Annotated in this window: 180 protein-coding genes, 2 tRNA genes and 2 pseudogenes; 78 read left to right on the plus strand and 106 right to left on the minus strand. The window is 66.7% G+C overall.

The genetic code is table 11. The features are described from left to right. Positions 1-26: 26 nt before the first annotated feature. The 6 genes from pstB to ACHQ4I_RS05185 all read right to left on the minus strand — a co-directional run bounded on the left by pstB (position 27) and on the right by ACHQ4I_RS05185 (position 5,983). Positions 27-803: a phosphate ABC transporter ATP-binding protein PstB gene (pstB, locus tag ACHQ4I_RS05160; protein ID WP_355181844.1), complete on the minus strand. Its 777-nt coding sequence runs from the start codon at positions 801-803 to the stop codon at positions 27-29. A gap of 18 nt (positions 804-821) precedes the next feature. Then, a complete protein-coding gene (gene pstA, locus ACHQ4I_RS05165) occupies positions 822-1,727 on the minus strand; it encodes a phosphate ABC transporter permease PstA (RefSeq protein WP_420770510.1) in 906 nt (301 codons plus the stop codon). Further along, positions 1,727-2,719 carry a phosphate ABC transporter permease subunit PstC gene (gene pstC / locus ACHQ4I_RS05170; RefSeq protein WP_420770511.1) on the minus strand — a complete coding sequence of 331 codons (993 nt, stop codon included), beginning with the start codon at positions 2,717-2,719 and terminating at the stop codon, positions 1,727-1,729. Before pstC ends, pstA begins: the two co-directional genes overlap by 1 nt. A 91-nt stretch (positions 2,720-2,810) precedes the next feature. After that, the gene (gene pstS / locus ACHQ4I_RS05175) at positions 2,811-3,926 is read right to left on the minus strand and encodes a phosphate ABC transporter substrate-binding protein PstS (protein WP_420770512.1); all 1,116 of its coding nucleotides are present in this window, start codon (positions 3,924-3,926) and stop codon (positions 2,811-2,813) included. A 247-nt stretch (positions 3,927-4,173) separates the two neighbouring features. After that, positions 4,174-5,076 (minus strand): mycothiol synthase, encoded by a 903-nt coding sequence (gene mshD, locus ACHQ4I_RS05180; RefSeq protein ID WP_420770513.1) that lies wholly within the window; start codon positions 5,074-5,076, stop codon positions 4,174-4,176. A gap of 148 nt (positions 5,077-5,224) precedes the next feature. After that, positions 5,225-5,983: a winged helix-turn-helix transcriptional regulator gene (locus ACHQ4I_RS05185; protein ID WP_420770514.1), complete on the minus strand. Its 759-nt coding sequence runs from the start codon at positions 5,981-5,983 to the stop codon at positions 5,225-5,227. A 182-nt stretch (positions 5,984-6,165) separates the two neighbouring features. Between ACHQ4I_RS05185 and ACHQ4I_RS05190 the strand changes: the two genes are divergently transcribed. The 6 genes from ACHQ4I_RS05190 to ACHQ4I_RS05215 all read left to right on the plus strand — a co-directional run bounded on the left by ACHQ4I_RS05190 (position 6,166) and on the right by ACHQ4I_RS05215 (position 10,289). Continuing rightward, positions 6,166-6,972, plus strand: a complete 807-nt coding sequence (locus tag ACHQ4I_RS05190; protein ID WP_420770515.1) for an LmeA family phospholipid-binding protein — start codon at positions 6,166-6,168, stop codon at positions 6,970-6,972. Next, positions 6,969-7,409 (plus strand): thioredoxin family protein, encoded by a 441-nt coding sequence (locus tag ACHQ4I_RS05195; RefSeq protein ID WP_420770516.1) that lies wholly within the window; start codon positions 6,969-6,971, stop codon positions 7,407-7,409. Before ACHQ4I_RS05190 ends, ACHQ4I_RS05195 begins: the two co-directional genes overlap by 4 nt. A 322-nt stretch (positions 7,410-7,731) precedes the next feature. After that, the gene (locus tag ACHQ4I_RS05200) at positions 7,732-8,223 is read left to right on the plus strand and encodes a DUF4395 domain-containing protein (RefSeq protein ID WP_420770517.1); all 492 of its coding nucleotides are present in this window, start codon (positions 7,732-7,734) and stop codon (positions 8,221-8,223) included. A 31-nt stretch (positions 8,224-8,254) separates the two neighbouring features. Next, a complete protein-coding gene (locus tag ACHQ4I_RS05205) occupies positions 8,255-9,088 on the plus strand; it encodes a sulfurtransferase (protein ID WP_420770518.1) in 834 nt (277 codons plus the stop codon). 4 nt (positions 9,089-9,092) lie between these two features. Beyond that, a complete protein-coding gene (locus tag ACHQ4I_RS05210) occupies positions 9,093-9,398 on the plus strand; it encodes a DUF1416 domain-containing protein (RefSeq protein ID WP_062988334.1) in 306 nt (101 codons plus the stop codon). Positions 9,399-9,581: 183 nt separating this feature from the next. Beyond that, positions 9,582-10,289: a heme-binding beta-barrel domain-containing protein gene (locus ACHQ4I_RS05215; protein WP_420770519.1), complete on the plus strand. Its 708-nt coding sequence runs from the start codon at positions 9,582-9,584 to the stop codon at positions 10,287-10,289. Here ACHQ4I_RS05215 and ACHQ4I_RS05220 read toward each other — a convergent pair. The 7 genes and pseudogenes from ACHQ4I_RS05220 to ACHQ4I_RS05250 form a co-directional block, all read right to left on the minus strand. After that, positions 10,286-10,516: pseudogene (locus tag ACHQ4I_RS05220) on the minus strand (Uma2 family endonuclease); the annotation flags it as partial. The gene ACHQ4I_RS05215 and the pseudogene ACHQ4I_RS05220 overlap by 4 nt on opposite strands. 43 nt (positions 10,517-10,559) lie before the next feature. Further along, complete coding sequence (locus ACHQ4I_RS05225) at positions 10,560-10,997, minus strand: hypothetical protein (protein ID WP_420770520.1); 438 nt, start codon at positions 10,995-10,997, stop codon at positions 10,560-10,562. 290 nt (positions 10,998-11,287) lie between these two features. After that, positions 11,288-13,327 (minus strand): ATP-binding cassette domain-containing protein, encoded by a 2,040-nt coding sequence (locus ACHQ4I_RS05230; RefSeq protein WP_420770816.1) that lies wholly within the window; start codon positions 13,325-13,327, stop codon positions 11,288-11,290. 95 nt (positions 13,328-13,422) lie between these two features. Then, positions 13,423-15,156, minus strand: coding sequence for a thiol reductant ABC exporter subunit CydD (gene cydD / locus ACHQ4I_RS05235; RefSeq protein ID WP_420770521.1), 1,734 nt, complete (start codon positions 15,154-15,156; stop codon positions 13,423-13,425). 2 nt (positions 15,157-15,158) lie between these two features. After that, on the minus strand, positions 15,159-16,190 hold the full coding sequence (gene cydB / locus ACHQ4I_RS05240; protein WP_420770522.1) for a cytochrome d ubiquinol oxidase subunit II: 1,032 nt from the start codon (positions 16,188-16,190) through the stop codon (positions 15,159-15,161). Between the two features lie 9 nt (positions 16,191-16,199). Next, on the minus strand, positions 16,200-17,687 hold the full coding sequence (locus ACHQ4I_RS05245; RefSeq protein WP_420770523.1) for a cytochrome ubiquinol oxidase subunit I: 1,488 nt from the start codon (positions 17,685-17,687) through the stop codon (positions 16,200-16,202). Positions 17,688-17,863: 176 nt separating this feature from the next. Then, positions 17,864-18,781: an aminodeoxychorismate lyase gene (locus ACHQ4I_RS05250; RefSeq protein ID WP_420770524.1), complete on the minus strand. Its 918-nt coding sequence runs from the start codon at positions 18,779-18,781 to the stop codon at positions 17,864-17,866. A 151-nt stretch (positions 18,782-18,932) separates the two neighbouring features. Here ACHQ4I_RS05250 and ygfZ point away from each other — a divergent pair, with 151 nt between their 5' ends. The 4 genes and pseudogenes from ygfZ to ACHQ4I_RS05270 all read left to right on the plus strand — a co-directional run bounded on the left by ygfZ (position 18,933) and on the right by ACHQ4I_RS05270 (position 22,315). Further along, positions 18,933-20,048, plus strand: a complete 1,116-nt coding sequence (ygfZ, locus tag ACHQ4I_RS05255) for a CAF17-like 4Fe-4S cluster assembly/insertion protein YgfZ (protein WP_420770525.1) — start codon at positions 18,933-18,935, stop codon at positions 20,046-20,048. Beyond that, positions 20,048-20,665, plus strand: a pseudogene (locus ACHQ4I_RS05260) (MOSC domain-containing protein); the annotation flags it as partial. The gene ygfZ and the pseudogene ACHQ4I_RS05260, both read left to right, overlap by 1 nt. A gap of 308 nt (positions 20,666-20,973) precedes the next feature. Continuing rightward, positions 20,974-21,927, plus strand: a complete 954-nt coding sequence (locus tag ACHQ4I_RS05265; RefSeq protein WP_420770526.1) for an asparaginase — start codon at positions 20,974-20,976, stop codon at positions 21,925-21,927. A gap of 175 nt (positions 21,928-22,102) precedes the next feature. Further along, positions 22,103-22,315: a DUF3073 domain-containing protein gene (locus ACHQ4I_RS05270; RefSeq protein ID WP_420770527.1), complete on the plus strand. Its 213-nt coding sequence runs from the start codon at positions 22,103-22,105 to the stop codon at positions 22,313-22,315. Between the two features lie 159 nt (positions 22,316-22,474). Here ACHQ4I_RS05270 and purM read toward each other — a convergent pair whose 3' ends face one another. The 6 genes from purM to purF form a co-directional block, all read right to left on the minus strand. Continuing rightward, positions 22,475-23,554, minus strand: coding sequence for a phosphoribosylformylglycinamidine cyclo-ligase (gene purM / locus ACHQ4I_RS05275; protein ID WP_420770528.1), 1,080 nt, complete (start codon positions 23,552-23,554; stop codon positions 22,475-22,477). 238 nt (positions 23,555-23,792) lie between these two features. After that, complete coding sequence (locus ACHQ4I_RS05280; RefSeq protein WP_420770529.1) at positions 23,793-25,475, minus strand: ABC transporter ATP-binding protein; 1,683 nt, start codon at positions 25,473-25,475, stop codon at positions 23,793-23,795. Beyond that, entirely contained in the window at positions 25,472-26,530 is a 1,059-nt protein-coding gene (locus ACHQ4I_RS05285; RefSeq protein WP_420770817.1) for an ABC transporter permease, read from the minus strand. Before ACHQ4I_RS05285 ends, ACHQ4I_RS05280 begins: the two co-directional genes overlap by 4 nt. 35 nt (positions 26,531-26,565) lie before the next feature. Then, positions 26,566-27,576 carry an ABC transporter permease gene (locus tag ACHQ4I_RS05290; RefSeq protein WP_420770818.1) on the minus strand — a complete coding sequence of 337 codons (1,011 nt, stop codon included), beginning with the start codon at positions 27,574-27,576 and terminating at the stop codon, positions 26,566-26,568. A gap of 116 nt (positions 27,577-27,692) precedes the next feature. Next, positions 27,693-29,249 carry an ABC transporter substrate-binding protein gene (locus tag ACHQ4I_RS05295; protein WP_420770819.1) on the minus strand — a complete coding sequence of 519 codons (1,557 nt, stop codon included), beginning with the start codon at positions 29,247-29,249 and terminating at the stop codon, positions 27,693-27,695. 392 nt (positions 29,250-29,641) lie between these two features. After that, a complete protein-coding gene (purF, locus tag ACHQ4I_RS05300; RefSeq protein WP_420770820.1) occupies positions 29,642-31,201 on the minus strand; it encodes an amidophosphoribosyltransferase in 1,560 nt (519 codons plus the stop codon). A gap of 217 nt (positions 31,202-31,418) precedes the next feature. Here purF and ACHQ4I_RS05305 point away from each other — a divergent pair, with 217 nt between their 5' ends. Together ACHQ4I_RS05305 and ACHQ4I_RS05310 are read left to right on the plus strand one after the other, a co-directional pair. Then, complete coding sequence (locus ACHQ4I_RS05305) at positions 31,419-32,684, plus strand: YhgE/Pip domain-containing protein (protein ID WP_420770821.1); 1,266 nt, start codon at positions 31,419-31,421, stop codon at positions 32,682-32,684. A gap of 54 nt (positions 32,685-32,738) precedes the next feature. After that, positions 32,739-33,755, plus strand: coding sequence for an acyl-CoA dehydrogenase family protein (locus ACHQ4I_RS05310; protein WP_420770530.1), 1,017 nt, complete (start codon positions 32,739-32,741; stop codon positions 33,753-33,755). 170 nt (positions 33,756-33,925) lie between these two features. On the opposite strand, the gene ACHQ4I_RS05315 is transcribed toward ACHQ4I_RS05310, so the two are convergent. The 5 genes from ACHQ4I_RS05315 to purL all read right to left on the minus strand — a co-directional run bounded on the left by ACHQ4I_RS05315 (position 33,926) and on the right by purL (position 40,985). Next, on the minus strand, positions 33,926-34,321 hold the full coding sequence (locus tag ACHQ4I_RS05315; protein WP_420770531.1) for a sterol carrier family protein: 396 nt from the start codon (positions 34,319-34,321) through the stop codon (positions 33,926-33,928). Positions 34,322-34,414: 93 nt separating this feature from the next. After that, positions 34,415-35,008, minus strand: a complete 594-nt coding sequence (locus ACHQ4I_RS05320; RefSeq protein ID WP_420770532.1) for a CPBP family intramembrane glutamic endopeptidase — start codon at positions 35,006-35,008, stop codon at positions 34,415-34,417. Positions 35,009-35,055: 47 nt separating this feature from the next. Continuing rightward, a complete protein-coding gene (locus ACHQ4I_RS05325; RefSeq protein ID WP_420770533.1) occupies positions 35,056-36,807 on the minus strand; it encodes an alpha/beta hydrolase in 1,752 nt (583 codons plus the stop codon). A 108-nt stretch (positions 36,808-36,915) separates the two neighbouring features. Further along, positions 36,916-38,694: an alpha/beta hydrolase gene (locus tag ACHQ4I_RS05330; RefSeq protein ID WP_420770534.1), complete on the minus strand. Its 1,779-nt coding sequence runs from the start codon at positions 38,692-38,694 to the stop codon at positions 36,916-36,918. Next, positions 38,691-40,985, minus strand: a complete 2,295-nt coding sequence (gene purL, locus ACHQ4I_RS05335; protein WP_420770535.1) for a phosphoribosylformylglycinamidine synthase subunit PurL — start codon at positions 40,983-40,985, stop codon at positions 38,691-38,693. The genes ACHQ4I_RS05330 and purL overlap by 4 nt, the downstream gene beginning before the upstream one ends. A gap of 236 nt (positions 40,986-41,221) precedes the next feature. Here purL and ACHQ4I_RS05340 point away from each other — a divergent pair, with 236 nt between their 5' ends. After that, the gene (locus tag ACHQ4I_RS05340) at positions 41,222-42,514 is read left to right on the plus strand and encodes a glycosyltransferase 87 family protein (RefSeq protein WP_420770536.1); all 1,293 of its coding nucleotides are present in this window, start codon (positions 41,222-41,224) and stop codon (positions 42,512-42,514) included. A 398-nt stretch (positions 42,515-42,912) separates the two neighbouring features. Here the strand turns inward: ACHQ4I_RS05340 and ACHQ4I_RS05345 are convergent, their stop codons facing one another. Continuing rightward, complete coding sequence (locus ACHQ4I_RS05345; protein ID WP_420770537.1) at positions 42,913-44,202, minus strand: M18 family aminopeptidase; 1,290 nt, start codon at positions 44,200-44,202, stop codon at positions 42,913-42,915. A 155-nt stretch (positions 44,203-44,357) separates the two neighbouring features. On the opposite strand from ACHQ4I_RS05345, the gene ACHQ4I_RS05350 reads away from it, so the two are divergent. Next, the gene (locus tag ACHQ4I_RS05350) at positions 44,358-44,696 is read left to right on the plus strand and encodes a hypothetical protein (RefSeq protein WP_420770538.1); all 339 of its coding nucleotides are present in this window, start codon (positions 44,358-44,360) and stop codon (positions 44,694-44,696) included. Between the two features lie 16 nt (positions 44,697-44,712). On the opposite strand, the gene ACHQ4I_RS05355 is transcribed toward ACHQ4I_RS05350, so the two are convergent. Next, positions 44,713-45,138, minus strand: coding sequence for a MarR family winged helix-turn-helix transcriptional regulator (locus ACHQ4I_RS05355; RefSeq protein WP_420770539.1), 426 nt, complete (start codon positions 45,136-45,138; stop codon positions 44,713-44,715). Between the two features lie 49 nt (positions 45,139-45,187). Between ACHQ4I_RS05355 and ACHQ4I_RS05360 the strand changes: the two genes are divergently transcribed. After that, positions 45,188-46,264, plus strand: coding sequence for a substrate-binding domain-containing protein (locus ACHQ4I_RS05360; RefSeq protein WP_420770540.1), 1,077 nt, complete (start codon positions 45,188-45,190; stop codon positions 46,262-46,264). Positions 46,265-46,416: 152 nt separating this feature from the next. Here the strand turns inward: ACHQ4I_RS05360 and purQ are convergent, their stop codons facing one another. Both purQ and purS read right to left on the minus strand, forming a co-directional pair. Beyond that, positions 46,417-47,094, minus strand: coding sequence for a phosphoribosylformylglycinamidine synthase subunit PurQ (gene purQ / locus ACHQ4I_RS05365; RefSeq protein ID WP_420770541.1), 678 nt, complete (start codon positions 47,092-47,094; stop codon positions 46,417-46,419). A 76-nt stretch (positions 47,095-47,170) separates the two neighbouring features. Further along, complete coding sequence (gene purS, locus ACHQ4I_RS05370) at positions 47,171-47,410, minus strand: phosphoribosylformylglycinamidine synthase subunit PurS (RefSeq protein WP_040686358.1); 240 nt, start codon at positions 47,408-47,410, stop codon at positions 47,171-47,173. 95 nt (positions 47,411-47,505) lie between these two features. Between purS and ACHQ4I_RS05375 the strand changes: the two genes are divergently transcribed. Beyond that, the gene (locus ACHQ4I_RS05375) at positions 47,506-48,150 is read left to right on the plus strand and encodes an MBL fold metallo-hydrolase (protein WP_420770542.1); all 645 of its coding nucleotides are present in this window, start codon (positions 47,506-47,508) and stop codon (positions 48,148-48,150) included. An 83-nt stretch (positions 48,151-48,233) separates the two neighbouring features. On the opposite strand, the gene ACHQ4I_RS05380 is transcribed toward ACHQ4I_RS05375, so the two are convergent. Beyond that, positions 48,234-49,601: a dipeptidase gene (locus ACHQ4I_RS05380; protein WP_420770543.1), complete on the minus strand. Its 1,368-nt coding sequence runs from the start codon at positions 49,599-49,601 to the stop codon at positions 48,234-48,236. Next, the gene (locus tag ACHQ4I_RS05385; protein ID WP_420770544.1) at positions 49,598-49,783 is read right to left on the minus strand and encodes a glutaminase; all 186 of its coding nucleotides are present in this window, start codon (positions 49,781-49,783) and stop codon (positions 49,598-49,600) included. Before ACHQ4I_RS05385 ends, ACHQ4I_RS05380 begins: the two co-directional genes overlap by 4 nt. 232 nt (positions 49,784-50,015) lie before the next feature. On the opposite strand from ACHQ4I_RS05385, the gene gad reads away from it, so the two are divergent. Continuing rightward, on the plus strand, positions 50,016-51,425 hold the full coding sequence (gad, locus tag ACHQ4I_RS05390; RefSeq protein ID WP_420770545.1) for a glutamate decarboxylase: 1,410 nt from the start codon (positions 50,016-50,018) through the stop codon (positions 51,423-51,425). Between the two features lie 165 nt (positions 51,426-51,590). Here gad and ACHQ4I_RS05395 read toward each other — a convergent pair whose 3' ends face one another. After that, a complete protein-coding gene (locus ACHQ4I_RS05395; RefSeq protein WP_420770546.1) occupies positions 51,591-52,292 on the minus strand; it encodes a DUF2334 domain-containing protein in 702 nt (233 codons plus the stop codon). A 199-nt stretch (positions 52,293-52,491) separates the two neighbouring features. After that, positions 52,492-54,675 carry a S9 family peptidase gene (locus tag ACHQ4I_RS05400; protein ID WP_420770547.1) on the minus strand — a complete coding sequence of 728 codons (2,184 nt, stop codon included), beginning with the start codon at positions 54,673-54,675 and terminating at the stop codon, positions 52,492-52,494. Here ACHQ4I_RS05400 and ACHQ4I_RS05405 point away from each other — a divergent pair. Together ACHQ4I_RS05405 and ACHQ4I_RS05410 are read left to right on the plus strand one after the other, a co-directional pair. Further along, positions 54,674-55,468, plus strand: a complete 795-nt coding sequence (locus tag ACHQ4I_RS05405; protein ID WP_420770548.1) for an oxidoreductase — start codon at positions 54,674-54,676, stop codon at positions 55,466-55,468. The two genes, ACHQ4I_RS05400 and ACHQ4I_RS05405, sit on opposite strands and share 2 nt — an antisense overlap. 42 nt (positions 55,469-55,510) lie before the next feature. Next, positions 55,511-56,554, plus strand: a complete 1,044-nt coding sequence (locus ACHQ4I_RS05410; protein WP_420770549.1) for a DUF2330 domain-containing protein — start codon at positions 55,511-55,513, stop codon at positions 56,552-56,554. Positions 56,555-56,871: 317 nt separating this feature from the next. Here ACHQ4I_RS05410 and ACHQ4I_RS05415 read toward each other — a convergent pair whose 3' ends face one another. The 4 genes from ACHQ4I_RS05415 to ACHQ4I_RS05430 all read right to left on the minus strand — a co-directional run bounded on the left by ACHQ4I_RS05415 (position 56,872) and on the right by ACHQ4I_RS05430 (position 60,708). Continuing rightward, the gene (locus tag ACHQ4I_RS05415; protein WP_420770550.1) at positions 56,872-57,294 is read right to left on the minus strand and encodes an HIT family protein; all 423 of its coding nucleotides are present in this window, start codon (positions 57,292-57,294) and stop codon (positions 56,872-56,874) included. Between the two features lie 51 nt (positions 57,295-57,345). Then, positions 57,346-58,767, minus strand: coding sequence for an adenylosuccinate lyase (purB, locus tag ACHQ4I_RS05420; protein WP_420770551.1), 1,422 nt, complete (start codon positions 58,765-58,767; stop codon positions 57,346-57,348). A gap of 6 nt (positions 58,768-58,773) precedes the next feature. Then, positions 58,774-59,412 (minus strand): TetR/AcrR family transcriptional regulator, encoded by a 639-nt coding sequence (locus ACHQ4I_RS05425; RefSeq protein ID WP_420770552.1) that lies wholly within the window; start codon positions 59,410-59,412, stop codon positions 58,774-58,776. A 129-nt stretch (positions 59,413-59,541) separates the two neighbouring features. Then, positions 59,542-60,708, minus strand: a complete 1,167-nt coding sequence (locus ACHQ4I_RS05430; RefSeq protein WP_420770553.1) for a pyridoxal phosphate-dependent aminotransferase — start codon at positions 60,706-60,708, stop codon at positions 59,542-59,544. Between the two features lie 137 nt (positions 60,709-60,845). Here ACHQ4I_RS05430 and ACHQ4I_RS05435 point away from each other — a divergent pair, with 137 nt between their 5' ends. Then, positions 60,846-61,832 carry a M23 family metallopeptidase gene (locus ACHQ4I_RS05435; RefSeq protein WP_420770554.1) on the plus strand — a complete coding sequence of 329 codons (987 nt, stop codon included), beginning with the start codon at positions 60,846-60,848 and terminating at the stop codon, positions 61,830-61,832. 60 nt (positions 61,833-61,892) lie between these two features. Here the strand turns inward: ACHQ4I_RS05435 and purD are convergent, their stop codons facing one another. Continuing rightward, entirely contained in the window at positions 61,893-63,164 is a 1,272-nt protein-coding gene (purD, locus tag ACHQ4I_RS05440) for a phosphoribosylamine--glycine ligase (RefSeq protein ID WP_420770555.1), read from the minus strand. Between the two features lie 202 nt (positions 63,165-63,366). On the opposite strand from purD, the gene ACHQ4I_RS05445 reads away from it, so the two are divergent. Both ACHQ4I_RS05445 and ACHQ4I_RS05450 read left to right on the plus strand, forming a co-directional pair. Beyond that, positions 63,367-63,741 carry a PH domain-containing protein gene (locus ACHQ4I_RS05445; RefSeq protein ID WP_420770556.1) on the plus strand — a complete coding sequence of 125 codons (375 nt, stop codon included), beginning with the start codon at positions 63,367-63,369 and terminating at the stop codon, positions 63,739-63,741. Between the two features lie 151 nt (positions 63,742-63,892). Further along, entirely contained in the window at positions 63,893-64,318 is a 426-nt protein-coding gene (locus ACHQ4I_RS05450) for an HIT family protein (RefSeq protein WP_420770557.1), read from the plus strand. Positions 64,319-64,436: 118 nt separating this feature from the next. Here the strand turns inward: ACHQ4I_RS05450 and ACHQ4I_RS05455 are convergent. From ACHQ4I_RS05455 to ACHQ4I_RS05465, 3 genes are all read right to left on the minus strand, one after another. After that, positions 64,437-64,508: transfer RNA gene (locus ACHQ4I_RS05455), tRNA-Thr, on the minus strand. A gap of 109 nt (positions 64,509-64,617) precedes the next feature. Next, positions 64,618-64,860, minus strand: a complete 243-nt coding sequence (locus ACHQ4I_RS05460) for an MbtH family protein (protein WP_011207082.1) — start codon at positions 64,858-64,860, stop codon at positions 64,618-64,620. 129 nt (positions 64,861-64,989) lie between these two features. Next, positions 64,990-65,823 carry an alpha/beta fold hydrolase gene (locus tag ACHQ4I_RS05465; RefSeq protein ID WP_420770822.1) on the minus strand — a complete coding sequence of 278 codons (834 nt, stop codon included), beginning with the start codon at positions 65,821-65,823 and terminating at the stop codon, positions 64,990-64,992. Between the two features lie 186 nt (positions 65,824-66,009). Here ACHQ4I_RS05465 and ACHQ4I_RS05470 point away from each other — a divergent pair, with 186 nt between their 5' ends. From ACHQ4I_RS05470 to ACHQ4I_RS05485, 4 genes are all read left to right on the plus strand, one after another. Continuing rightward, the gene (locus tag ACHQ4I_RS05470) at positions 66,010-66,180 is read left to right on the plus strand and encodes a hypothetical protein (protein ID WP_169338030.1); all 171 of its coding nucleotides are present in this window, start codon (positions 66,010-66,012) and stop codon (positions 66,178-66,180) included. Between the two features lie 87 nt (positions 66,181-66,267). Beyond that, positions 66,268-67,824 carry an alpha,alpha-trehalose-phosphate synthase (UDP-forming) gene (locus ACHQ4I_RS05475; protein WP_420770823.1) on the plus strand — a complete coding sequence of 519 codons (1,557 nt, stop codon included), beginning with the start codon at positions 66,268-66,270 and terminating at the stop codon, positions 67,822-67,824. Between the two features lie 72 nt (positions 67,825-67,896). Continuing rightward, positions 67,897-68,631, plus strand: a complete 735-nt coding sequence (locus tag ACHQ4I_RS05480; protein WP_420770558.1) for a response regulator transcription factor — start codon at positions 67,897-67,899, stop codon at positions 68,629-68,631. Beyond that, positions 68,628-70,139, plus strand: a complete 1,512-nt coding sequence (locus ACHQ4I_RS05485) for a sensor histidine kinase (protein ID WP_420770559.1) — start codon at positions 68,628-68,630, stop codon at positions 70,137-70,139. The genes ACHQ4I_RS05480 and ACHQ4I_RS05485 overlap by 4 nt, the downstream gene beginning before the upstream one ends. Before the next feature lie 7 nt (positions 70,140-70,146). On the opposite strand, the gene ACHQ4I_RS05490 is transcribed toward ACHQ4I_RS05485, so the two are convergent. The 12 genes from ACHQ4I_RS05490 to ACHQ4I_RS05545 all read right to left on the minus strand — a co-directional run bounded on the left by ACHQ4I_RS05490 (position 70,147) and on the right by ACHQ4I_RS05545 (position 81,867). After that, positions 70,147-70,683, minus strand: a complete 537-nt coding sequence (locus ACHQ4I_RS05490; protein ID WP_420770560.1) for a h domain protein — start codon at positions 70,681-70,683, stop codon at positions 70,147-70,149. After that, the gene (locus tag ACHQ4I_RS05495) at positions 70,680-71,435 is read right to left on the minus strand and encodes a hypothetical protein (RefSeq protein ID WP_420770561.1); all 756 of its coding nucleotides are present in this window, start codon (positions 71,433-71,435) and stop codon (positions 70,680-70,682) included. The genes ACHQ4I_RS05490 and ACHQ4I_RS05495 overlap by 4 nt, the downstream gene beginning before the upstream one ends. A 73-nt stretch (positions 71,436-71,508) precedes the next feature. Further along, positions 71,509-72,918: an MCE family protein gene (locus ACHQ4I_RS05500; RefSeq protein ID WP_420770562.1), complete on the minus strand. Its 1,410-nt coding sequence runs from the start codon at positions 72,916-72,918 to the stop codon at positions 71,509-71,511. Then, positions 72,915-74,144, minus strand: a complete 1,230-nt coding sequence (locus tag ACHQ4I_RS05505; protein WP_420770563.1) for an MCE family protein — start codon at positions 74,142-74,144, stop codon at positions 72,915-72,917. Before ACHQ4I_RS05505 ends, ACHQ4I_RS05500 begins: the two co-directional genes overlap by 4 nt. Continuing rightward, on the minus strand, positions 74,144-75,430 hold the full coding sequence (locus ACHQ4I_RS05510) for an MCE family protein (protein WP_420770564.1): 1,287 nt from the start codon (positions 75,428-75,430) through the stop codon (positions 74,144-74,146). Before ACHQ4I_RS05510 ends, ACHQ4I_RS05505 begins: the two co-directional genes overlap by 1 nt. Then, a complete protein-coding gene (locus ACHQ4I_RS05515; protein WP_420770565.1) occupies positions 75,427-76,494 on the minus strand; it encodes an MCE family protein in 1,068 nt (355 codons plus the stop codon). The genes ACHQ4I_RS05510 and ACHQ4I_RS05515 overlap by 4 nt, the downstream gene beginning before the upstream one ends. Continuing rightward, positions 76,491-77,525: an MCE family protein gene (locus ACHQ4I_RS05520; RefSeq protein ID WP_420770566.1), complete on the minus strand. Its 1,035-nt coding sequence runs from the start codon at positions 77,523-77,525 to the stop codon at positions 76,491-76,493. The genes ACHQ4I_RS05515 and ACHQ4I_RS05520 overlap by 4 nt, the downstream gene beginning before the upstream one ends. Further along, a complete protein-coding gene (locus ACHQ4I_RS05525) occupies positions 77,522-78,733 on the minus strand; it encodes an MCE family protein (protein WP_420770567.1) in 1,212 nt (403 codons plus the stop codon). Before ACHQ4I_RS05525 ends, ACHQ4I_RS05520 begins: the two co-directional genes overlap by 4 nt. 6 nt (positions 78,734-78,739) lie before the next feature. Further along, positions 78,740-79,591 carry an MlaE family ABC transporter permease gene (locus ACHQ4I_RS05530; protein WP_420770568.1) on the minus strand — a complete coding sequence of 284 codons (852 nt, stop codon included), beginning with the start codon at positions 79,589-79,591 and terminating at the stop codon, positions 78,740-78,742. A gap of 4 nt (positions 79,592-79,595) precedes the next feature. After that, complete coding sequence (locus tag ACHQ4I_RS05535; protein WP_062988486.1) at positions 79,596-80,360, minus strand: MlaE family ABC transporter permease; 765 nt, start codon at positions 80,358-80,360, stop codon at positions 79,596-79,598. 356 nt (positions 80,361-80,716) lie between these two features. Beyond that, positions 80,717-81,634, minus strand: coding sequence for a 3-oxoacyl-ACP reductase (locus ACHQ4I_RS05540; protein ID WP_420770569.1), 918 nt, complete (start codon positions 81,632-81,634; stop codon positions 80,717-80,719). A 44-nt stretch (positions 81,635-81,678) separates the two neighbouring features. Beyond that, on the minus strand, positions 81,679-81,867 hold the full coding sequence (locus ACHQ4I_RS05545; protein ID WP_420770570.1) for a ferredoxin: 189 nt from the start codon (positions 81,865-81,867) through the stop codon (positions 81,679-81,681). Positions 81,868-82,022: 155 nt separating this feature from the next. Here ACHQ4I_RS05545 and ACHQ4I_RS05550 point away from each other — a divergent pair, with 155 nt between their 5' ends. Then, on the plus strand, positions 82,023-83,216 hold the full coding sequence (locus ACHQ4I_RS05550) for an acyl-CoA dehydrogenase family protein (protein WP_420770571.1): 1,194 nt from the start codon (positions 82,023-82,025) through the stop codon (positions 83,214-83,216). Positions 83,217-83,235: 19 nt separating this feature from the next. Beyond that, the gene (locus ACHQ4I_RS05555; RefSeq protein ID WP_420770572.1) at positions 83,236-84,342 is read left to right on the plus strand and encodes an acyl-CoA dehydrogenase family protein; all 1,107 of its coding nucleotides are present in this window, start codon (positions 83,236-83,238) and stop codon (positions 84,340-84,342) included. Positions 84,343-84,587: 245 nt separating this feature from the next. Here ACHQ4I_RS05555 and ACHQ4I_RS05560 read toward each other — a convergent pair whose 3' ends face one another. Together ACHQ4I_RS05560 and ACHQ4I_RS05565 are read right to left on the minus strand one after the other, a co-directional pair. After that, positions 84,588-85,340: a helix-turn-helix transcriptional regulator gene (locus ACHQ4I_RS05560; RefSeq protein WP_420770573.1), complete on the minus strand. Its 753-nt coding sequence runs from the start codon at positions 85,338-85,340 to the stop codon at positions 84,588-84,590. Positions 85,341-85,387: 47 nt separating this feature from the next. Next, positions 85,388-85,999: a TetR/AcrR family transcriptional regulator gene (locus ACHQ4I_RS05565; protein ID WP_420770574.1), complete on the minus strand. Its 612-nt coding sequence runs from the start codon at positions 85,997-85,999 to the stop codon at positions 85,388-85,390. An 86-nt stretch (positions 86,000-86,085) separates the two neighbouring features. Between ACHQ4I_RS05565 and ACHQ4I_RS05570 the strand changes: the two genes are divergently transcribed. The 6 genes from ACHQ4I_RS05570 (at position 86,086) to ACHQ4I_RS05595 (ending at position 92,084) form a co-directional block, all read left to right on the plus strand. After that, the gene (locus ACHQ4I_RS05570) at positions 86,086-87,231 is read left to right on the plus strand and encodes a cytochrome P450 (RefSeq protein ID WP_420770575.1); all 1,146 of its coding nucleotides are present in this window, start codon (positions 86,086-86,088) and stop codon (positions 87,229-87,231) included. Continuing rightward, positions 87,228-88,127, plus strand: a complete 900-nt coding sequence (locus ACHQ4I_RS05575; protein WP_420770576.1) for an SMP-30/gluconolactonase/LRE family protein — start codon at positions 87,228-87,230, stop codon at positions 88,125-88,127. Before ACHQ4I_RS05570 ends, ACHQ4I_RS05575 begins: the two co-directional genes overlap by 4 nt. A gap of 34 nt (positions 88,128-88,161) precedes the next feature. Then, positions 88,162-89,286 (plus strand): cytochrome P450, encoded by a 1,125-nt coding sequence (locus tag ACHQ4I_RS05580; RefSeq protein ID WP_420770577.1) that lies wholly within the window; start codon positions 88,162-88,164, stop codon positions 89,284-89,286. Positions 89,287-89,356: 70 nt separating this feature from the next. After that, positions 89,357-90,148 (plus strand): alpha/beta fold hydrolase, encoded by a 792-nt coding sequence (locus tag ACHQ4I_RS05585; protein ID WP_420770578.1) that lies wholly within the window; start codon positions 89,357-89,359, stop codon positions 90,146-90,148. A 191-nt stretch (positions 90,149-90,339) separates the two neighbouring features. Beyond that, positions 90,340-91,320, plus strand: a complete 981-nt coding sequence (locus ACHQ4I_RS05590) for a hypothetical protein (protein WP_420770579.1) — start codon at positions 90,340-90,342, stop codon at positions 91,318-91,320. Then, entirely contained in the window at positions 91,317-92,084 is a 768-nt protein-coding gene (locus ACHQ4I_RS05595; RefSeq protein WP_420770580.1) for an SDR family NAD(P)-dependent oxidoreductase, read from the plus strand. The genes ACHQ4I_RS05590 and ACHQ4I_RS05595 overlap by 4 nt, the downstream gene beginning before the upstream one ends. A gap of 35 nt (positions 92,085-92,119) precedes the next feature. Here the strand turns inward: ACHQ4I_RS05595 and ACHQ4I_RS05600 are convergent, their stop codons facing one another. Beyond that, a complete protein-coding gene (locus ACHQ4I_RS05600; protein ID WP_420770581.1) occupies positions 92,120-92,719 on the minus strand; it encodes a TetR/AcrR family transcriptional regulator in 600 nt (199 codons plus the stop codon). Positions 92,720-92,819: 100 nt separating this feature from the next. On the opposite strand from ACHQ4I_RS05600, the gene ACHQ4I_RS05605 reads away from it, so the two are divergent. Beyond that, positions 92,820-94,001 carry an FAD-dependent monooxygenase gene (locus ACHQ4I_RS05605; RefSeq protein ID WP_420770582.1) on the plus strand — a complete coding sequence of 394 codons (1,182 nt, stop codon included), beginning with the start codon at positions 92,820-92,822 and terminating at the stop codon, positions 93,999-94,001. A gap of 64 nt (positions 94,002-94,065) precedes the next feature. Here the strand turns inward: ACHQ4I_RS05605 and ACHQ4I_RS05610 are convergent, their stop codons facing one another. Both ACHQ4I_RS05610 and ACHQ4I_RS05615 read right to left on the minus strand, forming a co-directional pair. Further along, complete coding sequence (locus ACHQ4I_RS05610) at positions 94,066-94,896, minus strand: thioesterase family protein (protein ID WP_420770583.1); 831 nt, start codon at positions 94,894-94,896, stop codon at positions 94,066-94,068. Positions 94,897-94,931: 35 nt separating this feature from the next. Further along, a complete protein-coding gene (locus ACHQ4I_RS05615) occupies positions 94,932-96,581 on the minus strand; it encodes an acyl-CoA synthetase (protein WP_420770824.1) in 1,650 nt (549 codons plus the stop codon). A gap of 105 nt (positions 96,582-96,686) precedes the next feature. Between ACHQ4I_RS05615 and ACHQ4I_RS05620 the strand changes: the two genes are divergently transcribed. Then, positions 96,687-97,463 (plus strand): crotonase/enoyl-CoA hydratase family protein, encoded by a 777-nt coding sequence (locus tag ACHQ4I_RS05620; RefSeq protein WP_420770584.1) that lies wholly within the window; start codon positions 96,687-96,689, stop codon positions 97,461-97,463. Positions 97,464-97,540: 77 nt separating this feature from the next. On the opposite strand, the gene ACHQ4I_RS05625 is transcribed toward ACHQ4I_RS05620, so the two are convergent. Continuing rightward, entirely contained in the window at positions 97,541-97,957 is a 417-nt protein-coding gene (locus tag ACHQ4I_RS05625; RefSeq protein WP_420770585.1) for a VOC family protein, read from the minus strand. 161 nt (positions 97,958-98,118) lie between these two features. Between ACHQ4I_RS05625 and ACHQ4I_RS05630 the strand changes: the two genes are divergently transcribed. Beyond that, positions 98,119-99,123 carry a sigma-70 family RNA polymerase sigma factor gene (locus ACHQ4I_RS05630; RefSeq protein ID WP_420770586.1) on the plus strand — a complete coding sequence of 335 codons (1,005 nt, stop codon included), beginning with the start codon at positions 98,119-98,121 and terminating at the stop codon, positions 99,121-99,123. A 267-nt stretch (positions 99,124-99,390) separates the two neighbouring features. Here the strand turns inward: ACHQ4I_RS05630 and ACHQ4I_RS05635 are convergent, their stop codons facing one another. Together ACHQ4I_RS05635 and ACHQ4I_RS05640 are read right to left on the minus strand one after the other, a co-directional pair. After that, positions 99,391-100,944 (minus strand): acyl-CoA synthetase, encoded by a 1,554-nt coding sequence (locus ACHQ4I_RS05635; protein ID WP_420770587.1) that lies wholly within the window; start codon positions 100,942-100,944, stop codon positions 99,391-99,393. A gap of 22 nt (positions 100,945-100,966) precedes the next feature. Next, on the minus strand, positions 100,967-102,004 hold the full coding sequence (locus ACHQ4I_RS05640) for an LLM class F420-dependent oxidoreductase (RefSeq protein WP_420770588.1): 1,038 nt from the start codon (positions 102,002-102,004) through the stop codon (positions 100,967-100,969). 142 nt (positions 102,005-102,146) lie between these two features. Between ACHQ4I_RS05640 and ACHQ4I_RS05645 the strand changes: the two genes are divergently transcribed. Genes ACHQ4I_RS05645 through ACHQ4I_RS05665 form a run of 5 tightly spaced genes read left to right on the plus strand, consistent with a single transcriptional unit; the run spans position 102,147 to position 106,730 of the window. Next, a complete protein-coding gene (locus ACHQ4I_RS05645; protein WP_420770825.1) occupies positions 102,147-103,139 on the plus strand; it encodes a Zn-ribbon domain-containing OB-fold protein in 993 nt (330 codons plus the stop codon). Between the two features lie 9 nt (positions 103,140-103,148). Further along, a complete protein-coding gene (locus ACHQ4I_RS05650) occupies positions 103,149-104,213 on the plus strand; it encodes a thiolase domain-containing protein (RefSeq protein ID WP_420770589.1) in 1,065 nt (354 codons plus the stop codon). Continuing rightward, positions 104,210-105,379, plus strand: a complete 1,170-nt coding sequence (locus ACHQ4I_RS05655) for a thiolase domain-containing protein (protein ID WP_420770590.1) — start codon at positions 104,210-104,212, stop codon at positions 105,377-105,379. The genes ACHQ4I_RS05650 and ACHQ4I_RS05655 overlap by 4 nt, the downstream gene beginning before the upstream one ends. A gap of 47 nt (positions 105,380-105,426) precedes the next feature. Then, a complete protein-coding gene (locus ACHQ4I_RS05660; protein WP_420770826.1) occupies positions 105,427-106,311 on the plus strand; it encodes a TIGR03619 family F420-dependent LLM class oxidoreductase in 885 nt (294 codons plus the stop codon). A 2-nt stretch (positions 106,312-106,313) separates the two neighbouring features. After that, positions 106,314-106,730 (plus strand): nuclear transport factor 2 family protein, encoded by a 417-nt coding sequence (locus ACHQ4I_RS05665; RefSeq protein ID WP_420770591.1) that lies wholly within the window; start codon positions 106,314-106,316, stop codon positions 106,728-106,730. A 123-nt stretch (positions 106,731-106,853) separates the two neighbouring features. On the opposite strand, the gene ACHQ4I_RS05670 is transcribed toward ACHQ4I_RS05665, so the two are convergent. Then, positions 106,854-108,161 carry a cytochrome P450 gene (locus tag ACHQ4I_RS05670; RefSeq protein WP_420770592.1) on the minus strand — a complete coding sequence of 436 codons (1,308 nt, stop codon included), beginning with the start codon at positions 108,159-108,161 and terminating at the stop codon, positions 106,854-106,856. Between the two features lie 99 nt (positions 108,162-108,260). Between ACHQ4I_RS05670 and ACHQ4I_RS05675 the strand changes: the two genes are divergently transcribed. Both ACHQ4I_RS05675 and ACHQ4I_RS05680 read left to right on the plus strand, forming a co-directional pair. Beyond that, entirely contained in the window at positions 108,261-109,424 is a 1,164-nt protein-coding gene (locus ACHQ4I_RS05675) for a steroid 3-ketoacyl-CoA thiolase (protein ID WP_420770593.1), read from the plus strand. 362 nt (positions 109,425-109,786) lie between these two features. Further along, positions 109,787-110,203 carry a helix-turn-helix domain-containing protein gene (locus tag ACHQ4I_RS05680; RefSeq protein ID WP_011207048.1) on the plus strand — a complete coding sequence of 139 codons (417 nt, stop codon included), beginning with the start codon at positions 109,787-109,789 and terminating at the stop codon, positions 110,201-110,203. Positions 110,204-110,516: 313 nt separating this feature from the next. Here the strand turns inward: ACHQ4I_RS05680 and ACHQ4I_RS05685 are convergent, their stop codons facing one another. The 5 genes from ACHQ4I_RS05685 to ACHQ4I_RS05705 form a co-directional block, all read right to left on the minus strand. Beyond that, complete coding sequence (locus ACHQ4I_RS05685; protein WP_420770594.1) at positions 110,517-111,527, minus strand: hypothetical protein; 1,011 nt, start codon at positions 111,525-111,527, stop codon at positions 110,517-110,519. Continuing rightward, positions 111,524-112,039, minus strand: coding sequence for an ImmA/IrrE family metallo-endopeptidase (locus ACHQ4I_RS05690; protein WP_387286469.1), 516 nt, complete (start codon positions 112,037-112,039; stop codon positions 111,524-111,526). Before ACHQ4I_RS05690 ends, ACHQ4I_RS05685 begins: the two co-directional genes overlap by 4 nt. Before the next feature lie 10 nt (positions 112,040-112,049). Beyond that, positions 112,050-113,123: a hypothetical protein gene (locus tag ACHQ4I_RS05695; RefSeq protein ID WP_420770595.1), complete on the minus strand. Its 1,074-nt coding sequence runs from the start codon at positions 113,121-113,123 to the stop codon at positions 112,050-112,052. A 403-nt stretch (positions 113,124-113,526) separates the two neighbouring features. After that, positions 113,527-114,438, minus strand: coding sequence for an SDR family oxidoreductase (locus ACHQ4I_RS05700; RefSeq protein WP_420770596.1), 912 nt, complete (start codon positions 114,436-114,438; stop codon positions 113,527-113,529). 37 nt (positions 114,439-114,475) lie between these two features. After that, a complete protein-coding gene (locus tag ACHQ4I_RS05705; protein ID WP_420770597.1) occupies positions 114,476-115,264 on the minus strand; it encodes an SDR family oxidoreductase in 789 nt (262 codons plus the stop codon). A 53-nt stretch (positions 115,265-115,317) separates the two neighbouring features. Here ACHQ4I_RS05705 and ACHQ4I_RS05710 point away from each other — a divergent pair, with 53 nt between their 5' ends. The 4 genes from ACHQ4I_RS05710 to ACHQ4I_RS05725 are packed head-to-tail and all read left to right on the plus strand — an operon-like array spanning position 115,318 to position 118,797. Further along, positions 115,318-116,091, plus strand: a complete 774-nt coding sequence (locus tag ACHQ4I_RS05710; RefSeq protein WP_420770598.1) for an enoyl-CoA hydratase family protein — start codon at positions 115,318-115,320, stop codon at positions 116,089-116,091. Then, complete coding sequence (ipdA, locus tag ACHQ4I_RS05715; RefSeq protein ID WP_420770599.1) at positions 116,091-116,975, plus strand: cholesterol ring-cleaving hydrolase subunit IpdA; 885 nt, start codon at positions 116,091-116,093, stop codon at positions 116,973-116,975. Before ACHQ4I_RS05710 ends, ipdA begins: the two co-directional genes overlap by 1 nt. Then, complete coding sequence (locus ACHQ4I_RS05720) at positions 116,966-117,727, plus strand: CoA-transferase subunit beta (RefSeq protein WP_420770827.1); 762 nt, start codon at positions 116,966-116,968, stop codon at positions 117,725-117,727. The genes ipdA and ACHQ4I_RS05720 overlap by 10 nt, the downstream gene beginning before the upstream one ends. Beyond that, entirely contained in the window at positions 117,724-118,797 is a 1,074-nt protein-coding gene (locus ACHQ4I_RS05725; protein ID WP_420770600.1) for an NAD(P)H-dependent flavin oxidoreductase, read from the plus strand. The genes ACHQ4I_RS05720 and ACHQ4I_RS05725 overlap by 4 nt, the downstream gene beginning before the upstream one ends. Before the next feature lie 386 nt (positions 118,798-119,183). Here the strand turns inward: ACHQ4I_RS05725 and ACHQ4I_RS05730 are convergent, their stop codons facing one another. From ACHQ4I_RS05730 to ACHQ4I_RS05750, 5 genes are all read right to left on the minus strand, one after another. After that, positions 119,184-120,371: an acetyl-CoA C-acetyltransferase gene (locus tag ACHQ4I_RS05730; protein WP_420770601.1), complete on the minus strand. Its 1,188-nt coding sequence runs from the start codon at positions 120,369-120,371 to the stop codon at positions 119,184-119,186. 9 nt (positions 120,372-120,380) lie between these two features. Then, positions 120,381-120,998 (minus strand): TetR/AcrR family transcriptional regulator, encoded by a 618-nt coding sequence (locus ACHQ4I_RS05735; protein ID WP_420770602.1) that lies wholly within the window; start codon positions 120,996-120,998, stop codon positions 120,381-120,383. 175 nt (positions 120,999-121,173) lie between these two features. Next, positions 121,174-121,905 (minus strand): hypothetical protein, encoded by a 732-nt coding sequence (locus ACHQ4I_RS05740; RefSeq protein ID WP_420770603.1) that lies wholly within the window; start codon positions 121,903-121,905, stop codon positions 121,174-121,176. Positions 121,906-122,177: 272 nt separating this feature from the next. After that, complete coding sequence (locus tag ACHQ4I_RS05745) at positions 122,178-122,975, minus strand: SDR family oxidoreductase (protein ID WP_420770604.1); 798 nt, start codon at positions 122,973-122,975, stop codon at positions 122,178-122,180. Next, on the minus strand, positions 122,972-124,180 hold the full coding sequence (locus ACHQ4I_RS05750; RefSeq protein ID WP_420770828.1) for an acyl-CoA dehydrogenase family protein: 1,209 nt from the start codon (positions 124,178-124,180) through the stop codon (positions 122,972-122,974). Before ACHQ4I_RS05750 ends, ACHQ4I_RS05745 begins: the two co-directional genes overlap by 4 nt. 106 nt (positions 124,181-124,286) lie before the next feature. Between ACHQ4I_RS05750 and ACHQ4I_RS05755 the strand changes: the two genes are divergently transcribed. From ACHQ4I_RS05755 to ACHQ4I_RS05785, 7 genes are all read left to right on the plus strand, one after another. After that, positions 124,287-125,840: a FadD3 family acyl-CoA ligase gene (locus ACHQ4I_RS05755; protein WP_420770605.1), complete on the plus strand. Its 1,554-nt coding sequence runs from the start codon at positions 124,287-124,289 to the stop codon at positions 125,838-125,840. Next, the gene (locus tag ACHQ4I_RS05760) at positions 125,840-126,754 is read left to right on the plus strand and encodes an enoyl-CoA hydratase (protein ID WP_420770606.1); all 915 of its coding nucleotides are present in this window, start codon (positions 125,840-125,842) and stop codon (positions 126,752-126,754) included. The genes ACHQ4I_RS05755 and ACHQ4I_RS05760 overlap by 1 nt, the downstream gene beginning before the upstream one ends. After that, positions 126,754-127,896, plus strand: coding sequence for an acyl-CoA dehydrogenase family protein (locus ACHQ4I_RS05765; RefSeq protein ID WP_420770607.1), 1,143 nt, complete (start codon positions 126,754-126,756; stop codon positions 127,894-127,896). Before ACHQ4I_RS05760 ends, ACHQ4I_RS05765 begins: the two co-directional genes overlap by 1 nt. Next, positions 127,893-128,903: an acyl-CoA dehydrogenase family protein gene (locus ACHQ4I_RS05770; RefSeq protein WP_420770608.1), complete on the plus strand. Its 1,011-nt coding sequence runs from the start codon at positions 127,893-127,895 to the stop codon at positions 128,901-128,903. Before ACHQ4I_RS05765 ends, ACHQ4I_RS05770 begins: the two co-directional genes overlap by 4 nt. Continuing rightward, positions 128,900-129,955, plus strand: a complete 1,056-nt coding sequence (locus ACHQ4I_RS05775; RefSeq protein ID WP_420770609.1) for an acyl-CoA dehydrogenase family protein — start codon at positions 128,900-128,902, stop codon at positions 129,953-129,955. Before ACHQ4I_RS05770 ends, ACHQ4I_RS05775 begins: the two co-directional genes overlap by 4 nt. Before the next feature lie 141 nt (positions 129,956-130,096). Next, the gene (locus ACHQ4I_RS05780; protein ID WP_420770610.1) at positions 130,097-130,546 is read left to right on the plus strand and encodes a MarR family winged helix-turn-helix transcriptional regulator; all 450 of its coding nucleotides are present in this window, start codon (positions 130,097-130,099) and stop codon (positions 130,544-130,546) included. Between the two features lie 52 nt (positions 130,547-130,598). Continuing rightward, positions 130,599-131,351, plus strand: a complete 753-nt coding sequence (locus tag ACHQ4I_RS05785; protein WP_420770611.1) for a DUF427 domain-containing protein — start codon at positions 130,599-130,601, stop codon at positions 131,349-131,351. Between the two features lie 10 nt (positions 131,352-131,361). Here ACHQ4I_RS05785 and ACHQ4I_RS05790 read toward each other — a convergent pair whose 3' ends face one another. The 3 genes from ACHQ4I_RS05790 to ACHQ4I_RS05800 form a co-directional block, all read right to left on the minus strand. Beyond that, positions 131,362-131,736, minus strand: coding sequence for a DUF5615 family PIN-like protein (locus ACHQ4I_RS05790; protein WP_420770612.1), 375 nt, complete (start codon positions 131,734-131,736; stop codon positions 131,362-131,364). Next, on the minus strand, positions 131,733-131,966 hold the full coding sequence (locus tag ACHQ4I_RS05795) for a DUF433 domain-containing protein (protein WP_420770613.1): 234 nt from the start codon (positions 131,964-131,966) through the stop codon (positions 131,733-131,735). The genes ACHQ4I_RS05790 and ACHQ4I_RS05795 overlap by 4 nt, the downstream gene beginning before the upstream one ends. A 193-nt stretch (positions 131,967-132,159) precedes the next feature. Then, complete coding sequence (locus ACHQ4I_RS05800; RefSeq protein WP_420770829.1) at positions 132,160-133,080, minus strand: AraC family transcriptional regulator; 921 nt, start codon at positions 133,078-133,080, stop codon at positions 132,160-132,162. A gap of 90 nt (positions 133,081-133,170) precedes the next feature. On the opposite strand from ACHQ4I_RS05800, the gene ACHQ4I_RS05805 reads away from it, so the two are divergent. Next, positions 133,171-133,428, plus strand: coding sequence for a hypothetical protein (locus ACHQ4I_RS05805; RefSeq protein ID WP_420770614.1), 258 nt, complete (start codon positions 133,171-133,173; stop codon positions 133,426-133,428). Here ACHQ4I_RS05805 and ACHQ4I_RS05810 read toward each other — a convergent pair. The 3 genes from ACHQ4I_RS05810 to ACHQ4I_RS05820 form a co-directional block, all read right to left on the minus strand. Next, positions 133,420-133,493, minus strand: a tRNA-His gene (locus tag ACHQ4I_RS05810). The two genes, ACHQ4I_RS05805 and ACHQ4I_RS05810, sit on opposite strands and share 9 nt — an antisense overlap. Positions 133,494-133,560: 67 nt before the next feature. Further along, complete coding sequence (locus ACHQ4I_RS05815) at positions 133,561-136,170, minus strand: LuxR C-terminal-related transcriptional regulator (RefSeq protein ID WP_420770615.1); 2,610 nt, start codon at positions 136,168-136,170, stop codon at positions 133,561-133,563. Positions 136,171-136,251: 81 nt separating this feature from the next. Continuing rightward, positions 136,252-137,541: an adenylosuccinate synthase gene (locus ACHQ4I_RS05820; protein WP_420770616.1), complete on the minus strand. Its 1,290-nt coding sequence runs from the start codon at positions 137,539-137,541 to the stop codon at positions 136,252-136,254. Between the two features lie 304 nt (positions 137,542-137,845). On the opposite strand from ACHQ4I_RS05820, the gene ACHQ4I_RS05825 reads away from it, so the two are divergent. From ACHQ4I_RS05825 to ACHQ4I_RS05835, 3 genes are all read left to right on the plus strand, one after another. Beyond that, a complete protein-coding gene (locus tag ACHQ4I_RS05825; protein WP_420770617.1) occupies positions 137,846-138,505 on the plus strand; it encodes a hypothetical protein in 660 nt (219 codons plus the stop codon). After that, entirely contained in the window at positions 138,502-139,281 is a 780-nt protein-coding gene (locus ACHQ4I_RS05830; protein WP_420770618.1) for a site-2 protease family protein, read from the plus strand. Before ACHQ4I_RS05825 ends, ACHQ4I_RS05830 begins: the two co-directional genes overlap by 4 nt. Positions 139,282-139,551: 270 nt before the next feature. Further along, a complete protein-coding gene (locus tag ACHQ4I_RS05835) occupies positions 139,552-140,400 on the plus strand; it encodes a glycosyltransferase family 2 protein (protein ID WP_420770619.1) in 849 nt (282 codons plus the stop codon). 296 nt (positions 140,401-140,696) lie between these two features. On the opposite strand, the gene ACHQ4I_RS05840 is transcribed toward ACHQ4I_RS05835, so the two are convergent. The 3 genes from ACHQ4I_RS05840 to ACHQ4I_RS05850 all read right to left on the minus strand — a co-directional run bounded on the left by ACHQ4I_RS05840 (position 140,697) and on the right by ACHQ4I_RS05850 (position 144,514). Then, positions 140,697-141,872, minus strand: a complete 1,176-nt coding sequence (locus ACHQ4I_RS05840) for an FUSC family protein (protein ID WP_420770620.1) — start codon at positions 141,870-141,872, stop codon at positions 140,697-140,699. 33 nt (positions 141,873-141,905) lie between these two features. Beyond that, on the minus strand, positions 141,906-142,355 hold the full coding sequence (locus ACHQ4I_RS05845; RefSeq protein ID WP_420770621.1) for a DUF3151 domain-containing protein: 450 nt from the start codon (positions 142,353-142,355) through the stop codon (positions 141,906-141,908). Positions 142,356-142,489: 134 nt separating this feature from the next. After that, complete coding sequence (locus ACHQ4I_RS05850; protein ID WP_420770622.1) at positions 142,490-144,514, minus strand: hypothetical protein; 2,025 nt, start codon at positions 144,512-144,514, stop codon at positions 142,490-142,492. A gap of 59 nt (positions 144,515-144,573) precedes the next feature. Between ACHQ4I_RS05850 and ACHQ4I_RS05855 the strand changes: the two genes are divergently transcribed. The 3 genes from ACHQ4I_RS05855 (at position 144,574) to ACHQ4I_RS05865 (ending at position 147,088) form a co-directional block, all read left to right on the plus strand. Next, entirely contained in the window at positions 144,574-144,825 is a 252-nt protein-coding gene (locus ACHQ4I_RS05855) for a hypothetical protein (RefSeq protein WP_420770623.1), read from the plus strand. Then, the gene (locus ACHQ4I_RS05860) at positions 144,822-145,919 is read left to right on the plus strand and encodes an Rv0361 family membrane protein (RefSeq protein WP_420770624.1); all 1,098 of its coding nucleotides are present in this window, start codon (positions 144,822-144,824) and stop codon (positions 145,917-145,919) included. Before ACHQ4I_RS05855 ends, ACHQ4I_RS05860 begins: the two co-directional genes overlap by 4 nt. Before the next feature lie 143 nt (positions 145,920-146,062). Then, positions 146,063-147,088: a fused (3R)-hydroxyacyl-ACP dehydratase subunits HadA/HadB gene (locus ACHQ4I_RS05865; RefSeq protein WP_420770625.1), complete on the plus strand. Its 1,026-nt coding sequence runs from the start codon at positions 146,063-146,065 to the stop codon at positions 147,086-147,088. Between the two features lie 10 nt (positions 147,089-147,098). Here the strand turns inward: ACHQ4I_RS05865 and ACHQ4I_RS05870 are convergent, their stop codons facing one another. After that, a complete protein-coding gene (locus ACHQ4I_RS05870) occupies positions 147,099-148,556 on the minus strand; it encodes a DUF4185 domain-containing protein (protein WP_420770626.1) in 1,458 nt (485 codons plus the stop codon). A gap of 147 nt (positions 148,557-148,703) precedes the next feature. Here ACHQ4I_RS05870 and ACHQ4I_RS05875 point away from each other — a divergent pair, with 147 nt between their 5' ends. Then, entirely contained in the window at positions 148,704-149,036 is a 333-nt protein-coding gene (locus tag ACHQ4I_RS05875) for an excalibur calcium-binding domain-containing protein (protein WP_420770627.1), read from the plus strand. 6 nt (positions 149,037-149,042) lie between these two features. Here ACHQ4I_RS05875 and ACHQ4I_RS05880 read toward each other — a convergent pair whose 3' ends face one another. Together ACHQ4I_RS05880 and fbaA are read right to left on the minus strand one after the other, a co-directional pair. Then, the gene (locus ACHQ4I_RS05880) at positions 149,043-150,161 is read right to left on the minus strand and encodes a BTAD domain-containing putative transcriptional regulator (RefSeq protein WP_420770628.1); all 1,119 of its coding nucleotides are present in this window, start codon (positions 150,159-150,161) and stop codon (positions 149,043-149,045) included. Between the two features lie 31 nt (positions 150,162-150,192). Beyond that, a complete protein-coding gene (gene fbaA, locus ACHQ4I_RS05885) occupies positions 150,193-151,227 on the minus strand; it encodes a class II fructose-bisphosphate aldolase (protein WP_420770830.1) in 1,035 nt (344 codons plus the stop codon). A gap of 324 nt (positions 151,228-151,551) precedes the next feature. Between fbaA and ACHQ4I_RS05890 the strand changes: the two genes are divergently transcribed. Beyond that, entirely contained in the window at positions 151,552-152,211 is a 660-nt protein-coding gene (locus ACHQ4I_RS05890) for a DedA family protein (protein ID WP_420770831.1), read from the plus strand. A gap of 19 nt (positions 152,212-152,230) precedes the next feature. Further along, positions 152,231-152,902, plus strand: coding sequence for a DedA family protein (locus tag ACHQ4I_RS05895; protein WP_420770832.1), 672 nt, complete (start codon positions 152,231-152,233; stop codon positions 152,900-152,902). Between the two features lie 9 nt (positions 152,903-152,911). Here ACHQ4I_RS05895 and ACHQ4I_RS05900 read toward each other — a convergent pair whose 3' ends face one another. From ACHQ4I_RS05900 to ACHQ4I_RS05910, 3 genes are all read right to left on the minus strand, one after another. Then, positions 152,912-154,000 carry a glycoside hydrolase family 76 protein gene (locus ACHQ4I_RS05900; RefSeq protein ID WP_420770833.1) on the minus strand — a complete coding sequence of 363 codons (1,089 nt, stop codon included), beginning with the start codon at positions 153,998-154,000 and terminating at the stop codon, positions 152,912-152,914. 117 nt (positions 154,001-154,117) lie between these two features. After that, positions 154,118-154,798, minus strand: coding sequence for a TrmH family RNA methyltransferase (locus tag ACHQ4I_RS05905; RefSeq protein WP_420770629.1), 681 nt, complete (start codon positions 154,796-154,798; stop codon positions 154,118-154,120). Between the two features lie 124 nt (positions 154,799-154,922). Then, positions 154,923-155,261, minus strand: coding sequence for a DUF4190 domain-containing protein (locus ACHQ4I_RS05910; RefSeq protein ID WP_420770630.1), 339 nt, complete (start codon positions 155,259-155,261; stop codon positions 154,923-154,925). A gap of 91 nt (positions 155,262-155,352) precedes the next feature. On the opposite strand from ACHQ4I_RS05910, the gene ACHQ4I_RS05915 reads away from it, so the two are divergent. The 3 genes from ACHQ4I_RS05915 (at position 155,353) to ACHQ4I_RS05925 (ending at position 157,925) form a co-directional block, all read left to right on the plus strand. Further along, on the plus strand, positions 155,353-156,717 hold the full coding sequence (locus tag ACHQ4I_RS05915) for a sensor histidine kinase (RefSeq protein WP_420770631.1): 1,365 nt from the start codon (positions 155,353-155,355) through the stop codon (positions 156,715-156,717). Then, complete coding sequence (locus ACHQ4I_RS05920) at positions 156,714-157,367, plus strand: LuxR C-terminal-related transcriptional regulator (RefSeq protein ID WP_420770632.1); 654 nt, start codon at positions 156,714-156,716, stop codon at positions 157,365-157,367. The genes ACHQ4I_RS05915 and ACHQ4I_RS05920 overlap by 4 nt, the downstream gene beginning before the upstream one ends. Positions 157,368-157,472: 105 nt before the next feature. Beyond that, the gene (locus ACHQ4I_RS05925; protein WP_420770633.1) at positions 157,473-157,925 is read left to right on the plus strand and encodes a hypothetical protein; all 453 of its coding nucleotides are present in this window, start codon (positions 157,473-157,475) and stop codon (positions 157,923-157,925) included. Here ACHQ4I_RS05925 and ACHQ4I_RS05930 read toward each other — a convergent pair. From ACHQ4I_RS05930 to clpB, 7 genes are all read right to left on the minus strand, one after another. Further along, positions 157,903-158,619: a lysoplasmalogenase gene (locus ACHQ4I_RS05930; protein ID WP_420770634.1), complete on the minus strand. Its 717-nt coding sequence runs from the start codon at positions 158,617-158,619 to the stop codon at positions 157,903-157,905. The two genes, ACHQ4I_RS05925 and ACHQ4I_RS05930, sit on opposite strands and share 23 nt — an antisense overlap. A gap of 2 nt (positions 158,620-158,621) precedes the next feature. Then, entirely contained in the window at positions 158,622-159,680 is a 1,059-nt protein-coding gene (locus ACHQ4I_RS05935; protein ID WP_420770635.1) for a beta-ketoacyl-ACP synthase 3, read from the minus strand. Between the two features lie 148 nt (positions 159,681-159,828). Next, complete coding sequence (gene pyrE / locus ACHQ4I_RS05940; RefSeq protein WP_420770636.1) at positions 159,829-160,395, minus strand: orotate phosphoribosyltransferase; 567 nt, start codon at positions 160,393-160,395, stop codon at positions 159,829-159,831. 5 nt (positions 160,396-160,400) lie between these two features. Then, positions 160,401-161,207: an SDR family NAD(P)-dependent oxidoreductase gene (locus ACHQ4I_RS05945; RefSeq protein ID WP_420770637.1), complete on the minus strand. Its 807-nt coding sequence runs from the start codon at positions 161,205-161,207 to the stop codon at positions 160,401-160,403. A 73-nt stretch (positions 161,208-161,280) separates the two neighbouring features. After that, the gene (locus ACHQ4I_RS05950; RefSeq protein ID WP_420770638.1) at positions 161,281-162,435 is read right to left on the minus strand and encodes a type III secretion system chaperone family protein; all 1,155 of its coding nucleotides are present in this window, start codon (positions 162,433-162,435) and stop codon (positions 161,281-161,283) included. A 161-nt stretch (positions 162,436-162,596) separates the two neighbouring features. Further along, positions 162,597-163,433 (minus strand): DUF5666 domain-containing protein, encoded by an 837-nt coding sequence (locus ACHQ4I_RS05955; RefSeq protein ID WP_420770639.1) that lies wholly within the window; start codon positions 163,431-163,433, stop codon positions 162,597-162,599. Positions 163,434-163,548: 115 nt separating this feature from the next. Next, positions 163,549-166,107 (minus strand): ATP-dependent chaperone ClpB, encoded by a 2,559-nt coding sequence (clpB, locus tag ACHQ4I_RS05960; RefSeq protein ID WP_420770640.1) that lies wholly within the window; start codon positions 166,105-166,107, stop codon positions 163,549-163,551. 244 nt (positions 166,108-166,351) lie between these two features. Between clpB and ACHQ4I_RS05965 the strand changes: the two genes are divergently transcribed. The 3 genes from ACHQ4I_RS05965 to ACHQ4I_RS05975 all read left to right on the plus strand — a co-directional run bounded on the left by ACHQ4I_RS05965 (position 166,352) and on the right by ACHQ4I_RS05975 (position 169,701). Then, a complete protein-coding gene (locus tag ACHQ4I_RS05965; RefSeq protein WP_420770641.1) occupies positions 166,352-167,287 on the plus strand; it encodes an NADP-dependent oxidoreductase in 936 nt (311 codons plus the stop codon). Between the two features lie 471 nt (positions 167,288-167,758). Next, positions 167,759-168,916, plus strand: coding sequence for an FAD-binding oxidoreductase (locus ACHQ4I_RS05970; RefSeq protein WP_420770642.1), 1,158 nt, complete (start codon positions 167,759-167,761; stop codon positions 168,914-168,916). An 8-nt stretch (positions 168,917-168,924) separates the two neighbouring features. Further along, a complete protein-coding gene (locus ACHQ4I_RS05975; RefSeq protein WP_420770643.1) occupies positions 168,925-169,701 on the plus strand; it encodes an FAD-binding oxidoreductase in 777 nt (258 codons plus the stop codon). A 92-nt stretch (positions 169,702-169,793) separates the two neighbouring features. On the opposite strand, the gene ACHQ4I_RS05980 is transcribed toward ACHQ4I_RS05975, so the two are convergent. The 5 genes from ACHQ4I_RS05980 to dnaK all read right to left on the minus strand — a co-directional run bounded on the left by ACHQ4I_RS05980 (position 169,794) and on the right by dnaK (position 175,710). Next, positions 169,794-170,963 (minus strand): globin domain-containing protein, encoded by a 1,170-nt coding sequence (locus ACHQ4I_RS05980; RefSeq protein ID WP_420770644.1) that lies wholly within the window; start codon positions 170,961-170,963, stop codon positions 169,794-169,796. Positions 170,964-171,626: 663 nt separating this feature from the next. Further along, positions 171,627-172,028 carry a heat shock protein transcriptional repressor HspR gene (locus ACHQ4I_RS05985; protein WP_420770645.1) on the minus strand — a complete coding sequence of 134 codons (402 nt, stop codon included), beginning with the start codon at positions 172,026-172,028 and terminating at the stop codon, positions 171,627-171,629. Further along, positions 172,028-173,191: a molecular chaperone DnaJ gene (gene dnaJ / locus ACHQ4I_RS05990; RefSeq protein ID WP_420770646.1), complete on the minus strand. Its 1,164-nt coding sequence runs from the start codon at positions 173,189-173,191 to the stop codon at positions 172,028-172,030. The genes ACHQ4I_RS05985 and dnaJ overlap by 1 nt, the downstream gene beginning before the upstream one ends. Positions 173,192-173,215: 24 nt before the next feature. Continuing rightward, complete coding sequence (gene grpE / locus ACHQ4I_RS05995) at positions 173,216-173,866, minus strand: nucleotide exchange factor GrpE (protein WP_420770647.1); 651 nt, start codon at positions 173,864-173,866, stop codon at positions 173,216-173,218. Then, positions 173,863-175,710 carry a molecular chaperone DnaK gene (dnaK, locus tag ACHQ4I_RS06000; RefSeq protein WP_420770648.1) on the minus strand — a complete coding sequence of 616 codons (1,848 nt, stop codon included), beginning with the start codon at positions 175,708-175,710 and terminating at the stop codon, positions 173,863-173,865. Before dnaK ends, grpE begins: the two co-directional genes overlap by 4 nt. Positions 175,711-176,078: 368 nt before the next feature. Here dnaK and ACHQ4I_RS06005 point away from each other — a divergent pair, with 368 nt between their 5' ends. Further along, entirely contained in the window at positions 176,079-177,767 is a 1,689-nt protein-coding gene (locus ACHQ4I_RS06005) for an FAD-binding oxidoreductase (RefSeq protein ID WP_420770649.1), read from the plus strand. 1 nt (position 177,768) lies between these two features. Here ACHQ4I_RS06005 and ACHQ4I_RS06010 read toward each other — a convergent pair whose 3' ends face one another. After that, a complete protein-coding gene (locus tag ACHQ4I_RS06010; RefSeq protein ID WP_420770650.1) occupies positions 177,769-178,254 on the minus strand; it encodes a MarR family winged helix-turn-helix transcriptional regulator in 486 nt (161 codons plus the stop codon). Positions 178,255-178,369: 115 nt separating this feature from the next. Here ACHQ4I_RS06010 and ACHQ4I_RS06015 point away from each other — a divergent pair, with 115 nt between their 5' ends. The 3 genes from ACHQ4I_RS06015 (at position 178,370) to ACHQ4I_RS06025 (ending at position 181,747) form a co-directional block, all read left to right on the plus strand. Further along, the gene (locus ACHQ4I_RS06015; protein WP_420770651.1) at positions 178,370-180,112 is read left to right on the plus strand and encodes an MFS transporter; all 1,743 of its coding nucleotides are present in this window, start codon (positions 178,370-178,372) and stop codon (positions 180,110-180,112) included. Between the two features lies 1 nt (position 180,113). Beyond that, a complete protein-coding gene (locus ACHQ4I_RS06020; RefSeq protein WP_420770652.1) occupies positions 180,114-180,410 on the plus strand; it encodes a hypothetical protein in 297 nt (98 codons plus the stop codon). A gap of 176 nt (positions 180,411-180,586) precedes the next feature. After that, positions 180,587-181,747, plus strand: a complete 1,161-nt coding sequence (locus ACHQ4I_RS06025; RefSeq protein ID WP_420770653.1) for a zinc-binding dehydrogenase — start codon at positions 180,587-180,589, stop codon at positions 181,745-181,747. 6 nt (positions 181,748-181,753) lie between these two features. Here ACHQ4I_RS06025 and ACHQ4I_RS06030 read toward each other — a convergent pair whose 3' ends face one another. After that, positions 181,754-182,284 carry an NUDIX domain-containing protein gene (locus tag ACHQ4I_RS06030; protein WP_420770654.1) on the minus strand — a complete coding sequence of 177 codons (531 nt, stop codon included), beginning with the start codon at positions 182,282-182,284 and terminating at the stop codon, positions 181,754-181,756. A gap of 146 nt (positions 182,285-182,430) precedes the next feature. Here ACHQ4I_RS06030 and ACHQ4I_RS06035 point away from each other — a divergent pair, with 146 nt between their 5' ends. Further along, a complete protein-coding gene (locus tag ACHQ4I_RS06035; RefSeq protein ID WP_476445383.1) occupies positions 182,431-182,703 on the plus strand; it encodes an XRE family transcriptional regulator in 273 nt (90 codons plus the stop codon). A gap of 3 nt (positions 182,704-182,706) precedes the next feature. Here the strand turns inward: ACHQ4I_RS06035 and ACHQ4I_RS06040 are convergent, their stop codons facing one another. The 3 genes from ACHQ4I_RS06040 to ACHQ4I_RS06050 form a co-directional block, all read right to left on the minus strand. After that, entirely contained in the window at positions 182,707-183,351 is a 645-nt protein-coding gene (locus tag ACHQ4I_RS06040) for an HhH-GDP family DNA glycosylase (RefSeq protein WP_420770656.1), read from the minus strand. A gap of 65 nt (positions 183,352-183,416) precedes the next feature. Further along, positions 183,417-183,848 carry a hypothetical protein gene (locus ACHQ4I_RS06045; protein WP_420770657.1) on the minus strand — a complete coding sequence of 144 codons (432 nt, stop codon included), beginning with the start codon at positions 183,846-183,848 and terminating at the stop codon, positions 183,417-183,419. A gap of 98 nt (positions 183,849-183,946) precedes the next feature. Continuing rightward, on the minus strand, positions 183,947-185,167 hold the full coding sequence (locus tag ACHQ4I_RS06050; RefSeq protein WP_420770658.1) for an FAD-dependent monooxygenase: 1,221 nt from the start codon (positions 185,165-185,167) through the stop codon (positions 183,947-183,949). Between the two features lie 74 nt (positions 185,168-185,241). Here ACHQ4I_RS06050 and ACHQ4I_RS06055 point away from each other — a divergent pair, with 74 nt between their 5' ends. Further along, positions 185,242-185,808, plus strand: coding sequence for a TetR/AcrR family transcriptional regulator (locus tag ACHQ4I_RS06055; RefSeq protein WP_420770659.1), 567 nt, complete (start codon positions 185,242-185,244; stop codon positions 185,806-185,808). 200 nt (positions 185,809-186,008) lie between these two features. On the opposite strand, the gene ACHQ4I_RS06060 is transcribed toward ACHQ4I_RS06055, so the two are convergent. The 3 genes from ACHQ4I_RS06060 to ACHQ4I_RS06070 are packed head-to-tail and all read right to left on the minus strand — an operon-like array spanning position 186,009 to position 191,356. Continuing rightward, the gene (locus ACHQ4I_RS06060) at positions 186,009-187,571 is read right to left on the minus strand and encodes a dynamin family protein (protein WP_420770660.1); all 1,563 of its coding nucleotides are present in this window, start codon (positions 187,569-187,571) and stop codon (positions 186,009-186,011) included. Positions 187,572-187,618: 47 nt separating this feature from the next. Continuing rightward, the gene (locus ACHQ4I_RS06065) at positions 187,619-189,433 is read right to left on the minus strand and encodes a dynamin family protein (protein ID WP_420770661.1); all 1,815 of its coding nucleotides are present in this window, start codon (positions 189,431-189,433) and stop codon (positions 187,619-187,621) included. Between the two features lie 42 nt (positions 189,434-189,475). Continuing rightward, positions 189,476-191,356 (minus strand): hypothetical protein, encoded by a 1,881-nt coding sequence (locus ACHQ4I_RS06070; RefSeq protein WP_420770662.1) that lies wholly within the window; start codon positions 191,354-191,356, stop codon positions 189,476-189,478. A gap of 90 nt (positions 191,357-191,446) precedes the next feature. Between ACHQ4I_RS06070 and ACHQ4I_RS06075 the strand changes: the two genes are divergently transcribed. Beyond that, positions 191,447-191,740 (plus strand): hypothetical protein (locus ACHQ4I_RS06075; RefSeq protein WP_420770663.1); only part of this gene is annotated, 294 nt, incomplete at its 3' end.

Raw genomic sequence — 191,740 nt, forward strand, 5'->3', positions numbered from 1 at the left:
CGGTGCGGGCCTTTGCTGTTGCGCTCTTATCCGAAGCGGCCGGAGATGTAATCCTCCGTCGCCTTCTGCCCCGGGTTGGAGAAGATCTTCTCGGTGTCATCGATCTCGATCAGCTTGCCCGGCTTGCCCTGCGCCTCCAGGTTGAAGAAGCCGGTCTGGTCACTCACGCGCGCGGCCTGCTGCATATTGTGCGTGACGATGACGATGGTGAATTCCTTCTTCAGCTCGGTGATCAGGTCCTCGATCGCCAGGGTGGAGATCGGGTCCAGCGCCGAACACGGCTCGTCCATCAGCAGCACATCGGGTGATACCGCGATGGCGCGCGCGATGCACAGACGCTGCTGCTGACCGCCGGAGAGGCCGCCGCCCGGCTTGTCGAGGCGGTCCTTGACCTCGTTCCAGAGGTTGGCGCCGCGCAACGAGCGCTCGGCGACCTCGTCGAGTTCCTTCTTGTTCCGTACGCCCTGCAGCTTCAGACCGGCCACCACATTGTCGCGAATCGACATGGTGGGGAACGGATTCGGGCGCTGGAACACCATACCGATGGTGCGGCGCACGCCGACCGGGTCGACCTGCGAGCCGTAGATGTCCTCGCCGTCGAGCAGCACCGCGCCCTCGACGCGGGCGTTCGGGGTCACCTCGTGCATCCGGTTGAGCGAACGAAGCACGGTGGACTTACCGCAACCGGACGGGCCGATGAAGGCGGTCACGCTGCGCGGCAATACCGATAGCTTGACATCGGCAACCGCGTGGAATTTGCCGTAGTAGATGTTCAGGTCTTTGACGTCGATCCGCTTGGCCATCTGAATATCCGTTCGCTTCTATCGTTTCCGCGTGAGCAGCTTGTTGACGACCGCGGCCGCCGCGTAGAGCAGGGCGATCAGCAGGATCAGCGTCAGCGCCGCACCCCACACTCGCGCCCGGCCCGCTGGCTCCGGATTCGCCAGCTCTTGGTAGATCAACAGCGGCAGCGAGGCCATATTGCCGTCGAAGAGATTGGTATTGATCGACTTGCTGTAGCCGACCAGCACCAGCACCGGAGCCGTCTCACCCATGACGCGGGCCAGCGAGAGCAGGATGCCGCTGATCATGCCGGGCGCCGCGGTCGGCACGACGATCCGAACAATGGTCTTCCACTTCGGAATACCCAGTGCGTAGGACGCCTCACGCAACTCGTCGGGCACCAGCTTCAGCATTTCCTCGGTGCTGCGGATCACCACCGGCAGCATCAGCAGCACCAGGGCCAGCGATACCGCGAAGGAGCTCTGCGGGAAGCCGAAGGTCGCGATCCAGAGCGCGAAGATGAACAGCGCCGCGACGATGGACGGCACACCCGCGAGGATGTCCACCATGAAGGTGGTCACCTTGGCCAGCAGGCCACGGCCGTATTCGACCAGGTACACGGCGGCCATGATGCCGAGCGGCACCGCGAGGACCGCGGCGACCAGGGTCTGCACGATGGTGCCGTAGATCGCGTGGTACACCCCGCCGCCGGACTGATCCGGGAGGATGCCCTTCTGCGACTTCTGCCACCAGTCCGGCGAGACGACGGACTCGAGTCCCTTCGACACCACCATGAACAGCACCCAGACCAGCGGCACGAGCGCGATGGCGAAGCAGACCCAGACCACCGCGGTCGCGATGTTGTTCTTGACCCGGCGGGCCGTGCTGACATGCCGGAAGGTGGGCGCCTTGACCGGCTTGTCGAGAGTCGTCGTTGTGGTCATCAGCCGTTCACCCTTCCACCGGATACGAGCCGCGCCAGCGCATTGACGATGAAGGTCAGCGCGAACAGCACGAAGCCAGCCGCGATATACGCGCCGGTCGGCAGTGGCTGACTGAATTCCGAAGCGGCGGCGGCGATTTTGGAGGCGAAGGTGTAGCCGCCGTCGAACAGCGACCAGTGTCCGGCCTGCGCCGAGGTGCGCAGGATGACCAGCACCGCGATCGTCTCACCGAGCGCACGGCCGAGGCCGAGCATGGATCCGGCGATCACACCGCTGCGGCCGTAGGGCAGCACCGTCATCCGCACCATCTCCCATTTGGTCGCGCCGAGCGCCTGCGCGGCCTCGATATGCGAGACGGGCGTCAGGTTGAAGACCTCGCGCGAGACCGAGGTGATGATCGGCAGGATCATCACCGCGAGCACCACGCCCGCGGTGAAGATGGTGCCGCCACCGGAGATCGACACATTGCCGTCGGAGAACAGGAAGAACCAGCCGAGCTTGTCGTTGAGGAATGTCTCGACGGGTTCGAGCCGCGGCGCGAGCACCAGGAAGCCCCACAGACCGAACACGATCGAGGGCACCGCCGCCAGCAGATCGACGAGCATCGCGAACGGACGCGCCATCGGCTTCGGCGAATAGTGGGTCAGGAACAGCGCGATGCCCACACCGATGGGCACCGCGATCACCAACGCCAGAATCGAGCTCAACACCGTGACCATGAGCAGGTCCCGAATGCCGAACCGCAGGTGGTCGGCATTGGTGGTGCTGAACTCGGTGCTGGTGAAGAAGTTCGCCTCGTTCGCCATGATCGAGGGCCAGGCGCGGATCAGCAGAAATAGCGCGATCAGCGCGATGGCCGCCACGACCGTCGCACCCGCCGCGGTCGCTAGCGACCGGAAGATGACCTCGGCCCCTTGGCGGTGGCCCTTCCGGGCCTGCGCGGCAGCCGGGTCCTTCGGTGCGGCCGGTTCGGTGCTCGGTTCACTCGACATAGGGGCAGTATCTCCAGCCGCCCGCGGGCCAGTCGAGTCCGACTGGCCCGCGGCGGTCACCTCAGGGTGCACGGTCATGGCGTGGCGGCTATCAGTTGATGGCGTTGATCGCGGTGGTCAGCTTGGTCTTGAACTTGTCCGGGATCGAGACGTAACCCGCCGTGTCCAGACCCTTCTGGCCGTTGTTCACGGCCGAGGTCAGGAATGCCTTGACCGCCTTGGCGGTATCGGCGTCGGCGTACTTCGAGCAGACGATCTCGTAGGTCGGCAGGATGATCGGGTAGGCGCCCGCCGCGGTCGGCTTGTAGAACGACGAGGTGTCGAGCACCAGGTCGTTGCCCTCACCCTTGATCTTCACGCTGTCGACGGCCTTGGCCGCGGACTCCGGGGTCAGCTTGACCGGATCCTTGGAGGCCGAGGTGATGATCTGCGCGATCGACAGGTTCTGTGCCTTGGCGAAGGACCACTCGTTGTAGGTGATCGAGTTCTTGGTGCTCTTGATGGCGGCCGAGGTGCCCTCGTTGCCCTTGGCACCCTCACCGACACCGCCGTTGAAGGTCTTGCCCGCACCCTTGCCCCACGCGCCGTCAGAAGCGGCGTCCAGGTAGAGCTGGAAGTTGTCGGTGGTGCCCGACTCGTCGGAGCGGAAGATCACCGCGATGGGGCCGGACGGCAGGGTGGCCTTCGGGTTCAGCGCCTTGACCTCGGGGGCATCCCATGAGGTGATGGCGCCGCTGAAGATCTTGGCCAGGGTCGGGCCGTCGAGCGCGAGGTCGGCGACGCCGTCGATGTTGTAGGTGACCGCGATGGGGCCGAAGACGGTCGGCAAGTTCCAGGCGGGGGCACCGCAGCGCTCCTGCGCCTTGGCGGGCTCACCCTTCTTCTCGCTCAGCGGCGAGTCGGAACCGGCGAAATCGGTCTGGCCGCCGAGGAATTCGTTGACACCGGCGCCCGAACCGCTCGAGGTGTAGTTCAGGGTCTGGCCGCTGCAGTTGCCCTCGTAGGCGGCGATGAAGCGCTCCATGGCGTTCTTCTGGGCCGAGGAGCCGCTGGCCTTGAGGGCCTTCTTGCCACCGCAGGCGACGTCGACCTTGGCGACGTTGCTGTTGTCGCCGCTGGTCGAGTTGTCATCACTGCCACAGGCGGCCAGGGGCATGGCGATTGCGGCCAGCACACCGATCATGGCGCTGCTGCGCTTGAAGTTCACTATTCCTCCGGGAATCGCGTTCGACACGCCCAGTCCCTCACCGGCCTGGGCGGGTTTCGTGGTGCCGTTCGCGGGGAACTTGCGCACCAGGCGGCAACGGCGCCGCCTGTATGTAACGTAAGGTCGTTCGGTTGACAGTTGGACCAGGCTGGGTGAACGGCGGGTGAACACCCCGGCGCGATTGGCTCCGTCAGGTGTGACATTTGCCCCAGTGTTACTCGAGTAACCCCGGTGAGCCGCTTGCTATTCAGGCACCGGCCGAATACGCGACGTCGATATGCGCTGGGGCGAAACCGAGTCGGGTGTAGGTGCGCACGGCCGCGGTGTTGTCCGCCTCGGTGTAGAGCAGCACCTCGGCCAGATCCTTTTCCCGCAGGTAGCGCAGGCCCGCGAGGGTGAGCAAGCGGCCGAGCCCCCTACCCTGTGCGGCCGGGTCGATGCCGACCACATAGACCTCGCCGAGGGGGTTCTCCCCGTAATGCACCTTGGTCCAATGGAATCCGAGAATCCGGTCCGGATCGGCGGGATCGGCCGCGATGAACAGACCTTTCGGGTCGAACCAGGACTCGTTGCGCCGCACCTCGATATCGCGTTCGGTCCAGCCGCTCTGTTCCGGATGCCAGGCGAAGGCCGCGTTGTTGACGCGCAATAGCTCGGCGTCATCAGCGGGGCCCGCGTAGGTCCGCAGCACGATATCTTCGGGCACGACCAACTCGGGTAGCTCCGGCGTTGCCAATGACCGCCGCATCTGCCACAACTCGCGTGCGGTGAGCAGTCCGAGCCGGGCCGCGAGCGCTTTTGCCGCGGGAAGATTGCCGTGCGCCCACACGCGAGCTCCGGGTCCGCCCTTTCCGAGTGCGGCGGAAACCATTTCCGTTCCGATGCCATTGCCGCGAACTACGGGATCGACCGCGACTTCGACCATTGCGGGATGTTCGCCATGCGCCGGAACAAGATTCGCGTAACCGACGATGACATCGTCACGCACCGCCACTAGATGCTCGGCACCGGCCGCACCCAACGAGAGCACAACTTGTTCGGAGACCGGAGCAACACCATCGGCCGCACCCACCCGCTCGACCAGTTCCCGCACCGCACGCGCAGCCTCGACATCGACCCGCTCACTCCACACCAGCGCCGTCTCACCCATCCGTCACATCTCCCTAGTCATCCCAACCCTCGTCACCGCTCCGAACGCGCGCGCCCACCTCCCCATTCCAGGTCATCAAGATCAGGTGGCACTGGTGGCGGGGGTTACTCGGCCGATGCCGCCATGAGTTCCACCTGATCTTGATGACCTATTGGAGGGAGCCGTTGTTGACGGAGAGGGGTGGGGAGTCGTCGGTGTCTTCGTCGGGGAAGGTGGGGGGTTCGCCCTTGGGGGTGGTGCGGGAGGGGCGGACGGCCTTGTAGCCGACGTTGCGGACGGTGCCGATCAAGGATTCGTATTCGCTGCCTAGTTTGGCGCGTAGGCGTCGGACGTGTACGTCGACTGTGCGGGTGCCACCGAAGAAGTCGTAGCCCCAGACCTCTTGTAGCAATTGTGCCCGGGTGAAGACTCGGCCTGCGTGCTGCGCGAGGTATTTGAGGAGTTCGAATTCCTTATAGGTGAGATCCAGGGGGCGACCGCGCAGCCTCGCGGTATACGTGCCCTCATCGATCACCAGCTCGCCGAGGGTGATCTTGCCGGTGTTCTCCGGACTCGCCACACCGCCATTTCGGCCGACGAGTAGCCGCAGCCGGGCGTCCAGCTCGGCCGGTCCGGTGCCGGGCAGCAGGATGTCGTCCAGACCCCAGTCGGCATTGACCGCGACCAGCCCACCCTCGGTGAGGACAGCGACAACAGGCACCGACGAGCCGGTGCTGCCGAGCAGTCGGCACAGACCGCGGGCCGCCGCCAGATCGGTGCGGGCGTCGACAAGTGCGACGTCCGCGGTCCCCGCCTCCAGCAGGGACGCCACCTCTGTCGGCGCCGGGCGCACGTGGTGCGCCAAGAGCGACAGTGCGGGCAGTACCGACTCTGGGTTGGGGTCGGAGGTCAGCAGGAGCAGCTCCACAAGCCCTCCTCCCATCTCGTTGCTCCGGACATCAGCCACACCGCCGGGGCCACGTCGTGATCACAGGTAATCGGATGCAAGATTAGCGCGTGAACACCGATGACCTCGCCATCCGGGCTTAGTGTGGCACCTCGACCGAGACATTTGATACCCGAAAAGCACCGCCAAGTACTGTTGCCTGCATGCGCAAGCTGATTATCGGGCTGCTGTGTCTCGCGGGACTGGCGGTGGTCATCGATTTCGGCGTGGCCGCCTACTCCGAGTACCGCGTGTCGCGCGCCCTGCGCGTCGGCGCCGATCTCAGTGCGGATCCCGACGTGATCATCTACGGGTTCCCATTTCTCACCCAGGCCGTGGACGGCCGATACCAGAATGTGGAAATCCGCGCGCACATCATGCGGCCCGATATCCCCGGTGAGATTTCGGTCGGCGCAATGCTGACCGGAGCGCACCTTTCGGTCGGCGATCTCACCGATGGGAACGTGCGCGCGGTGCCGGTGGATCGGGTCGAGGGGCAGATGCGGCTGGAGCCGACCGAACTCGGTCGCCTGTTCAAAATCCCCGACCTACAGGTGCATTCGGCACCGGGCGACAAATCCGACGGAACGGGCGGATCGGGCGGATCCGGAATGACCACCGGGGGTCAGCTCCTGCTCACCGGCACCATGCCGGGCAAGACACCGAACAAGCCCGGTGCACCGCTCAGCGGTGACAATGTGAGCGTGACGGCCGACCTTCGGGTCGACGGGGACCAGATCAAGATCATCGCGACGGGCATCTACCGTGGTACCGGTGATGCCACGACAACCGCGGTCATCACCGACAGCGAGCGCCCCAAGGTGCTCGAGCAGTTCACCCGGACCATCGATACCAATGAACTGCCGTTCGGCCTGCGGCCGACGAAGGTGTCCGCGCAGGGCGGGCAGATCGTCGTCGAGGCCAAGGCCGAGAACGTGACGATCGACCTGGACAGATTGCGGCGACCATGATTGAAATCACAATTCTGCTGGCGGTGGTGCTGGCCGCGGTGGCGGTCGGCGTGCTGTTGCAGCGACGCAATGGCAAGCTGCGCGCGAGCGACACCGCGGCGCCGGCCGAATCGGCGCGCACCGAACTGCTGGCCTCGGTCGGCGTCGACAGCTCCGGTCCCGCGGTGCTGCACTTCTCCGCCGACTGGTGCGGACCGTGCGTCGCGGTGCGACGGGTCGTCGCCGGGGTTACCGAGGAACTGGCCGGATCGCCGCGCCCGCCGCTGGACATCGAGATCGATATCGATGCCGAGCCCGCGCTGGCCAAGGAACTGAACGTGCTCTCGCTGCCGACCACCTTCGTCTTCGATATCGAAGGGCGGGAACGGTTCCGGATCTCCGGCGTTCCCAAGTCCACCGACCTGCGGACCGCGCTCGCGCCGCTCACCGTGGGATAACTCTTCCGGTGGAATGCGGCTGACGGCGAAAAAACGGGGCGTGACAAGGGTTTATAGCGAGTGTGACGAACCCCGGGCCCAATTCCCCGTCAGAACCAGGTAAACTGCTCTGCGTGCAATCCAACCACGAGCTGATGCTCACCCGACGCCGCACAGTTGATCTGTGTCGCCTCGGTGGTTGTTGCTGCCTGTGTGACTGAGCGGTCGGCTCCGTCAGAATTCCTGATGCCGACCTGCGTTCGTTGTGCGAGTGATCTTTCGATCCCCCGGCGAACTGGCAATTTTCCCGCCAACAGCACCTTTCAGCGCAGGAGTATGCACAATGTCCACCAATTCCCGGAACATAACCGCTGAGCCCGGAATTTCCGTCGTAGACGTCCGCGGACCGCGCTTCGCCGCGTGGGTCACCACCGGCGTGCTCGCTCTGGTCCTGCTCGCCGCCACCGTTTCGACGCCGCTCGCCGCGTTGCTCATCACCGCGCAGGCGGTGGTCTTCGCGATCGGCGCGGCCTACGGACCGCAGCGGCACCCCTACGGCCGGATCTTCGCGACGTTCGTCGCGCCGCGCATCGGTCGGACCGTCGAAACCGAACCCGTGGCCCCGCTGCGGTTCGCCCAATTACTCGGCCTGGTCTTCAGTGCCGTCAGCCTGCTGGGTTTCCTGGCCGGCTCCACCGTCGTCGGCGCGGTGTTCGCCGGCTTCGCCCTGTTCGCGGCGTTCTTGAATGCGGCGTTCGCGATCTGCCTGGGTTGCCAGATCTATCCGCTGGTAGCCCGGTTCCGCCGGACCTCCCCAGCCCCGGCTTCGAACTGACACTGCAAGTCACCACCCCGAAAGGAACAACATGGCTCGCTCCGATGTCCTGGTCTCCGTTGACTGGGCCGAAGAGAACCTCAACGCCCCCGGCGTCGTCTTCGTCGAGGTAGACGAGGACACCTCCGCCTACGACGGCGGCCACATCGAGGGTGCCGTTCGGCTCGACTGGAAGAAGGACCTGCAGGATCAGGTTCGTCGCGACTTCGTGAACCAGGAGCAGTTCTCCGATCTGCTCTCGGCGCGCGGTATCGCCAATGACGACGAGGTCGTGCTCTACGGCGGCAACAACAACTGGTTCGCCGCGTACGCCTACTGGTACTTCAAGCTGTACGGCCACAACAACGTCAAGCTGCTCGACGGTGGCCGCAAGAAGTGGGAGCTCGACGGTCGTCCGCTTTCCCGCGACGCGGTGAACCGCCCCGCCACCCAGTACAAGGCCGCCGCCCCCGACCTGTCCATCCGCGCCTTCCGCGACGAGGTCATCGCCTCCATCGGCGCCAAGAACCTGGTCGACGTGCGCTCCCCTGACGAGTTCTCCGGCAAGATCCTGGCTCCCGCGCACTTGCCGCAGGAGCAGAGCCAGCGTCCCGGCCACATCCCCGGCGCCATCAACGTGCCGTGGAGCAAGGCCGCGAACGAGGACGGCACCTTCAAGTCCGATGCCGAGCTGACCGAGATCTACGGCGAGGCCGGGCTGGACGGGTCCAAGGACACCATCGCCTACTGCCGCATCGGCGAGCGTTCCTCGCACACCTGGTTCGTGCTGCAGGAGCTGCTGGGCCACCAGAATGTCAAGAACTACGACGGCAGCTGGACCGAATACGGCTCGCTCGTCGGTGCACCTATCGAGTTGGGAGCTTAATCACATGTGCGCAGCACCTACCCAGGGACAGGCCATTCCGGCCGGAGTCGATGTCGAGAAGGAAACGGTCATCACCGGCCGCGTGTTGAGCACCGATGGCCAGCCCGTCGGCGGCGCGTTCGTGCGCCTGCTGGACGGCAACGGTGACTTCACCGCCGAGGTCGTCGCCTCGGGCACCGGCGATTTCCGCTTCTTCGCGGCACCGGGCGCGTGGACCGTGCGGGCGCTGTCCTCGTCGGGCAACGGCTCGGCCGAGGTCCGTCCGGAGGGCGCGGGCATCCACGCCGTCGACGTGGCCGTCGCCAAGTAACGAATACCCCCGACGGCCCCGTTGCTTCCCGGATACCGGGAAGCAACGGGGCCGTTGTGCTGGGCGCAGCGCAAGTCGTTAGACTCCAAATGTGGTCCTCTTATTCGAGATTCTGCTGGTGGCCGTGGCCGTTCTCATCGGCTGGTTCGGCCTGTACGTCTTCTATCGGTTGTTCACCGAATCATGAGTGAACTCGCGAGCGAAGGTTCCAACCCGGCCGAGCGAGCGAGTGAACAACTGAACGGCAACGGTCCTGCCGAGCCGTCGGCTCGCCGCAGCGGCGACGAGGCCGTGGCCGAGGCGGCCGAACGCGCGAAATGGACTGGCGCGCGCAATATTCCGGTGCTACCGGACCTGCCGCTGCCCGAGGACACCGCGAATCTGCGACTCGGCCCGGATCTGAGTTCGTCGATGCTCGCACTGCTGCCGATGGTCGGCGTGTGGCGCGGCGAGGGTGAGGGCAACGATCCGAGCCGCGGCGACTACCGCTTCGGCCAGCAGATCATCGTCTCCCACGACGGTGGCGACTACCTATCCTGGGACTCCCGATCCTGGGTCATCGAATCCGACGGCTCCTACGGCGGTCCGGATCTGCGCGAGAGCGGATTCTGGCGCGTCGGCATCGACGGCGATGACGAGGTCATCGAACTGCTGCTGACCCACAGCACCGGCATCGTCGAACTCTTCTACGGCACCGCGCTGACCCAGTCCTCCTGGGAGTTGGCCACCGATGTCGTCATCCGCAGCCAGTCCGGCATCGTCGTCGGCGGAGCCAAGCGCCTGTACGGCATTGTCGAGGGCGGCGACCTGGCCTATGTCGAGGAGCGCGTGGTCGCCGACGGCCCGTTGGAGCCCCGCCTGTCGGCCCGTTTGCAGCGCTACATCGGTTAGCGGCGCCACCCGATCGATGTCAGGTCGATGTCGATCGGGAACGGAACGCTGATCTTCAAGCGGTCGTGGAAGACGCCGACCAAGCCGTAAGAACTTGTGGCGGGGTCGAGTTCGTAGGCGTAGACGACAGCGTCATCATTACGACGCTCGATTCGCCAATAATGCGGAATCCCGGCCTTGGCGTATTTGATCGGCTTGGTCTCACGGTCACGCTCCTCGGAGTCCGGAGAGACGGCCTCCGCGTGTGGCTCGGACTTGGGTGCGGACGAATCAGGTTGGGTCCCAGGTGACCAGGAGTTCGTCGGCGAGGGTTTCGACGGCGAGTTTCGAGCCGTTCACCTCGAGGACGGCGGCGCGCAGGCGGTCGTCGTGCAGGCGGGATTCGGAGACGGCGGCGATGTGAGAGCCGATCAGCTGTGAGTACGGGGGTTCGGAGCCGACGTCGAAGGCGGTGTACTTCCCGGATTCGGCTACGTAGTCGATGTATTCGGGTTCGGTGAGGCCGGCGAAGGGGTCGCGCCACGGGGTCGATGCGACGAGGAGTTCCTCGCCATCGGTTCCGGCGTCCAGTAGCAGCACCGAACCGTCATCGAAGGTCAATTCGATGGGGCCTTCGGTGCGGTCGACATCACTGCCCTGTACGTAGAACATGCGGCGCACCGCCCTGATGCGGCGACCAACCACTGCCGCGAGACCCTCCGTTGGCATCGGCTCCCCTCGTGTCGAACCCGGTCGCCGGACTCTACCGCCCCGAGGAAAGGCGCCGAAAAAGGAACGGCCCCCGAGCCATACCCCGCAGGCGGCGAAGCCTGCATGGGTCCCGGTCGGACTAGACCGGTAGCTCGGGGGCCGGGTGGCTGCCTGGAATTCGCTCAGCACTCGCGCGAACGAAGATCCGTTGCAGCGGTGGCGCTAGCGGACAGCCACCTCACAAGTCCTTTGAACATACATTCTTCGAACCACCTCCTTCCTTGTGTACCAACGAATCTAGTCAGGAGTCAGTGGGTCGGCAACGGAATTTCCCTGGCAGCGGAATCGGGACGCTCCGCAGGCCGGACCCGAACCGGAAATTCGGTCGTGACCTGGCCTGATGCAGAGACGCGCAGCACCACGTCGGCGCGATGCTCCGGCGGCAGCTGATGGGTGACGACAACAACAATTCGATCGGGTTCGACCAGCCCGCTGTCGATATCGAGTAGCTCGCGCAACAGTAGGGCGCCCGCCTCGGCCTCGAGATGTTCGGTCGGCTCATCGAGCAGCAGCACTCGCGCGGGCGATATGAGTGCGCGAGCGAGCAGAATCCGCCGCCGCTGCCCACCCGAAACCGCCGCCGCACCGCCGACCAGATCCGTGTGCACACCTTCCGGCAGCGATTCCAGCCAGTCCCCGAGACCGACTGCACGCAAAGCCTTCTCGGCCTCTTCGACTGTGACATCCCCGCGCGCGACACGCAGGTTCTCGAGCACGGAGGTGCCGAAGGTATGCGCATCCTCGGCAAAGAATGTCACGCCGGGCTCAGGCGTACCGAACAGCCCCGCCCACGCCATGAGCAGCGTGGTCTTACCCGCACCGCTCGGTCCGACAATGGCAATCCGCATCCCATCGGGCCGCTCGGGCACGTTGTCCGGCGATAGATCTCGTGCGTCGCGGAAATCGGCATCGATACCCAGGCGATCGGATGCGCGCGGTACGCCGCCCGACGACCAGTCGGCGCGACCATATCCGCCAGCTCGGCCGGCCGCATTGCCCGGCGAATGATCGCGTAGCGAGCGGCTGCGGTGGTGCGTGGCGGAGTCGGCGAACGGCTGGTCGGACCGCTGCTGCGCCATCGGGTTTCGGGTGCTGGTTTCGAGCTGCAGCAGGCGGTGGAGGGCGGCGCGAGCGGTGGTCAGGGACCGGGCCGCGGCGGGGAGGGGGGCAACGGCCTCGAAGGCCGAAAGGGGGAGCAGGACAAGGACGGTGAGGGCCATCGGGGTCATCGCGCCCGGGTTGCCGCCGGCCGGGCCGTAGCTGGCGATGCCGACCAGGAGGGCACCTAGGACGCTCGCTCCGATCGAGAGCGGCGTCGCCGCGGCCGCCCAGGCGCCGTGTGCGGCCGCGGAATCCTCCGCGGCGACCGCACGTCGCCCCGCGCGGTCCGCTGCCGTCAGCGCGGCATCCAGCCTGCCCGCAACGCGCAGTTCGGCCGCGTGGTCGAGGACGGTGAGCGCCTGCGCGGTGAATTCGGCCCGGTCGACCCGCACCGCCCGCTCGGCCTCCCGCGCGGCCCACCCCGACAGCGACGGCGCGACGATCCCGGCAACAGCGAGCGATACGGCCAGAATCGCCGCCGCCCCAACCGAAATGGTGGCCAGTACCCCGATCGCCGCCACCGACAACACGATCGCGACCGCGACCGGCACGAAGACCCGCACCACCACCGCGCCGAGATCGTCGATATCACTGCCGATTCGAACCAGCAGATCCCCGCGCCGCAACGCCGCACCATCCGCTCGCGCCGAATCCGCCGCACCGACTTGCAGCCGCCCTCCCCCAGCACCGACCGCTGCACGCCGAACCGACCCACCGGCCACACGCGCCGAATCGGCGATCGAGACACCGGTGCCGGGTTCATGCACAGGGTTACCGGACTCTGCACGCCCTGCGCCGCCAGCGCGGACATAGCCGTCGGCGATTGCGGCCGAGACGCCGACCGTCTCGGCCGATTCGCGCGAGGGCCCGCCCCGCAATGCGCGACGCATCCAGACATCGGAGTGGGCGAGGGTTCGGTAGACGGTCGTGCGGGCCGTTGTCATCGCGCGCAGGGCGACGTCGTGGGTGGCCAGGCGTTCCAGGTATCGGGCCAGGCCGCGGGAGATGCCGAGGGCGCGCACGGTGACGACGGCGACGCTCAGGTCGAGGACAGGGGGCATTTCCCAGGCGCGGGCGATCAACCACGCCGCCAGTGCCGCCAGCCCCAGCCCGCTGCCCAGCGCGAGCACGCCCCAGCCGATCGCGACCGCGATCCGCCACGGCGACAGCTCTAGCAATGCCCACATGCGCCGCAGATCCGCTACCACCGGGCGGCCGCCGCGGCGCGGTGGTGTGCCGGGTGCCGAAGCGTCTCTCTTTCCGCTCGGCGGAAATCGACTGTTCATGATGGGACCGCCTGGGCCTCGGTGCATCGGACTCGGATTATGTGATCGGCGGCGGCGAGAAGGGTTTGGCGGTGGGCGATCACGATCACCGTCGCGCCCGCGCGGGCGCGCTGGTGCAGTGCCGTGAGGACCGTGGCCTCGCTGGCCGGGTCCAGGTGGGCGGTCGGTTCGTCCAGGAGGAGGACGGGGCGCTCGGCGGCGAGCACTCTGGTGAGGGCCAGGCGCTGGCGCTGGCCGAGGGACAGGCCGATGCCGCCCGGACCGACGACCGTGTCCCAGCCATCGGGAAGCTCACCCAGCACCGCGTCGAATCCGGTTGCGATGCAGGCGGCTTCGAGTTCGTCGATGACTCGTGACGCGCCCTTGGCCACGGTGTCGGGCGTGCGCGCGCCGAGCAATTCGAGGTTCTCGCGCAATGTTCCCGGCACCAGGACCGGGCGCTGGGGCAGCCAGGCCACCCGCGACCACCAGGCGTCCTGATCCAGCTCGCGCACATCGGTGCCGTCCACGGTCACCGAGCCGTGCTCGGGTGTGATCAGCCCCAGGATTGCTTGCAGCGCGGTGGATTTCCCGCTCCCATTGGGCCCGGTCAGCACGGTCACCGCGTTGGGCCGCATCACCGCAGTGAGCCCAGCAGGCGCGAACCCATCCCGAGCCCGCACATCGAGATCGCGTATCTCGATCACGGACGCAGCTTCCAGGGCATACGGGCGCTTGCTCGGCAAACTACGCTGGCCAGCTGCGGATTCCGGCTCCAGAATCGCGAAAGCCTTATCCGCGGCCGCCATTCCGTCCTGCGCCGCATGAAAGCGCTCACCGACCATGCGCAGTGGCAGGTAAACCTCCGGTGCCAGGATCAACGCCACCAGCCCGGCGTAGAGGCTCATCTCGCCGTATACGAGCCGCAGGCCGATAGAGACCGCGATCAGTGCGACGCTCAGCGTGGCGAGCAGCTCGAGCACCATCGATGACAGGAAGGCGATCCGCAGCGCGCGCATTGTGCGCTGCCGCAACGCATCCCCCAGCTCGCGCACGCGATGTTCCATCGAACTGGTCCGCGTCGCGGCGACCCCTTCCCGGCCGAGGGCACGCAACGTGGGCATACCGGCGAAGAGGTCGAGCAGTTGATCGGACAGCCGGGTGGTCGCGGCGAGGGTGGCTTCCGCGCGGCCCTGGGTGAGCAGACCGATGAGGATCATGAAGACCGGGATCAGCGGCAGGGTGACCACCGCGATTACACCGGAGATCGGATCGTGAAATGCGATGACCACCAGCACGATCGGCGGCACCAGGCAGGCGAGTAGCAGTGCGGGCAGATATCCGGTGAGATATGCCCGCAGCCCGGTCAGTCCGGTGCTCACGACAACGGCGAGTTCGGTTCGGCGAGTTTCGAGTTCGCGCGGTGGCAGCCGGGACCCGGCGGCCAGGACAGCGGTCTCCAGCTCCGCCACCACGGCGGCCCCGGCCCGATGCGCGAGCCGGGACTGCACCCAGGTGGCGAGCACCCGGCACCCGATCGCGACCGCGAGCACGATCAACTCGCATGTCCAGGTTCCGAAGGAGCGCCGACCCGGGTCGGTGACGACCCCCGCCAGCACCCTCGCCACCGCGACCGCGGTGACCACGATCGAGCCCGTGATCAGCACGGACAGCGCCACACTCAGCACCAGATAGCGACGGGCCGAGCGTGCGTACTTCCACAGTCGCGGATCGACGGGCGGACGAGCCATGGTCAGTCCTTGACGGATTCCAGCGGGAGGCCGATCGGGGCCGGAATCTGCTCGACGGTAATCCGTTTGCGGAACACCCAATACGTCCAACCCTGGTAGCCGAGCACCACCGGCGTGACGACCACGGCCGCCCAGCTCATCACCTTCAGCGTGTACGGCGTCGAGGAGGCGTTGTCGATGGTCAGGTTGAACAGGTCACTGATCGTGGAGGGCAGCACATTCGGGTACAGCGACCCGAACAGCAGCACGGTGGCCGCGGCGGTAGTGACCGCGGTGCCGACGAAGGCCCAGCCGTCACGCTCGGCGAAACTCGCCGCACCCGCGAGCACCAGCCCGATCACCGCCAGCGCCAGCGGAATCCAGGTCCATCCGGTGCCGTAGGCCAGCTGCGTCCACACACCGAACACACCGACCACAACGGCGGTCGGCGCCAGCAACAAACGCACCGTCTTCGCCGCATCGTCGCGCACCTCGCCGCCGGTCTTCAGCACCAGGAAGACCGCACCGTGCAGGCCGAACAGCAGCCCCGTCGCGAGCCCGCCGAGCAGCGCGTACGGCCCGAGCAGATCCCACACCGAACCGGCCATATGCTTCTTCTCGTTCAGCGGCACCCCGCGCACCACATTGGCGAATACCCAGCCCCAGGCCAGAGCCGGTATCCAGGAACCGATTCCGATCGCGGCATCACACCAGGCCCGCCACCGCGCATCGTCGATCTTGCTCCGATATTCGATGGCGCAGACCCGCACGATCAGCGCGACCAGCACCAGCAGCAGCGCGAGGTAGAAGCCGGAGAACAGGCTCGCGTACCACTCCGGGAAGGCCGCGAACATCGCACCGCCCGCGGTCAGCAACCAGACCTCGTTGCCATCCCACACCGGGCCGATCGTATTGAGCACCACTCGCCTTCGGGTATCGCTGCCCTTGCCGAGGATCGGCATCAGCATGCCGACCCCGAAGTCGAAGCCCTCCAGCACGAAATAGCCGGTGAACAAGACGCCGATCAGCAGAAACCAGAACTGTTGCAGATTCATCGTCGGCTCCTAGTAGGCGAACGAAAGCTGTTCGACGGCAGGTTCTTCGGCGCGATGCGGAGCGCCGGTATCGTCCGGCCCGCCGGGCGGAACCGTCTTCGGCGCTTCGGGTCCGGCGACCGTGTACCGCCGCATCAGGTAGAACCACACCACCGCGAGCGCGCCGTACAGCAGGGTGAACACCACCAGCGAGGTGATCACCGTGCCCGAGACATGGTCGGAGACGCCTTGCTGCACCATCAACCGCAGGCTCTGGTCACCGGTCGGATTCGGTGCGACAACCCAGGGCTGCCGACCCATTTCGGTGAAGACCCAGCCCGCGCTATTGGCCAGGAACGGCGTGGGGATGGCGATCAGGCACAGCCATGAGTACCAGCGCTTATCGGTGATCCGGCCGCCGCGGGTCAGCCACACGCCGACCAACCAGAGCAGGATGGCCCCGGCCGACAGGCCGATCATGGCGCGGAAGGACCAGTAGGTGACGAACAGGTTGGGCCGGTAGTCGCCGGGTCCGAATTTCGCGTTGTACGCGTGCTGCAGATCGGTGACGCCGTCCAGGGTGACATCGCTGAACTTGCCCTTGGCCAGGTACGGCAGCACATACGGCACCTCGAGCACGTGCGTCACGCTGTCGCAGTTGTTGTGGGTGCCGATGGTCAGCACCGAGAAGTCCGGATCGGTCGCGGTATTGCACAGCGATTCCGCCGAGGCCATCTTCATCGGCTGCTGTTCGAACATCAGCTTGCCCTGCACGTCGCCGGTGAAGAACAGCGCGACTCCGGCCACCACGATCACCCACATTCCCGCGCGGCCGCCGGAACGCCACATCGTGCGCGCCTCGGCGACTTTCGTCTCGTCACCGCTGCGCGCATTGCGCACCATCCACCAGCCGCAGATGCCGACCACGAAAGTCCCCGCGGTAAGGAATGCTCCGGCCACCACGTGCGGAAATGCCGCCAGCGACGTGTTATTGGTGAGCACCTTCCAGATGCTGGTGAGTTCGGCGCGCCCGCGCTCGGGGTTGTATTTGGCGCCGACCGGATGCTGCATGAACGAATTGGCCGCGACGATGAAGTAGGCGGAGGCGTTGACGCCGATCGCGACGAGCCAAATCGTCGCCAGATGCACCTTCTTGGGCAATCGAGTCCAGCCGAAGATCCACAGGCCGAGGAAGGTCGACTCCAGGAAGAACGCGACGAGTCCCTCGAGCGCGAGCGGTGCGCCGAAGACGTCACCGACGAAGCGGGAGTATTCGCTCCAGTTCATACCGAACTGGAATTCCTGCACGATGCCGGTCGCGACACCGAGTGCGAAGTTGATCAGGAACAGCTTCCCGAAGAATTTGGTCAGCCGGTACCAGTATTCCTTGCCGGTAATCACCCAAGCGGTCTGCATGCCCGCCACAAGGGGAGCCAAACCGATCGTCAATGGAACGAATATGAAGTGGTAGACGGTCGTGATGCCGAACTGCCAACGCGATAAGTCCAGGACGCTCAAAACCGACCTCCTGCCGAACTACGACATGACGTAGTAAAGAGTACGCTCGGTAAAGGGTCGGTCAAGGAGTCTTATGCCCCGACACACCGGGGCGAACGACCCTCAACGACCCGTTTTCCGAGCTCGCCGAGCACTCCTACACGCCGTCGTAGGACGAAGATCACGGCTCGGCGAACTCACCAATCGCCGATGGCTCCGGCCCGCTCCACTCCTCGCTCCACCAATTCGATGATCTCGGCCGCATTGTCCGGCGCCATCATGCGCAGTCCGTCCAGCGAATTCACCCGGGCCGCGAGCGTGATGCTCGACAGCAGCCAGATGCTGTCGCAGGTGAGCAGATCCGCGGTGAACAGCGAGTCGTAGCTGGTCTTCCACCCGGCCTTCGCGGCCTCGGCGAACAGCGCGCGCTGAGTGGTCCCGGGCAGAACGCCATTCTTCGCGGGCGGAGTGATCAGGTGGTTGTCCCTGACGATCACGACCGACGAGCGCGGTCCCTCCAGCACCCGGTTCTCCGTGCTGGTGAAGATCACGTCATCGGCGCCCATCCGCTGCGCGAACCGCAGCGCCGCCATATTGGTGGCATAGGAGAGCGTCTTCGCGCCGAGCAGCTGCCACGGCGCGGCCTGCGCCAGGTCGACCGAGATGCCGCGCGATAGCGACACCACGGCGACACCTTCGGTGCGCGCCTTCTGCACCCGCTCCGGTACCGGCAGCACCAGCACATAGGACGTCGGCACGGGCACCGCGGCCGCGAGATCACCCGAGGTGACGCTGGACGGGGCCGATAGCTCGGTTTCGCGGCCTCTGGTGAGCACCAACCGCAGCAGGCCCTCGCGCTCGGCCCCCCACTCCTTCGTCGCCGTCTCGACCGCGTCTCGCCATTTCCCCAGCTCGGGCTCGGGTAGATCGAGCGCCTGCGCCGAACGGCGCAGCCGGCCCAGATGAAATTCGATCGCACACGCGGTCCCGCCACGAACCAAAATCGTCTCGAAGACGCCGTCACCGCGCAGCACGCCGATGTCGTCGGCAAACAACAACGGCGCGTCCGGATCCTGGACGGCGCCGTCGAGTGTTACAAGAACTCGATCCACCATGGGTCGAGCGTAGGCGGTGTTCGATGACCGCGCCTAGGTCATGAACGAGTTCCGCAAGCCCCCCTGACACACTTCTGCCCCGATGTGGTTGCGACCCTCGCGCAACACCCGCCCAAGCCAACACTCCAGCTTCGCGCTTAGAGTGGTTAACGTGTCCGTGGTCGTCGCACCCAGTCCCATCCTCGCTGTCCCGGGCGCCGTCGCGGGAGCGGCCGGTTCGCCGGATGCCGCCGTCGCGTGGCATTACGGGGATCCCTTCACAGAACAGCGTGCCGCCGCACAACGAGTCGCGGTCGTCGACCGATCGCATCGTTTCGTCCTGAAGATCACCGGCGCCGAGCGGCTGACCTGGTTGCACACCATTACCAGCCAGCACATCGCGAACCTCGGCGACGGACAGTCGGCCGAAAGTCTCGACCTCGATCTCAATGGCCGGGTGCTGCACCACTTCGTGCTCACCGATCTGGACGGCACGGTGTGGATCGACACCGAGGCCGACCGCGGACCGGCGCTGCTGGAGTTCCTGGCGAAGATGGTCTTCTGGGCCGATGCCAAGCCGGTCGAGGCCGGCGACCACGCGGTGCTGAGCCTGCTCGGCCCGCGCGTCGGCGAGCTGACCGAGGCCCTCGGCATCGCCGCTCTCCCCGGCACCTACGAGGCCGTGCCGCTGCCGGACGGCGGTTTCCTGCGCCGAATGCCGTGGCCGACCGCGGATTCCTTCGATCTGGTGATCCCGCGCGACCAACTGGCCGACCGCTGGGCCCGGCTCACCGCCGCGGGCGCCGAACCCGCCGGCATGTGGGCCTTCGAGGCGCTGCGCGTCGCGGCGCTGCGGCCCCGGATCGGTCTGGACACCGACGAACGAACCATCCCGCATGAGGCCCGCTGGATCGGCGGCGTGGTCGAGCACGGCGCGGTGCATCTGGACAAGGGCTGCTATCGCGGACAGGAAACGGTGGCCCGGGTGCACAACCTCGGCAAGCCGCCGCGCCATCTGGTGCTGCTGCATCTGGACGGCTCCGCCGACGAACGCCCGAGCACCGGCGAAGACGTCACCGCGGGCGGCCGCGCCGTCGGCCGGCTGGGCACCGTCGTCGATCACTACGAGTTCGGGCCCATCGCACTGGCTTTGATCAAACGCACCATCCCTACGGATACCCCGCTGACCGCGGGGCCGACCGCCGCCGCCATCGATCCGGATTCGGTACCCGCCGAGGACGAGCCCCAGCCGGGCCGCCTCGCCGTCGACCGGCTGCGTGGTCGCTGATGCGGTCCGATGACGCCGCCCGGGTGCTGGCGGTCTGCGTCGTGCACGCGGAACTCGACGTGCCGACCAAGGTGGGTCGCACCGCGATCGACAAGCGGCCGACCGCGGACCGCGTCGCCGTGGGCGCGCTGGGCCTCGACGGTGATCACGTGTGCGACACCAAGAATCACGGCGGTGTGCACCAGGCCGTCTACGCCTATGCCGAGGAAGACGCCAGCCGCTGGGGCGAGGAGCTGGGTCGCGAACTGCCCGCGGGCTGGTTCGGCGAGAATCTGCGCATCCGTGGGCTCGCCGTCAGCGACGCGGTGATCGGCGCGCACTGGGCGATCGGGGACACGCTGCTCGAGGTGAGCGCGCCGCGCGTGCCCTGCGCCACCTTCCAGCACTGGTCGGGTGCGGCCCATTGGGTGAAGCGCTTCACACTGCGCAGCGATACCGGCGCATACCTGCGTGTGCTCACCGAGGGCACGATCGGCGCGGGTGACGAGGTGCGCATCGTGCACACGCCCGAACACGGCATCACCGTCCGCGACCTGTTCACCGGCGACGATCCCGATCTGCTCGCGATCCTGCTCGCGCACGAGCCGACCATCTCCGACGACGTGCGGATGCAGATCGAACGGCACGGCCGCCGCCACGCCAATGCCCGCCGAGCCCGCGAGCGGCGGGTCGATGATGCAAGCACGCGCGAGCCGCGAGTCGATGACGCCGCGCGCGAGTCGCGAGTCGATGACGCAAGCGCCCGCAAGCCACAGGTCGATCAGGCAAGCACACGCGAGCCGCGAGTCGATGACGCCGCGCGTGAGTCGCGGGTCGATGACGCAAGCGCACCCGACCCGCGAGTCCATGACGCAGCGCCTGAGTCGCGAGTCGATGACGCAAGTGCGCTGGAGCCGCGGACCGACGAACCGACAGGAGCGCGGCTATGACTGTCGAACTCGTCGAGGTCGTCCGCTCGGGCTTCCGCGAATGCGTGCACAGCGGTTCGGTGGTTATCCTCGGCGCCGACGGCGAACCGGCCCGCACACTCGGCGAGGTGCACGTACCCATCTTCCCGCGCTCGACCAATAAGCCCATGCAGGCGATCACCCTGCTGCGCAACGGTTTCGAGCCGCTCGACGATGCGGAACTGGCGATAGCGACCGCCTCGCACTACGGCGAGCCGGATCACCTCGCACTGGTGCAGCGCCTGCTCGACCGGTTCGGTTTCGACGAGAAGGCCCTCGAATGCCCGCCCGACCTGCCGCATGACGAACGGGCGCGGGCCGCGGCGCTGCACGAATCCGCCGAACCGCGCCGGATGTACATGAACTGCTCCGGTAAGCACGCGGCCATGCTCGCCACCTGCGCCATCAACGGCTGGCCCACCGAGGGTTATCTGGACGAGGCGCATCCGCTGCAGCAATCGGTGATCGCCACGATTACCGATCTCACCGGCGAACCCGAAACCGACCTCGGCATCGACGGCTGCGGACTGCCGATCATCCCGGTCTCACTGATGAATCTGGCCCGCGCCTACGCGAGCATGGCGACCGCCGACCCCGGCTCTCCGGAGCGCCGGGTCGCCGACGCGATCCGCACCCATCCGCGAGTGATTTCCGGCACGAACGCACCCGATTTGCTGACCATGCAGGCGACCCCCGGCCTGTTCTGCAAGATCGGCGCGGACGGTGTGCACGCGGGCGCGCTACCGGACGGAACGGCCTTCGCGTACAAGATCGCCGACGGTCACGACCGCGCGCGAATCCCCCTGACGCTGGCCATTTTGCATCGCATGGGAGTCGAGTGGTCCGATGCGCACGCCGAACTCGCGGCGCCGCCGGTGCTCGGCGGCGGTGCCAGAGTCGGGGTCATCCGGGCGATCCCCGGGGTGGTGTAAGGGGTCGGCCCGACGGCGACAACCGGGCAAACGACGCCACTTCGGGAGTTCTTCCCCCACTCCTGGAAGCGCGACCGCCGGACACACGCTAAAGTGTCTGTCAGGAAGAGTATTAATTCGAACGGGGCCGCCAACAAACCCCAGGCCGCCCCGCAGTGACGCGAGGGGGTCAGCCATGGGCCGTGGCCGGGCTAAGGCAAAGCAGACCAAAGTCGCACGCGAGCTGAAGTACAGCTCAGCGCCGACTGACTTCGCGAGCCTTCAGCGCGAGCTTTCGGGTAGCCCCACCTCCCAGCGGAGTGGTGGAGTCCTGTCCGATGAGCACGACGCGGACGAGTCCTCAACCCGTTGGGACGAGGACGACGACTACAACGACTGGCGCCGCTGACTCGAAATCAAACGTGTGAAGGGGGAGGCCGACGGGCCTCCCCCTTCAGGCTTTGACATCGCGTTACCGGACTAGCCACTCGGGGCTTGCAACACAGCAGCGTCCCGCATCGAACGATGCGGGACGCTGTTGTGTGTTCTGTTGTGGGACAAGAACTTCTCAGAAGCGCGGGTGCTCACCAACCAGCACGGCGCGCACCGCGTCGGCGTCCTTGGCCTTCTTGACGGTGCCGAGGGTCCAGCAGGCGATATGCCGCGCGGTCAGCACGGCCAGGGCCCGGTCGACATCCTCGGGCGCCACCACGGCGACCATGCCGACACCCATATTGAAGGTCTTCTCCATCTCGATCCGGTCGACCCGGCCGCGCTGGGCGATCATCTTGAACACCGGCGCCGGATTCCAGGTGCCGCGGTCCAGTTCGGCCACCATGCCAGCGGGCAGCACCCGGGCCAGGTTCGCGGCCAGCCCGCCACCGGTGACGTGGGCGAAGGTGCGCACATCGGTTTCGGCGATCAGCGCGAGGCAGTCCTTGGCGTAGATCTTGGTGGGCTCGAGCAGCTCCTCGCCGAGGGTCCGGCCGAATTCCTCGACGTGCCCGGTCAGCGACATCCGGTCGATATCGAGCAGCACCTTGCGGGCCAGGCTGTAGCCGTTGGAGTGCAGACCCGAGGAGCCCATGGCGATCACCACATCGCCCGGGCGCACCCGGTCCGGACCCAGCACCGAATCGGCCTCGACCACGCCGACACCGGTGGCCGAGAGATCGTAGTCGTCGGGATCCATCAAGCCGGGATGTTCGGCGGTCTCGCCGCCGAGCAGCGCGCAGCCCGCCCGCACACAGCCCTCCGCGATACCGGAGACCAGCTCGGCCACCTTCTCCGGCACGACCTTGCCGATCGCGATGTAGTCCTGCAGGAACAGCGGCTCGGCGCCGCAGACCACCAGATCGTCCACGACCATCGCGACCAGGTCGAGGCCGACCGTGTCGTGCTTATCCATCGCCTGCGCGACCGCGATCTTGGTGCCGACCCCGTCGGTGGAGGCCGCGAGCAGCGGCTCGCGGTAGCCGCCCTTCAGCGCGAACAGCCCGGCGAAGCCGCCGAGCCCACCCTGGACCTCGGGTCGGCTGGCCCGCTTCGCCAATGGTCCGAACAACTCGACTGCGCGGTCACCTGCCTCGATGTCCACGCCCGACGCGGCGTACGAGGCACCGGCACCACTGGGGGTCTGTTCAGTCATTTTCGGGGAAAGCTCCAAACCGAATCGGCGGATAGATGCCAGCTCACGCTACCGGAGTCAGATAACGGACTCGCCCGCCTCCCCGAGACTTCTGCCGGTCGCGAGTGCGCGGCGACGTGACCACCGGGCCGGAGGTTACGTATTCGGCCCAGTTCTGGACGCACCCGACGAGTTACCCATGTGCTTACGAAATCAGTCGGCACCTTCGTATTGTCCACCGCCGCCTGGTAGATGGCGATCATTCAGCCGGCTCGGTAGCGAACAGCGCCGCGCTCTGCGCGCGACGCCGCCGCTGCTGCACCGGATCGGGCACCGGGACCGCGGCAACCAGACGCCGGGTGTACTCCTGCTCCGGGTGGCGCAGAATGCGATCACGGTCACCCTGTTCGACCACCGCGCCATCGCGCAGCACCACGATCCGGTCGGCCAGCTGGTCGACGACGGCCAGATCGTGGCTGATGAACAGGCACGCCCAGCCGCACTCCTGCTGCAACTTGCCGAACAGCTCCAGCACCGCCGCCTGCACCGAGACGTCCAGCGCGCTGGTCGGTTCGTCGGCGACCAACAGATCCGGGTCGAGCACCAGTGCCCTGGCCAGGCTGGCGCGCTGGCGCTGGCCGCCGGAGAGTTCGTGCGGATAGCGGCGCTCGGTGCCCGCCGGCAGCTGCACGTCATCGAGCATGTGACGTACCCGGGCACGGATCGCCTCGGAACTGCCCGCCTTGTGCACGATGAGCGGTTCCGCGACGCACTCGCCGACGGTGAGCCGCGGATTCAGCGAACTGGCCGGGTCCTGGAAGACGAAGCCGAAGCGGCGGCGGATCGGCCGCAACTGCCGCTGCGACAGCTCCGCGATGTCTTGGCCGCGCACCTTGACGACCCCGGAGGTCGGGCGCTGCAATGCGGCGACACAGCGGCCGATGGTCGACTTGCCCGAGCCCGATTCGCCGACCAGGCCGAGGGTTTCACCGGGCCGGATGGTCAGGCTCACGTTGTCCACCGCGCGGAACGGCGGACGGCCGAACGGGCCGGGAAACTGCACCACCAGATCGGACACCTCGAGCACCGGCTCCGCGCTGGCGATCTCCTTGACGACGCCGTGCTCCAACTGCTCGGTGCCCAGATGCGGGACGGCCGCGAGGAGTTTGCGGGTGTACTCCTGCTTCGGCCGTGCGAACAGCTCGTCCACCGGCGCCTGCTCGACCACCTTGCCGTCGCGCATCACCACCACCCGATCGGCGATATCGGCGACCACACCCATGTTGTGCGTGATCAACACGATGGCGCTGCCGATGCGGTCGCGCAGATCGCGCAGCAGCTCCAGGATTTCGGCCTGCACGGTGACATCGAGTGCGGTTGTCGGTTCGTCGGCGATGATCACCTTCGGCTCGCAGGAGATGGCGATCGCGATCATCACGCGCTGTTTCTGGCCGCCGGAGAGCTGATGCGGGTAGTAGTCCACCCGATGCTCCGGATCGGGCAGTCCGACCATGCGCAGCAGTTCGATGGCGCGGGCCTTCGCGGCCTTGCGGCTCATATCACCATGGGCCCGCAGCGCCTCGGCGATCTGATACCCGACCGTGAACAGCGGGTCCAGCGCCCGGCCCGGCTCCTGGAAGATCATCGAGATGGCGCCGCCGCGCAGGGCGGTGAGCTGCCGCTCGCTCATCGAGGTGACCTTGTCCGCGCCGAGGGTGACCAGGCCCTCGACCCGCGCGGTATTGGGCAGCAGTCCGATCGCGGTGCGCGAGCTCACCGATTTGCCCGAGCCGGACTCCCCGACGATGGCCAGCACCTCGCCGGGGAACACCTCGTAGGAGACATCGCTGACCGCGTAGACGGGTCCGGCGTCGGTGGCGAAGGTGACCGACAGCGATTCGATGGACAGCGCCGGACGGTTCTCGGCTGCCACTTCCGTCATCGTGCTGCTCCTTCCGGGTCGTCACCGGTCTCGTTCACGAGATCGAGTTCGGCGGCGGTGAGTTCCGCTGCGGGAACGTCTTTTTCGAGGACGGGAACGCTCAGGCTGTCGCTGGCGACGGTGGCCGGACTCAGCGCCCGACGGGTACGCAGCAACGGATTCAGCACCTCGTTGAGACTCTCGCCGACCAGCGTCAGCCCGAGCACCACCAGCACGATGGCGGTACCGGGGAAGATGCCCGTCCACCAGATGCCATTGGAGACATCGGAAAGCGCCTTATTGAGGTCGTAGCCCCATTCGGCGGCCTGGGTCGGCTCGATGCCGAAACCGAGGAAGCCGAGCGCGGCCAGCGTCAGGATGGCATCGCCCGCGTTGAGGGTGACGATCACCGGCAGCGACTGGGTGACGTTGGCGAGGATGTGCCGGAACATGATTCGAGTGGTGGACGCACCGGTCACCCTGGCCGCGTCCACATACGGCTCGGTCTTCACCGCGACGGTCGCATTGCGAACCACCCGAAAGTATTGCGGCACATAGATCGCCGTGATCGCAACGGCGGCCGAGAGCATGCCGCCGAAGCTGCTCGACTGCCCGCCCGCGACCACAATGGAGACGACGATCGCGAGCAGCAGGGTCGGGAACGCGTAGATGGCGTCCATGAACAGTACGAGCACCCGGTCGAGGGCACGTCCGATGTACCCGGACACCAATCCCAGCGGCACCCCGACGACCAGTGACATCAGCAGCGAGATCGCGATCACGATCAGCGCGGTACGGGCACCGAAGATCACCCGGGACAGCACATCCTCGCTGCGCACCGATGTGCCGAACCAATGCTGACCCGACGGCGGTTGCTGTGCGACGAAACCGACACCGTCCGAAGAGTTCTGGGCGAGCCCGTACGGTGCGATCAGCGGAGCGAAGATCGCCACGAATACGAACACCGCGACGAGGCCGAGTCCGACGATGAGCGTCACCCGCTGCAGTCCGGCGGTCATGGTGAACAGCCGCAATCCGGGAATCCGCCTGCGCTTCGTCGGCGGCACCGGCGGCATCACCAGTGGCTCGTTCGCCAATTCCGGAGCGGTCATCAGAACCTCACTCTCGGGTCGATCAGCGCGACAATGACATCCACCAGGAAGCTGATGACCGCGACGACCAGCGCCAGGAACGCGACAATCCCCTGCACCGCGATGAAATCGCGCTGATGCAGGTATTCCGCGAGCTGATAACCCAGCCCCTTCCATTCGAAAGTGGTCTCGGTGAGCACCGCGCCGCCGAGCAGCATCGCGATATACATGCCCATCACCGTGATGATCGGAATCATCGCGTTGCGCACGGCATGTCGCCCCGTCACCACCCGCGCCGAAAGTCCGCGTGCCCGTGCGGCGTCCACGAATTCGCTGCGCAGCGTCTGGATCAGATTTACCCGCACCAGGCGCAGGAAGATGCCCGCCGTCAACAGACCGAGTGCGACCGCGGGCAATATCGCGTGCTTCAGCACATCGATCAGATAACTGCTGTCCCCGTACAGGATCGCGTCGACCACCATGATGTTGGTCTTCGGCGAAACATGCTGCAGTTGCAGCTCGACGGGAGTACTCGCCCGGCCGGCGACCGGTAGCCACTCCAGCTTCACCGCGAAGATCAGCTTCAGCAGCAGACCGACGAAGAAGACCGGCGCCGCGTAGGCCAGGATGGCGAATAACCGCAGCCCGGCGTCGGCCGTCGAATCACGGTGTGTCGCAGCGTATCTGCCGAGCGGCACACCGACCGCGAAGGCGACCAGCAGCGCCCAGAACACCAGTTCCAGGGTGGCCGCACCGTAGGTCGTCACCACCTCGCTGATCTGCCGATTGTCCTGGGAGTGACCGAAATCCCCGTGCATCAGCCCGGAGATGTACTCCCAATACTGGGTCAGGATCGGCCGGTTCAAGCCGGCCGCCTCCTTGCGCACTTCGATCTGTTCCTGGGTCATCCGTCCGCCCATCGCGGCGCTGATCGGATCGCCGATCACCCGCATCAGGAAGAACACGACGGTGACCAGGATCCACGCCGTCGGCAGGATCAACAACAGTCGAATCACCAAGTACCGCAACAACGCCAGCTGTCGGGAATCCCCACTCGACTTCCCGACTCCCGGCAGCCCGAAGCGCCGGGCCCGAACCGGTGCCGGCTTTTCAGCGACAGCAGTTTCGGACCCGGCTTCACCGGATGTCACTTGCTCAGCACCGTGTATCGGAACTTGAACGACGCGTCGAGTGTGTCCGACACACCCTGGACGCTCGGATTCGATACCGCGATCTGCTTACCGGACAGCAGCGGCAGGGTCGGCAGGTAGTTCTGCGCGAGATCCTTCTGCACGTCCTCGATCAGCTTGATGCGCTTGGTCTTGTCCTGCTCGGTTGTTTCCGCGGTGAGCTGCGAGTTGATCTTCGGCTCCTCGAAGTGCGACTGCAGGAAGTTGTTGGGGCCGAAGAACGGGGTCAGGTAGTCATCGGCATCCGGGTAGTCCGGGAACCAGCCGAAGTGATAGAGCGGGTAACCGTCGCGGGCCCGTTCCTTCTGGTAGGTAACCCATTCAGTGGATTGCAGATTCACCTTGAACAGTCCGGTCGACTCCAGTTGCGATTTGATCGCCGCATACTCCTCGGAGCTGCTCGAACCGTAGTGATCGGGGTTGTACTGCAGGTTCAGCTCGACGGGTGCCGCGACGCCCGCACCGGAGAGGAACTTCGCCGCCGCATCCTTATTGGGCTTGGCCCCGTAGAGCTCCTTCAGCGGCTCGGCCGCACCCGGCATACCTTGCGGCACAAAGCCATACGCGGGCTGATAGGTGTTCTTGTAGACGCCCTCGGCCAGCGCGGGTCGGTCGATCGATGAGGCGATGGCCTTGCGCACCGCCAACTTCTGCTCCGGGGTACCGCCCGGCATGGTGTTCAAATTGAAGACGATGTAGCGCAGCTCGCCGCCGGGCCCGTCGGCCACCTTGACCTTGCTGTCCTTGCGCAGCGATTCGATATCGGTCGGCGTGAAGGATCGGTACGCGACATCGAGCGCACCGCTCTGCAGGTCGAGCTTCATATTGTCGGAGGTCGCGTAGTACTTGGTGGAGACCTGCGATGTCTTCGGTGTGCCGAGGATGCCCTTGTAGTCCGGGAACGCCTTGTACTCGACCAGCTTGTTCTTGTCGTAGCTGGCGATCGTGTACGGGCCCGAGTAGCCCTTGGTCTTCACCACGTCCTCATCCGGCAGCACCTTGTTGGCCGGGAAGACCTTCTCGTCGACGATCGGACCGGCCTGGGTCGGCAGGATCGCGGGGAAGGTCTGATCGTTGGCGACCTTCAACGTGAAGTTCACCGTCAGGTCGTCGACGACCTCGGTCTTCTCGAGATTGCCCAGCAGCGAGGCGGGACCGTTCGGGTCGTTGATGCCCAGCATGCGGTCGAAGGAGAACTTGACGCTCTTGGCGGTCAGCGGATTCCCGTTGGCGAACTTCAGCCCCGACTTGAGCTTGCAGGTGTACACAGTCGGTGAGCTGAAGTCACACTTCTCCGCGGCGTCCGGCTTCGGTGTGGCATCGCCGGGCGCGAAATTCAGCAGATACGAATAGATCTGGGTTTCGACCAGCAGCGAACCGTTGTCGTACGCGGCCGCTGGATCGAGCGAGAAGATCTTGTCCGTGGTGCCCGCCACCAAACCAGCCCCGTCACCACCCCCGCCGGTGCGCCCCGAACCGCATCCCGCGATCGCGGACACGGCCAGCGCCGCCATCGCGACGGCCGCGATTCGTCGCATCCGAACCCTGCGCCCAGGCTTCCTTGAAACCAACATCAGGCCCCACTTCTCGAGCGCGCCACGCCGCGTGTCTGGATCACAGGACCGCGGCCGGCACGGTGAACTTCCGATATGTCGGGCACCGTACCCACGATCCATTTCTGGGATGTTGCGTTTTCAAAGAAAAAATCACCGGGGGTCAGCGGGTGTTGCGCACGATGCGCGGGCAAGGCCGGATCACCGGACGAATGACCAGGTTCACCGCGAAATCGGTGCTCAGGCGTCTCGAGGAGGCCATGGCACGCGGGCGGACAGATATGACCGAGACTCGGCCCGAACAAGATCGAACCCCCCGGCTGGTGCCGAGGGGTTCGTGATCTTCGAACTTCTCAGGGACGGCTCAGCGCGCTCGCATTCGCGTTCTCGCTCAACAGCATTGCCTCGGACTGCCCGGTGAGCATGCCCTCGAGCACGTTCTTGCCGATGGCCGCCTCGGTGGGCAGCGGGATCGGGTAGTCACCGTCGAAACAGGCGCAGCACAGCCGCGAGCGCGGCTGCTCGGTGGCGGCGATCATGCCCTCGGTGGAGATGTAGCCGAGGGTGTCCGCGCCGATGGAACGGCGCACGGCATCCACCATGTCCTCGTAGCTGTCATCCGCACCGGCGCCATTGGCGATCAGCTCCGCGCGCGAGGCGAAGTCGATGCCGTAGAAGCACGGCCACTTCACCGGCGGCGAGGCGATCCGCACGTGGATCTCCAGTGCGCCCGCCTCCCGCAGCATCCGGATCAACGCGCGCTGGGTATTGCCGCGCACGATCGAGTCGTCGACCACGATGAGCCGCTTACCGCGGATGACCTCGCGCAGCGGATTCAGCTTGAGCCGGATGCCGAGCTGACGGATGGTCTGACTCGGCTGGATGAAGGTGCGCCCGACGTAGGCGTTCTTCATCAGGCCCTGCCCGTAGGGCACACCCGAGCCCTGGGCGTAACCGACCGCGGCGGGCGTGCCGGATTCCGGCACCGGAATCACCAGATCGGCCTCGACCGGATGCTCCTTGGCCAGGCGACGACCGATCTCCACGCGGGTGGCGTGCACCGAGCGACCGGAGATGGTGCTGTCGGGACGGGCCAGGTAGACGAATTCGAAGACGCAGCCCTTGGGTTCGGGATTGGCGAAGCGCATGGACCGCACGCCGTCGGCATCGATCGCCAGCAGTTCGCCCGGCTCGATCTCCCGGACGAAGGCCGCGCCGACGATGTCCAGCGCGGCGGTCTCACTGGCAACGACCCAGCCACGCTCGAGCCGACCGAGGCACAGCGGGCGAACACCGTGCGGATCCCGCGCGGCGTAGAGGGTGTGCTCGTCCATGAAGGTCAGACAGAATGCGCCCTTCAGCGTCGGCAGCAGCTTCATCGCCGCCTGCTCGATGCTCGAATCCGCGGCGGCGTGTGCCAACAGCGCGGTCATCACATCGGAGTCCGAGGTGGCGGTGATCGGCGCGGGACGGCCGCCGGAGATCGGCGGCATGCCGATCAGCCCGAGTTCCCGTGCGCGGGCGCTCAATTCGGCGGTATTCACCAGATTTCCGTTGTGGCCCAACGCAAGTCCGGAACCGACCGAGGTGGTGCGGAAGATCGGCTGCGCGTTCTCCCACGTGGTCGAGCCGGTGGTGGAGTAGCGGCAGTGACCGATGGCGATATGACCCGGCATCGCGGCCAGGGTCTGCTCATCGAAGACCTGACTGACCAGACCTAGATCCTTGAAGACCAGAATTTGCGAGCCGTCGGAGACGGCGATGCCCGCGGCTTCCTGGCCACGGTGTTGCAGCGCATACAAGCCGTAGTACGTGAGCTTGGCCACGTCCTCGCTCGGCGCCCAGACTCCGAACACACCACACTCTTCGCGTGGTTCGTTCTCGACCTCATCGGGGGTAGTTTCGACCGGCATTTCGGCGTTGGTCACCGTTTGCTCCCTGTTCGGGCGGGCTGGGGGCACTGCTCATTCTACGGGTGAACGATGCGCGGCGATCACCGCCACCACGTCCGCGTAGCAATCGCCGAGCGACGCTGCCGTTTTTCGGTGCGACCCGGTGTTACCGTGGCCAGCCGTGACGACTTCGGACAGTGCGCGCACCGGCGGGTCGGATACGCGGTTGACCGTGCGCATGTGGTTGGCCCCGATCGCGGTACTGACCCTGTTCATGGCACTGCTCGGCACGATGTATCTGGATTATGTCGTCGATCCGGAGAAGAACCTGCACGACTTTCCGATCGCACTGGTGAACCAGGACGTCGGTGACACCATCGGCGCGCCGGGACAACAGCAGCGGGTGAACTTCGGCAACCAGATCACCGACGCGCTGCGGCAGGGCATCCCGGCGGACAAGGTCGATCTGCAAGTGCTCGGCATCAACGAGGCCGAACTGAGAATGCAGTCCGGTGCGGTCTACGGAACGATCCTGATCCCCAGCGATTTCAGCAAACGCCTCGGCATTCTCGGCGTCGGCAGCGTGGTGCCCGGTGATATCCAGCGCCCGACGCTGACGCTGCAGACCAATCCGCGCAGTGGCGCATTCGTCACCTCGATCGTCACGACCATCGGCACCAAGGCGCTGGACCAGGTGAACGAGCAGGTCGGTAAGCAGCTGACCGAACAGGTGAAGGCGCAGTTGACCCCGCCCGGCGGCGGGGCCGCGCCCGAGCTGACGGGTGCGACCAGGGTGGCGCTCGCGGATCCGGTGCGGATCGTGACAGCACCGTTCCGTCCGCTGCCCTCGGGCACCGGGCAGGGGCTGACCGCGTTCTTCTACGCGCTATTGCTCCTACTCGCCGGCCTCGTCGGTTCGATGACGATCCACACCATGATCGATGCCGCGCTCGGTTTCGTACCCACCGAATACGGGCCGTGGTACGTGCATTTTCCGGCCACCCCGATCTCCCGGTTCAATACGCTGCTGATCAAGTGGGGTGTGATGGTGATCACCGCGAATATCGTCGCGGGCGTATTCCTCGGTGTGGCGAAGCTGCTCGATATGCCGATCGACCATCCGCTCACGCTGTTCCTATACAGCGCGCTCGCAATCATCGCGGTCGGGATCACCGGACTGTCGGTGCTGGCGGCGGTCGGCTCGGCGGGTCTGCTGATCAACCTGATCCTGTTCATCATCCTCGGCCTGCCCTCCTCGGGCGGCACCGTGCCGATCGAGGCGACGCCCAGATACCTGGGCTGGCTGGCGAAATTCGAGCCGATGCACCAGGTTTTCGTCGGTGTGCGCGCCATTCTCTATTTCGACGCGAACTTCGCGGCGGGCCTGGCGCGCGGTGTGTGGATGGCGGTGCTCGGGCTCGCGATCGGGCTGGTGCTCGGCTTCTTCATCACGCGCTACTACGACTACCGGGGGCTGCATCGGCGCGACCGGGCGCGCGGCTGAGGAAGGCCTCGTGGTGGATGCGACGGCGTTCGCGGCATGCACCAAGATGGTGATGTGAATTCGTGGATCGAACGCGCGCAGTATCTGGCCGATGAGGTATTCGCACCACAGGCCGACGCCATCGACCGCAGCGGCGAGATTCCGCGCACGCATTTCGACCGGCTAGCCGAGTACGGGTTCTACGGCGCGACCATGGCCGACGATATGGACATCGCCACCTTCACCCAGGCCGGAGAGATCCTGGTGGCGGGCTGCCTGGCCACCACCTTCGTCTGGGCGCAGCACCTCGGGGTCGCGCGGCGGATCGCCACCTCACCGAATCTCGAACTGCGGGAACGACTTACCGAGGAGCTGCGGCACGGGCGGGTGCGCTCCGGCGTGAGCTACGCGGGCGCGAACGACAAGCCGGGATTGATAGCACGTCGCGTCGACGGTGGCTATCTGCTCGACGGCACCGCGCCATTCGTCACCGGGTGGGGCCTGGTGGACGTCCTCGGCGTGATGGCGCGGGATGCGGACGATGAGGGCTCGTTGATCAGTGTGCTGGTGCCCGCCGAGCCGGGCCCCGCGCTGCACGCCACCCCGCTCCCGCTCATCGCCGCCGATGCGAGCAATACCGTCACACTCGCCTTCGAGGGCGTGCGTGTGCCCGATTCCGCTGTGGACAACCGGATTTCGCTGCGCAGCTTCCACGCCTCGTTCATTCTGGCCGCTTGGCGCAACGGTGCGCTGGCCCTCGGGGTCGTGCGGCGCTGTCTGGGCGAACTCGCCGGCCTCGGCGTCGATACGACCGCACTGGCCGCCGAATCCGCTCGCATTCGACGCGAGCTCGACGATGCGCTCACCGGACAGTCGGATGTCTACCTGGCCCGCGCCCGCGCCTCCGAACTCGCGGTGCGCGCGGCCTCCGCGCTGGTCACGGCCACCGGGAGCGCGGCCGTCACGCGCGGCAACCTCGCCGAACGGTCACTGCGCGAGGCGACGTTCACGCTCGTCTTCGGTTCCCGCCCGGGCATCAAAACCGCGCTGCTGGACCGGCTCACTCAGACCGCCGACGCCGTCCACCCCTAGCTCGCGTATCCGCGCACCCCTTCTCGGGGATCTTTCAGGGGCACCCACCGTGGTGGGGGATTCTGAGAGGCTCACCCACCCGCCCGCTGCCGAGGGCTGTTCGTCGTACTCGACGGACCCCGCTACGCAGTACTCGACACGCGCCGACCCGCTACCTGCGCGTCGGACGGTCAGTCCGCACTGGCCAGGGTGATGGGGAGCCAGTGGGCCACCTCACCGGCTCGGTTGCCGGAGGCGGTCACCGTGCCGTCCGCGACTGCTGTTGCGAAGTCGAGCAGGCCGGTGGCCAGCAGGAGCCAGGTGCGCGGGTCGGTCTCGACGACATTCGGCGGTGTGCCCCTGGTGTGCCGCGGGCCCTCGATGCACTGGACGGCCACGAAGGGTGGCACCCGCACCTCGACGGAATGGCCGGGGGCGCAGGCCGCGAGGGTGCGTGCGGTGGTGCGGACCGCGGCGGCGAGTTCGGGTCTGGCGGGGGCGGGTGCCGAATCGTCGCGCAGCCAGGTGCCGACCGCCGCGACCGCCGCTCGTAGTTCCGCTGGATCCACCGTTCCTCGTCCCGCCACGGTGCCGAGATTACTGCCGGGCTCCGACAGCGCCATCGCCAGCGGGCCTGCGCGACGGTGTCGACGCCTGCGCCCGGAACCGGGCGAGCCGCTTCAGCTCCGAACCGAGGCGAGTCGGGCGGCGATGCGCGGTGCGAGCGCACCGCCCGCATTGATGGCGAAATGCAGCAGGGCGGCAGCGGTGGCGCTGTCGGTGCGGCGGCGCAGCAGGTCGAACACCAGGCCGCCGACGGCCGTTGCGGCGACCGACGCCGGGACGCTGTCGCCTGCGGCGCGCGCCGGTTGAATGTGCCACAGGCCGAAGGTCGCGGCTGCGAGCAACGCACCACGGCTCGATCCGAAGGTGTTGTCCAGCAGGGGGTCCAGGGTTGTGCGGAAGATCAGCTCCTCGCTGTAGGCGGTGCCGATCGGAATATGCACGGCGACCCACTCGCCGAGCCGAATGTCCGGGCTGCGGTCGGCGTATGGGGTCAGCCGGCTGCGTATCGCCGGAATCGCGACGGCCGCACCGTAACCGGCGGTGGCCACGCCCGCCGAGGCGAGTCCGTAGCCGAGGCCACGCGCGGACAACCAGTGCGGTCGGCCGCCGAAGGTCAGGGCATAGGCGGTCGCGAATCCGGCGTTCACGGCGGTGCGGCCGCGCATGTCCAGGCTCGAGCGTGGTAGCACCCAATTGCGCCATGCCAACGGAATACCTACGGCAGCAGCGGTTTTCGCGATCCGACCGACGCGCGTCATTTGGTGTCGCGCTCGTAGTCTTCGGCGGCCTCGATCTGGGCGCGGATCTTGTCGGACTGCTCCACGGTCCAATCCGGCGGCGCCGCGACAGCGATCCAGCCGTCGAGCACCAGACTGCCGTACCGATGTCCGTGCCCGTCGGTGACGCCCTGCGCATTGGACAGATCGCAGGTCACCTGCCAGAAGGTGACGAACGGCCACCAGCGCATCTGGGAGGAGACGTCGGAGCCGCGCGGCTCGGACAGCCAATCAGGTTGGGAGAAGATCAGATCCGGGGACCACCAGACGATCGGGTCGGATGCGTGCTGCAAGTAGGCGATGCGCGGGGCGCGCCATTCGGTCGAGGGCCGCGCGAGATCGGCGCTGTCGGAGGCGAATCGGACCACCAAGCCGTCGGCGTAGACCGGTTCGACCTCCGGCGAGCCGGGATCGCGGCGCGAAACGAACTGCTCCCACAGTCGATTCGAATTCGGCGGGCCGACCCACATCGCACCGTCGACCTTCGAGCGCAGATCGGCGAGTCCGTTGAAGGCCGCCTCCGAGCCCTGCGAACCGAGACTCTCGCCGTAGACGAACAGCTTCGGCCGCGCACCCTCCGGCCGCGCCGACCAATGCTCGTACACCGCGTCGAACAGCTGCCTACCCGCATCCGAGGCCTTGCCGCGGTCCGCGAGAAACGACAGCACGCTGGGCAGATACGAATACTGCGAGGCCACGATCGCGGTATCGCCGCCGTACATGTACTCGAGGGCGCCGGCCGCCATGGCATTCACCCAGCCGGTACCGGTAGTGGTGACCACCACCAGCACCTTCCGGTTGAACGCGCCGGTGCGCTCCAATTCGGAAACGGCCAGCTCGGCCCGCGCCTCGCCACTCTGCGCCGACTCCAGCCCCACATAGGCCCGGATCGGCTCGCGCGCGGGCTTACCGGTAATCGAGGTGATCCGGGCGGCGGAGGGACCGTGCGAGACGAACCAGCGGCCCTCGAAGCCGAGCGAATCCCATCTCGCCAGCGACGCCGGACTGCCCGACCGCTCGGGCCGCACCGGCTGGACCGCATCCGGCGAGGTGTGATCGTTCTGCACGCTGAACGCGGAGTTCGCCACCGCGAAGAAGGCGTGCGAGGCGACACCGTTGAACAGGGTGACGGTCAGGACGACGAGGACCAGGAATCCGGCCGACGGCGCGAGCTCGCGCGGCACCCGCACCCAGCGATTGAGCTGGCGGGCCAGGAACCGGATGATCTCGCGCAGCGTCCGATAGGCCGCGACCAGCCCGGCACACACCGCGATGCTGAGCAATCCGGTGCGCAGGTAGGCCGGGGTGGTGGTGCCCTCCATGCCCATCAGGGTGGTGATCTCGCGCTGCCAGCGGGCCGACTGCACCAACATGAAGGCCGCGGTGAGGGCGGCGGTGAACAGGATCGCGGATTTCACCGCATAACGCACCCAGGTCGGCGGCGGCGAAATCCGATCGCGCAGCAGCTTGGCCAGCCGCGGCCGGCCCCACAGGCGGAACAGCCACTCCAGCACGCAGCCGAGGCCGTAACCGAGCGCGGCATTGATGCCACTGATCAGGCCCTGGAACAGCCAGTCGCGCGGCACCAGCGACGGTGTCACCGAGAGCGCGAAGAAGATCGTCGCGAAGACCAGCCCGACATAGTTCAGATCGATGATGTCCTCGGCACGCCGCACCACCACGACGCCGCGCGCACGCAGCTTCGCCAGGGTGGTTGCGGATTCGAGCATCGGTCAGCGTGTCGGCGCGATGCCCGGATCTCGGCGGTCGGGATCGGGCACGGGCGTCGACTGGTCCGTAGCGATCATCACCCGAACAGTATGCGGGTGCACCCCTGCTTATTTCAGTTGATGTTCGCGGGCCGAGGAGATCGCCAGGTAATCCCGGATCCGGTCCGCCGAATCGGCCGACCAATCCGGCGGCTGCGCGATCGCGGCCCACCCGTCGAGCACCAGATCACCGTAGTTGTGCCCGTGTCCGTCGTTGACGCTCTGAGCATGCGGCAGATCTGCGGCGACCTGCCAGAACGTGACGATCGGATACCACGTCATCCGCGGGGACACATCGGGACCGCGCGGCTCGCGCAGCCAATCCGGTTGGGCGAAGAGCAGATCCGCCGACCACCAGACCACCGGATCGGACGCGTGCTGCAGATAGGCGATGCGCGGCGGCAGCCAGGTATCCCCAGGCTTCCACAGGTCGCCGCGACTGTCGGCGAAGCGCACCACCAGTCCGTCGGCGTAAGTCGGCAGTATTTCCGGTGCGCCGGGATCGCGGCGGTCGGTGAATTCGCTCCACAGCCGGTTGGAGTTCGGCGGTCCGACCCACAGCACGCCATCGGTGCGCGACCGAATATCGGCCAGGCCGGTGAAAGCGCCTTCGGAGCCCTGTGAACCCAGGCTCTCGCCGTAGACGAGCAACTTCGGCCGCGCCCCTTCCGGCCGCGCCGACCAGTGCTCATAAACCTTGTCGAAGACCAGCTTTCCCATCTGGGTGGCCTTGTCCTTATCCGACAGGAATGACAGCACACTCGGCAGATATGAATACTGGGTCGCGGCGATCGCGGTATCGCCGTTGTACATCAGCTCGATGGATTCGGCGCTGCTCGAATCGACCCAACCGGTGCCCGTCGTCGTCACGACCACCAGCACCTTGCGCTCGAATGCGCCGGTGCGCTCCAACTCCGCCGCAACCAGTTCCGCCTGCGCCTGCGGGCCGTCGGCCGACTCCAATCCCGCGTAGACCCGAATCGGTTCGAGCGCTGGCTTTCCGGTGACCCGGGCGATATCGGCGGCGCTCGGCACGAAGGAGACGAACCAGCGGCCCTCGGCGCCGAGCGTGTCCCATGCGGCCAACGAGTTCGGACTGCCGGAACGCTGCGGCAGTTGCGGCTGTACTGCATTCGACGAGGTCTCGCCGTTGCGCACACTGAAGGCCGAATTCGCGACGTAGAAAAAGACTTTGGTGAGCACACCGTTGAACAGCAGCACCGCCGCGACGACCACGACGAGGACGCCGGTCGGGACGGCCAGCTGGCGCGGATAGTGGGCCCGCCTGATCAGCTCGAACGCGATCGAACGGACGAGCCACCGCAGCGCACGGAATACCGCGATGCCGGTCGCGCCGACCAGCGTGCTCAGCGCGCCGGTGCGCAGGAAACTGGTGGTCGTCGTCGGTTCCATGCCCATGAGGGTGGTGATTTCGCGCTGCCAGTGCGCCGACGCGACCAGCAGGTGGATACCGAAGCCGAGGCAGGCCAACGCGATAGCGGTCTTGACCGCGCCGGGCAGCCACTTCGGCCGTCTCGCCCACCTCCGGGTGACCGCGGGCGGCAGCTGAGCGGCCTTGCGGCGCAGTGGTTTCCGAACCCATTTGCGGTACGCCCACTCGAACAGACAGCCGACGCCGTAGCCGATGACCGCGTTGATACCGCTGACCAACCCCTCGAACAGCCAATCCCGTGGCAACAGCGACGGTGTCAGCGACCAGCCGAAGAACACCGTGGCCACGATGAGGCCGACGTAGTTGGGATGGAAGAAGCGTTCGACGGCGCCGACAATCCTGCCGACGCCCCCGCGTATGGCTACCGAGACCTCATCAGCCCCCGGCGCGCTCAAATGGCACTGGCCCCGAACAGCTTCGGCAGCGTGCCCTCGTGCGCCGCGCGCAATTCGTCCAGGGTGATCGAGAACTGACCCTGCACCTCAACGGAATCCGAACCCTGATCGACCACACCGATGCGCACCCACGGCAATTCGCGCGCGGTGCACATCTTGGTGAAGCGGGTCTCCTCCGAACGCGGCACCGCGACGAGCACCCGGCCCGCCGATTCGGAGAATAGCTGCACGAACGGATCCGACCCCTCGGGAAGCAGGATGCGGCAACCGGTTTCACCCGCCAGCGCGGCCTCGACCACGGTCTGGATCAGGCCGCCCTCGGAAAGGTCGTGCGCCGCGCTGATCATGCCGTCGCGCGAACCCGAGGTCAGCACCTCGGCGAGCAGTTGCTCGCGGGCGAAGTCGACCTTGGGCGGCACGCCGCCGAGATGGTCGTGGGCGACCTGCGACCAGATCGAGCCGCCGAATTCGTCGGCGGTCTCGCCGAGCAGGATCAGCGTCTCGCCCGGCTCCAGGCCGAGGCCGGTCGGAATGCGCCGGTGCACATCGTCGATGACGCCGAGCACGCCGACCACCGGGGTCGGCAGGATGGCGTCCTGACCGGTCTGGTTGTAGAAGCTGACATTGCCGCCGGTGACCGGAATGCCCAGGGCCACACAGCCGTCCGCGAGACCGCGCACCGCCTGCTGGAACTGCCACATCACGCCCGGATCCTCGGGCGAACCGAAGTTGAGGCAGTTGGTGACGGCCTTCGGCGTCGCGCCGGTGGTGGCCACATTGCGGTAGGCCTCGGCCAGCGCGAGCTGCGCACCGGTGTACGGGTCGAGCTTGGTGTAGCGGCCCGACGCGTCGGTGGCCAGCGCGATGCCGCGGCCGGTCTCCTCGTCGATCCGGATGACACCCGCGTCGGCATGTTCGGCGAGCACGGTATTGCCGCGGACGTAGCGGTCGTACTGCTCGGTGATCCACCTGCGGCTGCACAGCTGCGGGCTGGCGACCATCTGCAGCAGGGTGGCGCGCAGTTCCTCGGGCGTCTTCGGCCGGGGCAGGGTGTCCGGGGTGTCGGCGATCAGCGCATCCTGGAAATCCGGTCGCTGCACCGGGCGCTCGTACACCGGGCCCTGATGTGCGACGGTGCGCGGCGGCACGTCGACGACGGTCTCGCCGTGCCAGCTGATGACCAGCCGGTCGCCCTCGGTGACCTCACCGATGACCGTGGCCAGCACATCCCACTTGTGGCAGACGGCCATGAACGCGTCCACGTTCTCCGGCGTGACCACCGCGCACATGCGCTCCTGCGATTCGCTGGAGAGCACCTCGGCCGGGGTCATGCCCTTGGCGCGCAGCGGCACCTTGGTCAGGTCGATATGCATGCCGCCGTCGCCAGCGGCCGCGAGTTCGGAAGTGGCGCAGGACAATCCGGCACCGCCGAGGTCCTGGATGCCGACCACCAGTTTGGCCGCGTACAGCTCGAGACAGCACTCGATGAGCACCTTCTCGGCGAACGGGTCGCCGACCTGGACGCTGGGCAGCTTCTTGCGGCCGGTACCGGATTCGTCACCCGAGAAGGTGTCCGAGGCCAGCACCGAAACACCGCCGATGCCGTCCAGACCCGTGCGCGCGCCGAACAGAATGATCTTGTTGCCCGCGCCGGAGGCGAAGGCCAGATGCAGATCCTCGACCCGCATCACGCCCGCGCACAGCGCGTTAACCAATGGGTTGCCCTGATACGAGGCGTCGAAGACGGTCTCGCCGCCCACATTCGGCAGCCCGAGCGAGTTCCCGTAGCCGCCGACACCGCGCACCACGCCGTCGACAACACGCCGGGTATCGGCCGCATCCGCCGCACCGAAGCGCAGCTGATCCATCACCGCGATGGGCCGCGCGCCCATGGCCATGATGTCGCGCACGATGCCGCCGACGCCGGTGGCCGCGCCCTGATACGGCTCCACATAGGAGGGGTGGTTGTGGCTCTCCACCTTGAAGGTGACCGCCCAGCCGTCACCGACATCGACGACGCCCGCGTTCTCACCGATGCCCGCGAGCATCGATGACTTCATCTCCTCGGTGGTGGTCTCGCCGAAGTAGCGCAGGTGCACCTTCGAGGACTTGTAGGAGCAGTGCTCGCTCCACATCACCGAGTACATGGCCAATTCGGCGTCGGTCGGCCGACGGCCGAGGATTTCCTTGATCCGCGCGTACTCGTCGTCCTTGAGACCGAGCTCCTTGTACGGCTGCGGGGCATCGGGAGTCGCTGCGGCTGCGCTTACGGTGTCGACCTGCGGAGTCACGGAGTACCAGGGTCCTTTCGGGCCGGAGCGCGAAGCTGGGGATTCGCCCTGAAGTTTAGCTGTGGCCCTCGATGGGCAGCCGGTCGCATCGGCCAGGCGTCCGGATCGCCGGTTTTCAGCCGCGCGCCCCGGCCGAATCGCCGGGCGCGGAATGTGACGCAGAACATTGTGTGGATCGGCGTGAATGCCTCGGGTCGGCACGCATTGCGCCACTTCGCAACCGCTACGCTTTGGCGGTGAACGATCGATCGGGGGTTGCGGATCAGGCTGAGCAGCCCGTCACCACGCAGGACACCCGGCTCGAATCCGGCTCGCCGCGATTGTCGATGTCGAACCCACAGGTGCGCTGGCTGCTGATCGCTATCGCCCTGTTCGCCGTGTCGGCGATCGTCTCACTGGTGGTGCACTGGTGGAACGGCTACATCGATCTCCAGGTCTATCGCAACGGCGCTCGCGTCTGGCTCGACGACGGCGAGTTGTACGGACCGATGCCCCCGGTCGAGGGGATCGGACTGCCGTTCACCTATCCCCCGCTGGCCGCCCTGTTCTTCGCACCGCTCGCGCTGATGCCGCTGCAGCTGGCCGAGGTGCTGGTGACCGCGACCTCGGTGCTCAGCCTCGGCATCACGCTGTGGCTGGTGCTCGCGCGGCTGCGCCCGACCCTGGAGCGGCGGACCACACTCGCGCTGGTCATCGGCGCGGTCGCGGTGGCGCAGATGTTCGAACCGATCCGGCAGACCTTCGGCTTCGGTCAGATCAATCTGGTGCTGATGGCCGCGATCACCATGGATTGTCTTGTCCGCAAACCGTTCTGGCCGCGCGGCATGCTGATCGGCATCGCGGTGTCGGTGAAGCTGATCCCCGCCGGATACCTGCTCTACTTCCTACTGCGCCGGGATTGGAAGGCGGCGGGCACGCTGATCGTCTCCGCGATCGTCGCGGTCGGACTCGGATTCCTGCTGTTCCCCAGCGATTCCGCCGAATACTGGTTCCACACCCTGGCCGATACCGGCCGCATCGGCCCGCCCTACTTCGCGGGCAATCAGTCGATCAAGGGCATGGCCTTCCGCCTCGGCGTCGCCGATTCGCTGGCGACGCTGATCTGGATCACGTTGTCGCTGATCGCGATTGCCCTCGCGGCCGTGTGGATGCACCGACTGATCGAATCCGGCCAGCAGGTGTCCGCGCTGCTGGTGAACGCGGCCGCGGTACTGCTGGTCTCCCCGGTCTCCTGGTCGCATCACTGGGTATGGATCGCCCCCGCCATACTCGTCGCCGCCGACGCCATCGCCCGCGGCACCCGCAATCGCTGGTTCATCGGTTCCGTCGCCGCCTTCACCGTCCTGTTCCTGATCGGCCCACAATGGCTCCTACCCCACTCCAAGGATCTAGAACTCGGCTGGGCCTGGTGGCAACAAATCATCGGCAGCAGCTACATACTCGCCACCCTGGCGGTCTTCGTCGTAGCCGTCATCACCTACCACCCGACCACCACAGCAACGCGAGAGAAATCCGCCACACCAACCTAGGTGCACCCCCTCATCGACGGTAGTCAAACGGTGCCTCGCAACCCCGACACCAACAACCATTCGACTCCCCTCGAAACGCTCGAGAACGCAACCACAGCCAGTCGACCGAGCTGGAAGCCGTCCGCCTGCCCACCCGACTGCGGGAGGTAAGCCGGGTACGGCACACGACGCGCCCAGCACTGCACCGGCAAAACCACGGAACACCAAACCAACCGGGGTCCAGCACCCCCTAGAAGTCGGTCCAGAACAACAGGACCCACCGCAGCCCACCCAACCCGAACGCCACCACCCACCCCCCTCAGTTGGACGCGTGATCACGTGGAATCTGTGGCGGCATCGCCCGAGAACCCCCCGCCACCAGTGCCACCTGATCTTGATCGCACCTGACGGTAAGCGGCCTAGGGGGCGGGGGTGAGGAAGGCGGCGAGTGCGGCGGCGTAGGCCGGGACGTCTTCGGCGCCCATTAGTTCGCGCGCTGAGTGCATTGCGAGTTGCGGGGCGCCGACGTCAACCGTCGGCATGCCGGTGCGGGCGGCGGTCATCGGGCCGATGGTGGAGCCACAGGGCAGATCGGCGCGATGTACGTAGCGCTGCAGCGGGACCTCGGCCTGGGCACAGGCCAGGGCGAATGCGCCGGCGCCCACTGCGTCGGTGGCGTAGCGCAGGTTCTGGTTGACCTTGAGCACCGGACCGCCATTGACCTCGATGCGGTGCGCGGGTTCGTGCCGGTCCGGGTAATTGGGGTGCGTCGCATGCGCCATATCGCCGGAGGCACAAACGGATCCGGCCAGCGCGGCCAGATATTCGGAACGGCCGCCGCCGCGCGAGAGCACGATGCGCTCCAGCACTGTCGGCAGCAGATCGGATTGCGCGCCCCGATCGGACTGACTGCCGACCTCCTCGTGGTCGAACATCGCCAGCACCGGAATGGCCGCGCCGGGTTCCTCGATCGCCGCAAGGAAGGCGCGCAGTCCCGCGTAGCAGGTGCCCTGATTGTCCAGGCGCGGCGCGCTCACCAGATCACGGTCACGACCGACCAATCGACTCGGCGCCAGGTCATGGGTCATCAGCTCCCAGCCGAGCACGTGATCGGAATCGACCCCCGCGTTTTCGGCGACGAAATCGAGGAAGGAGCGCGGCTGCGCGCCGACACCCCAGATCGCGTTGACGTGACGCTGCGGGTCCAGGGTGACGCCGCGGCGGTCCTCGGACAGGTGAATCGCCAACTGCGGCACCCGCAGAATCGGTTCATCGATGCGAACCAGCCGGTCGCGCACCACATTTCCGTCCCGCACGCTGAGCCGCCCCGAGATGCCGAGTTCGCGATCCAGCCAAGAGTTCAGCCACGCGCCGCCGTAGGGCTCGAGCCCGACCAACTGCCAACCGGCCGATGCCAGATCCGGCTGCTGCTTCACCCGCAGGTTGGGGCTGTCGGTATGCGCACCGACCACGCGGAACGGCGTGTCGCCCGACGCATCGGCCGTCGCCCAAGCGACCAGCGAGCCCCCACGCACGACGTAGTGTCGGCTCGGCCCGTCCGATGGCCACGGCGTCGACTCCGCGAGCCGGGTGAAGCCTTGGGCGTCCAACTCCTGCGCGACCGTCCGGCAGACATGGAAGGGCGAGGGTGAGTCATCGATGAAGGCGCACAACCCGGCGGCCGTGGCAGCGGTAGTGGAAACGGGCATGCCTGCGATCCTAAGCAGGCGTCCAGCAGAACCCCGGAACCGATCGACTCGATTCCCGGATCCGCATCCGCCACCGCGAGACAGTTGGGCGTCGAGGGCGCGGCCGTCGTCGTCAACTACCGCTCGGAGCGAGCCGCGCAGCGGACTGTTCGCGGATGCTCCATGCACGCCAGTCACCAACCGCGTCTGGCCGCTATCGGGTTGCCCGGCCGCTGACCGGTGTTGTCACCCAGGTCATCTCCGTCGCCATGGTGAGCCGCCGCTCGGCCGCGCAGACTCCGCAGCCGCACAATGAGTTCCGCGCCCTGCATCACACAACCGCGCCAAACCTCGGGATAGTCGCCGTCCTCACCGATGATCAGTACGAGCTGAATTTCGAGGCAATTGCAGACATTCCATTTCGAACTCAACTGAAGGAACGGCATTCCCCTCGGCAGCACATACGGAACCGTCCGTTCGGAACGTTTCGCCGGATTAATTCATCCGACGATTAGGGCCTTACCGCGAGAACTACTCGGAAGAAACGAGTTCCAGTAAACGCATCAGCTCGGCATAACGGCGCGCCCCGATGCGCGCACGCAACTGCTGCTCCGCGCGCACCTCCTCGGCGCGCACCGAATCGACCAGATCAGAACCGAGCCGACTCAGACCGATCAGAATGCGGCGGCGGTCGTCCTCGGCGGCCACCCGGAAGATCAGGCCGCGTTCGGCGAGGGCGTCGGCATGTCTGGTCGCCGACGACGGCGGTAGCTGTGACCTGGCCGCGAGCTCACTCATGGTGACCCCGAACTCGGTGGACAGATTCGAAAGCATCGACCACTGATCGGCGGTGAGCTGCCTGGCACCCAGGGCGGCGTCGAGGTGATCCAGCCAACGCCGTTCCGCGGCACGCAGCGCACCATGCAGCGTGGAATATCCGCTTACAATGGTCGTCATTGTTTCCTGCCTGCCATGAATTTCGCTCGAACGAGAAGAAGAGTACCGAATGTCAGCGTTCGGCGAGAGCCCAGACGGCACGGTCGAGATCCTGAACATTGTGCCGATGCAGGGTCCCGGCGGTATCGTGGCCGCATCGTGCGATGCCGCGATTTCTCTGGCCGTCGACGAAATCAATGCTGGCGCAGGATTTCTCGGGCGCGAAATTCGTACCACGAATATCGATGGCGGCCGGGATCCGCGTGCGGTCGCCGAGGAGGTCTCGGCGCTGCTGGCCACCGGAATGGTGCATGCGATCACCGGCTGGCACACCTCCGCGGTGCGGCTGGCGGTGGCACGCGCCAATGCCGGGCGGGTGCCGTATGTCTTCGCGACCGGCCATGAAGGCCTGACCAATGAGCGCCCCGGCGTGCTGATGCTCGGGGAGCATCCGGCGGGCCAGACCCTACCCGCGGTGCACTGGCTGGAGCGCGAACACGGCGTGCGCCGCTGGGCGATCATCGGCAACGACTACATCTGGCCGCGCGAATCCGCGAAGGCGGTGCGCCGCAGCCTGGCCGATCCGAGCGCGATCGTGCTGGAGCGGTTCGTACCGCTCGGCGCACCGGACTTCGGCGAATTCCTGCGCCATCCCGCGCTGGACCAGGCCGACGCCGTCATCATCCTGATGGTCGGCGCGGACGTCTCCCGCTTCAACAAGCAGTTCGCCGCGACCGGACGCGCCGACACCCTGCTGCGGATCAGCCCAGCCGCCGACGAGAACGTGCTGCTGGCGGGCGGTCCCGAAGCAAATCACAACTTCTATGTGGCATCGAGCTTCTTCGTCGACCCGCGCACCGCCGACGGACGCGACCGGCTGGCCCGCTACCGCCGACTACACGGCGACTTCGCGCCCGCGCTGACCAGTTTCAGCAATATGAGCTACGAGGCGATCCACACGCTGCGCGCGATCAGCGAGACGGTCGGATCACTACATGTCCCCGAAGTGCACGCGGCGCTCGATCAGGGCGTGCTGCTCGAAACCCCCGGCGGCACACGGGTATTCCTCGGAAACCAGGCCCAGCAGCACGGCTACATCGCGCTGGCCGACGGCGTCGATTTCGACATCATCGCCCAGATCACCTAGCCGACCGCCCGCCGACGGCAGTCGAATGGCGGCTTGCGCCGCTGGCCACAGCGACCTTTCGACCACCGTCGATCACTGTCGTCCGAGCGAGCGCCGGGATCCAGGACACGCCTGCGCTTTTGGGTGCCGGCGTCGGCGGGACGGCGTGGTGGCTAGGACGAAACCAGGGTGTCGAGAACCGATAGGAACAGTCCGAGGCCGTCGTCGCTCGGACCGGTCAACGGCTCGGTCGCGTGCTCCGGATGCGGCATCAGGCCGACGATCCGGCCATCGGCCGAGGCGATGCCCGCGATATCGCGCTGCGAGCCGTTCGGATTGTCACCGGCGTAGCGGAAGACCACCCGGCCCTCACCCTCGAGTTCGTCGAGCACCCGCTCGGAGGCCTGGTAGCGGCCCTCGGCGTTCTTGACCGGGATGAGGATCTGGGCGCCGGGCTCGAAGCGCGAGGTCCACGCGGTATTCGCGGATTCGACGCGCAGCCACTCGTCGCGGCAGACGAAGTGCAGGCCCTCGTTGCGGGTCAGCGCGCCGGGCAGCAGACCGGCCTCGCACAGCACCTGGAAACCGTTGCAGATGCCGAGCACCGGCAGGCCCTTGCCCGCGGCCTTGACGACCTCACCCATCACCGGCGCGAACCGGGCGATGGCACCGGCGCGCAGGTAGTCGCCGTAGGAGAAGCCGCCGGGCACGACCACCGCGTCGACCTGCTTCAGATCGGCATCGGCATGCCACAGACTGACCGCCTCGGCACCCGCCAGCTTGACCGCCCGAGCGGCGTCGACATCATCGAGCGTGCCGGGAAAAGTAATGACCCCGATCCGTGCGGTCATGACTGCGCCTCGCTGACGCTCGGCTCCGTCATGCCCGCAAGGGCGGCTGTGTTTTCGATTCGCTCGCTGCGCTCGCTCATGCCGAGACCCGCACGACCTTCCAGTCCTCGATCACGGTGTTGGCGAGCAGCGCCTCGGCGATCTGTTCGAGCTCAGCGTCGCTGACACTGTCGTCGACATCGAGTTCGAATCGCTTGCCCTGCCGCACATCCGACACTCCGGCGAATCCCAGGCGCGGGAGCGCGCCGGCGATGGCCTGACCCTGCGGATCCAGGATCTCGGCCTTCGGCATCACCTCGACCACGACTCGTGCCACGCGTTGCTCCTCAGGTGGTGTTGGGGTTACCTGAGCAGCGTAGTTGTCCAGCTTGTCCGAGCTACGGCCGGGGTCGCGTCAAATAGCATGGCCCCATGCGCATAGCCCACTTCGGCCACTCCTGCATCCTCGTCGAGTTGCACGGTAAGAAGGTGCTGTTCGATCCGGGCACCTTCTCGCACGGCTTCGAGGGCATTACCGGCCTGGACGCCATCGCGGTCACCCACCAGCATCCCGACCATATCGATCCGAACCGGATCCAGGCATTGCTCGACAACAATCCGGACGCACGCCTGTTCAGCGATCCACAGACCGCGCAACTGCGCGTCGAACCGTGGGAGCCGGTGCACGCGGGCAATGTGATCACCCTCGGTGACCTCCAGATCACCGGAGGCGGCGGCCGGCATGCGGTGATCCATCCGGAAATCCCGGTGATCGACAACACCGTCTTCCAGCTCGGCACCCCGGACGATCCAGCCCAACTCGTCCACCCCGGCGACTCCCTGTGGGTGCCGCCCGTCCCGGTCGGCGTACTCGCCATCCCCGCCTCCGCCCCATGGATGCGCATCAGCGAAGCCGTCGACTACCTACGCGCCGTCAGCCCCCGCACCGCCTTCCCCATCCACTTCGGCATCATCCACCCGGACGCCCAGGGCATCTACTTCACCCGCCTATCCGAAATGCGCCCCACCGGAACAGACTTCACCGTCATCACCCCCGAAACCCACCAATACTTCTAGCCTCGGGATTCGGACAGCCGATCGCCATGCGCTCATGCAGGAGAGCGGTCCTGCGCGAGCGCATGGCGATCGAGTGACCAGCTCTAGCGGCCCTGTTCGGCGTACGTGGTGAGGAAGAGGGCTTCCGCGAGGGCTATGTGCTCGATTTCGGTGGGGTCCACGCTCTCGTTGGGGGCGTGGATCAGGCATTTCGGTTCCTCGACCCCGAGCAGCATGATCTCCGCGCGCGGGTAGGTGTCGGCGAAGACATTGCACAGCGGGATCGATCCGCCCTGCCCCTGTGTGGTCGTCGCCCGGCCGTACGACGCGGTGAGCGCGGCATCCATCGCGGTGCGTGCCGGACCGCCGCTGGCCGACCGGAACGGCGCGCCGGTCGACTCGGTCTCCACCGTGAGTTTGGCCCGCCACGGTGTATTCGCCCGCAGGTGCGCGGTCAGCAGTTCCAGCGCGCCGTCCGGATCGGTGCCGGGCGGAATGCGCAGGTTGAGCCGGGCCCGTGCCGCGGGCTGAATGGCCGCCGATGAACCGACCACCTTCGGCGCATCGATGCCGACCACCGTCAAAGCCGGTCGCGCCCAGAGCATATCGGCGACAGTGCCGTCACCGGTGAGTTCGACGCCGCCGAGCACGCCTGCGTCGGCACGGAATTGGTCCTCCGAGTACTGCACACCAGGCCAGCGTTGGTCATTGGGCAGACCGGCCACCGTGGTGTTGCCGTGTTCGTCGCGCAGCGATGCGAGCAGGTGGATGAGCGCGGCGAGCGCATCGGGGGCCGGACCGCCGAACATGCCGGAATGCATGGGCCCGGCGAGGGTTTCGACGGTGACGATGACATTCACACTGCCGCGCAAAGTCTCGGTGAAGGTCGGCACCCCGGCGGCGAAATTGCCGCTGTCACAGACCAGAATCGCGTCGGCGCGCAACAGATCCGGGTTGGCCTCGACGAATCGTTCGAGTCCGCCGGTGCCCTGCTCCTCGGAGCCCTCGGCGACCAGCGTTACCCCCAGCGGCAGGTCCGCGCCCAGCGCCCGCAGCGCGGTCAGGTGCATCACGATATTGCCCTTGCAGTCCGCGCTGCCGCGCCCGTACCACCGGCCGTCCTTCTCCGTCAGCTCCCAGGCCGGGGTGCGCCAGGCCCCGTCGTCCAGCGGCGGCTGCACGTCGTAGTGGCAGTAGAGCAGTACGGTCGGCGCGCCTTCGGGCGCGGAACGGGAGGCGATGACCGCCTTACTGCCGTCAGGTGTTTCGTGCAGGCCCACCTTTGTCAGACCCGCCGCGGCGAACGCATCGGCCACCCATTGCGCGGTCCGCTCGCATTCCTCGGCCGGGAACTGTCGCGGATCGGCCACCGACTTGAACGAAACCAGTTGGGCGAGATCGGTTTTCGCCTGCGGCATCAGGGCGGCCACCCGTGCGCGCAGGGCGGCGGTACGAGGATCCTCGGAAGTCATGCCAGCGCCTCACTTGGTCGTATTGCAAACGGCAACGGCACACTAATCCGGGACAGCCGCAATGCCGCGCCGACACCACTCTTACGCGGCAAACCTGTCCGATATGCGAATTCGCCCTCGTCGTAGATGCCGCGGGCGGTCATCGACTCGCTGATGCGCGTGGCATCGCCGCGCTCCAGCAATCGGGAGCGCAGACCGCTCCACCCGAGCGGGATCGACGACCTTGCCGTCGGTGCGGGATTTCGTAGCGGACATCACTTGCTCTGTGACATGCTGATAGTCCATATATTGAAGCGTAATCAGCTAGCACCCATAGGGTCTCGCTGAATGTCTAAGCGACACAGCTAGTTTCGAGTTCCAGGTAACTGGTATCAGCTGTTGCCAAACAATTGCTGCGAGTGCGCTGGAGGCGAGATGGCTTTCAACCCGGAATCCGACGATATATTCGCGATGCCAGCATTGGACCGGACCGCGCCCAAGGGCGGGTTCCCGGCTCCCGAGATACTTCCCGACATCGCCTACGAGATCGTGCACGACGAACTCATGCTCGACGGCGTATCCCGGATGAACCTGGCCACCTTCTGTACCACCTGGGTCGATGACAAGGCGCGCCGATTGATGGCCGAATCCCTCGATAAGAACATCGTCGACAAGGACGAGTATCCGCAGACGGCGGAGCTGGAGCGACGCTGCGTGCGGATGGTGGCCGATCTGTGGCACGCCCCCGATCCGGCGCGCACGCACGGCACCTCGACCACCGGATCCAGTGAGGCCGCGATGCTCGGCGGGCTGGCCGCGAAGTTCCGCTGGCGCAAGCGCGGCGGCACCGGCACACCCAATTTCGTCTGCGGTCCGGTCCAGGTGTGCTGGGAGAAATTCGCCCGCTACTTCGATGTGGAGATCCGGCAGATCCCGCTGCGCGGCGATCGGCTCACCATGCGTCCGGACGATGTGGTCGCGCACTGCGACGAGCACACGATCATGGTGGTGCCCACCTTCGGCCAGACCTTCACCGGACTGTTCGAGGATGTCGCGGGCATGAGCAAGGCCCTGGACCAACTGCAGTCGGTCAGTGGTCTGGATATCCCGATCCACGTCGACGCCGCCAGCGGCGGCTTCCTCGCACCATTCACGGCACCGGATCTGATCTGGGATTTCCGGCTGCCGCGGGTCAAGTCGATCAATGCCTCGGGCCACAAGACCGGCCTCGCCCCGCTCGGCTCCGGCTGGGCGATCTGGCGCGAAGCCGCCGACCTGCCCGGCGAGCTGATCTTCAATGTGGACTACCTCGGCGGCAGCCGGCCCACCTTCAACCTCAACTTCTCCCGACCCGGCGGCCAGGTGATCACGCAGTATTACGACTTCATCCGCCTCGGCCGCACCGGCTATACCCGGCTGCAGTCGGCGATCTACCACGTCGCCCAGTATCTGGCCGAGGGCCTGACCAGGCTCGGGCCCTTCGAGATGATCCACGGCGGCAATCCGCATCATGGCATTACCGCGGTGTCCTGGCGGCTGCGCGGCGACCAGGATTTCAACCTCTACGACCTGTCCGATCGACTCCGCACCCGCGGCTGGCTGATCGCGGCGTATCCGCTGCCCGCCGACCGCCAGAACGAGACCATCATGCGCGCGGTGATCCGACACGGATTCACCCACGACATGGCGGATCTGCTGCTCGCCGATATCGTGCGCGGCCTCGAACAACTGGCGAAGCATCCGGTGTCGACCTCGCTCACCCGCGCGGAGGCGGGCGGGTTCACGCACAACGCGACCGCGGCCGTGCCGACCGAGAAGGCAACAGCGGTCGGGGCGAAGTCGTGACCACCCGATAGACAGGGAAAGTCCCGCACGCCGAATAGCTCTGGCGGAGCATCGATTCCGCCGCCGCCCCATTCCGCCGTGCGCCGCCGCCCGGTTACGCCAATGCGGGCGGCGGCGCCGCTCGTGCGGCGGTGCCGACCACACCCCCTACACGGCTCGTGCCGATCAGGCCGCCCTGGCGGCGGTGAACGGCTCCCAGCGGTACACCTCGCTGGCCGCGCCGTGGAACAGCGCGAGATCGACCGCGTCGAGCATGGCCTGACGCGGACCGGAGCGGCCGAGCTGCGCGGCGGAAACGGCCAGGCGCAGCACGCCGCCGCGGCGCGCGGTCCGCGCCGCGCCGAGCACCAGCGCTCGACACCACCACGGCTCGGCGCGGAAACCCTCCCCGATGCCGTAGACGCGCGCCTTCTGCGCGATATTGCGTTCGAGATCGAGGATCGAGGTCAGGCCGAGCGCGAGCCGGAAGCCGACCTCGGGCAGCGCCTCGATGGCGCCCCCGGAGGCATCCCAGCGCGGGGCCGCGAAGAGCCGGGTGCGCAGTTCGACCTGTTCCAGCACCCGGTCCGCGGCGGTGAGCCGCAGGCGTGCCTCATGCCTGGGCAGCGTGGCGAATTCGGCCCTGCGCCGCTTGGTCGCCGCCTGGTCGTAGCCGTGCAGCACGATCGCATCGCCGCGGGCCCGGCGCCCGCGCAGCCAGGACTGCGTCGCCGCATCCTCGACCAGCCGGTATCCGCCCTTCAGCCGCGGCGCGACCAGCAGCGAAAGCCGCACATCGCGGCGATCCATCTCGGCCGCGAACTCGATGGCCGCATCCCGCGTGGTGTCCCGGATCCCGGAAATCGACACGATCAGCTCAGCGTTCATGACCTCACGGTGCCAGCCGCAGATGTACTCGGCGTGCAGGGCGGATGACCCGCCGACGAACACTCCGTCACACCGGCATCGCGCTCACATCAGGGATCAGCTATCTCGATCAGATCTTCGCGGCGCTGACCGCCGCCAGCTGTCGGCGAACTTGGTACCCGCATCGTGAGCGGCCGGGCGAACCGGCCGCTCACCGAACCTATGCGTCGGCGAGGCCGAGGGTGTCGAGGACCCAGGCGTATTCGAAGCCGACTTCCTTCCACTTCTCGTAGCGGCCGCTGACGCCGCCGTGACCCGCGCTCATTTCGGTCTTGAGCAGCAGTGGTGCGTCACCGGTCTTGGTGGCGCGCAGTTTGGCGACCCACTTGGCGGGTTCGACGTAGAGGACGCGGGTGTCGTTGAGGCTGGTGATGGCCAGGATCGCCGGATAGTCCTTGGCCTCGATGTTCTCGTAGGGGGCGTAGGACTTCATGTAGTCGTAGACATCCTTGTCCGCCAATGGATTACCCCATTCGTCCCATTCGATGACGGTGAGCGGCAGCGATGGGTCCAGGATCGAGGTCAGCGGGTCGACGAAGGGCACGTTGGCCAGCATGCCCTTGAACAGTTCGGGCGCGAGGTTCGCCACCGCGCCCACCAGCAGACCGCCCGCACTGCCGCCGTCGGCGACCAGCCGGTCCGCCGAGGTGACGCCGGTATCGATGAGATGTCTTGCGCAGGAGACGAAATCGGTGAAGGTGTTCTTCTTGGTGAGCGTCTTGCCGTGCTCGTACCAGAGCCGTCCCATTTCCCCGCCACCGCGCACATGCGCGACCGCGAAGACCATGCCGCGATCGAGCAGCGAGAGCCGCGACACCGAGAACGACGGATCCATGCTGGCTTCGTAGGAGCCGTATCCGTATAGCAGCAGCGGTTTCGGGCCCTCGGGGAGGTCCTTCTTGCGCACCAGCGAAATCGGGATCCGGGTGCCGTCCGCCGCGACCGCCCAATCCCGGTGCTGCTCATAGTCGTTCGCGTCGTACCCGCCGAGCACCGGCTGCTCCTTGCGCAGCAGCAACTCACCGGTCGCGGGCACATAGTCGAAGACCTGCATCGGCGTGATGAACGAGGTCAGTCCGATCCGCAGCGTCGGCTGCTCCCATTCCGGGTTGGCGCCGGAACCGACCGCGAAAAGCTCCAGTTCGATTTCGAGTTCGCGCAGCTCGCCGTAGCCGGACTCGGTCAGCGGCCAAATGGCGACCCGGGTCAGGGCTTCGCGGCGGTAGCTCAGCACCAGATGGCTGGCGAACGGGTCGATATCCTCGAGCCGCACATCATCGCGGTGGCCGATCAGCAGCGTCATATTCGACGGATCCGATACCGGGGCCTCGGCGAGCACGAAGTTCTCCGCCTTCACCCCGTCCACGACATCGTTGTGCAGGATCAGGAACCGGTCCTCGCCACCGACAACGGCGTGTTCGGCGGAGTATTCGACGCCCTCGCGCCGGGGCAGGATGACCCGGAATTCCCCTTCCGGATTATCGGATTCGAGCACCCAGCCCTCGGTGGTGATCTTGGAGCCGACCCAGATCATCAGGTACTTCTCCGAGCGGGTCGCGCCGATGCTCACCCAGTAGCGCTCGTCGGGCTCGTGGAACACCTTGACGTCATCGGCCTTCGGCGTGCCGAGCCGGTGCCGCCACACGGTGTCGGGCCGCCAGGATTCGTCGACGGTCTGGTAGAAGACGTGCGTACCGTCCAGCGACCAGGTCGCGCCGGGCGCGGTGCCCGCGATCTGGTCGGCCAGCACCTCGCCGGTGCGCAGATCCTTGAACCGCAGCAGGTAGCGCTCGTCACCGCTGGTGTCCACCGAGTACGCGAGCAGAGTGCCGTCGTGGCTGATGGAGAAGGCGCCGAGCGCGAAGAAGTCGTGGCCCTCGGCGAGCTGGTTGCTGTCGAGCAGCACCTGTTCCCCCGGGATCTCGGTGTCGACCTCGAGTTGCGGCGGGGTCCAGGCGTCGATCCCCTCGGCCGCGGCATCGATCGGACAGCGGCAGTGCACGCCGTACTGCTTGCCCTCGAAGCTGCGCGAGTAGTACCAGTACTCGCCCATCCGGGTCGGCACCGACAGGTCGGTCTCCTGGGTGCGCGCCTTGATCTCGTCGAAGATCTTGTCCCGCAGCCCGCCGAGGTGCCGGGTCTGCGCGTCGGTGTAGGCGTTCTCGGCCTCCAGGTAGGCGATGACCTCCGGGCTGTCCTTATCGCGGAGCCACTCGTACTCGTCGATGAAGACATCGCCGTGATGCACCCGCTCGGTGCGCACCGTCTTGGCGATCGGGGCCGTCACCACCGCCGATTCATCGTCGGGGCTGGTGATCGTTCCGGTTCCACTGTCGAGAGCCATGGGCTCCACCCTACTGTTCCGGTACTTCTCCGCCCGCCGACCGGATGATCTCGTCGAGTACTTCACAGGCCCGGTGCATATCCTCGAGCGCCCGGCCGATGCGCCCGCGCTCCCGCATGAGTTGGTCGACGAGGAACGGGTTGGCGGTGGCGTTCGGTGTGCCGTCGGCGTCATGGGTGCACGGCAGCAACTGCGCGATGGTGTCGCTGCCCAGGCCGGCGGCGAACATCTGCTGGATCCGGATGACGCGGTCGACCGCCGATTCCGAGTATTCGCGCTGGCCACCGGGGGTGCGCTCGGATCCGAGAATCGCATGCGGGTGCCGCTGGCGATCGTCGACGCGGTCGCCGGGGCCGTCGGCTCGCGGCGCACCGCGATTCGCCTGTCACCGGGCAACCTCCAGTTCAATATGCGCGAGGACGATCCCGCACCGCTGTATCGAGCGCTGGTGGCCGAGTTGGACCGCCGTGACCTGGCCTATCTGCATCTGACCGATAACGACGACTATCCGGCCCTCGCCGATCTGCGGCCCCGCTGGCACGGCACGCTCATCGCGAATATCGGCGAGAACCGCAAGCCGACCACCGCGGTCGAGGCCGAAGCCGTGCTGCGCGACGGCCGCGCCGATCTGGTGTCGTTCGGACGCGCGTTCATCGCCAATCCCGATCTGGTGGAACGGATTACGCACGATCTGCCGTTGGCGTCGATCCGCGAGGAGCTGCTGTACGGGCGCGACGCGGCGGGATACAGCGACTATCCGCGCTGGGAGCCGAGCGCGGCGCGGTGCGCATGACAATGCGGCTGCACGGCCGCGAACCCCAGTAGGCTCGCGGCCATGCGTGCCACAATCGCGGTTCGTCTGTTGGCCGGTGCGGGGATGCTATTCGCCACGGCCGGAATCGGTGCGTTCGCACCGGCTTCCGCGTGCGCCTGCGGCGGGGTGGCCAATCCACCCGGCCACCCGGCCTCGGTGCGCGAGGAGACGGCGCTGGTCGGCTGGGATGGGCGGCGGGAGACGGTGCTGATGCGGCTTTCCCTGCAATCCGGCACCGACCGGGCGGCGCTGATCGTGCCGACGCCGAAACCGGCCACCGTCGCGGGCGGCGACGTGGCGACCTTCACCGAGTTGCGGAATCTGACCGCGCCCCGGATCGTCACCCAGCGCCGATGGTTCCCCCCGATGTCCGGGAACAGCGCCAGCGAGGGCGCGACGAGCGCTCCCGGCGCCGGCCCCACCGTTCTCGACCGTGTCCAGCTCGGTCCGCTGGAGGCGACCACCCTGTCCGGCGGTGACTTGGTTGGTATTCGAAAGTGGCTGAGCGACAACGGCTATGAGATGCGTCCCGAGGCGACCGACACCCTCGAGCCGTATCTACGCGAGGGTTGGTCGTTCGTCGCGATGCGCCTCACCAGTGCCCGACCGCTCGACGGTGCAATAGATCCGGTGCGCCTGAGCTTCGATTCGGATCGATTTGTCTATCCGATGCGCATGTCGAGCGCCGCGAAACAGGCACAGTACGTGCATCTTTACGCGCTCGCGGAGCACCGCCTGCGGCGCACCGACCCCGATGCCGACACCCAGACCATGAACGTCGACTTCGCGGGACGGGTGACGACGGCGGATCGCGAGCTGGCACCGCTGATGACGAATGGCCGCAACTACCTGACCGAACTGCGGGTTTCGATCGATCGCCCCGCGGATATCCGCTCCGACTTCACCTTGGCGGCCGACGCCACCGACGCGGAGGTCTACCAGACCGTCTACCGAACCGAGGACGTCAAACTGTTCGGCCTGCCCGCCGGCATTGTCATTCTCGGCGCGGCCTTCGTGGCCGCGATCGCCGTGGTAGTCGCCATCGTCCGCGTGCTGCGGGCCTGAACGAGCCGAGACCTCATCCGGCCGAGCCTCGTCACCGGGTGCGCCCGTGAGAACGGCATCGAGCGGTCCCGGATAGCGAGCGTCCAGATCGCCGCGGCGCAGGGAGACCATTCGTCCTCGCATTGACCGTCTACGCGGTCTCATCGCTGGCCGGTGGGCTGGCCGACGGTCCGGCGATGATCATCGTCGCCAGGGCGGTCCAGGGCATCAGGGGCGCGCTGCTGCCCTCGACTCTGGCGCTGCTCGATACCAGGAGTGGGTTCCGGTGGGGCTGTAGTCGATTCGGACTCGTATGTTCAGGGCGCGCAGGCGAGGGCTCAGCGATCGAGCGCGCCACGGATCGAACTCGCCAGATAGTCCAGGTCGGCGCGGCGCGGACTGGTCGGCCGCCCACGCAGCCCGAACCCGTCACCCGGCGTCCGCGGAATGACGTGCAGGTGCACATGGAATACCTCTTGACCGGCGGTCACCCCATCGGCCAAGAAGAAGTTGACTCCATCGCACCCCACCTCGCTGGCCCGCAGCGCACCCGCCAATTTCTGTCCCACCTGGAACAACTTCCCCCCGACCGCCGGATCCAACTCCGCGAGACTGCGCGCCGCCACCTTCGGCACCACCAGCAAATGCCCCGGCGTCATCGGCCGAATATCCATAAACGCCACCACATCATCGTCCTCGAACACCCTGCTGGCCTCCGCCCGCCCAGCAACAATGTCGGCAAAGATCGTGTACGGATTCACGGCAACCACTATCGCGGGTCCCCGATCTGCGACCAACTCCGGTGCCGGGCGCTACAGGATCGGGGATGGGGTGTAGCGGGCGGCATCGGGGTACTGGGCGACGAGCTTCTGGACGGCGGCGACGACATCCGAGACTTGGGCCTCGGCGGCGCCGATGAAGGCCGACTTGTCGACCAGGGCCGCGTCCAATTCGGCGCGGTCCAGGGGGAAACGCGAGTCGGCGGCCAAGCGGTCCAAAAGGTCGGGTTCGCGGCCCTGTTCGCGCATGGCGAGGGCGACGGCGACCGCGTGTTCCTTGATGACCTCATGGGCGGTTTCGCGGCCGACGCCCGCGCGCACTGCGGCGATCAGCATGCGGGTGGTGGCGAGGAAGGGGAGGTAGCGATCGAGTTCGCGGGTGACGACGGCGGGGTAGGCGCCGAATTCGGCGAGGACGGTGAGGAAGGTTTCCATCATGCCGTCGATGGCGAAGAAGGCGTCCGGGAGTGCGACGCGGCGCACCACCGAGCAGAAGACGTCGCCCTCATTCCATTGCGCGCCAGCGAGTTCGGCGGCCATCGATGCGTAACCGCGCAGCACCACCTGCAGGCCGTTGACGCGCTCGCAGGAGCGGGTGTTCATCTTGTGCGGCATGGCCGAGCTGCCGACCTGGCCGGGCTGGAAGCCCTCGGTGACCAGCTCGTGGCCCGCCATCAGCCGGATGGTGTGCGCGAACGACGACGGGCCCGCGCCGACCTGCACCAGCGCCGACAGCACGTCGTGGTCCAGCGAGCGCGGATACACCTGGCCGACACTGGTCAGCACATTCGCGAAACCGAGATGCCGCGCGACCTGCTGCTCCAGCGTCGCCAGCTTGGCCGGATCACCGCCGAGCAGATCGAGCATGTCCTGCGCGGTACCCATCGGGCCCTTGATGCCGCGCAGCGGATAGCGGTCGATGAGCTCGCGCAACCGGGTCAGCGCGATCAGCAGTTCGTCGGCCGCGGAGGCGAACCGCTTGCCGAGCGTGGTGGCCTGGGCGGCGACATTGTGCGAACGGCCCGCCATCACCAGCGTCTGATATTCGGCGGCCCGCTCCGCCAACCGCGCCGCGACCGCGACACCGTGCGCGTGCACATGCTCGAGCGAGAGCCGGATCTGCAGTTGCTCCACGTTCTCGGTGAGGTCGCGGCTGGTCATGCCCTTGTGCACATGTTCGTGCCCGGCGAGCGCGTTGAATTCCTCGATGCGCGCCTTCACGTCGTGGCGGGTGACCCGCTCACGCTCGGCGATCGAGGCGAGGTCCACCTGGTCGATGACCCGCTCGTAATCGTCGATGACGCCCGCGGGCAGGTCGATGCCGAGTTCGGACTGCGCCCGCAACACCTCCAGCCACAGCCGTCGCTCGAGCACGATCTTGTTCTCGGGCGACCAGAGATGCACCAACTCGGGGCTGGCGTATCGGGTGGCAAGGACGTTCGGAACGAGGGTCACGTCCAGTCAGTCTAGTGTCCGGAACCTATCGACTTGCTGCGGCGTCGCGGGCGCGACGATATCGATGACCTCGAGCAACGCACCGCGCGCCATTCGCCTTGGCTCCGGGTCCATTTCGCTCAGCGCCGCCACCACGGCCCCGTCGACCACCGCGACCATCCGGCGCAACTGCTCCGGCCGGACCGCCCGATCGGAGCGGCGCAGCACGTCGGCGAGCAATTCGTCGAGCTGCGCCCTCAGTCGTAGCTGCACTTCCCGCAGTTCCGGATGCCGCGCCGAGGCCACCGAGCGCTCGTAGCGGGCGATCAGCTGCCCGCGCGCGCCCTCGTCGTGCCCGTCCGCACCCACCAGCAGGTCCAGCACCAGATCGACGGTCGCCTCGGCGCCGCGTCGACGGTGACTCACCTCGCCGACCCGGCGGCGCATCGCGTCCAATTCCGCATTGCCGCTGAACTCGACCGCCCGCGCTATCAGATCATCGAGCGATTCGAAGTAGTACGTGGTCGACGCCAGCGGAAGGTCAGCGCGCGTCGCGACCGAGCGATGCCGGACCGCATCGAATCCGCCTTCGAGTAGCAACTCTGCGGCGGCCGCTACCAGAGCCTGGCGACGCCGTTCGCCTTTCGGGGTCGTCGCGGTTATCACCGTGCCATCGTGCCAGTCATCATCAGTTCATCCGTGCGAAATCAGAGAGGAAAAGCAGAGAGTGAATGTTTTACCGTATCCGCACCCGCTGGGTGACGAACTGTGCAAACTCGTTGGCGGACAGCGTGATCAACCACGCAGATAGTGACCGAGCCGAACGAGTGCCGCCTCGATGTCCGCGGTGGCCCCGGCGAAGGAGAAGCGCACGGTGCGGTGTCCGGCCGCGGTGTCGAAGTCGACGCCGGGCGCCAATGCGACTCCGGTGTGGTCCAGTACGTCGGCGCACCACTTCCTGGAGTCGTCGGTGAGATGGCCGATATCGGCGTAGGCGTAGAAGGCGCCGTCGGCCGGGGCCAGGTCGGTGATGCCGAGTCTCGGCAGGCCATCGAGCAGCAGTTGCCGATTCACCGCATAGCGCCGCACGTGACCGTCGAGTTCTTCCTTGGCCTCGGCGCCGAACGCATGCAGCGCCGCGTATTGCGAGACCGCGGGCGGACATACGGTCATATTGGACGCGAGCCGTTGCAGCGCGGGCCGCAATCCGCTCGGCGCCAGCATCCAGCCGAGCCGCCAGCCGGTCATCGAAAAGTATTTGGAGACCGAACCGATAACCACCGATTCGCGCGAGGTCTCCCAGGCCGATGACGTCCGACCGACACTGACGCCCTGGTAGGTGATGCCGTGATAGATCTCGTCGGAGATCAGCAGGGTGTCGTGCGCATCGCACCAGCGGGCCAGCGCGGCGAGCTCATCCGGGTCGATCATGGTGCCGGTCGGGTTGGCCGGGCTGGCCACGATCAGGCCCGCGGGCGGTTCCGGCAGCGCCTCCAGCATTGCCACGGTCGGCTGGAATCGGGTTTCGGCGCCGCAATCGAGTTCGATGACGCGGCAGCCGAGTGCGGCCAAGGTGTTCCGGTAGGCCGGATATCCGGGCCGGGCCACGACAACGGTATCCCCGGCGTCGAACGCGGCCAGGAAGATGAGGGTGAACGCACCGGAGGATCCGGTCGTCACCACCACGTCGTCGGGGTCGACCGCATATCCGTAGGTATCGCGATGGTGTTCGGCGATCGCCTCGCGCAGCGGCAGAATGCCGAAAGTCTCTGTGTAACCGAGCAATTCGGATTCGATCGCCGCCTTCGTCGCGCGTAGCACCGGGGCGGGCGCCGGTGTGGACGGCTGCCCGGCCGCCAGCACCAGCACGTCACCGTGCGTCCTGGCCCGTTCCGCGGCAGCTTTCCAGACATCCATCACGTAAAAAGGTGGAATGGTCGACCGGCGAGATTCTCTGGACACCCGACGTACGGTAGACCGTCCCGTACCTCGCCATCTCGCCGATACTCGGCTTTGTCGTACTCGACAAGCACCGAAATGCGACAGGCCGCGTGGTTCGGCATGTGCCCAGCACGTGGCGCGGGTTATGGTCGGCGTTAATGCTTGACAAGGCTCGCCGCGCGCGGCTGGACCGAGTAGCTGGGGTGGGTGGCATCGGTGTCATTCCGCCCGATTGGCGTGCCGAGCTGCGGAAACGACGTGATGCCGAGCTGCGCGCGCTGCCGGGGCGGGCGCGGTCGGTGCTCGGTGAATGCAAGGACGGACTTTTCTGGCTGCGCCGGCAACCGCCGCCCGATCTGCGCGCACTGTGGGAGGGACGACCTCAGCCCGATTATCGCGCGCTACTGCGTAAGCATCGGATCCTGATCGCCGGGGTCACCGCCACCGCCATCCTCGCCGCGGCCGACTCATCGTTCACCTGGGGCAGCACCGATCGCACACCCGGCCCGGACGAGGCACAACGCGTCGTTTTCGCCTATCCGCAGCAGGTGCAGTCCACGCCACCGTCGGTGAAGCGCTACCTGAACGCCATCGCCAATGGCGAGCGCATTCGCGAGCAGGAGGTGGTCGCGGCGGCCGCCCGCGCGACCTTGGAACGCGCAAAGGCCGAGGCCGCCGCGGCGGTCTCCGGGGAGTATCAGCCGTGGATGGCGGGCAGCGCGCCGGTCGTCACCGCTGGTTCGGTACTTCCCGGTCTCACCGGCATGGTGCTGCCGACGCGCGGCACCTTCACCTCCGGCTTCGGCTCGCGCTGGGGCACCTTCCACAACGGCATCGATATCGCGGGCCCGATCGGCACCCCGATCTACGCCGTCGCCAGTGGCACCGTCATCGACGCGGGCCCCGCGCAGGGCTTCGGACTCTGGGTGCGCATCCGGCACGACGACGGCAGCATCACCGTCTACGGCCATATGTACGATTTCTTCGTATCCGTCGGCGAGCGCGTGCCCGCGGGTATGCAGATCGCCCGCATGGGCAACCGCGGCGATTCCACGGGTCCGCACCTGCATTTCGAGGTGATCATCAACGGCCAGCACGTCGACCCGCAGCAATGGTTGGCGGCGCACGGGCTCACCTTCGGCTGAAATATTGGCAGCGCCCACGGCGCTGCGTGTTCGCGGCCGCGATCGCTCTGTGGGGGATCGCTAAACAGAAATACGATCCTCGACCGCCGCGAGGCCGATGTCGGTGCGGAAGTGGCTGCCGGGCAACTTGATCGAGGCAATCCGGTCGTAGGCGTGCGCGCGGGCCTCGGCCAGATCCGCGCCGACGCCGACGATGCTCAGCACGCGCCCGCCCGCCGAAACCAGGGCACCGTCCTCGCGCAGTGCCGTACCAGCGTGCAGCACCGCGGACGAGTCCTCGGCAGTGCCCTCGCCGGCTCCGGTGATCACATCGCCGACGCGGGGACGACCCGGATAGTTCTCGGCGGCGATCACGACGGTGACGGCCGCGCCGTCTCGCCAGCGCGGCGGTGCGACCTCGGCCAGAGTGCCGGTGGCGGTGGCGTTCAGCAATTCGCCGAGCGGGCTGTCCAGCAGCGCGAGCACGGCCTGGGTCTCCGGATCACCGAAGCGGCAATTGAATTCGACGACGGCGGGACCGGCCGCGCCGATCGCCAGACCCGCGTAGAGCAGTCCGGAAAAGCCGCTGCCGCGCCGCACCAGCTCGGCGGCGACGGGCTTGACGACATCCTCGACGATCGCGGTAACCGTCTGCTCCGGCAACCACGGCAGCGGCGTGTACGCGCCCATCCCGCCGGTATTCGGCCCGGTGTCGCCGTCGCCGACGCGCTTGTGATCCTGCGCGGGCAGCAGCGGCACCACAGTTTCACCGTCGACCAGGCAGAACAGCGAAACCTCCGGGCCGTCCAGGAAGGATTCCAACAGCACCGGATGGCCCTGTTCGAGCAGTTCGGCACCGTGATCGCGGGCCGCAAGGCGGTCGGCCGTGACCACCACACCCTTGCCCGCGGCGAGTCCGTCGTCCTTGACCACCCAGGTGGGGCCGAATCGATCGAGTGCGGCGTCGAGTTCGGCCGGGTTGTCCACGATCTCGCTGTGCGCGGTGCGGACCCCCGCGGCCGTCATGACGTCCTTGGCGAAGGCCTTGGAACCCTCGATGCGCGCGGCCGCGGCCGACGGACCGAAACAGGCGATGCCCGCGGCGCGGACCGCATCGGCGACGCCGAGCACCAGCGGCACCTCGGGCCCGATCACCACCAGATCCGCGTCCAGTTCGGTGGCCAGGGCGACAACCGCCTCGGCGGAGCACGGATCGACCGCCTTGACCTGCGCGTGCTGCGCGATCCCGGCATTGCCCGGCGCCGCGAATAGCGCGGTCACCGCGGGGTCCCGGCGCAGGGCCAGGACGAGGGCATGTTCACGGGCTCCGGAACCGATAACGAGTACGCGCACGGGCAACAGCTTAGGTTGTCGCCAATAGTGGCTGACCAGGAGTCCGACGACCCGCTACTCGCGGTTCATCACCTGTACATCGACTCGCGCCGACTCGCCGTCGAATTTCCTTACAGCTCACCCCGATGCGGCGAGCGGCGTGGATGATTGTTGGGAGGGGGATGCAACAGCCGACCTAAACCGCGCAAAGGACGTGCTGACTATGGGTCTGATCGACGGACTGATGGGAAATGCCGGGCGGATCGATCCCGGCAGGGCGCAAGGGGAATACGCGAAACTGATGGGCAACGGTGAACAGGTCTACGCCGCGTATCTGCTTGTCCGCGATGCGATTCTGTTCACCAACCGCCGTCTCATCCTGGTCGACAAGCAGGGTGTAACCGGCAAGAAGGTGAGCTACCACAGCATCCCCTACCGAGCGATCACCCACTTCTCGGTGGAAACCGCTGGCACCTTCGACCTCGACGCCGAACTCTGCATCTGGATCTCCGGTTCCCATGAGCCGGTCCAGAAGCGGTTCAACCGCCAGGTCGACATCTACGAGGTGCAGAGCATCCTGTCCCACTACGTCGCCTGACCGCAGGCCTGCGCTGCCGGACCCACGTCACCAGCAGCTCGAGGAACTTCTCGGCGGTCCACCGCGCGGCATCCGGTCCCATCTGCTCCGGTTTCGCCGCGGCGGCACGCCCGAACCACCGATCGGGAACCCTCGGCGTAGCCTGCGGTGCATGGCTTCTGTTTTCAGCGCGATCATCGAGGGCCAGCTGCCGGGCCGATTCGTCTGGGAGGACGACGAATTCGTCGCCTTCCTCACCATCGCCCCCGTGACGCAAGGGCACACGCTGGTGGTCCCCCGCAAGGAGATCGACCAGTGGCAGGACGTCGACGCGGACACCTTCGCGCGGCTCAACGCAGTAGCCCAGAAGATCGGCCGAGCGGTCCGCCACGCCTGGGACGCCCCTCGCGCCGGCCTCCTCATCGCCGGACTGGAAGTCCCCCACCTCCACGTCCACGTCTTCCCGGCCTTCACCATGGGCAACTTCGATATCTCGGGCGCCAACCACCACCCCACCCCCGAATCCCTGGACGAAGCCCAAACCAAGATCAAGGCCGCCCTGCGCGACCTGGGCTACGGCGCGAACGTCCCGGACTGAACGCCAACGCCCCGGACTGAAACAGATAAAGGGTGGTCGGTGCGCAATCATGCGCGCTGACCACCCTTTTCAGTGCTTAGCCGTGAACGAGCGCGCCGTAACCGACGCGCTCGACTCGAGCCCCCTGTCAGGATTGAACTGACGACCTTCGCTTTACAAGAGCGGTGCTCTACCACTGAGCTAAGGAGGCGGAAGCGGTGCCAATCATAACCGGACACGCCAGCTGCGTGACACCGGCTTACGGTGCCACGCAGTGACGGTTCAGCAGTGAGCCCCGGCGCAGTATCGAAAACCGGGGGTCAGGACTGGGCGCCCTGACGGGCCGCGTCATCGGCGGCCATCGCGTCACGCAGGCTCTTCGGACGCATATCGGTCCAGTTCTTCTCGACGTACTCGACGCACGCGGCGCGGCTGTCCTCACCGAAAACGACTCGCCATCCGGCCGGAACCTCCGCAAAGGCGGGCCACAGCGAATGCTGTTCCTCATCGTTGACCAGAACGAAGAAGCGGCCGTCTTCGTCATCGAAGGGATTGGTGCTCAATTTCACCTCACTGGATACTGGCGCGTGTACGGGATTGCCCTTGGCTCATCCAGCGCTGTTCGAGCGCCGGAAGCTCCCCGAGCGTTGTGTCGACCCTAGCAAGGCAGACGTTACGCGTAGGCGGTTACCTCAGGCCGCGAAAAAATCGAGCAGGATCTTGTTCACCGCTTCCGGACGCTCGAGATAGCCATAGTGCCCCGCATCAGGAACTTCCAGGTAGCGCGCACCGGGAATGGCCTCGGCAACCTCCCTGGACAAATAGGGCGGAATCATTCGGTCATCGGCGAATCCGATGGCCAGGCACGGCACTCGGATGCCACGATAGGCGTGCACCCGGTCGAAATCGTGGTCCATCCGGCGCTGGGCGCGGATGCCCGGCGTCACCGGACCGCCGGTGAATTCGAACAGGTCCAGCCAGTCGCGGGCGGCATTCGGGTCGGCCATGGTCGCGGGCGACATATTCATCACCGCGGTCACCGCGGCCTCGTACTTCGCGGGCAACTGGACCCCGCTGGCGTCGAGTTCGTGCTCGCCGAGCGAGAGCGTCTTCTGGAACTGGTCGAGGCGGCCGTGCGCGGCCATGAATACCGCCTTGCGCACCAGCTCCGGACGCGCCAGCGCGAGTTCCTGGGCCACCCGTGCGCCCATCGAGGTGCCGACCACCAGCGCGGGGCCCTCGTCGAGCAGTTCGATGAGTCCGGCGGTATCGGCGACCAACTGATCGAGGGTCATGCCACCGGCCGCCTCGAACGAGGGCTTGATGCCGCGGTTGTCGAAGGTGCAGACCCGAAACCCGGCCTTGACCAGCGCCGGGACCTGATGCAACTCCCACACGCGCCCCGGGCTGCCCGTGCCCATGATCATGACGACGAGCGGCCCCGCACCTTTCACGTCCGTGCCTCTGGCCCGGTCGCCCTTGACTTGGTAGTTGAGCGAAATTCCGTTCACCGTGGCCAGCGGCATATCGACCCTTTCGTGGAGTAGGTGCTGAGTTTCCACGGTATAGGGCCGGGTCTCCAACGCACATACGGCGCCTAGGACGGAGAACGTGTCGGAGGTCACCGGTATCCGGGTGCGGCGCACTCCCACCGGCTCCAGATACCATTGACTATTCGCACGTACGAGCGTACTGAGCCGGGAGGACAAGAGATGGCCGCGAAGAGCAGCGCGAACGACATCGCGGACGACGATCTGGAACCACTCGCCGACGAGACCGCCCGTCAGGCGCAGCGAGTTGTCGCGGCCTACGCGGAGGATGCCGACGAATGCCGGATGCTGCTGTCGATGCTCGGCATCGGGCCCAATTCACGGGGCGAGTAGCCACCGACACGACGTCAACGAAGCCGTCGAGTATCCGATAACTTCAAGCGGGAACAGCGACGCGCAAAGGATGCGTGAGTGGACCAGATGACCGACCAGCCGTCCGACGACTCCGAACACGCCATTCCACAGCCACCATCCGAACCCGCCACGGCCGAAGAGAACGGGGCGGGCTCCGGCTTCGTCGTCGTCGCCAACCGGCTCCCGGTCGATCTCGAGAAACTGCCCGACGGCTCCACCCGGTGGAAGCGCAGTCCGGGCGGTCTGGTCACCGCGCTGGAGCCGGTGCTCCGCAATAACAAGGGGTCCTGGGTCGGCTGGGCCGGCGTTCCGGATGTCGATATCGACCCGATCATCGAGGACGGCCTGGAGCTGCATCCGGTGCCGCTGTCCGCGGCGGAGGTCGCCGACTACTACGAGGGCTTCTCCAACGGCACGCTCTGGCCGCTCTACCACGATGTGATCGTGCGCCCGGTCTACGACCGCGCCTGGTGGGCCGCCTACGTCACGGTGAACCGGCGCTTCGCCGAGGCCACCGCGAAGGTCGCCGCCGAGGGCGCCACCGTCTGGGTGCAGGACTATCAGCTGCAGCTGGTGCCGAAGATGCTGCGGATGCTGCGGCCCGATCTCACCATCGGGTTCTTCCTGCACATTCCGTTCCCGCCGGTCGAGCTGTTCATGCAGATGCCATGGCGGACCGAGATCATCGAGGGCCTGCTCGGCGCCGATCTGATCGGCTTCCACCTGCCCGGCGGTGCGCAGAACTTCCTCTTCTTGGCCCGCAGACTGGCCGGACAGCCCACCTCGCGCGGCACCGTGGGTGTGCGCTCCAAACTCGGCGTAGTGCAGGTCGGCTTCCGCACGGTCCGGGTCGGCGCATTCCCGATTTCCATCGCCTCGGCCGAACTCGACGAGCATTCGCGCCGCCGCTCGGTGCGCGAGCGGGCCGCGAAAATCCGTGCGGAACTGGGCAATCCGAAGAATATCCTGCTCGGCGTCGACCGCCTGGACTACACCAAGGGCATCGATATCCGCCTCGCCGCGCTGGAGGAACTGCTGCTGGAGGGCAGGCTGGACCCGGCCGAGACCGTCATGGTGCAGCTGGCCACCCCGAGCCGTGAACGGGTGGAGAGCTATATCCAGATGCGCGGCGATATCGAGCGTCAGGTCGGGCGCATCAACGGTGAATTCGCCAGGGTTGGCTATCCGGTCGTGCACTATCTGCACCGCCCGATCCCCCGTGACGAGCTCATCGCCTTCTTCGTGGCCGCCGACGTCATGCTGGTCACCCCGCTGCGCGACGGCATGAATCTGGTCGCCAAGGAGTACGTGGCCTGCCACAGCGGCCTCAACGGCGCCCTGGTGCTGAGCGAATTCACCGGCGCCGCAGCGGAATTGCGCCAGGCCTACCTGTGCAACCCGCACGACCTCAATAGCGTCGAGGACGCCGTGGTCTCCGCGCTGGAGGACGACCGCGACACCCGCCGCCGCCGGATGCGCTCGCTGCGCCGCCAGGTGCTCGCCCACGATGTGGACCGCTGGGCGCGGGCGTTCCTGGAGGCGTTGGCCCAGGGCCAGGTCGCCGGCAGCGCCCTGCTCACCGATGACGATGTGTACCCGGAGTCCCGGTCGCCGCGGCGGTGACCGGGACCCATTCACAGGAATCACCCAGCTGAGGTCCAGACAGTTCCCAGTCGATTGCCGGACTATGAAGCAATGAGTGGTGTGCCCGCGGAGACCACGCCCGAGGCCCGGGTGCTGGTGGTCGACGACGAACCGATGATCGTGGAACTGCTGTCGGTGAGTCTGCGCTATCAGGGATTCGCGGTCGATACCGCCGTCGACGGGGCGCAGGCGTTGGACAAGGCGCGCAGTTTCCGGCCGCAGGCGCTGATCGTCGATGTGATGATGCCCGGGATGGACGGCTTCGGGCTGCTGCGCCGGCTGCGCGCCGACGGCATCGACGCACCGGTGCTGTTCCTCACCGCACGCGACGACGTGCAGGACAAGGTGGCCGGTCTCACCCTCGGCGCCGACGACTACATCACCAAACCGTTCAGCCTCGAGGAAGTGGTGGCCCGGCTGCGCGTCGTACTGCGCCGCTTCGGCCACACCGCCCCGCAGCGCGAGAGTTCGCGAATTCGGTTCGAGGACATCGAACTCGACGACGACACCCACGAGGTGTGGAAGGCGGGCGAGCCGGTCGCGTTGTCTCCCACCGAATTCACCCTGCTGCGGTATTTCATGGTCAACGCCGGCACGGTGTTGAGCAAGCCGCGCATCCTGGATCATGTGTGGCGCTACGACTTCGGGGGTGAGGTGGGGGTGGTCGAGACGTATGTGTCCTATCTGCGCAAGAAGGTCGACACCGGCGATCAGCGATTGATCCACACCTTGCGGGGCGTCGGCTACGTGATGCGTGCGCCCAATCGCCGCCAGTCCGAGAAATGATCACGTCCCGGATCCAACAGACCCGTCGCAAGCTGGCACGCGCTTCTTCGGCGATTCCGCTGCGGGTGACCCTGGTGCTCGCGCTCGTGCTGCTGTCCGCGCTCGGCCTGTCGGCATCCGGCATGGTCGTCACCTCGGCGCTGGAGAATTCGCTGCTGCACCGCACCGATCAACAACTTCGCGAGGCGGTGATGGCGTGGTCCCGGCCGCGACCGCCGACCCCGGCGAATCCGCCGCATCCGTCCAGCACCTTCTACGTCCACATCGAACCGACCCCGGGCGGCAATGGCAGCGTCTACCTCGAGACCAGACCGTTCAATGTGGAGGCCGAGCCGGACCTGCCGCGACCGCCCGATGCGCGGCCGACCACGGACCCGCCGGGCAGCAAGTTCCTCACCAGACCGATAACCGTCGGCTCCAAGAACGGCGAGGCGGTCCAATGGCGGACCATGACGGCGGTGTCATCCGATACGACGACAACGGTCGCGATACCGCTCACCGAGAACACCGACACCGCCAACCGACTGATCATGTTGCAGCTCATGGTCGGCGCCGCGGTACTCGCCGCGCTGGCGGTGCTCGCCTACTTCGTGATCAGACGCAGTCTGCGCCCGTTGCGCGCGGTCGAGAAGACCGCCGCCGCCATTGCCGCCGGTGATCTGCATCGCCGAGTTCCGGTGCGCGGCACCAACACCGAGGTCGACCGGTTGTCCCAATCGCTCAACGGCATGCTCGCCCAGATCCAACGGGCCTTCGCCGCTACCGAAGCCTCCGAGGCGGCGGCCCGGCGCTCCGAGGCGAAGATGCGCCAATTCGTCGCCGACGCCAGCCATGAACTGCGCACTCCGCTCACCACCATCAGCGGTTTCGCCGAACTGTATCGCCAGGGCGCGACCGAGGATCCGGCCATGTTCATGGACCGCATCGAACGCGAGGCCCAGCGCATGGGGCTATTGGTCGAGGATCTGCTGATGCTGGCCCGATTGGATGCTCAGCGTCCGCTGGAACTGGGCCCGGTGGACCTGCTCGCGATCGCCAGCGACGCCGTGCACAATGCCCGAGCGGTCGCCGCGACCAATGGCGGCGACGGCCCGCACCGCTCGGTGGAACTGGAGATCCGGTCGGGCACAGGAACGTTGGAAGTGGTCGGCGATGAGGCGCGGCTGCGCCAGGTACTGGCCAACCTGCTGAACAACGCCCTCACGCACACGCCCCCGGACGCCGACATCACGGTCCGGCTGACGCCCGCCGACGACGAGGTGCTGCTGGAGGTCGCCGATACCGGTCCGGGTTTACCGCCCGAGGAGGCCGAGCGGGTGTTCGAACGCTTCTACCGCACCGACACCTCCCGCGCCCGCACCAGCGGCGGCACCGGCCTCGGCCTGTCCATCGTGCAGGCACTCGTCGCGGCGCACAACGGCACGGTGAGCGTCGAAAGCGCCGAGGGCGAAGGCACCACCTTCACCGTGCGCCTGCCCCGCGAAAGCCGCCCTCGCGAAAACGGCTGAGCGCCGATCAGATCGGCGTGACCGCCGAGACCAGCCAGTGCCCGCCGTCCTTGTCCAGGCTCACCTTCACCCGGCTGGTGCTGATATTGGCCTGCGGCGAATCCTTGCCCGTACTCACCTGATTCAGGTACAGCAGCACCACCGCGTGCGCGGATTCGGCGGAGACGACGCCGCTGGCCTGGGTGGTGGCCTGGACGTTGAGCTCCTTCTCCTTGGCGCCCGGCGCGATGGCCTCCCTGATCAGCTTCAGGTAGTCGTCGCGGAAGCTGGCGCTGAGATTGTCGGCCGCCTTGGGCAATTCGGCGTCCACCGTCTTGAAGTTGTAGGTGAACATCGCCTCGACGGTGCGCTGGGCGACGGGCACGACCTGGGTGCGCGCCTGTTCGCTCTTGCGGTCGCTCCAGTACTGGTATCCGGTGACCCCGCAGATCGCCGCCAACGCCACGATGACGAGAGCGACGGCCGAGGCGACGATAATCATCCGTCGGTGCCCACCCGTCACCCGACCGCCACCCCTCATCGAATCGCTGCGCGATGCTGTCATGCTACGAACTCCACCTGTGATGCGGTGATCCCGTTATCGCCGCGGGTGACGGTGACCCGGAATCGGTAGTACCGCGTCTGCGGATCCGCCATGCCCGCATTGGTCAGGGTCTGCTTGGCGGCGACCAGCACGCGCGCCGAATCCCCGTCCTCGCTCTCGATGGCGGATTCGATGATTTCGCCGGTGGCCTTCACCTTGGCTTGCTCGACCACACTCGCGTAGGCATCCTTGCGCTGGGCGTATTCGGCCTTGAGTTCGCCGGAGGCCACCGAGAGGACGCGGTCGATATCGGCCTTGGCGGTGTCGTCCTTGATGGTGGTGAGGTTGAGGATCGCCTGCTTGGCGGTTTGCACATAGTCCGCGCGCCGCGCATCGCGGTCGGCGGCGCTGTGCATCTCATAGGTGAAGAAGCCGGAGCCGACGACCAGTGCGATCGCCACGAGCGCGGCCGCCGCTACCCCGGCGATCAGGAGCCACCGCGGCGGGCCGGACGGCGGGTCGGCATCGACGGCATCGGCCACACTGGGTATCTCCAGTGTGGTCACGGGTTCGGAATCCGCGGCTTCGCTCGCGCTCTCGGCCACCGGCTCGGCCTTCGCCGCCTTGACCGTGACATCGACCGCGACCGCCTTGGACGCCTCGCCACCCGCGGCCTCTTCGGCCTCGAGCTCGAGGGTGTCCTCCGGCGGCGGACCCGCCGAACGCACCGCACGTCGCCGGTTCCGGCCCTTGACCACACTGGTTTCACTCATGCCCGCACCTCGCTGACGCTCGGTTGCGGCATGCGCGAAGCACCCTGTGACATTGTTCGTTCGCTGCGCTCAATCATTGCTGCTGCTCCTGAAGCATCGCCTGCCAACTCGACGGTATCGTGCCGGATCCGTCCTTTCCGATATCCCCCTGACGGTACGTGCGTCCGTCCGGTCCCATGAACGTCCCACTGCCGGGATCCAATGTCGTACTGTGCGCCGCCGGGTGCGTCGAGCCCTGATCACCGATGGGATCGCCGGACGGCGTCACCGGCTGCGGCGCGCCGAACGGCGGGTTATTGCCTTCGGGCACATAGCCGTTCGGGTCGCGGCAGAGCTCCGGAGTGGGCGCCCGCTTGCCCGGCACCTCCATGCACGGCGTGTTGCGGATGCCGCGCACCGCTTCCCTGGCATTCTGCGCCACCTTGCAGTACAGACCGGGCGGCGTATCCGGGGTGTCGAGCCGGGCCGGTGACCGGCGCTGCTCCGGTGTCAGGAAGCCGGTGGTGCAGCCGGGCGGATCGTTGAGTTCCAGGTGGAAGTCGACGACGGCACCGTATTCGACCGGTCCGCGGATGACGGTCAGAAAGGCGGCGGCCAGCGGCGGATACACCACCAGAACCTGTTCCAGACCGGCGTGGTAGGTCACCGCGACCTGACCGACGCTGACCAGGTTCGACAGCAGGATCGGCAGCGTCGGGCGCAGATCCTGGAACAGCGAACTCACCTGCTGCGCCGCGCCGGGGGTCTTTTCGATCAGATTCCGCAGCGAGGGATCATGGGCGCGCAGTTGGTCGGTGACCGTTGCCAGGTCGCGCGTCCAGGACCGGATGGCGGCATCGGACCGGTTCTGGGTATCGAGCAGCGGGCCGATCTTCTCCAGCAGATCCTTGGTCGGCTCCGCGCTGGCCTGCGCCTCCTGCACCAGCAGCGATGCGGAGTCGATGAACTTCTGCAGATCCGGCCCGGCGCCGTTGAACGCCTTGAACGCATCGTCGATGACCTGGCGCAGCTTGGTATCGGCGATGCTGGCCAGCAGGCGGTCGGAGCGATCCAGCACCGAACCGATGTCCTCCGGCAGCTTGGTGCGATCCATCGGGACCACCGAACCGTCGGAAAGGTTGCCGCCCGTGGGATTCGAGACCGGAACCAGATCGACGTACTGTTCGCCGATGGCCGAGACGCTGCGCACCCACGCGTCGACGTCGGAGGGGATCTTGTAGTCGCTATCGATGGACAGCTTCGCGTCCACGCCTTGCGGGGTGAGCCGAACCTCCTCCACCTTGCCGACATTCGTGCCGCGGTAGGCGACATTGGCCGTCGGATACAGCCCGCCGGTGGCGGCCAGCTTGACCGTCACCTCGTAGCGGCCGATGCCGAACATGGCGGGCAGACCCACATAGGTGCTGGCCATCACGACCAGTCCGATCACCGTCAGCACCGAGAAGATGCTCAACTGGATCCGGACGAAGCGCGTCAGTTTCATCGGCCCGCACCGCCCTGTCCGGCGGGCGGAACCGTGAGGCCCGGAATCGCGGGCAGACCCGGAATCGGCGGCAGCCCAGGGATACTCGGCGTCGGAGCGGGGGTCGCGGCGGGCGGCTGCAGTGGCGCGGTCGCCGGATTGCTATTGCCCTCCGCGGTACCGGCCAGCCCGCCGAGTGCGCCCTCGACGCCGCCGAACCGACCGCCGAGCGGGGTGCCGGTCAGGAAGTTCGAATCCAGCCGCTTGCCAGTGATATCGACGGTCATGATCAGGTTCATGTAATCGCCCTTGACCGCGTTATCGAGATTCTTCATCGGGAACGGGAAGGTGAACAGCAGCTTCGTGACTTCCACCAGGCTGTTGCCGGTCTTGGCCAGCGTCTCCAACACCGGTGCCAGATTCGCCAGATTCGCCTTCAGGTCGTCGCCGCCCTGCGCGATGATCCGCTGCACGACCTCGCCCAGATCACCAATGGCGGTAATGGTTTTCGTGATGTTCTCGCGGCGATCGGCGAGCACGGTCAATGCCGGATGGATCTGCTCGATGGCCGCGGCCAGCCGATCCTTCTGCTGGGCCAGCGTGCCGGCGAAGCGGTCCAGTCCGCCCATCGCGTCGATGATGTCCTTGGTCTGGCTGTCCAGCGTGGTGGTCAGCTGGTTCAGCTGCGGAAGCAGGTCGCGGATCGCGTCCTGACGGCCGGTGAACGCGGCATTGAGTTCGTGGGTGATGGTTTCGAGCTGGCTGATGCCGCCGCCGTTGAGCACCACCGACAGCGACGACAGCGTCTGCTCGGTGGTCGGATAGACACTGGCCCGATCCAGCGGGATCACCCCGGCGTCCTTCAGATCACCCTGCGCCGCGACATCTTTCGGCGGGGCGAGTTCCAGATGATTGCTGCCGAGCAGACTGGTCTGACCGATCCGGGCGACCGCGTTGGCGGGCAGCTTCACATCGTGGTTCAGGCTGACGGTGACCAGCGCGTGCCAGCCCTCCACCTCGATCTTCGATACCGTGCCGACCGTCACGTCATTGACGCGGACCGGCGAATTACGGGTCAGCGTGGTGACATTGGGCATCTGGATCTGGACCTCATAGGCATTGGGATCCTTGCCCGCCGCACCCGGCATGGGCAGCGAGTTGAGCCCGTCCCACTGACAGCCACTGACTCCCAGCACGACGGCCACACCGATCGCCGCACCGGCCAGCCGCATCCCTCGGCGTCGCATCATCGCCCTCCTCCCGGAATGGCCAGTCCGGCAATGCCGTTGGGCACGGTGACCGGATTCGATTCCGCCACCGTGGCACCGGGCCCGCTGGAGGCGCTGGGCCCGCTCGCGGCCAGACTCGGCGGACTGTAGACGAGCTGGTGCGGGAACGCGGTCTGGTTGGAGACCGGATTGGCCAGCAGCGGTGGGTAATTCATCATGAGCTGCTGGATCATCGGCGCCAGGTACTGCCTGCACAGGGCGGCGCTCTGGTCGGATCCGTTGGCCTCGTTCGCCTCGACGGCACCGCAGAGGAAGGCGAACGGATTGGCGAAGTTCGGCGCGACGACGGCACCGGTGAGACTGCCCTGGGCCGGGTCGTAGATCTGATAGAAGTTCACCAGTGCCGTTGGCCCGGCATGCAATACCTGCTCGAGCTGGGGCCGCTTATCCACCAGGTTCTGGGTGACCTCGGACAGTCGCTGCACACCCTCGGTCAGCGCACCGCCGCGTTCTTCGATGAACCGCTTGACATCGCCGACGGCGATATCCAGATTGTCCAGCCCGGCGCCGAGATCGTCGGAGACATTGGCCAGCACCGACGATACCGAGGCCAGCCGCCCGCCGAATTGCACGATCTGATCGTTGCTCTTGGACAGCACGTCCACGAACTGCTGCAGATTGCGGATGGTGCCGAACAGATCGGTGCGCCCGTCCGACAACACACTCAAGGTGTGCGACAGCTCGCGCAGCGTATCGCGCAGCGCCTGCGCATTGCCATTGGCGAGATTGTCGGCGGCGGTGTTCACGAATCGCCCGAACGAGCCCTGCTTGTCATCGCCGACCGGTCCGAGAGTCGTTGCCAGCTTGGACAATTCGGTCTTGATGTCATCCCATTCGACCGGGACCGCGGTGTGCTCGATCGGAATCACGCTGCCGTCATGCAATTTCGGCCCACCGGTGTATGCCGGCGCCAACTGGATGAACCGCGCCGACACCAGCGACGGCGAGATAATGACCGCCCTGGCGCCGTCGGGAATATCGATGCCGCGGTCCAGTGTCATCTCGACCCGGACCTTGTCCTTGCCAGGATCGATCGAGTCGATCCGGCCGACCTTGACGCCGAGCACGCGCACCTCGTCACCGGCGTACAAACCGTTCGTGGACGGGAAATACGCGGTGACCGAGGTCTTTCCGATTCGCGACACCAGCGACCAGCCCCCGGCGATCACCAGTGCGGCGATGACGACGACGGCGAGCACCCGCGCCCACTGCGGCGCGGTACGGATTTTGCGCAGTGCGTTCATCGCGGCGGCTCCTGAATCCCGGGCTCGATCGACGGCAACGTGGGATCGGTGAGGTAGGCGCGGAAGGAATCCGGCAGATGCTCCGGCCAGACCAGCGCGTCGACCAGCATTTGCAGACTCCGCGTGCTCGCGTTCGAGACATACGCCTGGAAGTACGGTCCGCTGCCGACCTGTTCGCCGAGCGCGGCCGCGAACGGACCGAGCCCGTCGAGCGCCTTGGAGAGGTTTTCCTTATTCGACTGCAGCAGTGCCAGCACCGAATTCAGCCGGTCCAGTGTGGGTTTCAGCTGCGCCTCGTTGTCGTTGACCAATCCGGTCAGCTGCTGGGCCAGCCCGTTCACGTACACGATCAGCTGGCTGAGCGCGCTGCGCCGCCGATCCAATTCGCCGAGCAGCTCATTGCCGTCGACCAGTAGCGCGTTGACCTGATTGCTGCGATCGGCGAGCACCTTGGTGACATTCTGGGCCCGGCCGAGCAGATCGGTGAGCGCCTTGTCACGGGCGTTCAGGCTGCGCGAGAGCTGGGTGACGCCGTCGAGTGCCGACCGCAGCGGGGCCGGGGTATCGGCGAAGGTCGTCGACAATGCGTCCAGGGTCTTGTTGACCTGATCCATATCCAGGCCCTTGACGGTATTCGACAGATCGCCGAGCGCGTCGGTGAGCGAATAGGGCGAGGTGGTGCGGTCCAACGGGATCGTGTCGTCGGTCCGGGTCGAACCGCTGCCCGACGGTGTCACCTCGAGCGACTTGCGGCCGAGCACCGTATTCGTCTTGATGGCGGCACTCGTCTTATTTCCCAGCACGATTGTTTCGTTCAGGGTGAACCGCACGTAGACCTTCGCACCGTCCAACCGCACCTGCTCGACCCGTCCGGAGCGCACCCCGGCGACCTGTACCTGGTCACCGGGCACCAGTCCGCCCGCATCCGCGAAATACGCGGTGTAGGTCGCGCCGGAGCGGATGAACGGCAACCGGTCGACCTGCAGGGCCGACAGCGAGATCGCGGTCGCTACGACAATGCCGATGATGCCGAGGGAGACGGTGCGTGAGCGGGTTTTGTTCATCGGTTCTTCGCACACCTTCCCGTTGTCTGCATACCGGGCAAGGTGATGTGCATCGGCTTGCCGTCGGGACCGTCGACCAGGAAGTTCGTGCCGCACACGTACATGTTCAGGAACGATCCGTACGCACCGATCCGGACCAGCTTCTTATAGGTCTCGGGCAGCCGATCCAGCACCCACTGGATGGTGTCGGAACCGTCGTCGAGGGTGGCCGCGAGGGTGCCGGTCTGCTCGATGGTGGTCTTCAGGTCCGGTCGTGCCTGCTTCAGCAGATCGGTCAGATCTCCGGTCGCGCCCGCGATCCGGGGCAGCGCGGCGCCGATCGGATCCTTATCCGCGGCCAAACCGCTGACCAGACGCTGCAATTCGTCGAGCGTGGTGCCGAACTGCTTATCGCGCTCATCGATGGTGGTGAGCACGGTCTTCAGATTCTCGATCACGCTGCCGATCAGCGCATCCCGGTCGGCCAGGGTTTTGGCGAATGAGCCGGAACTGTTCAACAGCGCGACCAGCGTGCCGCCCTGTCCCTGGAAGACCTGCAGCAATGCCTCGGTCAGATCGTTCACCTGGGCCGGATCCAGACCGCGCAGCAGCGGTCGGAAGCCGCCGAGCAACATATCGAGATCGAGCGCGGGCGAGGTGCGATCGAGTCCGATGGTGCCGCCCTTCGACATCACCTTCGCGGTGCCGGGACCCTCCATCAGTTCGAGATACCGGTCACCGACCAGGTTTTCGTAGCGGATGGTCGCCTTCGTGCTGGTGTAGAGCCGGTACTTGCTGTCCACGTCGAAATCGACGTGCGCGAGATTGTCCTTGCCGACGTGCACCCCGGTCACGGATCCGACCGGCACACCGGCGATGCGCACCTTGGCGCCGTCCAGCATGCCGGACGAACTGGTGAACACCGCGTGGTAGCCGCTCTCCCTGGCGAAGCGCATCTGGCTGAACACCACCACCAGCCCGGCCAGGACCAGCGCCATTACCAGTGTGAAGATCGTCAGCTTGATGGTTGTCGCGCGCGATTTGCCGTTCACAGCTGCCCCACCCCCGGCAATCCGGCGAACAGTATCTGGAACACCTTGGGCCCGTTCAGGTGCGTCGTCGTCGACGGCGTCCACACATGGCCCTCGGAGGTGTCGGTGACCACGAAGTTCGCGTGGCTGTCGGGCACCCGGTCCAGAACGCCCTCGCAGTGCGGCCCGCCGGTGGCATTGACCTTCGGCAGATCCTGTGGGTACTCGTAGGCATCGGCGCCGGGCATGAAACTCGCATTCAGCGGCACCGCGTCGAATCGCCCGCCGAAGATGTCCTCACCGATCGGGAGCACATTGGCCAGGCCGACGACGAGGCAGTACAGCGCGGGCTTGTAGTCGTTGAGCAACTGGGTGGTCGGGCGCAGCAGATCCAGCGCCGTCACCAGCGGGTGTTCGTTCTCGCGCAGGACCGAGCCGGTGGTATCGGCCAGTCCGATGAGATTGGCCAGCATCGCGTCGACGTTCTCCTGCTCCTCGACGATCGTCCTGGCCGTCACGGTCACGTTATCCGTGGTGCGCAGCAGATCCGGCACGGTGTCGGCGTACAGGTTGGTGACGCCGGTCGAGGCGACCAGATCCCGTTGCAGCGCGGGCAGACTCGGATTGATATCGCGCAGGTAGGCATCGCTGCGGGCGAGCAGATCACCGAGCTTCTCGCCGCGCCCCTGCAGCGCGGTACCCAGCGCCGACAGTGTGGCATTGAGCTTTTCGGGCTCGATCTTCTGCAGCACATCGGTCAGATGCTGGAACAGCGTATTGAATTCGACGGTCACCTCCGGGGCCGTCACGGTCGCGCCCGGTTTCAGCGGAGTCGACGAAGCCTGGTCCGGCACCATGAAATTGATGTATTTGGCGCCGAATACGGTGGTGGACTTGATATCCACGGTCGCATTGGACGGAACCATCTTCAGCAGTTCGGGATCCATCGCCAGCGTGATCTCGGCACCGTTGCCGGTCTGCTTTATGTCGGAGACGCGGCCGATCTCCACGCCGCGGACCTTCACCTTGGCGTCGGGGTCCAGCACCAAACCGCTGCGCGGTGCGTCGACCGTGACGGTCACCGTCTTGGTGAATCCGCCGACGAACATGACCATCGCGACGGACACCAGCGCGACCAGCGCGAGCACCATACCGAGCCCGGCCAGCTTCAGCCCGAGTCCGCCGCGCAGTGCCGCGCCGAGGCGGCTTCCCGATTGCATCGTTGCCATACCGCTCTACCCGGAGAGATGGAAGTTGCCGGAGGTGCCGTAGATGGCCAGCGAGATCAACAGGGTCACCATGACCACCGCGACCAACGAGGCCCGCACCGCATTGCCGACCGCGATCCCCACGCCGACCGGTCCGCCCGCGGCGTTGTAGCCGTAGTAGGTGTGAATCATCATGACCGCCAAGGCCATGAAGATCGCCTGCGCGAAGGACCAGAGAATGTCGCTGGGGATCAGGAATGTGGAGAAGTAGTGGTCGTAGACGCCCGCGGACTGCCCGTAGATCACCACCGTGGCAAAGCGACTCGCGATGAACGAGCAGATGACCGCCAGCGCGTAGAGCGGCACGATCGCGATCATGCCCGCCAGCACCCTGGTGCCGACCAGATATGGCACCGGCCGGATCGCCATGGACTCCAGCGCGTCGATCTCCTCGGCCACCCGCATGGCGCCCAGCTGCGCGGTCGAACCCGCACCGATCGTTGCCGCCAAACCGATTCCGGAGATCACCGGCGCCGCGATGCGCACATTGATGAATGCCGCGAAGAAGCCTGTCAGCGCCTCGACGCCGATATTGCCGAGCGAACTGTAACCCTGCACCGCAATGGTGCCGCCGGTGAACAGGGTGAGAAATCCGACGATGACGACCGTGCCGCCGATTACGGCCAAAGCGCCTGTGCCCATGCTGATCTCGGCGATCAATCGAATCGTCTCGGTCCGATAGCTCAACAGTGCGCGCGGGATGGACCAGATCGTCTGCGCATAGAAGACCGCATGTTTACCCACCGAATCGAGTGAGTCCGAAAAACGACGCACTCGCCGCACGGTACGCGGGAAGCGGGACTGGATTACGAATGCCATCGGGTCACCGCGCCGCGAACTTGATGCCGACGGCGGTGACCACGACGTTTACCACGAACAGGGCCATAAAGGCGAAGACGACGGTCTGATTCACCGCATCACCGACACTCTTGGGACCACCTTTGACATTCAGGCCGAGATAACAGGCCACCAGTCCGGCGATCAGCCCGAACAATCCGGCCTTCACTTCGGAGATGACCAGCTCGGGCAGATGGGTGAGCAGGGTGATGCCGTTGACGAACGCACCCGGATTCACATCCTGCAGCAGCACCGAGAACAGGAAGCCGCCGACGATGCCGATGGTGCACACCAGGCCGTTCAGCATCAATGCCACGAACATCGAGGCCAACACCCGCGGCACCACCAGTCGGTGCACCGGATCGATGCCGAGCACGCGCATCGCATCGATCTCCTCGCGGATGGTTCTCGCACCGAGATCCGCGCAGATCGCGGTGGCGCCAGCGCCAGCGACGATCAATACCGTGACAATCGGCCCGACCTGGGTGACCGCGCCGAATGCCGCACCCGCACCGCTGAGATCGGCGGCGCCGATTTCGCGCAGCAGAATGTTGAGCGTGAAGCTCACCAGCACGGTGAACGGAATCGCCACCAGCAGTGTCGGAATGATCGAAACGCGTGCGATGAACCAGGCTTGATCAATGAACTCGCGCCCTTGGAACGGTCGTCTAATGCTGGCCCGCGCGACGTCGGCGACGAGTTCGAAAAACCCGCCGACGGCACGCAATGGCACGGCAAGGACCTCGTTCATGCGCGATCCTCCTTGCTCATCCTGCTAATACAGCACATCGCACGATGCCCCTGCTCGGCCGCATCGCCGGAAACGATTAGAACATGTTCACATGACCGTTGGAAGCCTTTTGCTACTTTTGAGCAGCTCTTTTTGCTTGATTCGGCCTATGAATTTGCAACGCGTGTCAATTCAGGATGACCTAACCTTTTTGAGGCGGCACACACCTTGACTTCCATGTCTACCAACTGCCGAACGGGTGATCAACAGCTGGTCAGCCACCCGAAGGCAGCTGCCATCACTCAGCGACCCGACCATTTCGGGCCGACCTGCGAGCAGTTGCTAGCAGACCCTTTCGAGCGACCCGCAAGCAGTCGCTAACGGTCTAGATCGATAAGTGCGGATGCAGAGAACGTACGCCCGGCAGGGCGCTCGGCGAAGTAACCGCCGAGCGTGGCGGCAAGATCGTCGGAATTCCATTGGTCACCGGCCGCATCGAAGCGCTGCTCCACCACCGGCGCGGCCATCAGCGCGACCATCGGCCCGTAGACCACGAACAGCTGCCCGTTGACCGCGTCGGCGGCGGGCGAGGCGAGGTAGGCGACCAACCGGGCCACATGGTCGGGCGAGAGCGGATCGACGCCACCGTCCGGCGCGGCACTGAAGACCGCCTCGGTCATCGCGGTGCGCGCCCGCGGCGCAATGGCATTGGCGCGCACGCCGAAACGGGACAGTCCGCGCGCGGCGGACAGCGTCAGCGCGGTGATGCCGGCCTTGGCGGCGCCGTAGTTGGCCTGCCCCTCCGGACCGAGCAGTCCGGCCTCGGAGGAGGTATTGACGAGCCTGCCGTAGATCGGCGCGCCCGCCGCCTTGGACTTGGCCCGCCAGTAGGCGCCCGCATTGCGGGACAACAGGAAATGACCACGCAGATGGACCGCGACCACCGCGTCGAAGTCCTCGTCGGACATGTTGAACAGCATCCGGTCGCGGGTGATGCCCGCATTGTTCACCACGATGTCGACGCTGCCGAAGGCCTCTTCGGCGGTGCGGATGAGCGCATCGGCGGTCGAACGCTCGGCAATGCTGCCCGCGACGAACTCCGCCTTGGCGTCGAGCGCGCGGATATCGGCGAGGGTTTCGGCCACCGCATCCGATTCCGACAGATCGTTGACGACCACCGACGCGCCCGCGCCCGCCAGGGCGAGCGCCTCGGCCCGCCCCAGTCCGGCGCCGCCACCGGTAACGATGGCCACCCGCCCCGCGAGGCTCACATCTGTGTTGTCTGCATCACTCACGGGGCCGACTCTAGAACGTGTTCCTACTGACGGCAAGCCATCGGCTACTGCAACTTCAGCGCCGCCTTCGGGCACTGGGCGACCGCATCCTCGACATCGGCGAGCCGATCCGCGGGCACGTCGGCCGCCACGATGTGCAGCACATCCTCGTCATCGAGTTCGAACACGTCGGGGGCGATTCCGACGCAGATTCCGTTGGCCTCGCACTGATCCAGATCGACCGTGACCTTCATGTGAACTCCTTAAACGCGACTCTGGTCGAAGCCTAACAACACCAGGTCATATCGGGTACCGCCATTGTGCGGATTCAGCAGCAATACTGGAACATGTTTCAGTTCGTATGCAATGATCGGTTGACCGACATCGAACGAAGGCATGAGGTATTGCCATGCGCATTGCGTACACGCCGCAGCAGGAAGAGCTCCGCGCGGAGCTGCGCGACTACTTCGCGCGGCTGATCACCCCGGAGCGCCGAGCCGCGCTGAGCGCGACCACCGGCGAGTACGGCCACGGCAACGTCTACCGCGAGGTGGTCCAGGAAATGGGCCGCGACGGCTGGCTCACCCTGGCCTGGCCCAAGGAGTTCGGCGGGCAGGATCGCCCGACCATGGATCAGCTGATCTTCACCGATGAGGCGGCCATCGCGGGCGCGCCGGTGCCGTTCCTCACCATCAACTCGGTGGCGCCGACGATCATGCATTACGGCAGCGAGGAGCAGAAGAAGTTCTTCCTGCCCAAGATCGCCGCGGGCGAACTGCACTTCTCCATCGGTTATTCGGAACCGGGCGCGGGCACCGACCTGGCCAGCCTGCGCACCACCGCGGTGCGCGACGGCGACGACTACGTCATCAACGGCCAGAAGATGTGGACCAGCCTGATCGCCTACGCCGACTATATTTGGCTCGCGGTCCGCACCGATCCGACTGCCAAGAAGCACAAGGGCATCAGCATGCTCATCGTGCCGACCACCGCCGAGGGCTTTTCCTGGACCCCCGTGCACACCATGGCCGGACCGGACACCAGCGCCACCTACTACCAGGACGTTCGGGTGCCGACCAGTTCGCTCGTCGGTCAGGAGAACGGCGGCTGGGCGCTGATCACCAATCAGCTCAACCACGAGCGCGTCGCGCTGACCTCGGCCGGACCGCTCATGGTCGCGCTCAACCAGACCACCGAATGGGCACGCAACACCAAGGCGGGCGACGGCTCCCGGGTCATCGATCAGGAATGGGTGCGGCTCAATCTGGCCAAGGTGCAGGCCAAGGTCGAATATCTGAAGCTGCTGAACTGGGAGATCGCCAGCCGCGCCGACGCGGGCGGCGACGCCGCGCCGCGGCCGTGGGATGCCTCGACCTGCAAGGTGTACGGCACCGAACTCGCCACCGAGGCCTACCGCTTACTGATGGAAATCCTCGGCCCGCAGGCCTATCTGCGCCAGGACTCCCCCGGCGCGGAATTGCGCGGACGGTTGGAGCGGTTCCACCGCGCCGCACTGATCCTCACCTTCGGTGGCGGCACCAACGAGGTCCAGCGCGACATCATCGCCATGACCGCACTGAAGCAACCCGCCGCGGCGCGCTGAGCAGAAAGAGGTAGACACCATGGATTTCACACCCACCGAAGCTCAGCTCGATCTGACCCGCCTGACCGCCGAGGTCTGCGCCAAGTTGGTCACGGCCGACCGGATCCGCGAACTCGATGCCGAGGGCCGCTTCGACGAGCCGCTGTGGCAGTCGCTCGCCGAGACCGGCGTATTGGCCGCCGCACTGCCGGAGTCGGTGGGCGGCGGCGACTTCGGCGCGCTGGAGCAGAGTGCCGTGCTGCGCGAACTGGGCAAGCATGTCGCCGCGGTCCCGTATCTGTGGTCGATCGTGGTGGGCGCGGGTGCGCTCGCGCGTTTCGGCTCGGACGCCCAACAGAATTGGGCGCGCCAGGCGGGGGAGGGCAGCGTTATCCTCACCGCCGGGCTCGCCGAAGAACACAACTGGGAGCCCACCAAGCCGACCACGGTGGCCCACGAGGCCGATGGCGGCTGGCGCATCACCGGCGCCAAGACCACGGTGCCCTACGCCGACCGCGCGGCCCGAATCCTGGTCCCCGCCACGGTTTCCGGAGCGCCCGCGCTCTTCCTGGTGGATCCCGCCGATGCGACGGTGAACCTGACCGCCCAGCGCGTGGTCGACTTCAGCGCCGAGTTCGGCGTCGAATTCCACGACACCCCGGCCGAATTGGTTGCCACGGTGGCCTCCGGCGCGGAAATCCTGGACTGGATCCTGACCCGCGCCTGGCTCGGCCTGAGCGCCCAGCAACTGGGCACCCTGGAACGCGCACTCGAGCTGGTCGCCGACTATGCCCGCGAGCGTGAACAATTCGGCAAGGCCGTCGGCAGCTTCCAGGCCGTCGCCCAGCGCCTCGCCGACGCCTACATCGACGTCCAGGGCCTGCGACTTGCGGTCACCCAGGCCGCATGGCGCGTCTCCGAGGATCTGGCCAGCGCCGAAGCGGTACACACCGCCAAATTCTGGGCCGCCGATGCCGGACACCGAGTGGCCCACACCGTAGTTCACGTACACGGCGGCGTCGGCATCGACCGCGACCACATCGTGCACAACTACTTCACCGCCGCCAAACACAACGAATTCGCCCTCGGCACCGCCACCGACCACCTCCGAGCCATCGGCTCCCTGCTCGCGGAAACCCCCGCCTGACCAGGCGCTAGCGACTGCTTGCCGGTCGCTCGAAAGGGTCGGAATCCGCACCCCGAATCGGCCCGCCGGACCTGCCACCGGCGGGCCGATTACTGCGCCGACGCAACCTGTGCGATCCGCCCGTTGCCGGTCTGCGCCGCGCGGTCGGCAGCTCCGCCGAGCCGCACTACGGAGATGAGAGCTGTTGTCGCAGTGGCCGACTGGGCAGGCGGGTCGTTGCGCGAGCGGTGCTAGGCGACGTGCGGCTATCCGGCCTCATCGTCCGCGAGCAACCCGACGAAAAGTTGTCGCGTCGACTCGGGCGGCGTGGTGCGGAATCGTTGGACGTGGATTTCGAAGGGCTTGCCGGTCTTGCGATTTCGGAGCCGGATGGTCGGGTCGCGGCGGCCGATGTAGACACGGCCGGTATTCCACAGGCGGTGGAAGTCGGGGTGCGTGCCCAGCTCGCGTAGCAGCAGCTGGACATCGGCTCGTGCACCGGCGCGGGCCGCGTAGGCGCGAAAACGCCCGACCATCAGATCTGCCTCGCGTTCCCATTCCTCGATCACCAGCCGCGCCCGCGGATCGGTGAACATCCAGCGCAGTACGTTTCCATTGGGGTGCAGGCCGGGAAAGGCCTCGTCGAAGGCGGCATTGCAGTCGATGACGTGCCAGCCGTCATCCAGCGCGGCGGCCAGATGCGGTGTCAGGGCGTCGAGCGTCCTGCGAACCGGCGCGCCGGAGGGCTGCGGTCGGGAATCGGTGAACCGCTGCTGCGCAAGGTGATACAGATGGATGCGCTCATCCGGATCCAGTCCGAAGACATCGGCTAGCGCATCGAGAATCGATGGGCTCGGATTGAACGCGCCGCCCTGTTCGATCTTGGCGAGATAGCCGACGCTGGAGTGGATCGCCTCGGCGAGCTGCTGTCGGCTCAGGCCGCCCGGATGCGCCGCGGTCGGCCGCTGCCGCCGCATCCGCACGAATTCGGCGAGAGTCGGCACCTGTAGTTCATCCATGTTCCTCCTTCGGGTCGCCGCCCATGGATGACGTTATGCCTTGCCGCTCAATCCTTCTGGGGCAATTCGCCGCCGGCGACCTCGATGAGCGCACGGGCCGCGCGATTGATCCGCTCGGCGGCATCGCCGAGATCCGGCTGACCGGCATCGAGCCAGGCGATCACCGCGTCCAGGATGAAGGTGGGGATGACCTGCGCGGCCCAGTCCTGCCATGGGCCCTCCGGCACGGCATGGGTGAGATACCGCTGCGCGATCATCGTCGAATAGCTGCGGACCATATCGATGACATCGCGGAATTCGGGCTCGCGCACCGCGTGGCGGAACAGCAGCCGGAAGGCGTCGGGATCCGCGGCGGCCGCCCGCAGCAGCGCGGAAATGCTTGTGCCGTCCAGCTTTTCGGTGCCGACGGCGTCGCCGAGCCTGGTGTAGGCCCGTTCCAGCACGGCCCGGTAGAGATCGGCCTTCGAGGCGAAGTGCCGGTAGAGGATGACGTGCGTAACGCCCGCCTCGGCGGCGATATCGGGCAGGCCCGTCCCGCTGAATCCATTGCGGGCGACCACGCGGGTGGCCGCGGCGAGGATCTGCTCGCGTCGCTGGGCGCGCGGCATGCGCCGGACGGGTTCGACCGAAGCCTCGGCGGGCGTTGGGCTTTCGGGCACGAAATCACCTCCTTGTTCAAGTGGAATAGTACAAGCAATTATGTTTAAGCTTGCTTGTACAAGAGCTTGTTAGCAAGGAGTGCGCCATGACCACAGACTCATCGGACCTCGCATGCCCCTTCACCGGAACCCACGCCGCACCCAGCTCGATCAGCCGCGTCCGCACCGCGACGGGCGACGAGGCCTGGAAGGTCACCGGCTATCACAAGGTGAAGGAGCTGTTCACCGATGTGCGTCTCGGCCGTTCCCATCCGACACCGGAGACCGCGGCACGGTCGTCGGAATCGGTGTTCTTCGGCCGCCCCTTCGGCAACTTCGAAACCGAGCCCGCCGATAACGCACGCATGCGCGGGCTGCTGAATCCGCTGTTCTCGGCCAAGCGGATGCGCGAACTCACGCCGCGGGTCGCCGCATTCACCACGCAGCTGCTCGACGAGATGGCCGAAAAGGGCTCACCCGCCGACCTGCATCGGGCCTTTGCGGAACCGCTGCCGCTGCTGGTCATCAGCGAACTGCTCGGTGTGCCCTATGCCGATCGCGCGCAGTTCCGGATCTGGAGCGAGGCGCTGTTCGACACCAGCGACGGCGCGAAGTCGGGACAGGCCGGGGCCGAATGGTTCCTGTACTGCAAGTCGCTGGTCGAACGGCTGCGCCGGGAACCGGGCGAGGGCGTGATCGCGAAACTGTGCGAGGTGCCAGACCTTGCCGACGACGCCATCGCGACACTGGCCATGGGCCTGCTACTGGCGGGGCATGAAACCACGGTTGTCGAGATCGGCCTGTGCACCGTGCAATTGCTGCGGAATCCGGCGCAGTGGCAGAAGCTGGTCGACCAGCCGGAGCTGGTGCCGGGCGCGATCGAGGAACTGCTGCGCGTGCACGACTCCACCGCCTTCGCCCGCTATGCGCGCACCGATATGGAGATCGACGGCGTCACCGTCCGGACGGGTGATCTGGTGCTGCTGGACGTCGATTCGGCCAATCACGATCCCGCGGTCTTCACCGATTCGCGCAGACTCGACGTAACCCGCTCGGAGGGCGCGCATCTGGCGTTCGGCTACGGCCTGCACTACTGCACAGGCGCACCGCTGGCCCGCATCGAACTGCAGGTTGCCTTCGGACAGCTGATCTCCCGCTTCCCGACACTGCATCTGACGGTCGATCCCCACGAGTTGCAGGTGCGCGAGAACGTTGTCACCAAGGGCCTGACCTCGTTGCCGGTCGCATGGTGAACGCGGCACGGGTCGGCGCCGCGATCGTCTGTGCCGTCGTCGGCGTGATTCCGGTTTCGGCTGCGGCCGAGACCGTTTCGTGTGGGACCGCCACGGCGACGATCGTGGCGGCCGCTGTCGTGCGGGATGAGGACTGGGCCGAGGGTTTGGCCTATGACGCGCGCGGCGACCTGTGGGTCTCGCGGGTGCGACGCAACGAAGTGGTGCGCTATGACCCGTCCGGCCGCGTCACCGCCACGGTCGCGGTCTCCTACCCCGGTGCCGTGAAGCTCGGCCCGGACCAACGGATCTACGTGACGTACGGGAACTTCCCGACCAATCTGATACCCGGTTCGACCGGCGGCGGGGTCGTCCGCATCGATCCCTCGGCCGAGACGCCGCAGGCGGAGAACTTCGCCTCCGGCCTGGGCATGGCCAATGGCGCCGCATTCGAAACGGCCGGAAACCTTTTCGTCGCCGATACCTCGACCGGCGTGGTCCGGATCCGGCCGGACGGCAGCGTCGACACCGAATGGTCCAACCTGGCCAGGCATTTCGGTGCCGATGGCATCCTGGTCGACGGCGACGCGCTCTACGTCACGCTGTATCTCAGCCCGAACGGCCGCATCCTGCGCATCCCGCTCGACGATCCGTCGCATGCCACCGTCGTCGCTGATCTGGCCGTCGGATCCGGCGCGCCACCGCTGCCCGACGATCTGGCCATCGGCCCGGACGGCCTGCTCTACGACGCCACCACCTCGGGTCGACTCGTGCGCATCAACCCGGCGGATCACTCGACGTGCACCGTCCTGACGGGTGAGCCGATGACCTCGATCCTCGTATCACGAAGCAGCGCGACGGAATTCCTGGTCGGCACCGCCAGCGGCAATCTGCTGCGGGTGCGCTTGCCCGAATGACTCGCCCGAGAACTCAGCCAAGTAAGGAGTGACCGTGGAATCAGCGCACATGGGCTGCCCCGTCACCGGGGACACCATTCAGCGCACACGAACCGCGCTCGGCCATGAAGGTTGGTTGGCCACCAGCTACGCCCAGGTGCGGACCCTATTCGCCGATCCGCGCCTCGGCCGCGCCCATCCGACGCCGGAAACCGCTGCGCGGGCCTCGGATTCGATGTTCTTCGGCGGACCACTCGGCAACTTCGAGACCGAGCCCGCCGATCAGGCCCGACTGCGCGAGTTGGTGGTGCCGTTCTTCTCGCCGCGGCGGATGCGCGAATTGCGGCCCAGGGTCGAAGAACTCACCACGCGGCTGTTCGACGAGATGGCCGCGCAGGGCTCGCCCGCCGATCTGCACACCGCCGTGGCGCTGCCGCTGCCGCTATTGGTCATCTGCGAACTGCTCGGTGTGCCCTACGCCGACCGGGATCAGTTCCGCGCCTGGACCGAGGCACTCGGCGAACAGCACGATGCCACCAAGGTGCAGCAGGGTGTCGCCGGATTGTTCGAGTACTTCATGGCATTGGTCCAGCGCAAACGGCGCGACCGAGCCGATGACGTGCTGTCGCATCTGTGTGCCCGGGACGATCTGTCCGATCAGGGCATCGCGACGCTCGGCCTCGGCTTGTTGTTCGGCGGCCACGAGACCACGGTGGTGCAGATCGGGGTCGGCGCCAAACGGCTGCTGGAAAACCTCGACCAATGGCAGGCCCTGGTGGACGATCCCGAACTGGTGCCGACCGCGATCGAAGAACTCCTGCGGACCGCCGACGCCACCCAGATGCCCCGCTACGCGCGCACCGATATGGCGATCGACGGCAACGAGGTCCGCGCCGGCGATCTCGTCCTGCTGGATCTGACCGCGGCCAACCATGATCCGACGGTCTTCACCGATCCCGACCGCGTCGACGTGACCCGAAGGGACGGCTCCCATGTGACCTTCGGCTATGGTGCCCGCCACTGCATCGGCGCGCCGCTGGCCCGCATCGAATTACACACCGTATTCACCCAATTGGTGACCCGCTTCCCGACCATGCGCCTGGCCGTCGAACCGGCCGCCGTGCCGATGCGCACCAGCAGCTTCACCGGCGGTGTCGAGGAGTTGCCCGTGATGTGGTGAAAACCGTTGGTATAACCGGTTCTTGTTAGGCTGCTCCCTTCGGGGGACGCAGTCTGACAGGAGCACGGTTATGCCCTTCGTAACCTCCGCTGGCGCGAAAGTGCACTTCGTCGACAGCGGGGGATCCGGGCCCGCGGTGGTGCTGGGGCACGCCTTCTTCATGGATCACGAAATGTTCGCCGACCAGGTCGCCGCGCTCGCACCGAAATATCGTGTGATCTCGATCGATGCGCGCGGACACGGGCTGACCGAACACGACGGCGGCGCATACAGCTGCTGGGATCTCGCCCGCGACGCCTGGTCGGTGCTCGACCAGCTCGGCATCGACCGGCTGGTCGTCGGCGGTGTCGGGCAGGGCGGGTTCACCGCGCTGCGGATGGCCTTGCTGTGCCCGCCACGAGTGGACGGGCTGATCCTGCTCGGCTGTTCGGCGCAGGCCTACAGCGACGTGCAGCGGATCGGCTATCGCCAGGTCACCGATGCTTGGATCGGGACCGGTCCGTTGACGGTGATCGCGAAGATGGTGGCGGGCTTGATCATCGGTGGTGATCGGACCGATCATCAACCATGGCTGGCCAAATGGTTGAGCGGTGACCGGGAACGCGTCGCCGCGGCGGCCGACTGTCTGATCAATGTGGACGACATCTCCGATCTCATCGGCGATATCACCTGCCCCGCGCTCTTGGTCCGCGGCGCCTTCGATCCGGCCTTCGATCACGACGTCATGGATTTGCTGACGAAGGGACTCGGCGGTCCCACGGAATTCCACACCATCGAGGGCGCCGCGCACACGCCGAATCTCACGCATGCGTGTGAAATCGATCAGCTGATGCTGCGATTCCTCGGGCGGCTCGGCCGGTAGTACTACCGACCAGGGGTACTACTGGCCAGGGGGTGGCCAATGCCTGGTTCGGCGAAACCCTTGCCCACAGGGGCGCCCACTTGGTGTATTCGATACGGCGACGCCGCCAATTCCGTTCCGGTCGAACGTGATTCACAGATACGCAGTGGGGGTGTCGCCATTGTGCGGCCCCGGCGTGGGTAGGACATGCAATGAGGGTTTCCTTTCTGTTCGGTGGACAGGTCAGTCTGACCGCCGAAGTCATCGATGAGTTCTGCGAGCGGTGTCCGTCCATCGCACTCGCCTACGAAGAAGCCGCCGCGGTGACCGGATTATCGGTGGACCGACTCCGCGCCAGGGAACTGGCCGCGGAAATGGCGAGTGAACCGGAGGATCGGCACAGCCTCGGCGCATTGCGCCAGGCCGCCTTCGCACTCGGTCTCGCCGAGGATCTGGCCGCACGCGGTTTCGAACCGGAGGCCGCCGGCGGACTGAGCCTGGGTGCGCTGATCAGCACCTGCGTGGCCGGAGCCGTGGAGCGGCACGAGTTGTTCGGCATGCTGCATCACCGCCGACTCGTGCCGGAATCGCCGGAAGGTGTTGCCGCACAGGGGATGGGGCTGATGTATACGCCGATCGGGGACGATCCGGCGAACTATTACGGTGAACGCCGCCCGGGAGTGCATCTCGCCGTGGATACCGGTCCGATCGATGACGTGCACCGATCGTTCGTGATTTCGGGTTATCTCACTGCGCTGCAAGAGATCCTGGCCGAAATCGAGGCATCGTCGGATACCCGCCAAATGTTCGTCCTGGACGCGTACAAAGGTGCGTTCCATTCGCCGCTGCAACAGCATGCCGCGGATTTCATGCGCGGATACGTCGACGGAATGACCTTCCACGATCCGAAATTCCCGGTCTGCTCGCCGGTACGCCAGCGCAGTTTGACCACCGCCGACGATATCCGGGATTTCGTGCTGCACAACAACTTGCTGTCCGCCCGCTACGAGCCGTTGATCCAGGAGATGGATCGCATCGGCATCCGCGGTGGCCTGATCCTCGGCCCCGGTCTGCCGCAGCCCGCAATTCGCCCCTTCCCGGTCGAATTGGTCGCCGAGCCGATCGATCTCGACCGGCTGCCCGAAATAGCGCGGCTGCTGGCCGAGCGGGATGCGCAGGTGCAGAGCGTATGAAGCGTTTCACGCAACGCCGCGTGCTGGTGACGGGCGCGGGTTCCGGTATCGGCCGGGCCATCGTCTTACGGCTGCTCGAGGAGGACGCGGAGGTGGTGGGCGTGAGCAGAACCGGCGATGGGCTCGCCAAGACCGCCCAGCTCGCGATGGATCACGGTCTGGGCGACCGGCTCACCGTCGCGGTGCTCGATATCGCGGACGAGACGGCCGTCGCGCGGACGGTGCCCGGCCTGGTGGCCGGGATCGGCGGCCTGGACGTGCTGGTGAACGCCGCTGGGATCGTGCGCATGTCGCATACTCACGACACCACGACCGAACTGTGGAATACCGTCCTCGGTACCAATCTGACCGGATCGTTCCTGGTGACCAGGACCGCCCTGCCCGCGTTGCTGGAGTCCGGGCGCGGGGTGGTGGTCAATATCAGCTCGAATGCCGCGTCCTATGCCGCGCCGTATCGCGCGGCGTACGCGGCGAGCAAGGGCGGACTGGAGGCCTTCACGCGGGTGCTGGCGCTGGAGTACAGCAAGCGGAATCTGCGCGCGGTCTGCGTCTCGCCCGGCGGCATCGAGACGGCCATGACCTACAGCCTGCTGGATGTGCCCCCGGATATCGATGCGAGCCTCATGAGCAAGATGGCTCCGGCCATCGGACCGCTGCTCGGCTCACCCGAGATGGTCGCCGGCGTGGTCGCGATGGTCGCCTCCGATGACGGCGAATTCATCACGGGCACAACGATTCACGTCGACGGTGGCGCTCATATCTAGAGCACGGCGAGCAGCCGGAGTGGGTAGGCGGCAATCTATCTGGGCGGGGGCTGGATCGGCGAGGAAGTCAGGTAACGCTGGAGGGTCGGTGCGATGTCCGCGATGATCTGGTCGTGGGTGAGGCCGACCACCGGCGGCAGCTCGAGCACATAGCGGCACAGCGCGAGTCCGAGCAATTGGGTGACGATCAAACCCCCGCGGCGCTGCGCATCGGCCGGATCGCCGAAGCGCAGCACCGCGGGCAACACCTGTTCGGCGAAGATCTGCCGAAAACGCTGGCTCACCGCCTCATCGGTGATCGATGAGCGCAGCAGGATCACCAGCACCTTGTTGTCGGGCCGGTCCTCCCAGATCGCCAGGAATCGGCGAACCAACAACTCGCCGAGGGCATCCGGATCGGCCGCGGCGAGATCCGGCAGATCCAGCCGCACATCGACGGCCGCGGCGAAGAGCCCGTCCTTACTGCCGAAATAGCGCATCACCATCGACGGATCGATCGCGGCATCGGCGGCGATGGCCCGGATGGTCGCCTTGGCGAAACCCTCGGCGGCGAAGCGCGCGCGGGCGGCCGCCAGGATGGCCGCGCGGGTGGCATCGGAGCGGCGCGCAGGGGTTTGATCAGGCTCGACGTTCATGCCAACAAGTGTAGGCCAACAACTGTTGACTTCCGCAAGCGGTGCGCGCTACGGTTATGCCAACAAGCGTTGGCCTACAGATGTTGACTCAGGAGTTCCAATGAACACCACCCCGCTGCCGGAGACCACTTCCGTCGTCATCGTCGGGGCCGGTCCGGCTGGTTTGACCACCGCGATCACCCTGGCCGATGCCGGTATCGACTTCGTCCTGCTGGACCGGCTCGCCGAGGGCGCGAACACCTCGCGCGCCGCGGTCGTGCACGCCCGGACCCTGGAGGTGCTCCAGGAACTCGGCATCGCCGAGGAACTCGTCGACCGCGGCATCGTGGTGCCGAACTTCCGGGTGCTCGACGGCGGCCGCACACTGGCGACCGTGCCGTTCGGCGGACTGCCGACCGAATACCCGTACACGCTGATGGTTCCGCAGGACACCACCGAGGCGGTACTGCTCGCGCGGTTGCGCAAGGCGGGCGGCGACGTGCAGCGGCCATACCAGATCACCCGGGTCGCCGACGAAAACGACGGCGTCACAGTCGAATACACCGATGAAAGCGGCGCCACCGGCCGTATCCGCGCGGACTATGTAGTCGGCGCGGACGGTATGCACAGCGTCGTGCGTGAGCAGGCGGGTATCGGGTTCACCGGTGCCACCTACCCGGAATCCTTCGTACTCGCGGATGTCCGGATGGACTGGCCGATCGCGCGTGAAGAAGTGGCACTGCATCTTTCGCCGGAGGGCGTGACGGTGGTCGCCCCGCTGCCCGACGATATCGAGCCGAACCGGTACCGGGTCGTGGCCACCGTCGCCGAGGCCCCCGAACACCCGACCGCCGAGGAGATCCAGACCATCCTGGACACTCGCGGACCGGGCGGCGATGTGAAAGTCCGTGAGGTGGTGTGGAGCTCGCGGTTCCGGGTGCACCACCGCGTCGCCGACCACTACCGTGCGGGCCGCCTCCTGCTGGCCGGAGACGCCGCGCATGTGCACAGCCCGGCGGGCGGGCAGGGTATGAACACCGGCATCCAGGACGCGGCCTTCCTCGGACCGCTGCTGGCCCGGGTCGTCAACGGTGCGCCCGATACCGTGCTGGACACCTACGAAACCACCCGCCGCCCAGTGGCTCTCGGCGTCGTCGCCTTCACGGACCGGATGACCAAGATGGCGACCCTGCGCCCGCTTCCGGCCCGGATCATCCGCAACACCGTCATGACACTGGCGACCCGCATTCCCGCGGTCCGCACCAAGCTGGCCTTCCGCCTCGCGGAACTCGCCAACCGCTGACCCCGATGCCAGCACATTCGCACCCGCCGGGCAGCGCCCCGGCGGGCCGTTCGTCCGATGACCACTACATATTCGCGGCCTTCACGTGATTGATCCCGTTGGAGAAATCGACCTGTCGCTCGGCATTCGACAACGCGGTCACCACACAGGTCCCGAAGGACCCCAGCCGATCGAACAGCGTCGCGGTTCCCACCGCGATGCCATCCGCGCTGAGGTGCGAATCGGCTTCGAGGCCGATTTCCGGTCCGACGGCGGGCCGCGCGAGTGCCAGCGTCAGATCGGTATTGATGAAACCGATTCCGGCACTGCCCCAATTGGTCATCATGCTGGTCGCCTCGCCGATCATCGCCGCACCGACGAATGCGGACGGTGTCTGCCCCTCGATCAGCCGCATCGGCACCTGCCAGGTCCGTTTGCGACTGCCGTTCTGATGCTCGCCGATCCGCCGCGACCAGCCATCGGCGTGGGCGTCACTGCCCCACATCGGCGCACGCGGCAGGCTCGTTGGCGGGGAGATCTCGACCGGCGGCGGCTCGGGTCGATCGCGCCGGGTCCACAACTCCCCCGGCGGCTGTGCCGACTGCTTCAAGAAGATCGCCGTCGCCCTGGCCACGTCCGCGCCGTCCTGCATCAGCGCGGCATCCGCCACCCGGATCCGCCGCCCGTCCCGCACCAGTTCGGTGACCACCTGAACCGGTTTCGTGCGCGTCGGCCGAAAGAGATCGACGGTCAACCTGGCGGGCACGAATCCGGGCAGACCGTGTTCGCGTTCGAGTGCCCGCGCCAGCAGGCCACAGATCGCGGGACCGTTGACCATATCGGGCGACCAGGCACTCGCGGCGAACGGCAACGGCTCGAAGCCGAGTGCGGTCTCCTCGAAAAACCCCAAGCGCATTACCAATTCGCTCCCCGCTGTTCGCGTACTCGGTGCTACTTGCTGCCCGCCTCGGCGTGCTCGTCGGCCGGACGCTCCTCGGTTTGCGCCTTGGCCCAACGGTAATCGGGCTTACCCGCCGGATTGCGCTTGATCTGATCGACGTACCACACGCTGCGCGGCTGCTTGTAGGGCGCGATCTCCTGCATGAGCACCGGACGCAGCTCGTCGAGGGTGGGGCGCTTATCGCCGCGACACTGCACGACCGCCGCGACCCGCTGTCCCCAGCGCTCGTCGGGTACGCCGACGACCAGCGCGTCGAAGACCTCGGGGTGGATCTTGAGCGCGCCCTCGACCTCCTCCGGGTAGATCTTCTCGCCGCCGCTATTGATGCTCACCGAACCGCGGCCGAGCATGGTGACGGTGCCGTCCTCCTCGACCCGGGCGTAGTCGCCGGGGATGGAGTAGCGAATTCCGTTGAACTCCTTGAACGTCGCCTTGGTCTTGGCCTCGTCCTTGTAGTAGCCCACCGGGATGTGGCCGCTGCGCGCGAGGAAACCGACCTGCCCGGAGCCCGGCGCCACCGGATTGCCCTGATCGTCGAGCACCTGGGTGGCGGCATCGATCTTCACCCGCGGGCCGCCGGTGTGGTTGGCGCCCTTGGCGACGACGGACAGACCGCCGAAGCCGGTTTCGGAAGACCCGATGGAATCGGTGATCATCCGGTTCGGCAGCCGTTCCAGGAACTGGTCTTTGAGCGTCGGCGAGAACAGCGCCGCACTGCTGGCGATCAGATACAGGCTCGAAAGATCGTAGGGCTGACCGGTTTCCGGATTGCCCTCGACGAGTGCGTCCATCATCGGGCGGGCCATGGCGTCACCGGTGATGAAGATGAGGTTGATCTTGTGCCGGTCGATGTGCTGCCACACGCCGTGTCCGGTGAACTCCGGAATCATCACGGCCTTACCGCCGTCGAACAGGCTGTGGAAGGTCGCCGTCTGCGAGCCGCCGTGGATCATCGGCGGAATCGGGAACCGCACCATCTGCGGATTACCCGCACCGGTCTTGGCCTGATGCCATTCGTCCTCGACGTATTCGCCGGTGATGAAATTGATGCCGCCGCCGAGCACGCGCCACCAGTCTTCGTGCCGCCACATCACGCCCTTGGGCAGGCCGGTGGTGCCGCCGGTGTAGAGCATGAAGATGTCGTCGGCGGAGCGCTCGCCGAAGTCGCGCTCACCGGACGACTCGGCCAGCGCCGTCTCGTATTCCACCGAATCGGCTGCGGTCGCGATGGTGCCGGTCGTATCGTCGTCCACGACGATGACCGTCTTCAGCAGGGGGGTATTCGGGCGAACCCCGGCCACCCGGTCGCTGTAGCGACGCTCGTGGATCAGCGCGACCATATCCGAATTGTCGAAGATGTACTGCAACTCGTTCTCGACATATCGGAAGTTCACGTTGATCATCACGGCGCGGGCCTTGAAGACCGCGACCATGGCCTCGACGGCCTCGATCGTGTTGCGCGAATAGATGCCCACCTTGTCGCCCGGTTGGACACCCTGTTGCAGCAGGTAGTTGGCGAGCTTGTTGGCCCGCTCCTCCAGCTGCGCGTAAGTCACCTCGCGGCCGTCGTCGGCCAGCGCTACGCGGTCGGGCATCAGATCGATGGCGTGTTCGACTAGGTCCGCTATGTTGTAGCTCACAGAGCTAAAAATAGAACGTGTTACTGTTTCTGACAAGGCCGAATTTGCCCACCCCGGCCGGCTCCGCCGACCTGCCTCCCCCTGGAAAGTCAGGAGAATCTCCCAATGCCAGATTGCCTCGTCGAGAAGCGCGATCACGTCCTCATCGTCACCATGAATCGGCCCGAGGCCCGCAATGCCCTTTCGGCCGAGATGATGGCGATCATGCGCGACGCCTGGGACCAGGTGGACAACGATCCCGATATCCGCGTCGCGATCCTGACCGGTGCGGGCGGTGCGTTCTGTGCCGGCATGGACCTCAAGGCGATGACCGCCAGGCACCCCGGCGACAACGCGAGCAGCTTCGATCCGACCAAATTGGAGGCGCTGCTCAAGGGCCGCCGACTCACCAAACCGCTGATCGCGGCGGTGGAGGGCCCGGCCATCGCCGGTGGCACCGAGATCCTGCAGGGCACCGATATCCGAGTGGCCGCCGAAGGCGCGAAATTCGGTGTCTCCGAAGCACGTTGGGGTCTGTTCCCGCTCGGCGGCTCGGCCGTTCGGCTGGTCCGCCAGATTCCCTACACCGTCGCCGCCGACATTCTGCTGACCGGCAGGCACATCACCGCCGCCGAGGCCAAGGAGATCGGGCTGATCGGGCATGTGGTCCCGGACGGCACCGCATTGGACAAGGCCCTCGAACTCGCCGCCCAGATCGCGGCCAACGGCCCCCTCGCGGTGCAGGCGATTCTGCGCACCATCCGGGAGACCGAGGCGATGCCGGAAGAGGCCGCCTTCCAGATCGAGGCGAAACTCGGCATGACGGTCTTCCGGTCGGCCGATGCCAAGGAGGGCCCGAAGGCCTTCGCCGAGAAGCGCAAGCCCACCTTCACCGGCAGCTGAATCCCGTTGTCGCCGAGGCGAATCGAATGGTGGTACCGGGGTCACTCCGGCCACCGTTCGACCGGCGTCGGCGGGGATCAATTGCCTGGGTAGTCCATCCAGAAGGGCTCCCATTGGTGGCCGTCCGGATCGATGAAGGTGCGGCCGAACATGCCGACCTGGGCCTCCTGGGCGCGTCGGTCCTCGTTGAATTCCTCGGTGGCGCCCGCGGCCAGGGCGGCATCGGTGAGTGCGTCGACCTCTTGTGCGCTGGCCAGCGATAACGCGTACGCGCCGCCGGTGGTCGCGATCGTGTCGGCGATCGGGCGCTTGCTGAAGGTGGAGTAGAAGTCCTTGGTCAGCAGCATGGCGCAGATGTTGTCGTCGATGACGATGCAGGCGGCGTTGTCATCGGTGAAGTCCTGGTTCACCTTCCAGCCGATCGCCTCATAGAAGTTCTTGGACCGGCCCAGGTCTGCGACGGGGAGATTGATGAAGATCATCTTGCTGGGCATGCGTGGTCCTTAACGTCGTCTTCGGCGGTTTCTATATGAAGACGGCGCGAGCGCGCGAAACTCATCGCTGCCCGGCGTCGTGCGGCCGGATGATCTTGATTGCGCAGGTAGCGGCCCTTTAGACCTCGAATGTGTCGGTGGGCTGTGGCAGGGTGACACCCATGAACGACTCGTCCGGCTCCACCGTCGGCCACACTCCGGACGTCCTCGAGTCCTTCGAGGGACATCGGCGGGAGCTGTGTGCCTACGCCTATCGCATGCTCGGCTCGTCCTTCGAAGCGGAGGACGCGGTACAGGAGACCTTCACCCGCGCGTGGAAGTCGTACGACTCGTTCGAGGGTCGGGCCAGCCTACGGTCCTGGCTGTACAAGATCACCACCAATGTCTGCCTCGATATGCTCGACGGCCCGCAGCGCCGGGCCAGGCCGATGGATCTGTCCGGGCCGTCGCGGCCGGATTCGCCGCTGCCCATGCCGCAGCCGGATTACGTCTGGATCGAGCCGATCCCCAACGCACTGGCCTTCGGATCGGATCCGGCCGAGCACGCCTCCGCCAAGGACACGCTGCGGCTGGCATTCGTCGCCGCCTGTCAGCATCTGCCCGCCACCCAGCGCGCCATCCTGATCATGCGCGAGGTGCTGCGCTTCTCGGCCAGCGAGACGGCCGAGGCGCTCACCATGTCCCCCGCATCGGTGAACAGCGCACTGCAGCGCGCCAGGGCCACCATGTCGAAGGTGCAGCCGACCGCCACCGACACCTACGACGAAACCGATGACAACCAGCGCAAACTCGTCGACGATTTCGTCAAGGCCTTCGAGGCCTACGATATGGACACCCTGACCACCCTGCTGAAAACCGATGTGGCTCTGTCCATGCCGCCGATCGAACTCTGGGTCTCGGGACCGGAGAACGTGGCCGCGTTCATGCTCGGCCACGGCAAGGGTTGCCGCGATTCCCGCATGATCCCCCTGGCCGGCGCCAACGGCCTGCCCGCCTTCGGCCACTACAAGCCGAGCGAAACCGAGCCGGGCGTCTGGCTGCCCTGGTCCATCACGGTGCTGGAACTGGACGGCGACTCGATCGCCGGACTCAACTTCTTCCTCGACACCGAAAAACTGTTCCCGCTCTTCGGCTTGGCGCCGGAGTTGCGCGAACCGGTTGGGTGAGGTTGGGTTCGGGGTCCAGGCGGGGGTCCGCGGAGGGATGGGGTCCGGGGACGGGGAAGGTTCGTGCAGGGACGGGCGGAATCGAGCACGCGAACCGGTTGCTCGAGGTTGGGCGGGTCGAGCCGGTCGCGGCGGGTCGAGCCGGAAGGCAGGTCAGACGGCCGGGCCAAGTGGCGGCCGGACAGTGGCGCAGAACCAATGAACGTCGCGCAGAGGGTATAGCGTCTGCGCGAGGTTCATTGGGTGTGCGACAGCGATTTCAGTCTGTTAGGCCGGGATGTAGCGGTCGCGGAGTTTGCGTTTGTAGAGTTTGCCGTTGGGGTCGCGGGGGAGTTCGTCCAGGTAGTCGATGGAGCGGGGCATTTTGTATTTCGCCAATTGGGTTGCGGCGAAGGCCAGTAGCTCGGTGGTGAGTTCGTCGTTGCCCTCGACACCGGCGACCGGCTGGACGACGGCCTTGACCTCCTGGCCCCAATCCGGGTGGGGCAGACCGAAGACCGCGACATCCTCGACCTTCGGGTGGGTGGTCAGGACGTTCTCGATCTCGGCCGGGTAGATGTTCACGCCGCCGGACAGGATGAGATCGGAGCGGCGGTCGTGCAGGTAGAGGTAGCCGTCCTCGTCGAGGTGGCCGATGTCGCCGACCGTGAAAAGGTCACCGACCCTTGACTCTTCGGTCTTTTCCTTGGCGTGGTGGTATTCGAAGCTGGACGCACCCATGCGCATGTAGACCAGACCAGTCTCGCCCGCGGGCACTTCGGAGCCGTCTTCCTCGCTCAGCACCTTGATCACCGACCAGGGCCAGGCCTTGCCGACCGAACCGGGCTTGCGCAGCCACTCGGTCCCGTTGATCACGGTGCCGCCGCCCTCGGTCGCCGCGTAGTACTCGGTGACCGTCGGGCCCCACCACTCCAGCATCTGCCGCTTGGTCTCGGCCGGGCACGGCGCCGCGCCGTGCACCATGCTGCGCAGCGAGGAGACGTCGTACTTGGCGCGCACCTCTTGCGGCAGGGCGAGCAGCCGGTGGAATTGGGTCGGCACCATATGGCTGTGGGTCACGCGATGCTTCTCGATGAGATGGAGCATGTCCTCGGCATCCCAGCGATCCATCAGAACGACCTTGTGCCCCAACTGGATCGAGATGGTCGCGAAGTTCAGCACGGCGGTGTGGTACAGCGGCGAACCGCAGATGTGCACGTGATCGTCGTAGGGCTGCAGCCCGAACAAACCGAAGAACGCGGGCGACTGCGCCGGAACGATATCCGGGTCGGTGCCGGTGAGCGGACGCCGAACCCCCTTGGGACGCCCCGTGGTTCCCGAGGTGTAGAGCATCGGCGCGCCGGTGGTCCGGTTATCGGGCCGACCGGTATCGGCCGCACCCAGCCACGACACCGACTTGAAGCCCTCGATCTCGCCGACCGCGAAGCGCGCGGTGGCGGGCAGGCCGGCCTCATCCGCCGCGGCGATCGCGGCGGCAGCGAACCGGTCGCTCGCGATGAAGGCCTTGGCCTCGCTGTCGGCCAGGATGTAGGCGACTTCCGGGCCGGTCAGATGCCAGTTCACCGCGACGATGTACAGCCCGGCCTGATAGGCCGCGAAGTAGGCGGCGACCGCCTCGACGCAGTTGTGCACCATGCTGACCAGCACGTCACCGGGCTGTAGCCCCAGTGCCCGCAGGCCGGTGCCGTAACGGTTTGCGAGCGTGGCCAGTTCGCGATAGGTCACCTCGCGGCCGGATGGATCCACCAGGGCGATCCGATCGGGTTCCGCGTTCGCGATGTTCCACAGACCGAGAATTTCTTTTGACTCCTGCACCGTCACCCCTACGAATTTAGAACGTGTTCTACATCTGTACAAGGGGTGCGAGCCGATGCAATTGCTCGATATCTGGAACAGACACCAGCATCTCGGTGACACCCGCGGCCTCCCACACCCCGAGTTGCTTACGCACATGCTCCTCGTCGCCGATGATCGCGGTATCCAAAATCAGCTCATCCGGCACCATGGCGGCCGCCTCGGCCTTCTTCCCGGCTTGGAAGAGCCGACCGATCTCGTCGACCTCGCGCTCGTAACCCATCCGCCGGTAGACCTGCGCGTGGAAGTTCAGCTCCGGCGCACCCATGCCGCCGATGTAGAGCGCCATGATCCAGCGCATCCGCTCGAGCTCGCCCTTGGGATCGTCGGTGATCACCACCTGACAGCTCGCGGCGATCTCGAAATCCGCCCGCGAACGCCGCGCGCCCGCCCTGGCGAAGCCCTCGTCGAGCCAGTCGTTGTACATCCCGGCCAGCCGCGGCGCGTAGTAGATCGCGAGCCAGCCGTCGGCGATCTCGGCCGTCAGCGCGACATTCTTCGGCCCCTCCGCACCCAGCCAGATCGGCAAATCCGCTCGTAGCGGGTGCACGATCGGCTTGAGCGGCTTGCCGAGCCCGGTCGATCCCGGCCCGGTGTAGGGCAGCGGATACTGCGGCCCATCATTGGTGACCGGCGCCTGCCGCTCCAGGATGCGGCGAATGATGCCGACGTACTCCCTGGTGCGCTGCAACGGCTTGGCGAACGGCTGCCCGTACCAGCCCTCGACCACCTGCGGCCCGGACACGCCGAGCCCGAGGATGGCCCGGCCGCCGCTGAGATGGTCCAGGGTCAGCGCGTGCATGGCGGTGGCGGCGGGCGTGCGCGCCGACATCTGCACCACCGAGGTGCCCAGCCGCACCCGATTCGTCGACGAGCCCCACCACATCAGCGGACCGAAGGCATCCGACCCCCAGGATTCGGCGGCGAACACCGCGTCGAAACCGGCCGCCTCGGCGGCGACCACCAACTCACCGGCATTCTGCGGCGGCTGCGCCATCCAGTAGCCGAGTTGCAATCCGAACTTCATGGTCGACCTCTTTCCACACAACTTCTTGCCACCAGAATAAGAACCTGTTCTACTCGATGTCGTGACTCAGGGGAATACTGCATCCGGGACAATCGCGGATTAGAGAGGGGCGAAATTGAACACTGCGTCGCGCAGCGACTCCATGAGGGGCGGTGGTCGGGGCTCGAGTGGGCACACTGCCGTGCCCGACGTACTCAGCGCACCCCTTCGGGTGCAATTCGACTACACGCGGTCGGTCGGACCGACCATCGGCACCTTCCTGGCCGCGCTGCGCGCCCGCAAGGTCGTCGGCGTGCGCGGCTCGGACGGGCGGGTGCTGGTGCCGCCGCCGGAATACGATCCGGTCACCTCCGCACCGCTGACCGAATTCGTCGACGTGGCCGATACCGGCACCGTCCGGTCCTGGACCTGGGTGCGCGATACGCTGCCCGGTCAGCCCTTCGACCGCCCGTTCGCCTGGGCGCTGATCCAGCTCGACGGAGCAGACACCACCTTGCTGCACGCGGTCGACGTGGCCGCCCCCGAGGACATCCACACCGGACTGCGAGTGGTCGCGCGCTGGGCCGCCGAGACCACCGGCAGCATCAAGGACATCGCCTGCTTCGAACCGGGCGAAACCTCCACCGCACCAGCGGAATCCGACGCCGACGGCGAGCCGATCACGGTGATCACCACGCCGGTCGACCTGAACTACATGCACAGCGCCTCGCCGCAGGAGACCATCTACCTGCGCGGACTGGCCGAGGGCAAACTGCTCGGCGGGCGCACGGACGCCGCGGGCAAGGTGTACTTCCCGCCGCGCGGCGCCAACCCGACCGACGGCCGACCGACCGACGAAATCGTCGAACTGCCCGACCGCGGCATTGTCACCACCTTCTGCATCGTGAATGTGCCGTTCCTCGGCCAGCGGATCAAGCCGCCGTATGTCGCGGCGTATGTGCTGCTGGACGGCGCTGATATCCCGGTGCTGCACCTGGTGCTCGGGTGCGAGGCGAGCGAGGTGCGGATGGGCATGCGGGTGGAGGCGGTGTGGAAACCGCGCGAGGAGTGGGGCTTCGGGCTCAGCAATGTGGACCACTTCCGCCCCACCGGTGAGCCGGATGCCGACTACGAGACGTATAAGCACCACCTCTGAGAGGCCACGTTGACCAACGCAGTAACAGGCGTAAGCGCCAAATCTGGCACCGACATCGCGGTCGTGGGATTCGCCCACGCACCGCATGTGCCGGAGACCTTCGGCACCACCAACGGTGTCGAGATGCTGGTGCCCATCTTCCAGCAGCTCTACACCCAGCTCGGCATCACCAAGTCCGATATCGACTTCTGGTGCTCCGGTTCCTCGGATTACCTCGCGGGCCGGGCCTTCTCGTTCATCTCGGCGGTCGACGCCATCGGCGCGGTGCCGCCGATCAACGAATCGCATGTCGAAATGGACGCCGCCTGGGCGCTGTATGAGGCCTTCGTGAAACTGCGCTCCGGACAGGCGAAGACGGCACTGGTCTACGGCTTCGGCAAGTCCTCCGCCGGCACGCTGCGCCAGGTTCTGACCATGCAGCTCGATCCATACCTGGTCACACCGCTGTGGCCGGATTCGCTGTCCATCGCGGGTCTGCAGGCGCAGGCCGGACTGGATGCGGGGCGCTGGACCGAACGGGATATGGCCGCGGTCGCCGCCGGTGACTCCGGCGATGTCGAAACTCTGCTCGCCACACCGTATGTCGCCGATCCGCTGCGCGCGCACGATGTCGCGCCGATCACCGACGGAGCCGCCGCGATCGTGCTGGCCGTCGGCGACCGGGCGCGTGAACTCTGCGAGCGTCCGGCCTGGATCACCGGCATGGCGCACCGGGTGGACACACCCAATCTCGGCGCCCGCGATCTGACCGTCTCACCGTCGACTTCGGCTGCGGCACAGTCGGTTACCGGCGGCGATACCAGCGGCTTCGATATCGCGGAACTGCATGCGCAGTTCAGCCATCAGCAGCTGATCCTCGCCGAGGCCATTGGCCTGCGACCCGAAACCAAGGTGAATCCGTCGGGCGGCGCGCTCGCCGCCAATCCGATGTTCGCGGCGGGCCTGGAGCGCATCGGCTTCGCGGCCGAGGCCATCATGGCGGGCACCGCGAATCGGGCGCTCGCCCATGCCAGCAGCGGTCCGGCCCTGCAACAGAACCTGGTAGCCGTTTTGGATTCGGAGGCGAGCCGATGAGCTTTCCCGCTGCGGTGCTCGGCACCGGACAAACCCATCACGTGACGAAACGAACCGATGTGTCCATGGCAGGCATGTGCCGCGAGGCGATCGATCGTGCACTCGTCGATGCCGGACTCACCATCGCCGATATCGATGCGGTGGTGGTCGGTAAGGCGCCGGACTTCTTCGAGGGCGTCATGATGCCCGAGCTGTATCTGGCGGATGCGCTGGGCGCCACCGGAAAACCGCTGTTGCGCGTGCACACCGCCGGATCCGTCGGCGGCTCCACCGGTGTCGTGGCCGCCAACCTGGTGCAGGCCGGGGTGCACAAGCGGGTGCTCGCCATCGCCTGGGAGAAGCAGTCGGAATCGAATGCCATGTGGGCGTTGTCGTTTCCGGTGCCCTTCACCATGCCGGTCGGCGCGGGCGCGGGCGGTTACTTCGCACCGCATGTGCGTTCCTATATTCGCCGGTCGAACGCGCCGAGCCATATCGGCGCGATGGTGGCGGTGAAGGATCGGCGCAATGGCGCCAAGAACCCGCTCGCACATCTGCACCAGCCCGATATCACGCTGGAGAAGGTGCTCTCCTCCCAGATGCTGTGGGATCCCATCCGATTCGACGAGACCTGCCCGTCCTCCGATGGGGCGTGCGCCGTGGTCATCGGTGACGAGGAGGCGGCCACCGCCGTGGAGGCCACCGGCAAGAAGGTCGCCTGGGTGCACGGCACCGCCATGCGCACCGAGCCGACCACCTTCGCCGGACGCGATCAGGTCAATCCGCAGGCCGGACAGGATGCGGCCGCCGCGCTGTGGCAGGCGGCCGGAATCACCGATCCGCTCAACGAGATCGACGTGGCCGAGATCTACGTGCCGTTCTCCTGGTTCGAGCCGATGTGGCTGGAGAACCTGGGCTTCGTCCCGCAGGGCGACGGTTGGAAGCTCACCGATAAGGGCGAAACCGAAATCGGCGGCACGCTGCCGGTCAACCCGTCCGGTGGCGTGCTCTCCTCGAACCCGATCGGCGCCTCCGGCCTCATCAGGTTCGCCGAGGCGGCCAAACAGGTGATGGGCCGGGCCGGGGACTACCAGGTCGCCAATGCCAAGAAGGCGCTCGGACACGCGTACGGCGGTGGGTCGCAGTACTTCTCGATGTGGGTTGTCGGCGTGGAGAAGCCTCGCTGACGCTCGGGTCAACGGAGATCTACCAGAAAGGCATGCATATGGTGCCGCTGAAGTTCACCCTCGGTATCGCACTGAGTCCGCTGGAGCAGTTGCCCGAGTTGGCGAAGACCGCAGAGGAGTGCGGGTTCTCCTCGATCGCGCTACCGGATTCGCTGTTCTACATGCAGTCGGCGTCGGCGAAGTATCCCTACACCGCCGACGGCAGTCGCTTCTGGGGTCCGGAGACGCCATGGGTCGACCCGCTCATCGGCGCGACCGCCATGGCCGCGGTGACCAGCCGAATTCACTTCTACACCAACGTACTCAAGCTCGGTTCGCGCAATCCGCTATTGCTCGCACGCCAGGTCGGCTCCGTGGCCAACCTCTCCGGCAATCGCTTCGGCTTCGGCGTCGGGATCGGCTGGGCGCCGGAGGAATTCGAGTGGTGCGGGGTGCCCTACGCCAAGCGCGGCGCGCGGGTCGACGAGATGATCGAGGTCATCAAGTTGGTGCTCGGCGGTGGCATGGTCGAATATCACGGGGAATTCTTCGACTTCGACCCGCTGCAGATCAGTCCGGCGCCGAGCGAGCCGGTGCCGTTCTATATCGGCGGCCACACCGAACCCGCACTGCGCCGGGCGGCCAAGGTGGGCGACGGCTGGACTTCGGCGATGATGACCTACGCCGAACTGTGCGCCACCATCGGCAAGCTCGACGCGCTGCGCGCCGAATTCGGCCGCGAGAGTGTGCCGTTCGAGATCCAGGCGGTCTGTGTCGATAAGTTCGGCCGCTCCGGATATCAGGATCTGGCCGATGCCGGGGTGACCGATGCGATCGTGATCCCGTGGCTGGCCGATGGCATCGGCTTCGACGGTGAACTGGTGGCCAAGCAGGAGTCACTGCGCCGCTTCGCCGCGAAGAATATCGAGGAACCCATCGTCGCGAGGGCGTGAGTATGAGTACTGCCGAACATCCAGCACGGGCCGCCGGGCTCGCATCGCAGGCCGCGGTGCGAGCACGGGATAAGCAGGCGTGGGTCGACCTGTTCGCGACCGACGGCATCGTCGAAGATCCCATCGGCCCTTCGGGTTTCGACCCGGAGGGTAAGGGCCATCGCGGTAAGGAGGCCATCGCCGCATTCTGGGATATGGCGATCGCGAAGACCGATTCGATCGAATTCCGCTTCGAGGACTCCTTCGCCTGCGGTAACGAGATCGCCTTCACCGGCCTGATCCGCACCAAGATGGGCGGTCACCAGATCGATGCCGAGGGCGTATTCACCTACAAGGTTGACGAAACGGGCAAAATCGCTGCTCTGCGGGCATTTTGGGAGGTGGACCGCGCCATGGCGACGGCCGAGCCCATTACCTGAGCGCGCTGCCTCACCCCTCGGGGCAGCACAAAGGGGCCCTCGTACCGGCAAGGGGACTGCCGATACGAGGGCCCTTTCGTGTCGGGACCCAGGCCGCCGACACAAGCCTGGGTCCGCGGCGGCTCAGTGCGCGACCGGGCAGCCCGAGCCCTGGTAGTCGACCGGGAACTCCTTGACACCGTTGAGCCAACCCGAGCGCAGCCGCTTCGGATCACCGAGCTTGGTGATATCGGGCATGACGTCGGCGATGGCGTTGAAGATCAGGTCGACCTCCATCCGCGCCAGATTCGCGCCGATGCAGAAGTGCGCGCCGGTGCCGCCGAAGGACAGGTGCTGGTTGTCCTTTCGGGTGATGTCGAACTGGCCCGGGTTCTCGAAGACATCCTCGTCGAAGTTGGCCGAACGGTAGAGCATGACCACCCGTTGACCCTTCTTGATCTGCACGCCACCGAGTTCGGTGTCCTCGAGCGCGGTGCGCTGGAACGAGGTGACCGGGGTCGCCCACCGGATGATCTCGTCGGCGGCGGTGGCCGGGCGCTCCTTCTTGAACAGCTCCCACTGATCCGGATGCTCGAGGAAGGCCGCCATGCCGTGGGTGATCGCATTGCGGGTGGTCTCGTTGCCCGCCACGGCCAGCATGATCACGAAGAAGCCGAACTCCTCCGGCGTCAGCTCATCGCCGTCGACATCCGCCTCGATCAGCTTGGTCACGATGTCGTCGGCCGGACATTCCTTGCGCGCCGCGGCCATTTGGTAGGCGTAGCCGAGCACCTCGGCGGAGGCGGCGACCGGATCGGCCTCGTTCTCCGGATCGTCGTATCCGGTCATGTCATTGGACCAGGTGAAGACCTTCCTGCGGTCTTCCTGTGGGATGCCGATCAGCTCGGCGATGGCCTGCAGCGGCAGTTCCGAGGCGACCTGGGTGACGAAGTCGCCGGATCCGTTTTCCACCGCCTCCTTCACGATGGATTCGGCCCTGGCCTTCAGTTCGGCGCGCAGGCCGTTGATCACGCGCGGGGTGAAACCACGGGAGATTATCTTGCGCAGCTTGGTGTGCTGGGGCGCGTCCATGTTCAACAGGACGAAACGCTGCAGTTCGATCTGCTCACGGGTGATGTCGTCATTGAAGCGCGGGATCGCGGTGTTCTCGAAGGTGGAGAACACTTCGCTGCGGCGCGACACCTCCTTGACGTCCGCATGCTTGCTCACCACCCAGAAGCCGTCGTCATGGAAGCCACCGATCTCGGCCGGCTGTGGATTCCACCAGATCGGTGCGGTACGGCGCAGCTCGGCGAACTCCTCCACCGGAACACGCTCGGCATAAATGTCCGGGTCCGTGACATCGAACCCATCCGGCAGATTCGGCCGGGCGTTGCGCGGGTCTACCACCAGATGTCTCCTTCGACAAACTGAAACACGTTCTACAATCATTCAAGCATAAGCTGCATAATGAGGGAAGAACAGGACAGATTCACCTGCCACAGGCATGAACACACGTTTCATTTTTCTGTCCCAGAAGAAAGGTTGGACATGGGCACACCCGTCATCGTCGAGGCCGCTCGCACCCCCATCGGCAAGCGCGGCGGCTGGCTCGCCGGCCTGCACGCCGCCGAACTGCTCGGCCTGGCCCAGCGCGGACTGCTCGAAAAGGCGCACCTGGATCCGGCCATGGTGGAGCAGGTCATCGGCGGCTGCGTCACCCAGGCCGGTGAGCAGTCCAATAACGTCACCCGGGTCGCCTGGCTGCACGCCGGACTGCCGTGGCAGGTCGGCGCCACCACCGTCGACGCCCAGTGCGGATCGGCACAGCAGGCCAACCACCTCATCGCCGGACTGATCGCGACCGGGGCCATCGATATCGGCATGGCCTGCGGCGTGGAGGCGATGAGCCGAGTTCCCTTGGGCGCCAACGTCGGCGAGCACGCCGGCCCGCGTCGGCCGGCATCCTGGAATATCGATCTGCCGAACCAGTTCGAGGCGGCCGAGCGTATTGCCAAGCGGCGCGGCATAACTCGCGAAGACATCGATGAACTGGGCGTCCGTTCGCAGCGCCTGGCCGCCCAGGCCTGGGCCGAGGGACGCTTCGATCGCGAGGTGCTGCGCGTGACGGCGCCCGCCGTCGACAAGGCAGGCAACCTCACCGGCGAGAAGCTGGACGTGACGAGGGATCAGGGCCTGCGCGAAACCACGCTCGAAGGTCTGGCGAAGCTGAAGCCGGTGCTCGAGGGCGGAATCCACACCGCGGGCACCTCATCGCAGATCTCCGACGGCGCGGCCGCGGTACTGCTGATGGACGAAAAGGCCGCGCAGCGAGCGGGTTTGCGCCCGCGCGCCCGGATCGTCACCCAGGTGCTGGTCGGTGCGGAGCCCGAGTTCCATCTCGACGGCCCGGTACAGGCCTGCACCCGACTGCTCGAACGTTCCGGAATGAATATCGGCGACATCGACCTTTTCGAGATCAATGAGGCCTTTGCGGCAGTTGCACTTTCGTGGGCCTCTGTACACAAACCAGACATGGACCGGGTAAATGTAAACGGCGGTGCGATTGCACTCGGACATCCGGTGGGTTCAACCGGATCTCGGCTCATCACAACGGCTTTGCACGAACTGGAGCGATCCGGCGGCAGTACCGCGATGGTGCTCATGTGCGCAGGTGGCGCATTGGCGACAGGTACCATCATCGAGAGGTTGTAGGAGTTTCAACTAATTCCGCGCCGTTGGTTGAACGTTCATCCCAATCAGCCCAAAACGTGTCGTACGCCACACAAACACCAGCACAGAGCACTCGATGACCCGTCAGCTATCTTTCGGTTATCATTGACCTGACGGGGAGCGCCCCCGCGACGGGCCAGAACCTGTTCACACCACGTATTCCCAAGAGCCGTTGGCGTGACCCGCAAACGCAACCGTCGCAGTGCCTTCCCCGGAGCGGCACCTAGAAGCTTCAAGGAAATCCCGAATCAGGCGTAGGTTTTCAGTTACTGAGCCGCTAATATCAATGATACGTATCCGAGATAACGACTGTTAGTACAGCGAAGGGAATTGGGCGGCTCACAATGGCTGATTTCGCGGCGCGGCTGAACAAGCTGTTCGAAACCGTGCATCCCCCGGGGCGCAAGCCGCACACCAACGCGGAGGTTGCGGCTGCGCTTACGGCCTCCGGGCATCCGATCTCGAAACCGTACCTCTCGCAGTTGCGGTCGGGACAGCGGACCAACCCGTCGGACGAAACGGTGGCTGCACTGGCCAAGTTCTTCAAGGTCAAGCCGGACTACTTCTTCAACGACATCTATGCCGCCAAGATCGATCACGATCTGGAGTTGCTGTCCCAGCTGCAGGGCTATGGGCTGCGACGGCTGTCGAGTAGGGCGTTCGATCTGTCCGAAGAATCACAGAACCTCCTCACCTCCATGGCGGAGAAATTGCGGGCAAGTGAAGGTCTGCCCGAAATTCCTCCGGATGGCACCGAATAGGTTCTCCCACAGCGCAGTACGGTGCGACCCACAGGGTCGCACCGTACTGCGTCATGGGTATCACCCCGCCAGGACCAAGGCGCACGCTCTGCGCCCCTAAAGTTATGGGCTTGGTGGTGGGTACAGGGTTGCGATAAAAGCGCGCCCTAGATAGACCCGGTACTGATGAAATCAGTTGCGCGGATACGTCTGTAGACACAAGGAATCCGGCACGGCGGAAGCGGTGCCGGATTCCTTGCTATGTCAAGCTTATTGAATACCCGGAGCGAGTCCTTCAGAATGCTTCGAGCCGATCGGTTTTGGTGTCACCCGATCAATTCCGGCCGGGCGCCGAGGCGGTCGCTTCGTAGGCGCGCGCGATTGCCTGGACCCAGCCGCGGGGACTAATACCCTCCGGCGGAGCAATCCACCTCGCGTCGACCACCACCTCGCCCAACGGGTTTCGCGCCCACTGCGCGACCCGGTCGGCCCGCGCGGACACCAGCGGCGGTGGCGGACCGGCGGCGACCAGCTCGACGCCACCGCCGGATTGCAGGTACAACGCGTCCATGATCTGCGCGACCTGATCAGAGGCCTTGAGCTGAGTGGAGGTGCCCGTCTGTTCGTGCGCGACCACCTCCGGGAACCGCCCGACCATGATCCGGTGCAGAACCTTGGTCTGCCGCAACAATATTCGCGCGCGCACCCACAGTTCCACCACGATCCACACCGCGCCGAAGGCGATGAGCAGGCCGGCGGCCTCCCAGGCGGGCCAGGCCCAATCCGGTTGGCCCGGTTTCGCGACCGGTGCGTCGATGAAGGCCCGGCGGATCTGCAGTACGGCGAGCACCGCGACGAGCGCGGTTCCGGTGGTGTACATCGCGATACCGCGACCGAGCGCGGTCCAGTCCAGGTTGCGCACACCGGTGATGACGATGAAAACGCAGCCGAACGCGACCACTATCCAGCCGAAAGTGGTGGACCAGAAGAGGTTTACCGCCACCGCGACCGAGCCGATGCCATAGATCACGAACGCGATCTGACGCAGATTGCGACGCGAGACGACCGGCCACGCCGCCGAGGCGACCACCGAGGTCGCGGTCGCGAAGAGAATCCAGGCCGATGCCACGACGCCGTCGGCGAGCGTGCCCGAATGCAGGCCGCGCGGCAGCAGATGGTCGATCGCCAGCGCGATCTCGGGAACCGCGACGGTGGCCGCGAGTGCGACCGCGGCGACCGCGATGACGATCGCCACCCGCGCGGTCGTCGCCGGCTTCACCAGCACGCGCCCCACCCGGGCGCCGGCGGCAACCCAGACCAGCATGGCCGTCAACCAGAGGGTCATCCCAGCGCCTCATCGAATCGAAGGACCGAGACGCCGGCGCCTCGGCTGTTGAATACGCGCAGTCGGGTCATCAACATGGCGGCGAAGGTCTCGGCCTCCCATTCGGCGAGTTCGTCCGCGCCGTCGTCGACGATCTGCTGATGCGCCCGCTGACTGAGCATGTAGGCGATCAGATCGTCACTGGCCTCCAGCGTCACCTCGGGCGCGGGCGCGCCCTCGTGGTCGAAGACGATGTGGCCCAATTCGTGCGCGAGCGTATGGTCGCGGCTCGGCAGTGCGGTCGCCAGCACGATCACGTCGCGGTCCGGATAGAACCTGCGCTGGCCGCAGACGCCGGGACCCAGTTCCGCACTGGCGATTTCGATCTCGCGGCGCCGCTCGCTGGCGATGGAGGCGACGACCTCCTCCAGGGTGGTCGCATCGGAATCCGCGGCGACGGCGCATACCGCGTCGACCGCCGCCGCGACCCGTCGGTAGGCCCGCAGTCCGCTCTGGGTCCTGCTCTCAGTCATCGAACGCCCCTTACGTCCTCGGTCCGAAGAACTCGGCACGCGCGGCGTCGATGCGGGCCTGTGCGGCCGACGCACTCTGGAAACTCACGGCGCCGGAAGCGGTTCCGGCCAACGCGAGCGCGATCAGTCCGCCGACCACGCCGAGCACATTGGGCGTGGGCAGACCGTCGTCGGCGCTGGTCGGCCGGACATCCGGATTCGGCTTGGCCGGGGCCGCGGGCGGCGCGGCCGGAGGCGCGGGGGGTGGTGGCGGCGGTGCCTGCTCCGGCGCGGGTGCGGGCGGCGCGACTACCGGGATCGGTGCGATCTGCGGCGCCGCCGGTGCGGGCGGGACGATGATCGGAACGGACGGCACCGCCGGTGCGGGCGGCGTCGGCAGCGGGATCAGCAGCAACAGCAGCGGGGAGGCCGAGCCGACCGCGGCCGAGCCGACGGCCGCGGAACCTACAGCGGCGGAGCCGGTTCCGACCGAACCGGCGCCGGCCGAGCCAAGGCCGAGGGTGCCGACACCCGCGGAACCAACCCCGGCGGAGCCGACACCGGCCGAGCCGACTGCGGCCGACCCCGTAACGCCCAGTGCGGATCCCGTGCCGACGGCGGCGGAACCGACTGCGGCAGAACCGGTGCCGAGCGCGGCGGAACCCGTGCCGAGCACCGCCGAACCCGTACCCGCGGCCGCGGAGCCGACCGCTGCGGAACCCGTACCGAGAATGGTTGCGACACCGGCCGAACCGGTGCCGATGATCGCGCCTACGCCCGCGGACCCGGTGCCGATGATGGTTCCGACACCGACCGACCCGCCGCCGAGGAGTACACCGAGCAGACCCGTCGCGCCGGCGGCCGCGGAGCCGGCGGCGGCCGAACCCGCCGCTGCCGAACCGGGACCGGCGGCCGAGTTCACACCCGCGGCGGCATCGGTCGGATCGACCGGTGAGCCGACATTCGACTGGCCTGGAATCGTCAGCGGCATCCACACGTCGCCGATCGCGTCCGGCGTGGGGTTATTGGGGCCCGCACACTGCGGACACGTCCCGCCGGGCTGAGCCTCGGCCGACACTGCCCCGAGGAGTGCGAAGCCGGCCACGGTCGCAAGTACTGCAATCACACGTGACGTGCGACCAACGGCCATGCGCCAGCCTTCCCTCATTCGATATAGCGCAGATCTCTTGCCCGGTCGCAACACACAAATTCCGGGACTTCAACGGACGGGAGCCCATAGTAAACCTCAGCCCAAATCCGCGCAGTCGGTCGGGCCGCGCACAGCAGATGCCGCGCCCGACCGGCCATCCGTCCGGATCCGGTCGAGCACCGAGAGCATGTCGTCGAAGTTATCGCTCACGACCCGCCACTCGGAACGGCACGAGCGTGCCAATCTCCATACTCTGCAACGCTTGTCGCACGGCGAGCCATTCAAACGGATGCCGCGAGATCCGGCGTCCCAACGGGGCCACTGGACGCAGCCACCGTTGATCCGAACAGCGGAGCGCTCAGGCGCCGTACACGGGCTCCGGCGGGGTGGACTTGGCGATCAGGTCGGCGACCACCGGACCGAGTTCGGCGGGGTTCCAGCGAGCGCCGCGATCCACGGCGGTGCCGTGCCGCCAGCCATCGGCCAGTGCGACCTTGCCGCCCTCGACCTCGAACATGCGGCCCGTGACAGCGGCGGATTGCGGGCTGCCGAGCCAGACGACGATCGGCGAGATGTTTTCCGGGGCCATGGCGTCGAAGCCGTCCTCGGGGGCGGCCATGGTTTCGGCGAAGACGGTCTCGGTCATCCGGGTGCGGGCGGCGGGGGCGATGGCATTGACGGTGACGCCGTAGCGTGCGAATTCGGCCGCTGCGGTGAGGGTCAGGCCCGCGATGCCCGCCTTGGCAGCGCCATAGTTGCCCTGGCCGACGCTGCCCTGCAGGCCCGCGCCGGAGCTGGTGTTGATGATGCGGGCATCGACCGGACGACCGGCTTTGGACTCGCCGCGCCAGTATTCGATGGCGTGCCGCATGGTCGCGAAATGGCCCTTGAGGTGCACCCGGATCACCGCGTCCCACTCGTCCTCGCCGAGATTCACCAGCATCCGGTCGCGCACGAATCCGGCATTGTTGACCAGCACGTCCAGACCGCCGAAGGTGTCGACGGCCTGGCGGATCAGGTTGCGCGCACCGTCCCAGTCCGCGATGTCGTCGCCATTGGCCACGGCCTCGCCGCCGAGCGCCTTGATTTCGGCGACGACCTGTTCGGCAGGCGTCTCGCTGGTCGCCGCACCGTCCAGGGCGGAGCCCAGATCGTTGACCACCACGCGCGCTCCGGCGGCGGCGAAGGCGAGTGCGTGCGCCCGGCCGATGCCGCGGCCCGCACCGGTGACAATGACGACGCGCCCCGCGCAGATCTGCTCGGTGTCCATAACCTGTTGTGTCCTCTTCGTTTTCGGGTTCGGTTGTTCAGGCCTGAGCCGGCTGCTCGGCATTCGAGGCGGCGAGGAATGCCGGACGCTCGCCACCGCCGTGCACCAGCAGCGTCGCGCCGCTGACGAAGCCGGCCAGCGGCGAGGCCAGGAATGCGGCGCAGCCGCCGATATCGTCGGGCCGGGCCATCCGGCCGAGCGGAATGGTCGCGCCGACCGCGTCGATGCCGTCTTGATCGCCGTAGTGCAGCTGACTCTGTTCGGTCTCGACCGGGCCGACGACCAGCGAATTCACCCGGACCTTCGGGGCCCATTCGACCGCGAGCGAGGAGGTCAGGCTGTCGATGCCCGCCTTGGCCGCGCCGTAGGCGGCGGTGCCCGGCGAGGGGCGGTGACCGCTGACGCTGGACACCATCACGATCGAGCCGCCACCCGGCTGCTGCTGCATCACCGCATTGGCGGCCTGTGAAACCAGCAGGGGCGCAAGCAGATTCAGTTCGACGATCTTGCTGTGGAAGTTCTTGCTCGCGGTCGCGGCGAGGGCGAACGGTGCGCCGCCCGCGTTATTGACCAGGTGATCCAGGCGGCCGTGGCGCGCGACGATCGTGTCGACCAGCCCCTGCACGGCATCGGCGTCACGCACGTCGCAGGGCAGGTATTCGATCTCGCGCCCGTCGTGGCACACAAGCGCGTCACCGGGACGCCGCGCGCAGGCAACGACGGTGGCACCCGCGGCGAGGAAGGCCCTGCTGACGCCCGCACCCACCCCGCGCACACCACCGGTGACCAGAACGACGCTGCCGGTGAGATCGATTTCGAGTGTCACCGTGCTAACCTACCAAGCAACTGCTTGCTTTGCCAACCACGAATGGATACGCGATGGGGATCAACCGTCACTCCGAATCAACCGGCATCACCGTGGTCACGGTCGACTACCCGCCGGTCAACGCCATACCGTCCGACGGCTGGTTCACACTGGCGGATGAGATCCGCGCGGCCGGGCGCGATCCGGAGACCAAGGTCGTGGTGCTGCGCGCCGAGAACCGCGGCTTCAACGCCGGTGTCGATATCAAGGAAATGCAGCGCACCCCGGGCCATCAGGCGCTGATCGATGCGAATCACGGCTGCTTCGAGGCCTTCGCGGCCGTCTACGACTGCCCGGTTCCGGTGATCGCGGCGGTGCAGGGCTTCTGCCTCGGCGGCGGCATCGGCCTGGTCGGCAATGCCGATGTGGTGATCGCCTCGGATGACGCAACCTTCGGCCTGCCCGAGGTCGACCGCGGCGCGCTCGGCGCGGCCACCCATCTGTCCCGCCTGGTCCCGCAGCATCTGATGCGCGCGCTGTTCTACACCGCGAGCACCATCACCGCACAGCAGCTGCAGCACTACGGCTCGGTGTACCAGGTGGTGCCGCGCGCCGAACTCGATGCCGCCGCACTGGAGCTCGCCAAGAACATCGCGGCCAAGGACGGACGGGTGATCCGGGCGGCCAAGCGGGCGCTCAATGGCATCGATGTGCAGGACGTGCACCGCAGCTACCGCTACGAGCAGGGCTTCACCTTCGAACTGAATCTGGCCGGGGTGGCGGATGAGATCCGCGCGCGGTTCGACGACGATCTGGCCGCGCGCAAGGAAGAGAGCAAGGAAAACTGATGCGGGACAAGCGAATGTCGCTCGACGAGGTCGTCGGCGAACTGCGCAGCGGTATGACCATCGGCATCGGCGGCTGGGGCTCGCGGCGCAAGCCGATGGCGCTGGTGCGGGCCATCCTGCGCTCGGACATCACGGATCTGACCGTGGTCAGTTATGGCGGGCCCGATCTCGGCCTGCTGTGCTCGGCGGGCAAGGTGCGCAAGGCGTACTACGGCTTCGTATCCCTGGATTCGCCGCCGTTCTACGATCCGTGGTTCGCCAAGGCCCGCACCTCCGGCGCGCTGGTGGCGCGGGAGATGGACGAGGGCATGTTGAAGTGCGGACTGGAGGCGGCGGCCGCGCGGCTGCCGTTCCTGCCGATCCGCGCCGGGCTCGGATCCGATGTCGTCAATTTCTGGGATGGCGAACTGCGAACCGTCGCATCGCCGTACCCGGATGCCGACGGCCGCACCGAAACGCTGATCGCGATGCCCGCGCTGAATCTCGATGCGGCGCTTGTGCATCTGAATATCGGCGATAAGCACGGCAATGCCGCTTACACCGGTGTCGATCCGTACTTCGACGACCTGTACTGCCTGGCCGCCGAGCGTCGCTATGTGTCGGTTGAGCGGGTGGTGGAGACCGAGGAACTGGTGAAAGCCGTTCCGCTGCAGTCATTGCTGCTCAACCGGATGCTGGTCGACGGTGTGGTCGAGGCGCCGGGCGGCGCGCACTTCACCCTGGCCGCGGACAGCTACCGCCGGGACGAGAAGTTCCAGAAGCATTACGTGGAGTCGGCCAAGACGCCGCAGGCCTGGCAGCAGTTCGTCGACAAGTATCTGGCGGTCTCCGAGGACGAGTACCAGGCTGCCGTTCGCGAATTCGCACAGGAGGCATCCAAGTGAATACTGAAACCGTCACCAGGGCCGAGATCTGCGCGGTCGCCTGCGCCGAGATCTTCAGCGGCGCGGGGGAAATCATGGCCTCGCCGATGTCGCCGATGTCGATCATCGGCGCGCGGCTGGCCAAATTGACCACCGAACCGGATCTGCTGCTCTCCGATGGCGAAGCGCTGTTCTTCGCCGACACTCCCCCGCTGGGCGGTAAGGCCCCGACCGAGGGGTGGATTCCATTCCGCAAGGTCTTCGATGTGGTGGCCTCCGGCCGTCGCCATGTGGTGATGGGCGCCAACCAGATCGATCGGTTCGGCAATCAGAACCTGTCGGCATTCGGACCGTTGCAACAGCCGACCAGGCAGATGTTCGGTGTGCGCGGCGCACCGGGCAACACCATCAATCATCCGACCAGCTACTGGGTTTCGCGGCATACCCGGCGGGTGTTCGTGGATCAGGTCGATATCGTCTCCGGCGTCGGTTACGACAAGGTCGATCCGGCCGATCCGGCCTATCGGTTCCATCATCTGCACCGGGTCGTCACCAACCTGGGCGTCTTCGATTTCGAAGGACCCGGCCACACCATGCGGGCGCGCAGCCTGCATCCGGGCGTCACCGCCGCCGAGGTCGCCGAGAACACCTCCTTCGAGATCGCGGGACTGGCCGAGGCGGGCGAGACCCGGCAGCCGACCGCGGAAGAGCTGCGGTTGATCCGGGATGTGCTCGATCCCAAGAAGGTTCGGGAATCGGAGGTGCCGTCATGAGCGTTCTGCGGACGCGGCTGACCGAGTTGGTCAGCATCGAACATCCGATCGTGCAGACCGGTATGGGCTGGGTGGCCGGGCCGAGCCTGGTCTCGGCCACCGCGGAGGCGGGCGGGCTGGGGATTCTGGCCTCGGCCACCATGACCTTCGCCGAATTGGAAGCCGCGATCGCGAAGACCAAGGCGCACACCAAGAAACCGTTCGGCGTGAATATCCGCGCGGATGCCACCGACGCACCCGAACGGATCGATCTGCTGATCCGGGAGAAGGTCGCGGTCGCGTCGTTCGCGTTGGCGCCCAAGCAGGAGCTCATCGCCAAGCTGAAAGATGCCGGTGTGGTGGTGATTCCATCGATCGGTGCGGCCAAGCACGCGGTGAAGGTCGCCTCCTGGGGGGCCGATGCGGTGATCGTGCAGGGTGGCGAGGGCGGTGGGCATACCGGTCCGGTGGCCACCACGCTGCTGCTGCCGTCGGTGCTGGACGCGGTCGATATTCCGGTCGTGGCGGCGGGCGGATTCTTCGACGGTCGTGGCTTGGCGGCCGCATTGGCCTACGGCGCGGCGGGTGTCGCGATGGGTACCCGGTTCCTGCTCACCAAGGAGAGCACCGTCCCCGAGACCGTCAAGCAGGAGTACCTGAAGCGACAACTGCAGGACACTGTGGTTTCGCTGAAGGTCGACGGTATGCCGCATCGCGTGCTGAACACCGAACTCGTCGATCGCCTGGAGCATTCGGGACGTTGGCGCGGCCTCACCGCCGCGGTCTCGAATGCCGCGAAGTTCAAGGGCATGACCGGCATGAAGTGGTCGACGATGGTCCGCGACGGCCTGGCCATGCGAAAGGCCAAGGACCTCACCTGGTCTCAGGTCATCATGGCCGCCAACACCCCGATGCTCCTGCGCGCCGGCCTGGTCGAGGGCAATACCCAAGCGGGTGTGCTCGCCGCCGGCCAGGTCACCGGCATCATCGATGACCTGCCCACATGCAAAGAACTCATCGACCGCATCGTCACCGACGCCGTCACGCGCATCGACACCATCGCCGCACTCACCGCAGATCACAACCCCTAACGCGTCCTGATCGAAGACGCCCTTCCTACTAGCGAAGGCCGCCCCGAGTCCTCCTGGCCGGGGCGGCCTTTCACATGCCTGATCCATGGCCGTCGCGGAATTGTTCCTGGCGGAAGACGGGGCCTTCGCAGACCGTCTGCGAGAGGCCGGACAGCGGTGAGCGGCGGCGCGTATGTTGCGGCTCTCACGGTATCGAAGGTGCTCAGTTGGGATCCGCGCCCTGCGGTGAACATCGGAGCGAAGATGGGAAAGCTGCCTCCGGGTTTCCGATGGGCCGGGGCAGCTTCTTGCGATTCTCGCGTAGGGCGGGGACGCCGAAAGGCCGCTCCCTGGAATCACTTCCAGGGGGCGGCCTTTGGTTACTCAGCTGAAGTTGACGAAGGGCTTTAGCTGAGACGTTCGATGATGGTGGCGTTGGCGGTGCCGCCGCCTTCGCAGATGGTGAGCAGGCCGTAGCGGCCGTTGACGCGCTCGAGTTCGTTGAGCAGGGTGGCGAAAAGCTTTGCGCCGGTGGCGCCGAGCGGGTGGCCGAGGGCGATCGCGCCGCCGTTGACGTTCACCTTCTCCGGATCCGCGCCGGTCTCGCGCAGCCAGGCGAGCACGACCGGGGCGAAGGCCTCGTTGATCTCGATGACATCGATATCGTCGATGGTCAGACCGGTCTTCTCCAGCGCCCACTTGGTGGCCGGGATGGGGCCGGTGAGCATCATGATCGGGTCGGCGCCGCGTGCGCTCACGTGGTGGATGCGGGCGCGTGGCTGCAATCCGTAAGCCTCGAGGGCCCATTCGGAGGCGAGCAGGGTCGCGCTCGCGCCGTCGGAGATCTGGCTGGCGACCGCGGCGGTCAGCGTGCCGCCCTCGGCGAGCACCGGCAGCGACGCCATCTTCTCGAGGGTGGTCTCACGCGGACACTGATCGATCCAGAACTCGCCGACCGGCACGATCTCACGATCGAAACGGCCGTTCTTGATGGCATCGCGGGCGCGCTCGTGACTGCGCAATGCCCAGCGCTCCATCTCTTCTCGGCTGATATTCCACTTGTCGGCGATCATCTGCGCGCCGTTGAACTGCGAAACCTCGCCGGTGCCATAGCGATGGTCCCAGCCCTGCGCGCCGACGAACGGCGAGTCGAAACCATATTCCTTGCCCGCCAACATAGCCGCCGAGATCGGGATGGCGCTCATGTTCTGCACACCGCCCGCGACGACCACCTCGGCGGTGCCGCTCATAATGGCCTGCGCGCCGAAATTGATGGCCTGCTGGGAGGATCCGCACTGCCGGTCGACGGTGACGCCGGGGACTTCCTCCGGATAACCGGCGGTCAGCCACATGGTGCGGCCGATATTGCCCGCCTGCGGACCGATATTGTCGACACAGCCGACGATCACATCGTCGACCACCGCCGGATCGATCGGGTTGCGGTCCAGCAGACCGCGCAGCGCGGCCGCGCCGAGATCGGCCGGATGCACCGCGGCCAGCGCGCCATTGCGCTTGCCGACCGGGGTGCGCACCGCGTCGATCACATAGGCATCCCGCAGCGGGGCGTAGGGGCGGCGAGCGGATGGTGCTGACATGTAGAACTCCTACTTGATGTGCTCGGGCACGGTCAGGCCGTCGAGCACGATGGTCAGGTACTGCTTGGCCAGGTTCTCGACGGTGATCGAGCCGCCGGGCTCGTACCACCGCACCGCCACCCACACGGTGTCCCGCAGGAATCGGTAGGCCAGCTCGACATCGAGTTCGGGCCGGAAGCTGCCGTCCTTGACGCCATTGATCAACACCCGGTGCCACAGCTCGCGGAATTCGCGGTTGTAGTCCGCGATATAGGTGAACCGCTCCGAATCGCGCAGGCGCTTGGCCTCGGCCTGATAGATCGCCACCGCCGCATGCGAGCGGTCGAAGGATTCGTAGGACGCGATCACCAAGGCTTCCAAGGTATCTCGCGAGCTGAGCCCCGAGGCCACGATCTCCCGGTACCGCCCGAACAGATCGTCGAGGAAGCCGCGCAGGATCTCGTCGACCATCGACTCCTTGGAATCGAAGTGGTGATAGAGGCTCCCCGATAGAATTCCGGCCGCATCGGCGATATCGCGCACGGTCGTCGCACGCAGTCCACGCTCGGCGAACAGTTGGGCCGCGAGCGCGAGCAGTTCATTGCGCCGTGCTGATTTCGAGGCGTCTGATGCGGTCACACGGGCCATAATACAACCAAGCATTTGCTTGGGCTAGGCTGGGCTGTCCCGCCTCCCCGAATCCTCAGGCGCGGACTCGGGTGCCGCGACATCGGCGTTGGCGACCGCCGGTGTTAGCGGAGTTCAGTTGGCCCGTCCCCGGCGAGTTACCCATGTACTAACGAAATCAGTCGACCGGGACGCATCAGCGCATGGAATAGCGCAGGGGCGAAGACACTGATAGATCCGCCAGCAGTCGGTCGCAGATGACCACCGGGGATATGCCCGCCCGCGCCATCCGCGCGACCAGTGCGAGTCGGCGTTCACAGCTGTCCCATTCGACGGTCAGCGGGCCGCGATCGGGGCCCGCGTCGACGGTGGCCATCACCCGTGGCGGACCGAATGCGACCGGTTCCTCGATGAGTTTGAGGATCATGCCGCGCTGCCAGGCGCGGTAGGTATCCATATCCGCGCCGACGACCAGCTTGTCGGTGGCGGCGCACAGGCCCTGGGCGATCTCGTCGGCAAAGGCCACGCGGTCGAAGCGGAACTTGCGGCATTTGCGAACAACGTCGAGCAGATCGGCTCGCACTTCACACAACAATGCCGTCTGCCGCTGCCGTCGGCGGTCCCGTTCCAATGCCGCGCCGGATCCGGCATTGAGTCCGATTCGACAGGCGCGCTCATGATCTCGCGCCATATCGGCGCGCAATGCGCCGCGCGGATCGCGAGCGACCTCGGTCTCGTCGACGGCATACTGTTCGAGAATTTGGGCGGCGCGGGTCGCGGTCGCACATTCGGAGGTGTGCTCCATGAGCTCGGCGCCGAGGGTGAGGGCCGCGAGTACCAGGCTGTCCAGCCGTCGCCTGGCGAGCACGACTTCGCGCACCAATTCGAGTTCCAGTTGTTCGCGGGCAGGTGGGCGATCCGGGCCCATAGCCATCGCCCCTTAGGGAAGTGCGGGATCCGACCACCCTCAGCATGGCACACCTGGATGCGCCGCGTCCCGGCCTTTTTGACCTGATAAGAAGCCCACCTGACCGCACTGGCACTGAAGTCGAAAGGCGATCGCACTCGTGCGCTGTGACATCGGCAGCGCCCGCGACGCTGCGTGTTCGCGGACGCCCGGTGTCTCGCGGCTGAAAACTCGCTCGGTGCGGCGCCGACAGGGCGCGCACTGCTTACTGCGGGACAACCACGACAGCGAAATCAGGCGCGCTGACTGCTGATCGAAACCACTTCGCCGGTCAGGTAAGTCGTGTAGTCGCTCGCGAGCATCGCGATGGTCGCGGCCACTTCCCAGGGCTCGGCGGCGCGGCCGAAGGCTTCGCCCTCGGAGAGGCGGTCGAGCAGTTCGGTCGAGCTGACCTTGTCCAGGAAGGCGTGCCTGGCGATGCTCGGGGCGACCGCGTTGATCCGGACGCCGAGTTCGGCGGCCTCGATGGCGCTGCAGCGAGTAAGTGCCATCACGCCCGCCTTGGCCGCGGCGTAGTGGGCCTGACCGTACTGCGCGCGCCAGCCGAGCACGCTGGCGTTATTGACGATCACACCGCCGTGGCCCGCGTCGCGGAAATAGCCGAGGGCGGCCCGGGTGCAGCGGAAGGTGCCGTTGAGGGTGATGTCGAGGACGCGGTCCCACTGCTCGTCGGTCATATCGACGACGGGGGTCTCGCCGCCGAGTCCGGCATTGTTGACCATGATGTCGATGCGGCCCAATGCCGTTGCTGCGCCGCGGATCAGCTCGTTGACCTGTTCGGTGCTCTGCACGTCGCAGGCGATCGATGCGACCCGGCGGTCCGGGAATTCGGCCTTCAGTTCGACCTCGGTTTCGGCCAGCCGCCGCTCGTGCCAGTCGGATACGACGACATCCGCGCCCTCGGCGAGCAGCCTGCGTGCGGTGGCCGAGCCGATGCCGGTGCCCGCCGCGGCGGTGATCACGGCGTTGCGGCCGGTCAGCAGACCATGGCCCGGGATGGGCTGGGGCGCAACGGAAAGCGGCCCACTCATGCGCGGGCCTCCCGCGGCAGGCCGAGCACCCGCTCGGCGATGATATTGCGCTGCACTTCGTTCGAACCTCCGTAGATCGTGTCGGCGCGGGTGAACAGGTAAAGCCGCTGCCATTCGTTGAGATCGTTTTCCTCGGCCACCAGTCCGGCGGGGCCGAGCACGGCCATGGCGAGTTCGCCGAGGTCACGATGCCAGTTGGCCCACAGCAGCTTCGAGACCGAGGCCTGTCCGCCGTCGTCGGCGGTCGTATCGCGCATGGTGCGCAGCGCGTGGGCGCGCAGCACCCGCAGGCCGACCCACGCCTTATCGATCCGGTCGGCGATGAGCGGGTCGTCGGCTGCGCCGGTGCGGCCGGCCAGCGCCTCGATATCGGCGAGTTCGCGGGCGAATCGGATCTGCTGGCCGAGGGTGGAGATGCCGCGTTCGAAGGTCAGCGTGCCCATGGCGATGCGCCAGCCGTCACCGGGCTCGCCGACGACCAGGTCCGCGGCGGTGCGGGCGTTGTCGAAGAAGACCTCGTTGAACTCCGAGGTGCCGGTCAGCTGGATGATCGGGCGGACCTCGATGCCCGGCTGATGCATGGGAACCAGCAGGTAGGACAGGCCCTTGTGCCGGGTCGAACCCTTTTCGGTGCGCGCGACCACGAAGCACCAGTCGGCCACGTGGGCCAGCGAGGTCCAGATCTTCTGGCCGTTGATCGACCATTCGTCGCCGTCGAGATGGGCGCTGGTGGTGATGGCCGCGAGGTCCGAGCCGGCGCCGGGTTCGGAGTAGCCCTGGCACCACAGCTCGGTCACATTCCGAATCCCGGGCAGGAAGCGTTGCTTCTGCGCCTGGGTTCCGAAGGCCAGCACGGTCGGACCGAGCAGTTCCTCACCGAGGTGGGAGACCCGGGCTGGCGCATTCGCTTTGGCGTATTCCTCGTGGAATATCACCTGCTGGCGCAGCGAGGCCTCGCGCCCGCCCCACTCCTTGGGCCAGCCGAGGCAGGTCCACCCGGACGCGGCCAGGTGCCGGTCCCAGGCGAGGCGTTCCTCGAAGGCCTCATGCTCGCGGCCGGGCCCGCCGAGGCCGCGCAATTCGCGGAACTCGCCGTTGAGGTTCTCGGCCAACCATTCGCGCACTTCTGCGGAAAACTGCGCGTCCGATGCGGCAGCGTTGTTCCCACCCCCCTGCCCTTCGGTGTCGGAATCTGATGTCTGGATCGCACCCACGCCGGTAGGATAACCTACCAAGCACTTGCTTTGTTAGAGCCTGACCACTTTGATCGAGCAAAGGCAGCAAAAGACCCCGCCGACGGTGAGGACAACCGTGACAACCCCTGCACAAACGACACCCGTGGCCCTGCACCACGCCGCGCGCACCTTCGGCGCCGCGCCCGCCCTCGGCGACGGCGCGGTCCGGCTCGACTGGACGCAACTGCTGGCGGCGGTACAGGAGGTGGCGCGTGCGCTGATCGCGCGCGGAGTGCAGTCGGGTGACCGGGTCGCGATGTGGGCGCCGAACACTTATCACTGGGTGATCGCCGCACTGGGCGCGCACTACGCGGGCACGGCTCTGGTGCCACTCAATACCCGCTATGTCGCCGATGAGGCCGCCGATGTGCTGGAGCGGGTCGAGGCCAAGGCGCTGTTCATCGCCGGAACCTTCCTCGGTCGCGACCGGCTCGCCGAATTGCGCTCCGCCGCACCGGAATTACGCATCGACACGGTGGTGGTCATTCCCGTGGAGCCGGGCACCGAGACCACCGACTCCGCCGCCCTCAACTGGTCACAGCTCGCCGGTATCGCCGAATCGGTTCCACTGGCCGAAGCCGTGCGGCGCGCCGAAGCCGTCGACCCCGAGGATATTTCCGACATCCTGTTCACCTCCGGCACCACCGGGCGCAGCAAGGGCACGCTGGTCGCGCATCGGCAGGCGCTGTCGGTGGTGCGGGCCTGGGCCGAGTGCACGACCTTGACCGGCTCCGATCGCTATCTGGTGCTCAGCCCGTTCTTCCACAACTTCGGTTATAAGGCGGGCATTCTCGCGTGCCTGGTCACCGGTGCGACGATCATTCCGCAGGCCACCTTCGATGTGCCCGCGACCATGCGCCTGGTCGGCGCGGAGAAGATCACGGTGCTGCCCGGCCCGCCGACCATCTACCAGACCATTCTCGACTTCCCGGACCGCGAAGCCTACGACCTGAGCACCTTGCGCGTAGCGGTGACCGGCGCCGCGACGGTGCCGGTGGTGCTGGTCGAGCGGATGCGCTCGGAACTCGACTTCGATGTCGTCATCACCGGCTACGGACTTTCCGAGGCCGCCGGATTCGGCACCATGTGCCGCGCCGATGACGATGCCGCCACCATCGCGGGCACCTGTGGCCGCCCGATCGCCGAATTCGAATTGCGGCTGAGCCCGGAGGGCGAGGTATTGCTGCGCGGGCCGAATGTGATGCTCGGCTACCTCAACGATCCGGAGAGCACCGCCGAAACCATCGATGCCGAGGGCTGGCTGCACACCGGCGATATCGGCACGCTCGACGAGCGCGGATATCTGAAGATCACCGACCGGCTCAAAGACATGTACATATCCGGCGGCTTCAACGTGTACCCGGCGGAGGTGGAACAAGCGCTGGCCCGACTCGACGGAGTGGCCGAATCCGCGGTCATCGGGGTGCCGGACACCCGAATGGGCGAGGTGGGCAAGGCATTCGTGGTGCGCAAGCCGGGCGCGGCGCTCACCGAGGAGCAGGTGCGCGCGCACGCGACCACGGTGCTCGCCAATTTCAAGGTGCCCCGATTCATCGAATTCCGGGACCAACTGCCCTACAGCGCGGCCGGGAAAGTGCTGAAACGCGAACTACGTGAGGAGAAATCGTAATGTCCGACGAAGCTGGGATCCCCTACGAGCCGGACGTCGTCACGTATGAACGGCGCGGCCGGGTCGCCATCGTGACACTCAACCGGCCCGACTACCGCAACGCGCAGAACTCGGTGATGACCTACGCCCTCGACGCCGCCTTCGAGCGTGCCGTCGAGGATTCCGAGGTCGGCGTGATCGTGCTGGCGGGCAACGGGAAACACTTCAGCGCCGGGCACGATATCGGCACCCCGGGCCGCGATCACCATGTGCACTACCCGAACAAGGCGGCACTCTGGTGGGACCACGTCGACAAGGCCGGCGGCGATCAGCGTTTCGCGCGTGAGCTCGAGGTGTACCTGGGCATGTGTCGGCGCTGGCGGGAAATCCCCAAGCCGACCATCGCCATGGTGCAGGGCGCGTGTATCGCGGGCGGGCTCATGCTGGCCTGGGTCTGCGATCTGATCATCGCCGCCGATGACGCGTTCTTCTCCGACCCCGTTGTCCGCATGGGCATTCCGGGTGTGGAGTATTTCGCGCACCCGTGGGTGATGGGGCCGCGCGCGGCCAAGGAGTTCCTGTTCACCGGGGATCGCTTCGATGCGGCGCAGGCCAAGGAGTGGGGCATGGTCAATCGCGTCGTGCCGCGCGCCGAACTCGAAACCGAAACCCTCGCGCTGGCCGAGAAGATCGCCACCATGCCGCGATTCGGGCTGGCGCTGACCAAGAAGGCGGTCAACCAGGCCGAGGATCTGATGGGCATGCGCGCGGGCATGGATTCGGTATTCGGCCTGCACCACTTCGCGCACGCGCACAACGCCGAGGTCGGCGCGGATTCGCTCGGCGGCATGAACGCCAAGTCGATGAAGGCCAATGCGACCGCTTCGGCCACGGTGAGCACCAAGTCGACGTCCGAGCAGAACAGGACAACGTAGTGGATCTGGATCTCGATCAGGCGACCCGCGAATTCCAACAGGAAGTTCGCGAATTCCTCGCCGCCAACAAACCCGCCGAACCGCTGCCCTCCATGGATACCAAGGCCGGTTTCGAGGCGCATCGCGAATGGGAGCGCACACTCGCCGACGCGCGCCTATCGGTCGTCTCCTGGCAGCGAGAGTACGGCGGGCGCGATGCCTCGCTGCTGGAGTGGGTGCTCTTCGAGCAGGAGTATTACGCCGCCGGTGCGCCGGGGCGGGTCAGTCAGAACGGCATCTTTCTTTTGGCGCCGACACTCTTCGAGCACGGCACTGCGGAACAGTTGGATCGGATCATGCCGCGGATGGCGCGCGGCGACGATATCTGGGCGCAGGCCTGGTCCGAACCGGAGGCGGGCAGCGATCTGGCCGGTATCCGCTCGACCGCGCGCCGCACCACCGGCGGCTGGCTGCTGAGCGGACAGAAGACCTGGAGTTCGCGAGCGTCCTTCGCGGACTGGGCATTCGGGCTGTTCCGCAGCGATCCGGAGGCCGAACGGCATCGCGGGCTCACCTATGTGATGTTCCCGCTCTCGGCCGATGGCGTTTCGGTGCGGCCGATTCCGCAGTTGGACGGCGAGCCCGGATTCGCGGAGATCTTCCTCGACGACGTCTTCGTACCGGATCGCGATGTGATCGGCGAGCCCGGCGACGGGTGGCGGGTCGCGATGAGCACATCGAGCAATGAGCGCGGATTGTCGCTGCGCAGTCCGGGCCGCTTCAGCGCGACCGCGCGGCGGCTGATCGACCTGTGGCTCGACACCGGCGATCGCACCAATACCGCCCAGCGCGATGCGGTGGTGGACGCCTGGATCGGCAGCGAGGCCTACCGGCTGCACACCTTCGGCACGGTCACCCGGCTGAACGAGGGCGGCAAGCTCGGCGCGGAATCGTCGATCACCAAGGTGTTCTGGTCCGAACTCGATATCGCCATGCACGAGACCGCGCTCGAGGTGCTCGGCGCGACGGCCGAACGGTCCGGGCCGTGGACGGATGGCTATCTGTTCTCGCTCTCCGGCCCGATCTATGCCGGCACCAACGAGATTCAGCGCAATATCATCGCCGAGCGGCTGCTCGGATTACCGAGAGGGAGCAGCCGATGAGATTCGCGCTCAGCCCGGAACAACTCGACTTCGGCACCAGCCTGCGCAAGCTGCTCGACGCCGGACGGACATCCGCCGCCGTACGGGCCTGGGCCACCGGGGATCCCCAACCCGGCCGCGGACTCATCCGGCAGCTGGCCGGCGCGGGTGCGCTCGGCCTCGCCATCGAGGAGCCCCACGGTGGGATCGGCGCGGAGCCGATCGATCTGGTCGTCGCATTCCAGGAGATCGGCCGGGCCGCCGCGCCCGGACCGCTGGTCGAGACGGCGGCCGCGATACCCGCACTGCTGCAGGCGCTTCCGGATACCGAATTGGCCGCGCGCTGGCTGCCCGGCTTCGCCGACGGCGCGGCGCTCGGCACGCTGGCATTCGCGTCGCCCGCGCAGGGTGCGGTCGCATTGGACGTCGATACCGCCGAGGTGGTGCTGGTCGCGGATGGTGAGCAGCTGCGCACCGCGCACCGGGTGGAACTGGTGCGCTCGATCGATCCGGCGCGACGGCTGTTCGTCGTCGAAGCCGACGAGGTGGTGGCCGAGGGCGATCGGGTGGTCGGAGCCGTTGCCGCGGCCTTCGATGCCGGGGCGCTGGCCAATGCGGCGCAGCTGCTCGGCGCGGGGCGGGCGCTGTTGGCCGCCGCGACCGAATATGCCAAGCAGCGCAAGCAGTTCGGCAAGCCGATCGGTGAATTCCAGGCCGTGAAGCAGAAGTTGGCCGATGTGCTGATCGGGCTGGATCTGGCCGAGCCGCTGCTCTACCGGGCGGCGCTGACCATGGGTGAATCCACCCGCAGCCGCGATGTCTCGGCGGCCGTGGTCGCCTGTGGCGATGCCGCCTACCGGGCCGCGCGGGCGGCACTGCAAGTGCACGGCGCCATCGGCTACACCGCCGAATACGACCTATCGCTGTGGCTGACCCGAGTCACCGCGCTGCGATCGGCGTGGGGCACACCGGATCTGCACCGCTCGCGGATCGCCCACGCGCTGCGGGAGGAGGCCGTGCGCGCATGACCACCACTGAACATCAGGAGTTCATCGCCTCGGTGCGCGCGCTGCTGACCAAGCACGCGGCGTCCGCCTCGGTGCGTGCGGGAATGGATACCGAGCTCGGCTACGACGAGCACCTGTGGCGGCTGTTGTGCGAGCAGGTCGGTGTCGCGGCGCTCGCCATTCCGGAGGAATACGGCGGGTTCGGCGCTAGCCTGGTCGAATCCCTGCTGGTTGTCACCGAATTGGGACGCACACTGGCTGGGGTGCCGATGCTCGGTTCGGCGGTGCTCGGTGCGCAGGCGGTGCTGTTGTCCGGCGATGTCGACGCGTGCGAGCGGCTGCTGCCGGAGGTCGCCGAGGGCACCCGGACGATCGCCGTGTGCTGGGCGGGTGCGCACGGCTGGGATGCGCCGGGAGTGCATGCCGATGGCGAAACACTCTCCGGCACAGCCCATTATGTTCTCGATGGACTGCACGCCGATACCCTCGTAGTGGTGACGCCGACGGGTCTGTTCGAGGTCGAAGCCGCGGCCGATGGCGTGGCCCGGCGTTCGGTGCCGACCATGGATCCGACCCGCAAGCTCGCCGAAATCACCTTCACCGGCGTGCCGGGCCGACGGCTCGGGACCGGCGATCCCGCCGCCGTCACCGCGCGGCTGCACGAGATCGCCTGGGCCGCGATCGCCGCTGAGCAGGTGGGCGCGGCCGAGCGCTGCCTGGAGATGACGGTCGAGTACACCAAGTCGCGGGTGCAGTTCGGTCGTGCGATCGGCAGCTTCCAGGCGCTCAAGCACCGCATGGCCGATATGTACGTGCTGGTGGAATCGGCCAAGTCCACCTCGTACGCGGCGACCACCGCCGTTGCCGAGCGAATGCCGTCGGCCGCCGAGGATGTGTGGGCGGCCCGCCTGCGCTGTTCGGAGGCGTTCGGCACGATCGTCGCCGAGATGGTGCAGCTGCACGGCGGTATCGCCATCACCTGGGAGCATGACGCGCACCTGTTCTTCAAGCGCGCGCACGGTGACGCTCAGTTGTTCGGTACGCCGCGCAGACCGCTGCCCCAGCCCGCCTAGTGAGCCTTGAATCCGAGGAGTTCCGTCGAGCGGAGTCGAATGGTGGTCGCACACGCTGCATGCAACCGCCCTATCACTACGCTCGGCGGGAGCGGATAGGGCTGCACCGAATAGATAGTTAGTTTATGTAATAATATCGCAGTGCAGCAGACATCGGTGACATCCGCAGAGGACAGCGTCGTCAATCTACTCGTCACCGCCGGTCGGCTGACCCGGCTGGCCGGGGTGATCAGCGGAGATGATCTGCCGCGAGCCGTCATGCGGGCACTGGCGGTGCTCGACGAACACGGCGCCGTGCGGGTCAGTGAATTCGCCCGCATCGATCGATGTTCGCAACCGGCGGCAACGGCGCTGATCGGGCGACTCGTCACGGACGGATTCGCCACCCGACGCAAGGACCCGGAGGACTCCCGGGCCGTCGTCGTCGAACTCACCCCGGCCGGACGTGACCGGCTGCAGCACGCGCGCCGCGCCTTCGGCACCGCACTCGCGACTCGACTCGCCGAGTTCGATCCCGACCGCCTCGCCCGCATGGAGACAGATCTGAGGGAATTGCTGGACGCCCTGAAGAAGGCCGCATCGCGGCACTAGGGCGCAGGCGGCCGAACGTCCAGGCGGCTCGTGCGGAGTACGGTCGGAAGGTATGACCGACGAGAAGCGGGGCCGGGTGCGGGTCGAGACCGGGCAGAAGCGGGTGCGGGTATACCTGCGCGGACAGCTGGTCGCGGATACCAGGCGACCGGTGCTGGTCTGGGAGGGACCGCACTATCCGACCTACTACCTGCCGGTCACGGACCTGCACGCGAAGCTCGAGCCCAACGGCAGGACCAAACATTCCCCCAGTCGCGGCGACGGCACCGAATACGACGTGGTGGTCGACGGCGTGACCGCGCCGGGAGCCGCACTGCGCCACCACGATTCGCCGATTCCCGAACTCGACGACCTGGTGCGGTTGGACTGGAATTCGATGGACGAGTGGTTCGAGGAAGACGAGCCGGTCTACGTCCACCCGCGCGATCCGTACACGCGGGTCGATATCCTCGCCAGCTCGCGCCACGTCCGCGTCGAGATCGACGGCGTCACCGTCGCAGATTCCCACTCCCCCCGCATCCTCTTCGAAACCGGCCTCCCCGCAAGGTATTACCTCCCGCTGACCGACGTCCGCATGGACCTGCTGACACCTTCTGGGACCCACACCAGCTGCCCCTACAAGGGCACCGCCGACTACTGGACCGTCCACATCGACGAGAAGGAATACCCGGACATTGTCTGGGGCTACCGCACCCCACTTCCGGAGAGCCAGAAGATCGCCGGCCTCGCCTGCTTCTACAACGAAAAAGTCGACATCTACCTGGACGGCGAACCCCAACCCCGCCCCCACACCCCCTTCAGCTGACCCGCCTCACTCAGTCGGCCTGTTCGCCAGGATCGCCGTGCGCAACCAGCCGGTCACGCCCGAGTTCCACGACCGCACTTTCCGCAAGCAGCTGCACGATCTCGGCGAGATGGTCGCTGAACAGTTGAAGTAGCACAGCATTGGCGATGTTGCCGGTCGACACAATCAGCAGTGACCGCGGTGACCGGTCGAGTATGTGTCCGATCCAAAAATCCCGATCTTTGGTGACGACTACTCGATCTTCGCGATCAGCGATCGCCGCGATTTCGTCGTCCGTCGTTCGGTTTCCCTGCGCGATCGTGCAAGTGTGCACGACGTCGTGTCCAGCATTCTTCAGCAGGACCGCCAGCTTGCGTGGAAGCTGGGCGTCGACAAGGAATTTCACGCCGCGTTGAAGGGGATCGTTGTCCGCTGGGCAGTCACGATCGCAGCGTATTCGAGCACCGCGAGTATGTCGTCGGTTTCCAGGTCGGGGTAGTCAGCCAGGATCTCGTCGATGCTCATGCCCGCCGCCAGCAGCTCGAGCAGCATCTCCACGGGATATCGCAGCCCGCGCACCACTGGCTTGCCGTGGCAGACGGCAGGGTCCGAGGTAATGCGATCAATCCGGGACATGAGCACAACTCTACCCGAGCATGAGGGGCTTCAACCTGCGGTTATGCCTAAGCCGGGACATCAACTCGACTTAGTCGTGGCACAGCAGGCCTTCGCCATCCGGGATCTCGGCTGGGCGCGCGAAACCGTCGCCGAGAGCCAGTTAGGCCACACGGCCACCGCGCCGCGGATCGTCGGCGAATTCGACTGGGGTTCACACCGCGATCAGGGGCGGCTGGTCGTCGGCGCGGCGGTACTGCCCTGGGGGCAGGCCGTATTCGCGTTTGAAGGCCTTGGCGAAGGCGAATTCCGAGGTGTAGCCGACCTTTCGGGCCACCGTGCCGAGGGGGCTGTCGGTATCGCGCAGCAGGCGAGCGGCGGTGAGCATGCGCCAGCGGGTGACGTAGGCGAGCGGGGGTTCGCCGACGGTGGCGGTGAAGCGACGGGCCAGGGTGGCGCGGGAGACGCCGGCGATATCGCTGAGGTCGGGAACGGTCCAGGTGCGGGCGGGTTCTTCATGGACGGCGCGCAGGGCGGCGGCGACCGCCGGATCGGCGAACGCGCCCGCCCAGCCGGTGCCGGGTTCGCCGGTGACCTGTTCGTCGAACCAAGCGCGCAGGATGAACAGGAGCAGGGTCTCCAGAATGGCGGGGACGGCGGCATCGCTGCCCTGCTTCGGTTCAGCGACCTCGGCGGCGAGCAGGTCGACGGCGGCGCGCAGGGACGGGTGGCGGCCGGGACGCGCCGGGAGATGGATGAATTCGGGAAGTTCGTCGAGCAGCGGGTGGCTGCGCTGCCTGCCGAGTTCGTATGCGCCGCAGAGCAGCGCGGTGCGGGCGCCGGGGCCGGTGATCTCGCGCGGCTCACCCGGTTGCGCCTTCTCGGTGACCGGGCTGTCGAGGCGGTCGACCAGATCGTGGTCGGCGCCGCGCGGCATGAACAGGACGTCGCCGACACCAAGGGCGATCGGTTCGCCGCCGGACGGCACGGCCCAACACGAACCCTGTAGCACCACATGGAAACCCGCGCCGGGGACTATCGGATAGGCGCGACCCCACGGTGCATGCCGGACGAATAGGCCGGAGGTCGGGTTGCCCGTGCGGATGGCCGCGATCGTCTCGCTGAGGATGTCCACATTGATCAGCATAGCTGTTGAGCGTTTCAGACATCATTCTGCGCATTGTGGTCATTCGTCTACTCATTGAACTCTCATAGTGTCGTATCCATGACAACGACGAAGAAGATCGCCATCTACGGCGCCACCGGCCACACCGGTGGCTACCTGCTGACCGAATTGCACCGGCGCGGCATCGACTCCTACCGTGATTCGGCGCTGGAAGCAGTGGAAGTCGCAATCCGGCTGGCCGCCGGAACGACCGAACCGGGCGCCCTCTCGGTAGCCGAAGCCTTCGACGCCGAGGAATTCCTCGACACACTCGCAACCTTCGGCATCACTTGGCAGATCACCCCCAAGGGTGAGTGACCGGGTTCGAACCGGCGACCTCCTGGACCACAACCAGGCGCTCTAACCATCTGAGCTACACCCACCATGCTGCTCTCGACACCGAACGTAGCTCGGCAGGCTATGCCCAGTCATCCGAATTAGCGGCGGCCCTCAGCTGGCTCCGCCGGATCCTTCCCCCCGCATCAGCGCTCCGAGAGATTCCCGGTCCGTCACATCCATCTTGATGCAGGCACGGTACAGATGGCCCTCGACCGTGCGAACCGAAACCGTCAGCCGATCGGCGATCTGGCGGTTGGACAGCCCTGCCGCAACGAGATTCGCGATTTCACGTTCGCGGGAGGTGAGCGGCAAGGGCTGGGCGGCTTGGCGCAGGGCGGGGGTGCTCGCGCCGCCGCAGGCCGCGGCCAGGCGGTTCGCGGTGGCGGCCGATTCCAGGAGGCGGCGGCGGTCTCCGGCCCGTTCGTGCGCCGACGCGGCTTGGGCGGCGGCGTCGGCGGCCGAGAGCAGCGCGCCGATGCGCTCGAATTCGGCGGCGGCCGCGTCCAGGCCGGGTCCGTCGTGGGCGGCCAGTGCCACCGCATGGCGGGCCTGGACCTGCACCAAAGCGCCGTCGACCCGGGCGGCCAGGTCGGCGAGTCGGCCTGCCACGGAAGAGTCGCCGAAGCGGGCGGCCGCATGCAGTGCCGAGGCCTCGATGGCGTGCTGGTGTGCGCGCGCCGCCGCGTCGGCGGCCGCCATGGCCAGTCGAATGGCGGGGGTGACGGTACCTTCCGCGGCGGCCACCCAGGCCCTGGCGATCTCCAACTGCGGGTCGTAAACCGCGCTGTGCCTGCCGCCGCGCGCGACCGCCTCGGCAATCGACTCGGCCGCCTCCGGTGCGCGGCCGAGTGCCGAATATGCCTCGGCCAGACGAATTCTCGCCGGGATGTGCCAGGCCGCGGCGCCCTCGGCGGTGAGCGCGGCCAATGCCTGTTCCAGATGCTCGATCCCGTCCGGGAAGCAGCCCTGCGCCACGTCGACGGTGCCCTGCAGGATCTTCGACATGCCCCAGGCCAGGTACTGGCCCGGTGCGGAATAGCCGAAATACCCTGAGGCGCAACGCCGTGCGGCATCGAGATCACCGGTGCAGATCAGCGCGAGCACCTCGGCATGGGTCGAGATGAACCGGTTGAGCCCATCGATATGCGACTCCACCTGATGCCCGCGGGCCGCGTACTGCCGCGCCGCCTCACCCTTGCCCATCAACGCCAGCGCCAAGCCGCCGCCGAAGGCCGCCCACCAAACCGCCCACGGCGGTGCGCCTTTGGCCTCCATTACCGTCTCGGCCCCCGAAAACGCCTCCTCGAGCAGATTTTCGTGGACCGCACACGCCGCGGCCAGGCCGTCGAAGGTGGCGATGATCTTCGGATGCTGCACCTTGGCCCGCAGCATCGCGAGCACCTCGTCGGCACGCTCGGCATCGCCCATGGCCCAGAACAGATTCGAGACCCGGGTGCTGCCCCAGCGGCCCAGTTGCACCTCGTTCATCTGATCCGGATCGAAGCTGGCCAGGGTGCGTTCGGCCTCGATGCGATGGCCCTGCCACAGCAGCGCGCGAGCCAGCAGATCCGCGGCCTCCACCCCGCCGCGACGTTCCACCGCGGCCCTCGCGAAGCGCTCACCGAGCGGCAAATTCGCCAGTCCGATCGCATCGGCCGCGGCCGCTTCGAAGAGTTCGAGATCGGCGGATTTATCACTGTCCAAGGCCAATTCGGCCAATCGGATGCGATCCGGCGCGGAATTGATCGGACGCTCCTTGAGCGAGGAGTACAGCCGACCGCGCAGCCGCCGCGCCGAGGCGATGCCGAGCCTGCGCCGGATGACCTCACCGAACAGCGGATGGTTGTAGCGCACGATCAACTGGTGGGTATTCTCGATAACCCGGATGAGACCACGGGTTTCGGCGGCTTCGACCGCTTCCTCACCCGCCAGTTCGGCGAGCACGTCGAGATCGATCGGCTCGCAGAAGGTCAGCAGTTCGAGCACCCGCAACACCGAATCCGGCAGCTGTTCGACCCGATCCTCGAGCAGCGCGGCCAATTCCGAGGTCACCGCGGCCCGGCCGCGCAGCTGCCAGACGCCGTTCACCTGCCGCAGCGAACCCGCCTCCAGGGCGCCCTCCACCAAATGCCTTAGAAACAGGGCATTTCCACCGGAGGACTCCCACATCAGGTTGGCGGTGAAACCCTCCAGCTGTCCGCCGAGCATCTGCTCCACCAGATCGACGCTCTGGTGCTGGGTGAACGGGGTGAGGTCGATGCGCAGCAGGTGGCCGTCTTTCCACAGCGAGGTGATCGCATCGGGTACCGGCACCCCGCTGCGCACGGTCGCGACGATATGCGCGGCCTTGTCAATGGCCAGCTGTAGCAGCAGTGTCGCCGAAAGCTGGTCCAGCAGGTGCGCATCGTCGACACCGATGATCGCGTGCCCGTCTGCGAGCAGTGCCTCGCGCGCGGCGGACATGAACGTCACCGGATCGTGCGCGGTGTAAACCCCGACCATATGGGCGAATACGCCCAGCGGGATGGTGCGGGCCGATTCCGTGCCCGCAACCCACCGGATATTGCCGCCTACAGCGGCCGTCGCCTGTCTGGCCAGCGTCGTCTTTCCGACACCGGCGTCGCCCGTCAGAACCACGCCGACGTATTCAGTGCCGGAGAGTGCTGCGCGAATCGCTTCGAACTCGGTCTCGCGCTCGATCATCGGCCAGTTCCGAGCCATAGCTCTTACTGTAGTTCGTCACGGATCATGATCGAAGACAACGAACGATGAACGCGCGCACCGATTCCGCTGTTTGCGGCGCTAACCGAGCACGTCGTGGCGGACAATCGTCTGGTCACGACCCGGTCCCACGCCGATGCAGGATATGCGTGCGCCGGACAGTTCCTCCAGGCGCAGAACATAGGCCTGCGCGTTGGCGGGCAGTTCCTCGAAGGTCTGCACCTGTGAAATGTCTTCCCACCAGCCGGGCATCTCCTCGTAAATCGGCTTGGCGTGGTGGAATTCGGTCTGTGTGGTCGGCATCTGCTCGACCCGCTTGCCGTCTATCTCGTACGCGACACAGATCGGCACCCGCTCCAGACTCGACAGCACGTCCAGCTTGGTGAGGAAGTAGTCGGTGATGCCGTTGACCCGGGTCGCGTAGCGCGCGATGACCGCGTCGAACCAGCCGCAGCGGCGGGCCCGGCCGGTGGTCACACCGACCTCGCCACCCTGCTTGGCCAGGAATTCACCGAAGTTGTCGAACAGTTCGGTCGGGAACGGACCGGAGCCGACGCGGGTGGTGTAGCACTTCAGGATGCCGAGCACCGTATTGATCTTGTTGGGTCCGACGCCCGCGCCGACCGCCGCACCACCCGAGGTCGGGTTGGACGAGGTCACATACGGATAGGTGCCGTGGTCCACGTCGAGCAGGGTGCCCTGCGAACCCTCCAGCAGCACGGTTTCGCCGCGCTCGAGCGCCAGATTCAGCTCCAGTCGGGTGTCGGCGATGCGGTGCTTGAAGCTGTCCGCCTGCCCGAGCACCTCGTCTACCACCTGCTGCGGGTCCAGCGCACGGCGGTTGTAGATCTTCACAAGCACCTGGTTCTTGAACTCCAGGGCCGCTTCGACCTTCTGCGTCAGGATCTTTTCATCCAGCACATCGGCGACCCGCACGCCGACGCGAGCGACCTTGTCCTGATAGCACGGACCGATGCCGCGACCGGTGGTGCCGATCTTCTTATTGCCGAGGAAGCGTTCGGTGACCTTATCGATGGCCACGTGGTACGGCATGATCAGGTGCGCGTCGGCCGAGAGCAGCAGACCCGAGGTGTCGACGCCGCGCTCCTCCAATCCGGCCAGCTCCGCGAGCAGTACGCCGGGATCGACCACGACACCGTTGCCGATGACATTCGTCACGCCCGGGGTGAGGATCCCGGAGGGGATCAGGTGCAGTGCGAACTTGTCGCCGTTGGGCAGTACGACGGTGTGACCGGCGTTATTGCCGCCTTGGTACCGGACCACCCATTGCAACCTGCCACCGAGCAGATCGGTTGCTTTGCCCTTACCCTCGTCGCCCCACTGGGCGCCGATCAGGACGATTGCCGGCATGGTCGTGTCTCCTACGGTTCGACGCGCAACACCCCGGGGGATGGCAACCGGCGCGGCCGGCGGGTGGGTAAACACCAGTGCTGCAGCTACCTGCCCGTATCGAGGCGGTGGCCGGAAGCACAGTCTACCCAAAGCGTTCGAGGCGGCATCGAACCGGATCGCACCGTAGGCTCGACAACCACGTGGCCTTAGTCGGGCAGGACTATGGTTGCGAGGCACTGGCGGACCAGCAGGGGGTCCGGCATGGAAAGTGGCGAGGGTGGCCGACGGGTTGTCGGCCGAACCGAGGAGGGTGTACCGCAGTTTGAGTACCCACGTTCTCCGTTGCGACGGCGCACCGGTACCCATCGCCCTCGCGTCGCTGCCGATCTCGCCGACGACCGCGATTCCAGAGAACAGCGTGATCGATGAGCTACTGCCGGTCCTGGCCGCCGACAGCCTGCCCCGGCTGATCGTGCTCGGCGACGACGCCGCCCTGTCCTCGGTGCTGACCCATCTGATGCGGACCGAACGACTCCATGTGGAGATCGGATACGTGCCCGTCGACAAGACCTACGGCTCGCGCGTCTACCAGACCGGCACCGGCAATGCCGCCGCCAAGCGGGCGGTGGAGGGCCGGGCGGCCGAGATCCCGCTGATCCGCGACGACACCGGAACGGTGCTGGTCGGGCGGGCCGTGATCACCGGCCCCGGTGGCGAGAAACTGGAGGGCGAGGCCTATGTCGACGACAACCAGCTGTTCTCCGGCAAGGTGAACGCGATGCTCGTCTCCCCGACGCTGGAGATGCCCGGTGTGCGGGCGAGCGTGCACAGGGGCATGCGAAGGCGCCGCTGGCTGGCGGGCCGGGCCGCCCAACTCGGCACGCCCGGTGCGGTGGTGACCCGCGACGGCATCGCCAACGAGCGCATCGTGCCGCGGTCGTCGTTCTATCGGCATCACGAAAACTGGCTACTGGTGCGATGACGATTCCGTTCCCGAAGGGTCGCCGCGCAACCGTGCGGCCCAGCCCGGTGTTCCTGCTGGTGATCGCGGTCGCCGTGGCCGGCGGAGTGTTGGCCTGGGATGCCGACCTGCATTCGACGCGGGCGAAGTTCGGGGTATTTCTACTCGTCGTTTTCGGCTGGATCATCACGTTGTGCCTGCACGAGTTCGCGCATGCGTTCACGGCGTGGCGGGCGGGTGATCGCGAGGTGGAATTGCGGGGATATCTCACGCTGAATCCACTGAAATACAGCCATCCGCTGCTGTCGATCGTGTTGCCGATGGTGTTCATCGCGCTCGGCGGTATCGGGTTGCCGGGCGGTGCGGTGTACGTGCACACCCATAGCGTGAGCGCGCGGATGCAGCGGATCATCAGCGGCGCGGGGCCCGCAGTGAATGCGGTATGCGCGGTGCTGTTGCTGATAGTGGTGCGATTTTTCGGCAGTGACACCTCACACCGCGCATTCTGGTACGGCCTGAGCTTTCTGGCGTTCCTGCAAATCACCGCAACGCTTTTGAACATTCTGCCGGTGCCCGGATTGGACGGGTACGGCGTTGTCGAGCCCTCGCTGAGTTATCAGACCCGACGGGCGCTCGACCAGTTCAAGCCCTTCGGCATGCTGATCCTGTTCGCGCTGCTGTTCACACCGTCGATCAACAAGGTTTTCTTCGACGCGGTCTACTCGCTGTACGAGTTGTCCGGGGTCGATGCGGATTGGTCACGGTACGGCAGTTGGCTGACCCGGTTCTGGGCCTGAGCCGCCGACTCTAGACCGACCAGTATGGGCTCCCAAAATTGGGAATGCCCAGTTCAACTGCGCCGTCTAACGTATCGGACATCCGCCCAGAAGGCAGCTGAGCGGATGTCAGCGACGGGTCGCTACCGCTCCTGGCACACACCACATGTCGACGGCAGTCTGCGCTCGACATCCCTCACATTCGGCTGACAACGCCGTCCCGACTACGACCGCCGAAACATACCGGCCGGTCGTTATCTTAAGTTGTGCTCGACCCATTCGGAGGAACCAATGACGGGTTCACCAGCACCGATCACGCTATCGGTGGTCATCCCCGTTCTCGACGAAGCCGCGCTCATCCTGCGCTGCCTCGAGCGACTCGTCGACCAGGAAGCCATCACCGAAATCGTCGTCGTCGACAACGGCAGTACCGACGGCACCGACTCGATCGTCCGCGAATACGCGACCGCACACCCGAAAATCGAACTGGTCTACGAGGAGACCCGCGGGCTCATCCCCGCGCGCAACGCCGGAATCGCAAAGGCGCGCGGCGATTTCATCGCCCGCATCGACGCCGACACCTTCGTCGAACCGTATTGGGGCGCGACCATCCGCGACTACGCGACCGCACATCCGGAGGTCGCCGCGACGACCGGAATCTTCACCTACCACGACTCCCCGGTCCCCCTTTTCCTGGACATCGGAGTCTGGCTGAAGCGCAAGCTCGGCATGTTCGGCGGCCCGGTCGGCAATATGCACGGCGCGAATATGGCCATCCGCCGCACCGCATGGGATGAAGTCAAGGACGACACCACCACTCGGACCGATATCCACGAGGACCTGGATCTGGCGCTCTGCCTGTCCATGAAAGGGTTGCGCATTCAGCAGTTGCCGGATCAGCGGGTCCGGATCTCGGCCCGGCGGCGCCGAACCAATCCCCGTGAATTCTGGACCTATCAATTGCGCGGTATAAACGCCATCACGAATCGGGGATTTCCCATTCTGCCGGTGACCCGGGCCGTGGCCAGCCTCGCTTGGCTGGCGCACACCGTGCAGTGGCCGATCTATCGGTTCTGGGATTTCGATCGCCGCCGCTTCACGTTGCGCGGCAGTCCGGAACGGCTGTCCCCGGTCGACTGAATCGCGGGCGCCGGTCGCCCGGTCCGGACTCCCGGACCGGGCGACCTCTTCGCATGACCACGGTGCGCCCATACCCGCCCGGCCACCACACCAAATGGCCGGTAGGGCGTTCCGCCATCGTGCGAAGCGTCCGAACCGCGCTACCCCTCGTAACCGCGGTTGCCTCTCGAGGCTATGACCGTGGCGGCTCACGAACACGAGTAGTGGACTACGCGATGATGAGAGTTCCTGCGCCGGGAGTCGCGCGTGGCGTCCCACACCGGCGGGGAATGTCCGAAATCCGCTGAGTAGTCGGCCTATTCCTCGGGCGGAACGTGCGGATGCGGGACCGTCGGGGGCAGCAGCGCCATCGCGGAAATGCGCTGCATGCCGCAGACCTGCATGAGATCGACCAACATGGAACGCATTTGAGCGAAGACCACATGCGCCGAAAGTCCCGCGCCGTCAACGAGTTCCGGTCGCGCACCCTTGGCGACACCGCGCAGCACCCTGGCGGCCTCGGCCTGATCCGGCTGCTGGCCGGGATCGGCGAGCATCATTCGGCGCACCACCTCGACCGCCTGGGCCAGACGCTCCAACTCTTCGATGAGTCGCGGGTCGAGGATTTCGTCGTCCTGCACCAGGGTCAGGGAACGGCGCAGCAGCACCCTGGTATTGCGGACGGCATTGTCGAGCGGATCGGCGGTGGCGCGGATGCGGTCGAGGCGCTGTCTCGAATTCCAGTAGAGCGGGGAGATCCGACTGATTTCGCGACCACCCTCGAGGGTGGAGCGCAGGCCGTCGATCTGGGGCTGGGTCGCGCGGGCGGCGGTCAGGGCCAGGCGGATCTTCTCCGGGTCCTGTTCGAGCAGTCCGTCGGCGCAGTCGTGCAGCGATTTCGCCATCACCGCAAGGACTTCCGCGGCCTGCTCGCGGGCCCGGCGCACCGGATGCAGCGGTATCGAGGCGACCACGACCACGCCGACCAACCCGCCGACGAGCGCGTCGATCATCCGCGAGAAGCCGCCGCCCGCCGATGGCGGCAGCAGGGTGGCGACCAGCACGGCCGAACCGGCGGCCTGCATGGTGATGATCGACCCGCCGTCCAGGAATACCGCCAGCGCCATGGCCACCGCGACCACCAACGCGATCTGCCAGACGCCGGTGCCGGCGCGGGTGATGAACAGGTCGCCGATGCCGATGCCGACCGCGACGCCGACCACCAACTCCACCGACCGGCGCAGCCGTGCGCCGAACGAGATGCCGATCGAGACCACGGCCGCGGTCGGTGCGAAGAACGGCTGCGTATGTCCGACTATCTTGTGCGCGATGAACCAGGCCAGCGCCGCACCGACGGCGCACTGCAGAATCGGCAGCGCGGACAGTCGCAACCGCGCCCACGAACTGCGCAGCTTCTCCACGCTGCTGGCGCGGGCGACACCGACCGGGGAATTCGGATCAAGCCCACCCGTCGCCCGACCACCACCCCTCATCGAATCGCTACGCGATGCCGCATTCAATGCGACTCAGTCGAGGCCGAGCTCGGCAGCCGCGCGGGGGTCGCAGTCCTCGAGCAGGTCCAAACAACGCGCGTACTCTTCGGTCTCGCCGACCGCCCTGGCCGCCCTGGCAAGCGCGCCGACGCTGCGCAGGAAACCGCGATTGGGCTCATGGCTCCACGGCACCGGACCGAAACCCTTCCAGCCATTGCGCCGCAAGAGATCGAGGCCGCGGTGGTAGCCGGTGCGCGCGAACGCGTACGCGGCGACGATGTCGTGATTGACCACCTGCGCATCCCCCTCGGCCCCACCGCGCGCCAACGCGGCCTCCGCGAGATAGGCCCACGCGATCGAAGCCGCCGGATGCGCGGCCGCGACCTGCACCGGATCGGCCTTATCGAGCAGCGCCGCCTCCGCATCGGAGTCTTCGGGCAGGAGTACCGGTTGCGGTCCGAGCAAGTCACCGAACGAGGTCATGCGGTTCATTGTGCACGGGCGGCGCGGGCGGCGCTGAACCCGCGTTCCCCACTCGAGGAGCGAGTCGTCATCGCGGCCAGGTAGAAGCCGTCCTCGGCCACCGCCAACAGCGACCATCACCGAACGCCTGGTGACTATCGTGGCCTGGCAGGGTCAATGACGGCCTCTTGACGGCTGTGCCCGTTAGGCTGGCCGTCGAGTTCAACTGTTCCGCCTGAGCGAGGGGTAGTGGTGTCCGACCCGAACGACGAGAAGAGCCCGGCACGAGATACCGGCCGCCCCGCCGATGCGGCCGATAAGGCGCGCGCCGCCGCGCCCGCGGACCGGACACCCGCGTCGGCCCCCAACGCTCCCGCGGAACCGGGCACCGCCGCTCGACCCGGCACGTCCGGAGATGGCGCGAGCGTCGGAGGACAGGCTGGGTCTGCACCGAACCGACCCATTCCCCCCAAGTCGGGTTCGAGCGCATCTCTGGGTTCCGGCACCCCCGCGGGATCCGGCGCGACTGCGGCGGAACGGGCGGCCGCGGCACCGACCCGGCCGATACCTGCGCCCTCGAACTCGGGCGCGTCCGCGGGATCCAGGACAACCGGATCCGACACTTCATCGCAACCTGGCACTTCCGGGAGCGGTGCGGCCGCCGAGGAACGGGCAGCCGCCGCGCCGACTCGGCCTATTCCGGCCCCGTCGGCGAAGCAGCCGCCGACCGATGCCGCCCGGCCGAGTAGCCAGGGTGCCGCGACCGGGGATATCGCCGCGCTCGGCAAGCCCGCCGAAGCCGCTGGCCCGCCGCCGGCCGCCGCCGATGCCACGACACCGAGCCGACCGACCTGGGCCGCTGGTGCACAGTCGCGCGGAGCTGCCGCGGGCGGAGCAGCCAAGCCAGGTGGTGCGGGCCAGCGAGATAGCGGAGCGGGTCGATCGCCTGCGGGGTCCGCGACACCGGCCGGTGCTGGCGGATCCGGAGCGAACGGACCCACCGGCGCATCGCCGAATTCCGAAGGAAAGACCACAGAGATCCCGCGCGGTGGCGTCAAGGGCGGCAAGAACACGGCTTCCGATGCCACGGCACCGACCGCCGCCGCATCCGGTGCAGCAGCGCCGGGCAAGGCCACGCCGGCTGCTGGCTCCAGGCCGACCAACGTCGCCTCCGGGTCGGACGCACCGACCGCCGCGATCAAACGCGACGGCCCCAGAGTCCAATCCGCCAGCGGCACAGCAACATCCGCTGCCTCAGCCGGTCGGCCTCCCGCCGCCAGCGGATCCGACGCCACCCCGACCGCCGATAGGTCCGCATCCGCGCCGACCGGGAAGGCCGCCGCCGCGCAGTCCAGCGGCCCGGCCCCCCAGTCGACAGGATCGGCGTCACCATCCAGCGACACTGCCGCCCCACGCAGCGGCACCCCGACACCGCCCGATAGTGCTGCCCCATCGCCCGGCGCAACCCTCGCATCCCGTGGCACCGCCGCCGACTCGGGTCGAACCGCCACTCCATCTGGCAACGCCGCCAGTCCATCCAGCAGCGCTACCACTCCGTCCAGTAGCACCGCGGCGCCATCCGGTGGCGCTGCATCGCCCGGTGCCCAGTCCGGTGGCGCAGCGACGCCATCCAGCGGCCCCGGCGCAACTGCCGCTGGCGGCAATGCCACACAGTCCGGCGCTGCCGCATCCGGCACCACCGGACCATCAGGTCGCACCGCCACACCAACTGGCGACGGGGCATCCGACGGCAGGACTGCGGCGGGTGGCACCTCCGGCGGACCGGGTCGCACCGACACCCGATCCGATGCAGCGGCCGCATCGTCTGGTCGTGCTGCCACTCGATCGAGCGGCACCGCCGCGCCCGGCGGCGCGGCCACACCATCTAGCCGCACCACCACGGAATCCGGTGGCACAGGCGGGGCATCGGGACGCACGGCCACGCCGTCGAGCGGCACAGGCACGCCGCCCGGCAAGACCGCCCCGTCGCCGCGTACCTCTGCGGCATCGGCCGGGGGCGCGGCTGGGGCGGGTGGCGCTACCCGGTCACCCGCTGGTACGGGCCCAGCGTCCGGCGGCAGCGGTGCAACGTCCGGCGGCACCACGCCATCCGGCGGCACCACGCCATCCGGCAACGCTGCCGCATCGTCCAGCGGGACAGCCACCCAGTCCGGTGGCACAGCGACACCATCCAGCGGCACCGACGCAACTGCCGCTGGCGGCAAGGCTGCACAGCCAGATGGAAAGGCCACGCAGCCAGGAAGCACTGCTGCACAGCCAGGTGGCACTGCCGCACAGCCAGGCGGCAAGGCCACGCAGCCAGGCGGCAAGGCCACGCAGCCAGGAAGCACTGCTGCACAGCCAGGCGGCAAGGCCACGCAGCCAGGAAGCACTGCTGCACAGCCAGGTGGCAAGGCCACGCAGCCAGGTGGCAAGGCCGCATCCGGCACCGCCGGATCATCTATGGGACCCGATGCGGAAACCGCTGTGATTCGGCGGAGTTCGGATGCGGGCTCGGCGGCGGCCGACGACAGCGGTGACCAGGGCGACGACGCTGCGGGGGCGGATGCGGCGACCATGGTTATGCGGCGGGTCGATCCGGCGGACAAGCCGTCCGCGGGTGGTAAGGATGCGGCCACGGTTTCGGCGCGCCGGGATGAGCCGGGTGACGGCGGTGCGCCGGATCTGGCCGGGGCCGACGACAAGACCGTCGCCATGCCGGTGGTTTCGAAGCTGGATGCCGAGAAGACCGTGGCATTGCCGATTCAGAAGCCGGTCGATAAGGACGCCACGCAGCGGATGCGGACCGATGCGAAGCCCAGTGGCACCGATCGGGTCGCTGCGCCCGCGGCCCGGCCCGGGCCGATCACCAAGCCGCCGAGTACGCCGCGTCCGGCGCCGGGGCCGAAACAGGCTGGGGTGCAAGGACCTTCGCAGGGGCCGGGGGTCGAGGAGACCGCGCCGTCGGCACCGCGCGCGCCCGGTCGGCCGCGTCAGGTCGCTTCGGCGCCGTCACCGGCGGATACCCAGCTGACCCGGCCCGCGCAGTCGGTGGTCCAGCCGCGGCCGCCGATCGCGCAACCGCAACGGATCACGCCGCCGAGCCAGCAGCCGACGGCCACCCCCGCGCAGGCACCGGCCGGACGGTCGAAGCGCTGGTTGTTCGTGGTGGTGGGGGCGGCCGCCGCGGTGCTCGTCGCGGTGCTGGCGGTCGTACTGGTCGGCAATCGGGGCGACAACTCCCCGGAGGCCAAGGTGCGCACCACCATCACCGATTACACCGAGGCTCTGAAGTCCGGCGACCTCGCGGCGCTGCGCAAGACCACGTGCGGACCGCTGCACGACTTCTATCAGGGCATTCCGGCGGATCAGTTCGCGAGCGTGCACCAGCTATCGATGGATCACAAGAGCATTCCGGTGGTGGCGAGCGTCGATGCGATCCGGATCACCGATAAGACCGCGATCGCGCAGGCCAGCGTCTACACCGACGCGGATCCGTCGAAGCGATCGGCCAGAACCTTCGATCTGGAGCAGACCGACGACGGCTGGAAGGTCTGCGACCCGCCGACCGCGGGGACGCCGTAGACGGTGACACCCTAACCAAATGGCAAGCCCACTAACCGGTAGCGAACGTCACACTTACCTGGTCAATGGACCGGTTCGCCAGTAGCATGGCCCGGATCATGGTCAGGGAGCAAACAATCGCACAGCCGGAAAATGACGTCGTTGTGCAGACAGCAACGGTGGCGGGACGCCGGTTCCGGGTGCGCGAGCACTATGCGGTCGGCCGCGAGAAGGTCCGCGAGTTCGCGCGCGCAACCCAGAGCCTGCACGGCGCGCATCATTTCGAATCCGATGCGCGCAAGCTCGGCTACGACGGCATCGTCGCGCCGCCGACGTTCGCCTCTGTCATCGGCATCAGTGCGACGCGGGCCCTCTTGGATTCGGTGCTCGTCGATTACGACCTGTCCCAGATTCTGCAGACCGACCAGGTTTTCGACCTCGCCCGACCGATCGTCGCGGGCGATCGGCTCAGCACCGAGGTCGCGATCGAATCGATCCGGCAGTTCGGCGATAACGACTTCATCCTGGTGACGTTCTCGCTGACCAACCAGCACGGCGAGATCGTGCAGTCGGGTTCGACGACCATCGTGGCGCGCCGCGGTGTCGAGGTCGACCCGAATATCGCCGCCGCCGTCGAGAACATCATGATGCACACGCGCCCGGTCACCGTCGGTGATATCACGGTCCCCGACAGCGGGCCGCTGGTCGCCTTGTCCGCGGACGCCCCGGCCGCCGGAGTGCCCGCATCGCCGAGCGAGTTCGTGCACACCCTCCCCGACTTCGACCGACTATCCGTCGGCGATCAACTCCCGGCCGGGACCGCCCAGGTGACGCGCGGCGATCTGGCCAACTACGCGGGAGTTTCGGGCGATCCCAACCCGATTCACTTCAGCGAGCGCGCGGCCCAGTTGGCCGGACTGCCGACGGTGGTGGCGCATGGGATGCTGACCATGAGTCTGGCGGGTGGCTATCTGACCTCCTGGCTCGGTGATCCGACGGCCATCCAGCAGTTCAACGTGCGGTTCTCCGGATTCGTCCCGGTGACGGCCGAGGCGCCGAGCCTCGTCGAGTTCAGCGGGAAGATCAAGTCGCTGGATCCGCGAAGACGCACCGCGACGATCGTGCTCGCGGGCGCCTCGCAGGGCCGCAAACTCTTCGGCCGGGCCATCGCGGAGGTTCGATTCGCCTAGCGGCACAACCTCATTCGAGGGTCGCGTGCATCAGATACACGTTGTAGTCGCTCCAGGTCGAAATATTGAAGTAGAGGTCCGAACCCGAGGACCAGGGATGGATGAATCCGCCGTACAACTCGGGGTAATCGAGCACCGTCACCGTCGGCGCGCCATCGGACCACACACCCTGCGGTGAATCCGATTCGCGGACAACCAGGGCCGCCTTGGTGGTATCCAAATAGCTCATCTGCCAGACGTTTCGGCTGGCGTCGAAGCGCACCGAAAGCTCACCGGCGGGTGCGTCGACGATCGGGCTCGCGGAGCCGAATCCGCCTACCGGAGTCCAGTTTCCGTCCTGCCAGTACTGATAGGCAGTGGTGTTGAGCAGCTGATCCTTCGGCACCCGCGCAAGCCCGACGGCCCCGAGCCGGGTATTGGGCGTGCCGAACATGTAGACGTAGTCGCCCTGCGGAACCATCGCGCTCACTTGGAAATTCGCGAGTCCGAAGATGTTGTCCCAGCGCGCGTAGGGATCTTTGGTCCAGGTCTGACCGTGGTCGTCGGAGTAGGCGATGCCGCCGTAGTTGGTGAAGAACGTGCCGGGAAGGCTGTTCCAGGTGCGAATCGACATATAGCTCAGGTACTGCCGATCACCGAGCGCGAATCCCGAGGTCGGAATCGTGGTGACCTCGACATTGTCGAGTTTGCGGCTGGAGAGCACTTCCGCCGCGTGGCAGCGGTCGTCGGTGACCATGCGGTTGTAGGTCATGCCGTCGGACAGATCCCGATCGGTGCTGAAGGCGAGTACATTGCTGCGCCAATCCATTCCCATGCCGCCCGGCGGGTGGAAGCCGCGCCCGACGGTGTCACCGAAGGCGGTGGCGATCTCCCCCGGCGCGCTCTCCCACATGATGCCGAGGTCGGTGCCGTACACCTGCCAGCGCTTATCGGTGCGGTTGACCGAATTCGCGCCGGTCTGCTTGGCCACCTCGGTGACCGCGCTGATCCGCGGCGTCGGCCGGGCCGGGGATAGCGCGGCGGGCTCGGTCGGCGGATCCACCCGCGCTGGGGGCGGGGGGACCGGACCCGGATCCGGTCCCGGCCCGGGTATCGCGAAGTGGAAAGGCTTGGGGTTCAACAGGATTTCCGGAATGCCGAGTCGGCTGGACAGGCTCGGCGGCGGTGTCGGCGCATCGGTCAGATCCGGGCACGGGTTGGTGCACGGATTCGACGGCAGCTCCACCTCCGTCCGGCGCGGCGCGGGTCCGGGCTGATCCGGCGGCAGCACGGTGATCACCGGATACGGGATGGGTACCTCGAGCGTCTTGGGCACCAGCGCCTCATGCGTCGCGGGCGGATCGGTCGCACACGGACCGGCCACCGGGCCGGTCTGCTCCGGCGCGGCTTCGGCTGGTCGGCCCGCGTACGTCAATGCACCGGCCGTGCACACGACGGCACCGATCACCGCCAGCAACCGCCGAGCCATCGTCGAACCCCCTCGATATCTCTCGCGAATCGGACACCAGCGGTCGACCCTACCCGTTATGCGCCATTCGACGTGTCCGACTTTCCGATCGGAATCGAGGGATATCCGAGACCCCGCAAGAGCCGAACTCGGCGCAGGATGGTTGTTGTGAAGATTTCAGCCAAACGCGCCGCGCTACCCGCAGTCGGCGCGGCCTGCCTGACGGCCGCGGCGCTCGCGGTGATCCCGCCCGCCGCTGTCGCCGATTCGCCAACCGTCCAAATCGTTTCCGGCCCAGACGATTCGCTTCCGGTGCCGACGTATCGCCCCGGCCCGAAGGGCTCGAATGTGCCGCCGCCGGACGAGTCGGAGGAAAGGCCGACGAAGTACTACACCGACTGCGATCAGGTGCGCGCCGAGGGCAAGCTGCCGCTGTACCGTGGCCAGCCCGGCTACTCGTCGTACCTCGATCCGGACGGCGACGGCATCGCCTGCGACTGAACGGGCCTACTGCACCGCTTGGAACACCAACATCGTCGCGCCGATGCGGATGACGTCACCGTCGGCGAGCAGCGCACCGCTTTCGATCGCGTCATCGTTGACGTACACGCCATTGGCCGAATGCAGATCCTTGATCAGCAGTCCGGCCCGACTCGGCATGATGTGCGCGTGGTAGCGACTGGCCTTCGGATCGTCGAGGACCAGATCGTTATCGGTCATCCGGCCGATTCGCATGCCGCCCTGCGCGATTGCCATAATCCGGCCGTCCGGCATGCGCAGCTGTCCGCTGCGCACCGCACGCGGCATCTCGGTGACGGTCTCGGTCATCGCCGCGGCCAGCCGCTCGGTGCGCTTGAGCTCCATTGTGTTGAGCGGTTCCTGGCGCAGCACCCGCTGTTCGAGATCGACCAGCACCGGACCCGGGTCGATACCGAGTTCCTCCGCGAGCACCGTGCGCACCCGACGGCACGCGTCCAGCGCATCGGCCTGCCGACCGGACAGATACAGCGCGCTGATCAGCTGACCCCACAGCGGTTCGCGCAGCGGATGTTCATTGGTCATCGCGACCAACTCGCCGATCACCGATGAGGCACGCCCACAGGCGATTTCGGCATCGATGCGAGCCGAGGCGGCCTGCAGCCGCTCCTCGTCCATCGCGGTGGCGAAGCCGTCGGCGAACTGCAATCCGGCCAGATCGGCCAGCGCGCGACCGCTCCACTCGCGCAACGCATTTCCGAACAGCTGCGCCGCACCGGCGTGGTCGCCCACCTCGACACAGCGCGCACCCGCATCCCTGGCCGCCTCGAAGCGCCCGAGATCGCAGGCATCATCGGGAATCTCGAGCCGATAGCCGGATGATTCGGTGCGCAGCACCATGGCTGGATCGACACCCGAATTACGCAGCGCCTTACGGATATTCGAGACGAATACCTGCAGGCTGGCGGCGTAGGAATCGGGTGGATCCTCGTTCCACACCATATCGGCCAGCGCAGCCGAAGCCACCGCGCGCCGTCGGTTGACGGTCAGCGCGGCGAGTAAGGCTCGCGGCTTGGGCCCGCCGACCGCTACCGGCTCACCACCGACCAGCAGTCGCACGGGCCCGAGCACGCGCACATCCAAAACCATGTGCTCAATGCCCCCCGAAGGGTAAATAGGGTCAGGCGCTGATCGAGCGGCCCGCGGACTTCAGATCATTGCACGCCTCGACGACACGCGCCGCCATGGCGGACTCGGCCTTCTTCAGGTAGCTGCGCGGATCGTAGGCCTTCTTGTTGCCGACCTCGCCGTCGATCTTGAGCACACCGTCGTAGTTGGTGAACATATGCGCGGCGACCGGCCGGGTGAACGCGTACTGGGTGTCGGTGTCGACGTTCATCTTCACCACGCCGTAGCGCAGCGAATCCTCGATCTCCGACTTCAGCGAGCCCGAACCGCCGTGGAAGACGAAGTCGAACGGCTGCGCGTCGGCCGCCAGACCCAGCTTGGCCGCGGCGACGCGCTGGCCCTCGGCCAGCACCTCCGGCTTGAGCACCACATTGCCCGGCTTGTACACACCGTGCACATTGCCGAAGGTCGCGGCCAGCAGGTACTTGCCGTTCTCGCCCGAGCCGAGCGCGTCGATGGTCTTCTGGAAGTCCTCGGGGGAGGTGTAGAGCTTCTCGTTGATCTCGGCCTCGACACCGTCCTCTTCACCGCCGACGACGCCGATCTCGACCTCGAGGATGATGTTCGCCGCATTGGTCGCCTTGAGCAGCTCCTTGGCGATCTCCAGGTTCTCGTCGATCGGGATCGCGGAGCCGTCCCACATATGCGACTGGAACAGCGGGTTGCGGCCCGCGTTCACCCGCTCCTGGGAGATGGCGATCAGCGGACGCACGAAGGTGTCCAGCTTGTCCTTGGGGCAGTGGTCGGTGTGCAGCGCGATGGTCACGTCGTAGCGCGCGGCGACCACATGCGCGAATTCGGCCAGCGCGACCGCGCCGACGACCATATCCTTCACACCCTGGCCCGAGCCGAACTCCGCGCCGCCGGTGGAGAACTGGATGATGCCATCGCTGCCCGCGTCGGCGAAGCCCTTGATGGCCGCATTGACGGTCTCGGAGGAGGTGCAGTTGATGGCGGGGAAGGCAAAGGAGTTCGCTTTGGCCCGACCGAGCATCTCGGCGTAGACCTCCGGAGTCGCGATGGGCACTGTGAAGACCTCCGTGTTGTGCGGCAAAAGACAATTCTGTCAGCCCACAGCGTAGGCCAGCAGGCTTTCGCACGATGTCACGGGATCGTCCTGTGCGGCGGGTCGACCATACGAACCGGCCGGTCGGACGTGGCGAACTTTTCGCACAGCGCGAGGTTTCTCAGTTGGACCCGGTACTGTTGGCCGCGTAATTGCGCTGGCAGCTTCCGATGCGGTGGCAAGCAATGCAGGCCAGCCGTACCCGGGACAGGAGGCCGCGTGATTCTGCTGGCAGCGACAGAATCGGTGACGAGCAACGTCGCATTGACCCAGTTGCTGGACCCGATGCACCTGCTTACGGAGACGTGGCTCAAGAACGCGGTGCTCCCGGCGATCCTGGTGATCGTCTTCATCGAGACCGGTCTGCTCTTCCCGATCCTGCCCGGCGACTCGCTGCTGTTCACCGGCGGCCTGCTATCCGCGACGGACAATCCGCCGGTTTCGATCTGGTTGCTGTTGCCCGCCGTCATGGTGACCGCCTTCGCCGGTGACCAATGCGCCTATTGGATCGGCAGGGCCATCGGGCCCGCGCTGTTCCACAAGGAAGACACCCGGTTCTTCAAGAAGCATTACGTCACCGAGACGCACGCCTTCTTCGAAAAGTACGGCCCGAAGACGATCATCCTGGCCCGATTCGTCCCGATCGTGCGCACGTTCATGCCGGTGCTCGCGGGGGTGTCCAAGATGGATTACCGCAAGTTCGTCACCTTCGACATCGTCGGCGCGGTCCTGTGGGGCGGCGGCGTCACGGTGCTCGGGTACTTCCTCGGCAATATCGAATTCATTCGCAAGAACATCGAGCCGATCTTCCTGCTCATCGTCTTGATCTCGATCCTGCCCGGCATCATCACGGTGGCGAAGAAGGTGCTGAATCGTGGTGCGGCGGACGAGGCCGGTCAGCACGACGCCGCGCTGACCGCCCCGACGAACGAGCCGACCCACTGAGCCGGTGTCCACCGCGCAGTTGCCCCTAGCAGTGGGCAGTTTCGATCCGCTGACCTCGGCGGGCCCCGCGCTCGTCTGGACGGTGGTGCTCACCTTCGTCTTCCTCGAATGCGCGCTGATCATCGGGTTGTTCCTGCCCGGTGACTCGATGCTGATCACCGCGGGCATCGTGATGGCCTCCAACGCGGCCGGCGAGGCTCATGTCTGGGCGCTGTCGATCGGCACGATGATCGCGGCGATCGCGGGCAACCAGGTGGGTTACGTCATCGGGCACCGCACCGGCCACCATCTGGTGGCCAGGAAGAACGGCCGCTACATCAACACCCGCAATCTGGCGCGGGTCACCGAATTGCTGCAGCGGCACGGTTTCCTCGCGGTGCTCGTTTCGCGCTGGATCCCGTGGGTGCGCACGCTGTGCCCGATGGTCGCGGGCGCGGCCCGGATGGACCATCGCAAATACACCGTGGCCAGCACGATCGGCGCCATTATCTGGGCACCGGTGCTGCTGCTCATCGGCTATTACGCGGGCAGTTTCCTGGATCGGGTGCCGTGGCTCATGCCCGGAGTCATCGGCACGCTGGTGGTCGGGCTGATCATCGGGACGGCGCTGGGCATTCGGCATTACCGGCAGGAGATCGCCAAACCCGCCGAGGATTTCGATCTCGAATCCGCGCCCATGCTCGAGACCTAGTGCCGATTCCTACAGTCCGGCGGCGCTGACCTGGAAGGCCGCCTCCATCAGCAGCCAACCCGACAGCTGTACCGACATATCGCGTTCGGGCACCTGCGACGAGGTCACCGAGCCGCCGGCGGTGAAATGCCCGGCGCCGGACGAGCCCCCGGGTAGCTGGGCCGGCTTGTTCCAGTCGTGCCCGAACAGCGGTTCGCCCTCGACCTCGAGCCGGTTGGCCCAGGCCGCCGTGGCGCTGGCGCGCACGATGGCCGCCGCGGCGCGCCGATCGGCCACCTGTTCCCGATCCTCGCCGGGCAGCATCAGCGCGACCACGGCCAGGTAGCGGGCCAGGATCCCGTTGAACAGCCCGCCGTCGCCGCCACCGCCGCCATTGATCACCCCATCGGTGGTCATCTGCTCCTCGACCGCGGCGAGCAGCCGGTGCACCCGCCCGATATGACGCTCCTCGCCGGTGTGCATCGCGAGTTCGGCCTCCAGGCCGAGCACCACACCCTGGCAGTAGGTGAAGGTCGGGCGTTCGATCTCACCGGAGGGTAGGTGGATGCCGTCGAGGATCAGTCCGGTTTCCCTGTCCAGCAGCGTCGCATCGATCCAGTCCGCCATCTCCTGCGCGCGAACGTGGCGGCCGAGGCGCAGCAGGGCGATCGCGGCCGGTCCGTTGGCCGGTGCGTTGAAGTAGTCCGAGCGGACCCGCCACGGCACGCCGCCGCCGCGTGCCGGATCCCAGGCCCCGTACAGCTGTTTTTCGAGTGCGATCAGCCCGCGGCGCACCTCGGTGATGTCCTGGGTTCGCTCGGCGCGCTCCAAAGCGATTGCCAGCCAGGCCATATCGTCGTAGTAGTTATTGGTCCAGCCGGTGATATTGCGCATCCGGTGGGCGCGCGCGATGGCGGCGATGCGTTTGCGGCGCATCGGGGTCGGCACCCGGTTGGCGGCATCGACCGCACAGTCGATCAGATGCGCCTGCCACCAGTAGTTCCAGGTCGCGAAGACGCGCTCGCAGCGGGTCGCGGGCCAGCCGACCACACCCAATTCGGTACCGGGACAGGCCCATAGGACACGCAGATGCCGAGAGACGATCGCGGCTTCGGCCATATCCGCTCGCTCGGACCAGAGCGCGGGCGTAGGTGCAGCGTCGCGCCCGGTCTGAGGGCTCCGCGAGGTCATGGGTCAATGGTGCCAGCTTCGCCCCGGTTCATAGGGATCTTTTCGTTACCAAGCCGAAGTCAAATCGGCATGTTGCCGAATCCACGCGTGCATCGCGATCCCGGCAGCGACCCCGGCATTGATACTGCGGGTCGAACCGAACTGGGCGATCGAAACCGTCAGCTCGGCCGCACCCTTCGCATGTTCGGTGACGCCCGGACCCTCCTGCCCGAACAGCAGCAGGCAGCGGCGCGGCAACTCGACGGTTTCCAGCGGGACGGCACCCGGCACGTTGTCCACGGCGACCACGGTCAGATCCGCACGCTCGGCGAAGGCGATCAGCTCGCCGATATCGGTGTGATGTTCGATGTGCTGATAGCGGTCGGTGACCATGGCGCCGCGCCGATTCCAGCGCCGCCTGCCGACGATATGCACGGCCGCCGCGGCGAAGGCGTTGGCGGTGCGCACCACGGTGCCGATATTCGCGTCGTGCCCGAAGTTCTCGATGGCCACGTGGAATGGGTGCCGGCGCCGGTCGATATCGGCGATGATGGCCTCGCGCGACCAGTAGCGGTAGGCGTCGACGACATTGCGGCGGTCACCGCCCGCCAGCAGCTCCGGGTCGTAGCGGGGATCCTGCGGCGGCGCCTCGCCGTGCTCCTGCGCCCATGGCCCGACACCGTGCGGGTGCTCGCCCCATTCGGTGGGTCCTGGCTGCTCGGCCGTGTCCGGCGCTGGGTGGTTCACCCCGACGATGCTAATTCCGGCCGCTCCGCAGCCAGCGAGGCGGTAGCGCGGCGTGACCGCGCCAGAGGCCCGCGAAGGCCGCAAATCGAACACCACCATCGCCGCGGCCGGAATCGAGCGGCCGCTAGTAGCTCGAGGATGTGGAGTCGAGGGCGCCGATAGCGGCCAGGACCACTATGAAGATGATGAACAGAATGGTCAGGATCAACAGTATCGAGGCGATCATGCCGCAGATGTACCCGGCCATAACGCTGCTGCGACCACCGATCGCCCCGCCGGACGCGTCGATCTCGTTGAGCGCCTTCTTCCCCATCACCCACGCGACCGGGCCGATGATCTGGCACAGCAGCAGGCTGAGGATGCCGAGGATCATGACCGTGGTGGCCTGCGGATGATCCGGCGGCGGGCCATAGGCCGGGTAGCCGTACGACGGACCGTACTGCGGTGGCGGCGGATAGTTCATGCGCAGATGGTAATTGGTGTAGCTGGCCACACCACGGATTCGGCGGTCAGCTCGATCGAATGCCGCCACGACCCCGACAACCATGGAACCCATGACCGAGACACAAACCCTCGTGCTCGACGCGCCCACCGGCAAGACCGGTCCGGACGCGCGGGGAGTGCTGCGCGCCGTGCTGCGGGCACCGATCCAGGCCAGGACCTGGAAGCAACTCGCCTATATCTTCACGGTTTTCGCGATCGGCCTGCTCGCCGTCTGCTACCTGTTCTTCGGTTTCCTCGGTGGCTTGTACGCCTCGATCTTCTTGATCGGAATCCCGGTGCTGGCACTGGTGGTCCTGGGCGCGCGGATCTGGGGGAAGATCTATCGCGCGCTGGCCAGGGATCTGCTCGATACGCCGGTGCAGGGGCCGCCGCCCTACGCCTCGCGGCCGGGCTTTTTCGGATTCCTGAAGAGCGCGTTCACCGATCGCGCGAGCTGGCGCGCCATTCTGTTCCTGTTCGCGCAGGCCGCACTCGGTGTGGTCGGCGGCTATCTGGTGCTGATCGTGGTGGCCATAACGGTGTTCACCGCGCTGTCACCCATCCCATGGGTGCTTTTCAACCCGACGAATATCGACGACAACGGTGTCGAACACCATTCACTGGCTCAGTTCGGATCGTTCTACATCGACACCTGGCCAAGGGTTTTGCTGATGTCCGCGGTCGGCGTCATCGGCTGCTTCGCACTGCCGTGGCTGCTGCGCGCGGTCTGCTGGATCCACGGACTGCTCACCATCGCCCTGCTTTCCGCGACGGCACGGGACCGGCAACTGGTCGAATTGCAGGCGAGCAGGCGTGCGGCGGTGGAGGATTCGGCGGCGACGCTGCGCCGGGTGGAGCGGGATCTGCACGACGGCACACAGGCGCGGCTGGTCACCATCGCGATGGCCCTCGGCCGGGCCGAGGAGCGATTGGCCGCGGGCGGCGATGCCAGCGATCTGATCGCCGACGCGCACGCCAGCTCCAAGGAGGCATTGACCGAATTGCGCGAACTGGTGCGCGGAATCCATCCGCCCGCACTCGAATTGGGGCTGGAGCCCGCCCTGGAGACGCTGGCGTCGCGGTGTGCGGTTCCGGTGGAGCTGCGGGTGCATCTGCCACAGCGGCCGAATCCGGCCATCGAGGCGATCGCCTACTTCTCGGTCGCCGAACTGCTCACGAATGTGGTCAAACACGCGAATGCCGCCAGTGCCTGGGTTTCGGTTGTGCCGAGTGATGCGCGCACGATCGCGGTCTCGGTGCGCGACAACGGAATGGGCGGCGTGCTGCAGCCCGTGGACGGGGAACACGCCGCGGGCAGCGGACTCTCGGGCCTGGCGGCGCGGGCCCGTGCGGTGGACGGCACGCTCACCGTGCAGAGTCCGACCGGCGGACCGACCGTGGTGACCATCCTGCTGCCGACGGCCGGACCGCGATGAGCACACCGTTGCGGGTGGTCATCGCCGAGGACAGCGTGATCCTGCGCGACGGCCTGGCCGGACTGCTGACCGAGCGCGGCCACGAGGTGGTCGCCATGGTCGGCGACGCCACCACCCTGAGCGATGTGGTCGGCACCTACCACCCCGACGTGGCCGTGGTCGATGTGCGGATGCCGCCGACCTTCACCGACGAGGGGCTGCTCGCGGCGATCGAGCTGCGCCGCAAATATCCCCTCACCGGTGTGCTGGTGTTCTCGCAGTGGATCGAAACCCGCTATGCCACCGAACTTCTCGCCGGTGGCGCCAGCGGCGTCGGCTACCTGCTCAAGGACCGGGTGGCCGACGTCCGCGATTTCGTCGATGCCCTGAACCGGGTCGCCACCGGCGGCACCGCACTCGACCCGGAGGTGGTGAGTCAGCTGATGGGCGCCTCGCGCCAACAGGATTCGCTCGCCCGGCTCACGCCCCGCGAGCGCGAGGTGCTCGAACTGATGGCGCAGGGACTGTCGAACAATGCGATAGCAAGCGCACTCACGGTCACCGAGCGCGCCGTCGAGAAGCACATCGGCAATATCTTCACCAAGCTCGACCTGCCGCCCTCGGATACCCATCACCGCCGGGTGCTGGCGGTTCTGCGGTTGAAGGGTTGAGGACGGCTTCCGCTACGGCCTGGTCACGGGTCTGGTCAAGGCGCATTCACGCCGCGGCGGCCGGACCTATCCTGGAGGTGCAGGGCAGTCGGGGTGGAGGCTGGTATGGACCACGCACGCATTCTCCGCACAGTGCTCGGGGTGACCGCCGGGTACTTGGTGCTGCTCGGATTCTGGCTCAGCTGGCTGCTACCGCATACCCCGCCGGGAACCGAAGCCTTTCAGATCATCGCGCTGGTCGGCCTGTTCGGCTCGTGCTGCGGTATCGGCATGCTGCTGGCGGCTCGGCCCTCGCGCGCGGATCGGCAGCTGTGGCGGCACGGACTGGAGGGCTGGGCGACCATCGAGGGCGCGCACACACTGGAGCGCACCGATCATCACAGCGAGTTGACCGAATTCGATCTCGAGCTCGTGGTGCCCGGATCCGAAAGTTACCGTGGCACCATTGTTTTCGACGTCACCCCGGCCGATAAACCACGGCTGGCGGTCGGCGAGACGATTTCGATCAGGGTTGATCCGGCCAATCGGGATCGAATCATTCTCGTTCTGGGGCAATAACTTTCGCGACCGTCGCATGGGCGCGAGGATCCGCGAGCAGGTATTGCGCAGCCGCATAGGTCGACAGAATGACGCCTTCCGCGATCCGCCGCGAACGCTCACCCCGCGCGAACAGCCGACGCAGCACGATCAAGCCATCGGAGACGGTGAACAGCAGCGCGCCGAGACCGAGCCGACTGCGCGGATCGGCACCCGGAATATTCAGTCCGGCAATGTTTTTCGCCTGCGGAGCCAATCCGGGATCGGAGGCGAGCACCGCGGCGGTACCCAGCGTCGCGCCATAGGCCGTCAGCGGAACCGCCACGGTCGGCGCCTTGGCCCGCAGCAGCACCGCCGCACCCAGCCACGCCAGCACCCGAGGCAGCGCGATCTCGGGACGCGGCCGTCCACCGCGCCGCCACCACAGCGCCGAATACCCGCCCTGCATCACCGCGAACGACGAGGCACCCGCGATCAGACGGCGGTCATTGTCCGGTTCGATCAACAGCACGTCACCGATGGTCGCGGCGCCGAGTGCGCCGAGCAGAACCTTTCGATCGAACGGGTCCGATCCCGACCGATCGGTCGCCACATCCGCCGCGAGCAGCGGCATCATCAGCGGCTTCGCGACCCACTGCAGTTTGTCGCGGCCGGTGACCGCGCCGTATACGGTCACGGCCGCGGCCGCGAGGAACCCGGCACGAAATACCCGCACGATCAGAAGCTCGGCTCTTTGGGAGCTGGCGGCAGCGTGACGACCTGACCCGCATAGCTCAGACCAGCGCCGAAGCCGAGCAGCAGCGCCGTCTGGCCGCCCTTGGCCTTGCCGGTCACCAGCATCTCCTCCATCGCCAGCGGGATCGAAGCCGCCGAGGTATTGCCGGTGTTCTCGATGTCATTGGCCACCGGGATGTCATCGGCCAGCCCGAGATTCTTCTTCATCAGCTCGTTGATGCGTGCGTTGGCCTGGTGCGGAATGAAGACCTCGATGTCTTCCTTGGACACCCCGGATACCTCCAGCGCCGAGGCCAGCGCGCGCGGCAAAGTGACCGCCGCCCAACGAAATACGCGCGGACCCTCCATTCGCAGCGACATGCGGCCGATGGGCTCGACGGCCGGATCGGTGCCCTGCAGCCGCTGCGCCTTCTGCATGTATTCGAGGAAGTTGACGTCCTGTGCGATGGCCGAGGCGTTCTCGCCGTCGCTGCCCCATACCGTCGGGGAGATGCCGTTCTCCTCGCTCGGGCCGACCACCACCGCACCCGCGCCGTCACCGAAGATCATCGCGGTGCCGCGGTCGGTCGGATCCAGTCCGACGGTCATGGTCTCGGCGCCGATCAGCAGCACATATTCGGCCGAGCCCGCCCGGATCAGGTCGGCGGCGACACCGAGGCCGTAGCCGAAACCGCCGCAACCGGAGGTCAGGTCGAAGGCCGCGATCCCGTTCATCCCCAGGTCATTGGCGACCTTGGGGGCGCCGTGCGGGGTCAGCGTCAACCAGCTCGAGGTGGCCAGGATCAGCGCGCCGATCTTGGAGCGGTCGATGCCGCTATTGACGATCGCCCGCTCACCGGCGGCCGCCGAGATCGACTGCAGCGTTTCGTCACCGCTGATCCACCGGCGGTTGCGCACACCGGTGCGCTCGAAGATCCACTCGGGGGTCGAGTCGAGTACCTCGCACACCTCTTCATTGCTGACCAGGCGTTTCGGACGGTAAGCACCGATACCGAGCATCGCGACATTTTCACGACTCTTGTTGACTGCAATGCTCACCACAGGTAACTCACACGACCCTTCACTATCTTCGAACGCCTCGCTGCGCTCGGCGTATGCGTTCCCTATCGGGCCGCACCGCTATCGTCGTTTCGGCTGATTCGAAGCCGCGACGACCAGCGATTGCGACCCAGGAGACGCACCTCGCAGCTTAGCCGAGCGCGAGATCCTTCAATCCGAGGATGGACCGGTACTCCAGCCCCTCGGCGGCGATCACCTGGTCGGCACCGGTCTCGCGGTCCACCACGGTCGCGACGCCGACCACGGTCGCGCCCGCCTCACGCAGTGCGCGCACGGCGGTCAGCGGCGAATTGCCGGTGGTCGTGGTGTCCTCGACGACGAGCACCCGCTTGCCGACGATGTCCGGACCCTCGATCTGGCGCTGCATGCCGTGGGACTTGGCGGCCTTGCGCACCACGAAGGCGTCGATCGGTCGGCCGGGCGCGTGCATGACGGCCAGCGCCACCGGATCCGCACCCATGGTGAGGCCGCCGACGGCCTCGAAGTCCCAGTCCGCCACGAGTTCGCGCAGCAGCTTGCCGATCAGCGGTCCCGCGCCGTGGTGCAGGGTGGCGCGGCGCAGGTCGACGTAGTAGTCGGCCTCCTTGCCCGAGGACAGGGTGACGCGGCCGTGCACGACGGCGAGCTCGCGCACCAGCGCGGCCAATCTATCTCGGTCGTCCGTCGAAACGGCGGCGTTGCTTGCCTGGTCGATCATCTCTGTTAAGTCCTTCCGCGCGCGTTGAATATGCCGCGATTCAGTCGGGCCGCCAGGGGTCGCGGGATCATTCCGGCGGCGGTGGTGAGCACTTTGTACTGCACTCCGGGCACGCTGAGCACCCGGCCTTTCTCCAGATCACGCAGCGAACCGGCGACCACCTGGTCGACGCTCAGCCACAGTTGCTTCGGCAGCGACGACATCTCGATGCCGGCCCGCTCATGGAATTCCGTGTGCACGAATCCGGGGCACAGGGCCTGTACTCGGACACCGGTTCCGGCCAGTCCGCCCGCCAACCCTTCCGTGAAGGATACGACGTAGGCCTTGGCGGCCGAATAGGTCGAGCCGCGTCCGGGGATCAGACCCGCGACGCTGGCGACATTGACGACCGACCCCTTGGCGGCCGCGATCATCGCGGGCAGCGCCGCCCTGGTCAGCCGCACCACCGCCGTGACGTTGACGTCGAGCTGCGCCTGGACCGCCTCGGGCGGCTGGGTCCAGAACTCTCCCGACTGCCCGAATCCCGCATTGTTGACCAGGAATTCGATGCCGTCGGCGGCGCGCGCCGCCACCCGGTCCCGATCGGCGGCATCGGCCAGATCGGCGACGAGCACCTCCGAACGAGTGGCGAATTTCCGGTCCAGTTCCGCCGCCAGCGCGTGCAGCCGCTGCTCGTCGCGGGCCACGAGCACCATGTCGTAGCCGAGGGCGGCGAGCCGTTCGGCGAATCCGTGCCCGATGCCGGAGGTCGGTCCGGTGATCAGGGCGACGGGGCGGGTGGCGCCGGGCAGGCGCGCAGGACCACCGGTCATGGCAGCACCATCCAAGTCGAAGGGGCACCACGGTGGATCTTTTCGAGCGACCTGCAAGCAATCGCTACGGTCATCACTGCGGCACGGGTCCCTGGTACGGACGGAATCCTGGGTGGAACGGACCGCCGGGCGGTTCCGGTGTGTGCTCGGCGGCGGGCCACTCGTCCTCGTCCGACTCGAGCCGGACGGGCTCGGACTGGGCGGGTTTGCGTGCCGGGCGGTCTTCTGGCGGCCAGTTGTCCTCCTGCTCCGCTGCCCAGCGATCGTCGCGGGCCCGCGAGCGGGAGTCGGGGACGACGGCGAGGCTGGGGCGGCGCGGCGGTTCGGGGGGCGCCGAGTCGGCCGGTTCGTCGTCGTAGTCCTCGTCGTAATCCGAGTACCGCGACTCCTGGTACTTCGGACGATCGAAATCCCGTTCGTCATAAGACGATTCGTCGTATGCGGAGTCCGGGTAGTCCGAGTCGTCGAAGTCCGGATCCGCGCGCTCGCCCTTGCGCAGCTCCGGCGAGGCGACCCGGGTCGCCACCGCACCCTCCGCATCGTCCGGATCGGTCGAGCGCGATTTGCGCGGATGCGGCCGACCCGGATCGTGACCACCCGAATCCACCCCGCGCGCATCGCTGACCGGCGGCAGCACATGCAACAGACCGGACAGTCGCAGCACCGCGTCGATGGCGGTCTCCCAATCCTTGGCCACCGTCCCGACATTCAGCATGCCGAGGGTCCAGTTGCCCTCACTCCACAGCATCTGCACGGTGTCGTGCAGCGACTCGATGAAGGCGACCATGCGCTGGTCGACCGCGTGCCTGGCGATCTCCGGATTCGTCGCGAACACCACCCGGTCGCCGATCGCGCCGAGTAGTTCGAGATCGGCATCCTTCGGCGGGGACGCGGTCTTGAGCCGCATATCCACATCGATATCCGACCCGATCTGCCTGCGCACCGCGACCAGGGTCGCCGCATCCTCCAGATCGAAGAGGACGAACTTCTCGCCCTTACGGATTCCGGACACCACATCCACCGCGGACAGGTAGCCCAGCTTGGCCAACGCACCGCGGCGCCAGGTCGACGCGAGCGCCGGTTCCACCGACACATACGTATAGCCCTGGGCCTTCGCCCAGACCTGGCGCGCATGACCGGTCCGCTGTCGCTGAACCCGATCGAAATAGAGCAACACGATCGCACCAACCAGCGCGATCGCCGCCAACCCGAACCACATTGCCGTCATCGTCGCCTACCCTAATATGCGCGGTCGGACGAAGTCCGCCATAAGCCCCGCGCCGGGCCGAGCGAAGCCGAGGCACTCGCCCATCGAGCCGGCCGAGCGATTACGCGTCACTGCCTGTCCGTGCTTGCCCGGGTCGTCCATTTTCTTCCCCCGCCGCTGTGTCACCGCGTTCCTCCCGGCAATGCGGTGCTGATGATGATCTTCGCGTCGATCGAGCCGTCAGCGGCCTTATCGCCCTGCACCACGACCATGTCACCGACCGGCAGATCGGCCGCCTTGGCCGCGGTCAGCGAGATGACCTGGGTCTTATCGGTGGTGCGCACCGTGACCTTGGCTCCGCCCAGGGTGTCCAGGGTCAGCTGGCCGCCGGAGTTGGCGGAGATGGTGCCCATGGTGGCGCCGAGGCTATCGATGCCGCCCAGCCCCGGAATGCTCGGGATGATCTGGGTGGAACTCGGCCCGCCCGATGGGGCCGTACCGGTGGGGCGGCCCGCGGTCGGGAACGCCGAGGTGCTGGCGGCGGTGGTCGACGACGAATCCTTACCGCCGAGCAGCACGCCGGCGACGATGCCGACCGCGCCGATCAACAGGATCACGCCGACGCCGAGGGCGATCCACAGGCCGATATTGCGCTTACGCGGCGGCTGCTGGTCGGGAGGTAGTGGCGCGCCCGGTGGGCCGGGCGGGTACTGCGCGCCGGGTTGGGCATACCCACCGACCTGGGTCGGATCCTGCGCCCCGGACCCAGCCCACGGTTCGCCGTACGAACCCCACTGCGGCTGGCTCTCGTACGGCGGGAATTCCTTGGTGGCGTTCGCGGGCGGCGGCGCCCACGGATCGAATTGCTCGGTGGACGGGTACACCGAGCCCTGGCCGTAGGCCTCGGTGTACTCGGTCGCCTGCGACGGCTGCGCGAATCCCGACTTACCCGGCGGACCGATATGTTCCGTCGGCGCATCCTCCGGTCGCTGTGCCCAGGGATCGTTGGGATTACTCATGGCCTCCAGGGTAGGCTCTGTCAGTTTTGCCGCGCCTGCGGCGCGGCGTGTTCGCGACCCCTGGTGTCACCGAGGACACCCAGCTCGGAGTTGATCGCGAGCTGGGCCACCTCGGTCAAGCACGTCCGACGATGAGGCCTTCGCCGTTCGGGGTGACGTTGACCGCGACGGTGTCGCCGTCGGTGACCTCACCGGCGAGCAGTTCCTTGGCAAGGGTGTCGCCGATGGACTGCTGGATCAGCCTGCGCAGCGGGCGGGCGCCGTAGACCGGGTCGTAGCCGCGCACCGCGAGCCAGAACCGGGCCGAATCGCTGACGTCCAGCTTCAGCCTGCGCTGCGAGAGCCGCTTCTGCAGCTGGTCGAGCTGGATATCGACGATGGATTCCAGCTGCTCCTCGTTGAGGGCGTGGAACATCACCACATCGTCGAGGCGGTTCAGGAACTCCGGTTTGAAGGCCGCGCGGACCGCGTTCATGACGAAATCCCGATCGCCACCCGCACCCAGATTCGAGGTGAGGATGAGGATGGTGTTGCGGAAGTCCACCGTGCGGCCCTGGCCGTCGGTCAGCCGCCCCTCGTCGAGCACGGCGAGCAGGATGTCGAAGACATCCGGATGCGCCTTCTCGATCTCGTCGAACAGCACCACGGTGTACGGCCTGCGCCGCACCGCCTCGGTCAGCTGACCGCCCTGGTCGTAGCCGACGTAGCCGGGCGGGGCGCCGACCAGTCGAGCGACGGAGTGCTTCTCGCTGTACTCGCTCATATCGATGCGGACCATGGCGCGTTCGTCGTCGAACAGGAAGTCCGCCAACGCCTTTGCCAGCTCGGTCTTACCGACACCGGTCGGTCCGACGAACATGAACGAACCAGTCGGCCGGTTCGGATCGGCGACACCGGCACGCGCCCGGCGCACCGCGTCGGAGACCGCCTGCACCGCCTCGCTCTGCCCGACGACGCGCTTGCCCAGCTCCTGCTCCATCCGCAGCAGCTTCTGGGTCTCGCCCTCCATCATCCGGCCGACCGGAATACCGGTCCAGGACGAGACCACCTCGGCGATATCGTCGGGGCCGACCTCCTCCTTGAGCATCACTTCGCCGTCACCGGCTGTCGCGGAGGCCTTTTCGGCCTCGGCGAGCTGCTTCTCCAGTGCCGGAATGCGCCCGTACCGCAGCTCGGCGGCCTTGCCCAGATCACCGTCGCGCTCGGCGCGTTCGGATGCACCGCGCAGCGATTCCAACTCCTCCTTGAGGACTCGGACCTGGTCGATGGCGCTCTTCTCGTTCTGCCAGCGGGTCATCAGCTGGTTCAGCCTCTCGCGGTCGTCGGCGAGTTCCTGGCGCAACTTCTCCAAGCGCTGTTTGGAGGCCGCGTCGGTCTCCTTCTCCAGTGCGACCTCTTCGATCTCGAGGCGGCGCACCGCACGCTCGACCTCGTCGATTTCCACTGGGCGCGAGTCGATTTCCATGCGCAGCCGCGACGCCGATTCGTCGACGAGGTCGATCGCCTTATCCGGTAGGAACCGGGAGGTGATGTAGCGGTCGCTGAGCGTGGCGGCGGCGACCAGCGCGGAGTCGGTGATGCGCACACCGTGGTGCACCTCGTAGCGTTCCTTGATGCCGCGCAGGATGCCGATGGTGTCCTCCACCGACGGCTCGCCGACCAGCACCTGCTGGAAGCGGCGCTCCAGGGCGGCGTCCTTCTCGATGTGCTTGCGGTATTCCTCCAGCGTGGTGGCGCCGACCAGGCGCAGCTCACCGCGGGCGAGCATCGGCTTGATCATATTGCCGGCGTCCATCGCGGATTCGCCGGTCGCGCCGGCGCCGACAATGGTGTGCAGCTCATCGATGAACGTGATGATCTGTCCCGCACTGCTTTTGATCTCCTCGAGTACGGCCTTGAGCCGCTCCTCGAATTCACCGCGGTACTTCGCGCCCGCCACCATCGCGCCCAGGTCGAGCGAGACGACGGACTTGCCGCGCAGCGACTCCGGCACATCACCGGCCACGATGCGCTGGGCCAGGCCCTCCACGATCGCCGTCTTGCCGACGCCGGGTTCGCCGATGAGCACCGGGTTGTTCTTGGTGCGACGACTCAAAACCTGTACGACACGGCGGATTTCGGTATCGCGCCCGATGACCGGGTCGAGCTTGCCGGAGCGGGCCGCCGCGGTGAGGTCGGTCGAATACTTCTCCAGCGCTTGGTAGCTGCCCTCCGGATCCGGACTGGTGACCCGCGCACTGCCGCGCACGGCGGTGAACGCCTCGCGCAGCGCGTCGGGGGTCGCGCCGTACTTCTTCAGCAGCATGGTCACATCCGAGTCGTCCTCGGCCAGGCCGACCAGGACGTGTTCGGTCGAGACGTATTCGTCGCCGAGTTCGGTGGCCAGGCGTTGGGCTGCGGTGATCGCGGCCAGGGCCTCCCGGCCGAGCTGCGGCGTGGTGGTCGCGCCGGTCGCCCGTGGCAGCCTGTCAACGATGTCCTGTGCCTCGCGTCGAACTGTCGCCGGATCCACCGCGACGGCCTTGAGCAAGGGGGCGGCGATGCCGTCGGTCTGATCCAGCAACGCCACCAGCAAGTGCGCCGGACGAATCTCCGGATTGCCCGCGGCCGAGGCGGCCTGCAGGGCGGCGGTCAGGGCCGCCTGGGTCTTGGTGGTGGGATTGAACGAGTCCACAAGTCACCTTCCTACTAGTCGATTCGCACTATCCAACGTCGGAAAGGTTGAGTCTGTTCCGCTCAACTTTGCTTTTTTGGCGAACCGGGCCGAATCACCGGGCACGTGTACAGACTCATCCAGAACGCTACGCCGCGACACCGCCGAATGGCATCAAACACAGGGCCGATGGCATACAGGTGCTTACGATTGCCTTGGCCGTTGGTTGATGCATCACAATCCAACCCGACTCGAGGAGCGATGTATGCGCGCGATCGTGGTACGAAGCTTCGGAGCAACACCCGAATTGGCCGATGTGCCCATGCCCGAACCGAGCGTGGGCGCGGTCCGGGTGCAGTTGGAGGCGGCAGGGGTCAACCCCTTCGACCGGAAGCTGGCCAGCGGAATTCTGGACGGCAAGCTGCCGCACGACTTCCCCATGATCCTCGGCGTCGACGGCGCGGGCACGGTGTCCGCGGTCGGCCCCGGCGTCACCGAATTCGCCGTCGGCGACCGCGTGGTCGGCAAATTCCTGGTCCCGCCCGCCGGCCACGGCAGTTTCGCGGAGTATTCGGTGCTGCCCGAGAACGCCACACTGGTCCGGATCCCGGACAAGGTCCCGACCGTGGCGGCGGCGGCCCTGCCGACCGCCGGCGTCACCGCACAGGACATGGTGGACGCCAGCAAGATCGAGCCGGGCCAGACCGTGCTGATCGTCGGGGCGACCGGCGGTGTCGGCTCCTTCCTGGTGCAGTTGGCGAATATGGCCGGCGCGCACGTCATCGCCACGGCGCGCGGCACGGCCGCCGACCAGATGACCCGGCTCGGCGCGGCGGAGACCGTCGACTACACCCGGGGCCCGGTCGCGGAACAGGTCGCGGCCGCGCATCCCACGGGGATCGACGTGCTCTTCGACCTGGTCAGCCCGCCCGAGACGCTGGCCGAACTCACCGCGCTGGTCCGCGACGGCGGCACCGTCTACTCCACCATCTGGGCCGCCGACGAGCAGGCACTGCGCGAACGCGGCATCGAGGGCGGCAATATCGAGTCCTCCGGACGTGCGCCCGAATTGACCCGCCTGCTCGAGCGCGTCGCGGAGGGCGATGTGGTGGTGCCGATCGATGCCACCGTCCCGCTATCCGCGGCCGCCGCGGTCATCGGCGCCGCGGGTGCGCGTGGCAAGACCGTGCTAGCCATCTGATACGCGCGGGCGTCATCGTGCGTATCCGCCGAACACCTTCCCGCCCACCGGATTCGGCCTCTTCCTGATTCCGTAGGCCGATAAGTACCAGCAGCTCACCGAACTGACGACCTACTGCTCGCCGGAGCCCATCCCGGCCCGCGGCCCGGCACGATCCGGGCATCTGGCTCGGCGCGAAGGAACCGCGCAGGCCGACCCTGACCGGTCAGCGCGCCACGCCGAAATGGTCGCCCCCCGCGGTGCGCGCCAACGTCGCGAGTTGACCCGGCGGTAACCCGCCGGCCGCGCGGTTCGCTTATCCTGCATGTCAGGCCCACAGCAGACCCGATTTGCCCACGGATTACCGTTGGCGCGGGCGTGATCGGCCATACCCACACGACCACGGGATTTTCAGGGATACTTGACGCCGGAGGACCGCCGGTTACGGACATGTCCCTGGGCAGTACATAGAGGGAAAGGAAGCTCCACGTCGTGGATGCGCGTTCGGCAGCGCTGGTCCGCGCCAACTTCCGTTCGGTGATCGAGTCGCCGCACGGACCCGAACGGTTGGCCAGTGCGTTTTATGGTCATCTGTTCGCGGAGAAGCCACAGTTGCGGGAATTGTTCCCGCCGGCGATGGAAATGCAGGCCAAGCGCCTGGTGACCGCCATCCATTACGTGCTCGACAATCTCGAGGACTGGGGACGGGCCCAGAAGTTCCTGGAACAGTTGGCGCGCGATCACCGCAAGTACGGTGTCGTCGCCGCGCATTACGACATCGCGGGGCGGGCGCTGCTCGCCGCCTTCCGGGTCTTCAACGGTCCGATGTGGAATCGCGCGCTCGAGGAGGGCTGGCGCGACATCACCATCCTGATCTCGGCCTCCATGGCCATCGGCGCCAATTCCGACAAGTCGCAGCCGTACTGGGATGCGACGGTCGTCGGCCATCGTCGGGTGCTGGAGGATCTGGCCATCGTCCGGCTGCAGTCCGACAGCCCGATCCCCTACCAGGCCGGACAGTACGTGCCGATCTCCCTGCCGCAGCGTCCGAAGATGTGGCGCTACCTATCGCCGGCCATTCCCGCGAATCCCTATGGCGAGATCGAATTCCACGTCCGCAAGATCCGCGGCGGCTGGGTGAGCCCGGCCATTGTCAACGAGACCAGGGTCGGCGACCGGTGGATGATCGCGGGTCCGCTCGGCGGCCTGCACATCGATCGCGACAGCGGCCGCGATGTGCTGCTGATCGGCGCTGGCACCGGCATCGCCCCGCTGCGCGCGCAACTGATCGAGATGGGGCAGCGCGGTATCAACCCGCGCGTGCACTTCTTCATCGGCGGGCGCTACCCCTGCGATCTGTACGACGTCGAGAACATGTGGCAGCTCTCGCAGAGCAATCCGTGGCTGACCGTGGTCCCGGTCTGCGAACAGAAGACCAACCCGTGGTGGTATCCGCATCCGCCGCAGGACGAACCGTATGGCATGCACCGCCGCCTGATCGGAAATCTGGGTGCGGTGGTCGCGAGCTTCGGCTCCTGGGCCGACCGGCAGATCCAGATCGCCGGGTCGGCCCGCATGATCGCCGACACCCGCCGCGCCCTCATGGCGGTGGGCACCCCCGAGTCGGTAATCAGCTCAGATCCCGTGTGAGAGAAGTAATGACAATAGATCCGAGTCCGCTCGGCAATGGTTCCGCGCCCGAGTGGAAGGCGACCGTGGTCGGTCACCATCGGCTGCGCCACGATATCGCCGTGATCCGCTTGATCGGCGAGTACGTCCCGTTCCTCGCGGGGCAATCCGTCGAGGTCCGGGTGCCGCAGCATCCTGGCATGCGGCGCCGGTTCTCCCCCGCGCTGCCGCCGTCGCTGGACGGCAAGCTGGAGTTCCACGTGCGCACGGTGCCCGGCGGCTGGTGCAGCGGCAGCATCGTGGCCGACACCAAACCCGGCGACGAATGGCAAATCGGCTCTCCGCTCGGCACTTTCGACGTCGACCCGGTCGGCGACGAGGTGGTGATGATCGCGGGCGGCACCGGCCTGGCCCCGATGCGCGCCCAGATCCTCGAGCTGGCCAGGCACGAGGATCCGCCGCCGACCTATCTGTTCTTCGGCGGCCGCTCCCCGCGCGACCTGTACGCCGACGACATGCTCTTCCTGCTGGCGAACGAATTGCCATGGCTCACGGTGATTCCCGTGGTCGAGAGCCCGGAGGACCCCGGCTGGGCCGACGAATGGTACGAGCATTCGCGCGTGGATATCGGATTCCCACTGGATGACATGCTTTTCGGCACGCTCGCGGAAGTGGTCGGTTCACACGGCGCGTTCGACAACCATCAGGTGCTGGTCTGCGGCTCACCCAATATGGTCCGCGTGACCTTGGATCGGCTCGTAGAAACCGGAACACCAGCTGCGCGAATCCAATTCGAGGGAATGTAACTCGCAGACCCGACCCCACGGAGCGAGTCTTACGAGCGAGGAGTTCGCGGCCCGTCTCGCGAACACGCCGCGCCGAAGGCGCGGCCAAAGACTCAGAACAGCGGGTCGTGGCGGATGTTCTTGGTCTGAGTGCCGGCGGCCATCAGGCGGAACTTGGTGGTCTGCACCATCGATGGCGATCCGACGATCTGCACATCCCGGTCGGACCAGGAGCCGTAACTCGCCACGACCTTGCCGATCTGGCCGGTCATCCTGGCCTCCAAACCGGGCCAGTGGTATTCGGATTCGCCGGAATCCAGGTACCACCAAGGGTTTTCATCGCTCTCGGTGACCGGGGTGATGGTGAGCCATTTATTGGCGGTGGCCAGTTGGCTCAGGATCTCCAGATCGTAGAGATCACAGGGATGGTGACCGCCGACGAACAGATGCACCCGCGGATTGACGCGTCGCTGTGCCATCGCCATGAGCTGGGCGCGCAGGGGTGCGATGCCGGTGCCGCAGCCGACCATCAGCATTTTGCGTTTCACATTGCGCGGCACCCCGAGTCCGCCGAGCGGTGATCCGAGAAACCACTGGTCACCGACGGCTGTGTGGCCCACGATGGCCGGACTGACCCAGCCGCCGAGCACCCCGCGGATGTGGAATTCGATCTCACCGTTCGCATTCGCGGGCACCGCCGGGGACAGATAGCGCCACATGCGCGGCCGGGACGGGATCTGCACGCTGATGTACTGGCCCGCGGCGTACTGCATCGGCTGGTCCAATTGCAGCCGCACGACGGCGAGGTTGCGGAGTACGTCGCGGCGCTCGACGACGGTCCCGGTCCATACCGGTGGCGTCGATTCCTGTTCGGCGGCGCCGATCATGGTGTCGCTGATGATCTTCAGGCCCTCGTCCCAGGCCCGGTCGACCTCGTCGGTCCACATCTCGGTGCCCGCGAAGATCCGCATCGCGGTCTTCAACGAGGTGGCCACGGCGGTGTAGTGCGCGGGTTGCACACCGTATTTGCGGTGGTCGCGCCCGAGTTGGGCAAGGAATGGCAGCAATTTGTTCGGCTCCTCGAGCCGATCCAGCGCGTAGGAGATGGCCTTGACCAATCGGTCACGCTGCGAATCCATCGCTGCCGGAAAAAAGTCCCGCGCGGCGGGGTAGTCGGTGAAAAGGATTGCGTAGAACGAACTGGCCAGCTTGGCCGGCCCCCCTTCCTCCGCAGCAACCGCCTTGAACGTCGTTCTGATCAAAGCGACAGTCCGCGAATCCATTTGTGTCACAACCCCTTTTTCCACTCGAGCACAAACTGTGGCCGACAAGTGAGGTGCTGCGGGACACTCGACAGCAGCCAATGCGAACGAGTGTAGGCGAGGTTTGCCAGCTACGGAATCACTCGAACAAACATCAAGCGTGTAATTCCGTCGAAACGAGGATTCGCACCGCGAAAGCCCTTGAAAACAAACCGAAAGAACGAACACGGCGGTGAAATCCGTCGCACACTCACCGATTTCGCGTGGCCCGTTTTGCAAGATTCATCCCGGTCGGGCCCCGAGAGCGATCCCATGGCAACCGGCGCGCCACAACCGATTACCCGGCTTCGGCAAACGCGGCGCACCCGCCGCGCTGGCGAGCGACGGAATCACGAGGCCGATCCGGCGCATAGTTTGCTGAATCGGCCTCCGCAGCAAACTTTGCAGCTCGGCACATCATCGGCAACCCCACAGACCGCGGGCCGCCGACTCCGGGCCGCCGAAACACTTACCGGGTATCGAAATCCGGAGTCGGGAGTTTGCTCGAGTACTGCCAGCCGTAATTCGCCGCGGCACCCAGGACAACGCTGCGGCATAACGCATTCGCCTATCGGCGAAACGACAAAGGCTCCGAGCTCGGTTGCGAACCGAATCCCGGAGCCTTTGCCTTTGCCGTAGCGCTTATCAGCGCCGATTGCGCGGCTTCCACACCACCAGTGCGGTACTGCGTTGCGGCGGTGCGAGATCGGGGCGATACCCCGCGCGCATCCGATCCAGCTCGGCCGACATTTCCGCGACCCGCTGTTGCAGTGCCTCGACCTGGTTGGTGAGTTCGATGATGCGCTTGATGCCCGCCAGGTTGACGCCCTCGTCCTGGGACAGCCGCTGCACCTCGCGCAGCAGCTCGACGTCCCGTGCCGAATAACGCCGACCGCCACCCGAAGTCCGTTGCGGCGTAACCAGTCCCAAGCGGTCATACGTGCGCAGCGTCTGCGCGTGCATACCCGCCAGCTGGGCCGCGACCGAGATCATGAAGAACTCGGCCCGCGCGGACCCACCGGATGCCTGCTTCGGATTATCGGACATCACGCACCTGCCCATCCCGCACGTGGATCGAACCCGCTGGCCTTCTCCGCCTCCGCATAGCGCTTGAGCGCGTCGGTGGCATTGTCGTCCAGCTTCTGCGGCACGGCCACCTTGACGGTGACGAGCAGATCGCCCGCCCCGCCGCCGGGACCGCGCTTGGGCACGCCGCGGCCGCGCACCCGCAGGATACGGCCATCCGCGGTGCCCGGGGGCACCTTGACACCGACGCGCCCTTCCAGCGTGGGCACGGAAACCGTTGTGCCCAGCACCAATTCACTGTAACTGACCGGCAGCACCAGGGTCAGGTCGTCGCCGTTGCGGCCGAAGACCTTGTCCTGGCTGACGTGCACGGTCACATAGAGGTCACCCGAGGGGGCGCCACGCAGTCCGGCCTCGCCCTGTCCGGCGAGCCGGATCTTCTGTCCGTCACTCACACCCGGGGGAATCCGCACGGTAATGGTGCGGGTCCGATTCTGGATGCCGCTGCCGTGGCAGTCGACGCACGGGTCGTCGATGATCGAACCGCTGCCACGGCATTCGTCGCACGGCTCGCTGAAGCCGAACGCGCCCTGGTTGCGGCTGATCACGCCGTTTCCGTTGCAGACGGGGCAGACTCGCGGACTGGTCCCCGGCTTGGCGCCGCTGCCGTGACAGGTCGTACACGGCGACGGACTGGTCATCCGCAGCGGAACGGTGACGCCCTGTGCGGCCTCGCGGAAGCCGAGGGTCGTCTCGGTTTCCACATCCGCGCCGCGGCGCGGGCGGCTCGCGGTGCGCGTGCCGCCCCGGTTGAACAGCCCACCAAGCAGGTCACCGAGGCCACCGTCGCCCGCACTCGCCTGGCCGAAGATGTCCCCGATATTGAAGTCCTGCGAGAAGCCGCCGCCCGCACCGGGATTGAAGCCGCCGCGCCCGTATCCGCCACCGGCGAACAGCTTGCGGGTCTCGTCGTATTCCTTGCGCTTGGCCGGATCCGACAGCACGGCATGCGCCTCGCTGACGGTCTTGAACCGCTCCTCGGCCTTGGTATCGCCGGGGTTGGCATCCGGATGCAGGTCACGTGCGAGCTTGCGATACGCCTTTTTGATCTCGTCCTGCGAAGCGCCGGAGGAGACACCCAACTCCTTGTAGAAGTCCTTTTCGATCCACTCCCGTTGACTCATTGGGCATCTCCTCCTCTCGGGTTCTTATTGGTTGTTCGCATTGGCATCGTCGGATGCCTCTTCTTCGACCAGATCGGCCACGCCATCGGTTACCCCGACCAGTGCGTGCCGAAGCACGCGATCGCCGAACCGATAGCCCTTGCGCATAACCACGCCGATCACCGGATCGTGTCCGGACCCATCGTGCTGCACGGCCTCGTGCAGGGTCGGATCGAAAGGCTCACCCTCCGTGCCGAATTCCTGCAGCCCCTGCTTGAGCAGCGCATCGGCGAGCTTGTCCGCGACCGACTTGAGCGGTCCGGATTCGAGGTCGCCGTGCGCACGCGCACGATCGAGGTCGTCGAGTACGCCGAGCAATTCGGAGACAACGGCCGCCTTGGCCGCGTCGATGGTGGCCTGGCGGTCCCGCTCGACCCGACGCCGGTAGTTGGCGTATTCGGCGGTCAGCCGCTGCAAGTCGGCGGTGCGCTCGGCCAGTTCCTTGGTGATCGCGTCGGCCAGGACCTCGGCGCCCGCATCCGTACCGATGACGGGTTCGGTGCCGTTCCCGGCCTCCGGGCCGGGCCCGGCGGCGGGCTGTTCCGCCGCCGGTTCCCGGATTTCACCTGTCTCCGGATCAATCTTGCGATTGTCGACGAAGGTGATCGGCTCCTGTTCGGAGTTTCCCTGGGTCACTTCTTCTCCGTGTCGACCGGCTCGTCCACAACTTCGGCGTCCACGACCTGGTCATCGCTCGCGGCGCTCGTCGCGCCGTTGCCGGACGCGGCCTGCTCGGCGGCCGATGCCTCGTAGATCGCCTGACCCAGCGCCTGCGATTCGGTCGCGAGCTTCTCCACCGCGGACTTCACGGCCGCGATATCGGTGCCCTTGAGCGCCTCGTTCGCCTCGGCGATGGCCGCCTCGACCTTGGTCTTGACGTCCGCGGGGACCTTGTCCTCGTTCTCCTTGATGAACTTCTCGGTCTGGTGCACCAGCGACTCGGCCTGGTTGCGGGTCTCGGCCTCCTCGCGGCGGGCCTTGTCCTCGGCGGCGTGCGCCTCGGCGTCCTTGACCATCCGGTCGATCTCCTCCTTGGACAGGCCGGAGCCGTCCTGGATCTTGATCGTGTTCTCCTTGCCGGTGCCCTTGTCCTTCGCGGTCACGTGCACGATGCCGTTGGCGTCGATATCGAAGGTGACCTCGATCTGCGGCACGCCACGCGGGGCCGGCGGGATGCCGGTCAGCTCGAAGGAGCCGAGCAGCTTGTTGTGCGAGGCGATCTCGCGCTCACCCTGGAAGACCTGGATCTGCACCGACGGCTGGTTGTCGTCGGCGGTGGTGAAGGTCTCCGAGCGCTTGGTCGGGATGGTGGTGTTGCGCTCGATGAGCTTGGTCATCACGCCGCCCTTGGTCTCGATGCCCAGCGACAGCGGGGTGACATCGAGCAGCAGGACGTCCTTGACCTCACCCTTGAGCACACCGGCCTGCAGGGCGGCGCCGACGGCGACGACCTCGTCCGGGTTCACGCCCTTGTTGGGCTCCTTGCCGCCGGTCAGCTCGCGGACCAGGTCCGAGACGGCGGGCATACGGGTCGAACCACCGACGAGCACGACATGGTCGATATCGGCCACGTTGATGCCCGCGTCCTTGATCACGGACTGGAACGGCGCACGGGTGCGGTCGAGCAGGTCCGAGGTGATCTTCTGGAATTCGGCGCGGGTCAGCTGCTCGTCGAGGAACAGCGGGTTCTTGTCCGCGTCGACGGTGATGTAGGGCAGGTTGATCGAGGTGCTCTGGCTGGAGCTCAGCTCGATCTTGGCCTTCTCAGCCGCCTCACGCAGGCGCTGCATGGCCATCTTGTCCTTGGTCAGGTCGATGCCCGCGCTGGCCTTGAACTTGTCGACCAGCCAGGTCACGACGCGCTCGTCCCAGTCGTCACCACCGAGGTGGTTGTCGCCGGAGGTGGCGCGGACCTCGACGACGCCCTCGCCGATTTCCAGCAGCGAGACGTCGAAGGTGCCGCCACCGAGGTCGAAGACCAGGATGGTCTGTTCCTTATCGCCCTTGTCCAGGCCGTACGCGAGCGCGGCCGCGGTGGGCTCGTTGACGATGCGCAGCACGTTCAGACCGGCGATCTGACCGGCTTCCTTGGTGGCCTGACGCTGCGAGTCCTCGAAGTACGCGGGCACGGTGATGACCGCGTCGGTGATCTCTTCGCCCAGGTAGGCCTCGGCGTCGCGCTTCAGCTTCATCAGCACGCGCGCGCTGATCTCCTGTGCGGTGTACTTCTTGTCGTCGATGTCCACCGACCAGTCGGTGCCGATGTGCCGCTTGACCGAGCGGATGGTGCGGTCGACGTTGGTGACCGCCTGGTTCTTGGCGGGCTGGCCGACCAGAACCTCTCCGTTCTTGGCGAACGCGACGATCGAGGGGGTAGTGCGCGATCCTTCAGAGTTCGCGACGACGACCGGCTCGCCGCCTTCGAGAACGGCGACGACCGAGTTCGTGGTCCCGAGGTCGATTCCGACCGCACGAGCCATGGTGGTTCCTCCTAGTTGACGTAACTACTTGTGTCGGTGCTGGGGCGATCTGCCCGCCCTGCGACATCCGTATGGCTGCCGCGGGACCTCGGCCCCAAGCACCTCACGGAGCACGGTCCCAGCAACGCTGAGCGTGGTCGGCTCAATCCTGCACCCATTCGACACCGGGCGTCAACTGAAACTTGAGCCGCTCGCACTCAACCTTGTCCGAACAGCTCAACCAGTGGCCCGCGCGCTCTATTCCCGAACCAGGAAGAAAAGGGCCGCCCGCCACTGTGCTCAGGGCAGAGAGCAACGATGATCACTTGTGATCGACGGTCGCTCGATCCGCCGGGTGGAGGTTGCCGGGATCCGGTGGGTCCGCGAGGATGGCGGCGGCGGAGCCATCGACCCCCGTCGATCCGCCGAGAGGAGTGGATGTGTCGACGAAGACGCGGTCATGGTGGGGCTGGGGCAATGTCGAGGATGCGGTCGTCGGCGCGGAGCGGGCGGCTTTGACGGCCCGGGTCTCGGCGATTCTGCCGGGGGCGGATCTCACGCCACACGAACCGCCGTCGGTCGAATCGCTCGGGCTGCCCGAACCGCGGGTGACCACACCCGATTCGCTGGCCGAGCTGGTGTCATCGGATCCGTCCGATCGGGCGGCACACGCGCACGGTCAGGCTTTTCGCGATGTGGTGCGCAATCTGCTCGGCGACGTGCGCAATGCGCCGGATCTCGTCGTTCGGCCGCGCACGGAAAGCGATATCGTCGACGTGCTCGACTGGGCGGCCGGGGCGAATGTCGCGGTAATCCCGTTCGGCGGTGGAACTTCCGTGGTCGGCGGGGTCGAGCCGAGGTTGCCTCGATCGACGGGATCCGGTGCCGGAACAGGCGAATTCGCGGGCGCGATCAGTCTGGACCTCGGTCGTCTCGATCGCGTGCTCGAGATCGATCGCACCAGCCGGGCCGCGCGAATTCAGGCCGGAGTCCTCGGTCCGGCACTGGAGGATCAACTGCGCGGCGCGAACCTGACGCTGCGGCATTTTCCGCAGTCATTCGAATTCTCGACGCTCGGCGGCTGGCTGGCCACCAGGGCCGGCGGACATTTCGCGACCCTTTATACCCATATCGATGACCTGGTCGAATCGATGCGGGTGGTGACCCCAACGGGCACAAGCGAATCGAGGCGACTACCCGGATCGGGGGCGGGGCCGTCGCCGGACCGGATGTTCCTCGGGTCCGAGGGGACACTCGGCATCATCACCGAGGCGTGGATGCGCTTGCAGGACCGGCCGCGTTGGCGCGCAACGGCTTCCGTGCACTTCGCCGACTACCCGCAGGCGGTGGCCGCGACCAGGGCCATCGCGCAGTCCGGCCTGTACCCGACCAATTGCCGACTGCTCGATCCGGCCGAGGCATTTCTCAATGCCGGCGCCGCGACGAGCGGCGGCGTGCTGGTGCTCGGATTCGAATCCGCCGACCACCCCACCCGCACCTGGATGCAACGCGCGCTGGAGTTGGCCGCCGACCACGGCGGCACACTTCCCGAGCCCGCGCGCTACACCGAATCGAGCGAGCACCAGGCGGGTTCGGGCGCGGCCGACACCTGGCGGTCGGCATTCCTGCGGATGCCGTATCAACGCGACGCCCTCGCGGCCCGATCGATGATCACCGAAACCTTCGAAACCGCCTGCACCTGGGATAAATTCGACAATCTGAAGGCCGCGGTGACCGACGCCGCGAACGCGGCCATCCGGTCCGTCGGCGCCACCGGCGTGGTGACCTGCCGCTTCACCCACGTCTATCCGGACGGTCCGGCACCGTATTTCGGAATCTACGCCGCCGGTCGCTGGGGTAGCACGCTCGCGCAGTGGGATGACATCAAAGCCGCTGTCTCCGAGGCACTCTCGGCCGCGGGCGGGACGATTACGCACCATCACGCGGTCGGCCGGGACCACCGCCCCTGGTACGACCGCCAGCGCCCCGACCCGTTCGCGAATGCATTGTGGGCGGCCAAATCCGCGCTGGATCCGGCCGGAATCCTCAATCCCGGTGTGCTGATCTCCAGGCCATAGCTCAGCACTTATCCGACCGGGTCAGGCCGGGATGAATACCCGGGATCAGCCCATTTTCCATCGCGATGCGCTGTAGCAGCTCGACCAGCGTGGCGCGTTCCTGCGGATCGAGCGACGCCGTCACATCCGCATCCAATCCGGCCACGATCCCCTCAGCTTGCGCGAGCAGTTCGTGCGCGGCGGGGAGCAGATACACCGCGTGCGCCCGGCGGTCGGTCGGATGTTTGCGGCGCTCGACGAGTCCACGCTTCTCCAGTTCGTCGACGAGTCCGACCATCACATTGCGATGAATCCGCTGCGCCTCGCAGAGCTGCTGCTGCGATTGGCCGTCGTTCGCGAGCAACATCCGCAGCGTGCCGTAGTGGCGCGGGCCGATGCCGAGCGGCGCGAGCAGGTCGGTGAACCGAAAGCCGACATGAAACCCCAGCTGCCCGAACAGGAAGGCGGGGTGCTCGGACAGCGGCACGAAGTTCGGTTCGTCGGTCACCAACTCAGCATACCCCGATCAACGCACTTTTAATGATTGCACACTTGATTGATAATCACTTCATGTGCATAGTTTGAGAAGTCGCCAACAATCCCACCGACCGAAGAGAGCTGCTGTGGATACCGACATCTCCCCTGACGCAACCGCCCCACCAGATCTCGACCCGCGCCGCTGGATCGCCTTCGCGGTCGTACTGGCCGCCGGATTCATGGATCTGCTCGATGTCACCATCGTCAATGTCGCCGTGCCGAGCATCCAGACCGATCTGGACGCCCAGTATTCGCAGGTCGAATGGATCATCGCGGCCTATGTGCTGGCCTTCGCCGCAGTGCTCATCACCGGCGGCCGACTCGGTGACATCTATGGCCGCAAGCGGATCTTCCTGATCGGCATAACCGGCTTCACGCTGGCCTCGGCCGCGTGCGGATTCAGTTCGGATCCGACCATGCTGATCACCTCCCGGTTCGTCCAGGGCGCGATGGCCGCGCTGATGGTGCCGCAGATTCTCGCGATCATCCGGGCCACCTTCCCCAAGGAGGAGCGCACCAAGGCGATCGCGATCTACAGCGGTGTCGGCGGATCGGCCTCGGCGGTCGGTCTGTCGCTGGGCGGGCTGCTGGTGCAATGGGATCTGTTCGATCTGGCCTGGCGGCCGATCTTCCTGGTCAATGTGCCCGTCGGGATCGCGGCGTTGATCGCGGCGACCATCGTCATGAAGGATTCGCGCGCCGCCGCCGTGAACGACGGCTTGCCGGTCGCTAACAGCACAGCACCCCGGCTCGATCCGGTCGGCATGGTGCTGGCGATCTCCGCGGTGCTGCTGCTGGCCTATCCGCTCACCGAGGGTCGTCGATTGGACTGGCCCACCTGGACTTTCGTCATGATTGCGGCCGCGGCAGTGGTCTTCGGCGTATTCGTCGCCTTCGAGCGGCGGCGCGCGCGGACCGTCGGATCCCCGCTGATCGACCTGGAGCTGTTCCGGTCCCGTCCGTTCACGGTCGGGCTCGCGAGCTGGTTGCTCTTCTGGATCGGGCTCGGCGGATTCTTCCTGGTGTGGACGCTGTTCATGCAGGCGGGTCTCGGCTGGTCGGCGATGCGGGCCGGACTCACCGCCGTCTTCTTCGCGGTCGGCGCCGGCATCGGGGCCGGGGTTTCGGTGAGTGTGCTCGCGCCGCGCTACGGCCGCATCGTGCTGGTCGCCGGCGGCGTGGTCAATGCCGCCGGATTCGGGCTGTACGGGTGGCTGGCCACGCACTACGGTGCGTCGATCGCCTCCTGGCAGATGGTGATTCCGCTGATCATCACCGGCACCGGATTCGGGATGGTGGTCGCACCGACGATCGACCTGCTGCTCGGTCAGGTGCCCGCGCGCGAGGCGGGGGCGGCATCGGGGCTGCTCAATACCGGGCAGCAGCTCGGTATCGCGCTCGGTGTCGCACTGGTCGGCGTGGTGTTCTTCGGTCAGCTGGACCATGATTCGGCGCGCGGCGTCGAGGCGGTCACGCCGCAGGTGCGCAGCGAACTCACCACCATGGGCCTGCCGGAACCGGCGCAGGACCAGATCGTCGCGAATTTCCTCGCGTGCGTGCGTGATCGCTCGGCGCAGGTCGATCCGACCGAGGTCCCGGCGAGTTGCCGGAGCTCTGACGCGGGCAATTACGCTGTGACACAGGTGCTCACCGCTGCGGGCGAGCGAGCCAATGCGGTGAATTTCGCCAACACCTTCCGCTACACGCTGTGGTACGGAATCGGCCTGCTGGCCGTCATGTGCCTCGGCTTCCTCGTGCTGCCCAAGGACGCGCGGCTCGAACACCATGAACTCGACGATCCATTGGATCTGGCACCGGCAGGAGTCTGACATGAAGGTACTTGCCGTCGGCCGCGGACAAGCCGTCGTCGACACAGCGATCGAGTTATTGCGGGCCAACGGCTTCGCCGCCGTGGGTACCATCGCCGACGCCGAAGCGCTGCGCGTACTCGATACCGGCGAGATCACCAATTTGATCATCGGCGGTGGCGTGGAACCGAATTCGCGTGCGGCACTGCAGCAAAAGGCGGCCGCACAGCAGGTCGTCGTACACGAAGCCGAGCGCGGCGGCCGAAGCATCGATGAATACCTGAACGACGTGGTGATCCCAATGCTCGAGCGTCAGTAATGCCGAGACGGCGGCTCCCGCCAAAGCGGGAGCCGCCGTCTATCCCGCGAAGCCGAAGCCCGCGCACACGCGACTGTCTGATCCAGCCGCGCGATTTTCGCTGTGTCCGACGAACGCGGCAGTAGGGTGGCGACACGGGGAGGGCTTCGTACGTCGCCGATCCGAGGAGTTCGTTTATGAGAGCCGCCGTCGTCACCAATACCAAGTTCTCGGTGGAGGAACTGCCGACCCCGGTACCCGGGCGCGGGCAGGTGCTGATCAATGTGTCGCGCTGCGGCATCTGCGGGTCCGATCTGCACGCCCGCACCCATGCCGACGAGATGGCGGAGCTGGCCGCGCGCACCGGATACGACGCCTTCATGCGCTCGGATCAGAGTGTGGTGCTCGGGCACGAATTCAGCGGTGAGATAGTCGATTACGGACCGGGCTGCCACAAGCGGTGGCGGCCGGGCACGGCCGTGGTGGCGCTGCCGATCGTGCGCCACGACGGCGCGCCGCAGCTGACCGGCCTCTCGACGGCGGCGCCCGGCGGCTATGCCGAGCAGGTGGTGGTCCAGGAATCCATGACGATGCCGATCCCCAACGGTCTTTCGGCCGAGCACGCCGCCCTCACCGAGCCGATGGCCGTGGCCTGGCACGCGGTGCGCAAGGGTCGGGTCGGCAAGGGACAGACGGCATTCGTAATCGGCTGCGGCCCCATCGGTTTGGCCGTCATCAGCATGCTGAAGGCGGCGGGTGTGCACACCGTCGTCGCCAGTGACTTCTCCCCGCGCCGCCGTGAGCTCGCCGTCGGCTGCGGCGCGGATATCGTGGTCGATCCCGCGACCGAATCCCCGTGGGACGCAGCGCCCAAGCGTGGCCGGATCAATGGTGTCACCGATATCCTCGGCCTCGGTTTCGACACCATGGAGCGCCTGCGCCGCATCCCGAATCTGCCGTGGTGGTACGTCTTCCGCTTGGCCCACACCCTCAACGCTGGTCCGGCGGGCCCGGTCATCTTCGAATGCGTGGGCGTGCCCGGCATAATCGATCAGATCGTCGCGGCCGCGCCGCCGCTGTCCCGTGTGGTCGTCGTCGGTGTCTGCATGGAAGCCGACCGCTTCCGACCCGCGCTGGCCATAAACAAGGAGATCGAACTTCGCTTCGCCCTCGGCTATGACCCTGGTGAGTTCCGCGACACGCTGCACATGATCGCCGACGGCAAGGTCGACCCGGCACGCTTGATCACCGGCACCGTCGGACTGGACGGCGTAGACAATGCGTTCACCGCCCTGGCCGATCCGGAACAGCACGCGAAGATCCTGATCGACCCGGCCAGTACCGCTACCACGCCCTGACCGGGCTCAGCCGAGGTGCTGGTCGCGGTCGCGCTGACGGTCGAGCCACGAGGGGACGGTCACCGCGGTGCCGGGGTGAACGAGAGTGGGTCGGCCGTGTTCGAGGTAGAGCGCCTGGCCCTCCATCCGGGCGCGGAAGGCCTGCCAGATCCGGCAGGCCAGTCCGGTCCGGGCGAAGGTGTCGACGGTGTCGACGCGGGTCCACTGCCAGCGGTCCAGCTCGCTGTCCCGCAGCTCGATGGCCGATCCGTCGCCGAGTTCGCCGCAGTCGAAGATATAGACGATCTCGTCGCCGTCGGCCTGCGGCGCCCAGTCGTGCACCAGCAGTCGCTGGGGCGGGCGGTCGAGACCGAGGTCTTCCCGGACCTTGCGGCGACAGGCCGCGGCGGGCGATTCGCCGGGCTCGACGATGCCGCCCGGAATCTCCCAAACGCACCTATCGGTCGAGTGCACCAGCAACACGTCCTCACCGCGCACGAAAAGCGCTCCCGCGGCCAGCTTCACCTGGGCGAATTGTTGCTCGTCACGGTCCGGCATCCCTCACGACCTTCCTGCGCTGGTCGGCGAATACGGCGAGTTTCGGGGTAGTTGCCCGCGTGCGACAGCACCGGCTGCGACGATGGGCACGGTCTCTCCACTTGTACACCGTCACTGCTCGAACGGCTCGAGAAAGTGGGCACGGCATGGCCGAGAAGATCTTCGACATCGTGTGGGACGCGATCGACGACACCCCGCGCGACCACGAGAACCTGCGGTTGCGCTCGCAGTTGATATTCGAACTGACCGACTGGATCGCGTCGCAGGGCTGGAGCAGGGAGGACGCCGCCGAGCAGCTGGGCGTGAGCGCCGCCCGAATTTCCGACCTGCTCGGCGGCAAATCCCAGCTGTTCAGTCTGGACGCTCTGGTCAATTTGATCGCCGCGGCGGGCATGCGGGTGCGGGTGCAGGTCACCTGAGCGTCATTTGGTCGCGGCGAGGACCTGATCGGCGATCTCGTTGTCCAGGGTGACGCGGACCAGCGCCGCGGCCAGGTCGGCGGTGTGGTTTTCGGGGGCGAGGTCGGCCAGTCGGTCCGGGTCGGCGGGGAGTTGGACACGTTCGGCGCCGCGCAGCGCGCGTTCGTCGAAATGCGGTCGCGCCCAGGTCCATATGTCCTGGACTTCGCGCAGGAAGATATCGCTGCCGGTGGGGCCGATCCCCTGGAACTGTTGCAGCAATTGGGCGGCGCGGGCCGGGTCGTGCTCCGCTTCGTCGGCCAGTTTGCGCAGGTCGCCGCCGTAGCGGTCCAGGATGCGGGAAGCAATATCCCCCAGGCGGGAAGCCGTACTTTCGTCGTAGCGCTTGTAGTGGGCGCGGCCGAGTGCGTCGACCAATTCCTGCCAGTCGGCGTCGGCGACCCGCTGTGGGGTGCGATATCCGGTGCTGACCAGCTCCTTGGCGGCAGCGACGGCGATATCGGCGGAGATCCTGGTGCTGAGCAATTCCGCGAGCATGAGCAGTTGGAACAGCGGAGCGGGCTTATCGGCCAGGTTGATTCCGGCCTCGGCCGCGTAGCCCGTGCCCGCCCGATCCATCAATGCGTTCACCACGTCCTGCTGAGTCATTGTGTTCTCCCTGCCTCGGTAATTTCAGGCGTACCCGCAGGTGACAGATCGACACAGGCGACGGATCACGCGGTTTCCAGCACCGCGTTGAGCTGAGTGGTCACTCGAGCGAGCACCCGCCCGGCGATCGCCAGCTCCTCGGCGGAGATATCGGCGTAGGCCCGCGCCATCGCGCCATCGATATCCGCGCGGACGCTGCTGAAGCGGGATTTTCCGAGGTCGGTGACCCGGATGACGTCGCTTCGCTCGATCAACTCGGCGCCAGCCAATTCGGCCAGAGCGTTTCGCGCGGTGGCCGCATCCGTCTTCAACGCACCGGTCAGCCGAGCGAGGAGCTGGTCGATCGGGATTTCACCGCCCGCGACCGCGGCGAGGGTGAGTCCAACCCACTGGTGGTAGGTCATGGTGGTGCCGCGCAGGATCTGCTCGAGCATCGCTCGATGGGCGTTCTCGGCCTGGCCGAGGATCTGCGGGTTCAGGGTGATGGTGGTGGTCATGGTGACTCGTTCCTTTCCGGTGGACTGCTTCACCCCGTTTCGACACCGGATTCGCGGCGGCTGTGACCGGACTGCGCATATCTCCGCTGTGAGGCGCGTCACTCGAATGTCCGCGATCCGTACTCCTTGGCCGCGACCGTGCGGGCCACCTTCTGCGGGGCACCGCCGATCAGACCCCGCCACGGCAGGTACGGCAGCAGCCGGACGTTGAGATTGCGCATGCGGATCATCGAATTGCTCGGCGGCGCATACCATTTGCCGACGCCCTCGGCGAAGCTCTGGCAGGCTTCGACCATCGGGCGCATTTCCGCGTGGTAGCGGGCGAACGCGATGGTGTGATCGCCGCCTGCTGCGGCGAGTTCACCGGCCAGGATGTACGCGCCGACCAGCGACAGATCCGCCCCCTGACCCGACAGCGGTGAGGCGCAGTAGCCCGCGTCGCCGACCAGCGCGACGCGCCCCTTCGACCAGTCGTCCATGTGGATCTGCGCCATGGCGTCGAAGTAGAAATCCTCGGCGGTGTCGAGATGTGCGAGCAGTTCGGGCACCTGCCAGCCCTGGCCCGCGAATCGGTCGGCGAGGATCTTCTTCTGCTGCTCGACATCGCGGTAGTCGTAGTCGAGCTGCTCGGATTCGAACGCGAAAACGGCTTTGGCTTCGGTGTTCCGGCGTGCGCTGTAGCTGCCCGCGATGGTGCCGGGGGTGTTGTGGTCCAGCTCCCAGCGGTCGAGCTCGAGCAGGTTCGGGGTGGTGTAGATCGAGATGTAGTAGCCCATATGCCGGATGAAGTCCGATTCCGGGCCGAAGACCAGTCTGCGGGTGTTGGAGTGCGCGCCGTCGGCGCCGATCACCAGGTCGAAGGTGCGCGGTTCGGCATTGGCGAAGGTGACGTGGACGCCCGAATCATCCTGGGCGAGTTCGGTTATCGAATCGCCGAAGAGGTATTCGACGTTGTCCCTGGTCGCCTCGTAGAGCACTCGGGACAGGTCGCCGCGCTGAATCTCGGTGTCGCCGTTGGCCCCGACGCCATTGAAGACCGTGCTACTGATGCTCGCCTTCACCTTGCCCGTCGCGTCGACGTAGGAGGTGCCGAGCTTGCCGGTGCTCATCTCGTGCACCCGCTCCAGCAGGCCCATCCGGCGCACCACCTCGGTCGCGGTGCCGAGCACATCGATGGCCTGACCGCCCTCGCGCAACTGCGGCGCGCGCTCGACGATCGTCGGGATGAATCCGTAGCGGTGCAACCAGAAGGCCAATGCCGGTCCGGCAATGCTGGCTCCGGAGATGAGGACGGTGCGGTTCTTCGGGCTCTTGCTCATGCCGAGAACTGTACATTTGTCTTAGGCGGTTGCGCAAGACAAATGCCTAAGGCGGTTGCGCTACCATGCTGACCATGGGAAATCGCGAAGATCTGCTGGCAGGCGCACGCCGCTGCCTGTTCGAGAAGGGCTACACGCGCACCACCGTGCGGGATATCTCCAATGCGGCGGGCGGGGTCAGCATGGCCGCCATCGGCTACCACTTCGGATCCAAGGAGGCGCTGCTCAATGCGGCACTGGCAGAGGCGAATCGGGAATGGGGCGACGAACTCGAACGCACCCTGAGCACCGCGGCGGACCCGAATGCGACTGCCCTGCAACGCTTCGAAGCGAACTGGACCGCGGTGCTCGACTCGATCGCCGACCACCGCGGCCTCTGGTCCGCCACCTTCGACATCCTCGCCCAAACCGGACAGGACGAGACGACCCGCGAACAACTGGCGGCCAGCCTCGACGAGGCGCGCCGCGGCCTGGCCCGGCTCTTCGAGGGCATCGATGAATCCGATACCGAAGGCGGGCGCGCCATCGGCGCCTTCTACCAGGCGCTACTCACCGGCCTGGCCGCACAGGTTCTGATCGATCCGGAACACGCGCCGTCCGGCAAGGAGTTGGCCGACGCCTTGCGCCGGATCACCGGCTGACTCGATCAGCTACCGACTCCCAAAGGCGTCGCGCACGCACTTGGGCCGAGCCCGGCCGGCTGGCGCGGGCCGTGGCGGACCAGTGGGGTGATATGGATCGCGACCAAAGCGCACAGGCTTCGGTGGCGTCGCCGTCGCCGCGACCGCCAGCGCCAGCGATTCGGGCAAGCGGCGGTTGGCTCGTCGAGCTCACCGCGGGATCACTCCGGCAGCAGGCTGAGGGTTCCTTCGGCGCTGCGCGCCGCGGTCAGGCAGGCGGTGGTCGTGAACTGGTCGGCCAAGGGGTGACGGGCGCGGGCACGCCATTTGCGCACGGCGGCCATGGCCTGGGCGCGCTGTGTGGCCGGGTCGGTGCCGAAGGGCAGGCCGAGTCGCAGGTGCGGTGCGACGCCGGAGCCGCCGATCAGGCGGTGCAGTTCGGCGAGATCGGCTGCGGGCAGGGCCAGTTCATCGGTGCGCAGGCGACCGAGCAGGCGGAGTTCGGCGAAGCCGTGCACGTCGGCGAGCAGGGTGCGGACCCGGGGCAGCAGTTGGTCTGCGGGGGTGCCCGGGTATGCGGTGAGGACGCGGGCCAGGGCAGTCAGGGCCGAGTGCGCCTTGAGTTGGTCTGCGCGCTGGGCGAATTGGACATCGAGCACCGAGCGCAGTTCGTCTACGCCACTGCGATTGGTCAATTCCGCTGCCAGCGTGGCGGAATCGCGCACGCCGAGCCGGATCAGCGTCACCGCCATCCGAATTCCGAACAGGCCGAAGCGTTCGGCGAGCTGGGCGCGCAGTTCCGGCGGGACCGGGAGCGCGATATCGGGGCGTGCGAAGCGATCGGCGGACAGCATTGCCGCGCTCAGCTCATCGACCGGAACCCGGGCCAATGCCTCGAAGGCGGTGAATTCCTGCTGACGCAAGGTCGCCGCGGCGAATGCGAGCAGACCGGCGACGGGAATTACCGCCTGGCACAGCCCGGTTCGCTCCAGCTCCCCCGCGAAACGCATCGCCACGTCGCGGGCGGAATGCAGTGCGTCGATCCGGCCCGCCCCGATCTCATCGGCGCGCGAGACCACCCCGATCACCCCGAGTGGACCCGAAATGCCCTGTGCACCAGCGGTTCCGGCACCGACCTGCTCTAGGAAGCGAACATCGGTGTCGTCCAGCCGACGCAGCAGGTAGACGATGGCGTCCGCGCCGGGGACCGATACACCCGCCGCCTCTCGATCGCCGTCGGCATCACCCGGCGTGAGCAGTCGCGCGGTGCGCATCGACACCTCCCGCGACAGCGACGACGTGCCCGGGGTGTCGATGATGGTGGTATTCGCCAACGCGGCGGCGGGCCATTCGACCTCGAGATGGTCGACCGGACGCGGGCCCGGCGCGTTCCAGTTCAGCCGCTCCAGATCGAAGGTCAGCCCGTGGGTGCCGCTGCCGCGGCGCACCACCACATTCGCCGTCGAGCCGTCGGGTGCGTAGGCCGTGACGCTCGGGGTCGAGCCATTGCGATACCAGGTGACCACGCGGGTGCACTCGGTCGCATCGGTCGGGGCGATGTCCTGTCCGACCAGCGAGTTGAGCAGAGTCGACTTACCCGCCTTCAACGAACCCGCAAGCGCCACCCGCAGCGGTTGATCCAGGCGGCGGGCACAGTCGGCGAGCAGCGCACGCGGTCGCGGCTCGCGCGGGAACGCCTGCCTGGCCGCGGCGACCAGCTGATGCGCCTCGGCGACGATGCCGGGCGCCTGCCGGACATCATGCCGGGTCACGTCTCTTCTCACGGAGATACCGTACCGGCGGCCCCTGCTCTCGGCGCGACGATGGCCGGTTACATGGCGTCGGCGTAGCGCCGCAGCTCGGCGACCATGTGCAGCTGCCGGTCGAGTACCGCACAGCGCTCGGTCCGCCGCGCCGTCTCCATATTCGTCGCCTCCTGCACGGCCCGCAGCGAATCGTCGATCGAACGCAGGCTGCGTTCGGCGATGCCGGTGTAGTGATCGCGCAACGCCCGGTGGACGCGGTGCAGGCGGTCCTTGGACTCCTTGCCGGCCTGGAAGGCGACATCGTCGACGAAGCGCCGGACCGCGACCTTGGCCTCGTTGCGGCGCCGGGCCAGCCTGGCCTGCTTGTCATCGCGAAATGCCTTGCCGCCCAATAGGACACCGGCACCGATGGAGATCGGATTGAGCATCGCGAGCCCGGCGAAGGTGGTGGCGAGGCCGACCATCAGCACACCGCCGTAGGAGCCGCGCATGCCGACCAAGATCTTGCTGCCGAAGCCGATATCGGGCTCCAGATCGGCCAGGGTGCCCGAGCCGGCGCGGCTGTCCTCGGTGTGCAGGCCGGAGCCGACGTCGGGCAGTTCGACCATGCCGATCTCGGTGAAGTGTTCGGCGACCCGCTCGGCGAGTTCCACGGCGCGGGTATGCATCCAGAGCAGGTTGTCGCCGAGCGCGGTGTCGATATCGCCGATGAGCCATTCGGCAATCCGGTCCCAATGGCGGCCCGGATCGTGTTTATCGATCCATTCCTCACCGGTTCTGGCGATCTCGCGCAGGCGTTCGCGCAGATCGTGATCGATATCGCCGGCCAGATCGGTGATGCCGTCGGACAGGGTCAGCTGCCAGGCCGAGGTGCGCCGGTGCAGATCCTCGGCGGTGGTCTTGGCCAGCTGCAGTTCGCGGACCGCCATCGCGCCCTGGCGGGGATCGCGCAGCGCGACCAACTCACTGCCGAGGGCGAGCGCCAAATGCTCTGCGGCCGACTGGATATCGTGCGCCACCGCGAGCCGGGTCGCCGCCTGGTCGCGGGCCACCACCTGATCGCGCAGGAACTGGTACAGCACACCGAAGCCGGATTCCGCGCCCAGCTGCTGGTCCTGCAGGATCATCGCGTGTCGGCGCAGTACCGCGGAAACCGGGATGATCGGCACCTCGACCCCCGCGCGGCTCAGATGGCCCTCGTCGGCCTGATGCACCTGGCGCCAATGGGGATACAGGTCGATCTTGGTGAGCAGCAGTGCGGTGGTCGGGCACAGTTCGCGGACCTGCCGGAGGAAGGCCAGCTCTGGCTCGGTGAGTTCGGTGGAGGCATCGGAGAGCAGCAGCACCGCGTCGGCGGTGGTGACCGTGCCGAGAACCCCTGCCGCATAGGAGCTTCCGTGCGCCCCGACGCCGGGGGTGTCCACCAGGACGATGCCGTCGGCCAGCAGCGGGTTCGGGAGCTGGATCTCGAGGCGCAGCACGCGACGACCGTGTGCCTGCGGGGTGCGTACGGTGATCGAGCCGACCTCGTCGACCGGCAGCGGAACTCGCGCCTCCTCGGTACCGCTCGGACCGGCCAGGACGAGTTCGGCGCGCGGTTCGGGGCCGTGCGCGAGCATGGTCGGGACCGCGGTGGTCGCGTCGTCGCCCACCGGGCAGATCTCGAGATTCAACAGGGCATTGATGAAACAGCTCTTGCCCTGACCGAGTTGTCCGGCGATCACGATGCGCCGCCGCGGATCACGGACCCGGTCGGCCGCCATTTCCAGGCGGCCGACCAGATCATTGCGACCCGCGGCGCGTGCCGCGGCGATGGTTTCACCCAGTACCGTCAGCAGCGGTACTGCGGGCGGTTGAGCATGCACTGCGGGTGTCCCCATCGAACCTCTTTCTTACCGATATCCGCCGCGGCAGATACCTTCTTAATGCAGGAAGGCGTCGCCGCCGAGATCGCCGCCCGCGTGTCCGCCCAGATCGGTGCCCGCATGGCTATCGGTGAAGAGCCCGGAATCGCTGTGTCCGGTCACCGAGCTGTCCAGATGCGAGCCGGCCGAACTGTCGAGTCCGGAACCGAAGGCATTCGAAACGTCCAGTGACGACCAGGTATTCGCGGTCGATCCGACGGTCGAGGAGGCGCCGCCGGTCAGCGCCGAACCGGCGTGACCGCCGAGATCCGCCGCACCGCCCGCACCTGCGTGCGCCGCACCGCCGGCCGAGCCAGCCGAGCCGGCACCGGAGTGCACCGTGCTGTCGACGCTCGACGAGAGACCGCCGCCGAGGCCGGCATTCGCCGATCCGCCGACACCGGTGGAAAGCCCTGTCGCCAAACCGGTTCCGGCATGCGCGCCGCCGTCGACGGCACCGCCGAGGCCCGTTTCCAGACCGGTTCCGACATGCGCGCCACTGTCGACCGCACCGCCGACGCCGGTCGCCAGACCGGTGCCCGCATGCGCACCACCGTCAACAGCACCGCCGAGCCCGGTCGCCAGACCGGTGCCCGCATGCGCACCACCGTCAACAGCACCGCCGAGCCCGGTCGCCAGACCGGTGCCCGCATGCGCACCGCCGTCAACAGCACCGCCGATTCCGGTGGAAAGGCCGGTGCCCACATGAGTTCCGGCATCGACCGCACCTTGCACACCGGTCGACACGCTGCCGCCGACACCGGTGGCAGCCCCGATTCCGGTGGACAGACCGGTCTCCAAACCGGTCACCGCGTGGCCCCCGGCATTAGCGGCACCGCTCAAACCTGTGGACAGACCCGCACCAGCGTGCGCGGCACCACCGAGCGCACCACCGACAGTGGAGGACAGACCCGCACCGAGATCGGCGCCCGTCTGCGCACCGCCACCGAGGGCGCCGCCCAAACCGGACGACAGGCCCGCACCGAGATCGCCTCCGGCGTGTGCACCGCCACCGACCGCGCCACCCAGGCCGCCGGCCGCCTGCGCACCCGCGTCGACACCACCGCCCAGACCGGTCTCCAGACCCGACCCGCCATGTCCGCCGCCACCGACAACACCACCAAGGCTCGTCGACAACCCGCCACCGAGGTCAGCGCCCGAACCGAGCGCGGCCCCCGTGGCCAGAGTCGATTCCAGCCCGGTCGTCACCTGACCGGCCGCGCCGATCCCAGACGAAACCCCAGAGGACACCCCTGACGACGCACCGGAAGACACGCCGGTCGACACTCCGCCGCCCAGCCCCGTACCGGCATTGACCACGCCGCCGACACCGGAAGCCAGACCGCCACCGAGCTCCGAACCCGCCTGCGCCCCGGCACCGAAGGCACCCTCGATCCCCGAGGTAGCCTGCGCCCCCGCATCGACAGCACCGTTCAAACCTGTGGACGCACTCCCGCTGGCTCCGGCGGCCCCACCGATTCCGGTGGACAGCCCGGCCCCGGCCTGCGCACCACTATCGACAGCACCGCCGAGGCCGGCCGACAGCCCACCGCCCAGATCGCCACCGGCCTGCGCACCGCCACCGACCGCACCGCCCAGACCGGCAGCCGAGCCACCGCCCAGACCAGCGTCGACAGCGCCACCAATTCCGGTGGACAGCCCGGTTTCCAGACCACCGGTCGCCTGCCCACCCGCACCGAAAGCACCACCGAGACCGGTAGACAACCCACCGCCGAGACCGGCCCCAGCCTGCGCACCGCCACCGAGGGCACCACCAATTCCGCTGGACAACCCGGTCTCGAGCCCACCGGCACCCTGCGCACCAGCGTCAACCGCACCACCGATTCCGGTGGACAGCCCCGCACCAGCGTCGAGCCCACCGCCGATTCCCGTCGACAACCCGGATTCCAGACCACCGGTCGCCTGCCCACCCGCACCGACAGCACCACCAATACCCGTAGACAGGCCCGATTCCACGCCACCGGCCGCTTGACCGCCCGCGTTGACCGCACCGCTCAAACCAGAAGACAGCCCCCCACCGAAATCACCACCGGCCTGCGCACCGCCACCAACAGCACCACCCACACCGGTCGACAGATTGCCACCGAAATCACTACCGGCCTGCACACCAGTGTCGAAGGCACCGCCAATACCGCTGCTCAGGCTGCCACCAAGATCGCCACCCGCGTGCGTGCCAGCATCGAAAGCACCACCGATACCGGTGGACAGCCCCGCACCGAAATCACTACCGGCCTGCGCACCGCCACCAACAGCACCACCCAG

This window comes from Nocardia nepalensis (genome assembly GCF_048910785.1).
Taxonomy (GTDB): Bacteria; Actinomycetota; Actinomycetes; order Mycobacteriales; family Mycobacteriaceae; genus Nocardia; species Nocardia nepalensis.

What these genes read in the sequence shown, in the direction of transcription:
- pstB (WP_355181844.1), bottom strand. Translation starts at nt 803, where the DNA reads ATGGCCAAGCGGATCGACGTCAAAGACCTGAACATCTACTACGGCAAA.
- pstA (WP_420770510.1), bottom strand. Translation starts at nt 1,727, where the DNA reads ATGACCACAACGACGACTCTCGACAAGCCGGTCAAGGCGCCCACCTTC.
- pstC (WP_420770511.1), bottom strand. Translation starts at nt 2,719, where the DNA reads ATGTCGAGTGAACCGAGCACCGAACCGGCCGCACCGAAGGACCCGGCT.
- mshD (WP_420770513.1), bottom strand. Translation starts at nt 5,076, where the DNA reads ATGGGTGAGACGGCGCTGGTGTGGAGTGAGCGGGTCGATGTCGAGGCT.
- ACHQ4I_RS05190 (WP_420770515.1), top strand. Translation starts at nt 6,166, where the DNA reads ATGCGCAAGCTGATTATCGGGCTGCTGTGTCTCGCGGGACTGGCGGTG.
- ACHQ4I_RS05195 (WP_420770516.1), top strand. Translation starts at nt 6,969, where the DNA reads ATGATTGAAATCACAATTCTGCTGGCGGTGGTGCTGGCCGCGGTGGCG.
- ACHQ4I_RS05200 (WP_420770517.1), top strand. Translation starts at nt 7,732, where the DNA reads ATGTCCACCAATTCCCGGAACATAACCGCTGAGCCCGGAATTTCCGTC.
- ACHQ4I_RS05205 (WP_420770518.1), top strand. Translation starts at nt 8,255, where the DNA reads ATGGCTCGCTCCGATGTCCTGGTCTCCGTTGACTGGGCCGAAGAGAAC.
- ACHQ4I_RS05210 (WP_062988334.1), top strand. Translation starts at nt 9,093, where the DNA reads ATGTGCGCAGCACCTACCCAGGGACAGGCCATTCCGGCCGGAGTCGAT.
- ACHQ4I_RS05215 (WP_420770519.1), top strand. Translation starts at nt 9,582, where the DNA reads ATGAGTGAACTCGCGAGCGAAGGTTCCAACCCGGCCGAGCGAGCGAGT.
- ACHQ4I_RS05225 (WP_420770520.1), bottom strand. Translation starts at nt 10,997, where the DNA reads ATGCCAACGGAGGGTCTCGCGGCAGTGGTTGGTCGCCGCATCAGGGCG.
- ACHQ4I_RS05230 (WP_420770816.1), bottom strand. Translation starts at nt 13,327, where the DNA reads ATGTGGGCATTGCTAGAGCTGTCGCCGTGGCGGATCGCGGTCGCGATC.
- cydD (WP_420770521.1), bottom strand. Translation starts at nt 15,156, where the DNA reads ATGGCTCGTCCGCCCGTCGATCCGCGACTGTGGAAGTACGCACGCTCG.
- cydB (WP_420770522.1), bottom strand. Translation starts at nt 16,190, where the DNA reads ATGAATCTGCAACAGTTCTGGTTTCTGCTGATCGGCGTCTTGTTCACC.
- ACHQ4I_RS05250 (WP_420770524.1), bottom strand. Translation starts at nt 18,781, where the DNA reads ATGGTGGATCGAGTTCTTGTAACACTCGACGGCGCCGTCCAGGATCCG.
- ACHQ4I_RS05265 (WP_420770526.1), top strand. Translation starts at nt 20,974, where the DNA reads ATGACTGTCGAACTCGTCGAGGTCGTCCGCTCGGGCTTCCGCGAATGC.
- ACHQ4I_RS05270 (WP_420770527.1), top strand. Translation starts at nt 22,103, where the DNA reads ATGGGCCGTGGCCGGGCTAAGGCAAAGCAGACCAAAGTCGCACGCGAG.
- purM (WP_420770528.1), bottom strand. Translation starts at nt 23,554, where the DNA reads ATGACTGAACAGACCCCCAGTGGTGCCGGTGCCTCGTACGCCGCGTCG.
- ACHQ4I_RS05280 (WP_420770529.1), bottom strand. Translation starts at nt 25,475, where the DNA reads ATGACGGAAGTGGCAGCCGAGAACCGTCCGGCGCTGTCCATCGAATCG.
- ACHQ4I_RS05285 (WP_420770817.1), bottom strand. Translation starts at nt 26,530, where the DNA reads ATGCCGCCGGTGCCGCCGACGAAGCGCAGGCGGATTCCCGGATTGCGG.
- ACHQ4I_RS05295 (WP_420770819.1), bottom strand. Translation starts at nt 29,249, where the DNA reads ATGGCGGCGCTGGCCGTGTCCGCGATCGCGGGATGCGGTTCGGGGCGC.
- purF (WP_420770820.1), bottom strand. Translation starts at nt 31,201, where the DNA reads ATGCCGGTCGAAACTACCCCCGATGAGGTCGAGAACGAACCACGCGAA.
- ACHQ4I_RS05305 (WP_420770821.1), top strand. Translation starts at nt 31,419, where the DNA reads ATGTGGTTGGCCCCGATCGCGGTACTGACCCTGTTCATGGCACTGCTC.
- ACHQ4I_RS05325 (WP_420770533.1), bottom strand. Translation starts at nt 36,807, where the DNA reads ATGCTCGAATCCGCAACCACCCTGGCGAAGCTGCGTGCGCGCGGCGTC.
- ACHQ4I_RS05345 (WP_420770537.1), bottom strand. Translation starts at nt 44,202, where the DNA reads ATGCCCGTTTCCACTACCGCTGCCACGGCCGCCGGGTTGTGCGCCTTC.
- ACHQ4I_RS05350 (WP_420770538.1), top strand. Translation starts at nt 44,358, where the DNA reads ATGCTCCATGCACGCCAGTCACCAACCGCGTCTGGCCGCTATCGGGTT.
- ACHQ4I_RS05355 (WP_420770539.1), bottom strand. Translation starts at nt 45,138, where the DNA reads ATGACGACCATTGTAAGCGGATATTCCACGCTGCATGGTGCGCTGCGT.
- ACHQ4I_RS05360 (WP_420770540.1), top strand. Translation starts at nt 45,188, where the DNA reads ATGTCAGCGTTCGGCGAGAGCCCAGACGGCACGGTCGAGATCCTGAAC.
- purQ (WP_420770541.1), bottom strand. Translation starts at nt 47,094, where the DNA reads ATGACCGCACGGATCGGGGTCATTACTTTTCCCGGCACGCTCGATGAT.
- ACHQ4I_RS05375 (WP_420770542.1), top strand. Translation starts at nt 47,506, where the DNA reads ATGCGCATAGCCCACTTCGGCCACTCCTGCATCCTCGTCGAGTTGCAC.
- ACHQ4I_RS05380 (WP_420770543.1), bottom strand. Translation starts at nt 49,601, where the DNA reads ATGACTTCCGAGGATCCTCGTACCGCCGCCCTGCGCGCACGGGTGGCC.
- gad (WP_420770545.1), top strand. Translation starts at nt 50,016, where the DNA reads ATGGCTTTCAACCCGGAATCCGACGATATATTCGCGATGCCAGCATTG.
- ACHQ4I_RS05395 (WP_420770546.1), bottom strand. Translation starts at nt 52,292, where the DNA reads ATGAACGCTGAGCTGATCGTGTCGATTTCCGGGATCCGGGACACCACG.
- ACHQ4I_RS05405 (WP_420770548.1), top strand. Translation starts at nt 54,674, where the DNA reads ATGGGCTCCACCCTACTGTTCCGGTACTTCTCCGCCCGCCGACCGGAT.
- ACHQ4I_RS05400 (WP_420770547.1), bottom strand. Translation starts at nt 54,675, where the DNA reads ATGGCTCTCGACAGTGGAACCGGAACGATCACCAGCCCCGACGATGAA.
- ACHQ4I_RS05410 (WP_420770549.1), top strand. Translation starts at nt 55,511, where the DNA reads ATGCGTGCCACAATCGCGGTTCGTCTGTTGGCCGGTGCGGGGATGCTA.
- ACHQ4I_RS05435 (WP_420770554.1), top strand. Translation starts at nt 60,846, where the DNA reads ATGCTTGACAAGGCTCGCCGCGCGCGGCTGGACCGAGTAGCTGGGGTG.
- ACHQ4I_RS05445 (WP_420770556.1), top strand. Translation starts at nt 63,367, where the DNA reads ATGGGTCTGATCGACGGACTGATGGGAAATGCCGGGCGGATCGATCCC.
- ACHQ4I_RS05450 (WP_420770557.1), top strand. Translation starts at nt 63,893, where the DNA reads ATGGCTTCTGTTTTCAGCGCGATCATCGAGGGCCAGCTGCCGGGCCGA.
- ACHQ4I_RS05465 (WP_420770822.1), bottom strand. Translation starts at nt 65,823, where the DNA reads ATGCCGCTGGCCACGGTGAACGGAATTTCGCTCAACTACCAAGTCAAG.
- ACHQ4I_RS05470 (WP_169338030.1), top strand. Translation starts at nt 66,010, where the DNA reads ATGGCCGCGAAGAGCAGCGCGAACGACATCGCGGACGACGATCTGGAA.
- ACHQ4I_RS05475 (WP_420770823.1), top strand. Translation starts at nt 66,268, where the DNA reads ATGACCGACCAGCCGTCCGACGACTCCGAACACGCCATTCCACAGCCA.
- ACHQ4I_RS05480 (WP_420770558.1), top strand. Translation starts at nt 67,897, where the DNA reads ATGAGTGGTGTGCCCGCGGAGACCACGCCCGAGGCCCGGGTGCTGGTG.
- ACHQ4I_RS05485 (WP_420770559.1), top strand. Translation starts at nt 68,628, where the DNA reads ATGATCACGTCCCGGATCCAACAGACCCGTCGCAAGCTGGCACGCGCT.
- ACHQ4I_RS05490 (WP_420770560.1), bottom strand. Translation starts at nt 70,683, where the DNA reads ATGACAGCATCGCGCAGCGATTCGATGAGGGGTGGCGGTCGGGTGACG.
- ACHQ4I_RS05495 (WP_420770561.1), bottom strand. Translation starts at nt 71,435, where the DNA reads ATGAGTGAAACCAGTGTGGTCAAGGGCCGGAACCGGCGACGTGCGGTG.
- ACHQ4I_RS05500 (WP_420770562.1), bottom strand. Translation starts at nt 72,918, where the DNA reads ATGAAACTGACGCGCTTCGTCCGGATCCAGTTGAGCATCTTCTCGGTG.
- ACHQ4I_RS05505 (WP_420770563.1), bottom strand. Translation starts at nt 74,144, where the DNA reads ATGCGACGCCGAGGGATGCGGCTGGCCGGTGCGGCGATCGGTGTGGCC.
- ACHQ4I_RS05510 (WP_420770564.1), bottom strand. Translation starts at nt 75,430, where the DNA reads ATGAACGCACTGCGCAAAATCCGTACCGCGCCGCAGTGGGCGCGGGTG.
- ACHQ4I_RS05515 (WP_420770565.1), bottom strand. Translation starts at nt 76,494, where the DNA reads ATGAACAAAACCCGCTCACGCACCGTCTCCCTCGGCATCATCGGCATT.
- ACHQ4I_RS05525 (WP_420770567.1), bottom strand. Translation starts at nt 78,733, where the DNA reads ATGGCAACGATGCAATCGGGAAGCCGCCTCGGCGCGGCACTGCGCGGC.
- ACHQ4I_RS05530 (WP_420770568.1), bottom strand. Translation starts at nt 79,591, where the DNA reads ATGGCATTCGTAATCCAGTCCCGCTTCCCGCGTACCGTGCGGCGAGTG.
- ACHQ4I_RS05535 (WP_062988486.1), bottom strand. Translation starts at nt 80,360, where the DNA reads ATGAACGAGGTCCTTGCCGTGCCATTGCGTGCCGTCGGCGGGTTTTTC.
- ACHQ4I_RS05545 (WP_420770570.1), bottom strand. Translation starts at nt 81,867, where the DNA reads ATGAAGGTCACGGTCGATCTGGATCAGTGCGAGGCCAACGGAATCTGC.
- ACHQ4I_RS05550 (WP_420770571.1), top strand. Translation starts at nt 82,023, where the DNA reads ATGCGCATTGCGTACACGCCGCAGCAGGAAGAGCTCCGCGCGGAGCTG.
- ACHQ4I_RS05555 (WP_420770572.1), top strand. Translation starts at nt 83,236, where the DNA reads ATGGATTTCACACCCACCGAAGCTCAGCTCGATCTGACCCGCCTGACC.
- ACHQ4I_RS05560 (WP_420770573.1), bottom strand. Translation starts at nt 85,340, where the DNA reads ATGGATGAACTACAGGTGCCGACTCTCGCCGAATTCGTGCGGATGCGG.
- ACHQ4I_RS05570 (WP_420770575.1), top strand. Translation starts at nt 86,086, where the DNA reads ATGACCACAGACTCATCGGACCTCGCATGCCCCTTCACCGGAACCCAC.
- ACHQ4I_RS05585 (WP_420770578.1), top strand. Translation starts at nt 89,357, where the DNA reads ATGCCCTTCGTAACCTCCGCTGGCGCGAAAGTGCACTTCGTCGACAGC.
- ACHQ4I_RS05590 (WP_420770579.1), top strand. Translation starts at nt 90,340, where the DNA reads ATGAGGGTTTCCTTTCTGTTCGGTGGACAGGTCAGTCTGACCGCCGAA.
- ACHQ4I_RS05595 (WP_420770580.1), top strand. Translation starts at nt 91,317, where the DNA reads ATGAAGCGTTTCACGCAACGCCGCGTGCTGGTGACGGGCGCGGGTTCC.
- ACHQ4I_RS05600 (WP_420770581.1), bottom strand. Translation starts at nt 92,719, where the DNA reads ATGAACGTCGAGCCTGATCAAACCCCTGCGCGCCGCTCCGATGCCACC.
- ACHQ4I_RS05605 (WP_420770582.1), top strand. Translation starts at nt 92,820, where the DNA reads ATGAACACCACCCCGCTGCCGGAGACCACTTCCGTCGTCATCGTCGGG.
- ACHQ4I_RS05610 (WP_420770583.1), bottom strand. Translation starts at nt 94,896, where the DNA reads ATGCGCTTGGGGTTTTTCGAGGAGACCGCACTCGGCTTCGAGCCGTTG.
- ACHQ4I_RS05620 (WP_420770584.1), top strand. Translation starts at nt 96,687, where the DNA reads ATGCCAGATTGCCTCGTCGAGAAGCGCGATCACGTCCTCATCGTCACC.
- ACHQ4I_RS05625 (WP_420770585.1), bottom strand. Translation starts at nt 97,957, where the DNA reads ATGCCCAGCAAGATGATCTTCATCAATCTCCCCGTCGCAGACCTGGGC.
- ACHQ4I_RS05630 (WP_420770586.1), top strand. Translation starts at nt 98,119, where the DNA reads ATGAACGACTCGTCCGGCTCCACCGTCGGCCACACTCCGGACGTCCTC.
- ACHQ4I_RS05640 (WP_420770588.1), bottom strand. Translation starts at nt 102,004, where the DNA reads ATGAAGTTCGGATTGCAACTCGGCTACTGGATGGCGCAGCCGCCGCAG.
- ACHQ4I_RS05645 (WP_420770825.1), top strand. Translation starts at nt 102,147, where the DNA reads ATGAGGGGCGGTGGTCGGGGCTCGAGTGGGCACACTGCCGTGCCCGAC.
- ACHQ4I_RS05655 (WP_420770590.1), top strand. Translation starts at nt 104,210, where the DNA reads ATGAGCTTTCCCGCTGCGGTGCTCGGCACCGGACAAACCCATCACGTG.
- ACHQ4I_RS05665 (WP_420770591.1), top strand. Translation starts at nt 106,314, where the DNA reads ATGAGTACTGCCGAACATCCAGCACGGGCCGCCGGGCTCGCATCGCAG.
- ACHQ4I_RS05670 (WP_420770592.1), bottom strand. Translation starts at nt 108,161, where the DNA reads ATGATTGTAGAACGTGTTTCAGTTTGTCGAAGGAGACATCTGGTGGTA.
- ACHQ4I_RS05675 (WP_420770593.1), top strand. Translation starts at nt 108,261, where the DNA reads ATGGGCACACCCGTCATCGTCGAGGCCGCTCGCACCCCCATCGGCAAG.
- ACHQ4I_RS05680 (WP_011207048.1), top strand. Translation starts at nt 109,787, where the DNA reads ATGGCTGATTTCGCGGCGCGGCTGAACAAGCTGTTCGAAACCGTGCAT.
- ACHQ4I_RS05685 (WP_420770594.1), bottom strand. Translation starts at nt 111,527, where the DNA reads ATGACCCTCTGGTTGACGGCCATGCTGGTCTGGGTTGCCGCCGGCGCC.
- ACHQ4I_RS05690 (WP_387286469.1), bottom strand. Translation starts at nt 112,039, where the DNA reads ATGACTGAGAGCAGGACCCAGAGCGGACTGCGGGCCTACCGACGGGTC.
- ACHQ4I_RS05700 (WP_420770596.1), bottom strand. Translation starts at nt 114,438, where the DNA reads ATGGACACCGAGCAGATCTGCGCGGGGCGCGTCGTCATTGTCACCGGT.
- ACHQ4I_RS05710 (WP_420770598.1), top strand. Translation starts at nt 115,318, where the DNA reads ATGGGGATCAACCGTCACTCCGAATCAACCGGCATCACCGTGGTCACG.
- ipdA (WP_420770599.1), top strand. Translation starts at nt 116,091, where the DNA reads ATGCGGGACAAGCGAATGTCGCTCGACGAGGTCGTCGGCGAACTGCGC.
- ACHQ4I_RS05725 (WP_420770600.1), top strand. Translation starts at nt 117,724, where the DNA reads ATGAGCGTTCTGCGGACGCGGCTGACCGAGTTGGTCAGCATCGAACAT.
- ACHQ4I_RS05730 (WP_420770601.1), bottom strand. Translation starts at nt 120,371, where the DNA reads ATGTCAGCACCATCCGCTCGCCGCCCCTACGCCCCGCTGCGGGATGCC.
- ACHQ4I_RS05735 (WP_420770602.1), bottom strand. Translation starts at nt 120,998, where the DNA reads ATGGCCCGTGTGACCGCATCAGACGCCTCGAAATCAGCACGGCGCAAT.
- ACHQ4I_RS05740 (WP_420770603.1), bottom strand. Translation starts at nt 121,905, where the DNA reads ATGGGCCCGGATCGCCCACCTGCCCGCGAACAACTGGAACTCGAATTG.
- ACHQ4I_RS05745 (WP_420770604.1), bottom strand. Translation starts at nt 122,975, where the DNA reads ATGAGTGGGCCGCTTTCCGTTGCGCCCCAGCCCATCCCGGGCCATGGT.
- ACHQ4I_RS05760 (WP_420770606.1), top strand. Translation starts at nt 125,840, where the DNA reads ATGTCCGACGAAGCTGGGATCCCCTACGAGCCGGACGTCGTCACGTAT.
- ACHQ4I_RS05770 (WP_420770608.1), top strand. Translation starts at nt 127,893, where the DNA reads ATGAGATTCGCGCTCAGCCCGGAACAACTCGACTTCGGCACCAGCCTG.
- ACHQ4I_RS05775 (WP_420770609.1), top strand. Translation starts at nt 128,900, where the DNA reads ATGACCACCACTGAACATCAGGAGTTCATCGCCTCGGTGCGCGCGCTG.
- ACHQ4I_RS05785 (WP_420770611.1), top strand. Translation starts at nt 130,599, where the DNA reads ATGACCGACGAGAAGCGGGGCCGGGTGCGGGTCGAGACCGGGCAGAAG.
- ACHQ4I_RS05795 (WP_420770613.1), bottom strand. Translation starts at nt 131,966, where the DNA reads ATGTCCCGGATTGATCGCATTACCTCGGACCCTGCCGTCTGCCACGGC.
- ACHQ4I_RS05805 (WP_420770614.1), top strand. Translation starts at nt 133,171, where the DNA reads ATGACAACGACGAAGAAGATCGCCATCTACGGCGCCACCGGCCACACC.
- ACHQ4I_RS05815 (WP_420770615.1), bottom strand. Translation starts at nt 136,170, where the DNA reads ATGGCTCGGAACTGGCCGATGATCGAGCGCGAGACCGAGTTCGAAGCG.
- ACHQ4I_RS05820 (WP_420770616.1), bottom strand. Translation starts at nt 137,541, where the DNA reads ATGCCGGCAATCGTCCTGATCGGCGCCCAGTGGGGCGACGAGGGTAAG.
- ACHQ4I_RS05830 (WP_420770618.1), top strand. Translation starts at nt 138,502, where the DNA reads ATGACGATTCCGTTCCCGAAGGGTCGCCGCGCAACCGTGCGGCCCAGC.
- ACHQ4I_RS05835 (WP_420770619.1), top strand. Translation starts at nt 139,552, where the DNA reads ATGACGGGTTCACCAGCACCGATCACGCTATCGGTGGTCATCCCCGTT.
- ACHQ4I_RS05840 (WP_420770620.1), bottom strand. Translation starts at nt 141,872, where the DNA reads ATGAGGGGTGGTGGTCGGGCGACGGGTGGGCTTGATCCGAATTCCCCG.
- ACHQ4I_RS05845 (WP_420770621.1), bottom strand. Translation starts at nt 142,355, where the DNA reads ATGACCTCGTTCGGTGACTTGCTCGGACCGCAACCGGTACTCCTGCCC.
- ACHQ4I_RS05855 (WP_420770623.1), top strand. Translation starts at nt 144,574, where the DNA reads ATGGAAAGGCCACGCAGCCAGGAAGCACTGCTGCACAGCCAGGTGGCA.
- ACHQ4I_RS05870 (WP_420770626.1), bottom strand. Translation starts at nt 148,556, where the DNA reads ATGGCTCGGCGGTTGCTGGCGGTGATCGGTGCCGTCGTGTGCACGGCC.
- ACHQ4I_RS05880 (WP_420770628.1), bottom strand. Translation starts at nt 150,161, where the DNA reads ATGGTTTTGGATGTGCGCGTGCTCGGGCCCGTGCGACTGCTGGTCGGT.
- ACHQ4I_RS05890 (WP_420770831.1), top strand. Translation starts at nt 151,552, where the DNA reads ATGCACCTGCTTACGGAGACGTGGCTCAAGAACGCGGTGCTCCCGGCG.
- ACHQ4I_RS05900 (WP_420770833.1), bottom strand. Translation starts at nt 154,000, where the DNA reads ATGGCCGAAGCCGCGATCGTCTCTCGGCATCTGCGTGTCCTATGGGCC.
- ACHQ4I_RS05910 (WP_420770630.1), bottom strand. Translation starts at nt 155,261, where the DNA reads ATGAACTATCCGCCGCCACCGCAGTACGGTCCGTCGTACGGCTACCCG.
- ACHQ4I_RS05915 (WP_420770631.1), top strand. Translation starts at nt 155,353, where the DNA reads ATGACCGAGACACAAACCCTCGTGCTCGACGCGCCCACCGGCAAGACC.
- ACHQ4I_RS05920 (WP_420770632.1), top strand. Translation starts at nt 156,714, where the DNA reads ATGAGCACACCGTTGCGGGTGGTCATCGCCGAGGACAGCGTGATCCTG.
- ACHQ4I_RS05925 (WP_420770633.1), top strand. Translation starts at nt 157,473, where the DNA reads ATGGACCACGCACGCATTCTCCGCACAGTGCTCGGGGTGACCGCCGGG.
- pyrE (WP_420770636.1), bottom strand. Translation starts at nt 160,395, where the DNA reads ATGATCGACCAGGCAAGCAACGCCGCCGTTTCGACGGACGACCGAGAT.
- ACHQ4I_RS05945 (WP_420770637.1), bottom strand. Translation starts at nt 161,207, where the DNA reads ATGACCGGTGGTCCTGCGCGCCTGCCCGGCGCCACCCGCCCCGTCGCC.
- ACHQ4I_RS05950 (WP_420770638.1), bottom strand. Translation starts at nt 162,435, where the DNA reads ATGACGGCAATGTGGTTCGGGTTGGCGGCGATCGCGCTGGTTGGTGCG.
- ACHQ4I_RS05955 (WP_420770639.1), bottom strand. Translation starts at nt 163,433, where the DNA reads ATGAGTAATCCCAACGATCCCTGGGCACAGCGACCGGAGGATGCGCCG.
- ACHQ4I_RS05965 (WP_420770641.1), top strand. Translation starts at nt 166,352, where the DNA reads ATGCGCGCGATCGTGGTACGAAGCTTCGGAGCAACACCCGAATTGGCC.
- ACHQ4I_RS05975 (WP_420770643.1), top strand. Translation starts at nt 168,925, where the DNA reads ATGACAATAGATCCGAGTCCGCTCGGCAATGGTTCCGCGCCCGAGTGG.
- ACHQ4I_RS05980 (WP_420770644.1), bottom strand. Translation starts at nt 170,963, where the DNA reads ATGGATTCGCGGACTGTCGCTTTGATCAGAACGACGTTCAAGGCGGTT.
- ACHQ4I_RS05985 (WP_420770645.1), bottom strand. Translation starts at nt 172,028, where the DNA reads ATGTCCGATAATCCGAAGCAGGCATCCGGTGGGTCCGCGCGGGCCGAG.
- dnaJ (WP_420770646.1), bottom strand. Translation starts at nt 173,191, where the DNA reads ATGAGTCAACGGGAGTGGATCGAAAAGGACTTCTACAAGGAGTTGGGT.
- dnaK (WP_420770648.1), bottom strand. Translation starts at nt 175,710, where the DNA reads ATGGCTCGTGCGGTCGGAATCGACCTCGGGACCACGAACTCGGTCGTC.
- ACHQ4I_RS06005 (WP_420770649.1), top strand. Translation starts at nt 176,079, where the DNA reads ATGGCGGCGGCGGAGCCATCGACCCCCGTCGATCCGCCGAGAGGAGTG.
- ACHQ4I_RS06020 (WP_420770652.1), top strand. Translation starts at nt 180,114, where the DNA reads ATGAAGGTACTTGCCGTCGGCCGCGGACAAGCCGTCGTCGACACAGCG.
- ACHQ4I_RS06025 (WP_420770653.1), top strand. Translation starts at nt 180,587, where the DNA reads ATGAGAGCCGCCGTCGTCACCAATACCAAGTTCTCGGTGGAGGAACTG.
- ACHQ4I_RS06030 (WP_420770654.1), bottom strand. Translation starts at nt 182,284, where the DNA reads ATGCCGGACCGTGACGAGCAACAATTCGCCCAGGTGAAGCTGGCCGCG.
- ACHQ4I_RS06035 (WP_476445383.1), top strand. Translation starts at nt 182,431, where the DNA reads ATGGCCGAGAAGATCTTCGACATCGTGTGGGACGCGATCGACGACACC.
- ACHQ4I_RS06040 (WP_420770656.1), bottom strand. Translation starts at nt 183,351, where the DNA reads ATGACTCAGCAGGACGTGGTGAACGCATTGATGGATCGGGCGGGCACG.
- ACHQ4I_RS06045 (WP_420770657.1), bottom strand. Translation starts at nt 183,848, where the DNA reads ATGACCACCACCATCACCCTGAACCCGCAGATCCTCGGCCAGGCCGAG.
- ACHQ4I_RS06050 (WP_420770658.1), bottom strand. Translation starts at nt 185,167, where the DNA reads ATGAGCAAGAGCCCGAAGAACCGCACCGTCCTCATCTCCGGAGCCAGC.
- ACHQ4I_RS06055 (WP_420770659.1), top strand. Translation starts at nt 185,242, where the DNA reads ATGGGAAATCGCGAAGATCTGCTGGCAGGCGCACGCCGCTGCCTGTTC.
- ACHQ4I_RS06065 (WP_420770661.1), bottom strand. Translation starts at nt 189,433, where the DNA reads ATGGGGACACCCGCAGTGCATGCTCAACCGCCCGCAGTACCGCTGCTG.